Origin of the sequence: Microbacterium sp. Yaish 1 (genome assembly GCF_002245215.1) — a bacterium.
Taxonomy (GTDB): domain Bacteria; phylum Actinomycetota; class Actinomycetes; order Actinomycetales; family Microbacteriaceae; genus Microbacterium.
In genome coordinates, this window is record NZ_NPMR01000001.1 from 1,129,878 (window position 1) to 1,356,676 (window position 226,799).

223 protein-coding genes, 1 tRNA gene and 2 pseudogenes (2 of these 226 cut by a window edge) are annotated in these 226,799 nt (G+C 70.8%); 111 read left to right on the forward strand and 115 right to left on the reverse strand.

Features of this window, described 5'->3' with window-relative positions; all coding sequences use genetic code 11:
* The 4 genes in view from CI089_RS05325 to CI089_RS05340 are tightly spaced (at most 59 nt apart) and all read left to right on the forward strand, a layout consistent with a single transcriptional unit that may run on beyond the window.
* Window positions 1-1,102, forward strand: partial view of an ROK family transcriptional regulator gene (locus CI089_RS05325; RefSeq protein WP_256977519.1) — the 3' portion only. The gene continues 128 nt to the left of window position 1, outside the view; 1,102 of the gene's 1,230 nt are visible here — the last part of the coding sequence; its start codon lies beyond the left edge, outside the window; it ends in the stop codon at window positions 1,100-1,102.
* 59 nt (window positions 1,103-1,161) lie between these two features.
* Entirely contained in the window at window positions 1,162-1,518 is a 357-nt protein-coding gene (locus CI089_RS05330; protein WP_094260566.1) for a DUF6804 family protein, read from the forward strand.
* Window positions 1,515-1,757, forward strand: a complete 243-nt coding sequence (locus CI089_RS05335; RefSeq protein ID WP_256977520.1) for a hypothetical protein — start codon at window positions 1,515-1,517, stop codon at window positions 1,755-1,757. Before CI089_RS05330 ends, CI089_RS05335 begins: the two co-directional genes overlap by 4 nt.
* On the forward strand, window positions 1,754-2,224 hold the full coding sequence (locus tag CI089_RS05340; protein WP_094260568.1) for a BLUF domain-containing protein: 471 nt from the start codon (window positions 1,754-1,756) through the stop codon (window positions 2,222-2,224). The genes CI089_RS05335 and CI089_RS05340 overlap by 4 nt, the downstream gene beginning before the upstream one ends.
* On the opposite strand, the gene CI089_RS16560 is transcribed toward CI089_RS05340, so the two are convergent.
* From CI089_RS16560 to CI089_RS05355, 3 genes are all read right to left on the reverse strand, one after another.
* Entirely contained in the window at window positions 2,225-2,434 is a 210-nt protein-coding gene (locus CI089_RS16560) for a DUF3072 domain-containing protein (protein WP_036305609.1), read from the reverse strand.
* A gap of 389 nt (window positions 2,435-2,823) precedes the next feature.
* Window positions 2,824-3,720, reverse strand: coding sequence for an NAD(P)-dependent oxidoreductase (locus CI089_RS05350; RefSeq protein ID WP_094260570.1), 897 nt, complete (start codon window positions 3,718-3,720; stop codon window positions 2,824-2,826).
* The gene (locus tag CI089_RS05355) at window positions 3,717-5,171 is read right to left on the reverse strand and encodes a four-carbon acid sugar kinase family protein (RefSeq protein ID WP_094260571.1); all 1,455 of its coding nucleotides are present in this window, start codon (window positions 5,169-5,171) and stop codon (window positions 3,717-3,719) included. Before CI089_RS05355 ends, CI089_RS05350 begins: the two co-directional genes overlap by 4 nt.
* Window positions 5,172-5,349: 178 nt before the next feature.
* On the opposite strand from CI089_RS05355, the gene CI089_RS05360 reads away from it, so the two are divergent.
* The gene (locus tag CI089_RS05360; protein ID WP_094260572.1) at window positions 5,350-5,541 is read left to right on the forward strand and encodes a hypothetical protein; all 192 of its coding nucleotides are present in this window, start codon (window positions 5,350-5,352) and stop codon (window positions 5,539-5,541) included.
* Between the two features lie 7 nt (window positions 5,542-5,548).
* On the opposite strand, the gene CI089_RS05365 is transcribed toward CI089_RS05360, so the two are convergent.
* Both CI089_RS05365 and CI089_RS05370 read right to left on the reverse strand, forming a co-directional pair.
* On the reverse strand, window positions 5,549-6,250 hold the full coding sequence (locus CI089_RS05365; protein WP_094260573.1) for a FadR/GntR family transcriptional regulator: 702 nt from the start codon (window positions 6,248-6,250) through the stop codon (window positions 5,549-5,551).
* Entirely contained in the window at window positions 6,247-6,855 is a 609-nt protein-coding gene (locus CI089_RS05370) for a TetR/AcrR family transcriptional regulator (protein ID WP_094260574.1), read from the reverse strand. The genes CI089_RS05365 and CI089_RS05370 overlap by 4 nt, the downstream gene beginning before the upstream one ends.
* A 70-nt stretch (window positions 6,856-6,925) precedes the next feature.
* Here CI089_RS05370 and CI089_RS05375 point away from each other — a divergent pair, with 70 nt between their 5' ends.
* Window positions 6,926-8,245, forward strand: coding sequence for an MFS transporter (locus tag CI089_RS05375; protein WP_256977521.1), 1,320 nt, complete (start codon window positions 6,926-6,928; stop codon window positions 8,243-8,245).
* Here CI089_RS05375 and CI089_RS05380 read toward each other — a convergent pair.
* Window positions 8,227-8,514: a hypothetical protein gene (locus CI089_RS05380; RefSeq protein ID WP_094260576.1), complete on the reverse strand. Its 288-nt coding sequence runs from the start codon at window positions 8,512-8,514 to the stop codon at window positions 8,227-8,229. The two genes, CI089_RS05375 and CI089_RS05380, sit on opposite strands and share 19 nt — an antisense overlap.
* Window positions 8,515-8,676: 162 nt before the next feature.
* On the opposite strand from CI089_RS05380, the gene CI089_RS05385 reads away from it, so the two are divergent.
* Window positions 8,677-9,921, forward strand: coding sequence for a maltokinase N-terminal cap-like domain-containing protein (locus tag CI089_RS05385; RefSeq protein WP_094260577.1), 1,245 nt, complete (start codon window positions 8,677-8,679; stop codon window positions 9,919-9,921).
* Between the two features lie 141 nt (window positions 9,922-10,062).
* On the opposite strand, the gene treS is transcribed toward CI089_RS05385, so the two are convergent.
* The 3 genes from treS to CI089_RS16395 form a co-directional block, all read right to left on the reverse strand.
* Complete coding sequence (gene treS / locus CI089_RS05390) at window positions 10,063-12,360, reverse strand: maltose alpha-D-glucosyltransferase (protein ID WP_094260578.1); 2,298 nt, start codon at window positions 12,358-12,360, stop codon at window positions 10,063-10,065.
* 97 nt (window positions 12,361-12,457) lie between these two features.
* Window positions 12,458-15,025 (reverse strand): HAD-IC family P-type ATPase, encoded by a 2,568-nt coding sequence (locus tag CI089_RS05395; protein WP_256977522.1) that lies wholly within the window; start codon window positions 15,023-15,025, stop codon window positions 12,458-12,460.
* A gap of 73 nt (window positions 15,026-15,098) precedes the next feature.
* Window positions 15,099-15,764, reverse strand: a complete 666-nt coding sequence (locus CI089_RS16395; RefSeq protein WP_179223236.1) for a YoaK family protein — start codon at window positions 15,762-15,764, stop codon at window positions 15,099-15,101.
* 49 nt (window positions 15,765-15,813) lie between these two features.
* On the opposite strand from CI089_RS16395, the gene CI089_RS16400 reads away from it, so the two are divergent.
* The gene (locus tag CI089_RS16400; protein ID WP_179223237.1) at window positions 15,814-16,659 is read left to right on the forward strand and encodes a hypothetical protein; all 846 of its coding nucleotides are present in this window, start codon (window positions 15,814-15,816) and stop codon (window positions 16,657-16,659) included.
* A gap of 14 nt (window positions 16,660-16,673) precedes the next feature.
* On the opposite strand, the gene CI089_RS05405 is transcribed toward CI089_RS16400, so the two are convergent.
* From CI089_RS05405 to CI089_RS05425, 5 genes are all read right to left on the reverse strand, one after another.
* Window positions 16,674-17,654 (reverse strand): S41 family peptidase, encoded by a 981-nt coding sequence (locus CI089_RS05405; RefSeq protein WP_218823015.1) that lies wholly within the window; start codon window positions 17,652-17,654, stop codon window positions 16,674-16,676.
* Between the two features lie 157 nt (window positions 17,655-17,811).
* Window positions 17,812-17,994, reverse strand: a complete 183-nt coding sequence (locus tag CI089_RS05410; RefSeq protein ID WP_094260580.1) for a hypothetical protein — start codon at window positions 17,992-17,994, stop codon at window positions 17,812-17,814.
* A 115-nt stretch (window positions 17,995-18,109) separates the two neighbouring features.
* Entirely contained in the window at window positions 18,110-19,879 is a 1,770-nt protein-coding gene (locus tag CI089_RS05415) for a sigma-70 family RNA polymerase sigma factor (RefSeq protein ID WP_094260581.1), read from the reverse strand.
* A gap of 97 nt (window positions 19,880-19,976) precedes the next feature.
* The gene (locus CI089_RS05420; RefSeq protein WP_179223238.1) at window positions 19,977-25,559 is read right to left on the reverse strand and encodes a DUF7927 domain-containing protein; all 5,583 of its coding nucleotides are present in this window, start codon (window positions 25,557-25,559) and stop codon (window positions 19,977-19,979) included.
* 214 nt (window positions 25,560-25,773) lie between these two features.
* Window positions 25,774-26,700: a helix-turn-helix domain-containing protein gene (locus CI089_RS05425; RefSeq protein WP_094260583.1), complete on the reverse strand. Its 927-nt coding sequence runs from the start codon at window positions 26,698-26,700 to the stop codon at window positions 25,774-25,776.
* Window positions 26,701-27,040: 340 nt separating this feature from the next.
* Here CI089_RS05425 and CI089_RS05430 point away from each other — a divergent pair, with 340 nt between their 5' ends.
* Window positions 27,041-27,370 (forward strand): hypothetical protein, encoded by a 330-nt coding sequence (locus tag CI089_RS05430; RefSeq protein WP_094260584.1) that lies wholly within the window; start codon window positions 27,041-27,043, stop codon window positions 27,368-27,370.
* A gap of 28 nt (window positions 27,371-27,398) precedes the next feature.
* Here the strand turns inward: CI089_RS05430 and CI089_RS05435 are convergent, their stop codons facing one another.
* The 9 genes from CI089_RS05435 to CI089_RS05485 all read right to left on the reverse strand — a co-directional run bounded on the left by CI089_RS05435 (window position 27,399) and on the right by CI089_RS05485 (window position 33,584).
* Window positions 27,399-27,704, reverse strand: a complete 306-nt coding sequence (locus CI089_RS05435) for a hypothetical protein (protein WP_094260585.1) — start codon at window positions 27,702-27,704, stop codon at window positions 27,399-27,401.
* A 1,305-nt stretch (window positions 27,705-29,009) separates the two neighbouring features.
* A complete protein-coding gene (locus CI089_RS05445) occupies window positions 29,010-29,534 on the reverse strand; it encodes a hypothetical protein (protein ID WP_143738904.1) in 525 nt (174 codons plus the stop codon).
* 326 nt (window positions 29,535-29,860) lie between these two features.
* The gene (locus CI089_RS05455) at window positions 29,861-30,382 is read right to left on the reverse strand and encodes a hypothetical protein (RefSeq protein ID WP_143738906.1); all 522 of its coding nucleotides are present in this window, start codon (window positions 30,380-30,382) and stop codon (window positions 29,861-29,863) included.
* 241 nt (window positions 30,383-30,623) lie between these two features.
* Complete coding sequence (locus tag CI089_RS05460) at window positions 30,624-31,088, reverse strand: hypothetical protein (protein ID WP_143738907.1); 465 nt, start codon at window positions 31,086-31,088, stop codon at window positions 30,624-30,626.
* Between the two features lie 11 nt (window positions 31,089-31,099).
* The gene (locus CI089_RS05465) at window positions 31,100-31,444 is read right to left on the reverse strand and encodes a hypothetical protein (protein WP_143738909.1); all 345 of its coding nucleotides are present in this window, start codon (window positions 31,442-31,444) and stop codon (window positions 31,100-31,102) included.
* Between the two features lie 116 nt (window positions 31,445-31,560).
* Window positions 31,561-31,854: a hypothetical protein gene (locus CI089_RS05470; protein WP_094260592.1), complete on the reverse strand. Its 294-nt coding sequence runs from the start codon at window positions 31,852-31,854 to the stop codon at window positions 31,561-31,563.
* Window positions 31,855-31,977: 123 nt separating this feature from the next.
* Complete coding sequence (locus CI089_RS05475) at window positions 31,978-32,757, reverse strand: hypothetical protein (protein ID WP_143738911.1); 780 nt, start codon at window positions 32,755-32,757, stop codon at window positions 31,978-31,980.
* A gap of 84 nt (window positions 32,758-32,841) precedes the next feature.
* Complete coding sequence (locus CI089_RS05480) at window positions 32,842-33,315, reverse strand: WXG100 family type VII secretion target (RefSeq protein WP_094260594.1); 474 nt, start codon at window positions 33,313-33,315, stop codon at window positions 32,842-32,844.
* A complete protein-coding gene (locus CI089_RS05485) occupies window positions 33,315-33,584 on the reverse strand; it encodes a hypothetical protein (protein ID WP_094260595.1) in 270 nt (89 codons plus the stop codon). Before CI089_RS05485 ends, CI089_RS05480 begins: the two co-directional genes overlap by 1 nt.
* A gap of 1,737 nt (window positions 33,585-35,321) precedes the next feature.
* On the opposite strand from CI089_RS05485, the gene CI089_RS05490 reads away from it, so the two are divergent.
* Window positions 35,322-35,588 (forward strand): hypothetical protein, encoded by a 267-nt coding sequence (locus tag CI089_RS05490; RefSeq protein ID WP_143738912.1) that lies wholly within the window; start codon window positions 35,322-35,324, stop codon window positions 35,586-35,588.
* 81 nt (window positions 35,589-35,669) lie between these two features.
* A complete protein-coding gene (locus tag CI089_RS05495; protein WP_094260597.1) occupies window positions 35,670-36,335 on the forward strand; it encodes a hypothetical protein in 666 nt (221 codons plus the stop codon).
* Between the two features lie 113 nt (window positions 36,336-36,448).
* On the opposite strand, the gene CI089_RS05500 is transcribed toward CI089_RS05495, so the two are convergent.
* The 3 genes and pseudogenes from CI089_RS05500 to CI089_RS05510 all read right to left on the reverse strand — a co-directional run bounded on the left by CI089_RS05500 (window position 36,449) and on the right by CI089_RS05510 (window position 38,416).
* Window positions 36,449-36,670 (reverse strand): hypothetical protein, encoded by a 222-nt coding sequence (locus CI089_RS05500; RefSeq protein ID WP_143738913.1) that lies wholly within the window; start codon window positions 36,668-36,670, stop codon window positions 36,449-36,451.
* A gap of 59 nt (window positions 36,671-36,729) precedes the next feature.
* Window positions 36,730-37,424: pseudogene (locus CI089_RS05505) on the reverse strand (SOS response-associated peptidase).
* A 356-nt stretch (window positions 37,425-37,780) separates the two neighbouring features.
* Window positions 37,781-38,416, reverse strand: a complete 636-nt coding sequence (locus CI089_RS05510) for a TetR/AcrR family transcriptional regulator (RefSeq protein ID WP_094260600.1) — start codon at window positions 38,414-38,416, stop codon at window positions 37,781-37,783.
* 180 nt (window positions 38,417-38,596) lie between these two features.
* Between CI089_RS05510 and CI089_RS05515 the strand changes: the two genes are divergently transcribed.
* The 6 genes from CI089_RS05515 (at window position 38,597) to CI089_RS05540 (ending at window position 46,318) form a co-directional block, all read left to right on the forward strand.
* Entirely contained in the window at window positions 38,597-40,258 is a 1,662-nt protein-coding gene (locus CI089_RS05515; RefSeq protein WP_094260601.1) for an ABC transporter substrate-binding protein, read from the forward strand.
* Between the two features lie 88 nt (window positions 40,259-40,346).
* Window positions 40,347-41,171 carry an ABC transporter ATP-binding protein gene (locus CI089_RS05520; protein ID WP_094260602.1) on the forward strand — a complete coding sequence of 275 codons (825 nt, stop codon included), beginning with the start codon at window positions 40,347-40,349 and terminating at the stop codon, window positions 41,169-41,171.
* Window positions 41,168-41,977, forward strand: coding sequence for an ABC transporter ATP-binding protein (locus CI089_RS05525; RefSeq protein ID WP_094260603.1), 810 nt, complete (start codon window positions 41,168-41,170; stop codon window positions 41,975-41,977). Before CI089_RS05520 ends, CI089_RS05525 begins: the two co-directional genes overlap by 4 nt.
* The gene (locus tag CI089_RS05530; RefSeq protein ID WP_094260604.1) at window positions 41,974-43,053 is read left to right on the forward strand and encodes an ABC transporter permease; all 1,080 of its coding nucleotides are present in this window, start codon (window positions 41,974-41,976) and stop codon (window positions 43,051-43,053) included. Before CI089_RS05525 ends, CI089_RS05530 begins: the two co-directional genes overlap by 4 nt.
* 2 nt (window positions 43,054-43,055) lie before the next feature.
* Window positions 43,056-44,081 carry an ABC transporter permease gene (locus CI089_RS05535; RefSeq protein ID WP_094260605.1) on the forward strand — a complete coding sequence of 342 codons (1,026 nt, stop codon included), beginning with the start codon at window positions 43,056-43,058 and terminating at the stop codon, window positions 44,079-44,081.
* The gene (locus tag CI089_RS05540; protein ID WP_094260606.1) at window positions 44,078-46,318 is read left to right on the forward strand and encodes a glycoside hydrolase family 3 N-terminal domain-containing protein; all 2,241 of its coding nucleotides are present in this window, start codon (window positions 44,078-44,080) and stop codon (window positions 46,316-46,318) included. The genes CI089_RS05535 and CI089_RS05540 overlap by 4 nt, the downstream gene beginning before the upstream one ends.
* A 310-nt stretch (window positions 46,319-46,628) precedes the next feature.
* On the opposite strand, the gene CI089_RS05545 is transcribed toward CI089_RS05540, so the two are convergent.
* Window positions 46,629-46,719: transfer RNA gene (locus tag CI089_RS05545), tRNA-Ser, on the reverse strand.
* 71 nt (window positions 46,720-46,790) lie between these two features.
* Between CI089_RS05545 and CI089_RS05550 the strand changes: the two genes are divergently transcribed.
* Window positions 46,791-48,176: an MFS transporter gene (locus tag CI089_RS05550; protein WP_094261254.1), complete on the forward strand. Its 1,386-nt coding sequence runs from the start codon at window positions 46,791-46,793 to the stop codon at window positions 48,174-48,176.
* Here the strand turns inward: CI089_RS05550 and CI089_RS05555 are convergent.
* Window positions 48,173-49,030: a helix-turn-helix transcriptional regulator gene (locus CI089_RS05555; protein WP_094260607.1), complete on the reverse strand. Its 858-nt coding sequence runs from the start codon at window positions 49,028-49,030 to the stop codon at window positions 48,173-48,175. The genes CI089_RS05550 and CI089_RS05555 overlap by 4 nt on opposite strands.
* Window positions 49,031-49,130: 100 nt before the next feature.
* On the opposite strand from CI089_RS05555, the gene CI089_RS05560 reads away from it, so the two are divergent.
* From CI089_RS05560 to radA, 3 genes are all read left to right on the forward strand, one after another.
* A complete protein-coding gene (locus CI089_RS05560; RefSeq protein ID WP_094260608.1) occupies window positions 49,131-49,910 on the forward strand; it encodes an SDR family oxidoreductase in 780 nt (259 codons plus the stop codon).
* Window positions 49,911-49,942: 32 nt separating this feature from the next.
* Window positions 49,943-50,899, forward strand: coding sequence for an L-lactate dehydrogenase (locus CI089_RS05565; protein WP_094260609.1), 957 nt, complete (start codon window positions 49,943-49,945; stop codon window positions 50,897-50,899).
* A 187-nt stretch (window positions 50,900-51,086) separates the two neighbouring features.
* The gene (gene radA, locus CI089_RS05570) at window positions 51,087-52,451 is read left to right on the forward strand and encodes a DNA repair protein RadA (protein ID WP_094260610.1); all 1,365 of its coding nucleotides are present in this window, start codon (window positions 51,087-51,089) and stop codon (window positions 52,449-52,451) included.
* A 55-nt stretch (window positions 52,452-52,506) separates the two neighbouring features.
* On the opposite strand, the gene CI089_RS05575 is transcribed toward radA, so the two are convergent.
* The 3 genes from CI089_RS05575 to CI089_RS05585 all read right to left on the reverse strand — a co-directional run bounded on the left by CI089_RS05575 (window position 52,507) and on the right by CI089_RS05585 (window position 54,375).
* Complete coding sequence (locus CI089_RS05575; RefSeq protein WP_023953832.1) at window positions 52,507-52,914, reverse strand: hypothetical protein; 408 nt, start codon at window positions 52,912-52,914, stop codon at window positions 52,507-52,509.
* A 237-nt stretch (window positions 52,915-53,151) separates the two neighbouring features.
* Complete coding sequence (locus CI089_RS05580; protein WP_179223240.1) at window positions 53,152-53,817, reverse strand: hypothetical protein; 666 nt, start codon at window positions 53,815-53,817, stop codon at window positions 53,152-53,154.
* Window positions 53,818-53,862: 45 nt separating this feature from the next.
* The gene (locus CI089_RS05585; RefSeq protein WP_094260611.1) at window positions 53,863-54,375 is read right to left on the reverse strand and encodes an amino-acid N-acetyltransferase; all 513 of its coding nucleotides are present in this window, start codon (window positions 54,373-54,375) and stop codon (window positions 53,863-53,865) included.
* Window positions 54,376-54,443: 68 nt separating this feature from the next.
* Between CI089_RS05585 and CI089_RS05590 the strand changes: the two genes are divergently transcribed.
* A complete protein-coding gene (locus CI089_RS05590; protein WP_094260612.1) occupies window positions 54,444-56,984 on the forward strand; it encodes a circularly permuted type 2 ATP-grasp protein in 2,541 nt (846 codons plus the stop codon).
* Entirely contained in the window at window positions 56,981-57,865 is an 885-nt protein-coding gene (locus tag CI089_RS05595; RefSeq protein ID WP_094260613.1) for a transglutaminase family protein, read from the forward strand. The genes CI089_RS05590 and CI089_RS05595 overlap by 4 nt, the downstream gene beginning before the upstream one ends.
* A gap of 153 nt (window positions 57,866-58,018) precedes the next feature.
* On the opposite strand, the gene CI089_RS05600 is transcribed toward CI089_RS05595, so the two are convergent.
* The 3 genes from CI089_RS05600 to CI089_RS05605 all read right to left on the reverse strand — a co-directional run bounded on the left by CI089_RS05600 (window position 58,019) and on the right by CI089_RS05605 (window position 61,759).
* Entirely contained in the window at window positions 58,019-58,768 is a 750-nt protein-coding gene (locus CI089_RS05600) for a gamma-glutamyl-gamma-aminobutyrate hydrolase family protein (RefSeq protein WP_094260614.1), read from the reverse strand.
* 251 nt (window positions 58,769-59,019) lie between these two features.
* The gene (locus CI089_RS16405) at window positions 59,020-59,196 is read right to left on the reverse strand and encodes a hypothetical protein (protein WP_179223241.1); all 177 of its coding nucleotides are present in this window, start codon (window positions 59,194-59,196) and stop codon (window positions 59,020-59,022) included.
* 37 nt (window positions 59,197-59,233) lie between these two features.
* Entirely contained in the window at window positions 59,234-61,759 is a 2,526-nt protein-coding gene (locus CI089_RS05605) for an ATP-dependent Clp protease ATP-binding subunit (protein ID WP_094260615.1), read from the reverse strand.
* Window positions 61,760-61,934: 175 nt separating this feature from the next.
* Between CI089_RS05605 and CI089_RS05610 the strand changes: the two genes are divergently transcribed.
* Genes CI089_RS05610 through CI089_RS05620 form a run of 3 tightly spaced genes read left to right on the forward strand, consistent with a single transcriptional unit; the run spans window position 61,935 to window position 63,534 of the window.
* Window positions 61,935-62,693 carry a hypothetical protein gene (locus tag CI089_RS05610; protein WP_094260616.1) on the forward strand — a complete coding sequence of 253 codons (759 nt, stop codon included), beginning with the start codon at window positions 61,935-61,937 and terminating at the stop codon, window positions 62,691-62,693.
* A complete protein-coding gene (locus tag CI089_RS05615; protein WP_094260617.1) occupies window positions 62,693-63,307 on the forward strand; it encodes a hypothetical protein in 615 nt (204 codons plus the stop codon). The genes CI089_RS05610 and CI089_RS05615 overlap by 1 nt, the downstream gene beginning before the upstream one ends.
* On the forward strand, window positions 63,304-63,534 hold the full coding sequence (locus CI089_RS05620) for a helix-turn-helix domain-containing protein (protein ID WP_094260618.1): 231 nt from the start codon (window positions 63,304-63,306) through the stop codon (window positions 63,532-63,534). The genes CI089_RS05615 and CI089_RS05620 overlap by 4 nt, the downstream gene beginning before the upstream one ends.
* A gap of 52 nt (window positions 63,535-63,586) precedes the next feature.
* On the opposite strand, the gene CI089_RS05625 is transcribed toward CI089_RS05620, so the two are convergent.
* A complete protein-coding gene (locus CI089_RS05625; protein ID WP_023953810.1) occupies window positions 63,587-64,081 on the reverse strand; it encodes a DUF1269 domain-containing protein in 495 nt (164 codons plus the stop codon).
* A gap of 303 nt (window positions 64,082-64,384) precedes the next feature.
* On the opposite strand from CI089_RS05625, the gene CI089_RS05630 reads away from it, so the two are divergent.
* From CI089_RS05630 to CI089_RS16235, 4 genes are all read left to right on the forward strand, one after another.
* The gene (locus CI089_RS05630) at window positions 64,385-65,113 is read left to right on the forward strand and encodes a hypothetical protein (RefSeq protein ID WP_094260619.1); all 729 of its coding nucleotides are present in this window, start codon (window positions 64,385-64,387) and stop codon (window positions 65,111-65,113) included.
* A 177-nt stretch (window positions 65,114-65,290) separates the two neighbouring features.
* Window positions 65,291-65,896 (forward strand): hypothetical protein, encoded by a 606-nt coding sequence (locus CI089_RS05635; RefSeq protein WP_143738915.1) that lies wholly within the window; start codon window positions 65,291-65,293, stop codon window positions 65,894-65,896.
* Between the two features lie 88 nt (window positions 65,897-65,984).
* Window positions 65,985-66,512 (forward strand): S26 family signal peptidase, encoded by a 528-nt coding sequence (locus CI089_RS05640; RefSeq protein WP_094260621.1) that lies wholly within the window; start codon window positions 65,985-65,987, stop codon window positions 66,510-66,512.
* Window positions 66,513-66,630: 118 nt separating this feature from the next.
* Window positions 66,631-69,054: a helix-turn-helix transcriptional regulator gene (locus CI089_RS16235; protein ID WP_143738917.1), complete on the forward strand. Its 2,424-nt coding sequence runs from the start codon at window positions 66,631-66,633 to the stop codon at window positions 69,052-69,054.
* 12 nt (window positions 69,055-69,066) lie between these two features.
* Here CI089_RS16235 and CI089_RS05650 read toward each other — a convergent pair whose 3' ends face one another.
* Together CI089_RS05650 and CI089_RS05655 are read right to left on the reverse strand one after the other, a co-directional pair.
* Window positions 69,067-69,954, reverse strand: coding sequence for an SDR family oxidoreductase (locus tag CI089_RS05650; protein WP_094260622.1), 888 nt, complete (start codon window positions 69,952-69,954; stop codon window positions 69,067-69,069).
* Between the two features lie 117 nt (window positions 69,955-70,071).
* Window positions 70,072-70,827, reverse strand: a complete 756-nt coding sequence (locus tag CI089_RS05655) for a DeoR/GlpR family DNA-binding transcription regulator (protein ID WP_094260623.1) — start codon at window positions 70,825-70,827, stop codon at window positions 70,072-70,074.
* A 45-nt stretch (window positions 70,828-70,872) separates the two neighbouring features.
* Here CI089_RS05655 and CI089_RS05660 point away from each other — a divergent pair, with 45 nt between their 5' ends.
* On the forward strand, window positions 70,873-71,256 hold the full coding sequence (locus CI089_RS05660) for a DUF4406 domain-containing protein (protein ID WP_256977531.1): 384 nt from the start codon (window positions 70,873-70,875) through the stop codon (window positions 71,254-71,256).
* An 86-nt stretch (window positions 71,257-71,342) separates the two neighbouring features.
* Entirely contained in the window at window positions 71,343-71,858 is a 516-nt protein-coding gene (locus tag CI089_RS05665) for a septum formation family protein (RefSeq protein ID WP_179223242.1), read from the forward strand.
* Window positions 71,859-71,931: 73 nt separating this feature from the next.
* On the opposite strand, the gene CI089_RS05670 is transcribed toward CI089_RS05665, so the two are convergent.
* Window positions 71,932-72,333, reverse strand: a complete 402-nt coding sequence (locus CI089_RS05670) for an arsenate reductase ArsC (RefSeq protein WP_094260625.1) — start codon at window positions 72,331-72,333, stop codon at window positions 71,932-71,934.
* Window positions 72,334-72,389: 56 nt separating this feature from the next.
* Here CI089_RS05670 and catA point away from each other — a divergent pair, with 56 nt between their 5' ends.
* From catA to CI089_RS16240, 4 genes are all read left to right on the forward strand, one after another.
* Window positions 72,390-73,046 carry a type A chloramphenicol O-acetyltransferase gene (gene catA, locus CI089_RS05675; protein WP_094260626.1) on the forward strand — a complete coding sequence of 219 codons (657 nt, stop codon included), beginning with the start codon at window positions 72,390-72,392 and terminating at the stop codon, window positions 73,044-73,046.
* A complete protein-coding gene (locus CI089_RS05680) occupies window positions 73,043-73,606 on the forward strand; it encodes a pyridoxine/pyridoxamine 5'-phosphate oxidase (RefSeq protein ID WP_094260627.1) in 564 nt (187 codons plus the stop codon). Before catA ends, CI089_RS05680 begins: the two co-directional genes overlap by 4 nt.
* Window positions 73,603-74,010 (forward strand): GNAT family N-acetyltransferase, encoded by a 408-nt coding sequence (locus CI089_RS05685; protein WP_179223243.1) that lies wholly within the window; start codon window positions 73,603-73,605, stop codon window positions 74,008-74,010. The genes CI089_RS05680 and CI089_RS05685 overlap by 4 nt, the downstream gene beginning before the upstream one ends.
* Window positions 74,011-74,252: 242 nt before the next feature.
* The gene (locus CI089_RS16240; protein WP_143738921.1) at window positions 74,253-74,684 is read left to right on the forward strand and encodes a hypothetical protein; all 432 of its coding nucleotides are present in this window, start codon (window positions 74,253-74,255) and stop codon (window positions 74,682-74,684) included.
* On the opposite strand, the gene CI089_RS16245 is transcribed toward CI089_RS16240, so the two are convergent.
* A complete protein-coding gene (locus CI089_RS16245; protein WP_143738923.1) occupies window positions 74,685-76,007 on the reverse strand; it encodes a S1 family peptidase in 1,323 nt (440 codons plus the stop codon).
* A gap of 974 nt (window positions 76,008-76,981) precedes the next feature.
* Between CI089_RS16245 and CI089_RS05700 the strand changes: the two genes are divergently transcribed.
* A complete protein-coding gene (locus CI089_RS05700; RefSeq protein WP_094260630.1) occupies window positions 76,982-77,248 on the forward strand; it encodes a GNAT family N-acetyltransferase in 267 nt (88 codons plus the stop codon).
* A 91-nt stretch (window positions 77,249-77,339) separates the two neighbouring features.
* On the opposite strand, the gene CI089_RS05705 is transcribed toward CI089_RS05700, so the two are convergent.
* From CI089_RS05705 to mbhE, 7 genes are all read right to left on the reverse strand, one after another.
* Entirely contained in the window at window positions 77,340-77,831 is a 492-nt protein-coding gene (locus CI089_RS05705; protein ID WP_094260631.1) for a hypothetical protein, read from the reverse strand.
* A gap of 127 nt (window positions 77,832-77,958) precedes the next feature.
* Entirely contained in the window at window positions 77,959-78,288 is a 330-nt protein-coding gene (locus CI089_RS05710; protein ID WP_094260632.1) for a cation:proton antiporter, read from the reverse strand.
* Window positions 78,285-78,542 carry a monovalent cation/H+ antiporter complex subunit F gene (locus CI089_RS05715; protein WP_023953776.1) on the reverse strand — a complete coding sequence of 86 codons (258 nt, stop codon included), beginning with the start codon at window positions 78,540-78,542 and terminating at the stop codon, window positions 78,285-78,287. The genes CI089_RS05710 and CI089_RS05715 overlap by 4 nt, the downstream gene beginning before the upstream one ends.
* Window positions 78,539-78,901: a Na+/H+ antiporter subunit E gene (locus CI089_RS05720; protein ID WP_094260633.1), complete on the reverse strand. Its 363-nt coding sequence runs from the start codon at window positions 78,899-78,901 to the stop codon at window positions 78,539-78,541. Before CI089_RS05720 ends, CI089_RS05715 begins: the two co-directional genes overlap by 4 nt.
* Entirely contained in the window at window positions 78,898-80,427 is a 1,530-nt protein-coding gene (locus CI089_RS05725; protein WP_094260634.1) for a monovalent cation/H+ antiporter subunit D family protein, read from the reverse strand. Before CI089_RS05725 ends, CI089_RS05720 begins: the two co-directional genes overlap by 4 nt.
* The gene (locus CI089_RS05730; RefSeq protein WP_094260635.1) at window positions 80,424-80,801 is read right to left on the reverse strand and encodes a sodium:proton antiporter; all 378 of its coding nucleotides are present in this window, start codon (window positions 80,799-80,801) and stop codon (window positions 80,424-80,426) included. The genes CI089_RS05725 and CI089_RS05730 overlap by 4 nt, the downstream gene beginning before the upstream one ends.
* Window positions 80,798-83,575: a hydrogen gas-evolving membrane-bound hydrogenase subunit E gene (gene mbhE, locus CI089_RS05735; protein WP_094260636.1), complete on the reverse strand. Its 2,778-nt coding sequence runs from the start codon at window positions 83,573-83,575 to the stop codon at window positions 80,798-80,800. The genes CI089_RS05730 and mbhE overlap by 4 nt, the downstream gene beginning before the upstream one ends.
* Window positions 83,576-83,847: 272 nt before the next feature.
* On the opposite strand from mbhE, the gene CI089_RS05740 reads away from it, so the two are divergent.
* Both CI089_RS05740 and CI089_RS05745 read left to right on the forward strand, forming a co-directional pair.
* Entirely contained in the window at window positions 83,848-85,362 is a 1,515-nt protein-coding gene (locus CI089_RS05740) for an alanine/glycine:cation symporter family protein (protein ID WP_256977539.1), read from the forward strand.
* Window positions 85,363-85,463: 101 nt separating this feature from the next.
* Entirely contained in the window at window positions 85,464-86,108 is a 645-nt protein-coding gene (locus CI089_RS05745) for a TetR/AcrR family transcriptional regulator (RefSeq protein WP_094260638.1), read from the forward strand.
* An 89-nt stretch (window positions 86,109-86,197) separates the two neighbouring features.
* Here CI089_RS05745 and CI089_RS05750 read toward each other — a convergent pair whose 3' ends face one another.
* The 5 genes from CI089_RS05750 to murQ form a co-directional block, all read right to left on the reverse strand.
* On the reverse strand, window positions 86,198-87,190 hold the full coding sequence (locus CI089_RS05750) for a LacI family DNA-binding transcriptional regulator (RefSeq protein WP_094260639.1): 993 nt from the start codon (window positions 87,188-87,190) through the stop codon (window positions 86,198-86,200).
* Between the two features lie 196 nt (window positions 87,191-87,386).
* Window positions 87,387-88,151 carry a phosphotransferase gene (locus CI089_RS05755; protein WP_256977541.1) on the reverse strand — a complete coding sequence of 255 codons (765 nt, stop codon included), beginning with the start codon at window positions 88,149-88,151 and terminating at the stop codon, window positions 87,387-87,389.
* Window positions 88,152-88,297: 146 nt separating this feature from the next.
* Window positions 88,298-89,380, reverse strand: a complete 1,083-nt coding sequence (locus tag CI089_RS05760; protein WP_094260641.1) for a MupG family TIM beta-alpha barrel fold protein — start codon at window positions 89,378-89,380, stop codon at window positions 88,298-88,300.
* 13 nt (window positions 89,381-89,393) lie between these two features.
* Window positions 89,394-90,929 (reverse strand): PTS transporter subunit EIIC, encoded by a 1,536-nt coding sequence (locus CI089_RS05765; RefSeq protein ID WP_094260642.1) that lies wholly within the window; start codon window positions 90,927-90,929, stop codon window positions 89,394-89,396.
* 117 nt (window positions 90,930-91,046) lie between these two features.
* A complete protein-coding gene (gene murQ / locus CI089_RS05770; RefSeq protein WP_218823016.1) occupies window positions 91,047-91,952 on the reverse strand; it encodes an N-acetylmuramic acid 6-phosphate etherase in 906 nt (301 codons plus the stop codon).
* 126 nt (window positions 91,953-92,078) lie between these two features.
* On the opposite strand from murQ, the gene CI089_RS05775 reads away from it, so the two are divergent.
* On the forward strand, window positions 92,079-92,945 hold the full coding sequence (locus CI089_RS05775) for a MurR/RpiR family transcriptional regulator (protein WP_094260644.1): 867 nt from the start codon (window positions 92,079-92,081) through the stop codon (window positions 92,943-92,945).
* Window positions 92,946-93,031: 86 nt separating this feature from the next.
* On the opposite strand, the gene CI089_RS05780 is transcribed toward CI089_RS05775, so the two are convergent.
* From CI089_RS05780 to CI089_RS05875, 19 genes are all read right to left on the reverse strand, one after another.
* Entirely contained in the window at window positions 93,032-93,385 is a 354-nt protein-coding gene (locus CI089_RS05780; RefSeq protein ID WP_094261258.1) for a metal-sensitive transcriptional regulator, read from the reverse strand.
* Window positions 93,382-95,067 (reverse strand): FAD-dependent oxidoreductase, encoded by a 1,686-nt coding sequence (locus CI089_RS05785; protein ID WP_094261259.1) that lies wholly within the window; start codon window positions 95,065-95,067, stop codon window positions 93,382-93,384. Before CI089_RS05785 ends, CI089_RS05780 begins: the two co-directional genes overlap by 4 nt.
* 342 nt (window positions 95,068-95,409) lie before the next feature.
* Window positions 95,410-96,903, reverse strand: coding sequence for an aldehyde dehydrogenase (NADP(+)) (locus tag CI089_RS05795; protein ID WP_094260646.1), 1,494 nt, complete (start codon window positions 96,901-96,903; stop codon window positions 95,410-95,412).
* The gene (locus tag CI089_RS05800) at window positions 96,900-98,453 is read right to left on the reverse strand and encodes an FAD-dependent oxidoreductase (RefSeq protein ID WP_094260647.1); all 1,554 of its coding nucleotides are present in this window, start codon (window positions 98,451-98,453) and stop codon (window positions 96,900-96,902) included. The genes CI089_RS05795 and CI089_RS05800 overlap by 4 nt, the downstream gene beginning before the upstream one ends.
* The gene (locus tag CI089_RS05805) at window positions 98,450-98,776 is read right to left on the reverse strand and encodes a (2Fe-2S)-binding protein (protein ID WP_094260648.1); all 327 of its coding nucleotides are present in this window, start codon (window positions 98,774-98,776) and stop codon (window positions 98,450-98,452) included. Before CI089_RS05805 ends, CI089_RS05800 begins: the two co-directional genes overlap by 4 nt.
* Window positions 98,773-99,939, reverse strand: coding sequence for an NAD(P)/FAD-dependent oxidoreductase (locus CI089_RS05810; protein ID WP_094260649.1), 1,167 nt, complete (start codon window positions 99,937-99,939; stop codon window positions 98,773-98,775). The genes CI089_RS05805 and CI089_RS05810 overlap by 4 nt, the downstream gene beginning before the upstream one ends.
* Entirely contained in the window at window positions 99,936-100,646 is a 711-nt protein-coding gene (locus tag CI089_RS05815) for a GntR family transcriptional regulator (protein WP_094260650.1), read from the reverse strand. Before CI089_RS05815 ends, CI089_RS05810 begins: the two co-directional genes overlap by 4 nt.
* The gene (locus CI089_RS05820) at window positions 100,643-101,623 is read right to left on the reverse strand and encodes an ornithine cyclodeaminase family protein (RefSeq protein ID WP_218823017.1); all 981 of its coding nucleotides are present in this window, start codon (window positions 101,621-101,623) and stop codon (window positions 100,643-100,645) included. The genes CI089_RS05815 and CI089_RS05820 overlap by 4 nt, the downstream gene beginning before the upstream one ends.
* On the reverse strand, window positions 101,620-102,621 hold the full coding sequence (locus tag CI089_RS05825) for a proline racemase family protein (RefSeq protein WP_094260651.1): 1,002 nt from the start codon (window positions 102,619-102,621) through the stop codon (window positions 101,620-101,622). Before CI089_RS05825 ends, CI089_RS05820 begins: the two co-directional genes overlap by 4 nt.
* A gap of 55 nt (window positions 102,622-102,676) precedes the next feature.
* Window positions 102,677-103,579 carry a dihydrodipicolinate synthase family protein gene (locus CI089_RS05830; RefSeq protein ID WP_094260652.1) on the reverse strand — a complete coding sequence of 301 codons (903 nt, stop codon included), beginning with the start codon at window positions 103,577-103,579 and terminating at the stop codon, window positions 102,677-102,679.
* Window positions 103,576-106,335 carry a glycoside hydrolase family 127 protein gene (locus CI089_RS05835; RefSeq protein ID WP_256977543.1) on the reverse strand — a complete coding sequence of 920 codons (2,760 nt, stop codon included), beginning with the start codon at window positions 106,333-106,335 and terminating at the stop codon, window positions 103,576-103,578. Before CI089_RS05835 ends, CI089_RS05830 begins: the two co-directional genes overlap by 4 nt.
* Entirely contained in the window at window positions 106,302-107,744 is a 1,443-nt protein-coding gene (locus tag CI089_RS05840) for an aminopeptidase P family protein (protein WP_094260653.1), read from the reverse strand. Before CI089_RS05840 ends, CI089_RS05835 begins: the two co-directional genes overlap by 34 nt.
* Window positions 107,741-109,030 carry an alpha/beta fold hydrolase gene (locus CI089_RS05845; RefSeq protein ID WP_094260654.1) on the reverse strand — a complete coding sequence of 430 codons (1,290 nt, stop codon included), beginning with the start codon at window positions 109,028-109,030 and terminating at the stop codon, window positions 107,741-107,743. Before CI089_RS05845 ends, CI089_RS05840 begins: the two co-directional genes overlap by 4 nt.
* Complete coding sequence (locus CI089_RS05850; protein ID WP_094260655.1) at window positions 109,027-109,917, reverse strand: ATP-binding cassette domain-containing protein; 891 nt, start codon at window positions 109,915-109,917, stop codon at window positions 109,027-109,029. The genes CI089_RS05845 and CI089_RS05850 overlap by 4 nt, the downstream gene beginning before the upstream one ends.
* Window positions 109,914-110,795 carry an ABC transporter ATP-binding protein gene (locus tag CI089_RS05855; protein ID WP_094260656.1) on the reverse strand — a complete coding sequence of 294 codons (882 nt, stop codon included), beginning with the start codon at window positions 110,793-110,795 and terminating at the stop codon, window positions 109,914-109,916. Before CI089_RS05855 ends, CI089_RS05850 begins: the two co-directional genes overlap by 4 nt.
* Window positions 110,796-110,812: 17 nt before the next feature.
* The gene (locus CI089_RS05860) at window positions 110,813-111,811 is read right to left on the reverse strand and encodes an ABC transporter permease (RefSeq protein ID WP_094260657.1); all 999 of its coding nucleotides are present in this window, start codon (window positions 111,809-111,811) and stop codon (window positions 110,813-110,815) included.
* The gene (locus CI089_RS05865; protein ID WP_064955761.1) at window positions 111,808-112,782 is read right to left on the reverse strand and encodes an ABC transporter permease; all 975 of its coding nucleotides are present in this window, start codon (window positions 112,780-112,782) and stop codon (window positions 111,808-111,810) included. Before CI089_RS05865 ends, CI089_RS05860 begins: the two co-directional genes overlap by 4 nt.
* A gap of 1 nt (window position 112,783) precedes the next feature.
* Entirely contained in the window at window positions 112,784-114,478 is a 1,695-nt protein-coding gene (locus CI089_RS05870) for an ABC transporter substrate-binding protein (RefSeq protein ID WP_094260658.1), read from the reverse strand.
* Window positions 114,479-114,690: 212 nt separating this feature from the next.
* Window positions 114,691-115,938, reverse strand: coding sequence for a serine hydrolase domain-containing protein (locus CI089_RS05875; RefSeq protein ID WP_094260659.1), 1,248 nt, complete (start codon window positions 115,936-115,938; stop codon window positions 114,691-114,693).
* A 78-nt stretch (window positions 115,939-116,016) separates the two neighbouring features.
* Between CI089_RS05875 and CI089_RS05880 the strand changes: the two genes are divergently transcribed.
* Both CI089_RS05880 and CI089_RS05885 read left to right on the forward strand, forming a co-directional pair.
* Window positions 116,017-116,325, forward strand: coding sequence for a DUF2470 domain-containing protein (locus CI089_RS05880; RefSeq protein ID WP_094260660.1), 309 nt, complete (start codon window positions 116,017-116,019; stop codon window positions 116,323-116,325).
* A gap of 71 nt (window positions 116,326-116,396) precedes the next feature.
* Entirely contained in the window at window positions 116,397-117,062 is a 666-nt protein-coding gene (locus tag CI089_RS05885) for a biliverdin-producing heme oxygenase (protein WP_094260661.1), read from the forward strand.
* 25 nt (window positions 117,063-117,087) lie between these two features.
* On the opposite strand, the gene CI089_RS05890 is transcribed toward CI089_RS05885, so the two are convergent.
* The gene (locus CI089_RS05890) at window positions 117,088-118,467 is read right to left on the reverse strand and encodes an ATP-dependent DNA helicase (protein WP_036304754.1); all 1,380 of its coding nucleotides are present in this window, start codon (window positions 118,465-118,467) and stop codon (window positions 117,088-117,090) included.
* 42 nt (window positions 118,468-118,509) lie between these two features.
* Between CI089_RS05890 and CI089_RS05895 the strand changes: the two genes are divergently transcribed.
* Window positions 118,510-119,646, forward strand: a complete 1,137-nt coding sequence (locus tag CI089_RS05895; protein ID WP_256977544.1) for a hypothetical protein — start codon at window positions 118,510-118,512, stop codon at window positions 119,644-119,646.
* Between the two features lie 6 nt (window positions 119,647-119,652).
* Here CI089_RS05895 and CI089_RS05900 read toward each other — a convergent pair whose 3' ends face one another.
* The 7 genes from CI089_RS05900 to rpmB all read right to left on the reverse strand — a co-directional run bounded on the left by CI089_RS05900 (window position 119,653) and on the right by rpmB (window position 124,704).
* A complete protein-coding gene (locus CI089_RS05900) occupies window positions 119,653-121,629 on the reverse strand; it encodes a cytochrome c oxidase assembly protein (RefSeq protein WP_094260662.1) in 1,977 nt (658 codons plus the stop codon).
* A gap of 136 nt (window positions 121,630-121,765) precedes the next feature.
* Window positions 121,766-122,053, reverse strand: a complete 288-nt coding sequence (locus CI089_RS05905; RefSeq protein ID WP_036304753.1) for an HU family DNA-binding protein — start codon at window positions 122,051-122,053, stop codon at window positions 121,766-121,768.
* A gap of 233 nt (window positions 122,054-122,286) precedes the next feature.
* Entirely contained in the window at window positions 122,287-123,405 is a 1,119-nt protein-coding gene (locus CI089_RS05910; protein ID WP_094260663.1) for an alpha/beta hydrolase, read from the reverse strand.
* A 2-nt stretch (window positions 123,406-123,407) separates the two neighbouring features.
* Window positions 123,408-123,536 (reverse strand): hypothetical protein, encoded by a 129-nt coding sequence (locus tag CI089_RS16565; RefSeq protein ID WP_256977545.1) that lies wholly within the window; start codon window positions 123,534-123,536, stop codon window positions 123,408-123,410.
* A gap of 451 nt (window positions 123,537-123,987) precedes the next feature.
* Window positions 123,988-124,293, reverse strand: a complete 306-nt coding sequence (gene rpsN / locus CI089_RS05915) for a 30S ribosomal protein S14 (RefSeq protein ID WP_023953697.1) — start codon at window positions 124,291-124,293, stop codon at window positions 123,988-123,990.
* A gap of 4 nt (window positions 124,294-124,297) precedes the next feature.
* Window positions 124,298-124,468, reverse strand: a complete 171-nt coding sequence (gene rpmG / locus CI089_RS05920) for a 50S ribosomal protein L33 (protein ID WP_005051772.1) — start codon at window positions 124,466-124,468, stop codon at window positions 124,298-124,300.
* Complete coding sequence (rpmB, locus tag CI089_RS05925; RefSeq protein ID WP_005051771.1) at window positions 124,468-124,704, reverse strand: 50S ribosomal protein L28; 237 nt, start codon at window positions 124,702-124,704, stop codon at window positions 124,468-124,470. The genes rpmG and rpmB overlap by 1 nt, the downstream gene beginning before the upstream one ends.
* Before the next feature lie 231 nt (window positions 124,705-124,935).
* Between rpmB and CI089_RS05930 the strand changes: the two genes are divergently transcribed.
* Window positions 124,936-127,935, forward strand: a complete 3,000-nt coding sequence (locus tag CI089_RS05930) for a DEAD/DEAH box helicase family protein (protein ID WP_094260664.1) — start codon at window positions 124,936-124,938, stop codon at window positions 127,933-127,935.
* Window positions 127,936-128,083: 148 nt separating this feature from the next.
* Entirely contained in the window at window positions 128,084-129,607 is a 1,524-nt protein-coding gene (locus CI089_RS05935) for an HNH endonuclease signature motif containing protein (protein ID WP_256977546.1), read from the forward strand.
* A gap of 330 nt (window positions 129,608-129,937) precedes the next feature.
* On the opposite strand, the gene CI089_RS05940 is transcribed toward CI089_RS05935, so the two are convergent.
* From CI089_RS05940 to CI089_RS05970, 7 genes are read right to left on the reverse strand one after another with little or no spacing between them, the layout of a single operon-like run.
* Window positions 129,938-130,636, reverse strand: coding sequence for a DNA-3-methyladenine glycosylase (locus CI089_RS05940; protein ID WP_094261263.1), 699 nt, complete (start codon window positions 130,634-130,636; stop codon window positions 129,938-129,940).
* Window positions 130,633-132,063 carry a hypothetical protein gene (locus tag CI089_RS05945; protein ID WP_094260666.1) on the reverse strand — a complete coding sequence of 477 codons (1,431 nt, stop codon included), beginning with the start codon at window positions 132,061-132,063 and terminating at the stop codon, window positions 130,633-130,635. Before CI089_RS05945 ends, CI089_RS05940 begins: the two co-directional genes overlap by 4 nt.
* Complete coding sequence (locus tag CI089_RS05950; protein ID WP_094260667.1) at window positions 132,053-133,087, reverse strand: TIGR03943 family putative permease subunit; 1,035 nt, start codon at window positions 133,085-133,087, stop codon at window positions 132,053-132,055. Before CI089_RS05950 ends, CI089_RS05945 begins: the two co-directional genes overlap by 11 nt.
* Entirely contained in the window at window positions 133,080-134,099 is a 1,020-nt protein-coding gene (locus CI089_RS05955; RefSeq protein ID WP_036304751.1) for a permease, read from the reverse strand. Before CI089_RS05955 ends, CI089_RS05950 begins: the two co-directional genes overlap by 8 nt.
* Complete coding sequence (locus CI089_RS05960; RefSeq protein WP_023953689.1) at window positions 134,077-134,493, reverse strand: Fur family transcriptional regulator; 417 nt, start codon at window positions 134,491-134,493, stop codon at window positions 134,077-134,079. Before CI089_RS05960 ends, CI089_RS05955 begins: the two co-directional genes overlap by 23 nt.
* A 10-nt stretch (window positions 134,494-134,503) precedes the next feature.
* Window positions 134,504-135,385, reverse strand: coding sequence for a metal ABC transporter permease (locus CI089_RS05965; RefSeq protein WP_094260668.1), 882 nt, complete (start codon window positions 135,383-135,385; stop codon window positions 134,504-134,506).
* Window positions 135,382-136,236, reverse strand: coding sequence for a metal ABC transporter ATP-binding protein (locus CI089_RS05970; RefSeq protein ID WP_052007849.1), 855 nt, complete (start codon window positions 136,234-136,236; stop codon window positions 135,382-135,384). Before CI089_RS05970 ends, CI089_RS05965 begins: the two co-directional genes overlap by 4 nt.
* Before the next feature lie 72 nt (window positions 136,237-136,308).
* Between CI089_RS05970 and CI089_RS05975 the strand changes: the two genes are divergently transcribed.
* Both CI089_RS05975 and CI089_RS05980 read left to right on the forward strand, forming a co-directional pair.
* Window positions 136,309-137,154 (forward strand): flagellin N-terminal helical domain-containing protein, encoded by an 846-nt coding sequence (locus CI089_RS05975; RefSeq protein WP_218823018.1) that lies wholly within the window; start codon window positions 136,309-136,311, stop codon window positions 137,152-137,154.
* Window positions 137,155-137,251: 97 nt separating this feature from the next.
* Window positions 137,252-138,328 carry a sugar-transfer associated ATP-grasp domain-containing protein gene (locus CI089_RS05980; RefSeq protein WP_094260670.1) on the forward strand — a complete coding sequence of 359 codons (1,077 nt, stop codon included), beginning with the start codon at window positions 137,252-137,254 and terminating at the stop codon, window positions 138,326-138,328.
* A 13-nt stretch (window positions 138,329-138,341) separates the two neighbouring features.
* Here the strand turns inward: CI089_RS05980 and CI089_RS05985 are convergent, their stop codons facing one another.
* The 4 genes from CI089_RS05985 to flgN are packed head-to-tail and all read right to left on the reverse strand — an operon-like array spanning window position 138,342 to window position 141,496.
* Window positions 138,342-138,710: a flagellar assembly protein FliW gene (locus CI089_RS05985; RefSeq protein WP_094260671.1), complete on the reverse strand. Its 369-nt coding sequence runs from the start codon at window positions 138,708-138,710 to the stop codon at window positions 138,342-138,344.
* Entirely contained in the window at window positions 138,707-139,588 is an 882-nt protein-coding gene (locus CI089_RS05990) for a flagellin N-terminal helical domain-containing protein (RefSeq protein WP_094260672.1), read from the reverse strand. The genes CI089_RS05985 and CI089_RS05990 overlap by 4 nt, the downstream gene beginning before the upstream one ends.
* A gap of 13 nt (window positions 139,589-139,601) precedes the next feature.
* Window positions 139,602-141,005 carry a flagellar hook-associated protein FlgK gene (gene flgK / locus CI089_RS05995; RefSeq protein WP_094260673.1) on the reverse strand — a complete coding sequence of 468 codons (1,404 nt, stop codon included), beginning with the start codon at window positions 141,003-141,005 and terminating at the stop codon, window positions 139,602-139,604.
* An 8-nt stretch (window positions 141,006-141,013) separates the two neighbouring features.
* Window positions 141,014-141,496, reverse strand: a complete 483-nt coding sequence (flgN, locus tag CI089_RS06000) for a flagellar export chaperone FlgN (RefSeq protein WP_036304750.1) — start codon at window positions 141,494-141,496, stop codon at window positions 141,014-141,016.
* Between the two features lie 240 nt (window positions 141,497-141,736).
* Between flgN and CI089_RS06005 the strand changes: the two genes are divergently transcribed.
* The 27 genes from CI089_RS06005 to csrA all read left to right on the forward strand — a co-directional run bounded on the left by CI089_RS06005 (window position 141,737) and on the right by csrA (window position 163,553).
* Window positions 141,737-142,537 carry a sigma-70 family RNA polymerase sigma factor gene (locus tag CI089_RS06005; RefSeq protein WP_094261264.1) on the forward strand — a complete coding sequence of 267 codons (801 nt, stop codon included), beginning with the start codon at window positions 141,737-141,739 and terminating at the stop codon, window positions 142,535-142,537.
* Window positions 142,538-142,630: 93 nt separating this feature from the next.
* Window positions 142,631-144,010, forward strand: a complete 1,380-nt coding sequence (gene fliD / locus CI089_RS06010) for a flagellar filament capping protein FliD (protein WP_094260674.1) — start codon at window positions 142,631-142,633, stop codon at window positions 144,008-144,010.
* Window positions 144,007-144,384 carry a flagellar export chaperone FliS gene (gene fliS, locus CI089_RS06015; RefSeq protein WP_094260675.1) on the forward strand — a complete coding sequence of 126 codons (378 nt, stop codon included), beginning with the start codon at window positions 144,007-144,009 and terminating at the stop codon, window positions 144,382-144,384. Before fliD ends, fliS begins: the two co-directional genes overlap by 4 nt.
* Window positions 144,381-144,641 (forward strand): hypothetical protein, encoded by a 261-nt coding sequence (locus tag CI089_RS06020; protein WP_094260676.1) that lies wholly within the window; start codon window positions 144,381-144,383, stop codon window positions 144,639-144,641. Before fliS ends, CI089_RS06020 begins: the two co-directional genes overlap by 4 nt.
* A 108-nt stretch (window positions 144,642-144,749) precedes the next feature.
* Window positions 144,750-145,091, forward strand: coding sequence for a flagellar basal body rod protein FlgB (locus CI089_RS06025; protein ID WP_071918941.1), 342 nt, complete (start codon window positions 144,750-144,752; stop codon window positions 145,089-145,091).
* Window positions 145,088-145,480, forward strand: coding sequence for a flagellar basal body rod protein FlgC (locus tag CI089_RS06030; RefSeq protein WP_023953675.1), 393 nt, complete (start codon window positions 145,088-145,090; stop codon window positions 145,478-145,480). The genes CI089_RS06025 and CI089_RS06030 overlap by 4 nt, the downstream gene beginning before the upstream one ends.
* On the forward strand, window positions 145,480-145,785 hold the full coding sequence (fliE, locus tag CI089_RS06035) for a flagellar hook-basal body complex protein FliE (protein WP_094260677.1): 306 nt from the start codon (window positions 145,480-145,482) through the stop codon (window positions 145,783-145,785). Before CI089_RS06030 ends, fliE begins: the two co-directional genes overlap by 1 nt.
* A complete protein-coding gene (gene fliF / locus CI089_RS06040) occupies window positions 145,785-147,410 on the forward strand; it encodes a flagellar basal-body MS-ring/collar protein FliF (RefSeq protein WP_094260678.1) in 1,626 nt (541 codons plus the stop codon). The genes fliE and fliF overlap by 1 nt, the downstream gene beginning before the upstream one ends.
* Entirely contained in the window at window positions 147,407-148,408 is a 1,002-nt protein-coding gene (fliG, locus tag CI089_RS06045) for a flagellar motor switch protein FliG (protein WP_094260679.1), read from the forward strand. Before fliF ends, fliG begins: the two co-directional genes overlap by 4 nt.
* Entirely contained in the window at window positions 148,398-149,015 is a 618-nt protein-coding gene (locus tag CI089_RS06050; protein ID WP_094260680.1) for a FliH/SctL family protein, read from the forward strand. The genes fliG and CI089_RS06050 overlap by 11 nt, the downstream gene beginning before the upstream one ends.
* Window positions 149,012-150,331: a FliI/YscN family ATPase gene (locus CI089_RS06055; protein ID WP_094260681.1), complete on the forward strand. Its 1,320-nt coding sequence runs from the start codon at window positions 149,012-149,014 to the stop codon at window positions 150,329-150,331. Before CI089_RS06050 ends, CI089_RS06055 begins: the two co-directional genes overlap by 4 nt.
* Window positions 150,328-150,804, forward strand: a complete 477-nt coding sequence (locus CI089_RS06060; protein WP_179223244.1) for a hypothetical protein — start codon at window positions 150,328-150,330, stop codon at window positions 150,802-150,804. Before CI089_RS06055 ends, CI089_RS06060 begins: the two co-directional genes overlap by 4 nt.
* Entirely contained in the window at window positions 150,801-152,279 is a 1,479-nt protein-coding gene (locus CI089_RS06065) for a flagellar hook-length control protein FliK (protein WP_143738925.1), read from the forward strand. The genes CI089_RS06060 and CI089_RS06065 overlap by 4 nt, the downstream gene beginning before the upstream one ends.
* A 14-nt stretch (window positions 152,280-152,293) precedes the next feature.
* Entirely contained in the window at window positions 152,294-152,737 is a 444-nt protein-coding gene (locus tag CI089_RS06070) for a flagellar hook assembly protein FlgD (protein WP_094260683.1), read from the forward strand.
* Window positions 152,738-152,795: 58 nt separating this feature from the next.
* A complete protein-coding gene (locus tag CI089_RS06075) occupies window positions 152,796-153,956 on the forward strand; it encodes a flagellar hook protein FlgE (RefSeq protein ID WP_094260684.1) in 1,161 nt (386 codons plus the stop codon).
* A gap of 200 nt (window positions 153,957-154,156) precedes the next feature.
* Window positions 154,157-154,420, forward strand: a complete 264-nt coding sequence (locus CI089_RS06080; protein ID WP_094260685.1) for a flagellar FlbD family protein — start codon at window positions 154,157-154,159, stop codon at window positions 154,418-154,420.
* On the forward strand, window positions 154,420-155,223 hold the full coding sequence (locus CI089_RS06085; protein WP_023953665.1) for a motility protein A: 804 nt from the start codon (window positions 154,420-154,422) through the stop codon (window positions 155,221-155,223). The genes CI089_RS06080 and CI089_RS06085 overlap by 1 nt, the downstream gene beginning before the upstream one ends.
* A complete protein-coding gene (locus CI089_RS06090) occupies window positions 155,220-156,029 on the forward strand; it encodes an OmpA/MotB family protein (protein WP_023953664.1) in 810 nt (269 codons plus the stop codon). Before CI089_RS06085 ends, CI089_RS06090 begins: the two co-directional genes overlap by 4 nt.
* Window positions 156,030-156,188: 159 nt before the next feature.
* Window positions 156,189-157,118, forward strand: a complete 930-nt coding sequence (locus tag CI089_RS06095; RefSeq protein ID WP_094260686.1) for a flagellar motor switch protein FliM — start codon at window positions 156,189-156,191, stop codon at window positions 157,116-157,118.
* Window positions 157,115-157,765, forward strand: a complete 651-nt coding sequence (fliN, locus tag CI089_RS06100) for a flagellar motor switch protein FliN (protein ID WP_094260687.1) — start codon at window positions 157,115-157,117, stop codon at window positions 157,763-157,765. Before CI089_RS06095 ends, fliN begins: the two co-directional genes overlap by 4 nt.
* A gap of 49 nt (window positions 157,766-157,814) precedes the next feature.
* Window positions 157,815-158,309 (forward strand): flagellar biosynthetic protein FliO, encoded by a 495-nt coding sequence (locus tag CI089_RS06105; protein WP_179223245.1) that lies wholly within the window; start codon window positions 157,815-157,817, stop codon window positions 158,307-158,309.
* Complete coding sequence (gene fliP, locus CI089_RS06110; protein WP_094260689.1) at window positions 158,306-159,040, forward strand: flagellar type III secretion system pore protein FliP; 735 nt, start codon at window positions 158,306-158,308, stop codon at window positions 159,038-159,040. The genes CI089_RS06105 and fliP overlap by 4 nt, the downstream gene beginning before the upstream one ends.
* Window positions 159,041-159,052: 12 nt before the next feature.
* Window positions 159,053-159,328: a flagellar biosynthesis protein FliQ gene (gene fliQ, locus CI089_RS06115; protein WP_023953659.1), complete on the forward strand. Its 276-nt coding sequence runs from the start codon at window positions 159,053-159,055 to the stop codon at window positions 159,326-159,328.
* Window position 159,329: 1 nt separating this feature from the next.
* A complete protein-coding gene (locus CI089_RS06120; RefSeq protein WP_094260690.1) occupies window positions 159,330-160,091 on the forward strand; it encodes a flagellar biosynthetic protein FliR in 762 nt (253 codons plus the stop codon).
* A 13-nt stretch (window positions 160,092-160,104) separates the two neighbouring features.
* Entirely contained in the window at window positions 160,105-161,196 is a 1,092-nt protein-coding gene (locus CI089_RS06125) for an EscU/YscU/HrcU family type III secretion system export apparatus switch protein (protein ID WP_094260691.1), read from the forward strand.
* Entirely contained in the window at window positions 161,193-163,244 is a 2,052-nt protein-coding gene (locus CI089_RS06130) for a flagellar biosynthesis protein FlhA (RefSeq protein WP_094260692.1), read from the forward strand. The genes CI089_RS06125 and CI089_RS06130 overlap by 4 nt, the downstream gene beginning before the upstream one ends.
* A 54-nt stretch (window positions 163,245-163,298) precedes the next feature.
* Window positions 163,299-163,553, forward strand: a complete 255-nt coding sequence (csrA, locus tag CI089_RS06135) for a carbon storage regulator CsrA (protein ID WP_094260693.1) — start codon at window positions 163,299-163,301, stop codon at window positions 163,551-163,553.
* Between the two features lie 19 nt (window positions 163,554-163,572).
* On the opposite strand, the gene CI089_RS06140 is transcribed toward csrA, so the two are convergent.
* Both CI089_RS06140 and CI089_RS06145 read right to left on the reverse strand, forming a co-directional pair.
* Window positions 163,573-164,580, reverse strand: a complete 1,008-nt coding sequence (locus tag CI089_RS06140; protein ID WP_094260694.1) for a metal ABC transporter solute-binding protein, Zn/Mn family — start codon at window positions 164,578-164,580, stop codon at window positions 163,573-163,575.
* 53 nt (window positions 164,581-164,633) lie between these two features.
* On the reverse strand, window positions 164,634-165,374 hold the full coding sequence (locus tag CI089_RS06145; RefSeq protein WP_094260695.1) for a GntR family transcriptional regulator: 741 nt from the start codon (window positions 165,372-165,374) through the stop codon (window positions 164,634-164,636).
* Window positions 165,375-165,557: 183 nt separating this feature from the next.
* Here CI089_RS06145 and CI089_RS16740 point away from each other — a divergent pair.
* The 10 genes and pseudogenes from CI089_RS16740 to CI089_RS06185 all read left to right on the forward strand — a co-directional run.
* Window positions 165,558-166,085: pseudogene (locus CI089_RS16740) on the forward strand (substrate-binding domain-containing protein); the annotation flags it as partial.
* A gap of 85 nt (window positions 166,086-166,170) precedes the next feature.
* Window positions 166,171-166,635, forward strand: a complete 465-nt coding sequence (locus CI089_RS16575) for a hypothetical protein (protein WP_373441589.1) — start codon at window positions 166,171-166,173, stop codon at window positions 166,633-166,635.
* 44 nt (window positions 166,636-166,679) lie between these two features.
* Window positions 166,680-168,173, forward strand: coding sequence for a sugar ABC transporter ATP-binding protein (locus CI089_RS16580; protein WP_256977558.1), 1,494 nt, complete (start codon window positions 166,680-166,682; stop codon window positions 168,171-168,173).
* Complete coding sequence (locus tag CI089_RS06155; protein WP_094260697.1) at window positions 168,170-169,141, forward strand: ABC transporter permease; 972 nt, start codon at window positions 168,170-168,172, stop codon at window positions 169,139-169,141. Before CI089_RS16580 ends, CI089_RS06155 begins: the two co-directional genes overlap by 4 nt.
* Window positions 169,138-170,208, forward strand: a complete 1,071-nt coding sequence (locus CI089_RS06160; RefSeq protein WP_094260698.1) for an ABC transporter permease — start codon at window positions 169,138-169,140, stop codon at window positions 170,206-170,208. The genes CI089_RS06155 and CI089_RS06160 overlap by 4 nt, the downstream gene beginning before the upstream one ends.
* The gene (gene lsrF, locus CI089_RS06165) at window positions 170,201-171,073 is read left to right on the forward strand and encodes a 3-hydroxy-5-phosphonooxypentane-2,4-dione thiolase (protein ID WP_023953648.1); all 873 of its coding nucleotides are present in this window, start codon (window positions 170,201-170,203) and stop codon (window positions 171,071-171,073) included. The genes CI089_RS06160 and lsrF overlap by 8 nt, the downstream gene beginning before the upstream one ends.
* 47 nt (window positions 171,074-171,120) lie before the next feature.
* Window positions 171,121-172,773, forward strand: coding sequence for a glycerol-3-phosphate dehydrogenase/oxidase (locus tag CI089_RS06170; RefSeq protein ID WP_094260699.1), 1,653 nt, complete (start codon window positions 171,121-171,123; stop codon window positions 172,771-172,773).
* Between the two features lie 17 nt (window positions 172,774-172,790).
* Window positions 172,791-174,281 carry an FGGY-family carbohydrate kinase gene (locus tag CI089_RS06175; protein ID WP_094260700.1) on the forward strand — a complete coding sequence of 497 codons (1,491 nt, stop codon included), beginning with the start codon at window positions 172,791-172,793 and terminating at the stop codon, window positions 174,279-174,281.
* Window positions 174,278-176,227 (forward strand): SDR family NAD(P)-dependent oxidoreductase, encoded by a 1,950-nt coding sequence (locus CI089_RS06180; RefSeq protein WP_094260701.1) that lies wholly within the window; start codon window positions 174,278-174,280, stop codon window positions 176,225-176,227. The genes CI089_RS06175 and CI089_RS06180 overlap by 4 nt, the downstream gene beginning before the upstream one ends.
* Before the next feature lie 186 nt (window positions 176,228-176,413).
* Entirely contained in the window at window positions 176,414-176,980 is a 567-nt protein-coding gene (locus CI089_RS06185) for a manganese efflux pump MntP (protein ID WP_094260702.1), read from the forward strand.
* A gap of 89 nt (window positions 176,981-177,069) precedes the next feature.
* Here CI089_RS06185 and CI089_RS06190 read toward each other — a convergent pair whose 3' ends face one another.
* The 3 genes from CI089_RS06190 to CI089_RS06200 are packed head-to-tail and all read right to left on the reverse strand — an operon-like array spanning window position 177,070 to window position 180,543.
* Window positions 177,070-178,401, reverse strand: a complete 1,332-nt coding sequence (locus tag CI089_RS06190; RefSeq protein WP_094260703.1) for a dihydrolipoamide acetyltransferase family protein — start codon at window positions 178,399-178,401, stop codon at window positions 177,070-177,072.
* 31 nt (window positions 178,402-178,432) lie between these two features.
* Window positions 178,433-179,413: an alpha-ketoacid dehydrogenase subunit beta gene (locus tag CI089_RS06195; RefSeq protein WP_094260704.1), complete on the reverse strand. Its 981-nt coding sequence runs from the start codon at window positions 179,411-179,413 to the stop codon at window positions 178,433-178,435.
* Complete coding sequence (locus tag CI089_RS06200) at window positions 179,410-180,543, reverse strand: thiamine pyrophosphate-dependent dehydrogenase E1 component subunit alpha (protein ID WP_094260705.1); 1,134 nt, start codon at window positions 180,541-180,543, stop codon at window positions 179,410-179,412. Before CI089_RS06200 ends, CI089_RS06195 begins: the two co-directional genes overlap by 4 nt.
* A gap of 301 nt (window positions 180,544-180,844) precedes the next feature.
* Between CI089_RS06200 and CI089_RS06205 the strand changes: the two genes are divergently transcribed.
* Complete coding sequence (locus tag CI089_RS06205) at window positions 180,845-181,291, forward strand: SRPBCC family protein (protein WP_094260706.1); 447 nt, start codon at window positions 180,845-180,847, stop codon at window positions 181,289-181,291.
* Between the two features lie 165 nt (window positions 181,292-181,456).
* Here the strand turns inward: CI089_RS06205 and CI089_RS06210 are convergent, their stop codons facing one another.
* Window positions 181,457-183,052, reverse strand: a complete 1,596-nt coding sequence (locus CI089_RS06210; RefSeq protein ID WP_094260707.1) for an alpha-amylase family glycosyl hydrolase — start codon at window positions 183,050-183,052, stop codon at window positions 181,457-181,459.
* 165 nt (window positions 183,053-183,217) lie between these two features.
* Here CI089_RS06210 and CI089_RS06215 point away from each other — a divergent pair, with 165 nt between their 5' ends.
* The 5 genes from CI089_RS06215 to CI089_RS06235 are packed head-to-tail and all read left to right on the forward strand — an operon-like array spanning window position 183,218 to window position 189,709.
* The gene (locus CI089_RS06215) at window positions 183,218-184,240 is read left to right on the forward strand and encodes a LacI family DNA-binding transcriptional regulator (protein WP_179223246.1); all 1,023 of its coding nucleotides are present in this window, start codon (window positions 183,218-183,220) and stop codon (window positions 184,238-184,240) included.
* A gap of 53 nt (window positions 184,241-184,293) precedes the next feature.
* On the forward strand, window positions 184,294-186,000 hold the full coding sequence (locus CI089_RS06220; RefSeq protein ID WP_143738926.1) for an ABC transporter substrate-binding protein: 1,707 nt from the start codon (window positions 184,294-184,296) through the stop codon (window positions 185,998-186,000).
* A gap of 3 nt (window positions 186,001-186,003) precedes the next feature.
* Window positions 186,004-186,990 carry an ABC transporter permease gene (locus CI089_RS06225; protein ID WP_094260710.1) on the forward strand — a complete coding sequence of 329 codons (987 nt, stop codon included), beginning with the start codon at window positions 186,004-186,006 and terminating at the stop codon, window positions 186,988-186,990.
* 17 nt (window positions 186,991-187,007) lie between these two features.
* Complete coding sequence (locus tag CI089_RS06230) at window positions 187,008-188,006, forward strand: ABC transporter permease (protein ID WP_237049138.1); 999 nt, start codon at window positions 187,008-187,010, stop codon at window positions 188,004-188,006.
* Complete coding sequence (locus CI089_RS06235; protein WP_094260711.1) at window positions 188,003-189,709, forward strand: ABC transporter ATP-binding protein; 1,707 nt, start codon at window positions 188,003-188,005, stop codon at window positions 189,707-189,709. The genes CI089_RS06230 and CI089_RS06235 overlap by 4 nt, the downstream gene beginning before the upstream one ends.
* On the opposite strand, the gene CI089_RS16745 is transcribed toward CI089_RS06235, so the two are convergent.
* On the reverse strand, window positions 189,627-190,295 hold the full coding sequence (locus CI089_RS16745) for a pentapeptide repeat-containing protein (protein WP_373441590.1): 669 nt from the start codon (window positions 190,293-190,295) through the stop codon (window positions 189,627-189,629). The two genes, CI089_RS06235 and CI089_RS16745, sit on opposite strands and share 83 nt — an antisense overlap.
* Window positions 190,296-190,401: 106 nt before the next feature.
* Here CI089_RS16745 and CI089_RS16750 point away from each other — a divergent pair, with 106 nt between their 5' ends.
* Both CI089_RS16750 and CI089_RS06245 read left to right on the forward strand, forming a co-directional pair.
* Window positions 190,402-191,088 carry a glucoamylase family protein gene (locus tag CI089_RS16750; protein WP_373441591.1) on the forward strand — a complete coding sequence of 229 codons (687 nt, stop codon included), beginning with the start codon at window positions 190,402-190,404 and terminating at the stop codon, window positions 191,086-191,088.
* Window positions 191,089-191,422: 334 nt separating this feature from the next.
* The gene (locus CI089_RS06245) at window positions 191,423-191,917 is read left to right on the forward strand and encodes a DUF1990 family protein (RefSeq protein WP_094260713.1); all 495 of its coding nucleotides are present in this window, start codon (window positions 191,423-191,425) and stop codon (window positions 191,915-191,917) included.
* 139 nt (window positions 191,918-192,056) lie between these two features.
* Here the strand turns inward: CI089_RS06245 and CI089_RS06250 are convergent, their stop codons facing one another.
* Window positions 192,057-193,121, reverse strand: a complete 1,065-nt coding sequence (locus CI089_RS06250) for a histidinol-phosphate transaminase (RefSeq protein WP_094260714.1) — start codon at window positions 193,119-193,121, stop codon at window positions 192,057-192,059.
* A 73-nt stretch (window positions 193,122-193,194) separates the two neighbouring features.
* Between CI089_RS06250 and CI089_RS06255 the strand changes: the two genes are divergently transcribed.
* Window positions 193,195-193,602 carry a phage holin family protein gene (locus CI089_RS06255; protein WP_023953629.1) on the forward strand — a complete coding sequence of 136 codons (408 nt, stop codon included), beginning with the start codon at window positions 193,195-193,197 and terminating at the stop codon, window positions 193,600-193,602.
* A 31-nt stretch (window positions 193,603-193,633) separates the two neighbouring features.
* Here the strand turns inward: CI089_RS06255 and CI089_RS06260 are convergent, their stop codons facing one another.
* Together CI089_RS06260 and CI089_RS06265 are read right to left on the reverse strand one after the other, a co-directional pair.
* On the reverse strand, window positions 193,634-194,941 hold the full coding sequence (locus CI089_RS06260) for a hypothetical protein (protein ID WP_094260715.1): 1,308 nt from the start codon (window positions 194,939-194,941) through the stop codon (window positions 193,634-193,636).
* Complete coding sequence (locus CI089_RS06265) at window positions 194,938-195,240, reverse strand: hypothetical protein (RefSeq protein WP_143738928.1); 303 nt, start codon at window positions 195,238-195,240, stop codon at window positions 194,938-194,940. Before CI089_RS06265 ends, CI089_RS06260 begins: the two co-directional genes overlap by 4 nt.
* A gap of 144 nt (window positions 195,241-195,384) precedes the next feature.
* Here CI089_RS06265 and CI089_RS06270 point away from each other — a divergent pair, with 144 nt between their 5' ends.
* Together CI089_RS06270 and purB are read left to right on the forward strand one after the other, a co-directional pair.
* Window positions 195,385-195,861, forward strand: a complete 477-nt coding sequence (locus tag CI089_RS06270) for a low molecular weight protein-tyrosine-phosphatase (protein WP_094261265.1) — start codon at window positions 195,385-195,387, stop codon at window positions 195,859-195,861.
* Window positions 195,862-195,888: 27 nt separating this feature from the next.
* On the forward strand, window positions 195,889-197,271 hold the full coding sequence (gene purB, locus CI089_RS06275) for an adenylosuccinate lyase (protein ID WP_094260717.1): 1,383 nt from the start codon (window positions 195,889-195,891) through the stop codon (window positions 197,269-197,271).
* An 80-nt stretch (window positions 197,272-197,351) separates the two neighbouring features.
* Here the strand turns inward: purB and CI089_RS06280 are convergent, their stop codons facing one another.
* Both CI089_RS06280 and CI089_RS06285 read right to left on the reverse strand, forming a co-directional pair.
* Window positions 197,352-197,690, reverse strand: a complete 339-nt coding sequence (locus tag CI089_RS06280) for an amino acid transporter (protein WP_094260718.1) — start codon at window positions 197,688-197,690, stop codon at window positions 197,352-197,354.
* Window positions 197,687-198,337 carry an acyl-CoA synthetase gene (locus tag CI089_RS06285; RefSeq protein WP_094260719.1) on the reverse strand — a complete coding sequence of 217 codons (651 nt, stop codon included), beginning with the start codon at window positions 198,335-198,337 and terminating at the stop codon, window positions 197,687-197,689. The genes CI089_RS06280 and CI089_RS06285 overlap by 4 nt, the downstream gene beginning before the upstream one ends.
* Window positions 198,338-198,458: 121 nt before the next feature.
* On the opposite strand from CI089_RS06285, the gene CI089_RS06290 reads away from it, so the two are divergent.
* Window positions 198,459-199,382 (forward strand): NADP-dependent oxidoreductase, encoded by a 924-nt coding sequence (locus tag CI089_RS06290; protein WP_094260720.1) that lies wholly within the window; start codon window positions 198,459-198,461, stop codon window positions 199,380-199,382.
* 77 nt (window positions 199,383-199,459) lie between these two features.
* On the forward strand, window positions 199,460-200,149 hold the full coding sequence (locus CI089_RS06295; protein WP_094260721.1) for a hypothetical protein: 690 nt from the start codon (window positions 199,460-199,462) through the stop codon (window positions 200,147-200,149).
* Window positions 200,150-200,164: 15 nt separating this feature from the next.
* Here the strand turns inward: CI089_RS06295 and CI089_RS06300 are convergent, their stop codons facing one another.
* On the reverse strand, window positions 200,165-200,974 hold the full coding sequence (locus CI089_RS06300; RefSeq protein WP_094260722.1) for a MerR family DNA-binding transcriptional regulator: 810 nt from the start codon (window positions 200,972-200,974) through the stop codon (window positions 200,165-200,167).
* Window positions 200,975-201,045: 71 nt separating this feature from the next.
* On the opposite strand from CI089_RS06300, the gene CI089_RS06305 reads away from it, so the two are divergent.
* Complete coding sequence (locus tag CI089_RS06305; protein ID WP_256977560.1) at window positions 201,046-201,501, forward strand: GIY-YIG nuclease family protein; 456 nt, start codon at window positions 201,046-201,048, stop codon at window positions 201,499-201,501.
* 31 nt (window positions 201,502-201,532) lie between these two features.
* Here CI089_RS06305 and CI089_RS06310 read toward each other — a convergent pair whose 3' ends face one another.
* Together CI089_RS06310 and CI089_RS06315 are read right to left on the reverse strand one after the other, a co-directional pair.
* Window positions 201,533-202,339: an alpha/beta fold hydrolase gene (locus CI089_RS06310; RefSeq protein WP_256977561.1), complete on the reverse strand. Its 807-nt coding sequence runs from the start codon at window positions 202,337-202,339 to the stop codon at window positions 201,533-201,535.
* Window positions 202,340-202,368: 29 nt separating this feature from the next.
* Window positions 202,369-202,698, reverse strand: a complete 330-nt coding sequence (locus tag CI089_RS06315; protein WP_094260724.1) for a DUF3140 domain-containing protein — start codon at window positions 202,696-202,698, stop codon at window positions 202,369-202,371.
* A 196-nt stretch (window positions 202,699-202,894) separates the two neighbouring features.
* Here CI089_RS06315 and CI089_RS06320 point away from each other — a divergent pair, with 196 nt between their 5' ends.
* Window positions 202,895-204,253 (forward strand): HNH endonuclease signature motif containing protein, encoded by a 1,359-nt coding sequence (locus CI089_RS06320; RefSeq protein WP_094260725.1) that lies wholly within the window; start codon window positions 202,895-202,897, stop codon window positions 204,251-204,253.
* Window positions 204,254-204,360: 107 nt separating this feature from the next.
* A complete protein-coding gene (locus tag CI089_RS06325; protein ID WP_094261267.1) occupies window positions 204,361-205,332 on the forward strand; it encodes an intradiol ring-cleavage dioxygenase in 972 nt (323 codons plus the stop codon).
* On the opposite strand, the gene CI089_RS06330 is transcribed toward CI089_RS06325, so the two are convergent.
* Complete coding sequence (locus CI089_RS06330) at window positions 205,315-206,325, reverse strand: bile acid:sodium symporter (protein ID WP_094260726.1); 1,011 nt, start codon at window positions 206,323-206,325, stop codon at window positions 205,315-205,317. The genes CI089_RS06325 and CI089_RS06330 overlap by 18 nt on opposite strands.
* Window positions 206,326-206,413: 88 nt before the next feature.
* On the opposite strand from CI089_RS06330, the gene CI089_RS06335 reads away from it, so the two are divergent.
* Window positions 206,414-207,436 (forward strand): zinc-dependent alcohol dehydrogenase family protein, encoded by a 1,023-nt coding sequence (locus tag CI089_RS06335; protein WP_094260727.1) that lies wholly within the window; start codon window positions 206,414-206,416, stop codon window positions 207,434-207,436.
* A 6-nt stretch (window positions 207,437-207,442) separates the two neighbouring features.
* On the opposite strand, the gene CI089_RS06340 is transcribed toward CI089_RS06335, so the two are convergent.
* Window positions 207,443-208,807 (reverse strand): APC family permease, encoded by a 1,365-nt coding sequence (locus CI089_RS06340; protein WP_094260728.1) that lies wholly within the window; start codon window positions 208,805-208,807, stop codon window positions 207,443-207,445.
* 111 nt (window positions 208,808-208,918) lie between these two features.
* Here CI089_RS06340 and CI089_RS06345 point away from each other — a divergent pair, with 111 nt between their 5' ends.
* Complete coding sequence (locus CI089_RS06345) at window positions 208,919-209,665, forward strand: EI24 domain-containing protein (RefSeq protein ID WP_094260729.1); 747 nt, start codon at window positions 208,919-208,921, stop codon at window positions 209,663-209,665.
* 17 nt (window positions 209,666-209,682) lie between these two features.
* On the opposite strand, the gene CI089_RS06350 is transcribed toward CI089_RS06345, so the two are convergent.
* From CI089_RS06350 to CI089_RS06360, 3 genes are read right to left on the reverse strand one after another with little or no spacing between them, the layout of a single operon-like run.
* Window positions 209,683-210,627 (reverse strand): cation diffusion facilitator family transporter, encoded by a 945-nt coding sequence (locus tag CI089_RS06350; protein ID WP_094260730.1) that lies wholly within the window; start codon window positions 210,625-210,627, stop codon window positions 209,683-209,685.
* Window positions 210,627-211,019 carry an ArsR/SmtB family transcription factor gene (locus CI089_RS06355; protein WP_094260731.1) on the reverse strand — a complete coding sequence of 131 codons (393 nt, stop codon included), beginning with the start codon at window positions 211,017-211,019 and terminating at the stop codon, window positions 210,627-210,629. Before CI089_RS06355 ends, CI089_RS06350 begins: the two co-directional genes overlap by 1 nt.
* Before the next feature lie 59 nt (window positions 211,020-211,078).
* Entirely contained in the window at window positions 211,079-212,326 is a 1,248-nt protein-coding gene (locus tag CI089_RS06360; RefSeq protein WP_218823019.1) for a dicarboxylate/amino acid:cation symporter, read from the reverse strand.
* A gap of 183 nt (window positions 212,327-212,509) precedes the next feature.
* Between CI089_RS06360 and CI089_RS06365 the strand changes: the two genes are divergently transcribed.
* The 3 genes from CI089_RS06365 (at window position 212,510) to CI089_RS06370 (ending at window position 215,239) form a co-directional block, all read left to right on the forward strand.
* Window positions 212,510-213,244, forward strand: coding sequence for a FadR/GntR family transcriptional regulator (locus tag CI089_RS06365; RefSeq protein WP_094260732.1), 735 nt, complete (start codon window positions 212,510-212,512; stop codon window positions 213,242-213,244).
* 130 nt (window positions 213,245-213,374) lie between these two features.
* Window positions 213,375-214,067, forward strand: a complete 693-nt coding sequence (locus CI089_RS16585; protein WP_256977563.1) for a DUF1275 family protein — start codon at window positions 213,375-213,377, stop codon at window positions 214,065-214,067.
* On the forward strand, window positions 214,064-215,239 hold the full coding sequence (locus CI089_RS06370) for an acetamidase/formamidase family protein (RefSeq protein WP_256977564.1): 1,176 nt from the start codon (window positions 214,064-214,066) through the stop codon (window positions 215,237-215,239). Before CI089_RS16585 ends, CI089_RS06370 begins: the two co-directional genes overlap by 4 nt.
* Here the strand turns inward: CI089_RS06370 and CI089_RS06375 are convergent.
* From CI089_RS06375 to CI089_RS06390, 4 genes are read right to left on the reverse strand one after another with little or no spacing between them, the layout of a single operon-like run.
* Entirely contained in the window at window positions 215,140-216,828 is a 1,689-nt protein-coding gene (locus CI089_RS06375; RefSeq protein WP_256977565.1) for a glycoside hydrolase family 13 protein, read from the reverse strand. The two genes, CI089_RS06370 and CI089_RS06375, sit on opposite strands and share 100 nt — an antisense overlap.
* Before the next feature lie 31 nt (window positions 216,829-216,859).
* The gene (locus tag CI089_RS06380; protein ID WP_094260734.1) at window positions 216,860-217,783 is read right to left on the reverse strand and encodes a carbohydrate ABC transporter permease; all 924 of its coding nucleotides are present in this window, start codon (window positions 217,781-217,783) and stop codon (window positions 216,860-216,862) included.
* Window positions 217,783-218,706, reverse strand: coding sequence for a carbohydrate ABC transporter permease (locus tag CI089_RS06385; protein ID WP_179223249.1), 924 nt, complete (start codon window positions 218,704-218,706; stop codon window positions 217,783-217,785). The genes CI089_RS06380 and CI089_RS06385 overlap by 1 nt, the downstream gene beginning before the upstream one ends.
* Window positions 218,703-219,956, reverse strand: a complete 1,254-nt coding sequence (locus CI089_RS06390; protein WP_256977566.1) for an ABC transporter substrate-binding protein — start codon at window positions 219,954-219,956, stop codon at window positions 218,703-218,705. The genes CI089_RS06385 and CI089_RS06390 overlap by 4 nt, the downstream gene beginning before the upstream one ends.
* Window positions 219,957-220,128: 172 nt before the next feature.
* Here CI089_RS06390 and CI089_RS06395 point away from each other — a divergent pair, with 172 nt between their 5' ends.
* Window positions 220,129-221,337, forward strand: a complete 1,209-nt coding sequence (locus tag CI089_RS06395; protein WP_094260735.1) for an ROK family protein — start codon at window positions 220,129-220,131, stop codon at window positions 221,335-221,337.
* A gap of 13 nt (window positions 221,338-221,350) precedes the next feature.
* Here CI089_RS06395 and CI089_RS06400 read toward each other — a convergent pair whose 3' ends face one another.
* Entirely contained in the window at window positions 221,351-221,734 is a 384-nt protein-coding gene (locus CI089_RS06400; protein ID WP_094260736.1) for a DUF2256 and DUF3253 domain-containing protein, read from the reverse strand.
* 67 nt (window positions 221,735-221,801) lie between these two features.
* Between CI089_RS06400 and CI089_RS06405 the strand changes: the two genes are divergently transcribed.
* Window positions 221,802-222,341: an AAA family ATPase gene (locus CI089_RS06405; protein ID WP_094260737.1), complete on the forward strand. Its 540-nt coding sequence runs from the start codon at window positions 221,802-221,804 to the stop codon at window positions 222,339-222,341.
* Here CI089_RS06405 and CI089_RS06410 read toward each other — a convergent pair.
* Window positions 222,338-223,057, reverse strand: coding sequence for a peptidase E (locus CI089_RS06410; protein ID WP_094260738.1), 720 nt, complete (start codon window positions 223,055-223,057; stop codon window positions 222,338-222,340). The two genes, CI089_RS06405 and CI089_RS06410, sit on opposite strands and share 4 nt — an antisense overlap.
* 64 nt (window positions 223,058-223,121) lie before the next feature.
* Here CI089_RS06410 and CI089_RS06415 point away from each other — a divergent pair, with 64 nt between their 5' ends.
* The 4 genes from CI089_RS06415 to CI089_RS06430 form a co-directional block, all read left to right on the forward strand.
* On the forward strand, window positions 223,122-224,084 hold the full coding sequence (locus tag CI089_RS06415; protein WP_094260739.1) for an ATP-grasp domain-containing protein: 963 nt from the start codon (window positions 223,122-223,124) through the stop codon (window positions 224,082-224,084).
* A gap of 119 nt (window positions 224,085-224,203) precedes the next feature.
* Window positions 224,204-225,106 carry a hypothetical protein gene (locus tag CI089_RS06420; RefSeq protein ID WP_094260740.1) on the forward strand — a complete coding sequence of 301 codons (903 nt, stop codon included), beginning with the start codon at window positions 224,204-224,206 and terminating at the stop codon, window positions 225,104-225,106.
* On the forward strand, window positions 225,103-225,993 hold the full coding sequence (locus tag CI089_RS06425) for a UbiA family prenyltransferase (protein WP_094260741.1): 891 nt from the start codon (window positions 225,103-225,105) through the stop codon (window positions 225,991-225,993). The genes CI089_RS06420 and CI089_RS06425 overlap by 4 nt, the downstream gene beginning before the upstream one ends.
* Window positions 225,990-226,799: the 5' portion of a phytoene desaturase family protein gene (locus tag CI089_RS06430; protein ID WP_094260742.1), read on the forward strand. 603 nt of this gene lie beyond the right edge of the window; 810 of the gene's 1,413 nt are visible here — the first part of the coding sequence; the start codon lies at window positions 225,990-225,992; the stop codon falls past the right edge of the window. Before CI089_RS06425 ends, CI089_RS06430 begins: the two co-directional genes overlap by 4 nt.

Consider the following 226,799-nt stretch of genomic DNA (forward strand, 5'->3'; position numbering starts at 1 on the left):
GACGATCGGCGCGCTCACGGCGGAGCTGGCTCGACTGGGCCTCGTCACCGAGACCGCCGGCGCCGCCGAGGGCCGCATCGGCCGCCCCTCCCCCGTCATCACCGCGCGCCCCGATGTCGTGGCCGTCGCCGTGAACCCCGAAGTCGACGCCGTGACCCTCGCGGCGGTCGGACTCGACCGCCGCGTCCACGCCCGCCGCCGCGCGGTCACGACCACCCTCATCACGCCGCAGGAGCTTGCTTCGCTCATCGCGGAGACCATCGAGGAATGGCGCGCGGGTCCGCTCGCGACGACGACGGTGATCGGGATCGGGGTCGCCGTCCCCGGTCTCGTCGAGCCGGCCGCGGGTCTCGTCGTGCATGCGCCCCACCTGCGCTGGACGGATGCGCCGCTCGCCGATCTCGTGTCCGCCGCGACGGGAATCCCGACGACCGTCGGCAACGACGCGTCGTACGGCGCGCACGCCGAATACCTCTTCGGCGCCGCGCGCGGCGTCGCGGACGTGATCTACCTCAACGGCGGCGCGAGCGGCATCGGCGGCGGGCTCGTGGTCGGAGGCACTCTGGTCGGGGGCGCACGCGGTCTCGCCGGCGAGTTCGGGCACAATCCCGCGATCGTCGAGGACGCCGCCGACCGCCGCTCCGGCGAGCACGCCGCGCTCGAGGACGAGGTCAGCCAGCACCGTCTGATCGCTTCGCTGGGACTCCCCGGCGCGGACGACGCCGAACTGCGCGCCGCCGTCCACGGCGCCGCCAACCCCGCCGCCCGCGCCGAAGTGCGACGGCAGCGCCGCATCCTCGCCTCCGCCGTCGCGAGCGCGGTCAACGTCCTCGATCCGGCCGTGGTCGTCCTCGGCGGCTTCCTCGCCCCGCTCGTCGAAAGCGACGTCGACGAGTTCGCCGAGGCGGTCGCGCGACAGACGATCTCCGGTGCCGCACCGCTCATGCGCACGGCAGAGCTGGGCGATGACCGACTCCTCGTGGGTGCCGCCGAGACGGCGTTCGCCGCCCTCCTCTCCGACCCGGTGCCCGTCATGACCGGCGCCGGCGCCCCCATGACCGATTCCGGAGCCGCGTCAAGCGCCGCCGCCCCCGCACGCTGAACTCGTACGATCGAACGGTCGCGCAGCGTCGCGGCATCCGTCCCGAGAGAAACGTCCGCATGGCATCCAGATCCTCCCGTCCCGCCGATCCGCCGCAGCGGCAGCGCAACGCGCTCGCGCCCGGCATCCTGGGGGCCGCCGCCCTCGTGGCCGGCATCCCGCTCATCGGCGGGGAGTTCGCGATCGTGATCTCGTTCATCGTGGCGATCCTGGCTTTGATCATCGCGTGGTTCGCGATCCAGGCGCGACAGTGGTGGTGGGCCGTCCCGATGGCGGCGATCGCGGTGCTGTGGAACCCGGTGTATCCGTTCTCGCTCGACCAGCCGGTCTGGCTGGCCGCCCACGTCATCGGCGCAGCGACGTTCATCGCCGCCGGCACCCTCGTATGGGTGCCCCGCGCGCAGGCCGCCCGATGACCGGAACCGGAATCGTCTGGGCCCGCGTCGAGGACGGCTTCCACGTCGGGAGCCGCACCGGCGAGTTCGTCGGCTACATCGACCGCCAGCCGGACGGGCGGTATCTCGCCTACGACTCCCGGTCCGCCTGCGCCGGGGCCTTCGGCGAGCTGACCGCGGCCATGCGCGCGCTCGCGGCCCGCGCGACCCCCGACACCCCCGACGAGACGCCGCCCATCGAACTCCGGGAGATCCGATGACCCCGACCTCCGACGACCTGCTGTCGGTCCTCTACACCAGCAACGCCCGCGCCCCGTTCGGCGACGACGATCTCGCCGAGCTCCTGGCGCAGAGCCGCGCATCGAACGCGGCGCGAGACCTGACCGGGATGCTGCTGTACCGCGGCGGCCGGTTCGTCCAGGTACTCGAGGGTCCCGAGCCGACGGTGCGCGAGCTCCTCGCCACGATCGGGCGGGACTCCCGCCACTCCGACATGCGGGTGCTCATCGAGCAGCCCATCGCCCACCGCGAGTTCCGCGAATGGACGATGGGCTATCAGCCGATCGCGGAGACGACGGGCGACGCCCCCGCGGGGTTCCGCGACACCTTCGATGATCTGGAGGGCTCCGGTGACCCGAGTGCGACGCTGCGCGCCGCCCGGGAGCTGAGCCTGTGGTTCCGTGTGCGATCGTCCCGGCCGCCGCGGGGCACGGCGGCCGAGACGTAGTCACTCGCCGCGGCCGGTCGCGTCCTGCAGGCGGTCGATCTGCTCCGAGGCCTCGGCCTTGGTGAGGTTGCCGGGGAGTTCCTCGCCGGCCTCGCGAGCGAGGGTGTCGAGGTAGCTCCGCTGCGGCCCCGTCATGGGCTCGTCGCCGGTGACCCAGTTCTCGGGGTCCTTCACGGGCGATCCCTGCCCGCCGCCGTCGGTTCCGCCCAGGGTGTCGGCGCTGTCCGGGGTGTCGGCACTGCCGGGGTTGTCGGATGCAGACGCGGACGAGGCGGGCGGGGTCGGGGCCGACGGCTCACCGGGCGCCGGCGCTGTGGGCTCCGTGGGTACGGGGACGGTCGGTTCGGCGGGTGCCGGGAAAGTCGGCTCGTCGGGAGTGGGGATGCTCTGGTCGGTCATGCCTCGACGCTATGCCGACCGTTCCGAGAAGCCGAGGCACTTGCGCGTTCCGCGAAAAGCCCTCAACGAGAGGACCCGGCCCGGCGACGCCGTTCGGGCAGCGTCCCCGTGGCCGGGTGTTCTTCGATCGTCGGCCACGCACCGCAAGGAATGCGCAACGCGTGCACCGAGCAACCTCAAGAAATCCGCAAGATCAGGTCTCAGGCACGGCGCGCGGGGGCGGAGAGGCGAATCACCGCGGAGTCGTCGCTCTCGCCCAGGCCCTGCGCCTGCGCGAGCAGGTAGCTCTGCTCCGCCGCGGCCGCGAGCGGCGCCGGAAGGCCCGCGCGCCGCGTCGCGGCCCCGACGATCCCCATGTCCTTGACGAAGATGTCCAGGCGACTGAGCACCTCGGCGCCCTCGTCGTCCCAGGCCTGGAGCATCCGCGGACCGCGGTTGCCGAGCATGAAAGACGCGGCCGCACCCGCCTGCAGCGCCTCCAGCGTCCGGTCGAGGTCGAGCCCGAGCCGGTCGGCGAGCGCGAGCGCTTCGGCGGCGGCGGCGATGTGCACGCCGCAGAGAAGCTGGTTGACCGTCTTCAGTGCCTGACCGTCGCCCGCCCGCTCCCCCACGACCGTGAGGGTCGACGCGAGCCGGTCGAGCACGGGCCGCGCGACGGCGAGGTGCTCGGTCGGCGCGCCCACGACGATCAGGAGATCGCCCGCCCGCGCGCGGACGGGGCCGCCGCTCAGCGGAGCGTCGACGAGTCCGATCCCGCGCTCGGCCAGCGAGGCAGCGACATCGGCGACGCCCTCGGTGCCGACGGTGCTGGTGAGGACGACGACGGCACCCTCGGCGAGCGCATCGACGATGCCGGCATCCCCGAAGAGCAGGTCGGCGAGCTGCCCGGAATCGCGGACCGCCACCAGGACGACCTGCGCGCCGTCGGCGGCCTCCGCCGCCGAGCCGGCGGGCGCGATCCCGGCTTCGGCGGCCAGCGCGAGCCGGGCGGGGGCGATGTCGAAGCCGCGGACGGCGAAGGTCTCTGCCAGGCGCTCGGCCATCGGCAGGCCCATCGCCCCCAGACCCAGGACGGCGACGCTCGGGTTCTCATTCATCTCTGCGGTGCTCCTCGGTCTGGGGCGGGGTGTGCGGGGGTCAGGGACAGCCGTTCGACCGCGGCGGTCAGCGACCCGTTGTCGCCGACGTTCCCGGCGAAGACGATGTAGGGGATGCCGGATGCCGGGCCGTCCGCGGCCTCCCAGACCGACACGATCCCGGGGAAGAGCGAGCCGCGCACGCGTGCCCGGCGGATCTCGAGCCCCCGCGTGGCGACGTCGCTCGAGGTGATGCCGCCCTTCGCGATGACGAAGCGGGGCGTGACCCGCGCGACCACTCCGCGGACGACCTCGACCACGGCGCTCGAGACGCGGCGCGAGATGTCGAGGCTCTCGTCGGGGTCGTCGGTGCGCACGAGGGTCCGGCTCGTATGGAGCACGACGTCGCCGCGCAGCAGAGCCGTCGCGATGGTCGCACAGGCGCGACCGAGCTCGGCGGCGCGCTGCGCGGGGTCGAGCAGCCGCGGTACGTCGAGCTCGACGACGGCTTCGAGGGGGCGGTGACGGACGAGGTCCGCGAGCTGGCGGCTCGTCAGACCGACGTGGGAACCCACGACGACGAGCCCGCCGCGCGCCGCGCGGTCAACCCCGAGCTCGGCGACGTCGACGGGCGGCCGCCGTCGCTGGCCGACGCGCGCGCGCACGAACGGCGGCCCCACCCGGTAGACGAACGAGCGCCCTTCCGCCTCGACCGCTTCGAGCCCCAGGGCCAGCTCGACGAGGTCTTCCTCCACGACGGCGTCGACGACGATCGGGGCACCCGCCGGCGCGGCGCGCAGCACAGCGGCGACCGCGGGCGCTCCGGCACGGAGGTGGTCGACGGTCACCTCGACGACATCGGCGGCGGCGATCGCGCCGTCGGTCTTCTCGGCCACCCAGTCCGCGAGCCGCGACGAGCGGAAGCCGAAGGTGGAGTCGCGGGCGAACTCCGTCTCGCCGATCGGGGTGAAGCCCTCGTCCGACAGGATGCCGTGCACGCCGCGCACCGTGACGCGTCCGGCATCCGGGAAGGCGGGCACGATGACGACGTTCGTGGGCGCGGCCGACCCCGACCGGGCGATCTCGCCGGCGATCGTGTCCGGCTCGAGGGGAAAATGCCCCCGGAGCGTCGAGTCGCTGCGGCTGACGAAGTCGACCCGGACCCCGGCGGCCTCGGCCGCCGCGAGAGCCGCACGCACGACCTCGCGGTTGATGCGCTCGGCGTCGGCCGGCGCGAGGCTGCGCGAGTTGGTCAGGACGTAGACCGCGGGAGCCCCGGACGAGAACGCCCAGGCGAAGTCGGCGACATCCCACGCCCCCAGGACGGGCAGATCGGCGACGGACTGCGTCCCGGTCGGGTCGTCGTCGAGGACGACGAACACCCGTCCGCTCTCGGCCACCCGGGCCGCGAGGAGGCCCACGTCGGGTCGCGAGGCTTCCGGCAGGTCGGGCAGAGGGGCGGTGGGCGCCATGGGATCTCCTCGTCGTCGAGCGAGTCGGGGGCAGCTGTCAGATGTATGACAGCATGCAGCAAGCCCATCATCGCGTCAACCCGGCGATCACCTCGCGCGCGGGCTTGCATCCGCGGCCGCCGGAACCGCACGCTGGCATGAGACGGTTGCCCGACCGCAGGAACGAGAGGAGTCAGACATGTCTGAGATCGAGCGCGAGCACGGCCCCGAGATTCCCGTGGCCGATGCCGAGGAGCAGAAGCAGCCGGCAACGGTGGACGCCGCCGCGGAGCCCGACATCCCGGCGCCGACGACCGAGGCCGACGAGGCCGACGTCTGGGAGCAGAGCCACGAGGTGCCGCTCGACGACGACGAGCCGAATTCGGTGTGAGCCCGGCTCAGCCGGCGACGTAGCGGCGGAAGTCGTCGAGCGTCTGCTGCAGGTGGTGATCCATCGCCGCCCGCGCGGCATCCGGATCGCGTGTGCGCAGCGCGTCGACGATGCCCCGGTGCTCCGCGATCGCGTGCTCCTGGATCTCGGAGACCCGCGACGTCTGCGCCCGGCGCTCGGCGAGCACCTCGGTGAGGGGCGCGAGGAGCACGCCGAGGAACAGGTTGCCCGAGGCGCCGAGGATCACGGCGTGGAAGCGCAGGTCGGCGTCGACGAAGCGGTCGACGTCTGCCGCACTCGCGGCCGCGACCATCTCGTCGACGCACGCCGCGCACTCCGCCAGCGCGGCGTCGTCGATGAGCGGGGCGGCCAGGGCCGCGGCCTCGCACTCGATGACGCGACGCGTGGAGATGAGCTGCTCCGCCACCAGGGTGTCGTCGCCGTGCGCTGCCCGGAACCGGAGCGCGTCGGAGACCGACCGCCACTCCTCGACCGGCGCGACCCGTGACCCCACCCCCGAGACCACGCGGACGATGCCGCGAGCCGACAGGGTGCGCAGCGCCTCGCGCACGGTCACCCGGCTGACGTCGAACTCCGCGCCGATCTCGGCCTCGGTCGGCAGGGCGCCGCCCGGCACGAACCGACCGGCGATGATGCCGTCGAGCAGATCGTCGGCCACGGTGTTCACGAGCGACTTGCGGCGGCTCATCGCCCCGCTCCACGGTGCTCGACGGCCGACCAGCCGTTCTCGAGCACGGCGAACCCGGCGTCGAGCGTCGCCTCGGGCTCCTCGCTCTCGTTGACCATCGTCTGGATCTGGAGCACGAACCTCGCGAACGCGCGCACGCGGGGGTCGGGCGTCTCCTCGCCGAGCTCGGCCGCCACCGCCTCGGCGAGGGCGTCCTCGTGCCGCAGCCACATGCGTGCGGCGTAGTCCCGCAGCGCGGGCGTGGCGTTGAGGAACTCCATGAACTGGCGGGCCACGTCGTCGCCGTGCTCGGCCGCCCCCGACCGGATCTCCCGCTCGTAGTACGCGCGGATGGCCCCGGCGATCGAGGTCCCGGCGGGACGTTCACGCACCGCCGCGACGAGACGCTCGCGCTGCTCGTCGTCCTCGTCGAAGACCAGCGCCTCCTTCTGGCTGAAGTGCGCGAAGACGGTCGTCGGCGAGACATCGGCCGCATCGGCGATCTCACGGATGCTGACGTCGTCGAACCCCCGCTCGAGGAACATCACCGTCGCGACATCCGAGATCCGTTTGCGCGTGGCCGCCTTCTTGCGCTCGCGGCGCCCTACCGGCGCGGTCTCGGTCATGACGTCGATCTTAGGCCGCCTGCGCGAAAAACTGTATTGACACCAAACCTGGTATCGCTACAGTTTCGGTATGACTTCAGTTATTTCGCGACTGCGCCTCGCCGGCATCGACCGCCGCTGGGTGATGCTGATCGTGCTCACCACTCTCACGACGGCGGGCATGACCGTCGTCCTGCCCGTTCTCCCTTTCGTCGTGCTGCGATACGTCTCGGGGGAAGGCGAGCTCGCGCTGTGGGTCGGCGCGCTCGAGGCCGTCAACGGGCTCTGCGCCTTCATCGCGGCACCCTTCCTCGGTCGCCTCTCCGATCGTTTCGGCCGCCGCCCGGTGATCATCGTCGCGTCGTTCGGGGCCGCTCTGAGCATGCTCCTGTTCGGCGTCGGAGGTGCCCTGTGGGTACTGCTGCTCGCCCGCGTCATCCAGGGGGCCACGGCCGGCGACCTGCCCGCGCTGTTCGCCTACCTCGCCGACATCACTCCGCCCGAGAAGCGCGCCCAGCGATTCGGGCTGCTCGGCGCCCTCTCGGGCATCGGCACGATGGTGGGGCCCGCGCTCGGCGGCCTGCTCGCCGCGATCGACCTCGCTCTCCCGGTCTTCGTCACGGCCGGCATCTCGTTCCTCATCGCGACGCTCAGCGTCTTCCTCCTGCCCGAGAGCCTCGAGCGCACGAACCGCATCCCCGCGATCGCCGCGTCGGATCTGAACCCGTTCGCCGTGTTCCGCCGCGCCTTCGTCCGCCCCGAGCTGCGCGCGCTGCTCATCGCGTTCGCCCTCCTCGCGCTTCCGTTCGGCTTCTTCGTCAACAACTTCAGCGTTCTCGCGCTCGACTCCATCGGCTGGGGCCCGACGGCGATCGGGCTGCTGATCGCCGTCGTCGGGGTGATCGACATCCTCGTCCAGGGCATCCTGCTCGGCTTCCTGCTGCCGCGGATGGGTGAACGCGGCGTCATCGTGGCCGGCATCACCGCTCAGACGGCGGGCCTCATCGCCCTGGCCGTCGTCGCAGCACTCGTCGCCCAGCCGTGGCTGTTCGTCCTGGGCGCGCTCGCGCTCGCTGCCGGACAGGGTGCGGCGCAGGCGACTCTCGACGGTGTCATGTCCAACGCGGTCGGCGCCGACGAGCAGGGCTGGCTGGGCGGAGTCACCCAGTCGCTCACCGCCGCGATGGGCACGATCGCCCCGATCCTCGCCGGTGTCCTCTACGTCGGCGTCGCTCACGCGGCCCCGTACGCTCTCGGCGCCGCACTGATGGTCGTCGCCGCGGTGATCGTACGGCGCGCGCGGATCGTCGACGCTGCGGCGCGCTCCGCCTCATCCGGCGACGACCCGGCCGGCGTCGGGATCGCAGCCGCGCCCGCGTCTGCGCCTCGCGCTCAAGCGTCGAGACGCTGACCTGAGTTCGAACGCGTGATCGCGTCGGTGCCGCTCTCGCCTGCTGACACGCGGCGACCGTTCGCCACCGTCACCGCGACGAAGGCGGTCAGCAGCACGATCACCACGAGGCCGGCGAACGCGAGCACCCGCAGCTCACGGAGGTGCCACCCCGTGACGAGCTGCGCGAGGACGAGGGCTGCCACCACGACGATCAGGCCGATGCCGACCGCGACGCGGATGCGGCGGACGCGCCGCACCCGGCTGCTCACTGCGCCATGCAGGGACATGTCTCTCTCCGCGAGCGGGTTTCTCGGGTGCCCCGCTCCACCGGTCACTATCGGTCGCGTCGCTGCGAATGTGCGTCCCGGCGTCGAAACCGAGCATTACGCCTCTCCCCCGCGCGCGTCCAGCCCTTTTGCTCGGAGATTCGGAACCGACAGTGTGGGACCGTGCGATTGACAGACGAGCTCGGCGCCTGGGCGGCGCGACAGCGGTGGTATGCCGGCAAGAGCCACCGACCGCGATTCCGCATCCTCGACGCGCAACCGGCCCCCGGTGCGGCGACGCGCTACCTCCTGATGGACGACGCCGGCGCGCTGCCGACGCTCTACAACGTGCCGCTCGCGCGGGTCTCGGCGCCCGCCGACGGCGACGACGTGGTCGCCCGCGACGGAGACGACTACCTCGTCGACGCGACGCGGAACAGCGGATTCACCGTCGGTACGCTGGCCGAGATGGGCGTCGACGTGACGCGCGTCACCGGATCCCGCGTGCTGACCGGCGAGCAGTCGAACACCTCGATCGTCTACGACGTCGACGGTGAGCCGACGATCATCCTGAAGCTCTTCCGCACGCTCCATCACGGCGAGAACCCCGACGTGACCGTGCAGCGCGTGCTGAGCGAGGCCGGCTCGCCGTTCGTTCCGCGGTTCTTCGGCAGCCTCGATGCCGAATGGCCCGATATCGGACGCGACTCGGGCGCGGCCCGCGGCACCCTCGGCTTCGCGCAGGAGTTCCTCCGCGGCGTCCGCGACGGGTGGGCCGTGGCCCTCGAGGCGGCTCGTGAGAACCGCGACTTCACCGACGCCGCCCGCGATCTCGGCATCGCCGTCGCCGGTGTGCACGGTGCGCTCGGCGCCGCCCTCGACACGACGGAGGCAGCGGCCGAGCAGGTCCGGGCGACGGGGGCGGCGTGGCGCCGCCGGCTGTCGATCGCGGCGAACGAGGTGCCCGCCGTGGCCGACCGCGTCGCGGCCATCGGGTCCGTGTACGACGCGGCGCTGGCGCGCCCGTGGCCGCACCTCCAGCGCATCCACGGCGACCTGCACCTCGGTCAGGTGCTCGCCGTGCCCGCCGGAGGATGGCGCATCGTCGACTTCGAGGGCGAGCCGCTGCGGCCGATGGCCGAGCGCGCCATCCCCGACCTTCCGCCGCGCGACGTCGCCGGGATGCTGCGTTCGTTCGACTACGCCGGCGCGGTGGGCGACGGCCCCGACCCGAGGGGATGGGCATCGGCATGCCGCGACGCCTTCGTCGCGTCGTATGCCACCGCCCCCGGCGCGATCGAGCTCGACCCGGTGCTGCTGCGGGCGCTCGTGCTCGACAAGGCCGTGTACGAGTCCATCTACGAAGCCCGCAATCGCCCGGACTGGCTGCCCGTGCCTCTCGCCGGCATCGACGCCGCCCTGGCCTGAACCCGGCCGGTGCCCCGGTGCCCGGCGCCCAGTGCCGAGCGCCCGCTGCCGATACATTCGTCGGGCCGGCGGTGCCTGTGTCTACCGGACGCCCCGCCGAGGCGTCACCAGCACCACCGGTCCGACGGATGTATCGCGGACTCAGTCCTCGAGGGGCTCGGGCGCCCGCAGCACCAGGAACTTCGCGCCGTAGCCGGGCAGCGAGACGCTGAAGCTCTGCAGGTCGTCGACGCGCCCGATCGTCTCGCCCGACGCGGCGTCGTAGACCTCGCTGCGAGGCACGAGCTGCTCGGAGCGAACGGTGCCCTCCGTCGGCTCCGGCGAGAAGTTCAGCACGGTCACCTGCATCGCGGCGTCCGCGTGGGGATCGCCCTCGTCGAGCCGGTGCACGAGCACGAGCATCCCGGCGTGCGCGACCTCGGGGATGTCGACCTGCGAGGCCGTCGCGATGCCGTGCTCGCGGCGCAGATCGAGGATGCCCGACAGCCGCGAGGCGAACGACTCCGGGTCGTCGAGCTGCGCGGGCAGAGCGCCGTAGAGGGCTCGGCCCCGCGGCATCCCCGAAGCCGAGCGCGTGGCGGTCGGGTCGGCGTCGAGCAGGTCGTGCGCGCCCCGTTCGATCCAGCGGGTGTCTCCCGCACCCAGCAGGTCGGCGACCTCGTCGGCGGGAACCGTCAGCATGCCGACGAGATCCCAGCCCGACAGGGCGAAGACCCCGGGCTGCCAGGCGTTGTAGGCGCACAGCAGCAGGTGGGCGTCACGGATGCCGGGGACGTCGGCGTCGGTGATGTCGTCGAGGCGCGCGATGCCGCGGGATGCCGCGATGAGCGACGTCGTCGTGCACGCGATGCCGTTCTGCGTGAAGACGCGGTTGTAGTCGGCCGTTCCCGTGAGGTGCTCGGTCAGGTCGGCGCGGATCTCCTCCGCGAGCTCGCTGCCGGTGATGTCGCGCCCGCGGAAGCGGTACTCGTCGTCGCCGTGCCGTGTCGCCCAGTGCACGAGCTCGTAGGTGAGCTCGTCGTGGTTCTGCATCCCGTGCACGAGCTGCACGGGCGCGACGCCGAGCTCGAGGGATGAGGTGAGCGCGAGACGGAGGAACTCCGTCTGACCGGTCGCCAGGGCGTGGTGATAGCCCGGGCGTCCGATGAAGTCGTACGAGAGGTCGGCTCCCACCGCCCCCGTGTCGCGGATGTCCTCGATCGTGAGGTTCAGCTCCTGGAAGGTGAATCCGCCGACCTTGCGCACCATGCCCGCGATGATGTGGTTCGCGGCGTGCGAGAGGGGGTGCCCCTCCGACCAGGCGGGAAGGCCCTCCGCGCTCTTCTCGACGCCGAGGAAGCCGTTGGCGTCGAGGCGCAGCGCGCTGGTGCCGAGTTCGCCGAGCGAGTGCAGCGCGTCTCCGATCACCAGGCGCATGCCCGCGAACGTCGGGTCGAGCCAGTTGATCGACGGCTGACCCTGCTTGAAGTAGTGCAGGTAGACCCAGCGCCGCGTCGCACCGTCGGGACCGATGACGGGCGCGGTAGCGCTCCAGTTCGTCTCCTTCACCCCCGGGGTGTAGAAGATGACGCGCTGCATGGCCCCGATGATGTAACCGCGCTCGGCGAGCTCGTGCTCGTTCGCGGGGTCGAGGTTGACGCTGTCGTATCCCTCGGGGACGTCCGGCAGCAGGTGCCAGTCCTCCGGCGGGATCTCGACCATGTGGTAGATCCCCGGGTAGTCCTTGAAGCCCATCTCGGCCAGGCGGAAATCCGCCCCCTTGCCCGTGTGGCCGGGAACGATGTCGTCGATCACGCTGCCGCCGTGCGCATCGGCGACGTCGCAGAGGGTCCGGAACTCCTCCTCGGTGCCGAAGGCCGGGTCGATCGACGTGCTGATGCGGTCGAAGTGACCGTCGACGCTGGGCGTCTCGCGCCAGTCGGTGATGCCGCCCGCGCGCTTGACCGGTCCGGTGTGGATCGCGGTGATGCCGATCCGCTCGAACACCGACCACAGGGCGTCGTCGCCGAGGGCGGCGAGGAAGGACTGCCCGGGCCGGGTGATGAGCGAGATCGGGTACGCCGTGAACCACACGTCAGTCGTCGAGATCGCGCGCCGTGCGTCGGGGCGGGCGTACGGATTCCGCCACATGGCGGGCTGTCCCGACAGCTGACGCGCCAGCACGTCGGCATCCTTGAGCATCGACTGCCGCACGAGCCACTCGACGTACGAGGGGTTGCTGCCGTTCGCCGTCCGCGGGTCGGTCATGTTGCGGCGCACGCTGCCGCCGCGGAACTGGTCGCGCGGACGCAGTCGCCGCGGACGGGCCGGGTAGCGCTGCTCGTCGTAACTGATCTCGGGCACCTCGAGATCAGTGTCTTCGCCGTCGGTGCCCGCCGCCCCCGGGAGGGTGATCGGGGCGGTGTACAGGTCCTCCGGCTGTTCGTCGTCGCGCGCCATGCCTCAACGCTAGGGGCGGCGCGGATCCGGCGGAAAGGGCTGGTGCCCGAGCGGGCGAAGCATTATGGGATGCCGCGATCCGGACACCGCGCTCGCATCATTCCCGTTCCGCGACGAGGCCGCGGCGTTTGAGCCCGAGGTAGAGGACCTCGATCACGCTTCCGCCGACCGCCACGACGACGAGCGTCACGACGAACATGCTCCCGCCCGGGAGGGACAGGGCGAAGAAGGTCCGCGCGAACGGCACGAGGAACACCAGTGCCGTGAGAGCGAGCATCGAGGCCACGACGAGCGCCCGCCAGCGATCGAGCGGCCGGGCGAGCACCGTCAGCACCCACAGCGACAACAGCAGGATCGTCAGGGTCGCCGCCGTCCGCGCCGTCGCCAGCCGGTCGCCCGAGGCGAGCCCCAGGTCGGGACCGGACATCGCGATCGTGTACACGGTGAGGATGGCCGCCGTGATGGTGATCCCCGCGGGGATCGAGAACATCAGCACCCGGCGGAGGAATCCGGGGCGATAGCGTCGCCGGTTCGGCATGAGCGCGAGGAAGAACGCCGGAATCCCGATCGTCAGCGCGCTGACCACGGACAGCTGCCGCGGCAGGAACGGGTACTGGAGCAGGAGGATGCCCACGACGAGCGAGATGGTGACCGCCTGTGCGGTCTTGGTGAGGAACAGGTTGGCGACCCGCTCGACGTTGGCGATCACACGCCGCCCTTCGGCGACCACCCCGGGCAGACGCGAGAAGCGCCCGTCGAGCAGCACGAGCCGCGAGACCGCGCGCGTGGCGGCGGCACCCGATCCCATCGCGATGCCGATGTCGGCGTGCTTCAGCGCCAGTGCGTCGTTGACCCCGTCCCCGGTCATGGCGACGACATGGCCGCGCCTCTGCAGCGCGAGCACGATGCTCTTCTTCTGCTCGGGAGTGACGCGGCCGAGGACGTGCTCGCGCTCCAACACCTCGCCGAGTTCGTCGATGTCCTGCGGCAGCGCGCGAGCGTCGTAGCCGCGGGCCGCGTTCGCGAAACCGACGTCTCGTGCCACCGCGGCGACCGTTCGCGGGTTGTCGCCCGAGATGATCCGCAGCCCGACGCCCTGCTCGCGGAAGTACGCCAGCGTCTCCGCGGCATCCGGTCGCACCCGCTCCCGGAACGTCAGCAGCGACACGGCTCGCAGCGAGTCGGCGAGCCGGTCGCCGGTGATCGGATCCGCTGTGTGAGCGAGCACCAGGACCCGCAGCCCGCGGTCCGACAGCTCGGCCGCTCGGGCGACCTCCGCGGCGTGCGCCTGCGAACCGTGCAGCACGATCTCCGGGGCGCCCAGGACCCACCATCCCGCCTCGGGATCGCGCGGGTCCGCCGTGCTCCCGGGCGCGGGGGCGCGGAACATCACGGCGCTCCACTTGCGCCCGCTGGTGAACGGCACCGTCTCGATCCGATCGGTGCGGGGCGGTTGCGCGAACGTCGACGCGAGCGACGCGGCCGTCGCGTTGGCGTTCTCGTCGGCGCCGAGCCACGCCAGCACCCGCTGCGATCCGGCGACGTGCGTGACCGGGATCTCCTCGTCGAAAGCCAGCACCCCCTCGGTGAGGGTTCCGGTCTTGTCGAGGCAGACGACGTCCACGCGGGCGAGGCCTTCGACGGCCGGCAGCTCCTGGATGAGCACCTTGCGCCGGGCGAGCGTCACCGCCGCGAGCGCGAACGAGATGCTCGTCAGCAGCACGAGTCCCTCGGGGATCATGGCGACGATGGCGGCGACCGCGGCGACGAGGGCCTCTCGCCACAGGTCGTTGGTGAAAGCGTGGCGCCAGCCGCCCCCCGCCTGCATCTGGCTGTTGACCACGAGCAGGATGATCGGGATGAGAGCCCACGTCACGCAGAGAACGATGCGGTTGATCGCGCCGCGGATCTCGGAGCTGACGAGCGAGAAGCGCTTCGCCTCCGCGGTGATCCGCGACGCGAACGATTCCGCGCCCACCCGGTCGACCCGCGCGGTCCCCGATCCGGCCACGACCGCCGAACCGGAGAGCGCGTGGTCGCCGGGCATCTTGTCGATCGGATCGGACTCACCGGTCAGCAGGGACTCGTCGATCTCGAGCCCGTCCGCCGACAGGACGACGGCGTCGGCCGGCACCTGGTCTCCCGTGCGCAGAACCAGCACGTCGTCGTACACGACGTCGGCCACCTCGATCTCGGCGACACGACCCTCGCGGAGCACGCGCGCGTGCGGGGCGTTGAGCACTGCGAGCCGGTCCAGCGTGCGTTTGGCCCGGTACTCCTGGATGACGCCGATCGCGATGTTCGCGACCACGATCACGCCGAAGAGCGCGTCGGGCCATTTCCCGACGGCGAGGACGACCGCGAGACAGATGCCGAGCACGACATTGAACAGCGTGAAGACGTTCGCTCGCAGGATCTGACCGATCGTCCGGCTCGAGTGATCGGGCGACGAGTTGTCGAGTCCGGCATCCCGTCGCTCGGCGACCTGCGCCGCGTCGAGGCCGGTCCGCGCGAGCGAGGCGCCGTTGATCGGAGCGAGGTTCGCCCGTGCGACGGCCATCGCCTCGAGGTGATGGGCCTGACGGACATCGGCCCGGGTGGGCTTCGCCGCGGCGGCTGATTCCGCTTCGTCGCGTGGGCGCCCGTCGCTCACGTGCTTGGCCATCCCCAGGTCCTTTCCGCTGTGCCGCCCCCTCCGGCGACGCGTGAAACCGACGCTCCCAGCCTGCGGTATGCGCTTATGAGCCCGCTTGGGCCCGCGAGCGCCGCCGCATCCGGAACACGGCCGCGGTGATCGTGAGCGCGCCGACCGCTGACGCGCCGACCCACAGCGCGCCGGCCGCGAGCCCGGCCGATGCGACCCCGCCGCACACGGCTCCGACCGCGACCGCCGACCACATCAGCAGGTGGCGCGACCAGCTCCAGCGGTCGCCGCCGCGGAGGGCGCGCACGATGCCCTGCCCGACCTTCACGAGGGCGCCGGTCATGTAGGTCACCCCGAACGAGACGTCCTGCCGCTGCGCGAGCACCGTGTTGGCCGCGCCCATGCCGAAGGCCAGCAGCGAGCCGGCGATGGGCGGCGCCGCGGTGGGAGCCAGCACGGCGGCGAGCGCGACGGCGACCGTCATCGCACCGAGGATGTGGACCGTGCGGTCGGTCTCCGGTGACGTGAGGGCGCTCCCCGCCATGACGCCCAGCACGAACGAGACGATCAGGGCCGCAGCCAGGCCTGCGGCCGCCGCGTCGAGGTGCGAGAGATCGACGGCCAGGCGCGTGGTGTTGCCGGTCATGAACGAGACGAAGTAGCCGCCGAGCAGGATGAAGCCGCACCCGTCGAGGTATCCCGCGACCAGGGCGAGCGCGACCGCGACGGTCAGGCGTCGCGCACTGAGCTGTCGGACCATGCGGCCAGTCTGCTCCTCCGCGGCGCAGCCCCGCGGAGAATCGGCACTGATGTCTGCTTCCGGTTCCTCTTCCGACGCGCTGTCCGGCCTTGACTTCGGCGCACGCGACGTGCGCCGGCTCACCCGGGGAGATGTGGATGCCGCGGTGCTGCGCGCAGCAGGACTCGACGACCTCGTCGATCGGCTGTCGCGCCAGGGGGCGGCGGCGAGCGACGCCGCACGGCGCAGCGTCACGGCGCATCTGCGTGAGCGGTTCGGCGCACGCGATCCGCACAGCGGGGCCATCCTGCGCGTCGTGTTCGCCCTGCTGCTCCTCTCGGTGCTGCCGGTCGGCATGCTCAACGGCATCCGTCTCGGGATCGAGAACACCGTGGTTCCCGGCGCGGTCGTGAGCGTCGTCGTCGGGGCCGGTGTCCTCGCGGCGGTGGCGGCCGCCGGGGTGCAACCGCTCGGGCGACCCGTCGCGCTGCAGACCACGCTGCTCGCCGTGCTCCTCATCGCTGCCGCGGGGGCGGCCTGGGCGCCCACCGGCGGCTGGGTCAGGCTCGCGTACCTCGCCGGAGCCGCGATGGGGGCAGCCGCCGCGCTCATCGTCCGGATCGTTCGGGCGCGCGGCAGGTCACTGACCGCCGCCGTCGACGACGGGGTCGAGGTCGCCCACCTCGACGCGGCGGCGGAGATCGCCGCCGAGCGCGACCAGATGATGGCCGATCTCGCACACGAGCTCGACGGGCGGCCCGACGTGGCCGACCTGGTCCAGCGCCGGAGCGCAGCCATCGCCGAGCTCCGCTCACGCGGCGGCACGATGGCGGCCGACGAACCCGGCACTCCCCCGGGCGGCTACATCATCCACGAGCAGACGACGCTGTGGATTCCCCCGAGCCGCCGCCCGTAGCCGCGGATCGACGATCACCCGCCGCAGCCTTGGTCGCGCAGCCAGGCGCGCGCCTCCCCCTCGGCTCCGGATGCCGCGGACTGCTGATCCGGCTCGATGCTCTGCTCGTCGTAGTTGCGCCCCGTCCGGTCGACGTAGGCGCTCTCGGTGAGCACGAGCGTCGCGCCGTCGTAGAGCACGGCGCTCACGTTCGCGGAGGTGTAGCCGGCGCTCGGCGCGCCGAACGTGCGGACGCCGTCGAGCCCGCGGAACGAGGCGAGCACGGCTTCGCCGCTGGATGCCGTCCATTCGTCCTGCAGCACCGCGATCGGCACGCCGGTCGCCTTGCGGCGGTCACCGACGTCGACGAAGACGCTCCCGCCCAGCGCGACGCCGTTCGACCTGACCGTCACGGCGGAGTCACCGCCGTGACGGTCGCGGAACGACAGCGCGGGGCCGTCGGGCAGCAGCGCTGTGACGCCCGAGAGCATCGGAAACATGTTGCCGCCGGTGTTCCCGCGCAGGTCGACGATCCACCCGCACGTGCCGGCTGCAGCCCGGTCGATCCCGTCCGCGACGGTCATCGCGTAGGCCGTCTGGTCGTCCGCGTCGGGGGAGATCATCTCCGGCAGGACGACGGTGGTGACGCCCGCCTCCGAGGCCACCACTGGTGCGGCGGCTGACGCGGCCGCGTCAGCCGCGCCGTCCTCGCCCGCCGGGATGAAGCGCGAGTGCGGCCCGCCGGCGATCGCGACCGCCTCGTGGAGCGCGGGATAGAGGTCGGCGTACGTCGACGCCCGGGCCGCGGCCTCGAGGACCGCGGTTCGGGCCGCCGGCCACTCGGGGCTGTCGGTGTGGTACCCGTTGTCGAGGCGCCCGACCGCGATCTCGGCGTACTTCTGCACGGACGGCGGCATCAGGTACACCCCGAACCGGGGCCCGTAGACATCGATCGCGAACACTCCCCCGCCCGCGACCGCGGCGAGCACGCCGACCGCGACGGTCGCCCCGACCACCCGCCGTCGGCGGCGACGGCTCCTCTGCTCAGGACCTGCTGTTCTCGTGTTTCTCGACCGTGGCACTCATCGATCGTTTCAACCGCGCGCCGCGAGCACATCGCCTCGGCGATGTAGCCGTGCGGGCCGACGTCATCCTCGAGAGTGAGGCATCCGGTCAATCCGTGGCGGCGAGCACCACCTGCGCGAACGCGTAGGCGGCACCGGCCAGGGTCGCCCAGACGGCCAGCGAGAGCACGATCGCGATGACGATGCCGCGCACGACGTCCACCCCCTCCCCGGTCCGGTCGTCGCGGGGCTCGCCTGGGGCGTCATCACCGAGGGTGGTCAATTGCGTCATGGTCGCGCCTTCTCGTCGGAAGCGTTCCGACCAGAGCACACGCGGCGCCCCGTCGGTCTTTCCTCGGAGAGACGAGCGATGCGGCGGATCGTGACGCCGATCGCGCCACCCGGCATCAGTTCGCGCTGAACGGCGTCGCGCTCCAGGGTCCGAAGTCACGTGTCCGCGGATTCGCGTATCTCAGGTGCAGGACGTGCTCGCCCGCGGGAACGGCGAGGTACTCGTTCCACACGCCACCGTCGGGAATCGTCAGCGTCTGCACGGTGGCGCTGCCCGGCAGCATCCGCTGGATGACCGTCCCGGCCGGCGCGGTCAGGCGGAAGACGAAACGGGCGCCCTCGACCGTCTCGGCCTCGACGGGACTCGCAGGCCGCGGCGGTTCGTCGACCACGTACGGCATCGCCGCGGAGGGACGCGACGCGACGCCGTCGACGATCTGGACGACGCTCACCTCGCCGCGCCCCGCGCGGAGCTCGGCCGCGCGGGCCGTCCAGCGGCCGCGCGCGTCGGCCCGCGTCTCGCCGACGACCTGACCCGCGTCGCCGATCAGCGTGATCCGTGCACCGGGGGCGGCGTCCGTACCGGTGATGGTGGGGAACATCCGGCTGTCGATCTGCGAGATCGCCGCGGTCGGGGCCGCGATCGCGTCCTCGCCGCGCGGAGGAGCGATGGGGATGAGGGGAGCGGCGGGATCCGGCACAGCAGGGAACGGCGCTGGCACCGGTCGCGCCGGCCTCGCGGGTGGCACCGCGTCGACGCTCCCGCCGGCCGGCGGGGTCGGAGACGGCGTCGGGAGTCCGGCTTCCTCCCCCTCCTTCTTGCCATCCCGCACGCCGCTCGGTTCGGGCGACGGGCGCGGGCTCGCCACATCGCCGGGGGCCGAGCCCGTGGCCGGGGGCCCGGCGACGGGCTCCCCGGTCGACGCCGTGATCCCCCACAGCGCCACCGCGGCCAGCGCGAGCAGGCCCGCCACGGCGGCCGTGATCACGAGCGGGCGTCGTCCGAGGCCGGCGCCGGAGCGCGGTACCGCCGGGATCGTGTCGGCGGGCCCCAGCGTGGCACCCGCCCCGAGGGCGAGCGGCATCGATGCGGCGGGGGCGCTGGAGAGGTACGTCGCGGCGCCCGCCGCCCCCGCGACGACCGGCAGAAGCACGAGCGCGAGCGTCTGCGAGATCGCCTTCGCCTCGTTCAGCGCGGCCGTGCACGACCGGCACGTCAGCAGGTGCTGGTCCACACGCTTGCGGTCACGAGCGGACAGGCCGTCGCGCGTGTAGGCGCCGAGGTCGGCGACGATCGGACGGCACTCGTCCGATCGGACCCGCGTCAGCTGTGCGCTCACCCAGGCATCGCGGAATCCGCGTTTGGCGCGCAGCACGAGCGCCGAGGCCCCGTTCGCAGAGATCCCGAGCACGCTGCTGAGCTGGCGCGGCGGCAGGCCGTCCACCTCGCTGTACCAGAGGGCCTCCCGCCACCGGTCGGGCAGCGACTGGAACGCCTCAGCCGCGGCGAGATGGTCCTGCGACCTCACCGCGACCTGCTCACCGTTCAGGACACGGTCATCGACGATGAGGTCGAGATCCTCGTCGCCGGACTCCCGGCGGGAGCGGGAGCGGTAGTGGTCGCGGGCGACGTTGCGCACCGACGCGATGAGGTACGGACGGAAGGCGCCCGCAGGTCCTTTCCCCCCGCGCAGAGCCCGAAGCAGCTTCTCGAAGGTCTCCGCGACGATGTCGTCGGCGTCGAGACCGGAGAAGCCGCGCGCCACGGACAGCGCCGTCCCCGAATGAAGCCGCCAGAGTTCGCCGAAGGCCCCCGTATCGCCCGCACGGACGCGGTCCAGAAGGGAATCGTCTCGCGACCGTGTCGTGTCGTCCCACGTCGTCATGTTTCCTCACCGACTCTCGTGCGCACCGCGCTCATCGCCACGCAAGCGGCGGCCGCGGGAGGAACCCGCGACCGCCGCTTGCGTCGACCTCAGCTCATCACGCGGATGCAGCCTCCTGGCGTCGACGCGCGATCAGCCAGACGCCGAGCATCACCAGGGCCAGGCCCGCGATCCCACCGCCGATCCAGAGCGCGCCGCCGGTGACGGCCAGGCCGGGCGGGACCACCACGGTCCGCGTCGAGCAGTCGCCATCCGTCGAGTTCGCGACGCAGTTCGACCCGGAACCGTCGGGCGTCACCACGACGTTGCGGATCTCGCCCACCGAGCGCAGCGTGACCGAGTACGTCACCGTGATGCTCTCCCCGACTCCGACCGCGCCGGACCACGAGAGCACGGGGCTCTGGTACACGGCACCGTTGGTGGCGTCGCCGTTGTACGAGGCCACGCGGAGCGCGGAGGTGAGGTCGTCGGTGAACGACGCGGGACGCTCGTCCGTGTAGGCGACCTGACCGGTGTTCGTCACGGTGATGCTGAAGGTCACCCGATCGCCCACCGTGGCTCGCTCCGACGAGACATCCTTCGTCACGCGGTAGCTCGCGATCGGAGTATCGGTCTCGCACGCGCCCTCGCAGCGGCTGCCCGGGGCGTCGCCCACGACCGTGTTGCGCAGTCGTCCGTCACCGGTGGAGGGCTGATTGACCGTCACCGAGTACGTGATGGTGACGCTCTCGCCGATCTCGAGCGGGCCGGACCACGCGAGCGTGGTCCCGTCGACCTCGGCTCCGGACGTCGCGTCGTCGTTGTACGTCGCGTCATCCAGCACGCCCGACAGGTCGTCGCGGACGGATGCCGGCGACTCGTCGGTGTACGCGACCTGGCCGAGGTTCTCGACGACGACCGTGTAGGTCACGGTGCCGCCGAGCGTGACGTCCTGGACGTTCGCCGTCTTGGTGACTCCGTAGGTCGCGACCGGCGTCTCCGTCGTGCACTGACCATCGAGGCACTCGCCGCCCGGGCTGGACGGCGCCACGACGTTGCGCATCTCGAAGTCGCCCGACACCGGGTCGTCGACGGTCACCGAGTACGTGACCTGGATCGACTCGCCGACGGCGAGGGGGCCAGCCCACGTCAGAGTGTCACCGGTGACCTGCCCGCCGAGCGAGACGTCGCCGTTGTAGCTGGCGTCGTCGAGCACACGCGAGAGGTCGTCCGTGAACGACGCGGGGTTCTCGTCGGTGTAGGGCAGCGCTCCCGTGTTGGTGACGGTGACCGTGTAGGTCACGGTGTCGCCGGGAAGCGCCGTGCCGGGCGAGACCGACTTCGCGATGGCGTACGACGATGCCGGGACGTTCGCGACGCACGCGGGGTCCGTCGATCCTTCGACGCAGTTGCCGCCCGAGCCGGGGGGCGTCACCACGGTGTTGTCGAGGCGCCGATCACCCGTCGCCGGGTCGTTGACCGTCACCGAGTACGTGATGGTCACCGTCTCGCCGACGCCGAGCGCACCCGACCAGCTGAGCTCCGGCGCCGTGTACGACACTCCTGCCCCCGACGTGCTCGTCGCATCGCCGTTGTAGGTGGCATCGTCGAGCACGCTCGAGAGATCGTCGGTGAACGAGGCGGGATCATCCGCCGTGTACGCCACCTGGCCGGTGTTGGTGACCTGGATGCTGTACTCGACCGTGTCGCCCGCGACGACCTCCGTCGTCTCGGTCGACTTCACGGCCCGGTAAGCACCCACCGGGGTGGTCGTCTCGCACACGCCCTCGCAGCTCCCGCCGGGGCCCGAGGGGGTCACGGCGTTACGGAGATCGAAGTCGCCGGTCACGGGGTCGTCGACCGTCACGGAGTACGTGACCTCGATCGACTCGCCGACGGCCAGCGGGCCGGACCACGTCAGGGTGCTGCCCGACACGGTCGCCCCGTCGGTGGCGTCATCGTTGTACTTCGCGTCATCCAGGACGCCCGACAGGTCGTCCGCGAACGTCGCGGGCTCATCGGCCGTGTAAGCGACGTCGCCCGTGTTGGTCACGGTCACCGTGTAGGTGACGACACCGCCGGGACGGACGGTCTCGGCGTCCGACGACTTCGACACGGTGTACGACGCGACAGGCGTCTGCGTCGTGCACGCGCCGTCGGGGTCGCAGCTGCCACCCGGGGTCGTCGGAACGACGGCGTTCACCAGCTGACGGTCACCCGAGAGCGGGTCGTTCACGGTGACCGAGTACGTGACGGTGACCGACTGCCCGATGGCGACCGGGCCGGACCACGTCAGGGTGTTCTCCGCCACGGAACCCCCGGGCGAGACGTCGCCATTGTAGGTCGCGTCGTCGAGGACCCCGCTGAGGTCGTCGTCGAAGGATGCCGGGTTCTCGGCGGTGTAGTCGACCTGCCCCGTGTTCGTGACGACCACCGTGTAGGTGATGACACCACCGGCCATGACCGACTCGGCGCTGGCCGTCTTGTTCACGGTGTACGACGCGACAGGCGTCGTGGTGCCGCAGGCACCCGGCAGGCACTCGCCCGTCGGGTCGGCCGGGACGACCACGTTGCCCAGCACCGAGTCGCCCTGGGTCGGATCGTCGACCGTGACCGAGTATGTGACGTCCACGGTGGCACCGACGTCGAGGGGGCCGGACCACGACAAGGTGTTCCCGCTCACCGAGCCGCCTGCCGACACGTCGTTGTTGTAGGTCGCGTCGTCGAGCACGGCCGAGAGGTCGTCGGTGAACGAGGCGGGATCGGTGTCGGTGTACGCCACCGCTCCCACGTTGGTCACCGACACCGTGTAGGTCACGACCGATCCCGGCGTCGTGGTCTCGACGTCGACCGACTTCGCGATCGTGTACCCCGCGATCGGAGTCACGGTGCACTTCTCCGTAGCCGGGTCGCATGGACCGCCGGGCGGCGTTCCCGGCGGAACCAGGAAGTTGGACGCCTGGTTGTTGCCCCGGTCGTCAGCAGCGTTCACCGTGGCCGTGTAGGTGACTTCGGCGACGGCTCCCGCTGCAAGCGTTCCTCGGATGGCGAGGATGCCGTCGGTCGGGCCGGCGACCGTCACCGAGGCCGTGTCCGACTCTGCGGCGCCGGTCAGGGTCGCGTCATCCAGAACGTCGCTCAGGTCGTCGTCCTGGGCCACGTCGACCGTCGTGGCTCCCGTGTTGGTCACCCGCACCGTGTAGGTCAGTTCGGTGCCGGTGCGCACCGGCGACTCGGATGCCGTGACCGACTTGGTGTAGGCGACACCGGTGATCGGCGTGCTGGTGCAGTTCGGCTGCTCGGCGTCCGTCGGCACGCATTCCCCGTTGGCCGGGGGCGTCTGCCCCGGGGCCAGGAGGAAGTTCGAGGCGACGCTGTCTCCGCGCTGACCGTCGGGACGCACCGTGACGGTGTAGGTCACCGTCGCGGTCTCGCCCACCGGGACGGAACCGGTGACGGAGATCCGCGCACCGTCGCGGACCGCCGTGAGGCCGTTCGCGCCGGCCGGCTCCGCGGTGACGTCGGCGTCGTCGAGGACGTAGGTGAGGTCGTCGACCGCGTCGACCGTGGCAGGAGCCTGGCCGTCGTTGTCGAAGAAGAGCGTGTAGGTGATGGTCGATCCGGCCACGACCGGGTCGGACGAGGCCTGCGCGCTCTTCCACTGGCTCAGCGATGCACCGGGGATCTGCACCCGGTCACAGCTCTGCGCCCCGGGGAGGGTCTGATCGGCCGGCACGCACGCGAGGTTGCGCAGGATCTGATCGCCCTCGCCCGTGTAGGTCACGGAATAGGTGATCGTCGCCTGCTCACCGGCCGCGAGAGGTCCGCTCCACGAGAGGGCGTTCCCGGAACGGGTGACCGTTCCGGTCGACGCGCTCAGCGAGGCGTCGTCGAACGTCGCGTCGTCGAGGACGGCGCTCAGGTCGTCCGTGGCGGTCGCCGGCTCGGCGGCGGTGTAGGCACCGGGGCCGGCGTTGCGCACGACGATCGTGTAGGTCGCCTGCTCGCCGACGGCCGGGAGCTCGGTGGTGTTCGCAGACTTGTCGACGGTCAGACGCGGCAGATCGAAATCGCTGACAGCGCACGGCTGTCCGGTCGCGTCGTCCACGCCGCCCGTGGCCGGCTCGCAGCTCGGCGGAGTCGTGATGCCGGGGTCGCCCGGCACCCACGCGACGTTGCGCACCGAGCCATCGCCGCCCGCCTTCAGCGTCACACTGTAGGTGATGTCGACCGACTGTCCGACCGCGAGGGCACCGGACCACGACACGCGCGGCTGCTGATAGGCCAGCGTGCCGGCACGGGATGCGGCGGCGTCGTCGTTGAAAGTCGCGTCATCCAGGACGCCCGACAGGTCGTCGAACACGACCGCCGGGTTCGCCGTGGTGTAATCGCCGGCTCCGGTGTTCGTCGCGCGCACGGTGTAGGTGATGACATCGCCCGGACGCGAGTCAGCCGTCGCGTCGGAGGTCTTCGTGACGGCGAGCGCCAGCGCGCACGACTGGACGCTGTCCTGGTTGTTGGCGGAGTTCGGGTCCTGCTCATTGCCGGCGACGGTGGCGGTGTTGGTGATGCACGCTGGCGGCGACACGTCGGTGTCGGCCGTGATCGTGAAGGCCTTGCTCTCACCGACGCCGAGACGGCCTCCGGTGACGGTGACGGTCGAACCGGTGGGGGTCCACCGGACATCTCCGGTGACCTGGGGGTTACTCAGGCCCGTCGGCAGGACGTCGGTGACGGTCCAGCCGCTCGACACGCCCTGCCCGTTGTTCACCACGGTGAACTGGTAGCTGATGCGCTCGCCGGAGGTGAATGTCGCCGGCCCGGTCTTGTCGATCGAGAGGTCGGCAGGCAGGCCGGGGATGGACGTGCCGTCGTTCCGGCTCGAGGACGGGCCCTCGATCTCCGATACGAGTCGGAAGGTGGGCTGCGCAGACGCACCGTTGGTGATTTCCAGCTGGTAGACGGTTCCCGAGTCGTTCGCCGAGAATCCGAGGTTGCCGTTGCCGAAGTTCCACGCCGCGCCGTACCCGCCCGGTGTGGCGGGGAACACGGCGTTGTACGTCACGGTGGCACCCGTGTTCACGTTGAGCCGCCGGATCTGGCCCGTCGTGCTCACACCCCACGCGTAGCCGTCCTTGAACGCGAAGTCCTGGACCTGAGGTGCGCTGTCCAGGGTGACGCGCCGAGCTATCGCTCCTGTCGTCACGTTGATGCCGAGCATCGACGTCTGCGGCGACGAGTCCGAAATGTAGTAGAGCCCGTCCGCTGGGTTGAACGCTCCCGAGAACCAGCGCGTGTTGGTGTTCCCGGTATGCGTGTAGACCGTCGTCCCGACGCGGGTGACGGTGCCGCCCTGGCCGATCCGGACGAGTGAGCCGGTGGGAATGCTCGCGTTGCCGATGTCGACCATGCCGTAGATGTAGTTGTCGGCGGGATTGAAACCGATCGCGTTGTAGTTCAGCGGCGCCGGGCCGCCCTCGTTCTGGAACGAGAACTGCCCCTGCCCGCCCGTGGTCTGAGCCCGCTGAAGTTGGGTCGGTACCTTCTGCGCGATGAAGACGACCGGCTCGCTGGGGTCGAAGGGGTCACCGGCCGCGGCGCTCGCCGGCAGGGGCGACGCCAGGTTCACGGCGACCAGCGTGGCCGCCGCGAGGCTCGCGGTGACGATCGACGCGACTGCTCTTCGCAGGCGCCCGCGCACAGGCGGCCTTCCCCTGCGCGTGGATCTCGCGGTGCTGTTCATCTTTTCCCCGTCCGTGCGTCGTCTCAGGCGCAGCGCGCCTCTGGCGTGCCTCCCAGCCGGAGCATAGGGAGGCCATCACCTTCTCCACGGACCGCTTCGCGAAACGTGACGCGGTTCTGGCGAGAACTGCGCGATTCGCGACGCCGGGGCGGCGTCGGTTGCGAGACCAGCGTCAGAGGGAGGGCTCGTTCGTCTTCCTCAGTGCCCGATGGAGGGACTGCCTCGTCCCGAATCCGGCCGCGCGTGCCACGGCGTCCAGTGTCATCGCCGGGTTGTGGCGCCGCAGCTCGGTCGCCGCCTTCAGCCGGATCTGGAGCAGGGATTCCGAGAACGTCCGGCCCTGCGCGCTCAAGACGCTCTGCACTGTGCGGGTCGAGACGCCCAGCTGACTCGCGACGGCGGATAGGGAGAGGGCCGGTGAAGCGTAATCGCGGACCAGGATCTCCATGATGGCGTGGGGCAGAGACAGCTCCGGGGCGTTCTCACCGATGAGTGCCGCGAGGATCGAGCACGCGACTTCGCACGCGGCGTCGGCCAGGGGCGAGACGCCCACCTCGGCCACCTCCGACTCGATGGCGCACAGAGCTTTGACGAATGTCGCCATCGGCCGGATCGAGGCCTCGCTGGCGCCGTCCCTGCCCAAGCGATCGAAACCCATCTGCCGCCGCGTGACGAAGTCGCCGGCATCCAGGCTGATGAAGACCAGCTCGGTCGGCTCGGCGGCCTCGATCGTGACCGGCGCGGTGCCCGGAGGAATCAGGAACGACGAGCCACGTCGAATGACGACCGGGGCGTCCGACACGACACGCAGAGCGCGACTCTCCGCGAGGATGGCTACGACGCGATCTCGGGAGTGCTCGTCGCGCGGCCACACCACCGTCGCAGCCGGCATCCGGGCGTGGACGAAGAGGTACTGCCCGATGCGAACGACGTTGGCACGTAGGAGCGCGTCGTCATCGCGCACGGACGCGAACCCGATGTTCGCCGACGACATGTACGACGTCAACGGCATCAGGCTCAGCAGGCTGTCTCGTCCGTCGGCGCGGAACCTGTTCAACTCGAACTCGCCGCGAGCGGCGTAGGGACGACGGTGTCGCATCCATGCCCCCTTCTTGGAGACCGACGGCAATGGTTACAGATCATTCTGTAATACATGTACGGCGCATGCTGCCGCTGTCGGGGCCTCGGGCGCTGTGGATTCGGAGCGCCCCGCCGATCGGATGGGAACTGGTCGATCGGCGGGGCACCGAAACGCAGTGGCTCGACCATCTCCGCCGACGCGGCACCCACGTCGACGCGGCGCGGCACTCAACGCACCGCAGAGCACGCGCAGGTCGCGCCTCTGGCCCGAATGAGTGAGCGCAGCGCTGGGGAGCATGTGTACGGGTGCTCCCCAGCGCCCTCCGAAGACGTGTTGCCAGGAGAGGGGAAGCGACGCGATGCGCACGAGGATCGTTCGACGGCCGACTCCCCCGTGGCGCTTCGTCGCGACGTGGATCGCGATCGTCGCGTTCGGCATGCTCGGGGCGGGGCTCGCCACCCCGGAGCGGGCCTCCGCCGCGGCGGGTACGGCGCCTCACTCGGCCCCGGCGATCGCTCCCATCGCCTCGTCGACGAGCGATGGTTCCGGCGCAGGCTCCGACCTGACCGCGCCGAGCGCCCCCTCATCGTTCTGGGTCGTTCCGTCGCTGCTCTCGGCCGTCGTGATCATCGTCGGCTTGATCTCCCGGCAGCGCGAACGCGCTCGCGACCGCGCCCCCGACGGCTGACCCTGGGCCGGGTCGCCCGCGGGCGGAGTCAGGGCAGCCGATCGACGAGCCGGACGGTCGGCGCGACGCTGACCGATGCCGGCAGAGACGGACGGACCGTCAGGGTCGCAGGCTCGGATGCGGTCGAGCCGTGGCCGTTCGTGAACACGATCCGGTACTCGGTCTGGTCCATGGCGAGCGTGGTCGGCCCGGTCGAGTATTCGGGCTGCGTCGCACCCGGGATGTCGACCCATTCGCCGCCCGCGATTCGCTGCTGCCACTGCTGCGTGCGGTTCGGTGAGACCGCGGGGGTGCTCGCCCGGAACACCGCATCGTGGCCGACGAGCGTCCGCACGTCGGCGGGATGGGAATCGATGACCGGCGCGGCGAGAACGGTGAGCAGCGCCGGGTCGCTGACAGCGCGGCCCAGGTGGGTTCTCGGCCACGGCCCGGAACCGGAGACCGTCCATATCCGCGGTGACGCCGTTCAGGAATAGGAGGTTGGAAGACAAAATGAGCTCTTCGAAGGTCCCGTGCTCGTACGTCTCCCAGAGCACACCATCCCGCGACATCTCCCAGGTCACAGCCAGCGAAGACGATCCCTCGATCTCCACTGCGTAGACCACGAAGGGCGCGACGTCTCCCGGCCGAACAACGAGATCCAACGGGTTCGTGATGAAATGCGGCGCGGTGCGAACCGTCAACACAGCGTGATCCGTGCTGACGGACCCCGCGGCGTTGGTGTGGACCGCACGGTACCGCCATCCGTTCATCTCGGCCGTCGTCGCCTCGACGCGGAGCGTGGTGCCGGTCGCCCTGACGATGTCGGACCAGGTCGCACCACCGTCGGCCGACACCTGCCACTGGGTGCGGACGCCGTCGCCGGAGGCGGAGGTCGTGAACTCGGCGTCGCTCCCGACGTCGACGATGACGTCGACAGGGTGCTCCTCCACGATCGGCAGATCGAGCACGGTCACTGTGAAGGCGCCGGCGGCGAACGGTTCTCCGTCCGGTGACAGCATCCGCATCGCGCCACCCTGCAGGACGGCTCCGGGGGGCGCGTCCTCGGACAGGCGCATCCGCATGAAGATGCCGTCGGGCATCGAGACGCTCGAAGAGACGGACCGCGCCGTGCGGCCGTCATCGTGAAGAGTGAAGGCGAGCTGTCCCTGAGACTGGTGCTGCATGCCCACGACCTCGACGTGGTCAGGGACGGTGAACTCGAATGTTCCGGTGATGGCGGGCAGGAGCCCACGATGGGCAAGAACATGGAACTGCTCTCCCGGCGCCCTGACGGAGGAGTCACCCGAGGCGATGATCTCCTCGAGAGCCCGCGGGCTCGCCGCCTCAGACCGCACCGATTCCGCGGCGGTCGGCGCAGCGTGCGCGGGCACGGCGACGCCGATCAGCGCGACGGTGGACACCGCGGCCACCGCCGTCAGGTACCGAGCCCTGAGCCGTCTCATGTGCTTCCCCTTTTTCTCGTTCACGCACGAGATTAGGAGTGGCCCACGGCACCTAGCAGGCTCACCGTGGGGATCTGAGTGTCCGACCGCCGAGTGTGAGTGCCGGGTCGCGAGGCGGTAGTGGGGCCCGAGCCGATCGCCGGTCGCAGGCCGTTGGAGGCGAGATCGCGTGGCGAGCGATCAGCCGATCCCGGCTACTCCGCCGGCGGTTCCCCTTCACCGCACGCAGAGACGCCCAGCAGGGAGACGACCGTACGGCCGTCCAGATCGATCACCTGGACGTCGAGGAGCATACCGCTGGAGTGCTTCAATGCGATGGCGGGCACCGATACCTGGACCGTCTCGAACTCACGGAACCCGTCGCCCAGACGAGCCGGGAGCGCTTCGATGAAGGCAGAACCGTCGAACCCCTCCTCAGGGGCAACTGTCCAGCGCGTCGAGTAGGAGAAGGAGTTTTCGGCGCACTTCCAATAGGGCGAGTCGGACGGCCGAACCTCCGCAACCCCGCCGGGAACCTCATCCGCGACGCGCTGCATCATCGCGTCCGTATCAGCACGCACCTCATCGATCGTCGGCCGACCTGCCATCACGCACCCCGTCATCGTCGTTGCAGCCAACGCGAGTATCACCGAAAGCGCGACGCCCTTTGCGCGCCTCGAGGGAGCCGCTTCGAAAGCGGCGTCTGCGCCGTACGGTGGTCTCGCCGAAGTGGGGATCATCTCGCCGGAGGCTGCCCTACCCCGCAGGGAGTCAGGCCGAGCAGGTCGACCACAACCGTCACGACCCCGCCGGGAACTTCGTTCGCAATCTGTTGCAAGAGCGCCTCGGTCTCCGCCCGGGCCTCTTCGACCGTCGGGCGCCCGGCCGCTGCACATCCCGATGTGGCCATGGCTGTCAACTTCATGACGACGAGGGCCGAAAAGGCGCGGGTGGGCGCCATCACGTATCCGTTCGCCGGCCACACCCCTCACTCTGCCTCAGGATCGCCATCACCGCATGGCGCGGGGCTCGTCTGCGCATACTGTCTGCGGCGCCCGGTCCGCGGTCAGCCGTCGAACACGGAGACCCTGGCGAACGCTGCTCCATCGCCCAGGACCGCGATGAGCGCGTCGGGGCACTCCTCAAAAGCGTCCCGGTTCACGCCTCCACCGGAGGGGCCGGGGTCTGCGTTGACTGTGAACCGGGCACAGGTGTAGAGCTCATCAGGTCCGTAGCTGTCGCCGCCTCGGCGCGGCCCGGAACTGACGAACATCGACAGCGTCACCTTCTCAGCGCTGATCGAGACGTCGTACATCGCGATCCCACCATCCTCCAAACCGAGCTGAGCAGCCCCGGCGTCTGTGCCGTCCCACTGCTGAGCGCTCGAAGCGAGGCGATGGACGTAGGCATCGAGGGTGAGGTCCGAGCGATCGTGCACAGCTGACATGAAGGGGTCTTCGAAGGCAGCGACCTGCCGCCACAAGACGCCGTCGACGTTCTCCACGGTGACCTCCTGCGAGCAGCCGGCTAAGACCGCACAGGCGGCAGCGATGATGACCGCTGACATCGCGCCCCGCTGCTTCTGCATGGATGACATCATGCCCCGTGGCCCGCTGGATCCAGAGGCCTCGGACGACAGCGCGAAACAAGAAGCCTGTCCCCTGAGTTGTAGATCCACGTGCGCGCCATGGCCGAGGCGAGGGAGCGATAGAGACGACGCGCCGAGGAGGGGATCATCTCACCGGAGGCTCCCTCACCCCCCCCGGGAGTCAGGCCGAGCAGGTCGACGACGATGCCTCCGCGGGTATCCGTTCACGACCGACACCCCTTCACCCTGCTTCAGGATCGCCATCGCCGCATGGGGCGAGACCGAGAAGGTCCACGACGATGTCTCCTTCGTCCCCGAATACCTTGACGTCGAGGACAGCCCCGCTGGCGTGGTTGAAGGCCACGGCTGGGGACCTGATGTCCACCGTCTCAGCGACCACGAAATCAGACCCCAGGCGGCCGGGGAGTACGTCGACGAATGCTTCGCCGTCGAAACCCGGCTGTAGGGTGACTGCCCAGCGGTTGATGGAGTAGTACCCGCCGCCGTCGCAAGCCAGGTAAGCCGAGTCGGGAGTTCGCACTTCGACGACACCTCCGGGGATCTCGTCCGCGATTCGTTGCATCGCGGCCTCAGTATCCGCCCGCGCCTGTTCGAGCGTCGGCCTTCCTGCCATCGCACACCCCACCGTCGTCATGCCTGCCAGCGTCAGAACTGCAGTGACCGACACTGCACGGGATTGCTTCATTGGTTCGCTGCTCATTCGGTCGGTGGCTCGCCATCGCCGCATGGCGCGAGCCCGAGAAGATCGACGACAACATCGCCATCCGACCCAAGGACCACGACGTCGAGGGCCGCGCCGCTGACGTGGTTGAGGGCCACGGCCGGGGACTTGATGTCCACCACCTCGGCAACAACGAAGCCATCACCCAATCGCTCGGGCAACGCGTCGACGAACGCTTCACCGTCGAATTCGGGCCCTGGCGTGACGACCCAGTGATTGATCGAGTAATACCCGCCACCGTCACAGGCCAGGTAGGCCGAATCAGGCGTACGAACCTCGACAACACCATCGGGAACCTCGTCCGCAATCTGCTGCAACACGGCCTGAGTCTCAGCCCGCGCCTCTTCGAGCGTCGGGTGTCCTGCCATCGCACACCCCGCCATCGTCATGCCCGCCAAAGCCAGAACCACTCCCGCGGCGAATCTTCGCGCTAACCTCACCCGTCGACTACCTCCAAGAAGATGCGTCGTAGATGACGATGCGTCTGGAGGTTCACGGACGGGTCCGGTGAGATCACGTCCCCGTGTTGCCCGAAGGGACGGAAGCCTGTGAATCCGGAGTCGAGCTCGGTGAAGCCGTTCTCTTCGCTGGCGGTCACGGCGTATCCGAACGGGTCGACCTGCATCCCATCGAGCGCCCGGTTGATGTCGGTGGGGCCTTGGATGGCGTAGTAAGCGGTGCCGTCTTGCGGTTCCCACCCTTCCAGCATCCCGATGCCTGCCAGGACCACGCGTGCCTGGAAGTCAGCACCCAGCCGTTCAGCTTGACCGCCGGGGCTCGACCCGAATGAGTGCTCGACGGGAAGGAGAGGTGTCGAGTCGGTGATGACATCCAGTTCCTCCTCGAACGCCGCTTAACGGCTGCCGAGCGGCAGAGCCCACAGGTTCACCTGCGGCCCGAACACCGCCACTTCCGGCGGAGCGAGGTACGGGAAGAACCCCTGCTTGAGCACGAAGCCCGCCAACTCCACACCATCGGGGGGATACTCGACCATCCGCCGCGTCAGGCATGTCAGCCCCTCGTCGGCGGTGGAGGAGTAGAAGCTCTCCATCGTGGTGTTGGTGCCGGGCATGAAACTCATGATGACATCCGCTTTCGAAACGTCACCGAACATCTCGATGATCTGCTGCCGGTCCCGGTCGTAGTGGTAGAGCGACACATCTCCCGCCACCACGCGCTTGAGGTAGGCGATCTCGGAGTCAAGAGCGGCAAGGCGATCAACGTACTGCTGCTCGTTGAACTGGTGGATGATCTGTCTCAACAACCACGGGTCGGCCAGCCTGGAGAGAGGGCCAAGGATCGGCGGCCCCTCACCGGTGAGCAGGGTTCGCTCCCGCAGGAGGCCCTCCAGATTCACCGCGGCGACCAGCCGGTTCGCCGCTTCGCGCACAACAGCCGGGATACCACCAAGGGTTCCGATCAGCTCGGGGATGCCCCGCACCAGCAGAGTCCGGGTCCCGTCGACGAGCGCTCCCCACCAGGTGGCAACCTCCGCAGCCGGGACACTGCGGATCTGATCGAGGACCTCAGGATGCACCGCGACAAGCGCCCGAAGATCCGCCTCCGACAGCGACGCGACCAGCGTCAGCAGCCCGCCCCGTGGGATCGCCGCAGCGCCCCCGCGAGCGAACATCCCAAGCGCGCCTCGCACATCCCGGGACGACAGCGCCGAGATCAGTGCATCGTCGGCCGCAGCACGCCGCTGACACAGCGCATCTCATTCCGCCTCCACGGCGTCAAGAGCATCCCTGGTCTCGCCGAGCTCGATCTCCAACGCACGAGCGCGAGCGACGGGCTCGGGAAACGAGACGTAGTTGTTCGACGACTCCGCACGCGCAACCCGCAGCTGCCCCCGGAGTTCCTCGCGCTCATCCTCGACAACAGCGCGGCGTCGGGCGAGCGAGTCCTGCTCGTCCTTGATCGCGCGAACCACCTCCGCGTAGCCCCTCAGCGCACCGGCCGCGGCACTCATGCCCGTCGCGAGCACCAGCAGATCGGGCTCCACCGCCGCCACCTGCCGCTGGAACGCATCGTGAGCTTCACCCGACCACGACGAACCGGATGCCGCCTCCGCTGCGGAACGAACGCTCGTCTGCGACGAACGGATACTCTCCGCCCGCTCACCCCAGTCATCGGCCATGGCAGCAATCGCGGAAGGGTCGCCGGCACCAGGGTCATTCCGGTCGACCATCAGTACGCCATGACTCCGTCGAGATGAGTGAACTCGCTCGCCGACGCCTCCGGGCGCCGACCAACCGTCACCAGCGTCTCGCTCGCGACTTCCGCGCGAATGCTGTGCTCGGTCGCGACATCCTGCAGAACAGACGCGACCTCGTTCGATCCGATCACGCTCTCGCCGACATATCCAAGCTCGCCGGAGTTCCTCACAGCACGGCCCGCCGCACCGATCATGGTTGCCGACGAATGAAGCGTGTCGAAATCCACGGAAACGTCGGTCATGCCACCCCCAAAGGCATCACCAGCCTATGAGCGCGGTCGACGAAGCGAATCGACCAAACGGATGAGAATTCTTCAATAATGCCGCGCCCGTGCGATCCGAGCGTCTCGGGCGTCAGCCCGAAAGAAGAAGCCCTTGGTCGCAGCTGGTGCTGCGCCGGGGGCGATACGAGGGCGCCAGGCTGGTCAGCTGTGTGGCGCGTCGGGGCATGCGCAGGCGGTCATCTCGGTCTCGTGGATGACATCCTCCCGCCCGTCGCTGTACCTGACCCATGCACGCCGCCGGCTCCGCCAGCCGGTGGTCGCGAGGATCAGCACCCCTTCATGCTCGGGTGGGTCGAGCTCATCCTGGCCTCTGAGTCGTAGATCAACCGTGCGCCCCGTGGCTGAGGCGAGGGACCGATAGGGACGATGTCGAGGCATGTGCTCTTCCTATCGGGCACCACCGGCATCTTGCTTCGCGCTCGACAGCGCAAAGCAAGAACCCCCGCCACCCGAGGGGGACGAGGGCCCCAGCAGGGAAGCCTCAGTAGCCGCGATCGGCGGCGTCCATGAGCGCTACCAAATGACCCCACCCAGCAGGGCGCCACCAAATGACCCCACCCAGCCGGGTGCCTGCGAAGGACGCCATTCAGCGGCGCCGCACAGCACAAGCCCGTCCGAAGGCCCCGCTCAGCAGGGGCGCCACCAAATGGTTCCGCCCAGCAGGTGCCGCCAGATGACCCCGCCCAGCAGCCGCCACCAGATGACCCCACCCAGCAGCCGCCACCAAATGACCCCACCCAACAGCGGCCACCAAATGACCCCACCCGGCAAACGGCACCGAATGCGCCACCTCGTGGTGCCAGCGAACGGCCCGAGCACGCTTCGAGCACCAGGCGGTCCGCGCCGTTGACGGCTCCAACGCATCGGTCGCCGCAGTTCGTATCGCGCCGAGGACGACTGTCGCGGAACGGCACCGCCGCTTCCCCGAACTGCACGCGGTAGAAGCCGATGAGCCGGTTACCGCCGCCTTGCAGCCGCTTTCGGGAGGGCTCGAGCGGTGACCCGCTCGTGTGTACTGTTTTTTCGGTACACGCATGAGCGCTTGGCGCGTGGAGAAACGGCCGGTCAGAAGGTAGATCCCGGCCGACGGCGCGCAGCCGCCTGATCCATGTACCACTTTGTGTACCGGCGATTTTTGAGGCGATTCAGCGCTGATCGGCCGTTTTGACGAAATGTACCGTTTGTACCACCGCTAAGCGGAAACTCTCACACGTGTGCGCATGCGCGTGTGCGTATAGGAGTTCATGTGAAAGAACGGTACAAACGGTACATTTACTGATCTCTTGAAGAAAAAGCAGCTCCTGATCGGGACATACTCCCCGAGCGAGCGGCATCCGGGTGTACCGTTTCGTGTTCAAAACGGTACAGCAGCAACCCGATAACCGGGCGGACCGGCCATTTTCGTGTACCGGCGATTGCGAGCAGAACGGCACATCGGGCACAACGGGAGCCCCGCGGAGAGTCAGCCACCCCTGATCCCGCGAGCTTCCTCACCCGAGCCAGGGCGCTCAACCCACGGGATCTCGACGCTAGAGCCGCAGTACCCACATTCGAACGCACCGTCCGCTGTACGCATGACCGTGCCGCACAGGTCGCAGTTCGGCTGCTCCCCGCCCTCCAGCTCGTCGTGCGGCATCACGCCGTCAGCCTGGATCGATCGCGACCTCCGAGTCCCGACCTGGAAGGATCTTCACCATGACCAGGCCGGCACCGCCCACGCCGACGACCGACTGCCCGTCCTGCGGCGCCTGGGTCTGCAACGACTGCGGTTGGAGGCGTGTGCAAGCCAACCGCTACGCCGTCCTGCCTCAGAACTGCGGCAACTGCGGACGCCTCTCGGGCTACATGGAGCGCACCCGCCACAGCAACCGCGACCGGGCTGAGGAGCATCTGGCGGGTCACCTCGAGGTCACCGCCGCCGGCATCACGCCGATGTACCTGCTCGAGGCGCCGACACCCTGACTGCGTCGCGGTCGAGGTCGCGGGGCGAAGATTCTGCCGGGCGCCATCGGAACAGGCCAAACGGCTCGCTAGGCTCGCCGCATGAGGACCCGATGGGCCGATCGCAAAAGGGCCAACAAGGCGATTCGTGCATGGCGCTCGATTGGCCGCATCTGCGTCGTCGGCGCGCAGATCGCGATCGCCTCTGCGCTCCTGTCCGGGTGCTCGCTGCTGCTGGGGTTGGATGATGGGGAAGCCGAAGCTGACCGGCTGCAGGCCGTCGTGGAGAACCTCCCCGGCGTGGACGACGTGGACACGTTCGGGTCGGAACAGAGCATCACGTATGCGGCGACCGCTCGGAATGTGGTTCACATGGCGCCGACCGCGACCGCCGACGAGTTCGCGGCGGTCCTGTTGGCCTGGCACTCAGCGGCCAACGACCCCGACGTGAACGATGGGATCAGTCGGACGCTCGAGGTCGAGTATCGCGGCGATCGCTGTGAAGCGGTAGTGAATTACGAGACTGCGCCCGAGCAGTTGAGGGGAACGGCAGAGTTCCTGCCCGCCGCGTGCGACGCGCACGCAGCCGCATCGATCCGGACAGACGACACCTGGTATGTCCGCGAGGCGTTCATCAATGGCACTGCCAGCGACCCAGTCGATATCGCGCAACTGCGGGGCCTGCCAGGTGCCGTGACGCCGTTCGATATCTGGAAAGTTGATGGGACCGAGCATCGATTCGGGTCGTACCAGGACCCCGACGCCTAAGACGCTCAGTCCAGAGCGACAGTACGCGCTGGCACGCTCGTAGTCGCCCGTCGTCTTCGCCTACCCGACGTGGTCAGTCACGCATCCCTCTGCGCACGAGCGGCATCACGGCGTCAGCCTAGATAGGTCGGGGCCCTTGAGTCGGCGCCCGGGTCCCCGGGCCAAGGCTCAGGTCGGTACTCGCGGTAGTACCGGCGCCAGGCGTAGACGTTGCCTGCGACGACGAGAACGATCCATCCCGTCAGCACGAGCCAGCGCACCGCGTTGTCCGGGTCATCGATGGTGAGCACCAGGAGCAGCCCTGCGAGGGAGAAGCTCAGGATGCTCGCAACCATCAGCTGGTGACTACGCGCCCGGGCCTTCGGGTCTGACGGCGGCTGCGGGATCTCCATCGCTAGCCCACCGGCTCCAGCAAGCTGGGATCAGCCGGGTCGACGGTCCGGGAGTTGCTTACCTTGGGGTCGACGATGTGCTCGCGGATGGTCGAGGCCACCTCACCCGAGCTGTGCTCGAGCATCGCCAGCGTCTTGGCCTTGCGATCGCCGGTGAGCTTGTCCGGAGTCAGCCAGTCATCCCAAGCGTCGGGGGTCAGGAACGCCGGCATCCGGTCGTGCACCTCGCCGCTGGCATCGCGTGCCTCGCGGGTGATGACGACGAAGCAGCGTGACTTCTCCCCGTTCGGCAGTTCCATCGACCAGGTCAGTCCCTCATCCGAGAGCAGCCCGTCGCCGTGGAGAAAGTGCGGGGTCTTCGGCGTCTCGTCACCGGTCCACTCGAAGTACCCGCGCATGGGGACGATACACCGGGCAGCGCTGAACGCCGGCGCCCAGAACCCTGCGCGAGCTTCTCCATCCGGACGTTGATGATCGGGCCACCCCGCGCCCGGTTCGCTGGCTTCTGCCAATCCCATCGCACGAGCTCGAGAAGGCGGCCCTCACCACGGTCACGGACGATCGGGGCGTCCTGAGTCGGCGCGATCGAGTCGGCGCCACCCCACGCGCTCGCCCAGTCCTCGGGCTTCCCGCCGCCGGCGACGTACTCCCGGATCAGCTCGCCGGTCTTGGCGTCGTTCGCGAATCGGCCGCACATACGAGCGACCCTACGGCGCGACCTGGTCGGCGTCGAGGAGTCGTCAGCTTGACCGTCTACGGCTCAGCCCCATCTCACTTCACGGGGTCTGTACTTGACCCGCGATATTCGCACTTATCCGCACTATTCGAACGCGCGCGCTCGGACGTGGGGCTTCGGGGAGGTGTCGGCGCAGATTCACGCTCGTACAGCCGGCCGATCAGTCGTCGACGTCGCCGGCGACAAAGGCCGCGACAGCACGCGCTACAGCGTCGGGAGCTCGCGATCCTTCAAGCCGGAAAAAGCGGGCAGCGGGCCGGTAGCGCAGGCAGTATTCGGGCGCGCACAAGTGTGACCCACAAGGGTGATCGCCAGCGCTAGATGTCCAGGATCGACGGACGCGGATCGATCACCGACGCCACGATCGCCTCGATCGCGAACTCCGACGCTCGCCCCAGGTCGACCGCTGTCGGGTCGAGCAGCCACTGCACCTGCAGACCGTCCATGACCGCCAGGATCGCCGCCGCCCCGTACTCGATCGATCCGGGATCGGTGATTCCCCGTTCCTCGCAGATCCGCTCGAATGCCTCGCGCAGATCTCGGCGGAGTTCGGTGTAGCGGTGCTCGAAGTACGCCCGCCCCGGGTGATCATCGGTGACCGACTCCGCCGACAGCACTGCGTAGGTCTGGACAAGCCCCGCTCGTCGCATGTTCATCATCGCCGTGCGCACGAGATGGCGGAACAGAGCCATCCCGCCGGGGATGCGTCCGCCGTCCAGGTCCGCGACATCCGTCTGATCCCTGTGCTCGAGAACTTCGAGCAGCAGCTGATCCTTCGACCCGAAGTGATGAAGGATGCCGGCGTGCGTCATCCCGACCTGGTCCGCGATGTCCTGCAGGGTGCCGTTCGCGAAGCCCTTGGCCCCGAAGATCTCCTGCGCTGCGTCGAGGATCTCCCGTCGACGCACGAGCGTCGCCGGGCGCGACTTCGTCTGCTGCCGATTCTCGGCCATGGTGTGCCTTCTTCTCCCCGTTGCGGATCAGATCTTACGCAGGATCCGGGGTCCGTGTCTTTGAGGCTTGTGAACTTACTTACTTGATTGTAAGTTCTCCCTTGCGATCACACTCAGCGCCGAGTGGCACTCCTGCAAGGACCATGTCGTGGCGCCGAAACCACACCTGAAGGAGACGCAATGAGGCTGAAAACCTCCCTCGCCGCCGCCGGCCTTACCGCGGCACTGATCCTCACCGGCTGCGCCGCCGGTGGCGGTGACAACGATTCCGACGCGAGCGGCAGCGGAGCTGTGCTCACCATCGCCAAGCCCGACGGCGCGATCACGACCGAATCGCACAACCCGTACCTGGCAGACTCCTCCGCGTCGAAGTACGGCTACGGCAAAGTCATCTTCGAGTCCCTCGCCCTCGTGAACCCCACCGGCGACCTTGGCACCACCCCGTGGCTGGCCGAGACGGTCGAATGGAACGACGACTACACGCAGCTCACTGTCACGCCCCGCAGCGGAGTGAAGTGGAGCGACGGCGAAGAGTTCACCGCCGACGACATCGTCTTCACCTTCACCCAGTACCTGAGCGGAAAGCTCACCGACACCGGCGCGCTGGGCGTTACCGACGTCACGGCCGACGGCGACACCGTGACGATCACCTTCGACGAGTCGAAGTTCACCGCTCAGGGCCGCGTCCTGCACACCCCGATCGTGCCCGAGCACATCTGGAAGGACATCGCCGACCCCAACACCGACCCCCTCACCGATGAGGGCAAGGCCGTCGGCACCGGTCCCTACGTCCTCTCCAACTGGTCGACCGAGTCGGTCTCGCTGACCGCCAATCCCGACTACTGGGGCGGCGAGCTCGCCGTGCCTCAGCTCAACTACGTCTCCTACGGCGACAACGCGGCCCTCACGACCGCGCTCGCCACCGGCGACGCCGACTGGGCGCAGGCATTCATCCCGCAGATCCAGGAGAGCTACCTCGACGCCGACCCCGACAACGTCTTCCTCGTCTCGCCGACCCCGGGTGCCGGCACGCTGTTCATGAACCTGCAGCGCAAGCCCTTCAACGACCCGGCGCTGCGCGAGGCCCTGGCGTGGACGATCGACCGCGAGGCCTACGTCGACATCGCACGCGAAGGCGCGAGCGAGGTGATCTGGAACAAGACCGGCCTGAGCTCCGTGCTCGAGAGCGAGATCATCGACGAGTTCAAGGACGACAACTACTCGGTCGACGTCGACAAGGCGAAGGAAGTCCTCGAGGACGCCGGCTACACCTGGAACAGCGGCGCGCTGACCGACCCTGACGGTGAGGCCGTCGAGTTCTCGATCTCGGTCCCCGCCGGCTGGAGCGACTGGAACACCGAGCAGGCCCTCATCTCTGAGGAGCTCGATAAGGCGCTCGGCATCAAGGTCAACGTCGACCAGCCCGACTGGGGCGGCTGGGACGCCGCCCGCCAGGAAGGCGACTTCGACGCGATCATCCACTGGCTCGAGGACACCGGGAACGCGTACGGCCTGTACACGTCGACGATGGACCCGAAGTGGATCGTCGACGACAAGGCGTCATTCAACTTCGGTCGCTTCGACGACCCGCAGGTGACCGAGGCGCTGAACACCTACGCCAATGCGAGCTCCGATGAGGAGCGCGCCGGCGCCAGCGCCGTACTGCAGAAGGCGTTCGTCGAGAACATCCCGGCGATCCCGCTCGGTGCGCACCCGCTCCTCGGCGAGTTCAACACGCGCAATTACGTCGGCTGGCCCTCTGAGGACGACCAGTACGCCGCAGGTGACCCGACGCAGCCCGGCATCGTGCAGATCCTGACGAAGCTCAAGCCCGCAGAGTAACCCGACCGAGTGACGGGGCGGATGCCGCTGGCCCGGCGGCATCCGCCCCACCACCCCTGCTCACCTCCACGAAAGCGAGCACGCACCGATGCGCGATTCGTTACTGTCCGTCGACGACTTCTCCGTCGTCTACGACGTCGACCCCCCGGTCGAAGCCGTCAAGAACGTCAGCCTCGAACTGCGCCGCGGCGAGATCCTGGGGCTTGCCGGCGAGAGCGGATGCGGCAAGACGACCCTCGCCTACGGGGTGCAGCGGCTGCTCAAGGCGCCCGCCGTCATCTCCAGCGGTTCCGTCGTCTTCCGCGACGTCTCCGGCGAGGACGTCGACGTCAATTCGCTCGATCCGGAAGAGATGCGCCGCTTCCGCTGGGACAAGATCTCCATGGTCTTCCAAGGCGCGATGAACGCGCTCAACCCGGTCGCCACGATCGGCTCGCAGCTATCCGACGTCTTCGAGGTCCACCGCCCCGACATGAACCGCGCCGCGCGGCGCGACGCGGTGAACGAACTTCTCGAGATCGTCAAGGTCGGCGCCGCCCGTAGCCGTTCCTTCCCGCACGAACTCTCCGGCGGCATGCGCCAGCGCGTCATGATCGCAATGGCGCTCGCCCTCCGCCCGCAGCTGATGGTGATGGACGAGCCGACCACCGCGCTCGACGTGCTCGTCCAGCGCGAGATCCTCAAGCAGATCTCGCAGCTACGCCACGCGTTCGGCTTCTCCGTCATCTTCATCACCCACGACCTGCCGCTGCTCCTCGAGATCAGCGACCGCATCGCCATCATGCGCGAAGGCGAGATCGTCGAGATCGACACCGCCGAACGCATCTGGACCGCCCCGCAGCACGAGTACACGCGCACCCTGCTGTCCTCGTTCCCGCGACTCACCGGTGAAAGGGGGGTCGTCGTCCGATGACCACACTCGAATTCGACGGCGTCACGAAGGTGTACCACGTACGCGGCGCGGGAGAGATGAAAGCCCTCGACGACGTCTCGTTCACACTGACGTCCGCGCAGACGATCGGCCTCGTCGGCCAGTCCGGAAGCGGCAAGTCGACCATCGCCAAGATCCTCACCCAACTCGAGACCCCCACGAGCGGCGAGGTGCGCCTCGACGGCACTCCCATTCCCCGCCGCGGCAAGGGGCTGCGTAGCTACCGCCAGCAGCTGCGAATGGTCTTCCAGGACCCGTTCGCCTCACTGAACCCCTACCACTCGATCCGCCACCACATAGAGCGCCCGCTGCGCCTGGACAACGTGGTCCCGAAGCGCGAGGTCGAGGACGAGGTCCGCCGGCTCCTCGAGCGCGTGCGCCTCGACCCCGATTCGGTCATCGACCGTCGCCCGCACGAGCTCTCGGGCGGACAGCGGCAACGCGTCGCAATCGCCCGGGCACTGGCATCCCGTCCCCGCCTGCTCGTCGCCGACGAGCCCGTGTCGATGCTCGACGTCTCGATCCGCATGGGAGTGCTGAACCTGCTCGCCGACCTGCAGCGCGAAGAGGGGCTCGGGGTGCTCTACATCACCCACGACCTCGCGACCGCGCGGCACTTCAGCGACGAGATCCTCGTCCTCAACCAAGGCAGGGTCGTCGAGAGCGGCACCGCCGACGACGTCATCCTGCGCCCGCAGAACCCGTACACGCAGGAGCTCCGCGCTGCGTCCCCCGACCCCGAGAGCCACTTCGCGGCGGCTCCGGGACTGCCCGGAGGTGCCCGGTGACCGCCGTCCAGCCGCAACCGCCCGTCGAATCGACTGACGCACTCGAGGTAGGCACGACCGCCACCGCGACAGTCAGAGGACGCACCCGCATCCCGTGGCGCTTCCTCGGCAGTCGCGCCCTCTTCTACCTGTTCACGCTGTGGGCGGCGATCACGATCAACTTCTTCCTGCCCCGGTTCATGAAGGGCGACGCGGTCGACCAGTACCTCGCCCGCAACCGCAACGTCACCCCCGAGGCAGCGGACGCCCTGCGCGCCCTGCTGGGCATCGACACCGACAAGTCGCTGTGGCAGCAGTACCTCGACTACTGGGGCCTCCTGTTACGCGGCGACCTCGGCGTCTCGCTGCTGCACGGCCTTCGTCCCGTGACCGAGGTCATCAGCCAGTCGCTGCCGTGGACGGTCGGTCTCGTCGGGTTCGCCACGATCGTCTCGTTCCTCATCGGCACGATCGGCGGCGCCATCATCGGCTGGCGTCGCGGCAGCCGTTCCGAGGTCCTGATCCCGGTCACGACCTTCCTCAGCACGATCCCCTACTTCTGGCTCGGTCTGCTCGCCATCGCGCTCTTCTCCGTGAACCTCAAGTGGTTCCCGATCGGCAAGGCGTACGGAGTCGGGGTCTCGCCCGAGTTCACCCCCGAGTTCATCGGACAGGTGATCCACCACGGCACCCTCCCGGCGGTGACGATCATCATCGCCTCGCTCGGCGGCTGGATGCTCGGCATGCGCAACATGATGCTGACGGTGCTCGACGAGGACTACATCACGGTCGCACAGGCCAAGGGGATGCCGAACTCACGGGTCCTCTGGCGTTACGCCGCGCGCAACGCGGTGCTTCCCCAGATCCAGAGCTTCGCACTGTCGATCGGCTTCATCGTCGGCGGCACGATCGTCATGGAGATGGTCTTCAGCTACCCCGGCGTCGGCAAGCTGCTCCTGGACGCCACCAATGCGAAGGACTACGCGCTCATGCAGGGCGTCTTCCTCGTGATCACGCTGTCGGTGCTCGTCGCGAACATCCTCGCCGACATCGCGTACGCGTTCCTCGACCCCCGCACCCGCCAGACGGAGGCCTGACCATGACTGCAACCGCCACTATCCGCATGGCCCGCACGCAGGAGCCGATCCCGAACACCTTCTGGTCGCGTCTCGGTTCGGCGTTCGCGATGTTCCGCAACGCGAAGTCGATCACAGGCCTCGCGATCCTCGGCTTCTTCGTCCTCATCGCGATCTTCGCCGACGTCCTCGCGCCGTTCTCGCCGACGCAGGTCGACAACACGGCGCGCTTCCAGCCGCCGTCGGCCGAGCACTGGCTCGGCACGACCCATATCGGCGAGGACGTCCTCAGCCAGGTCATCCACGGCACCCGCGGCGTGATCGTCGTCGGCTTCCTCGCCGCCATCATCGCGACGATCATCGCGATCGTCGTCGGCGTCGTCTCGGGCTACGTCCGAGGCTGGCAGAGCGAAGGCCTGTCGGCGCTGACCAACGTCTTCCTCGTCATCCCCGGTCTGCCTCTCATCATCATTGTCGCGTCGATGTTCGAGCAGCCGCCGCTCGTGCTCATCGCGGCCGTGCTCGGCATCACCGGATGGGCGTGGGGCGCACGCGTCCTGCGCGCGCAGACGATGTCGCTGCGCAACCGTGACTTCATTCAGGCCGCCCGCGCCAACGGCGAGCCGCTGCACCGCATCATCGCCGTGGAGATGCTGCCGAACCTCATGGCTCTCATCGCCGCGAGCTTCGTCGGCACCGTGACCGCCGCCATCCTCGGGCTGACGACGCTCTCGTACATCGGCGTCATCCCCGTGAACACCTACAACTGGGGCACCATCCTCAACTGGGCGAGCGCCCAGGGCGCGTTCCGGCAGAACCAGTGGTGGTGGTACCTGCCTCCCGGCCTGTGCATCGCCGCGATCGGCGTCGCACTCTCGCTCATCAACTTCGGCATCGACGAGTACGTGAACCCGCGTCTGCGTTCGGCCGGCGAGCGCGCCCGCGCGATGAAGAAGAAGGGGCTGAACGTCAACGACGCCGTCACGGTCGTCCGCGCCCCCGCCTCTGCCGCACCGCACGGCACGACCTCGAAGGACAGCACCGCATGACCGTCGTCGACCTGCCCGCTGCCCCCTACCGCGACCCCGCGCTGACCGTCGAGGAGAGGGTCGCTGACCTGCTGGGACGCATGACGCTCCCCGAGAAGGTCGGGCAGATGATGCAGTTCGACGCCCGCGAGGACCTCGAGCACATCGTGCACGAGCGCCACGCCGGCTCGATTCTGCACACGTCCCCCGCGAAGGTGCTCCGTGCCGCCGAGCTCACGGCGCAGACGCGGCTGCGCATCCCGCTGCTGGTAGCCGAGGACTGCATCCACGGACACTCCTTCTGGGAGGGCGCGACAATCTTCCCGACCCAGCTCGGCATGGCCTCGACATGGGATCCGAAGCTCGTCGAGCTGGTTGCGAAGGCGACCGCCGCCGAGGCTGCGGCCACCGGCATCCACTGGACCTTCTCCCCTGTCCTCTGCATCGCGCGCGATCTGCGCTGGGGCCGCGTGAACGAGACCTTCGGCGAGGACCCCTTCCTCATCGGCGAGCTCGCTTCAGCCATGGTCCGCGGTTATCAGGGCGACGGCCTCGCCGACCCCGACGCGATCCTCGCGACGGCCAAGCACTTCGCCGGATACTCCGAGACGCAGGGCGGGCGCGACGCCAGCGAGGCCGACATCTCGCGCCGCAAGCTGCGCTCCTGGTTTCTGCCGCCGTTCGAACGCGTCGCTCGGGAGGGATGCCGCACCTTCATGCTCGGCTATCAGACCACCGACGGCGTGCCGATCACGGTGAACGACTGGCTGCTCAGCGACGTCCTCCGCGGCGAGTGGGGCTACACGGGCACCCTCATCACCGACTGGGACAACGTCGGACGCATGGTGTGGGAGCAGAAGGTGCAGCCAGACCACACCCACGCGGCGGCGGCCGCCGTGAGAGCCGGGAACGACATGATCATGACGACGCCCGGGTTCTTCTCTGGGGCGCTCGATGCCGTCGATCGAGGGATGCTGACCGAGGCCGACATCGATCAGGCCGTCGGCCGCATCTTGTCGCTGAAGTTCCGCTTCGGCCTGTTCGAGAACCCCCGCCTGCCCGATCGGGAGCGCATCGCCTCGGTGATCGCCCGCGGCTCCCACAACGACCTCAATCTCCAGGTCACGCGGCGCTCGCTCGTGCTGCTGCGCAACGACGGCACGCTGCCCCTCGCGCCCAGCGCGCGGCGCATCGCCGTCGTGGGTCCCCTCGCGGACGACGCGCAGACCCAGCTGGGCGACTGGGCGGGCTCCTCCGGACAGGTCGACTGGATGCCGCAGGGGCACCCGCGGGCGCAGATAACGACAGTCCTCGATGGGCTGCGCGAGCGTTCAGGGGCGACGGTCGAATACGCCCAGGGTGCGGAAATCCTCCGCCTCACCGACGATCCGGCCGGGACGTTCCCCGACGGCCAGCCGCGTCCCGCCATCATCGTCCCGAGCGACCCGGACGAGACGCGGATCGCGGAGGCGGTCGCCCTCGCGGAGCGCTCGGACGTCGTCGTCGCCGTCGTCGGTGACCGGATCGAGCTGGTCGGCGAGGGCCGCTCGACCGCGACGCTCGACCTCATCGGCGGCCAGCGAGCCCTGCTCGACGCCCTCGCGGCGACGGGCCGGCCGCTCGTCGTCGTGCTCATGGCGTCGAAGCCTCTCGTCCTGCCGGAGTCGGTGCGCGAGGCATCCGTGGTCTGGGTCGCGAATCCGGGCATGCAGGGCGGCCGCGCGATCGCGGAGCTGCTGCTCGGCGAGATCGAGCCCGCCGGGCGGCTGCCGATCTCGTTCGCGCGTCACGCCGGTCAGCAGCCGACGTACTACAACCAGATCCGCGGTCAGCACGGCGACCGCTACGCCGACCTCACGCAGGAGCCGGCCTTCGCGTTCGGCGACGGCTTGTCGTACACAACCGTCGAGTACGACGAGCCCGAGATCCTCACACCCGCCGTCTCGGCCGGCGACACCATCCGTGCGCGGATCACGCTGCGGAACACCGGTGCGCGCCCTGCGCACGAGATCGTCCAGGTCTACGTTCGCGACACGGTGACGTCCGTCAGCTGGGCCGACAAGGAACTCAAGACGTGCCGGCACGTCGACCTGGCCGCCGACACCAGCACCACGATCGAGATCGACCTGCCGGCATCCGAGTGCACGATCGTGGATGCCGCCGGCACCCGCATCGTGGAACCCGGAGAGTTCGAGCTGCTCATCGGACCGTCGTCCCGCACCGAGACGCTACGGTCGGTCTCGTTCGAGATCCGCTGAACCCATCGAGCGGTCGCCGTCGGGATGCGCTCTCTGCTGGTGAGGCGATCGGGGACCCCATGCGGACGACCGGTGAGACTGCGTCGACGAGCCGGCCAGAAATGATCGTTTTGGCGGGGAGCGCAGTCGAGGGCTGACTTCACCAGCTCGAGTGTGCCCGCGAATGCGGCCAGCGACAGCCTCGGTTCGCCCCAAACCAGACCCCCAGGACACTGGCGGATGCCACGACTTCACCTCCAGATGTGCACCGGAACTGCACCACACCGGCCGATACATGCAGAAAACCCCCGGGATAACCGGGGGTTTTCGATGGCGGTGACGGTGGGATTTGAACCCACGGTAGGGGGTTACCCTACACAACTTTTCGAGAGTTGCACCTTCGGCCGCTCGGACACGTCACCGCCGACCAGCTTACGACATCCGAGGCGATGCTGCGAACCGCGGCGTCCCGCGTCAGGCGTAGCGTGTGTTCGTGACGCGATCATCGGCCCCGCAGACAGCTCTCATCGTCGCGATCGCGTCGCTCGCGTCATCCGTCGCCTTCCTCGACAGCACGATCGTGAACGTCGCGCTCCCGGCGATCGAGCGCGAGCTCGGCGGCGGCCTCGCAACGCAGCAATGGGCGGTCGACGCGTACCTGCTGACGCTGTCGTCGCTCATCCTCCTCGCCGGCTCCGTCAGCGACGCCTACGGGCGACTCCTCGTCCTCCGAATCGGGCTGATCGGCTTCGGCATCGCCTCGGTGGCGGTAGGACTCGCGCAGGATCCGGTCTTCCTCATCGCCGCGCGCGCCGTCCAGGGCGCGGCGGGCGCGTTCCTCGTACCGAGCTCACTCGCCCTCATCACGTCGCTCCTCCAGGGCCACGAGCGCTCCCGCGCAATCGGCCTGTGGACGGCCTTCACGACGGGAGCCTCGCTCGTCGGCCCGCTGCTCGGCGGCCTCTTCGTCGACCTGCTTTCCTGGCGCTACGCGTTCCTCATCAACGTCCTGCCGGTGGCCGTCACGCTGTGGCTCGTCGCGCGACTCCCCGTCCACGACGAGCGCCGGGCCGACGCCGGCATCGACTGGTTCGGCGCGGCCCTGTGCACGGCGGGCCTCGGCGGCATGGTCTTCGCGCTGATCGAGCAGCCGAACCTCGGGTGGACCTCCCCCGCGATCTGGATGCCGTTGGCCGGCGGGGCCGTCATGTTCGCGGCGTTCCTGCTGCGGCAGCGCACGTCGCGGCATCCGATCCTCCCGCTCGCGCTCTTCCGAGTGCGAAACTACTGGACCGGAAACCTCGCGACCCTGTTCGTCTACGCCGCCCTCTCGCTGAACGGCTTCGTCGTCGGCGTCTACCTGCAGGAGGGCGCCGGCCTCAGTGCGACGCTTGCGGGCCTGGCGAGCCTGCCGACCACGGTGCTGCTGATCGCGCTGAGCCCGCGGGCCGGCTCGCTCGCGGAACGCCTCGGCGGGCGCCTGTTCATGACCGTCGGCCCCCTCGTCATGGCCGGCGGCGCATTGATGCTGCTGCTCGTCGGCGAGCGCTTCGACTACTGGTGGCAGGTGCTCCCCGGCCTCGTCGTGTTCGGACTCGGGCTCGGCGCGACGGTCTCGCCGCTGACCTCGACGATCCTCGGCGCGATCGACTCCGAGCGCTCGGGCATCGCCTCGGCGGTCAACAACGCCGTCGCGCGGGTCGCAGGCCTCGTGGTCATCGCCTTCCTCGCACCCATCGTGGGCGGCGCGCTCGACCTGGCCGGCTTCCACCGGGCGGCGATCGTCACGGCCGCACTCATGGCCGCGGGCGGGCTCATCGCCTTCGCCGGCATCCGGAACAGCGCACCCTCAGCCACCGCCCCGGCAGCGGCGGGCTAGCGCACGCCCGGCGAGCGCTCCGCCGCGAGCGGGCCGAGCACCGACAGCATCCGCAGCTTCTCCGCCGCGTCCGACCCGGGCTCGGGCGTGAGGGTGAGGAGCGCCTGCGAACGGTCCTCCGTGAAGAGCACCTGGCAGTCGACCTCGATCTCGCCCACGGCCGGATGCACCACGACCTTGTGATCCGCGAACCGCTCGGCGACCTCCTCGAGATCCCACAGCCGCGCGAACTCGGCGCTGCGCTCGCGCAGGTCGTCGACGAGACGCGCCGCCCGCGATCCTGCGCCAGCGCGGCCCGCCACGACCCGGAGGTTCGCCACGATGGCCCGGCTCTGCCGGTCGTGATCGGATGCCGGGTACACCGCCCGCTCGCTGACAGGATGCACGAACCAGCACCAGGCGCCGCTGCGTTCGGGACCGGTGCGTCGTTCGCGCGCACCGAAGAGAGCCCGCGCGAGGTCGTTCTGCGCGAGAGTCTCGTCGAGCTCGGAGATCACGAGCGCCGGGATGTCGTCGAGCCGATCGAGCACCCGCTGCAGCGCGGGAGCGACGTGGTCGGCGGCACCGGAGCGCTCCGGCGGCGTATGCCCCGCGAGGCGATGCAAGTGGTCTCGCTCGGAGCGCGAAAGCCGCAGCGCGCGCGTGAGCGACGCGAGCATCTGCAGGCTCGGCTGCGGGCCCCTCTCCTGCTCGAGACGCGTGTAGTAGTCGGCGCTCATGAGAGCGAGTTGCGCGACCTCTTCGCGCCGGAGGCCCGGAACCCGGCGGCGCTCCCCGGAGGGCAGTCCGACATCCTCCGGGCGCAGCCGCTCGCGACGGGCACGGAGGAATCGAGCGAGTGCGGCGCGGTCCACGCAACCATTGTGACGGCGGCGACCTGCTCGAGCCAGGGACCGCCGCTCCCCCGTTCGGGCGTGCCTGGACGCATGGGGATGCCGCGACGAGAGTCGTCGCATGGACATCACCGGACGCACCATCTTCATCCCTGGCGCGACGAGCGGCATCGGCCGTGCTCTCGCCCTCTCCCTCGCCGCACGCGGCAACACGGTCATCGTCGGTGGCCGCCGGCGCGAGCTCATCGACGAGCTGTCCGGCGCGCACCCCGGCATCGACGGCGTCGAAATAGACACGTCGGATGCCGCATCCATCGAACGCGCCGCCGCCGAGGTTCTGGAACGCCATCCCGACCTCGACGTGCTCGTGACGATGGCGGGCATCATGAACGCCGAGGACTGGACCTCTCCCGCGGGCTTCGTCGACAGCGCGGCACGCACCGTCACGACGAACCTGCTGGGGCCCGTCCGGCTGATCGGCGCATTCATCGAGCACCTGCTGAGCCGCCCCGCCGCGACGATCATGACGGTCTCGTCGGGGCTGGCCTTCGCCCCGCTCGCCGCGACGCCCAGCTACAACGCCACGAAGGCCGCGATCCACATGCTGAGCGAATCGCTGCGCCTGCAGTACGCCGGCTCCCCCGTCGAGATCGTGGAGCTCGTGCCGCCGGCTGTGCAGACCGACCTCATGCCCGGTCACGCCGACAACCCGCAGGCGCAGCCGCTCGACGAGTTCGTCGACGAGGTGATGACGATCCTCGAGCGGGATGCCGATGTGCGCGAAGTGCTCGTCGAGCGCGTGAAGTTCCTACGCCATGGTGAAGCCCGCGGCGACTACGCCGATGTCGTGCGCACACTCAACTCCAGCGACCCGCACGCAGGTCGGAGAGGGGCCCGGTAGCGACTCTCATGAGCCCCTGCCAGACTGAGATCATGAGCGCGATCGAGAACTCCAAACTCACCGTCGTCGGCGCGGGCGCCGTCGGATCCAGCGTCGCCTACGCGGCCCTCATCCGCGGTTCGGCCCGTCACGTGGCCCTCTACGACATCGCCACCGAGAAGACCGAGGCCGAGGTGCTCGACCTCGCCCACGGCGCGCAGTTCACCGGCTCGAGCGACATCATCGGCGGGTCCGACATCTCCGTCGCAGAGGGCTCGCACGTCGTGGTCATCACCGCCGGCGCCAAGCAGAAGCCCGGACAGACGCGCACCGAGCTCGCGGGGGTGAACGCCGGCATCATCGCCTCGATGATGCCGCAGCTGCTCGAGGTGGCCCCCAACGCGACCTTCGTCATCGTGACCAACCCGTGCGACGTGCTCACCGTCCTCGCGCAGGAGGCGACCGGCCTGCCGCCCGAGCGCATCTTCGCCTCCGGCACCGTGCTCGACACCTCGCGCCTGCGCTGGAAGATCGCCCGTCGCGCCGGTGTCTCGATCTCGAGCGTGCACGCCTACATCGTCGGCGAGCACGGCGACACCGAGTTCCCGCTGTGGTCGCACGCCACCATCGGCACCGTTCCGATCCTCGACTGGGTTCCCCTCGACGGTCAGCCCAAGTTCACCGCCGAGGAGCTGGACCAGATCGCCGTCGACGTCCGCGACGCCGCGTACAAGGTGATCCAGGGCAAGGGCGCGACGAACTACGCCATCGGTCTCTCGAGCGCGCGGATCGTCGAGGCGATCCTGCGCGACGAGAACGCCGTGCTGCCCGTCTCCGCGGTGCTGCGCGACTTCCACGGTGTCGACGGCATGGCGTTGTCCGTGCCGTCGGTCGTCAACCGCCGGGGCGCGTTCCCCGTGCGCGAGATCGCGTTCTCGGATCGAGAGCTCGAGCTGTTCCAGCACTCGGCGGCGGCCCTCAGCGACGTCGCGGCCTCCCTGCGCGGCTGACCTCGCGCCCGCCCGGCGTGCGGGTTCGGGCGGGGTGCTGATACATCCGTCGGACCGGCGGTGCTGGTGTCGTCCCGGAGGCCCGGGGACGCGACATCCGCACCACCGATCCGACAGTTGTATCGGGGCGTGGCTCGCGAGGGGCCGGTGACCGAGGGATGTCGGAGGTCGCACCTACCCTGGACGCATGGCCTCTCGACGTCCCGCTCCCACCACGGCCTTCAAGTGCACGGAATGCGGGTGGACGACGGCGAAGTGGGTCGGTCGCTGCGGGGAGTGCCAGCAGTGGGGCACCGTCGTCGAGGCGGCGACGCAGACCGGCATCACGTCGACCGTGACGGCGGTGAGTCCCGGCGCTGCGCGCGCGGCTCGCCCCATCACCGAGATCGACACGACCGAGGCGCCGCGGCGGTCGAGCGGCGTCGGCGAGTTCGACCGCGTGCTCGGCGGTGGCGTCGTCCCCGGCGCGGCGATCCTGCTGTCGGGTGAGCCCGGCGTCGGCAAGTCGACTCTGCTGCTCGAGGTGGCCGCGCAGTCCGCTCGTTCTGGTCGACGCGTGCTGTATGTCAGCGCGGAGGAATCGCTCGGACAGGTGCGCCTGCGCGCCGAGCGGACCGGGGCGCTGCACGACGCCCTCTACCTCGCGAGCGAGACCGACCTCGCCACGGTGCTCGGCCACGTCGACGACGTACGCCCCGACCTGCTCATCGTCGACTCGGTGCAGACGGTGTCGTCGTCGCTCTCCGACGGGGTGGCGGGCCAGCCGAGCCAGGTGCGCGAAGTGGCGTCGACGCTGATCCGTGTCGCGAAAGAGCGTGATCTCCCCGTCCTCATCGTCGGACACGTCACGAAAGACGGCTCGATCGCCGGCCCCCGCGTCCTCGAGCATCTCGTCGACGTCGTCTGCCAATTCGAGGGCGACCGGCAGACCTCGCTCCGGTTCGTCCGAGCGCTGAAGAACCGCTTCGGGCCGACGGACGAGGTCGGATGCTTCGACATGACCGGCGACGGCATCGCAGAGGTACCCGATCCGAGCGCACTGTTCCTCGGGCACGGTGATCCTGTGCCGGGCACCTGCGTCACGATCGCACTCGAGGGCCGGCGCGCACTGCCCGTCGAAGTCCAGGCACTGACGCTCAAGACCGGGGCACCCAACCCCCGGCGTGTCGTCAGCGGTGTCGACAGCGCCCGCGTCGCGATGATCCTCGCCGTGCTCGAGAAGCGGGGAGTCGCGGTCACGAGCGACCAGGATGTCTACGTCTCGACGGTGGGCGGCGTGCGCCTGGTCGAGCCCGCCGCTGACCTGGCCATCGCGATAGCCATCGCCGGTGCCGTCGGCGGCAAGGCCGTCTCGCGACAGGTGGCGGCCTTCGGAGAGCTCAGCCTCGCCGGAGAGATCCGCCCGGTCACCCAGTCGAACCAGCGGCAGTCCGAAGCGAAGCGCATGGGCTATACCGCGGTGGTGGATGCCTCATCCCGCACGATCGGCGGTGCGATGCGCGACCTGCAGGTGCGCCAGCCCGCGGCATCCGCCACCGACACCGGCTTCTGACCCGCTCACCTGGCAACTCACGCCCCCACCCGGGGCCCGAGCCCGAACCCCACGGTCAAGCGTCGAGGGCGGCGATCACGTCCTGGGGGGCGGCCTGCATCGGGTGCGGGCCCGCGATGTCGAAGAACACCGTGGTGATCTCGGACTCGTGAACACCGAGGAACGCGCGCAGACCGCCGGGCGATTGCAGCGCGACATGCGCCGGAAGCGCCTCGGGTTTGTGGGCCGCATCGCTGAACAGGAGCAGTGCGACATCCCCCGTGTTCGGATCGCGATAGGTCCAGATCTCCCCGACGTCGCGCGGATCGTCCCGGTTTCCCGGGCGCATGAGCGGCACGACGGTCGGGCCGTGCCGCAGGGCGAACGCCAGGGCCGCCATGTCCTGCGTCTGCAGGGCGTCTGCGAGCTGCGGGTTGCGGAACTCGGGCAGCGGCTTCTTCGCGCCCCGCTTCTTTCCAGCCATCACCTCAGCCTAGAGAGGGAAGGGGCCCTCTCGAACTCTTCATTGGGGACTGAGGAAATCGAGAGGGCCCATCGCTCACCCGAGGTGGGGATCCGTCGTCGCGATTCTGGGGGGTTACGCGACTACTCGCTGCTGGGGACAGCGGGGGTTCCTCGGGGAACTGCATCCAGGTTACGGCCGGGCCCGGCCGCTGTCTGCCTCTGTCCGGTGAGAAAAGTCTCACTCACGGCGGGAGGATCAGCGCAGGACGAACTGACGTTCCTGCTGACCCGCCAGCCCGCCGATCTCGACCGCCAGATTGAAGTAGCCCGCGGGCGCGGCCGGGCGCTCCCCGCCGCAGCTGTCCACCGACGACCGCGTCCGGTCCCAGGTGATCGGGGTCACGCTCGAGACCGTCTGTCCGGGATCGATCTGCACGACCTGGTCGCTCGACTCGCTCTGGCAGTCCGTCGAGCGCCACCACACGTCGGGACCGCTGGAAACCGTCAGCTTCTGCGTCGCGGTGCCGACGTTCAGCAGGCACGGCTCCGCCCCCGAGTTCGTCAGCGAGATCGACAGCTGCGGCAGCTCTCCGGCGCCGTAGGAGTCCTTGTCGGTGACCGCGGAGACCTGCACCGATCGAGCGGAGCACGCTTCGACCTCAGCCGGCGTGGCGTCCGAAGACGGCTGAGGCGCGCTCGGGGATGCCGCGGGCGCGGGCTGGTCGGCCGGCGGTGACGCCGGCGCCTCGCCGGCATCCGAAGACGCAGCCGGAGCGGGCGCGCCCGCGGCCGAACCCTCCCACGGCCGCCAGAACGCGAGCACGACGGCCGCGATGACGAGCAGCACCACGAGGAGCAGCACGAGACGTCGCCGACGGTAGACCGCGGGCGAATGACGGCGGCGGGGCGGCGTGTCGGTCATGAAGCCAGGGTAGGGCGCGGGCCGGATGCCGCCGGGGCGGCACGCCTAGAGGCGCTTGAGCATCCGGGTGTTGCCCAGGGTGTTCGGCTTGACGTGCGCGAGGTCGAGGAACTCCGCGATGCCCTCGTCGGGGCTCCGCAGCAGCTGGGAGTACACGTCGGCATCGACGATCTGCTCGCCGATCGCCTCGAACCCGCGACGCGCGAAGAAGTCGACCTCGAACGTGAGGCAGAACAGGCGGGACAGGCCGAGCTCCCGAGCGCCCTGCTCGAGCCGGTCGACGATCGCGCCGCCCACCCCGCGGTGCAGCCACTCGTCGACGACGATGAGCGTGCGCACCTCGCCGAGGTCCTCCCACATGACGTGGAGGGCGCCGCATCCGATCAGCTGCCCGTCGGCCTCGGCGACGACGAACTCCTGCACCGACTCGTAGAGCACCACGAGGTCCTTGCCGAGCAGGATTCGTCGCTGCACCCAGGGCTCGAGCATCTCGCGGATGCCGCGGACGTCGCTCGCCCGTGCGGGGCGGACGACGAAGGCCGGGTCGTCGGAGCTCACACCTCAACGATAGTCCGCGCCGGTAAGGTTGCCTCAGCCCGAGATCCCTCCCGCTTTGGAGTGCCGACGTGAGCGTGCTCCGCGACTACGCCGCCGCAGTGTCCCAGCCGACACTGCCGCTGTCGTCGCTCCCCCACGGGCCCGCAGACCTCTCGCGCTACGACGAGGTGGTCGACGCCGACGGCGGCCTCCGCCCCGCCTGGCAGTCGCTCGCGGGCCTCGCGCTGGCCCTGACGCCGTCCGAGCTGGCCCGTGTCGAAGGCGAGATCACCCGCTTCCTCGCCGATGACGGCGTGACCTACGTCCGGCCCGACAGCGGCGCCCAGCCCTGGCAGCTCGACCCCGTTCCGCTCGTCGTTGACGCGGCCAGCTGGGCCCCGCTCGAGACGGGGCTCGCGCAGCGCGCCGAGCTGCTGAACGCCGTCCTCGCCGACCTGTACGGGCCGCAGACCCTGCTCTCGTCGGGGATCGTCCCCGCCGCCGCGGTGCGCGGCCACTCGGGATTCCTCCGCCCCCTCGCGCGGGCGACGGCGGCTGACCGGCATCCGCTGCTGCTGTCGGGCACCGACCTCGGACGCGACGCCGACGGCGAATGGCGGGTGCTCGCCGACCGCGTGCAGGCCCCGTCCGGGCTCGGGTTCGCGATGGAGAACCGCCGCGTCATCTCGCAGGTGCTCCCCGATCTGTACCAGCAGAGCGACCCGCACCGCATGGAGCCCTACTTCTCGGCCCTGCACGCGACCTTCTCGGCCCTGCACGCGACGCTCGCCGCATCGGCACCCGAGGGGGTCGCCGAGCCCCGCGTCGTCGTCCTGACGCCGGGGCCGCACTCCGAGACCGCGTTCGACCAGGCCTTCCTCGCGAGGGGCCTGGGCCTGTCGCTCGTGCAGGGCAGCGACCTCGTCGTGCGCGGCGGGAGGGTGTGGATGAAGCCCACCGGCTGGCCCCGCCGGGAACCGACCGAGCAGGTCGACGTCATCCTGCGCCGCGTCGACGCGGAATGGTGCGACCCGCTCGAGCTGCGTTCCGACTCGCGCTTGGGCGTCGCGGGGCTCACCGAGGCGGTGCGCCGCGGAACGGTACGCCTGGTCAACGGGCTCGGGGCGGGCGTTCTCGAGAACCCGGCACTGCTGCCCTACCTCCCCGCCGCATGCGAGGCGCTGCTCGGCGAACAGCTGCGCCTGCCCGCCGTCCCGACGTGGTGGTGCGGTGACGACGAAGCGCGCACCACCGTGCTCGAGCGTCTGCGCGCGCAGGACCCGACGCTGCTCGTCCGGACGATCGACGGGTCGCGCCGCGATCTCGCGGGACGGGATACCGCAGCCGTCGCCGCTCGCATCGAGGCGGCTCCGCACCGATACGTCGGTCAGGAGCTGCTGCCGCTCTCGCAGGCTCCGGTGTGGACGGGTGAGGGAGCACGCGCGCGGGCTCTGATCTTCCGCGCGTTCACTCTGCGCCATGGCTCGGCCTACCGCCCGCTCCTCGGCGGCCTCGCGACGGTGCGCGAGAGCCCCGACGCGGCTCCGACCACGAAGGACGTCTGGGTGCTGAAGGCCGCCGAGGGCGACGCCGACCAGGGCCTCGTCGAGATCGGCCCGCTCCCGGGCGGCCGCAGCGCCCCGAGCATCGCTCCGCGCGCCCTCGACGACATGTTCTGGTCGGGACGCTACGCCGAGCGGGCCGAAGACCTGCTGCGACTGGTGCTCACGGCGCAGCAGCAGCTCGACCTCGCCGGGGCGGGCCGCGCCAGTCACACGAGCGCCCGCGTGCTGCGGGAGTCCATCCACCGGCTCGCCGGTCCCGGACCGGATGCCGCTGACGCCGACTTCCGGTCGCTTCTGCTCGATCCCGCGCGGGTCGGCTCGGCCGCCCACGCGCTCAGCCGACTGCGCGAGGCTCTCGACGGCGTCCGCGACCAGCTGTCCGGCGACACCTGGCGCGTCTTCGCGGGCATCGATCGCGCCTCCCGTGCGCTCCGCGCCTCATCGCACGCGCACCGCACAGCCGAGTCCGCCGGACGCATGCTCACCGTCGTGCTCTCGCTGCAGGGCGTGACGGCCAACATGATGCGCGACACCGGATGGCACTTCATCGAGGCGGGACGCTTCCTCGAGCGCGCGCTGCAGGTGTGCCACGTGCTGCGGGTCGTCGTCGACCGGCGCGACGCGCGCACCGAACGGGCCGTCCTCGAGGCGCTGCTCACCGCATCGGAGAGCATCGTCACCCACCGCCGCCGGTTCCGCGGATCGGTGCGCCTCGGCGACGTGCTCGACCTGCTGCTGCGTGACCCCGACAACCCCCGCTCCCTGGCGTTCTGCCTCGCCGAACTCCGCACGCATCTGGCCGCGGCCCCCGCCTCGACAGGCTCCACCCGGCCGGAGCGCCTGGTCGACGACCTCGAGAACCTCACCGAAGCGATCGACACGGATGCGCTGGGGGATGCCGTCGACGGCATCCGATCGCCGCTCTCCGCGCTGCTCGACGACCTCACGGCGCAGCTCGAACAGCTCGGCGACGCGATCGACGAGCTGCACTTCGAGAGCGGACCGCCCCCGGTCGCCCTGTCGTCGCTCGCCCTCATCGAGGAACTGATGGAGGCTCGCGCGTGAAGCAGTACCGCGTCTGGCACCGCACCGCCTACACCTACAGCGCTCCCGTTGAAGACAGCGTCGGGCAGTTCCACCTGATCCCGCGCGAGCTGCCCGGGCAGCGGGTGCGCGAAGCCGACGTCGTCGTCTCTCCCACCCCGGGCGACATGCGTCGCGACTCCGACTACTTCGGCAACTGGTCGACGTACTTCCACGTCACCGAGGCGCATGAGGCGCTGTCGATCGAGGCGTCGAGCGAGGTCGCGGTCACCGCTCCCGAGTACGACGCGGCGGCACTCGAGCTGCCCTGGGAGTCGGCGCGGCCGCTGCGGCATCCCGACCAGGAGGGAGCGTGGCGCGCCGCGGAGTTCGCGATGCCGTCTCCCCGCGTCGCGCAGTCGGAGGCCACCGCCGCCTACGGCGCGATCTCGCTCACCCCGGGACGCCCGATCGGCGAAGCCGCGACCGACCTGATGCACCGCATCTACACCGACTTCGACTACGACAGCACCGCGACGACCGTCACCAGCACCGTCGCCGATGCGCTGGAGAAGCGCGCCGGCGTCTGCCAGGACTTCGCGCACGTCGCGCTCGCGTGCCTGCGCTCGCACGGCGTCGCGGCACGCTACGTCTCGGGCTACCTCGCGACGCAGCCGCCGCCCGGCAAGGAGCGCGTCTTCGGCGCAGACGCCTCGCACGCGTGGCTCGCGGTCTGGCTGCCCGGCACCGACCAGTGGCTCGCGATCGATCCGACGAACGACCAGTGGGCCAACGACCGCTACGTCACGGTCGCGTGGGGCCGCGACTACGGCGACGTCTCGCCCGTCAAGGGCATCATCTTCACCGAGGCGAAGACCTCGACCCTGCGCGTCTCGGTCGACGTCGCCCCGATCGAGCCCTGACCCGCCGGGGGTGCCGTGCGCGTTCCGCCGTGCGCGGATGCAAGGGATCCGCGCCGACACCCCGGGGCGGGGCATCCAACTCCGGGGTGTCGGGCACGAGTGCTTGCATCGCGGCACGTAAGCGCGTGCCGACCGGCCACGGATGCCGCGGGCTCAGCGGCCCGCTGCGTACTCCGTCGCTGCGGCGACGAGGCCGAGGAAGAGCCGGCGGTCGGCGGCATCCTCCTCGGGATGCCACTGCACCGCCACGAGGAAATCCGACCCGGGAGACTCGATCGCCTGCGGCAGCCCCTCGCCGCTGCGCGCCGAGACCACGAGATCGTCGCCGAGGCGGTCGATGCCCTGGTGGTGATAGCTGCTCACGGTGAGCGCGCCCGTTCCGACGAGCTCGGACAGCATCGTCCCGGCCGACACCGCGACCTCGTTCCGCGCGAAGACGCCGTCGCCGAGCTGGTAGCGATCGGTGCCCAGCACGTCCGGAAGGTGCTGATGGAGCGTGCCGCCCGCGGCGACGTTGATGAGCTGCAATCCGCGGCAGATGCCGAGAACCGGGATGCCGCGCTCGCGGGCACCTCGCAGCAGCGCGAGCTCCCAGTCGTCGCGGTCAGGCCGGGCCGGATCCGTGAGGGGATGCCGCTCGGCGCCGTACAGCTCGGGCTGCACGTCGAGGCCACCCGTGAGCACGAGGCCGTCGATCCGGTCGAGCACGATATCGGCGGCAGGCCCGGGCGACGACTGTGGCGGCAGCAGCACCGCCGCGCCGCCCGATGACGTCACTCCGTCGAAGTACTGCTGCGGCAGGAAGCTCGCCCGCACGTCCCACACCCCCTGCTGCGCGCGTTCGAGGTAGGTCGTCAGGCCGATGACGGGTCGGGGCGCCGTCGTGGCGTCGTCGCTGCTCACGCGCCGATCGTAGGGCCGTCGTGTTTCGCGCCGATCACACGCGGGGAGCAGCGCGCACGACCTTCCGGTTCAGTCGCGCGACGTGTCCCGTCGACAGGCTGAGACCCCGCGAGCCGGCCGGAGACCCGCCCTCCGATGACTCCAGCCTGTTGACGGCACGCCCGACGCCGGACGAGGCCGCGAAACCAGCCGCCCGCGGGAACCCCACGACGGCGCGACACGACCCCGCGCCGCCCCTCATCTCGTGCCGTCTACAGGCGGTAGTCGAGAACCGGCGGGTAAACGGCGGCCTCGCCGGCATCCAGCCTGTTGACGGCACGGCCGACACCGGAACGGCCGGCCGACCCCGGCACGGCCGACCCCGGCACGGCCGACACCCACGGCGCCGACCCGGCGCGCGAACGCCGGAGGGGCGGATGCCGCAGCATCCGCCCCTCCGTACGACTGGTCGCTCTCGCGACCCGGTCAGTCGCCGCTCGCGGCGATGTCGGGGGTTGCGGCGATCTCGCCGGCCGCGCCGACGCCGACCGCGACCTTGCCCTCGCGCGGGGCCGTCTCGAAGACGAACTTTCCGCCCTCGGCGTCGACCTTCACGTGGTCCCCCGAGTTGAGCTCGCCGTGCAGGATCTTCTCGCTGAGCTGGTCCTCGACCTCGCGCTGCATCGCACGACGCAGCGGCCGGGCGCCGAGCGCCGGGTCGAAGCCGATCTCGATGAGGCGGTCCTTCGCGGCATCCGACAGCTCCACCGTCATGTCGCGGTCGAGCAGACGGTCGCTCAGTCGCTTCGTGAACAGGTCGACGATCTGACGGAGCTCGGCCTTGTTCAGCTGCGGGAAGACGATGACGTCGTCGACGCGGTTGAGGAACTCGGGCTTGAAGTGCCGCTTGAGCTCCTCGTCGACCTTGCCCTTCATCCGCTCGTAGCTGGTCTGAGCGTTGCCCTCGACCTGGAAGCCGACCGGACCACCGGCGATCGCCGACGAACCGAGGTTCGTCGTCATGATGATCACGGTGTTCTTGAAGTCGACGATGCGACCCTGACCGTCGGTCAGACGACCCTCTTCGAGGATCTGCAGCAGCGAGTTGAAGATGTCGGGGTGGGCCTTCTCGATCTCGTCGAACAGCACGACCGAGAACGGCTTGCGACGCACCTTCTCGGTGAGCTGGCCGCCCTCTTCGAATCCGACGAATCCGGGAGGGGCACCGAACAGACGCGAGACGGTGTGCTTCTCCCCGAACTCCGACATGTCGAGGGAGATCAGCGCGCCCTCGTCGTCGAACAGGAACTCGGCGAGCGCCTTGGCCAGCTCGGTCTTTCCGACACCGGTGGGGCCGGCGAAGATGAACGAGCCCGAGGGACGCTTGGGGTCCTTCAGACCGGCACGCTGGCGACGGATCGTGCGCGAGAGCGCCGCGATGGCCTCTTCCTGGCCGACGACGCGCTGGTGCAGCGCCTTCTCCATGAAGACGAGACGGCTGGTCTCCTCCTCGGTGAGCTTGAACACCGGGATGCCGGTGGCCTGGGCGAGCACTTCGGCGATGAGGCCTTCGTCGACCACCGCGTGCGAGGCCACGTCGCCCGAGCGCCACTGCTTCTCGAGACGCAGACGTTCGGCGAGCAGCGACTTCTCTTCGTCGCGCAGCGCGGCGGCCTTCTCGAAGTCCTGCTCCTCGCTCGCGCGCTCCTTGTCCTCGCGGACCTTCGCGATCTTCTCGTCGAACTCGCGCAGCTCCGGCGGCGACGACAGGATCGACAGGCGCAGGCGGGCGCCGGCCTCATCGATCAGGTCGATGGCCTTGTCGGGCAGGAAGCGATCGCTGACGTACCGGTCGGCGAGGTTGGCCGCGGCGACCAGTGCACCGTCGGTGATCTGCACCTTGTGGTGCGCCTCGTAGCGGTCGCGCAGGCCCTTCAGGATGTTGATCGCGTGAGGGATGCTGGGCTCGCCGACCTGGATCGGCTGGAACCGGCGCTCGAGCGCGGCATCCTTCTCGAAGTGCTTGCGGTACTCGTCCAGCGTCGTGGCACCGATCGTCTGGAGCTCGCCGCGGGCGAGCAGCGGCTTCAGGATCGACGCCGCGTCGATCGCGCCTTCGGCCGCACCGGCACCGACGAGCGAGTGGATCTCGTCGATGAAGACGATGATGTCCCCGCGCGTGCGGATCTCCTTGGTGACCTTCTTCAGGCGCTCCTCGAAGTCACCGCGGTAGCGGGAACCGGCGATGAGCGATCCGAGGTCGAGCGAGTAGACCTGCTTGTCCTTGAGCGTCTCGGGCACATCGCCCTTGACGATCGCCTGGGCGAGACCCTCGACGACGGCGGTCTTGCCGACGCCGGGCTCGCCGATCAGGACGGGGTTGTTCTTGGAGCGACGCGAGAGGATCTGCATGACCCGCTCGATCTCCTTCTCGCGGCCGATCACCGGGTCGAGCTTGTTGTCGCGCGCGGCCTGCGTGAGGTTGCGCCCGAACTGGTCGAGCACGGCCGAGCCGCCCTGCGGCGCCTGGGTCTGCTCTCCCGCGCCGACGGTCGCGCCGGCGGGCTCCTTGCCCTGGTAGCCGCTGAGCAGCTGGATGACCTGCTGGCGCACCTTGTTCAGGTCGGCGCCGAGCTTGACGAGCACCTGAGCGGCGACGCCCTCGCCCTCGCGGATGAGGCCGAGGAGGATGTGCTCGGTGCCGATGTAGTTGTGTCCGAGCTGCAGCGCTTCGCGCAGCGACAGCTCGAGGACCTTCTTCGCGCGCGGTGTGAACGGGATGTGACCGGTCGGCTGCTGCTGCCCCTGACCGATGATGTCCTGCACCTGCTCGCGCACGGCGTCGAGCGAGATGCCCAGGCTCTCGAGGGCCTTGGCCGCGACGCCTTCACCCTCGTGGATCAGACCCAGGAGGATGTGCTCGGTCCCGATGTAGTTGTGGTTGAGCATCTTCGCCTCTTCTTGGGCGAGCACGACCACGCGACGGGCACGATCCGTGAATCTCTCGAACATCGTCAGCCTCCTTTGAGCGCCGGGACTCCGGGCGCTTACGAAAGAGAGTAACCAGGCACGGATACGGGTATGCCCGTGTTCGCCGTCGGCATAGCGTTACGCGGGGTTGCGCTCGGCAGGGCCAGGACATATCGTTTTTCGATAACAACGACTATCGATATGGAGCGCCCAGAGCATGCTGGTCTTGTGGAACATCGGTCCGATCCTGGTGATCGCGGTGGTGATCGTCGTGGCGGCCACCGTGTTCGGCGTCGCTGCGGCACGCGCACGCCGTCGCGGCGAACCTTCTCCCGTCGTGAGCGTGGCACTGACACTGTCCGCGCTGTGGGCGGCCTTCAGCCTGCTCGGCGCCGCCATCTCGGTGATTCAGAACCTCGCCGCGGACGCCCCGCGCATGAGCGTTCCGGTCGCGCCGTTCTGGCCCGATCTTCTTCCGGGAGTCACGATCGACACGGGCCCGACGGCCGAGGTCGTCGGCGGCGGCTTCACGGTCGCCGAGGTAGATGTCGCGGGCATCAGCCCTCTCGCACGCGGGCTCTGGACCGCCGGGCAGGCGCTGTGGTCGCTGATACCCGCGGCGATCGCAGCGCTTATCGCCGTGGCCTGCTTCCAGCTCCTGGCCGGACGCGCCTTCACCCGCATCATCGTGCGCATGACGATGGCGACCGCTGTCATCGTGGCGGCCGGCGGAACCGCCGCTCAGGTGCTCTCGGACATCGCCGGCAGCATGGCATCGCACGAGCTGTTCGCGCGCGGCAGCGCGGGGTGGACCGAGATCCCCGGAATCGACGACCCGCTCGCCTGGTGGCCGGAAGCGACGCTCAACATCACCCTGCCGTTCTGGCCGATCGCCGCGGGCCTAGGCCTCGCCGCCCTCGCCGCAGTCTTCCGGTACGGCTCACGGCTGCAGCGCGACACGGAAGGACTGGTGTGATGACACTCACCCGCGGACCCCGCTCGGATGCTGCCGACGCGATCACCGTCCTCCTGCTCGGCACCGGCGCGGCGATCACCGTCGTCTTGACAGTCGTCGCGCGCTTCCTCGAAGTCTTTCGAGAGGCGGGCGTCGCCTGGCGGATCGACATCGACGATGAACCGTTCTCCGCCTCCGTCGGGTCGGGCACGGGGCACGTCGATGGCATCGTGCAGAACGCCCTCATCATCGCTCCCGAGGTCGACGCCGGCACCGCAGCCGCGCTTGCGGGCTCGATCGTGGTGTGGGGCATCACGTGCCTCGCCGTGATCGCCGCGGTGATGTACGTCGCACGCAGCTTCCTGCGCGGCCGGTTCTTCGTCCCGGCGACCGCTCGGGCCTTCGACGTCATCGGATGGGCCCTGGTCGGGGGAGGATTCGTCGTGATCATCCTCGAGAACATCGGGCGCAACGGCATCCTCACCACTCTCGGGGTCGATGACGTCGAGCCGCTGCACTTCCTCGACTTCTGGGGTTGGGCGCCGGTGTGGGCGGTCGGCGTGACCGTCGGCCTCATCGCGATCGCATTCCGACGCGGCGTGCGGCTGCAGCGCGACACGGATGGCCTGGTGTGAGCCCCGCAGATGAGGAAGGCCCGAGCGGGGTCCACTGCCGCCTCGACGAACTGCTGGCCGAACGGGGGATGACGCTCACACGTCTCTCCGAGATCGTCGGGGTCTCGGTCGTGAACCTCTCGGTGCTCAAGAACGATCGCGCCCGCGCCATCCGCTATTCGACGCTCTCCGCGATCTGCCGGGCGCTCGACTGCGAGATCGGCGACCTGCTGGTCCGCGCGGACTGACGAACCGGGTCGGGGTGCGGCGAATGACACCCCGACCCGGACGCGCCACGGACTACCGCGTGCTGCTGAGGTCGTGGATGAGCTCCCGCTCGTCCTTCTCCGACAGCGACGTCTGCACGACGGTGCCGTTGTAGCCGGCGAGCGCCGACGCGAACTTGTCCGTCGTGATCTTGGTCGCATAGAGCACGACCGCGGATTTCCCCGCAGAGACCGCGGACTTCACGCGGTCGCGGAATTCGGCATCCAGATTGGTCTTGTCGAGGCCCGCGAACAGCGCCCCGAACAGTCCACCGAAGACGAGCCCCGCGATGGGCACGAAGAACAGGATGCCGATCAGCGCCCCGAACAGCGCTCCGCCCGCGGCGCCGGCTCCCACCTTTCCGACGACGCCGGGGTACTCGACCTTCGTCTTCCCCTCGTCGTCGACCTTGACCAGGGCAAGGCCGGCGAGTTCGACGACCAGGTCGTTCTGGAGAACCTGAATCTCGTTGTAGGCGGCTTCGGCATCCGCTTCGGTGTCGAAAGCGATCACGATCAAATCGGCCATGAAATCCTCATTCCGTGTGGTTCGTCCCCTCGGGGCGACGGTATCTCCGCGTCGCAACAGCAACAAGGGGGGTCGCGGGCGGCACCGGAGCGTCGCCCTGCGCGCCGACGGCGGGCACTCAGAACCCGGGGAGCGACACTCAGCGGCACCGCGATGAGCACGCAATCCGAACCGGGCGTCCGCCGCGAGATGGAGACGCCTGCGAACATCTGACCGGAGCGCCGCGGCGGATCTGGCGCGTTCATGGGGGGGCGTGCCGCACGACGCTGCCCGACGCGCTCTCATACCGGAGAGGAGCGCACCGTGCCACACAGAAAACGACGTCTGCGACGAACCCCGAGGGGGAACGCGGCTCCGGAGCGACGCTCGGGGCAGCTTCTCCACCGGATCGGCTTCACCACGGCAGCTCTTCTGGGCCTGACGTTCGCCGCCGGCGCTCCCGCCAGCGCGATTCAGGATGAGGTCCGCACCGATCCCCGCGGTCTCGTCCTCGAGGGGTCGCCCCTGGTCCATTCCTTCGACACCGCACGCCCCGGCGACAGCGTGGAGGCCCGCTGGACGCTGACGGCGCACCGGCAGGCGGACTACAGCTTCGAGGGCGTCTTCGTCACCGGGGGCGACGTGAGCACACCGCTCGCCGAAGCGCTCGCGATCGAGTACGGCGTCGGCGGTGACGACGGGACGGCGACGCACTGGCTGCCCGCGGGCACCCTGGCCGACCCGGTTCCCTATTCCACGGTCACGGGCGCCTCCACGATGACGGGGCCCGGTTCGGCGAGCATCCCGGTCCGAGTGACGCTCGCCGACGCCTCAGCCCTGCCGGCGGGCCAGACCCAGAGCGTGACGGCGAACTTCGAGCTGTCGTACATCGCGGGCACACCGGGTGACTCCCCCGGCCACGGGAACGGACTGGCCGCCTCGGGAGCGCCGTCGTCCCTCTGGCTGCTCCCCTCGCTCCTGGCCGCGCTCGCCATCGTCGTCGGCCTCCTCCTGCGCCGGCGGGAGCAGGACCACGACGCACCCGGCACCTAGGTGTGCGTGCACCCACCTGGGGCATGTACCTAGGTGGGTTCTCGTCGTCACTCACATGGCCCGGCTTCGCGGCTGAGGGACCCCGCGCGATTCCTAACCTCTGAGTAGCCGCGCAGCAACGGCGACCCGGGCAGAACATCCCGGTCGGGTGCGGTTTCCCATACGAAACGAGTGGAGATGACGATGGAGAAGACGATGGAGAAGACGCAGTCGAACAAGAACCGGAAGAAGCTGCTGGCCGTCATCGCGGCGGGAGCTCTCGGTGTCGGGATGGTCGGCGTCGGAGCGAACTGGGATCACGTGACGTCCATCGTGGACAACCGGTTCTCGGCGACGGCCCCCGGAAGCGACATCGACAACATCGGAGGCGCGCTCCTCACGGTCGCCGGCGCCCCGATCGACCACGTCTTCGACACCACGAAGTACAACCAGTTCGTCGACGCGACCTGGACCGTCACCAACAAGGGCGGTGACGCGGCGCAGTACGCCGCCAGCTTCGAGACGCACGGCGACATCTCGCCGAACCTCGCGCAGAACCTGCAGGTCCGCTACGGCGTCACCGACGCCTCGGGTCAGATCACGAGCTGGGTCGCGGCCGGGACGATCGCCGAGCCGGTCGAGTTCACGACGGCTCTCGGCCTGCCCTCCGCCATCGAGGGCAACGCCTCGATCCAGGTGCCCGTGCGCATCCTGCTCGAGGACCCGACGGTCCTCGAGGGCGACGCCGGTGACGAGCACCGCGTGACGGCCGACTTCGTCGTCAGCTACATGAACCCGGCCTGACCGGCCTCGGGGGCGGCGCCCTCCCCGCGCCGCCCCCGAGCATCCCCCGGCACGCATCCTGCCCCGTGACAGACCGAAAGGACCGCGCATGATCCGCGTACTCCTCCGCAGCAGCGCGGTGCTCCTGCTCGTCCTGCTGGTGCTCCCCTTCGCATGGACGACGGCAAGCGGTGACCGCTTCGTGACGGTCTCGAGCGGCTCGATGGTGCCGACCTTCCAGGTGGGCGACGTCCTCTCGGTCCAGAAGCCGACGGGAGACGAGCTCCGGAAGGTGGGAGAGATCGTCGTCGCCTCGCTCGACCTCGGGTCCGGGCAGAGCCAGTACGTGCACCGCGTCGACTCGTTGACGGACGACGGCGCCTGGCTGCGCGGCGACGCCAACAGCAGTCGCGACCCGCAGCCGATCACGCGGGAGCAGGTGCTCGGCACGCCCCGTTTCGCGCTCTCGGGCGTCGCCGCTCGAACCTTCACGTACATGCAGAGCTTCGAAGGGCGTCTGACGGTCTCTGCGCTCGCCCTGGCGCTCTTCATCATCCCGGGTCAGCGGCGCCGCCCGCGCCCCGATGCGGAGCGCGTCGACACGGGATCCCCTCGTGAGATGCAGCTGCTCAGCTGAGACGGGGGCGCGGCGATCCTGGAAAACTGACAGCGATCAGTGCCAGATTGTGTGTGTGAGGCATCCGGCTCTCGGTCATCGAGAGCCGTCACCGCCCACGCACCGAAAGGAAGCGCGCTTGTCCGTCAGATCCCATGAGACGCATCGCATCGTCGAACTCCTCCGCCAGGGAACCAGCGTCGAACTCGTCGGGATCCGCTGGTCGGGCAGATCCGAGATCCTCAGTCAGGTGCGGAGCACCCTCGCCGATCTCGACTACATCATCCTCAACGTGGTGGGAACGGCATCCCACTCCCCCCTCGAGGCGCTGCGCGTCGCCCTCCCGCCTGCATATCGGAGAGCCGTGGCAGAGGAGGGCGGGACGGCCGCCGCGATCAGCGACGCTCTCGCCCGATACCTCTCGAGCGGCGACAGCGTCGTGATGATCGACGATGCGGACCTGCTCGACACGGCGTCGTGGTCTGCACTGATCCAGCTGCACCGGCTGCTGCGACGCCCGATCGTCGCGTCGACTCTCCGCCGCGCACTGACCGACCCGGACGAGCACCTGCTGATCAAGGCCGCCCATCCCGTCGTGCAGATCGCGCTCGAGGGGCTGCGGCTCGATGTCCTTCATTCGCTCCTGGACGAGAGGGTCGACGGATCGCTCGCGCCGAGCGTCTCGGCGCGCATCCACATGGACTCGGCCGGGATCCCCGGCCTGGCGGTGGCGCTGCTCGACGGAGCGCTGGCCCACGGTCTGGTCTGGCGTTCCGGGGACCAATGGGTCTCCGGTCCCGTTCTCTGGTCCGACGACGCACGCGGCGCCTACGAGTCGGTGCTCTACTCCTACCGGCCGGAGATCCGGGATGCCGTGGAGCTGCTCGCCACGACGGGAACGGTGGAGGTGACCGCGGCGTGGGCCCTCCTGGGCGCCGAGCTGCTCGAGGAGCTGGAGGACAACCAGCTCGTGCGCGTCACCGAGGTCGGTGCCGATCGACGCGCGATGGTCGCGGTGCACCCGCCCGGGCTGGGCGACTACTTCCGCAATCAGCCCGCCACGGCCCGGCGCCGCCGCATCCTCAGCCACGCGACCGACAGACTCGCGCAGGAGAGCTCGCATCTCGACACGCAGGCTCGCGCCCTCCTGCTCGAGCGACTCCGCCCCGCAGGCGTGCCGCAGCAGTCGGCGTCACCGACACCGGCCCCGCTGCAGCTGGCGGACGTCCCCGCGGTCTCGCGCATGTTCACCGAGGCCTTCGACGTCCAGGTCGGCGTCGCGCGGGCGCGTTGGCAGGAGGAGGGCGACCCCCGCACTGCTGTGCGATACCTCGGACTGCTCATGACGGGGCCGAGCGACCCGCGCGAGATCGAGGACGTCATCAGCCGGTGCTCCGACCTGTTCTACGGCACCAGCCGGGATCATGAGGCGGAACTGACACTGCGCCATTTCCACTCGCGCTGGCTTCTGTCGCGCGGAGCGGATCTGTCCGATGTCGTGCGCCCGCTCACGGAGAAGGTCCCGACGGGATTCGCCTACGCCGAGGCGCTCGACACACTCGCCCGCGCCGTCCGCTGGGAGATCGAGGGCGTCGCCCCCGATGACGAGCGGGTGCTCGCCGCGCGGGCGGCCGCGGGCGGGCTCGGCGCCGACATCGCCGGGGTCCTGCTCGCGGCCTGTCACCTCGTCTCCGGACGGATCTCCGACTGCATCGCCGTGCTCGACGGCCTCGACGAGGCGCAGGACGCGCTCGCGATCCTCCTGACGACCGGCATCAGCGCCAAGACCCTCTACTTCTCGCCCGACCGTGCGGTGCTCGTCCTGATGGCGGTCATCTCCACACGTGCCGGGCACGAGAGCGCGGCATCGGGGTACCGCGAGCACGCCGCGCAGATCGCCGGGGCGTCGGACGGCATGGTGCTGAGCGACCTGCGCTGGACGGAGGCGTTCTCGGTCGCAGTCAGCGGGGCGACCGAGATCGCGGCCGAGATCTTCGCCGAGGTGACGCGCGACGCCCGACGCCGCGGGTACGGTCTCGCGGCGGACCTGGCGATGCTCGCATCCCTCTACATTCACTACGACCCCGAACTCGCCGCGCAGGTCGCCGACCCGCCGCAGCGCTTGGGCGGGTCGATGTACGAGATCTTCCTGGAGGCCCGCGCCGCCGCCCACGCGCAGGACCCGGCCCGAGTCGAGGCGGCCGCCCGCGGGCTGCGCAGCGAGGGCATGGCGGCCGAAGCACTGAAGTACTTCAACCTCGCCGCGCACCTCTACCGGGATCACGGCGACAACGACCGCGCAGCGGCCTGCCGAGAAGCGGCCCGCGAGCTGGCCGACACGAACGTCAGACGGACGCGGCGCGACCGCACGGCGATGCTGCTCACACCGCGCGAACGCGAGATCGTGCAGCTCATCGCGGCCGATATGTCCAACGGCGACATCGCCGCCAAGCTGGTCCTGAGCGTTCGCACGGTCGAGAACCACATCCGCAACATCCGCCGGAAGACGGGAGCCTCCACCCGGGGCGAGATCGTCGCGCTCGCCTCGACGAACAAGCGCTGAACCGCCCCCCGCTCAGCCGAGCAGGCTGAAGCCGCCGTCGCTCGTGAGCACCTGGCCGACCAGCCACGACCCCGCCGGGCTGCAGAGCCACCCGATCAGCTCAGCGGGATCCTGGGGCCGCCCGACGCGTCCGAACGCCGTCGTCGTCAGCCAGTCGTCGAGGCCGTCGAGCGAGCGGTCGGTGGTGTCGGGGTCGAGGTAGCCCGTGTTCACCGGTCCAGGGTTCACGGTGTTGAGGATGATGCCGAGCTCGAGCAGCTCCGCGGCGACCGTTCCGGTCACGCCCGCGAGGGCGGCTTTGCTGGTCGCGTAGGCCACCTCGCCTACCATCGGCCCGTGGATCTGGCCCGAGGTCATCCACACGACGTGCCCCCGGGGCGCGTCGTAGGGCTTCGACCCCGAGATCCGGTCGCCCGGCCGGCGCGGCGCCGACGGGACGTCGGTGAAGCGGCGGGCGAAGGCCGCGGTGAGGAGGAGGGTCGCGCGGGTGTTGACGTCCCAGAACGCGTCGAGGCGCTCGGGCGTCATATCGAGGATGCTGCCGTCGTCGCCGCTCTTGGCATGGTTGCAGACGAGGATGTCGAGCGCGCCCGTCACCGCGGCCGCCTCATCGACAAGGTCGGCCGCCGCCGTCGCGACGCTCAGATCGCCGGCGATGTCGGCGAAGCTCGCGTCGCCCACGAGGTGGGAGCGGATGCCGGCCCGGACGGCATCGAGGTCGTCGCCGCCCCACGGCAGGTCGAGGTCGTGGGGCCGGTGGTGGTGGGCGACGACGCTCGCTCCGAGCCGGGCGAGAGTCGTGGCGACGGCGAAGCCGATGCCCCGGCGGCGTGAGACGCCCGTGACCAGGGCGGTCTTCCCGGTGAGCGGCAGAGCGGGCGCGGATGAGTATGCGTGCATGAGTGAACCTTTCGATCGCGTCGGCGTCGACGCGCGGATGGGGATCGGAAGCGGATTCACCGGCATTGCATGCGGCTCAGCCTAGCGAGCAGCCGCGAGGGCGTCACCCGGCGCGTGTCACCCGGCGCGGAGCAGCGGGACGCCGCGGCGGTCGAGGGCCTCCAGGCTGGTGGCCGGAGCCGCGGGATCGACGATGACCCCCGTGACCTCGTCGAACGGCAGCACCGAGAAGGGCGACACGGCGCCGATCTTCTCCTCGCTGCCGAGGACGTAGGTCTCGGCGGCACGCTCGGCGAGCACGCGCTTCATCGCCGCTTCGTCCGCATCGCCGGTCGTCAGGCCCGCGTCGGCGTGGATGCCGGTGACACCGAGGAGGAAGCGGTCGGCCCGCACCATGCGTGCGGCCTCGACAGCCGCGGCGCCGCTCGCGACCGCGGAGTGCTTGAACAGCCGCCCGCCGATGATGATGACGTCGGCTGTGTGATCGAGGAGCGCTGCTGCCACGGTCGGACTGTGGGTGACGATGGTGCAGGCCAGCGCCGGGTCGAGCGCCCGTACCGTGGCGAGGGCGGTCGTCCCCCCGTCGACGATGACGGTGCTGCCCGGTTCGATGAGGCTCGCGGCGAAGCGTGCGATGCGCTGCTTGCTCTCGGTCGCGACCGCCTGGCGAGACGCATAGTCGGCGACGGCGGGCGACGCCGGCAGCGCGCCCCCGTAGACGCGAACGGCGAGGCCGGCGGCATCCAGCTCGCGAAGATCGCGGCGGATGCTGTCTTCGGAGACCCCCAGCTCAGCGGCGAGCTCCTTGGCGATGACACGCCCGTCGGCGCGGAGGCGCGCGAGCAGCAGATCTTTCCGAGATGCAGCGAGCATTCCGACTCCTTCACGTTTGCGCATGTTGATGCATAGTATCGAAACATGACCGCACAAGCCACGACCGATTCCCTCATGATCCTCATCGCCGGGCCCTACGCCTCGGGCACCGGCGGGGATCCCGCCCTGATGCGGCGCAACCTGGCCCGACTGGAAGAGGCGGCATGGCCGCTCTTCGAGGCGGGGCACATCCCGATGATCGGCGAGTGGGTCGCGCTGCCCGTCCTCGCGAGCGCGGGAGCCTCGGGCCCCACCGACCCCCTGGCCGAGAAGGTGATGTATCCGGTGGCCCACCGCCTGCTGCAGCGTTGCGACGCGGTCCTCCGCCTGCCCGGCGAATCGCGCGGTGCGGACCAGGATGTCGCGATCGCCCGGGAGCGCGGCGTCCCCGTTTACACGGCTCTCGAGGATGTTCCGGGAATCGCCTGAAGCGTTTCACCTCACCAACGCATGAACATTCAGGAAAATCATCAGGATTTCCCAGAAACAGCCGAAACTGGCTAGAGTCGGTCGACGTGAACACTGCTCGTCGACTCCTCGCCCTGCCCGCTGCTGCGCTGACCGTCGCCCTGCTCGCGACCGGCTGCTCCACGCTCAACGCCTTCACCGGTGGCGGAGCCGCCGCCCCCGTCCGTGACGAATCCGGCGCGATCGCCGAGTCGAACGCGAGCACCGACGTCTTCGCGATCCGCGTCGGCGACTGCATGCTCGACTCGGGCACCGCCGACACCGAGGTCACCGAGACCCCCACCGTCCCGTGCAGCGAGGCCCACGACCTCGAGGCGTACCACGCACAGGACATCGACGCCGACGAGTTCCCCGGCATCGAGGCGGCCCAGACCGAGGCCGAGCAGGTCTGCTACGACGCGTTCGCGCCCTTCGTGGGGATCTCATACGAGGAGTCGGTCCTCGGTTTCAACTACTACGTGCCCACCGCGGGCAGCTGGGACGCCGGCGACCGCGAGATCCTCTGCCTCATCGGCGACCCGCAGGGTCAGGTCACCGGCACCCTCGCCGGCGCCGCGCGCTGACGCTTCTTCTCGATCGCCCGCAACGGACACCCGTCCGCTGCGGGCGATCGTCGTTTCGGACAGCCCGGCGCCGTCAGATGAGCTCGTCGACCAGCTGACGGATGCGCTCCCGGATGTCGTCGCGGATGGGGCGGACGGCGTCGATGCCCTGTCCCCCGGGGTCGTCGAGCTTCCAATCCTCGTAGCGCTTGCCGGGGAAGAACGGGCAGGCATCGCCGCATCCCATCGTGATGACGACGTCGGATGCCTGCACGGCCTCGGTCGTGAGCACCTTCGGGTGCTCGGCGGTGATGTCGATGCCGAGTTCGGCCATCGCCTCGACGGCGACCGGGTTGATCCGATCGGCGGGCAGGGAACCGGCCGAACGAACCTCGATGCGGTCACCCGCGATGTCGCGAAGGAATCCCGCGGCCATCTGCGAGCGTCCCGCGTTGTGCACGCAGACGAAGAGGACGGAGGGCCTGGTGTCGGTCATAGTGCCTCTACTCTCGCGCATCTGCGCCGCGACGGCTGCTTTGGGAGGATGAGAACATGCACGACGCCGCCCCCATCGACCTCGAGACCTGGCCGCGACGGCGGCACTTCGAGCACTACCTCCGCACCGTTCGCTGCACCTACTCGATGACGGTCGAGATCGACGTGACGGACTTCGTCGCGGCGGTGCGCGCCTCCGGGCGTCGCACCTACATCGCGCAAGTCTGGGCGATCGCGTCGATCGTCAACCGTCACCCGGAGTTCCGCATGACGCTCACCGCCGACGGCGCCCCCGCGGTGTGGCCGGAGGTCCACCCGTCGTTCACGATCTTCCACCCCGAGACCGAGACGTTCTCGAGCGTATCGGCGCCCTTCGACCGCGACTTCGCCGCCTTCCACGACGCCGCGGCCCGGGTGATCGCCGATCACGCCGGCAGCACCGAGCTCTTCCCGCAGGGTCCGCCGCCGCCGAACAGCTTCGACGTGTCGAGCCTGCCGTGGACCGACTTCACCGGGTTCAATCTGAACGTCGAGGGCGGTGGGGGCCACCTCGCTCCGATCTTCACGCTCGGGCGCTACGTCGAGCGTGACGGGCGGATGCTGCTGCCTATGGCCGTGCAGGTGCACCACGCCGCGGCCGACGGCTTCCACACCGCTCGGCTCGTCAACGACCTGCGCGGGCTCTTCGCCGACGTCGCCTGGCTCGCGGCATGAGCGGGCTGCGCGAGTGGCTGCGCTCGCAGCCCTCGCTGACGGGCACACCTCCGGTGTTCGACACCGACCGGCTCCCCGCCTCGCCGGTGACGCTGTTCGAGGAGTGGATCCACCGGGCAGCCGCCGCGGGGGTCGCCGAGCCCCACGCCGCGACCCTCGCGACGGTCGACGCCGACGGCATCCCCGACGCCCGCACACTGATCGTCAAAGACGTCGACGACCGGGGCTGGGCGTTCGCGAGCACACGGTCATCCGCGAAGGGCGGGCAGCTGGAAGCGCAGCCCGCAGCAGCTCTGGCGTTCTGGTGGCAGCCGGTCATGCGGGCCGTGCGCGTGCGCGGGCCGATCCGCGAGGCCAGCGCCGAGGACACCGCCGCAGATCTGGCCGCTCGGCCCGAGGCGGCGCGCCGGGATGTCGCTGAGGGCGACTGGGCACTCTGGCGCATCGAGGCGACCAGGGTGGAATTCTGGCAGGGCTCGCTCGATCGCCGTCACACCCGCGTCGTCTACGAGCGCGCGGGGACGGGTTGGCGGCACACGCTCCTCGGAGGTGCAGTGTGACCGTCCACTACTCTTTCGCCCCGCCCACGGCCGCCGAGTTCGCGACGCTCTACGCCGAGACGGGCTGGGCCGAGTGGTCGCTCGAAACCTTCGAACGGGCCCTCGCGGGCAGCTGGGTCGTGTGCACGGCGCGTGACGGCGACGGGCACCTGATCGGCCTCGGGCGCCTGATCAGCGACGGCGCGCTGCACGCGTTCGTGACCGAGATGATCGTGGCGACGGCAGCGCGAGGCAGCGGCATCGGGAGTGAGATCCTGCGGATGCTCGTCGCCGAGTCGCGACGGCGCGGCGTACACGACATCCAGCTCTTCGCCGCGCGCGGCCGGGCCGCGTTCTACGAGCGCCACGGCTTCGCTCCCCGCGCGGCCGAGGGCCCGGGCATGGACATCGTCGCCGAGCGCTGACCCGCTTCCGGCCGGTCGACTCGCCAGAAGCTGCGGATGCGCGGGGTGCCGGATCCGCACATCCTGGCGACTCGACGGACGGTGGCGACGGCCCCGCCACCAAGCCGATCGAGAAACCCAGGCGTCGAGTTGCCTCGAGGTCCGTGCGCCTTGCATCAAGGGTGCGTGAGTCGCCTGGCGCGTCCGACCCCAGAGTCACCGTCGGAGTTTCGCGTCCCAGTACTGATGGTTAGGGTGGCGGCATGACGCAGATTCGCAGCGGAGCCGGCGCTGTGGGCCGATTCCGCTACCGAGCTCTGGCCTTGATGGTCGCGTTGACCAATATTTTTTTGACCGCGTGCGCTCCCCGGGCAGGAGAGGCTTTGCCCGGGTACGCGGGGACGCCGACAGCTGTGGGTACACCTCTGTCCATTACCAGCGACGGCTCAAAAGTGGATGCATGGGCCGTCGGCGATCTTCTGGTGATCACCACCCACGGGTCTGGTAGTTGCCCGTGGGAGCCTGAGCTTGTCGAGATCAACGAGGAGGCGCGTCACGCCGCCATCGAAATTTCGGTGTCGAACGGAGATGGCCCGTGCACGGCGGACATGTCCCCCAGGACGTTCGAGGTTCATGCGGGTCGTGACCTCACCAGCTACACGCTTGAGGTCACGACCCGCATGGGAGAAAACTAGCTATGGAACGATGTTGAGGGCGTAGCCCGCGACGAAGACATCGTTGATCACGGCGAATGCAACGCGCGGACTACACAGCCGCCCACCGCTATCCCCCGTGCACGTAGTTGTTGCATCGAGAATGCCACTGATGATCCCAGCGGCGTACACGACACCGGCGCTTGTGGAGTAAGCAGGGCCGCCACTGTCGCCCTGACCCGCCGCGGGAGCGCCCGCATTGTTAGTGATGGTCAGGTTGTCATAGCACCCGTAGTCCCCGCCGTAGCAGAGCGTGACGTTGACGTTGGTGACCGTGTTACCGCAGACCGTTCCGCTGGGACTGCCCGAGTAACACACGGTTGCCCCCACAGGCGTGCTCACTGCTCCGGAGATCGGGTAGACCCCCGAGCCCGCGACCGTGTTAGTTCCGATGAAGATTCCGGGGACAAGCGGCCCGGTGCCCCCGCCAGTCCAAGACGCAAGGTCGGGTCGGTATCCCGGGCCTGATGGCATGATCTGCCCCTGAGCCTGTCCAATGAAGTGATTGCTGGTGGTGTTGTAGTACCACTGAGTCCCGACAGGCCCGGGCAGGCTGCAGTGGTCTGCGGAGACCATGCCCGGGTTACTGTTCCTCGTTACCCGGAATCCCGTCGTGCAACTCCAACCGCCGCCATGCATGTGAGCGCCGGAGAATCGCTGGACCGCGGGCGGCGACGGCTCATGGTTTCGCATAGTTGGAACAGCGCGGGGACCATAATCAAACGACAGGGGAATGCCGATATCCGGCAGGGCGGGGGCCGCTCTGAGTTGCTGTGACGATTCCTCCAACACCAGGTAGATCCGTGAGCCATCGAGCGCCGGTGTGGCGCTCACCACGGCGTGTCCTGATTCAAGTCGTCCGGTGTCTCCGCCGATCACCTCGCGAATGATGCCGCGCATGGTGGCGGCGTCATGCTGTGCCGCGCGGTACTCAACACCCTCGTCGATCCCATACTCCGCAAGAAGCGCCGCGACGGTCTCTTCTGGGGCGGTGGCATAGAGGAAGGTCGTCTTCGATTCGGCGTCCCACTCCGCACCTGCGATACCAATCTCAGGGTTTTCGAGTTCAAGCCGGAGAAGTCCCTCTGAGACGGAAAGAGGCACGGTTTCCTCAGTCTGGTATCGGATGTCCGGCGCGTCGGTGCGCAACTCGGGGGGCAGATCGGCAGGCTCGACCGGTGCGATGTAGCTCGGCAACTCAGGCTCGGTTTCACCGGCGGCGGAGGCGGCACCCGTGCCACCGATGGATAGTGCAATCACACATCCAGCTATCGTCGTTGCCGCCAGACCGCGGTATAACTTCATTTGCTAACTCCTCCTAACCAAGTGGGCGCACTTCTCGCGCTAATCATCGCGAACGTAGCGTGTTACGTCTGTCCCCCATTTGGGGGACGGCAGCGACGATTGTGCGAGATGGAGGCGATGCGCGTATCCCTCCCGCGCGGATACGACGAAGCGGGCAGCAACACCTCACGGGTGGCCGGCGTCGCCGGCACTGTCAGGACCTATCGGCCCGTTCTTTGCCGCGAATCCCTCAGCAGCATACGGTCCGCCAACTTCCATAAAGGCGGCTGCGCCGACGGCTCCTCCCTAGCGGCGGTAAAACGCCTTCACGGCGAAAACGTCGAGGGAGAGATCAGGACGCGAGTAGCACCAATTCCGTTGGGTGAATGGTTCCGAACATGGCATGCACAGTCAGGAAGACCAAGAGCGCCGAGGAGCGTCGCGCCGAGGCTGAGGCATGCAAGCGACGATCGCGGAACAGGTCGAGGCGCTGCGCGAGTCCGAGACGTGGGCGCGGTTCCTGACGTTCGCGCAGTCGTTCCACCGCTACAGCCTGGGAAACCTGCTGCTGATCTTCAACTGGGCCCCGAGGCGTCGCACGTCGCCGGTTACAGGACGTGGCAGAAGCTCAACCGCTAGGTGCGAAAGGGTGAGCGCGGCATCCGCATCTTCGGCGGCCGTGACGTGCGCGAGCCGGTCGACAACAAGCAGACCGGCGAGGAGGAGGAACAGCGTCGAGTAGCTACTCAGGGCCGAGGTGGGTGCGATGGCCGACGCGAGCGCCGAGCCCGCAGCACAGGTGCGCGCGCTCCTGAGCCTGCTCGCCGGCCTCGTCGACGACGCCGAACCCGCCAACCCGCCAACCCGCCCGCACCATCGCCCCCCCACGCGCCGCTTCCCTCGACGCTCACGGCCGTCCGTACCTGGTCGGTCCCCGTCGTCAACTCCCAGCCGTCAGCGCCGCTGCCTGGCGGGAGACACCCGATGATGCCTCAGTGACGCTCTGGCGCGTTCTGACCGGCGCCGCGGCCGCCAGACGGGTCATGCACGCGTTCGTGACCGAGATGATCGTGGCGACGGCAGCGCGAGGCAGCGGCATCGGGAGTGAGATCCTGCGGATGCTCGTCGCCGAGTCGCGACGGCGCGGCGTACACGACATCCAGCTCTTCGCCGCGCGCGGCCGGGCCGCGTTCTACGAGCGCCACGGCTTCGCTCCCCGCGCGGCCGAGGGCCCGGGCATGGACATCGTCGCCGAGCGCTGACCCGCTTCCAGCCGGTCGACTCGCCAGAAGCTGCGGATGCGCGGGGTGCCGGATCCGCACATCCTGGCGACTCGACGGACGGTGGCGGGGGTCAGAACTGCGACGCGGCGGCGGCGGCGTGGATGCTGCGGTCGCGGATCTCGTGCCAGGTGAGGGCGACGTTCCCGACCGGGCCGGCCGCGGTTCCCGCCACCTCTTCCACGCGGTCGAGCAGACGCCGGGTGTCGGTGCACGAGCTGATGTCGACGACGGCGACATCCACGTAGCGACCGCGCGCCCGTTCGAGATCGGCGTGCAGCCGGGTGGCGAGCGCTGCCGCGGCCGCGTGCATCTTGCGTTCGGGGACGCGGTCGGCATGCCGCAGCAGGACGACCAGGTTCCGCAGCGCCGCGAGACCCGACGCGTGGGCGAGGAGGGAGTCGTAACGCTGCTTGAGCTCGACGCGGGAGCGGCGGGCCGTCGGCTCCGCCTCCAGATCCACCGTCCACACCAGGCAGGTGGGCTCGCCCGCGGTGGCGAGGGACGCGATGGCGGCCGCCATCGGTTCGGGTCGGTCACCGGCAACGGCGATGCGGGGATTCACGGGAGCCCTTCGGGTAGCGGTCATCGTCTTGCCGACCAGACTTCCCGGCGCACCTGCTCGGTCTCACGGCCGAACTCCCTCACCATATGCCACGGCGCCCGCGCCCCGGCCCGCCCCACCGCGCGTGTCATGCGTCCTCGTCGAGAGCCGCGGTATCGGTGCCTTCGGTGAACCGATGCCCCGAGCTCACCGCGGCGCGGGCGATGACGATGGCCGCCACCGCCGAGGTGATCAGCTGCAGGAGCACGGCGAGCACGACCTTGACGACGTTGTCGACGGTCGGAACCTGCAGCACCGCGCCGACCGTGATGAACGCGACGCCCAGGCCCGCCGCGGTGGCGACAGCCGAGATGCGCGCGTAGGGGTCGGGGAAGCGGCGCAGGCCGACCGCGGCGACGACGAAGATGAGCGCGCCCAGCAGAGCGAGGACCTGACCGATGAGCTCGAGGATCGTCATCGACGACCTCCCGTCAGCGCGCGGGCGAGCGAGACCGCGGCGAGGAAGGCGACGAGGGTCGCGACCAGCACGAGGTCGAACGTGCCCTCGCGCGCCAGGCGTACGCCCACGAGCGCCACGAGGCCGACCAGGCTGAAGGTGAGCAGGTCGGCGGCGATGACGCGGTCGGCGGGGGTCGGTCCGCGCAGGATGTGCACGACGGACGCGATCATGGCGATCGCGCATCCCGCCGCGGCGAGGTCCAGCAGGTTCATCTCGGTCCTCCCAGTGCGACCGCGCTCGTCATCCGGCGGTCCATGTCGGCGAAGTCGGCCAGCGCCGAATCGGTGTCGCGGTGGTACAGCGAATGCACGATGACGAAGCGCTCGCCGGAGTCATCTCGTGCCGCGCCGAGGGCCAGCGTGCCGGGAGTCAGCGTGATGAGGACGCTGATCGCGGTGACGTGCAGGTCGCCCGCCGACCCCAGCGGAAGCCGCACGACGCGTGGGGTCGCGGCCAGCCCCGGGCTGAGGATGTCGCCGAGCACTCTCACGGACGTCAGCGTGAGCTGCGCGGCGAACCAGCAGACGAAAGCCGCGAACCGGAAGGGCAGAGTGAGGATGCTGAGGATCACGGCAGCACCGCCCGGACGTACGCGGTCGTATCGAGCAGGCCGGCGGCCGCGACCTCCGCGAGCGCGAACAGCCCCTGCGCACCGAGCCCGAGGGCGAGGGTCGCCGCGGCGAGCGCGACAGCCGGCGCCGCGAGCGCGGCGCGGGTCGTGGAGCGCTGCGCCACCGCGAGTCCGCCGCGCCCGGCCGGACCGGCCGGCTCGGCCGGCTCGGCCGGCTCACCACCGGTGACCGTGCGGGCGAAGACGGCGTTGAAGATCTTCAGCATCGACAGCAGGGTGATCAGGCTCACCACGATCGCGATGACCGCCGCCGCGACCTGTCCGTCCTCGACCGCCGCGACGAGCAGCATGAGCTTCGCGAAGAAGCCCGAGAACGGCGGGATGCCGGCGAGCGACAGCGCCGCAACGCCGAAGGCGACCATCAGCACGGGTTCCCGGCCGACACGACCGCGCAGGTCGTCGAGGCGATCCGTCCCGAATCGGGTCTCGATGGCACCCGCAGACAGGAACAGCGATGCCTTCACGATCATGTGATGAAGCAGGTAGAAGATACCCGCGGCCAGACCCAGGGGCGTGAACAGCGCGACGCCGAGCAGGATGTAGCCGATCTGGCTGACCATGTGGAAGGCGAGGATCGACCGCATCCGGTCCTCCCCCACCGCGCCGAGCACACCGATCAGCATCGTCGCGCTGAAGACGGCGACGCCGATCCAGAGGTAGGTCTGGTCGCCCTCGAAGCCGACGGCGTAGATGCGGTAGATGGCGTAGATCGCGACCTTCGTGTGCAGACCCGAGAACATCGCGGTGATGGCCGGCGACGTCGACGGGTACGCGCGGGCGAGCCACCCGTGCACGGGGACCACAGCGGCCTTCATCGCGAGCGCGAAGAGGCAGACCCCGAGCGCTGCCGCCACCAGAGGCGACTCCTGAGCAGCGCCGGCGAGCTCGGCGAGGTTCACCGTGCCCGCGACACCGTAGACGAGCGCCACCCCGGCCAGGAAGACCGTGGAGACGAACAGGTTGAAGGTGACGTAGAGCCTCGAGCCGGTGACGGACTCGTCGGTGCCGCGACCGCGACGCGAGAGCACCAGAAGCCCGTACGAGGGCAGCAGCATGACCTCGATGAAGACGAAGAGGTTGAACAGGTCGGCCGTCAGGAGCGCGCCGTTCACTCCCGCCGTCAGCACGAGGACGAGCGCGGGGAAGAGCCGGTTGCGACCGGTGTCCGCGACGATCGCGAAGACGACACAGACGAGGGTGAGCAGGCCCGCCACCGTGAGCATGAGGGCGGAGAACGCGTCGGCGACGAAGGGGATGGCGATGCCGTTGGGCCATCCGCCGATCCCGTGGGCGACGACTGATCCGTCGGCTGTCGCCCACACGAGCGCAGCCGCCGCGATGAGGTTCGCCGTCAGCACGATCAGGAGCAGGACGATCGCCCATCGATGACGATGGCGCGCGAACGCGGCGACACCGCTCGCGAGGAGCGGCACCGCGACGATGAGCGGAAGCAGAGCGTCGTTCATCGGCGTCCTCCTCGGGCCGGGGCCGCGGCCTTCGCATCGTCGGGCCCTGCATCGTCGACGCCCGCATCCTCGAGCCCGGCGTCTTCGGACGGGTTGCCCGTCACGGCGAGGACGAGCAGGTAGATGGTGATCGCGAAGGCGATGACGATCGCGGTCAGGACGAACGCCTGCGGCAGCGGATCGGCCGTGGTCGCCGGATCCAGCGCCTCGCCGAGCGGCTCCTCGCGCGAGTCGATGCCGCCGGCGCTGAACAGCAGCAGATTGACCGCGTGCGAGAGCAGCACGAAGCCGAGGATGACGCGCAGCCGGTCTTCCTGCAGCAGCAGGTAGACCGCTCCGGCGACGAGCACACCGATGGTGAGGGCGAGGATCACCGGACGCTCCTTTCTGACGAACGGTCGGTTCGGACCGCATCGGCGGGAGACAGACCGAGGCGATTGATGGCGGCGAGGATGACCCCGAAGACCGCGAGATACACGCCCAGGTCGAAGACGAGGGCCGTGGTGACGTGCAGGCTGCCGATGTCGACGTGCAGCGGCCGGAGGAACGAGCCGTCGAGAAGCCCCAGCAGACCGGTGCCGACCGCGATGACGACGCCCGCTCCGGCGATCGCCAGGTAGGAACGCTCGATCCGCGGGATCTCGTCGCTCGGGGCGGCGAGGTAGATCAGCGCGATGGCCGCGGCGCCGATGAGCGCCGCGATGAAGCCGCCGCCCGGGTCGTTGTGACCGCGTAGCAGCGCGTAGGCCGACCCGACCACCATCACCGGGGCGACGATGCGTCCCACAGTGGTGAGGAAGACCGCGTTGGCGCGGGCGTCGGAGAGCGCGGCGGAGGTTCCCTCCCGCACCGGGCGGTCAACGGCTCGACGTGCCTCGAGAAGCGCCGTGATCGATACCGCTGCGATCCCCAGGACGACGAGCTCGCCGAGCGTGTCGAGCGCTCGGAAGTCGACCAGGATCGTGTTCACGATGTTGGTGCCGCCGGTCAGCTCCTTCGCCTCGCGGAGGAAGAAGGCGGCGACATCCGAGATCTCGCGGTGTCCGGTGAACACGAGCGCGGCGAGCGTCGCGGTCGCCCCGGCGGCGAGCGCGGCGATGACGGCGAGCACCCGTCGCCGCAGCCGCGACGGGCGCAGGCGGCGCGGCATCCGGCGCAGCACGAGCACCATCACGACGACGGTCAGGATCTCGACGAGCAGCTGCGTCACCGCGACATCCGACGCGCCCAGAACCAGGAACCACAGCACGACGGCGAACCCGGCCACACCCACGCTGATGATCGCGGTCAGGCGGCGGGTGGCGACCGAGACGGCGATCACCCCCGCCGCGACGAGGAGGAGCAGGAGCAGATCGAGCACGAGGAACGGCTCGTCGTAACGCGGCCAACCGCGCCACATCGCCGGAAGCGCCGCCGCGGCGGCACCGATCAGCACGATCGGCACCACGAGGTTCGCGGCGGGGGCGTCAGAGCGCGTCAGGTCGCCGACACGACGGCCGAGCGCGATGATGCCCCGCTGCGCATACTGGACGGCGAGGACGCCCGACCACCGCTGCGGTGCCGTTGGCACGGGAGTACCGCGCAGCCGGAGGCCGACCAGCGTTCCGAGCACGATCGCCGTCACCGACAGCAGCAGAGCCGCGTTCACCCCGTGCCAGAGGTAGATGCCCGAGACGGATGCCGCGTCGACGCCCGCGGCCCCCGCTGCCGCGGGTCGCACGACCGGGTCGAGCAGCGGCGCCCCCACCCCGAGAGCCAGCCCCAGGATCGCCGGGACGGATACGGCGATCGACATCACTCGAGTGTCGCGCCAGGGGCGGGCCTGCGGCCCGTGCTCACCGGGCCGAGCGGCACCGAGGCGACCGGGCAGCAGGGGAAGCACCAGGCGCAGGCTGTACGCCACCGTCAGCACGGCTCCGGCGGTGGCCACGATCGCGAGCGTCCATGACAGCGCAGGCGAAGCAGCCGTGAGGAACGAGTCGAGAAGCAGCTCCTTGCTGATGAACCCGAGCATCGGAGGGATGCCGGCCATGCTGACCGCCGCGAGGATCAGAATCGCGGCATCCCAGCGCAGCATCCCCCAGGATCCGCGGAGCTCGGTCAGGATCCTGGCCCCGGTGCGCTTCTCGACCAGCCCGACGCCCATGAACCCGGCGGACTTGAACAGCGCATGAGCGACCACGTGCGCGCTCGCCGCGAGCATCGCCGTCGGTGTGCCGACGCCGATCACCGCGACCAGGAGGCCGAGCTGACTCACGGTCGAGTACGCCAGCAGCTCCTTCATGTCGGCGCGCCGGACCGCGAACAACGCCCCCATGAGAGCTGTCCAGAGCCCGACGCCCACGAGAAGCGGCGACCAGATCGCCGCCGCGGACGCGGCTGGCGCGAAGAGCATGAGCAGGAAGATCCCGGCCTTCACCATCGCCGCCGCGTGCAGATAGGCGCTCACCGGGGCGGGCGCCACCATGGCATCCGGAAGCCAGGCGTGGAACGGGAACTGCGCCGACTTCGTCATGGCGGCGATCGCCACGAGCACCGCGACGACCGTCGCGAATCCCGGGTTTTCGCGCCACAGCGGGTGCGCGAGGACGGTGGTGAGTTCGGTGGTGCCGGTGCGCGCGATCAGGGTCACGACGGCGGCGAGGAGAGCGAGACCGCCGGCGGCGGTGACGAGGAGCGTGCGCGTTGCGGGCTCTTTCGCCGCGGGGCCCGAGCGGAGGATCAGCAGATAAGAGCACAGGGTCGTCAGCTCCCACGCCACGAAGAGGACGACGAGGTCATCGGCCAGGACGAGGCTGAGCATCGCCGCCGCGAACGCCGTCATCAGGCCGTAGAAGCCCGGCGACCGAGGCTGGCGCAGGTACGAGGTCGAGTAGACGAGCACCACCGCGCCGATCGCGAGCACCACGACGGCGAACAGCAGCGCGAGCCCGTTCAGCCGGAGGCGCAGCGCGATGTCGAGTGCCGGGATCCACGGCACTGATTCGCGGACGACCTGCTGCGGGTTCCATGCCGAGAGCACGAGCCCGAGCACCGCGAGCATGCCGGCGGCCAGAGGCCACCCCGCGTGCCGTCCGGTCAGCCGCACGAACGCGGGGGCGAGCGCCACGAGCAACCAGGCTGCAGCGACCGCGACGAGGAGGGTCATGCGCGCTGCCGCCCGGTCAGGGCGTTCGCGGGCGCGCGGCAGCAGAGGGCAGGCAGGACAGTGAGCACGGATCCTCCGGGTTCGATCGACGACTTCGTGCCGACCAGACTTCCCGGCTCACCAGCTGACAGCGTACCGGGGGTCACCTGGGGGAATCAGGTGCGCGCGAAGGCTTGACATCCCACGCATGAGTGGTTTTTCACGCGACCGGTGAGTCGCATTCGGTCGCGTCGCCCTCGCACCGGGCACTCCGAGTCGTCATACTGGCGAACATGGATTCGACGGGCATGGATGCCGTGAACGACTGGCTGCTCACGTGGGGCGACCACCTCTGGACCTGGATCGTCCTCCCGGTCGTGGTCCTCCTCGGGCTCTACTTCACCGTCCGATCGGGTGTCGTGCAGTTCCGCCTCATTCCCGAGATGTTCCGCACGCTGACCGACAAGACGCCGCAGACCGCGGACGGCAAGCCGCAGTCGGTCTCCGCCTTCCAGGCGTTCACCATCTCAGCGGCGTCCCGCGTGGGCGTCGGGAACATCGCCGGCGTGGGCACCGCCATCGCGGTGGGCGGCCCGGGCGCGGTGTTCTGGATGTGGGTCATGGCGTTCGTGGGTGGTGCCTCGAGCTTCATCGAGTCGTCGCTGGCGCAGCTGTTCAAGACGCGCGATCGCGGCAGTTTCCGCGGCGGTCCCGCGTACTACATGCAGCGCGGGCTGGGCGCCCGGTGGCTCGGCATCCTCTTCGCCGTCATCCTGATCATCTGCTTCCCCTTCGCCTTCAGCTCACTGCAGGCCAACACGATCTCGGCCACCATCAGCTCGAGCCTCGGCGGCGACCTGCCCTGGCTGCCGTGGGTCGTCGGTGGCGGCGTCGCACTGCTGACCGGGCTCGTCGTGTTCGGCGGGGTGCGCCGCATCGCCTCGGTGACCCAGGTGCTCGTGCCGATCATGGCGCTCGCCTACCTCGTGCTCGGGGTGATCGTCGTCGCGCTGCACCTCGACCGGATCGGGCCGGTGTTCGCCGAGATCTTCACGTCGGCCTGGGGCTTCAACGAGGTCGTCGGCGCGGCCTTCGGCTACATCGTGCTCACCGGCGTCAAGCGCGGCATGTTCTCGAACGAGGCTGGGCTCGGCTCGGCCCCGAACGCCGGCGCGAGCGCCGCCGTGACCCATCCGGTGAAGCAGGGGCTCGTGCAGACCCTCGGCGTCTACTTCGACACGTTCCTGGTGTGCTCGGTGACGGCGTTCATCATCCTGGTGTCCGTCCCTGATCTGGCGGGAGCCTCACGCGGAATCGACCTGACGCAGGGGGCGCTCGTCGACACCCTCGGCGAGTGGTCGAACATCGCCCTGAGCATCATCATCTTCATGCTCGCGTTCTCGTCGATCCTCGGGAACTACTACTACGGCGAATCGAACATCGAGTTCATCTCGACCAATCCTGCCGTGCTGACGGGATACCGCGTACTCGTCGTCGCCGCCGTCCTCAGCGGATCAGTGGTCGGCGCCGACCTCGTCTGGAACTTCGCCGACGGCGTGATGGGGCTGATGGCGCTGACGAACCTCATCGCGATCGCGCTGCTGTCGGGCATCGCGTTCCGACTGCTCAAGGACTACACCGAGCAGCGTCGTGCCGGGCTCGACCCGGTCTTCACGCGGGAGCGACTGCCCGGTGTCCGCGGCATCGAGTGCTGGGAGGACGAGCTCACCGTCACCGGCCCGATCGACCTGCCCGTGCGCGCCCGCCAGGCGGCCAAGCACCGCGACCACCTGCACGGGCGGCGCTGACCGGCCGGTTCGACGGCTCGTGATCGGCCGATCGCGACCGACACGCTTCGCATTCCCCCGCGAGCCCCACGCAACGCGCGGGTTGCCGCCAGGATGAAGAAATGCCGCGCGTGACCCAGACGCCCCGAACCGCCGCCCGAGGCCCGTACGCCAAGAGCGCGCGCACGCGCACGTTGATCCTCGACGCGGCCTTCGCCGTCTTCGCGAGCGCGGGCTACCGCAAGGGCTCGCTGCGCGAGATCGCCGACCGCGTCGACATGAGCGAGGCCGGGCTGCTGCACCACTTCCGCAACAAGGCCGAGCTGCTGCTGGCCGTGCTCGACCACCGCGATGACCTCGCGCGCAGCAGGTTCTCGTTCGAGGAGCACTCGGGACGCGACGCGCTCGAGGATCTCGTCGCCCTCGCCGACTACAACTCGACGATCCCGGGGGTCATCGAGCTGTTCTGCACCCTGTCGGCGGAGGCGACCTCGCCCGACCACCCCGCCCACGACTTCTTCCGGAACCGGTACGAGAACAGCCGGAAGATCGTGGTCGACGCGCTCAGCGTCATCCGGTCGGAGGGCGGCCTGCGGGCGGACGTCGACATCCCCAGCGCCGCCGCGCGGTCGATCGCGGTGTGGGACGGCCTGCAGATCCAATGGCTCCTCGATCGGACGACGCTCGATATGGCCGACGAGCTGCGCGCCTGCTTCGACGAGTTCCTTCTCGAGGACCTCGCCCCCGCCCGTCGCGCAACGCCCTGACCCTCTCCGGCTGCGCGGGGCCAACCGTCGACTCGCCAGAAGTTGCGGATGCCGGGTGCCCGCGACCCGCATAACCTGCCGAGTCGACGTCAGGAGGACGGGGCCGCGGTCGACTCGCGCCAGATCACGTGCTGGAGCGGACCGGTGGCGGACGGCGGCTGCTCGCCCCGCATGAGCGCGATGAGCCGGTCGGCGGTGCGGCGGCCGAGCTCGACGTAGTCCATCGACACACTCGTGAGAGAAGGCGTCTGGAATGCACTCGTGGGCGAGTCGTCCCACCCCGTCACGCTCACATCTCCCGGCACCGTCCAGCCGCGCTCGAGCGCTCCACGGATGACGCCGGTGGCGATGAAGTCGTTGGCGGCGATGACGGCGAGCGGGAGCGAGCCCTCGTCGAGCGAGCGGATCGCGTCCAGGCCGGACTGCGCGCTCCAGTCCCCCTCGACGACGCCGACGGACTGCACGCCCAGGCGAGCGACGGTCGCCTCATACGCCCGGCGGCGCGCATCCGCTGAGGGATAGCTCCGCGCACCCGTGATGTGCAGGAACCGGCGGTGCCCGAGCTCTGCGAGCCGCTCGACCATGCTCTCGAGCGGGTGCACGTCGAGCATCTCGCCCGAGACCCGCATGTCGTCGTCGAACTCCGCGAGCGTCAGAACCGGGACGTTGGGGTCGACCCGCACGAGATCGTCGCCCGGAACGGGCGCGTAACACAGGATGCCCTCGAACTGGCGGGAGTCGATCATCTCCAGCAGTCGCGGACGACGCTGATCCGGGGCGTTGGGGATGCTCTGCACCTCGACGTCGTACCCCGCGGCCCGCGCGCGCTCGATCGTGCCGGCGATGAGCGGAGCCGAGTGGAACGCGGTGATCGGGAGGACGGCAGCCAGGCGGCCCGTCCGCGTCGTGCGCATCGAGCGGGCGGCGAGGTTCGGCCGGTAGTCGATCTCGCGCGCTGCCTCCAGCACCCGCTCGCGGGTGGCCGCCGAGATGCCGGCGCGCCCCGTGAAGACCTGCGAGACGGTCGACTGCGACACGCCGGCACGGGCTGCGACGTCGCGGCTGGTGGGCCGTTTCCCCATGACTGCCTTTCCTGGCATGTGACTCTACCGACGTTCGTCGACGACGGCCTCTCGCAATTGATACTACGTATTACTGCTACGTACCAGTAATCGCCCCAGCCCCAGCCCCGTGCGGCATCCGTCGACTCGCCACGATGTGCGGATGCGGCGCTCCCCGGACCCACCGTTCCTGGCGAGTCGACGGAGGAGGACGGGGTCAGGGGGTCAGGGCCTGGGACCAGAGGGGGCGGTGGCGGTCGACGTAGTCGCGGACGGAGGCCCAGTGGGCGCCGTGGCCCTCGACGAACATCGTCGCCCACGGTTGACGGCCCGATCGGTGCGAGGCCTCGAGGAGCGTGAGCATCGCGTCGACCCGGTCGCTCATCGCGCGGGGCAGCTCCGCGCGCAGCGCGGCCGATGCGCCGTAGCCGTCGACGAAGGAGCGCAGGCGATCGGCGGCCACCGCCGGGTCCTCCGCGGGGTCGCCGAGGGCGAACGTCTGCGCCGCGTAAGCGAGGTCCCACAGCCGCGTGCTCGGGGCCGCGGCATCCCAGTCGATGAAGACCCAGCGCTCCCCCACGACCAGGTTCCAGGGCGCGAGGTCGTTGTGACACACCAGCTCGTCGCCCGGAGCGGGGATCGCCGTCTCCCAGATCGCATCGGCGGGGGCGACGAACGCCGCCGCCGCGTCATGGATGCCGCGGACGAGGGCTCCGACACGTCGCATCTGGTCGAGGCCCATCGGGCCCGCGTCGATCGCGAGCGTCCCGTCGACGAACTCGATCACCTGCCGGTCGGCGTCGTCGCGTCCGCGCGGCTCGGGAGCGTCGATCCCCCGCGCCCGGAGCGCCTCGACGAACGCGATGACGCTGGGCGTCGATGCCGCCCATGCCTTGCGGACGGTGTCGCCGATGCGCACCACATCCCCGCTCGCATTGCCGCCGTCGAGCCGCTCCCCCTCTCCCGCATCCGCATCCCACACGCCCCCGAGCGTAAGCCCCGTTCCCCCCCTCCATCCCCGTCGAGTCGCCAGAAACGGCGGGTCCGGGGCCGACCGCATCCGCAGTTCGTGGCGACTCGACGGGGAGGGGGGCAGGGGGCAGGGGGCGGGGGGCAGGGGGCGGGGGGTCAGGTGGGGAGGGGGATCGGGCGGAGGAGCTGGCCGGGGCGCAGGTCGTCGATGATGCCGCGGTAGGGCGCCGCGACCTCGCCGATGCGAGCCTGGCCCGCGTCGAGCGGACGATCGACGCGCATGAGGTGCACCTCGCCCCGGTACCGCCCGTAGGCGTCGAGGTCGACCTGCAGGCTGCCGCGCTCGCGCGCGTCGGCGTTGCGGATACGCGAGGGACGGATGCCGCCACGCGTCTCCTCCAACCGGAAGGATGCCGCCGCCTCCTCGACCCGGAGGCGCCAGGGCCGGTCGAGGAGCACGGATGCCGCGGCATCCAGCCCCACGACCGGCAGCGTCACCGTGCCCGTCGCCTCGAACTCGGCGATCCAGGCCGCGTGATCGTCGGCCACCGCGCCCTCGGCGCAGACGACGACCGCCTCGGGAACGAGCCGCCGCAGCTGCAGGTACGAGCGCCAGGCGTTGCGGTGCCGCTGCTCCTCGAGCGTCGGCAGGCCGAGATGCAGCGGCGCACGCAGCTCGCGCTCGCCGGGGATGAACGCGAACACCGGCATCCCCCGATCGAGGAACAGCCGCGACTGCGCCACCAGGAACGACGCCGTCAGTCCGGTCTCGGGGCGCGGGTAGAAGTTGTGCCAGCCCACGACGGGCAGCCCCGCCAGCTCGTCGAGGAACGCCGCGTCGACCGTGCTCGCGTTGACGGCGATGCGGCATCCCGAGGCCTCGGCGATCCGGCCGATCTCGTCGGCGTCGAAGCCGTAGTCGAGTCGCAGCATCGTGATGCCGCGACGCGCGAGCCAGCCCCACCCCTCATCGCCGGCCACGACGTGCTCGAGGGCGACCGGGGAGACATCGGCGCAGAAGGTCAGTCCGTCGTCGTCGTGCGCCGCGCGCAGCACGCCGCCGAACGCGGCGAGCTCACCGGTGTCGACCATGTGCAGCGAGGTGAACAGCATCCGCTCGTCGCCGGAGGCGCCGGACGCACCCGGCGACGCCGACGACGACGGCGCCGTCGCGAGCACCTGATCGATGACGGCCCGCCGCGTCTCGGCGGCATCCGTGGGGTAGATCGAGAACAGCATCGGAGCTCCCGCCTCAACCGAGCCGCTCGACCATGTGCTCCTTGAACCCGAAGAACCAGGTCAGCACGAAGCCCATGATGTACGAGATCACCAGGCCGCCGACGTACCAGAGCCACGCGCCATTCGTGATGACGGCGGTCATGAGCACGCCCGAGAGCCCGAGGGCACCGGCGCCGAACCCGCCACTGGCCTGGATGCCGAAGGCGACGAACGCGCCGCCGAAGCCGCCGCCGAGGCAGGCCGTGATGAGGGGGTAGAACAGCGGGAGCGAGACGCCGTAGATGAGGGGTTCTCCCACTCCGAGCACGCCGATCGGCAGGGCGGCGCGGATGATGTTCTTCAGCCGGGTGCTCTTGGTCTTGAGGAAGATCGCGATCGCCATGCCGACCTCGCCCGCCCCGGCCATCGCCAGAACCGGCAGCAGCTCCGTGAAGCCGTGGTCGGTGATGAGCTGCGCGTGGATCGGCGTCAGACCCTGGTGGATGCCGAGCATGACGAGGGGCAGGAACAGCGACGACAGCAGGTATCCGCCGACGACGCCGCCCCGCTCGAGGGCGAAGTCGATGAGCAGCCAGTTGATGCCCTGCATGAGCAGACCCGAGATCGGCATGATCACGAAGATGCAGATGACCGCACCGATGAGGAGCGTCACGACCGGCACGACGAAGAGGTCCGCCCAGGCGGGAACGCGCTTGCGGATCCACTTCTCGATGACCGTGAACAGCCACGCCGTGACCATGACGCCGATGATGCCGCCGAGCGCGGGCTTGAGCTCGCCGAAGAGCGGAAGGACGAGCGGCTGAGCCGGCGTGACCGTGCCGTCGGCGGCCGTCGTCGCGGCGATGCCGGCGAGCGCCGGCAGGTACGAGATGGCGCCGGCGATGAGTCCGAGCACGGGGGTGCCGCCGAACTCCTTCGCCGTGTTCAGCCCCACGATGAGGTTGAGCGAGGTGACGACGATCGTGCCGAGGGCGGCGAACACCAGGAACCACGGGTTGGCGGTGACGCTCGGGTCGATGAGCTTCCAGATGTTGCCGATCGCCACGACGAGTCCACAGGCGATGAATCCGGGGATGATGGGCACGAAGATGTTCGCGATGTGACGGAACAGCCCGTGCACGCGCGAGGTGTGCCGCGACTTCACCTTCTGCGTGTGCTGCTGCTGCAGCGTGCGCAGGTCGGTCGCCGCGTCGACGGGCTCGCCGCCGCCGGATGCCCGGGCGCCCGCCGCGCGGCTCCCCGCCGCGGCCGCCGCGATGTCGGCGACCTCGTCCTCGGGGTCGTCGACCGGAGCCTCGGCCGGAGCGTCGACGATCTCGGCGAAGGCGTCGCGCAGGCGCTGCGCGTGACCGGGACCGACGACAACCTGCAGCTGCGGGCCGTCGACGACGCCCATCACACCGGTCAGGCGCCGCAGCGCCGCGACATCCGCCTTCGACGGGTCATGCAGGTTCAGTCGCAGCCGCGTCATGCAGTTCGTGTACGAGGCGATGTTCTGCGAGCCGCCGACGAGCGGCAGGATCTCCTCGCTGAGTTCGGGGTAATCCACGGTGATTCCTTCCGGCGGACGGGGTTCGGGTGTCGGATGCTGGTGCTGGTGCTGGTGCTGGTGCTGGTGGTGGTGCTGGTGGTGGTGGTGCGACGGGCGCGGGCGGGCGCCGGCGGGTCAGGCGCGGTCGCGCACGGCTTCGCGGACGAAGCCCGCGCCCGCACTGAGCCGTTCGCGGGCGGTGGCCGCGTCGACGTCGCAGAGGATCGCGACGATCGCCGTCTTGGCATGGCCGTCGGCCTCGTCGAGCGCGCGGCGCGCAGTCGCGGCGTCGCACTCGGTCGCGGCCTGGACGATGCGGACGGCACGGGCCACGAGCTTCTCGTTGCTCGGCCGGACGTCGACCATGAGGTTGCCGTAGACCTTGCCGAGACGCACCATCGTCGCCGTCGAGATCATGTTGAGGACGAGCTTCTGGCTCGTGCCGGCCTTGAGCCGGGTCGAGCCGGTGAGCACCTCGGGACCGTTGTCGATCTCGATCGCGACGTCGGCGTGGGCGCTGATCTCGGCGTTCGGACTGCACGAGATCGCCACGGTCGCCACGCCGACACTGCGGGCTCGGTCGAGGCCGCCGAGGACGTAGGGGGTGCGACCGGATGCCGCGATGCCCACGACGACGTCGCGCTCGGTGAGCCCGATGCCGGTCAGGTCGTCGGCACCGAGCTCGCGGGAGTCCTCCGCACCCTCGATCGCACGGAACATCGCCTCGTGACCGCCCGCGAGCAGGCCGACCACCTGGGCGGGGTCGGTGCCGAATGTGGGCGGGCACTCGGCCGCGTCGAGGACGCCGAGACGGCCGCTCGTCCCCGCCCCCTGGTAGACGAGACGTCCTCCGGACGACAGGGCGGTGACGGCGAGGTCGACGGCTCTCGCGATCGCCGGGATCGCGACCGCGACGGCCCCGGCCACGCCGGCATCCTCGTCGTTCATGACGCGGAGGATCTCGTCGACGGTCATCGCGTCGAGGTCGCCCGTCAGCGGATTGGGCGTCTCGGTGGCGGGGGTCGGGTGCGGGGTGGTCACGGGTGCTCCTCGTCGGGATGCAGCACACGTCGATGCGTGCGTGGCACTTTGTTTCACACAGAGTGCTCTTGGCGGCATCTTTTGTCAAGATCTGTGGAAGACTGAACCGACTTCCCGAGGAGGCACATGGACGGCGACGTCCTCGAAGCGACCCGCGCGATCATCCCCCGTCTGCGCCCGGCTGAGGTGCAGGTGGCTCGCGCGGTGCTCGACGATCCGCCTTTCGCGGTGACCGCGACGGTCACCAGCCTCGCCGAGCGAGCGTCGGTCTCGCAGGCGTCGGTCGTCCGCTTCGCGAAGAGCCTCGGATTCGCGGGGTACCCCTCGTTCCGCGTCGAGCTCGCCCAGGAGGTCTCACGGCGAGCGATCGAGCTCGAGCGCTCGAACATCGCTGAGGGCGAGCTCAACCCCTCCGACTCCCCCGCCGAGATGGTCGCGAAAGTCGCGTTCCACGAGGCGCGAACGATCGAGCAGACCGGTCGGATGCTCGATCTCGAGGCCCTCGAGCGCATCGCCCGGGCGATCGCCGACAGCGAGCGGGTCGTCACCTTCGGCGTCGGCGCGTCGGGCCTCGCCGCGGCCGACCTCGCGCAGAAGCTGCAGCGCATCGGCATCATGTGCCTGAGCTCGCACGACACGCACGTTCAGCTTGTGCACGCGGCCCTCGCCGACGCGCGCACCACCGCGATCGCGTTCTCGTTCAGCGGCGGCACGATCGATGTGCTGCGAGCGGTCGAGATCGCCTCCGGCGCGGGAGCGTTCACGGTCGCGATCACGAACGACACCGCGTCGCCCCTCGCCGCCGCGGCATCCGCCACCTTGCGCACCCCGGCCCGCGAGGCGACCCTGCGCGCCGCCGCGCTCGCGAGCCGGATGGCGCAGCTCGCGGTCGCCGACTTCGTCTTCATCCGGGTCGCCCAGCTGCGCTACCCCGACCTCGACGCCGCCCTCAGCGCCACCCGCGCCGCCGTCGGCACCCAGCATCTGAGGTGACCTGCCCGTCGACTCGCCAGAAAGCGCGGGTCCGGGGGTGCCGGCATCCGCAGTTCGTGGCGAGTCGACGGGTTGGCGGGGCGGGGTCAGGCGAGCGTCAGGAAGAGCTTCTCGAGCTCGGCGACCGTGAGGCGGCCGGGAGGAGCGGAGGAGGCGGCCTCCCCGTCCCTGTCCGCGTCCGCCTCGGGAGCGGATGCCGCGACCTCCGCGTCCGCGTCCGCGTCGGTGATGCACTCGCGCATCGCGGTCGCGATGATGGCGAATCCCGCACGGTCGATGGCGCTGCTGACCGCCGCGAGCTGCGTCACGACATCGCGGCAGTCTCCGCCGCCCTCGACCGCGGCGATCACCGCGGCGAGCTGCCCCTGCGCACGCTTGAGCCGGTTGGCGACCTTGCGCACCGCCCGCGGGTCGTGAAGTGCACGGTTCTCATCGGTCATGTCGTCGCTCCCCGGGTCGTCGAAGTTCCCGCCACCCACGTACGGTATCCGCCATCGAGGTTGCGCACGTCGTGGCCCCGCTGCGCGAGCAGCCGCGCCGCGGTGTGGCCGCGCTGGCCGACCATGCAGTGGACGACAACGGGCCCGCCCGGGAGCTCGCCCTCTCGCTGTCGCAGCTCGTCGAGCGGGATGTTCACGGCACCGGGGATCGAGCCGGCCGTGTGCTCGGCCGGGCTCCGGACGTCGACGAGCGTCGCCCCGTCACGCAGCGCGGCATCCAGCTCGTGCCACTGCAGCGTCCGGGTGATGCCGTCAGCGATGTTCTCCGCGACGTAGCCGAGCATGTTCACCGGGTCCTTCGCCGAGCCGTAGGCCGGGGCATAGGCGAGCTCGAGCTGCGACAGCGCACTCGCGGTGAGCCCTGCCGCCATCGCGACCGCGAGCACGTCGATGCGCTTGTCCACCCCCGCCCCGCCGACGATCTGCGCGCCGAGGATGAGGTCGGTCGCCGAGTCGACGATGAGCTTCATCGCCAGCGGCTCCGCACCCGGATAGTAGGTGGCGTGGGATGCGGGGTGCGTGTGCACGATGCGATGCGGTCGACCGTCCGCGCGCACGCGGCGCTCGTTCCAGCCCACGATCGCGACGGTGGTCCCGAACAGCCCGATGATCGCGGTGCCCAGAGCTGGCGCAGCTTCGCGGGTCACGGCTCCGGCTCCCTCCCCGGATGCGGCTCCCACCCCGGCTCCCGCGATGTCATCCGCGGCGGCGCGCCCGTGCCGGTTCGCCAGACCCGCCATCGTCACGAGGACCGGCTCGCCGTCGACGTGGTCGACCTTCTCGACGCCGTCGCCGACGGCCCAGATGCCGTCGACGGACGTGCGGTGGCGCCGGTCGACCCGGATGCCGCCGGCGCGCCCGATCGCGACACCGGCAGCCTCGGCGAGGTCGCGCTCCGGCCGCACCCCGCTCGCTTCGATGACGAGGTCGGCCTCGAGCACGGTGCCGTCGCTGAGGATGACCCTGCCGGCCTCGGCGCCGGTGACGGTAGCGCCGAGCCGCAGGTCGACGCCGGCCTCGCGCAGGATCCGCGTCAGCGGCGCGGCCATCTCGGGGTCGAGCGGCGACAGGACCTGGTGGCCCCTCGACACCAGGGTCACGTGGGCACCCCGGGTGCGGAGGTTCTCGACCGCCTCGAGCCCGATGAAGCCGGCACCGACGACCACGGTGCGGGGCGCGGGCCCGGCGGCGTCCAGCACCTCGAGGACGCGATCGACGTCGTCGATGGTCCGAAGCGTGTGGGTCGGCACGCCAGCCGCTGCGGGTCCGGGTGTCGCCGCCGCACCGGTGGCCAGCACGAGCTCGTCGTACCGTTCGACCGCCTCGAGACCGCTCCGCAGATCGCGCACCGTGATCGTCCGCGCCTCGGCGTCGATCGCCGTCACCTCGTGACGCACATGGACCTCGAGCGCGAACCGCCGCGCGAGCGCCTGCGGCGTCTGCACCAGGAGCGATGACCGATCCGGGATCACCCCTCCGACGTGGTACGGCAGTCCGCAGGTGGCGAACGAGACGTGCGGGCCGCGTTCGTACACGGTGATCCGGCGGGATTCGTCCAGGCGGCGCAGCCGGGTGGCGGCGCTCATGCCCGCAGCAACTCCCCCGATGATGATCGTCCTCATGCGATCCATAATACCCCCGGGGGTATAGTCGGGTCCTGAGCTCGTCGTCGACGAGACACCGACGGAAACGGAGAACACGCACCATGTGCCGACAGGTCACCTGCAGAACGTGCGGCAAGACGACGTGGGCCGGATGCGGCCAGCACGTCGATCAGGTCATGCGCGGGGTCCCGCAACGCGATCGCTGCGCCGGCCACGACTCCCCGCCCCGCACCGGCACCTTCCTCACCCGCCTCTTCTCCCGCTGAGCCCCCACCCATCCCGTCGAGTCGCCACGAAAGGCGGGTCCGAGGGGTGCGGGATCCGCAGTTCGTGGCGAGTCGACGGGAGGAAGGGACGGGGTCAGAGCTGCAGGATGCCGTCGACGCGGCGGGGGATGCCGAGCGGGTTGGCCTCCTGCAAGGCGGCGGGCAGCAGCGCGTCGGGCACGTTCTGGTACGCGACCGGCCGCAGGAAGCGGGTGATCGCGGCGGTTCCGACCGACGTCGTCCCGACCGCTGTCGTGGCGGGGTACGGGCCGCCGTGCTGCTGCGCCCACGTCACGGAGACACCGGTCGGCCACTGGTTCCAGAGCACGCGGCCGGCCTTCGTCGCGAGCACCGGCAGCAGCTCGGCCGCCACCGCGTCCCCCTCCTCGGCGACGATCGTCGCAGTCAACTGACCCTCGAGCAGCTTCGCGACCGCAACGAGCTGGGCATCGTCGTCGTACTCGGCGACGAGGGCCGCCGGCCCGAACATCTCCGACACGAGGGCGTCGGGGTCGGCGATCACAGCTGCGGCGGTCGTCCGCAGCAGCGCGGGTGCGGGCGGCGCGTCGTCGCCCGACGAGGACGTCCCCGCCAGCACGGCGACCCCGTCATGACCGGCGGCGGCGTCCAGCGCGCGGCGGAAGCCCGAGGCGATCGAATCGTTGAGCAGCGGCGCGGGCCCCGGCAGCACGATCGAGGCGAGCGCGTCGACGACCCCCGATCCGGCGGGCACGAGCAGCAGCCCGGGCTTCGTGCACAGCTGCCCCGCACTGCCGGTGACCGAGGCGACGAACTGCTCGGCGACCTCGGCGCTGCGGCCCGCCGCGGCACCGCGCGTGACGAATGCGGGGTTCACGCTGCCGAGCTCGCCGTAGAACGGGATCGGCTCGGGTCGCGACATCGCGATGTCGAACAGCGCCCGGCCGCCGGCGATCGATCCGGTGAACGCGGCGGCACGAACCTCGGGATGCCGCAGCGCATGCACCCCGGCATCCGTCCCGTGGATGACCGTGAAGATGCCCGAGGGTGCGCCGGCGGCGGTCAGGGCGGCGGTGACGATCTCGCCCGTCAGCTGCGACAGGTGCGGGTGCCCGGGGTGGGCCTTGAGCACGACGGCGTTCCCCGCCGCGAGCGCACTGGCGGTGTCGCCGCCGGCGACGGAGAACGCGAACGGGAAGTTGCTCGCCGCGAAGACGAGCACCGTGCCGATGCCCTCGAGCTGACGGCGGATGTCGGGGCGCGGCGCCCCCATCGGATAGTCAGCGACCGCGTGATCGATGCGCGCATCGAGCCAGGAGCCCTCGGCGAGCACCTCGGCGAACAGGCGCAGCTGGAACGTCGTGCGCTTCAGCTCGCCGCGCAGCCGCGCCTCGGCGAGGTGCGTCTCGCGGCCGGCGAGGAGCACCAGGTCGTCGGCGCGCGCGTCGAGCCCTTCGGCCACCGCGCGCAGCGCCTCGCCTCGGACGGCGATCGACGCCGCTCGCCAGGCGGATGACGCGTCGGCGGCGAGCCCGACGAACGCGTCGACCTCGCCGATCGGGGTGTCGGCGACGGGAGTCGCGGTGGCGGGGGAAGCGGCGGTGGTCATGAGCGTTCCTTCCGGGGAGAGAGGTCTGCGGGGTCAGAGACGTCTGCTTGGTCAGAGACTTCTGCGGGGTCAAGGGCGTCTGCGGGGTCAGGGCGGTCGGCGAGCTCGGCGAGATCCGCGACGCGGAGGGGCGTGCCGATCGGCCGGCGGACGAGGGGCTCGACGTCGGCGGCCCGCCGGGGTCGTCCCGTCTCCCGTTCGACGAGGCACGAGAGCGCGAAGCCGCACACGCGCCCCTGGCACATCCCCATTCCGGGGCGCGCGGTCACGCGCACATCCCGGGCGTCGTCGGCGGCGAGGTCGGTCACCGTGTCGCGGACGGCCGAGACCGGCACCTCCTCGCACCGGCAGACGAGGGTGTCGTCGCGGAGCCAGGTCGCCCACTGCTCGGGCACGGGGCTCGCCCGGTGCATCCCGACCGCGAAGCTCCGACCGCGCGCGATCCGCCGCCGCAGACGCCGGGCCGATGCCATCGGCACCGCGAGACCCGCGTCGACGGCCACGGCGAGGGCCGCCAGCTCACCCTCGGCGCACGACTGCACCGCGCCTCCGATGCCGGTCGCCTCGCCTGCGGCATAAAGACCGGGAACACTCGTGCGCTGGTCGCCGTCGACGACCGCGACGAGCGATCCGTCGACGTCGATGCGGGTCTCCGCCCCGGCACCGACCACGAGCTCGATCTGCGGCGTGAAGCCCCAGCCGAAGGCGACGAGGTCGACGTCGAGGGCGCGCTCTGTTCCCGGCCGCACGCGCCCGGCGGCATCCACCCGGGCGATCGTCGCGCCGGTCACGCGTCCCTCCCCCGCGACCGACGTCACGATCGTGCGGGTGCGCAGCGGGATCCGTTCGCGGACGAATGTCGTCGCATAGCCGACGCCTTCGATGAGCTTGCCCGGCTCCTGCAGCGCGCGCAGCGGCGTCGCGGCCCAGCGCGACAGCGCGTTCGCCTCGCAGACAGCGACGACCTCGACACCCGCCCGCGCGAGTCCCGCCGCCACCGAGAGGAGGAACGGCCCGGTTCCCGCGACGACGGCGCGGCGGCCCGCCGCGACCTGGTTCGCCTTCAGCATCGCCTGCACGCCGCCGGCGGCCATGACGCCGGGCAGCGTCCAGCCCGGCACGGGCAGCTGCCGATCGTAGGCTCCGGGCGCGAGCACCACGCGCTCGGCGCGGATCGCGCGATCGACCGCCGCCGCGGCATCCATCCCGGTCACGGCGGTCGTCCGCATCAGGAACCCGCCGCCTGCCTCGCGGTCGATCCGCCACACCTGCCGGCCGGCGCGGTGGACGACGCCTCCGGTCTCGACCTGGCGGCGGAGCCGATCGCGCAGCCCGCGATAGTGCTCCCAGTGATGGTGCCCCGTGTGCTCGGGATCGGCGAAGGCATCGAGGTGCCGTTCGTCGGGATGCCGCCAGTACTGGCCGCCCGTCTGCGTGCCCGCATCGACGAGCACGACCCGCAGCCCCGTCTCGGCGGCCGTGACGGCGGCCGAGAGACCGGCGGGGCCGGCACCGACGACGGCGAGATCGGCAGGGTTCTCGACACTCACGACGCAGCCTCCTCGGCTGGCGCCGCTGACGACGGCGCGGGCCCGGGCAGCGGCGCATCCGGGTCGTCGCTGCGGACGTCCTGCCCGCTCCGTGCGGGCGTGACGCAGGCCCGCTGCGAGCGCTGTCCGTCGACGCTCAGCAAGCAGTCGTAGCAGACGCCGATGCCGCAGAAGAGCCCGCGGGGCTCACCGCTTCCCCGCGTCGTCCGCCACGACACGACGCCGGATGCCGCGAGCGCGCCGCCCACGGTCTGGCCGGGGCGGAACGGCACCGGCGCCCCGTCGAAACGGAAGGAGCCCCCGCTGATGATCTCCGCGCTCATGCCGCGACCCGCTCCGCGAAGCGCTCGGGCCGGAAGGCGTCGAGCGGCAGGTCGGTCGTCTCACCGCGGAGCGCCTGGACGATGAGGGCCGCCGTGCCGACGGAGAGCCCGATGCCGGCGCCCTCGTGTCCCGCGGCATGCCAGAGTCCCGGAAGCCGGGCGTCCGGACCGATGACCGGCAGATGGTCGGGACAGTACGGCCGGAAACCCGAGTACGTGCGGAGGATCTGCACGTCGGCGAGCACCGGGAACAGCTCGGCGCCCGCGCGCGCGACACGCCCGACGGCCTCGGCCGAGAACGACGTGTCGAAGCCGACGCGCTCGCGGCTCGCGCCCATGAGGATCGTGCCGCTCGGCGTTCCCTCGACGACCGACGAGACCTGCAGACCCGCATCCGAAGACGCGACGTTCTGCACGTACTCGGCGGCGTAGACCTTGTGCCGCACGGTCACGGGGACGGGCTCGGTCACGAGCACGAAGCCGCGCCGCGGGAGGACGGGCAGCTCGAGCCCGGCGAGCGCGGCGATCTCGCCCGCCCACGGCCCGGCGCAGTTGATGACGACACCCGCGTCCATCGCGCCGGCGCTCGAGTCGATGCCGATCGCCCGACCGGCGCGGGTGCGGATGCCGGTGACCGTCACGCCCGTCAGCAGCCGGGCGCCGCGGTCTCGGGCGAGCCGCAGCAGGTGGTGCGCGGCGAGGACGGGCTGCACCTGGGCGTCGTCGGGATAGTAGACGCCACCCGCCATAGCGGGGTTCAGGTAGGGCTCGATGCCGTGGAGTGCCGCGATGTCGGGGACGTCGTCGGCACGGATGCCGAGCGAGCGCTGGTGTTCGGCGAGCGCGTCGAGGGCCGTCTTGCCGTCCTCGCTCGCCGCGACGACGAGTCCGCCCTTGGCCTCGAACTCCCACCTCGACGCGTGCTCGGCGAGCTCGCCGCGCCAGATGCGCTGCGAGTGGAGAGCGAGTTCGAGCTCGGGCCCGACCTCCTTGTCGGAGACGAGGAGGTTGCCCTCGCACCGGCTGGTCGTGCCGGCGGCGATCGTGCCTCGCTCGACGACGGTCACCGAGAACCCGGCCTCTGCCGCCGCTCGGGCGACCGCCGCGCCGACGATGCCCGCACCGATGACGAGGACGTCGGGGCGCCCGGGGCGATCCGTCACGTGCCGACACCGCCGTCCGCGGCATCCGAGCGCGCGGGGGCCTCTCCCGACCAGTCGGTGAGCACGTGCTCGATGTGACGGTGGACGAGGTCGCGCGCTCCCGCGGCGTCGCCCGCCTCGATCGCATCGAGCATGAGGTCGTGCTCGTGGGCCGACGCGACGAGGCGCCCCTGCTCGTGCAGATTCGCCAGTCCGAACAGTCGCGTCTGCGAGCGCAGCCCCGCGACGAGGTCGACGAGCCGGCCGTTGCCCGCGTACTGCAGCAGCGCGAGGTGGAAGTCGCTGTCGGCTGCGAGGTACTCGACGAGATCGCCCGACTGCGCGCCCGCGACGATATCGGCCGCCTTGCGCCGGAGGTCCGGCAGGGCCGAGGCCGGGATGAGCGGGGTGGCGCGCTCGACGGCGGGCGGCTCGAGCATCAGGCGCAGCTCGGTGACCTCGCGGAGGTCGCGCTCGGAGACCTCCGTGATCTGGAAGCCGCGATTGGGAATCGTGACGACGAGCCCCTCGCGGGCGAGGTCGAGCATCGCCTCGCGGATGGGCGTGGCAGAGACGCCGAACTGCTCGCCCAGGCTCGGCGCGGAGTAGACGCGGCCGGGCTGCAGCTCGCCGCTGATGACGGCGGCGCGGAGTGCGCGCGTGACGGTCGAACGGATGCTGGGCTGCTTGTCGAGCCGGACCACGTTGCGGAACTCGGGCGTGCTCATGTCGTCTCCTCCGATGCGGACCCCCGCCGCATGACCTCCATGATCCCCTGCACGACGGCGAGGTCTTCCCAGGCCATGCCGACGCCGGTGTACACGGCGGGCGCTCCGGGCCGGCGAGCGACCCCGCCGGCGACGAGCTCGACGAGGTTGGCGGGGTCGGCGAGGGGCCCGCCGTCGCGTGCCGCACCCGCGAGATTGCCGCTCTCGCGAACGGCCGAGGCGCGGGCCTCGACGACGACATCGGCGGCCCGCACGAGGTCGGCGCCGATCTCACGGTGATCGAGCCCGTGCGCCCCGACGGCGGCGACGACGGCGCTCGGCGCGATGTCGCCCAGATCGAGGACCGGCGTGCTCGAGGAGGTCGCGGTGACGACGACATCCGCGTCCCGCGCATCGGCGAGCGTCCCGGGCCGGGCGTCGATGCCCCGCTCGCGAAGGGTCGCGACGGCATCCTCGACCCGTTCGGGCGTCCGAGCGATGATCGTCACGTCGCCGACCGGCAGGATCGCCGCGAGCGTCGTCGCGTGCTCGATCGCCTGGGGGCCCGAGCCCAGCACCGCGAGACGGTCGATCCGCTGTCGCGCCCCGCGCGGGTCGGCGGCGAGCAGGTCGCGGACGGCGACGGCGGTGACCGCGGGCGTCCGCAGCGTCGTCAGCCGCGTGCCGTCGACGATCGCCGTGGGCTGGAGCGTCTCGCGATCGAACAGCAGGTACCAGGCGCTGATCTTCGGCAGCCCGAGCCGGGTGTTGCCGGGCGCGATCGTGGCGACCTTGATGCCGGCGGCATCCGGTGACTCCGACGGCATCAGCAGGAAGTCGCCCGCCGACAGCGGCGCGAAGATCCGTTCGTGGTCGGCCTCGACGTCGAGCCCCGATCGCAGCGCCGCATCGATCGCCTCGACCGCCGCGGCGGGGGTCATCGCGCGCTCGATGTCGGCCGCCGAGACGACGGGGACGCCGACCGATGGCCGGCTCACAGGACGAACCCCTCGGGGAACGGGTCGCTCGGGTCGAGCATGTACTGCGCCGTGCCGGTGACCCACGCGCGGCCGGTGATCGTCGGGATCACGGCGGGGATGCCGGCGACCTCGGTCTGCTCGACGAGGCGACCCGTGAAGGCGGTGCCGATGTACGACTCGTTGACGAAGTCGGTGTGCAGCGCAAGCTCGCCGCGGGCGTGGAGCTGCGCCATGCGCGCGCTGGTGCCGGTGCCGCAGGGCGACCGGTCGAACCAGCCGGGATGGATGGCCATCGCGTGCCGCGAGTGCCGCGCGGTCGATCCGGGCGCTTCGAGATAGACGTGATGGCAGCCGCGGATGGTGCGGTCGACCGGATGCACGGGATCGTCGGCCTCGTCGACCGCCGCCATGATCGCCAGTCCAGCGCGCAGCAGGTCGTCCTTGCGCGACCGGTCGAACGGCAGTCCGAGGTCGTCGAGGCGCACGATGGCGTAGAAGTTGCCGCCGAACGCGAGGTCATAGGTCACCGCACCGACCCCCGGGACGTCGACCGTGCGGCCGAGCCCGACGGCGAACGAGGGCACGTTGCGGATGGTGACCCGCTCGGCGTGACCGTCCGACACCGCCACCTCGGCGATGACGAGACCCGCGGGGGTGTCGAGCCGGATCGTCGTGACCGGCTCGACCACGGGCACCATGCCGGTCTCCACCAGCACGGTGGCGACCCCGATCGTGCCGTGGCCGCACATCGGCAGGCAGCCCGACACCTCGATGTAGAGCACGCCGACGTCGGCATCGGGCCGGGTGGGCGGCTGCAGGATGGCACCGCTCATCGCGCTGTGACCCCGCGGCTCGTTCATGAGCAGCCGTCGCAGCCCGTCGTTCTCGGCCATGAAGCGCTGCCGCCGCTCCTCCATCGTGGCGCCGGGCAGAGTGCCGACACCGCCGACGATGACACGGGTCGGCATCCCCTCGGTGTGGGAGTCCACGGCGTGGAAGACGTGCTTCGTGCGCATGCGGCAGCCTTTCGGTCGTCGGCGGGGCGGGTTCAGCGGGGACGGATGCCGCGGGTCAGCGGTAGCCCTTGCTCAGCACGGCCTCGGTGTCGGCGATGATACGCGCGGCGACCTCGTCGGGCAGGGCGAGGCGCGGCGGACGCGTCGTCGTGTTCGTGAGCACGCCGGCGACCTGCTGCGAGAGCTTGATCGCCTGGACGAACCAGGTCTTGGAGTCCCAGCGCAGCAGCGGGTGCAGATCGCGGTAGATCTCGCGCGCCCGCACCCAGTCCCGCGGGTCGTCGGAGGTCGAGAGCGTGTAGAGCTCGACCGTCGACGCGGGGATCGCGTTGGGGTAGCCGGCGACCCAGCCCACGGCGCCGTTGAGGCCCAGCTCGAACACGACGTCGTCGGATCCGATCGAGATGTCGAGGCCGGGCGCGAGCTCGCGGATCTCGTAGGCGTGACGGACGTCGCCCGAGAACTCCTTGACCGAGACGATGAGCCCCTCGGCGAACAGCCGCGCGAGCAGGTCGGGACGCAGGTCGACCTTCGTGTCGATCGGGTTGTTGTACGCAAGGATCGGCAGGCCGACCGCGGCGACCCGGCGATAGTGGTCGACCACTTCGTCGTCGCTCGCCCGGTAGGCGTTCGGCGGCAGCAGCATGACGGCCGGCGCGCCGTTCTCGGCGGCGTGCTCGGCGAAGCGCACGCTCTCGAGAGCGCCGTAGGCGCCGACGCCCGGGATGACGGCGGCATCGGGCGCGGCCTCGACGGCGGTGAGGAAGACGCGCTTGCGCTCCTCCTCGGTGAGCGTCTGATACTCGCCGAGCGAGCCGTTCGGGATGATGCCGGTCACGCCGTTCTGCGTCGTGAAGCGCACGAGCTCGGCATAGGCGTCGTAGTCGACGGACAGGTCGTCACGGAACGGCAGCGTGGTCGCGAGGTTGACGCCGTGCCAGGGCTTGCGGTCGGTCATGTGTCGTTCTCCGATCTGGCGATGTCAGGCGCCGGTGTCAGTGCAATTGCAATGGTATCCATTTTCGGGGCGGGCGGAAGAGTGAGTCGGTGACGCGCCTCTTCGTTGCCCGCCCGATCCGTCGCGGCGAACTCGATCACCTGCTCGCGATCCGTGAGGGCGCGGACGAAGGCTTCCTGGAACGTGGCCCAGAACGTCCCCTCGCCCTGCCATCGGATGGCGTCGACCCCCGACACGTCGTCGGTGGCGACGAGCGTGATCTCGACGGCGGCGCCGAGCTGCGTCATCCGCGCCTCACTCCGCGGGGGCTCGGTGTCGATCGCGAGTTCTCGTCGCGCGGTGCTCGACCGCCCCTGCTCGTCGATCGCGCGCGCCTCGAGCCGCACGAGGCCCTCGCGATCGACCACGACGGGGCCGTCCGCCGCGCGCCACGGATCATCGTCGAGGCGCAGCTCGACGCGCACGGCTCCCGATGCCCGCACCTCGACGGTCGGTGGCGCGGTGAACCAGCCCGACGCCGCCGGCGCGGGCGACACGGCGATCTCGATGTCCGGCGGCATGACGGCATCGGGCAGCGCGGCGGTCTCGGCGAGGAACTCCCGCGCACGCCGGGCGGATTCCGCGAACCCCGGCGCGCCATCGCCGGCCGCGAGCCCGGCGGCGACGACGACCCGGGCCTCGGACCCGCTCAGCAGATTCTCCGTCATCCCCGCTCGGCACACCGCGACGAGGCGGTCGAGCAGCTCGGCGTCGTCCCGCGGCGCGGGCTCGGCCCACAGGACGTCGACCAGTGTGGTGCCGTCGGCCCGTCGCCGCGCGGGCACCCCCGTCTCGACGCCCGCGAACCCGATCGTCCGGTCTGCGCCTCGCGAATACAGGTGGTACCGCTCGTCGGAGCCGTTCCAGACCGGTTCGTGGCGAAGCCCGGCGATCGGCACCGCGCCGGTCGCCGCGAGCGCCGCCGAGACATCGGCGACATCGGCACGGGTCGCGCCTCCCGGCATCCGCTGGGCGTTCCACGCTCGTTCGATCGTCGTCGTCGACTCGTCACGCGCGACGAGCACGTGCGGCCCGTAGCGCAGGCTGCGCAGTTCCGGATCGTCGATCGTCGGCTCGGAGCGGAGCGCGGCGGGCAGCGTCAGCTCGATGCGCTCATCGCCCTGCCACGCACGGTCGATCGTGACGACACCGCCCGGGCGCGCGTCGAACTCGATCCGGCGTCCATCGACGGCGACCTCGGCCGAGCCGGCCACCCACTCCGGGATGCGCAGGTGGATCATCAGCGGCACCGGGCGGGCCTGGGTCGTCCGCACCCGGAGCGTGACGCGATCGGCGAAGGGATGATCCTGGTCGATGTCGACGCGGATCCCGCGCTCACCCCAGCGCAGCTCGGCGGGCGTGTAGCGGGCGACCCACAGCGCGGGCTCCGCGCCGGTGCCGCGGAAGAAGATCCCGGCCTGGTGACCCACGTGGTTCTCGAGCCCGGTCCCGCCGCAGCACGTGCCGACGTTGTCGTACTCGGGCAGCGCCCCGGCATGCACCGGGAACATGTACGTCACCTCGGGACTGTCGTCGGAGTCGACCGCGCGCCGCGAGCCGAGGATGTGGTTCTGCCGCGCCCGCTCGGCGTAGTCGAGGAAGCGCGGCGCGAGCGTATGAGTGAACAGCGCCTCGGCGAGCTTGACGAGGTTGTAGGTCGCGCAGGTCTCGGCGTTGCGCCGGCCGATGTCGCCGGCGACCGTGCGCGGCGGGCCCCAGAGCTCGTTCTCCCCGGTGCCGCCGTGCGCGTACATCCGCCCCGGGACGACCTGGTCGAAGACGCCGATCGCGGCGGCGAGATACCGGCGTTCGCCGGTCAGTTCGTATTCGCGCACGTAACCGACGAGCTGAGGCAGGTGCTGGTTGGCGTGCATGCCGTCGAGGATGTCGTGCCCCGACGATGCCGCGTCGAGCAGGTCTGCCTGATCGAACGCCCGCGCCGCCGCGAGGAAGCGCGGCTCGTCGGCGATGGCGCTGAGCCGCGCGAGCGTCTCGTTCATGCCGCCGAACTCGCCCGCGATGTAGAGCGACCACATGCGCTGGCGGTGGTCGTGATCGAGCTTCTCGAGTCGCCCCGAGATCCAGTGCGCCATGCCCGTGACGACCTCGAGCGCCTGCTCGTTGCCCGCGAGCTCGTACGCGTCGAGAAGGCCCGCCATGAGCTTGTGACACGTGTAGTACGGGGCCCAGATCTCGCCGTAGGGGGCGAGATGCTCGAGCCGTGCGAACTGCCACTCCCCCGACGCGAAGAGAAGGCCCGGGTGCGAGTATCGCCCGGTGGCGGCGAGCGCCTGCTGCACCTCGGCGAGGCCGCCCACGAGCTCGTCCACGCGCGACCGGAGCTCGTCGTCGTCCTCGCCCGCAGCCGCCAGCGCGAGCATCGAGAGGAAATGGCCCGTGTAGTGCCCGCGCAGCAGGTTCGCCGTCTGCGCAGCCTCACGACCGGGATAGTCGTGCTCGCCCCACGGCTCCTCCGCAGGATGGCCGAAGCCCTCCCACGCGCCCGGAGGCTCCGCGCCGCGGGTGTCGAGCCCGGCACCCGCACGGAACACCGCGAGGAGCCGGTCGATCGGGTAGACCCGGGCGAGGTGCAGCATGCGGTCACGGGCCGGCGCGAACGCGCTCGTCGGCTTCAGTCGCACCGCCCCGTAGGGGAACGGCAGCGCGCGGGGTGCGGCATCCGTCATCGCTCGCCCGCCCACTGCGCGCGCGTCCACGCCTCGACCTCGGCGGCGGAGATCGGGAGCGCCGCCGACAGCACCTCCGAGCCCGAGCCGGTCACGAGCACGTCGTCTTCGAGGCGCACGCCGATGCCGCGCAGCTCGGACGGCAGCGTGAGGTCATGCGCGTGGAAGTACAGGCCCGGCTCGACGGTCATGACGACGCCCGGCTCGAGCGCCGCGCCCATGTAGTCCTCGTAATACGCCTGACTGCAGTCGTGCACGTCGAGACCGAGGTGATGGCCGATCCCGCAGGCGAGGTATCGGCGGTGCTGCTGGCCCTCGGGCGACAGGGCTTCGTCGACCGAGACCGGCAGCAGCCCCCAGTCGTGCAGGCCCTGCGCGACGACCTCCATCGCGGCGAAGTGGAAGTCGAGATACGCCACGCCCGGACGGATGCGGTCGAGTCCCGCGCGGTGCGCCTTCTCGACGAGGTCGTGCACGGCGCGCTGCGTCTGCGAGAACGTTCCGCTCGCGGGGACCGTGCGGGTCACGTCGGCGGTGTAGAGCGACCGGGCCTCGACACCCATGTCGAGCAGCAGCGCGGCATCCGGCACGATGTCGCCGTCGCATCGCACCCAGTGCAGGATCGGCGCGTGCGCTCCCGACCCGACGATCGTGGAGTAGCCGGGCCCGTTCCCGAACGTGCGGGCGTGCCGGTCGAACGTCCCCTGCAGCCACCGCTCGCCGAGGCCGTCGGCGATGGCTCGCGGCACCTCGGCCACGACCGCGCCGAAACCGGCGACCGTCGCGTCGACGGCCGCACGGAGCTGCCCGATCTCCCAGTCGTCCTTCACCATGCGCAGGCGGGCGAGCGCACGTTCCAGCTCGGCCGACACCTCCGCGCCGACCTCGGCGGCGAGCGCTGCCGCCGAACGCGCGGCCCAGGCGCCGCGCAGCTCGCCGTGGCGCCGCTCGAGCGCAGCGAGCGGCTCGACGGTCATGCCCAGCGCGTCGGCCCACTCCGGCAGGCCGGCCGACGGCCCGACCCAGAGCTCGCCGTGGTTCGCGTCCGAGAAGAAGCCGGCGTCGCCCGGGCGGAACGGCGGCGGCAGGTACAGCACGGCGTCATGTCCCCCGGCGGCGGGCCACAGCACGACCACGGCACCCTCGACCTGGCACGCCGTCAGCCAGACGAAGCCGCTGTCGGCGCGGAAGCCGTAGTGCGCGTCGTCGTTGCGGACGGGCGCGTGACCGGCCGCCGCCACGATCGGGTGCCCGGGAAGGGCAGCGCTCAGGCGATCGCGATGAGCGGATGCCGCGGCCGCGGCGCCCGCGGGCAGGTGCGGTCTGGTCGGCACGTCGGCCCAGTCGCGCGAGACGAACTCGGTGAACGCCGGCACCTGCGCGAGGCGCGGGTACCGCGTGCCCGCGTAGGGCGGACGGGTGGTGTCGGCAGCGGTCATCGCTTCTCTCCTCCGCGGTCTCGGACCAGCTCGCGCAGTCGCGTGAACGTGCGACCGGAGCCGATGCCGTCGTGCTCGAACTCATTCGTCACCCACGACTGCGCGTTGCCGATGCGCGACATCGTGTCGAGCTGCAGCCCGGCATCGACGTACATGTCGTCGAAGTACACCGCCGCCGCCAGCGGCACGTCGTTCGCGGCGAGCCGGTCGAGGTCGTACAACGGCGTCCAGGCGTCGCGGCCGGCCAGCGCATGGACGGCATCCCGGAACCCGCGCAGCAGACGCACCTCGTCGAACATCCAGGGGAAGGCCATCTCGCCCGTGAACAGCAGGGGCCGCCGGTCCTCGTCGAACTCGGGACGACGGTCGCGCTCGGCCTGCGCCGCCCACGCGGTCGGCCCGCTGCTCGGGTCGCCGTAGATCGATTCCTGCAAAGTCCAGAACAGCGGGTTGCCGGCGCTGGAGCTGAGCGACTGCACATCGGCGAGGAACGCCTCCGAGAGCCGGCCGGGACGGGCGAAGGCCTTCTCGACGAGCCAGTGCAGGCGCTCGTGGCCGGGCTTCATCCCGAGGTCGATCCCGAGCGACTGGAAGCGGCGCACGGTCAGCACGTCGCCGTCCGGGAGCGTCACGTCGCCCTCGGCGAGGCGGTCGGCGATGCGCGCGATCGCCTCGGCGTCCTCGGGGAATCGGCGATAGAGCTCAGCCGTCTTCGCCGCAGCGCGATCGAAGGTGCGGGCATAGACCTCGGCCGCGCGCGGCGGGGTGCCGGGGATGCCGCCGCAGACGTAGCAGGCGGTCAGCGCCTCGGGCGCCGTTGACAGGTAGGTGAGCGTGAGGAAGCCGCCGTAGCTCTGCCCGAGTGTCGCCCACCGCCGCCCGCCGTAGAGCGTCTCGCGCACGTGTTCGAGGTCGCGGACGATCGAGTCGGCCCGGTGGAGGGCGAGGAGGTCCGCGCCGGCCGCGGCGTCGAGCCCCGCGACGTCGACGGCTTCGAGGGGCGTGCTGCCCCCGGTGCCGCGCTGGTCGACGAGCACCACGCGGTAGTCCCGCAGCGCCTCGTCGATCCACCCGTCGCGGCGCAGCGGCCGCGGGTTCGCCCCGCCGGGCCCGCCCTGCAGGAACGCGAGCAGCGGAAGGTCGTCGCGCGCCCGGTCGGGATCGACGAGCTCGCGGACGAGCAGCTCGATCGTGCCCGCCGCGGCCGTGCCGCCGCTCCAGTCGAGCGGGACGGCGATGCGACGTTCCGCGACGCGGATGCCGGGCAGGTGGTACTCGTTCGTCATGACGCCTCCGTCTGGGTATCGGATGCCGCGGCTGCCGCGCGGGCCCGGCGAGCCCTCTCGGCGGCGCGCCGGCGGCGGTCCCACTCGGGGTTGATGCGGGGCACCGCGGCGAGCAGCGTGCGAGTGTACTCGTGCTGGGGGCTCTCGAAGACGCGGTCGCGCTCCCCCGTCTCCACGATGGAACCGCGGCTCATCACGGCGATGCGCGTGGCGATCTGGCGCACGACGGCGAGGTCGTGCGCGATGAAGAGGTACGCGAAGCCCTCGTCGCGCTGCAACGCGGTCAGCAGGTTGATGACCTGCGCCTGCACCGAGACGTCGAGCGCCGACACGGCCTCATCGCAGATCACCATCTTCGGGCCGACCGCGAGCGCCCGGGCGATTCCGATGCGCTGCGCCTGACCTCCCGAGAACTGCGCCGGATAGCGGTCGGAATGGTCGGGATTGAGCCCCACCCGGTCCATGAGCGACCGTGTGAACGCGCGCGCCCCACCCGGGATCTTCCGGTTCTGATACCGCAGCGGCGCCGTCACGAGTCGCTCGACGGTGTGCTTGGGGTTCAGCGACGAGTACGGGTCCTGGAAGATCACCTGGACGTCGCTGCGGAACGCCAGGAGGTCGCGCCCCTGCAGGTGCGTGACATCCCGTCCCTCGAACTCGATCGTCCCCGCCGTCGTGTCCATGAGACGAGCGATCAGTCGCGCGGCGGTCGACTTGCCCGAGCCGGACTCGCCGACGAGGGCGAGGGTCTCGCCCCGCCGGATGTCGAGGTCGACGCCGTCGACGGCGCGGAATCGGCTGCTGCGCGAGAACATCGTCGCGCCCGGGCTCGCGAACTCCTTCACGAGGCCCGTCGCACGGCACAGCGGTGTGGTCTGGTCGGTCATGCCGGCTCCTCCTCGATCTCGCGGTCCGGGTCGATCTCGTGGTCCGGCACGATCGCGATGTCGGTCGTGCGCAGCTCGCCGATCGCGTCGTCGATGCGGGGCACGGCGTCGAGCAGTCGCCGCGTGTACTCCTCCTGCGGGTCGCTGAAGACCCCTTCGACGCTGCCCCGCTCGACCATGCGACCGGCTCGCATGACGACGATCTGCTCCGTCACCTCGCTGACGACCGCGAGGTCGTGGGTGATGAGGATGAGCCCGGCGCCCGTGTCGCGGCGGATCTCGGCGAGCAGATCGAGGATCTGCGCCTGCACCGTCACGTCGAGGGCCGTGGTCGGCTCATCCGCGATGATCAGCTCCGGCTCCATGCTGAGCGCCATCGCGATCATGATGCGCTGCCGCATCCCGCCCGAGAACTGGTGCGGGTAGTGGTCGACGCGCTTCGCGGCATCCCGGATGTGCACCCGCTCCATCGCCTCGATCGCGACCCGGCGGGCCTCGCGGCGCGAGACGCCCGACCGGTGCGACCGGTACGCCTCGGCGATCTGCGTGCCGACCGTGTAATAGGGATTCAGCGATGACAGGGGGTCCTGGAAAATCATCGCGATCCGATCGCCACGGACCTGCCGCATCTCCCGGCCGGGGAGGGTCAGCAGATCGCGTCCGTCGAAGGTGACGGCGCCCGACGCGCTTCCCCCCTTCGGCAGCAGCCCCATGATCGCGAGGCTCGTCATCGACTTGCCCGAGCCCGACTCGCCGACGATGCCGAGCGCACCGCCGCGCGGGATCGCGAAGCTCAGGCCGTCGACGACGCGGGCGGTGCCGCCGGCGGTGCGGAACTGCACCGTCAGGTCGTCGACGCGCAGGAGGTCGTCCGTCATCGGCATCCTTTCGCCGCTCATGCTTTCGCCGCCGTTCGCACGCGAGGATCGATCGCCGCGTAGAGCAGGTCGACGACGAGGTTGCCGACGATGACGAAGAACGCCGAGAGCAGCGTCACCGCCATGATCACCGGCTGGTCGTTCGACGAGATCGAGTCGGCGGTGAGCTTGCCCACGCCGTTGATGCCGAAGACGGTCTCGGTGATCACCGCGCCGCCGAGGAGACCGGCGACGTCCATCCCGAAGATCGTGACGATCGGAGTCAGCGCCGGGCGCAGCGCGTGGCGGCGCCACACGAGGCTCGGTCGCAGCCCCTTCGCGTGCGCGGTGCGCACGAAGTTCTCCTGCAGGGTGTCGATGACGTTCGCCCGGGTCAGACGCGTGTAGACGGCGGCGTATCCGACCGCGAGCACGATCCAGGGCATGAGGAAGTTCAGGAACCACTGCACCGGATCGTCGGCGAACGGCACCGCCTGCGGGAACGGCAGCCATCCGAGCGAGACGACCAGGACGAACTGCAGGGCCAGGGCCAGGACGTAGTTCGGGATCGACATCGACCCGAGGGTCAGTCCGGCCACGAACCGGTCGGTGAACTTCCCCTCGCGCACGGCGCTGAGGACGCCGCCGACGACACCGCCGACGAGCCAGAGCACCGCCGCGCCGATCGCGATCGTCGCCGAGATCGGCAGGCGCTGCACGATCATGTCGCCCACGAGCTGCCCGGTCTGGAACGAGTAGCCGAGGCACGGCGCCCCGCACGAGACCGTGGCGCCGGCGATCTCGTACTCACGGCCGACGAACAGGCCCGAGAGGTACGTGAAGAACTGCGTGAGGAAGGGCTGGTCGAGCCCGAGGTTCGCGCGGATCTGGTCGATGCGCTCGGGCGTGCAGTTCTTGCCGCAGATCTGCACCGCAGGGTCGGGCGAGAGCACGAAGAAGATCACGAACGTGAAGAGCGTGACGAGGAACAGCACGACGACCATGCCGGTCGCGCGCGAGAGGACGAAGCGGGTCACGCGCGCACCTCCGCGCTGCCGACGAGCGCGCGGATGCGGTCGCCGAGGGTCGTGAACGAGAGCACCAGGAGGAAGAGGAAGGCGCCCGGGATGAGGAAGTACATCGGGTCGACGGCATACCAGGGGGCCGCCGAAGCGATCATCTGACCCCAGCTCGGCGTGGGCGGGACCACTCCGACGCCGAGGAACGACAGCCCGGCCTCGGTGCCGACGTATCCCGGCACCGCGAGGGTCGCCATCACGATGATGGTCGAGGAGAGGTTCGGCAGGATCTCGCGGAAGATGATCTGCACGCTCGACGCACCCGAGGCGCGAGCGGACTCGACGAACTCGCGCTCCTTGAGCGAGAGCGTCTGCGAGCGCACGATGCGGGCGAGGTAGGGCCAGCCGAACAGCGAGATGACGACGACGAGCAGGAGCACGCGGTTGTCCGCCGGTAGCGCCGACAGGATCGCGATCATGAAGATGAGGGCGGGAAAGGCCATGAGGAACTCCATGACCCGCGAGATGACCGTGTCGACCCAGCCGCCGAGGTACCCGGCCAGCATCCCGAGCACGACGCCGAGCACCGTGGTCAGGAGGGTGGCCGACAGCGCGACCGTCATCGAGACCTGGGCGCCGTAGACGATCCGGGCGAAGATGTCGCGGCCGTTGCCGGGCTCGACGCCGAACCAGTGCTCGGCGCTGATGCCGCCGAGTGGCCCGATCGGGATCGCGCCCATGTTGGGGTCGATCGCGCTCTGGTCGAACTGGTACGGAGACCAGCCGCTGATCTGCACGATGAGGGGCGCGAACACCGCCATGAGCAGCACGAGCACGATGTAGGCCAGCGAGAGCATCGCGGGCACATCGGTGAGGAAGCCTCGGAGGAGTTTCCGGCCGGACGCCGGACGGGATTCCACCGACTCGTCGAGAGGGGAATCACCGCCCGGCGTGGCCTCGACCTCGAGGGGGGCCGAGCTGAAGGTCATGTCAGCCCTTCGACGGGTCCTTGAGACCCACGATCGTGAGGTCGGTCATGTTGGTGTTGGGGATGTAGCCGGCGATGTTCGACCCCGGCAGGAAGATGCCGTTCTCGAAGACCATCGGCGCGATCGGAGCGAGCTCCATGATCTGCTTGTCGAGTTCGCCCCACGCCTCGTTGGCGGCGTCCACGTCGGTCATCGCGCGGATCTCGGCGATCCGCTCGTTGACGGCCGGGTCGTTCAGCTGCGCGAGGTTCTGGTTGCCCTTCTCGGTGATGGCCGCGCCGTCGAACAGCGGCGGGATGAACGTGCTGGCGCTCGAGGCCCAGTCGGGGCACCATCCGGTGATCGCGGCGTTGTTCTGCTGGGACGGCGTCGCGATGGTCTCGTAGTAGATCGAGGTGTCGATGACGTTGAGCTTCACGGTCGCACCGATGCGCTCGAGGCCCTGCTGCACGGCCTCGGCCTGCGCCTGGGCGACGGGGTTCGAGCGGATGTCGAGAATGAACTCGAACCCGTCGCCGAGCCCGGCTTCCGCCAACAGCGCCATCGCCTCGTCGACATCGCCGGTGTTGTCGTCTGACGGGTACAGGTCGTAGTCGAGGTGTCCGCTGACGGCCGGCGGGATGATCGTCGTCGCGACATCCGCCAGCTGGTTTCCGCCCGACGCGTTCTGGATGCTGGCGCGGTCGAGAGCCCAGTTGACGGCCTGACGCACGCGTACGTCGTCGAAGGGCGGCTTCGACGTATTGAGCGACATGTAGGTCGTGCAGTACGCCGGAGCGGTGATCGCGCGCTCCTGGAGCTGCGGCGTCTGGATGCGGGGCAGCGTGGCGCCTGCGATCTTGCCCGCGATCGCGTTCTGGTCGGCGCCTTGCCCGGCGATCATGCGCTCGTCGATCGTCGCGCCGTCGATGCCGATGTCGAACTGCCACTGGTCGGGGTAGGCCTTGCGGACGTCGTCGGTCTCGGGCTCCCAGTGCTCGTTGCGCACGAGCTTGATGGTGCTGCCGGGGGTGTAGGAGTCGAGCGTGTACGGCCCCGACGCGATGACGTCGTTGATGAACTCGTCGCCGCCGCCGGAGCCGACCGGGAACGGCACCGCGTTGGGCTGAGCGAGCACGTTGTCGAACTCGGGGAAGGGCGCCTTGAGATGGAAGACGATCGTCTTCTCGTCGGGGGTCTCGATCGTCGGCAGGTCCCCCGAGACGTACGGGCCCTGGTAATCGGCGGGCGCATCGATGACGGACTTCAGGTAGGGCGAGCCGATGCCGATCTGCGGGTCCCACGCGCGGGAGATGCCGAACTCCATCTCGGCGGAGGTGATGGGGTCGCCGTTGTCGAAGAAGAGGTCGTCCTTGAGCGTGTAGGTCCAGGTGAGTCCGTCGTCGGACACCTCGCCGAGACCGGTCGCGAGGTCGGGCACGATCGCGTTCGGGTCGTCGGAGTCGCCGGCGGCCTGCATCGTGAGGCCCCGGTAGAGCAGACGGTAGAACGCGTTGACGCCGCCGTCCCAGCCGCGGGCGGGGTCGAGGTACGAGAAGTCGGCGTTCTGGAGCATGTGGACGGTTCCGCCGGTCTGCGGCGTTCCGTCGGTACCGGTCTGCTGCGGCGAACCGCCGCCACCGGCGCACGCCGTGAGGGCGAGTGCCATGGCCGTTCCCGCGGCGAGGATGCCGGCGAATCTCCTGGTGGTGGTCATCGGTGGACCTTCCCTTTCTCTGCTCCATTGCGTCGAGTGCTGTCCATAAAACAACATCACGGTGCAATGTGCAATTGCACGATCACGCTGCATCCGTTCTACCGAGGTGAGCGCGGCGGGGAGGGCCGTGTGACACGATCGTCACGCGATCCGGCCGATTCTTCACATCCGCGAAACACAGCGGGCGTCGAACCGAGCGGCTCGGGGCCGCCTCAGGGAAGCGGGCAGATCGCGACCGACGCGAGGTCGCCGTCCATCTGCTCGGGCGTCCAGGGCAGACCCGCCGGCGGCGCGGTCTCGCCCGAGGCTGCGGGAGCCTTCGACGCGATCGCGGCGAGCTGCCACCCGAGCACGCGGATCGCCTCGGCCGAAGCGCGGGAGTTGTTCAGCACGGCGACGACCGTGAGGCCCGTCTCGCGATCGGCGAAGGCCACGGTCTGGTAGCCCGGGATCGAGCCGTACTGCCCGATGAGGGTTCCTGCCTGATAGGCGCCGCCGTCGACGGTGTACCAGGTCGGCACACCCTCGCCCGTCGGGATGGGGGAGCCGAAACGCTGGTCGTCGTCGAACGGACGCAGCCCCGTCGCGAGCGCGCGGGCATAGCGGCCGAGGTCGGCGGCCGTCGTCACGACGCCCGAGGCCGTGAACCCGGCCGAGGGAGACAGCGCGGTGAGGTCCGCGGCCGTCGAGCAGTCGGGCGTCCCCTCGGGCGTCAGCACGGACTGCGTGCCGTGAAGGCCGACGTCCGCGGTGCGCGAGGGCAGGGAGGAGGCCGCCATGCCGAGCGGCTCGAAGACGTAGCGCTGGAACAGCTCCGCGGCGGTGCTGTTCGAGGCGCGCTCCAGGGCCATGCCGAGGAGGACATACCCGGCATCCGAGTCGACGTAGGACGTGCCGCCCGTCGGACCCGAGGCCGCCAGGCCGTAGGCGAGGAGCTCGTGCGGAGCCCACGGGCGCGCCGGGTTCGCCTCCCACCGGCCCTGCAGACGCGGCTGGTACGACCCGAGGCCCGACGTGCTGTCGCACAGCTGCTCGAGGGTGACGACGGGGGTCGCGGGGAATCCGACGATCCACTGGGTCACGGGGTCGTCGAGTTCGACGGTGCCGTCCGCGGCCATGCCGTAGAGCACGTCGCACGTCATCGCACGAGTGACGGGTCCGGCCTTGAACGAGTCCTCGGCGGTGACATCCGTTCCGTCGGGGTTGGTGCCGAAGCCCTGCACCCACTGGCCCGACCAGGGCACCCAGACGCCCGCGATCGCACCGGCCGAGCCGGTCATCGCCATCGCACGCTCGACCGCGGCGGTGAGCTGCGCCTGCGTGTCGCCGCCGATCTCACCGTCGGCCTGCGGGGGCACGGGGACACTGCCGACGCTCGCGGGCGCGCACGCCGAAAGACCGAGCGCGAGCGCGACCGCAACGGCGATCCCCGCGCTTCGACGGCGTCGAGTCGCACGCATTCCTGAGCCACCCCCCGAGATGTATGCCTCCAGTGAATCACACCGCTCCTGAGGATCCCGCGAACCTAGGGTGGACGCATGACACACGTTTTCGACGCCGACGCCATCTCGGGCGTGCTCGGTCACATGAACGACGATCACCGCGACGACAACCTGCTCATCGCGCGCGCGTTCGGCGAACCGGATGCCGCGGCGGCGACGATGACGCACTTCGACGGCGACGGCGGGGATTGGCAGGCGGTTCGGGCCGACGGCGGCACCCGGGAACTCCGCGTGGCGTGGCCCGGCGGCCCCATCACCGAGCGCCGCGAGGTGCGCCGGGAGATCGTCGCGCTGTACGACGAGGCCTGCGCGCGACTCGGCGTGGAGCCTCGCCCGCACGACTGAGCGTTACGGATTCGTTAAGAGGTCGGCGAGAAACCTTCAGGTTAGCTGTACCTAAGTGCTATCGTCGGGCCATGCTCGAACCGATCCCCTTCTCGACCGCTCTCCGCGAGCGCTCCAGCTCTGCGCACTCCGGCAGCGAAGGCGCCGGCTTCATGTCCGACCTCATGCGCGGCAAGGGCACCCGCGACGACTACGTCGCCCTGGTCGCGCAGCACTGGTTCATCTACGAGGCGCTCGAGGACGCGGCATCCCGGATGGCCGCCGACCCGGTCGCCGCGACGTTCATCAGCGACAAGCTCACCCGGCTCCCCGCGCTCGAGGCCGACCTCGAGTTCCTGATCGGTTCCGACTGGCGCGAGCGGATCACGCCGCTGCCGACGACCGAGCGCTACGTCGCCCGCATCAACGAGGTCGGGGCCACCTGGGCCGGCGGTTTCGTCGCGCACCACTACACCCGCTACCTCGGCGACCTGTCGGGCGGCCTGTTCATCGGCAAGCTGATGGCCCGCCAGTTCGGCTTCGAGACCAACGGCATCGGCTTCTACATCTTCGGCGACATCGCCGATCCGGCGGAGTTCAAGGAGCGCTACCGCGAACAGCTCGACGCCGCTCCCTGGGACGAGGCCGAGCAGCAGCGGGTGATCGACGAGGTGCTCGTCGCGTACCAGTTCAACACCGACCTGTTCACCGACCTCGCCGACGCGAAGGCCGCGCGCGCGGCATCCGTCGTCGCCTGATTCCCGCGGGGCGTGACGGCGCCTCTCACATGCCGGCGGCGCGGACGGCGGCCATGAAACGCCGCACGTCGTGGTCGACCAGGATGTCGCTGGGGCGGAGCGGTCGCGACAGGTAGAGCCCGTCGAGCGAGGTCAGCCGCGAGAGCGCGACATAGGTCTGCCCCGGCGCGAAGGCGCCCGACCCGAGGTCGACGATCGCGCGGTCGTAGGTCTTGCCCTGCGACTTGTGGATCGTCACCGCCCAGGCCAGCCGGAGCGGGAACTGCGTGAACTCCGCCACGATCTCGCGGGTCAGCTTGCGCGAGCCCGGGTCGTACGCGTAGCGGAACCGTTCCCAGACGGCGGGCTCGACGTCGTGCTCCTCACCGTCGAGCTCCACGCGGACCGATGACCCGGCGATGCGGGTGACGGTTCCGATGGAGCCGTTGACCCAGCGCGGGCCGTCACCGGCGTAGCCCGCGACGTCGTTGCGGAGGAACATCACCTGGGCGCCGACCTTCAGCTGCAGCTCGGGGTCGGCCGGGTACGACGTCTCGCCCCGCCCGAAGTCGCCGCTCACGTCGGCCTTCGCCGTCTGCACCGGCCCCGTGAGGGCGTCGAGATGCCGCTGGTTGATGCGGTTGACGGCATCGTTGCGCGTCGCGAGAGTGATGACGGGCGGCTCGTCGCCGGTGGGAGGCGGCGGCGTGCGGGCTCCCGCCGCATTGAGGGCCGCGGCGATGTCCGCCGTGACGACGCCGTACCGGACGGCGTTGAGCATCTCCTTGAAGCCCGCGTCCGCCTGACGGTGGATCTCGCCGAGCTCCGCGATGTGCAGCGGAGCACCGACGCGTCCGAGGTCGAGCAGCCCGTCCGAGCGGATCGCGCCAGCATCCGCCTTGGGCCCCGCCCACACCTGCGCGTCGAAGAACCAGAACGAGCGGTAATGGTCGCGGATGTACTTCAGCTCGTCGCCGCGCGGCGGCACCGGCGAGAGCTGATACGGATCGCCGAACATGACGATCTGCACGCCGCCGAAGGCCTCGGAGCGCCGCCGGCGGGCTTGACGCAACGACCGGTCGATCGCATCCATCACATCGGCGTTGACCATCGAGATCTCGTCGATGACGAGCGTGTCGATCGCGTTGAGGATGCGGCGCGTCGGTTCGGACTGCTCGAGTTCGCTGTCGGCGACGAGACCGATCGGCAGCCGGAAGAGGGAGTGGATCGTCTGCCCCTCGACGTTGAGGGCGGCGACGCCCGTCGGGGCGCAGATGGCGATCTGCTTGTCGGTGTTCCACGCGAGGTGCTGCAGCAGCGTCGACTTGCCGGTACCGGCTCGCCCCGTGACGAAGACGTGGTCGCGGGTCGTCTCGATCCGGCGGAACAGTGCCTCCTGCTCAGCGGAGAGAGGCGGCAAGGTCACCGATTCATGGTAGCCACAGGTGAGCCTTCCTAGACTTGTGCTGTGCACGAGGCGCAGACGACTCCGGACGCCGCGACCGGCGACGATGAGTCGAGCGCGCCCGAGGGCGTCCGCCGCCCGGGGCGGGGTCGCCGGCGCGGCGAACGCAGCGGTCGCCGGCTCGCCCTCGACCTCACAGCGATCGGGCTCCTCTCGGTGCTCGCACTCGGTGCGCTGGGTGTCGGCGGTGTCGCCGTCTACCGCACGCTCTACAGTCCCGCGGCATTCGTCGAGCGCTACCTGTCGCTGCTGAGCAGCGGCAGCGCCGCCGACGCGCTGCGCCTGCCGGGCGTCGCGATGGACTCGGCCGAACTCGCCGCGGCGGAACTGCCGACGACGACATCCGAGGTGCTGCTGCGCCGCGCTGCCCTCGCACCCCTGTCGGACGTCTCGGTGATCGGCGAGCGCGTACGCGGCGACGTCACCGAGATCACCGTGACCTACCTCGCGAACGGTCACCGCGGCCGCACCCAGTTCGACGTCGAGCAGGACGGCTGGATCGGCATCGCCCCGGCGTGGCGCTTCGCCCACAGCCCGCTCTCGGCGATCGACCTCACGGTGCGAGGAGCCACCCGGTTCCAGGTCAACGGCTTCGAGCTCGACACCCGCCAGGTCGCACCCGAGGGCGTGGATGCCGACCCGCTCGTGCCCGTCTCGATGCTCGTCTTCTCTCCCGGCGCCTACTCGATCTCGGTCGACACCCCGACGGCGCAGACGCCCGGGGTGGCCGTGCTCTCCGATGCTCCGCAGAAGGCGGTCCCCGTCGATCTGCAGACCCAGCCGACTCCGGAGTTCGTCGAGGTCGTGCAGGACCGCGTCGACGAGTTCCTCGCGTCGTGCGCGACGCAGCAGGTGCTGCAGCCGACGGGGTGCCCGTTCGGGTACTTCGTCCGCAACCGCGTCGAGGGCGCTCCGCAGTGGTCGATCGCGGAGAACCCGAAGATCGAGGTCGTGCCGGACGGCGCGCAGTGGGCCATCCCGAGCACCCGCGCCGTCGCCCACATCGACGTCGACATCCGCTCGATCTACGACGGGCGGCTCAACAAGGTGTCGGAGGACGTCGAGTTCTTCCTGACGGGCACGATCACGATCCTGCCCGACGGCACGGCATCCATCCAGGTGTCGGCCGACCAGGGCTGAGCGCGGTCAGCGGCTCCGCGCCGCGTCGCGGCGGGCGAGCTCGGCGAGGCGCTCGTTGTACTCCTCGAGCTCGGTGTCGCCGGCACGGTCGACCTGACGGTCGCGGCGGCGCTGCATCCGGTCATCCGATCGGCTCCACTGGATCGCGACCGTGATCGCGAGGATCAGGGTGGGGATCTCGCCCACAGACCAGGCGACGCCGCCGCCGATGTACTGGTCCTCGAGCGGCGTCGGCCCCCAGGTTCGGCCCATCGACCCGAACCACTCCGCCGCGAACATCCCCGACGACATCATGATCGCGATGCCGAAGAAGGCGTGCATCGCCATGACCGCGATGAGAGTGAGGAGGCGGAACGGGTACGGCAGCCGGTAGGGCACCGGGTCGATGCCGATCAGCGACAGCACGAACAGGTAGCCCGAGATGAGGAAGTGGACGACCATCCACTCGTGTCCGATGTGGTCGTACAGCGACCAGCGGAACAGGTCGGTGTAGTAGAAGACCCACAGCGAGCCGATGAACATGATCGACGCGAACGCCGGGTGCGTGACGACGCGCGAGAACGGGGTGTGCACGGCCCAGAGGATCCACTCGCGCCCGCCGCGCGACCCGTCGTCGCGCTTGCGGATGGCGCGGGCCGCCAGCGTCACCGGCGCCCCCGCCACGAGGCACAACGGGATCGCCATCGACAGCAGCATGTGCCCGACCATGTGCAGGCTGAAGAGGTAGTCCTGGTAGGCGTTGATGGGCCCGCTGGTGACCCACAGCAGCAGGAGCAGGCCGAAGACCCACAGCGCCGTCCGGTAGATCGGCCAGCGGTCGCCGCGCTTGCGCAGGCGCCGGACACCGGCGAGGTAGAAGAACAGGCCGAAGCCGACGGCGAAGACCCAGAGCAGGTCGACATCCCACATCGTGAACCAGCGGTCGATCGTCAGCTCGGGAGGCAGCACGGTGCCGGTCAGGATCTGGGCCGGTGTCTGCTGCTCGGGAAGGGTCGTGTCGACGGGCGGAGGCGTGCGCGCGAGCGCGGCGGCAGCTCCGCTCGCGATGCCCATGAAGACGATCTCGACGGTGACGAGCAGCCAGAACACCCGCGCCGCGCCCGACGAGGCGAGCTTGGTGATGAGCCGGCCGCGATACGAGGCGCCGAGGACGCCCATCGCGATGAGGGCGACGACCTTGACAAGCAGCAGCGCGCCGTATGGCGAGAGCAGGTTGGCGGGCGAGAGGATCGCGACGGCGGCGCGGACCGTTCCCGAGACCGCGACCACGATGAAGGCGACGAGCGCGATGCTCGAGTAGCGCGACACGATCGCGACCATGTCGGCCCGCTCGACGACGGGCCGGATGATGACGAGCAGCAGCAGGCCGCCGAGCCAGACCGCGGCGGCGACGATGTGCAGGGCGAGCGCGGTGACGGCGATGTTGTGGTTCGCCTCCTCGCCGGAGTGCCCCTGGGTCGCCATCGGGATGAGGGATGCCGCCGCGAGGATGCCGACGATGAGCGTCGAGGTCCAGCCGCGGACGGCGAACGTGAGCACCGTGAGCACGGCGCCGGCGATCGTCGTCAGCAGCCAGGCGCGCCCGGCCTCGGTGTCGACGAGGAACCGGCCGAGCTGCTGGCCGAACTCCGCGCTGGCACTGGGGGCTGCGCCCAGCAGGTTGAGGAAGGTGAAGAACGCGGTGCCCGCGCTCGCGACGGTGAAGATCGCCGCCGAGATCGACGCGGTGTCGAGGGCCGTCTCGAACGGGCGCTCCCCCGCGCGCAGGGCGAACAGGGCCACGACGAGGGATCCGACCATGCCGGCTGCCGCCAGATTGACGAGCAGCTTGATGATCGGCAGACCCCACCGGACGATGGGTCCGGGGTCGAGCAGCTGCAGCGGGGCGGCGCCGCCACCGGCCGCGAGGCCGATGAGGACGACGATGAGAGCCGACACAGCGAGGATCGCCGGTCCGGCGAGACGCTGCGCTCGGGATTCCACCCCACCAGCCTACGGCGGCCGGACACCCCGGGCCTCTCAGCCTCTCAGCCTCTCAGCCTCGAGGTCCCAGGCGGGCGCGGCGGGAACGACGGAGGGGGATGCCGTACGGCATCCCCCTCCGGTGAATCGTCGTCGATTACTTGACGGCGGCCTTCAGCTTCGAGCCGGCGGTCACCTTGACGCGCTTGCCCGCGGCGATCTTGATCTCCTCGCCGGTCTGCGGGTTGCGGCCGGTGCGAGCGGCGGTGTCGACCTGCTCGAAGGCGATCCAGCCCGGGATCGAGACCTTGCTGCCCTTGGCGACGGCCTCGGAGACGGTCGTGAAGAGCGAGTCGAGCACGCCCGAGACGGCGGCCTGGCTCTGACCGGTGGCGCTGGCGATGCTCGCGACGAGCTCGGTCTTGGTGATGGACTTGTCAGCCATAGGGTTGTCCTCCAGACGGCGGACGACGGACGCGCCGCCGACAGCGTGGGTGGTTCCCGGGGGACTCGCGTCCCGCGGTTGGTCGTTCGACCGGTCCCGAATATACGCGGATTCCGCGGAATTTCGCGGATTTACCGGCATCCGGGGGTGCTTTCACCCGGCGTGTCGCCCGTTTTCGGGGCCCGTGGGACCAATGTGACGTCCGCGCGGGGTCGCCGGGGTCGGCTCGACGGTCAGATCCGGCGCAGTGCCGCGACGACCTCGGCCTCCCACCGCCGTGCCGCGGGAAGCGCTCCGACGAAGATCGGGGTGTCGTGCGTGACCCCGAGATACCGGGTCGCGCTCGCCTCGACGCCGGCGCGGCGCAGCTTCGCGGCGTAAGCCGCGCCGTCGCTGCGCAGCGGGTCGTACTCCGCGGTCAGGATCACCGCCGGCGGCAGGTCGGCGAGCGAGTCGGCACGCATCGGCGATGCGTAGGACTCGTGCGCCCGCGAGCGGTCGCCGAGATACGTGCGGGCGACCGAGACCAGCTCGCGCACGGCGATGAACGCCGGGATGCCGAGGGCGTATGTCGCGCGCAGATCGATGAATCGCCCCGTGAGGTCGGTCACCGGCACCTCGAGGATCTGCGCCGCGACGGGAAGCCGCGCCCGATCGCGGTTCATGAGGGTCAGGACCGCCGCGATGTTGCCGCCCGCCGACGACCCCGAGATGCCGACGCGGTCCGGGTCGACGCCGAGCGTCGCCGCCTCGCCGTGCAGCCACTCCCACGCGGCGTACGCCTGCTCGATCTGGGTCGGGTAGCGGTGCTCGGGTGCGAGCGAGTAGTCGACCGCGACGAGGACGACACCGGATGCCTCGGCACGGCGCCGGCACGCGGCATCCGCCGTCGGGTAGTCGATGCCGCCGATACGGAAGGCGCCGCCGCCGAGGACCAGGCACGCGGGCGCGGGCTCGCCGGCGACGAGGGTGCTCGGACGGTAGACCCGCACACGCACGTCGGGGTAGCCGGGCACCGGGACGACGTGCTCGGACGTCTCGATCGCGGGGCCCGGCGTTCCGACTGTGCGGAGCTCCTGGCGGTCCCAGGCGAGCGCGGCCTTGCGGTGACGCTCGCGCGGCGTGAGCGGGCGCTTGCCCGCGGGCTTCGCAGGGGCGGGGGTGGGGGCCGGGGCCGGGACGGGGGCGGGGGCTGGGCTGGGGGCCGTGCCCGGTACGCCCTCCGCGGCCGGAGATCGCGGGATCCGCGGCATCCGCTCGGCCACCGCTGACGTGACCGAACGCCAGGCCTGCCGCAGGAGGTAGCGCCGGTGCGTGCGCAGCCGCTCCGCGAAGAACGGATCCAACGGCATGGTCAGTCTCCGTCCGCGCGCTCAGTGCGCTCGTCGAGCTCGCGCAACCGCCGGAGCTTCGACCAGGGCACGAAGACGATCCACATCACCGACGCGATCGCGCCGCCCATGATCATCGAGCTGATGTCCATGCTCCGACCGTAGCCGTTGGCGCGGATACCCGTCCCGAACGCAGGCTCGAAGCCACCCGGTGGGCCCCGCCGACGGTTGTGGCGACGCCCAGCCTGTTCACGGCCCCGGGCCGGGGCGGGGTGAGCCAGGCACGGCCGGGGTGGGCCGGACTGGGTCGGGGTGCGCAAGGCCGGGGTGGGCCAGGGCCGGCGGGGCATGCCGAACTCCAGCCGAGCCGAGGCGCCCGAACCGGCGGCCCGAACCGGCGGACTGCGTGCCGAATACAGGCTCAGCGGGGCTCGCGCGCCCCGCAGCAGCCGGATCCCGGGGCTCAGCCTGTCGACGGCACCGACGGCACAGCCGAACTGCGCCGCACACTCCGGCCCGGGCACAGCCCGGCACGGCCGGGAACGACGAAGCCCCCGTCCCGACGAATCGGGGCGGGGGCTTCGGCGCTGTGTTGCAGGCCGCTTACCAGCTCGACTTGGTCACACCGGGCAGCTCGCCCTTGTGCGCCATGTCGCGGAAGCGGACGCGCGAGATGCCGAACTTCGAGAGGTGTCCACGGGGGCGACCGTCGATCGCGTCGCGCTTGCGGACGCGAACCGGCGACGCGTTGCGCGGGAGCTTCTGCAGGCCGACGCGGGCGGCCTCGCGGGCCTCGTCGGTCGCGTTCGGGTCGACGAGGGTCTTCTTCAGCTCGGCACGCTTCTCGGCGTAGCGGGCGACGACCTCTTCACGCTGGTTGTTGCGCGCGATCTTGCTCTTCTTAGCCATGAGATCAGCGCTCCTCTCGGAATTCGACGTGCTTGCGGATCACCGGGTCGTACTTCTTCAGCACGATGCGGTCGGGGTTGTTGCGACGGTTCTTGCGCGTCACATAGGTGTACCCCGTACCGGCGGTCGAACGGAGCTTGATGATCGGACGGACGTCCTGAGCCTTCTTCGCCATTAGAGCTTCACACCCTTCGCGATGAGGTCCTTCACGACCGATTCGATGCCGCGGGCGTCGATGACCTTGATGCCCTTAGCCGACACGTTCAGCGTGATCTTGCGACCGAGCGAAGGAACGTAGTAGGTCTTCTTCTGCACGTTCGGGTCGAAGCGGCGCTTCGTCCGGCGGTGCGAGTGCGAGATGTTGTGACCGAAGCCGGGAACTGCTCCGGTCACCTGGCACACTGCTGCCATAGTGATTCTCCTTAGTACCGTGACACCGGACGGTGCCACCCAAGATCCCTTGTCTGCACCCGCGCCTCATCCGGCCGTTTCGGGCATGTGATGGGGAGTGGGTACGTACTGCGTGCTGGAGTGCGCGCAGACAAACAGTCAGTCTAGCACGCGGCGGCGTGTCGCCTTGACCGTGCGCCCCGTCCGGAGGCGCCGGGATGCCGCGTCGGCGAGGTCTGACATACTGCCGCTATGCCGCCGGAGGTCGATGCTCCCCTTCGGCGCTGGGTCTTCCACGGAAGACTGCGGCACTACCAGGCCGATGCGCTCGAACGCGTGGATGCCTCCGGCCCGGACCCGCTGCACATCGTCGCACCGCCGGGCTCGGGCAAGACTCTGCTCGGCCTCCTGCTGGCGATGCGGCGCGGAACCCGGACGCTCGTCCTCGCTCCGACGATCACGATCCGCGACCAGTGGGCCGCCGAGGCGCGGCGCCTGGCACCGGACGCCGCCGATGTCTCGACCGCCGGCGACGCCCCGAGCGAGCTGACCGCGCTGACCTACCAGTCGCTCAGCGTGCTCGACGGCGAGAACCCCCTCGCCGCGCTGGCGCACGAGCGCTGGCGGCACGAGCTCGAGGCGGACGGCCGGTCGACGGATGCGGCATCCGCCTGGCTCGACGCTCTCCGCTCGGGCAACCGCCGCGCGTACGCAGCCGGGATCGCGCGGCGCTCCCGCACGCTGCGGCGCCGCATCGCTCAGGAGGACCCGGACGCGCTGTCGCGCGCGCTGCATCCGAATGCTCGCGCGCTGATCGAGCGCCTCGTCGACCACGGCGTCGACACCGTCGTGCTAGACGAGTGCCATCACCTGCTCGACCATTGGGCGCTCGTGGTCGCGGCGCTCGTGGCACGGCTGCGCGCAGCGGGGCGTTCCCCGCTCGTCATCGGCCTGACCGCCACGCTCCCCTCTCCCGACGACGGCAACGCCTACGACAACTACACGTCACTTCTCGGGGACGTCGACTACGAGGTTCCGATCCCCGCGGTCGTCCGCGAGGGCAATCTCGCTCCCTACCGCGAACACGTGCGGTTCGTCGAGCCGACGACGGACGAGCTCGCATTCCTGACGGGAGCAGCGACGGGGCTCGAGGTGCTCCTCCGCTCGACGTTCGCGCACGGCGACGGGGCCGATCACCTCGTGAGGATGCTCCAGCCGTCGACGGATGCCGCCGGCGACGGCGAGTCGCCGGCCGCGCCCCTCGTGCCACCCCCTCCCCCGCCCGCGCGCGGTGCGGAGAAGGACCGCGCCGACATCCGGCTGTCGCGGGCGTTCGCCGATGACTTCGCCGGATCCGAGGCTGCCGCGGCGATGCTCGCGACGGTCCATCCCGATCACCCGCTCGTCGATCGCCTTCCGGTCGCGGCGCGGCGCACGCCGACGACCGAGGAGTCGCTGCGGCTGCTGGGCCGGTTCGCGCTCGACCGCATCCTCCCCGATCCGGCCGCCCGGGAACGGTGGGAGCGGATCCGGGCGACCCTCGCCGACTTCGGCCTCTCGCTGACCGACCGGGGCCTGCGCCGCACGCGCGACCCGATCGACACCATGCTGGCTTCCTCGCTGTCGAAGGACCGAGCAGTCTGCGACATCCTGCGGCTCGAACGAGACCGGATCGGATCGCGTCTGCGCGCCCTCGTCGTCTCGGACTTCAGCGAGCACGGCAACCGCCACGGCGGACTGATCGGGCGGGCGGGCGCCATGCGGACCTTCGACGTCCTCGTGACGGACGCCGCGACCGCCGACCTGCGCTGCGCCCTGGTGACCGGATCGACGACGCGCATCGCGACGCGTCACGTCGAGTCGCTGTTCTCGGCGTGGGCGGCCGCCCTCGGCGCCGAGGGGGCATCGCCGCCATCGATCGCCGCGGTCGCGGCGCCCGATGATCCAGGGGTGTCCGAGATCTCTGCACCGGGCGTCGGCGCCGCGGGTTTCGTCCGCGCCGCCTCGATCCTGTTGGCGCGCGGCGAGCTCGACGTCATCGTCGGAACGCGCGGACTGTTCGGCGAGGGATGGGACTGCCCGGCGGTCAATACGCTCATCGACCTGTCGTCGGTGGCGACGGCCCCCGCGACCCAGCAGCTGCGCGGGCGCGCGCTGCGGCTGGACCCGGACTGGCCGGAGAAGGTCGCGCACATCTGGACCGTGACGGCGATGCTCCCGCCGTCGTCGCCGATCGACGCGTCCCCCGACCTGTCGCGGCTGGGGCGCAAGCACGAGCGCCTCTGGGGTGTGCACCGCGACGATCCTCGTCGCATCGTCCGCGGCGTCCCGGGTGTGCTGACGGCTGATCAGCGCCGTCTGCTCGCGTCGGGCCGGCCCTCGGCGCGAGAACTCGATGGGCTGACGATCGTCGAGTCGCGCGAGCGCACGCGCGCGCTCTGGCGCGTCGGCGAGGACTACCTCGACCGGGAGTCGATCGACGCGACCGTCGCGCGGCGCACGCACGAGCCGACGTTCCGGACGCGGGGACGAGCGGATGCCGCGCTCGGAGCCGGAACTGCCGCCGCGGGCGTCGTCGCCACGGCGTCGCTCGCTCTCATGATCGCGGGCGGCGCAGGCGCGGCGGGCGGCGTGGGCGCGGGCGTGGCGGGATTCGCGGGGCTCGCGGTCGGAGCGGCGGTGCTGGTCGCCACCCTCGCCGTGGGGATGCCGCTCGCCCGCGCCTGGTGGCGCTCCCGGCGCGCGCACGCCGAAGCGCCGGAGCTGTACCGCCGCATCGCGGGCATCGTCGTGGCCGCATTGCAGCGTTCCGGGCGTCTGAGCGAAGCCGCGACGCCCGAGGTGATCGTCGAACGGCCGACGGATGCCAGCGGCATCCAGCAGTTCGAACTGCGCCTGCGGAACGCCTCCCCCGACGAGCAGCGCGTCTTCGCCGGAGCGATGGCGGAGCTGCTCGGTCCGGTGCGGACACCGCGATTCCTGCTGCAGGTGGATGCCGGCGGACGGACTCCGCTCGTGCGATGGCTGCTGAAGCGAGCGTCGCGATCGAGCGCGGCGCAGTTCTTGCCGGTGCCGACGGCGTTCGGGATGTCGGGGCCGCGGATCCGCGCCTTCGCCGACGACTGGCAGCGGGCGGTGGGCCCGTGCGCGCTCCACTTCGTCGACAGTCCGGATTCGCTCGCGACACTCGCGGAGGCACGCCGCGGCGGAGCGGTCGCCGGCGACCTCGCCGTCGTCGAACGCTGGGACTGACGGTGACGGGGCGCGCGGGCGGCGGGTCGCGGGCCTGGGACGGCGACGACGGACGCGGCGGCGAGGTGAACTTCGAATGAGTTTCGGGTCCCGCGGCGCCCTGTGGATAGTCGGGCGCGATGTCGGAGGCCCATGGCAACATTAGAACATGCATTCGAATGACGGGCTCGGTAGCGGGATGGGCAGCGACGGTGACGTCGACGTCCTCGCGGCGCTCGTCGCGGATGCCGAGGGGGCGGCGGATGTCGTTCGGGCCGGTCAGATTCGTGAGGTTCGGGTGCTCGCCGCGGCGGGGGTTCTCGCCGAGAAGCAGGCTGCCGGGGCGTCGGAGAAGGTCAAGGCGCGGGAGATGGCGTTGCGCGGGATCGCCGCCGAGCTCGCCGGAGTGTTCGTCACGACCGACCGGACGCTGCAGCGCCGGATAGATGAAGCCCGCGATCTGGTCGAGAACTACCCGGTGACGATGGCGGCGTGGGAGGCCGGGCGCATCGTCCGCGGCCACGTGCGGGTCATCCAGGAGGTCGGGTGCCTCGTGCCCGTGGCGGATCGGGCGGAGTTCGAACGGGTCGCGGTCGAACGGTGCGAGGGCGAAAGGCCCAACCGGGTGCTGGAGGCGTTGCGGATGATCGCGGAGCGCATGCACCCGCGGACGTTCACCGAGCGGCACGAGGAAGCCGCCGCGGGACGGTGCGTGCGGGTGCAGCCCAGTTCGGATGGGATGTCGGATCTCATCGCGACGCTGCCGACCGTCATCGCCGACGGGATCGTCGACCGGCTCACGCGGCAGGCGCGGGAGATCATCAACGCACGGGCACAGGCTGACGCTGCGAGCGCAGGGGCGGGCGCCGGGGGCGATGCCGCCGCGAGTACCGACGCGGGGAGAGCTGACGCCCTGTTCAACCCGGACGCGGCCGGCGCCGACGGGATGGTCGACCCCACCCACGGCGACGTGTCCTCGTTCGTCGACGATGCCCGAACGATCGACCAAGTCCGCGCCGACGTGTTCAGCGACCTCCTCCTCGCCGGGACGCCCACCCTCGACCCGACCGCCACGGGCGACGGGAACGGGACACTCGGGGCGATCCGCGCGCACGTCCAGGTCGCCGTCTCCGCGCTCACGCTCATGGGGCAAGACGACGGGCCCGCCGATCTAGCCGGGCGCTCCCCCATCGACGCCGCCACCGCCCGCGAGCTCGCCGGCAACGCGACCTCGTGGGACCGGCTGCTCACCCACCCCGTCACCGGGACGGTGCTCGAATGCGACAGCTACCGGCCCACGAGCGCGATGATCAGGCTACTGCGGGCGCGGGACCGGCACTGCCGGTTCCCCGGATGCCGACAACCCGCCATCCGCTGCGAACTCGACCACACCATCGCCGCATCCGACGGCGGGGTCACCCACGTGTGCAACCTCGCGAACCTCTGCAAAAGACACCACGACGTCAAACACCACACCCGATGGCAGGTACGACAACTCCCCGGCGGCCGGCTCGTATGGACCTCACCCACCGGACGGATCTATCGCGAAGACGCACCACCGCCCCTCGTCGTCTTCACTCTGACGGTTCCACCCGATCCAGCCGACGACGAGAAATCGCCCTCCCGCTCTGGCCCGCCATCCCGGTCGCCAGGTGGCCCCGGCACGCCACCGGGGGCAGCCCCGCCGTTCTGACGGTTTCCCTTTGCGTCGCGCCGGACGCGTCAGGGTGCTCCCGCACGCGCCGGGGAATCCGACCGCGCCAGGGCACTTCCGCCGCGCCAGGGGACTTCCGCCCCGCCAGGGGACTTCCGCCGCGCCCGCGCCGCGACCAAGGGCATCGGCTGTGTGCCGCGTCGGCAGGTATCCGGCCCGAAGTCACGCAGCGCGGTCGAACGGCAGCGACCGCGCAACGCAGCGTCGGCGAGACTTCGACCCGCCGTCACGCGGCGCGGTCGAGCGTCAGCGGCGCGCAACGCAGCTTCAGCGAGACTCCGGCCCGCCGTCACGCGGCACGGTCAAGTGTCAGCGGCCGCGCAACGCTGCCTCGGCCGCACCGCGGCCCCACCGGAAAGGCGAGACCGTCGGGTCACCGGCGATCCAGAACCGCCACGGGAACGCCTCGGTCCCCGCGACTCCCGCAACCCCCACTCGCGGGCCGGTCAGGACGTCGGGTTCCGGGACGTCCCGGAGCAGCAGGCGAGCTACGGCCCCGGCCCGCTCGACCGGCACGACGGCATCGATGCCGTCGTGCGCCGGATGCCGGAGGCCGAGGGCCTCGCCGAGCCGTCCGGGCCCGCGGGCCAGATCGCGGTGGGTCCGCGCCGCGGCACGCCGCCCGTGCGCGACATCCGCGCCCTCGACGATCTCCGCCGCGCGCAGCAGCACACCGCCCGCGACTCCCGCCGGACCGCAGACGACGTTGACACAGGAATGGATGCCGTGACTGAGGTAGACGTAGAGGTGCCCGGGCTCGCCCCACATCGTGGCGTTGCGCGCGGTCTGGCCCATGCGCGCGTGCGACCCGGGGTCGGGCAGGTCGCCCGTGTCACGGCCGTGATACGCCTCGACCTCGGTCAGCCGAGCGACGACCCGCGCCCCGTCGACCACGACCTCGAGCAGGCCGCCCAGCAGCCGGGGCGCGACCTTCACCGGAAGGTGCACGAGCTCCTCACGCGTGGCCGGATGGAAACCGGGCGGCACGACGCCACCGCCGATGCTCATGGCCGCGGCGCACTCTGGCACCACGAGATGTCGAACCCCTTGAGCGCCGACACCTCCTCGCCGGTGCCGAGGTCGACGATGTGGGTCTGCACGCGTTCGGGCAGCGGCAGCGCATACGCGTCGTACGGGTTCGAGACCGCGTCGGGCGCGATGAGGAAGGCGGCGTACCGGCTGCTCGGCGACACGCACGTGTGCAGCAGCAGATCCGCCGGGGCGACCGTGAACACGTCACGCGTCGCACCGTCGGCGCCCACGACCGCTGCCGACGTCGACAGCACGGTGAACCCGTCGAGCCGCGAGAGCACGCGCAGTGTCTCGTCGGCGTTGCCGGGCAGCGCCGTGACCGACTGGGTCTCGCCGGCCGCGGCATCCGCGGCGCTCAACGGCCGCTCCTCCGCCGTCGCGAGATCGATCGCGACGAGGCCGGTGGCGCGCTGGACGATGGCTTCCGTCGACCCGCGGGCGATACCGTCGATCGTGATCGCGTTGCCGAGCGAGACGGGTTCGCCGCCGGCGGCGGAGACGAGCGTCAGGGCACCGTCGAAGCCGAGCAGGAGCACGGCATCCGTCCCCGGCACGAACCGCCAGTCGTCGACACGCGCGTCTCCGCCGGCGAACTGCAGCTGCGCCGGCTCGTCATCGGCGCTGGCATCGGTGAGCGACGCCGTGAACAACGCGCTCTCGAGACCACCCGCCGAACCGATTCCCGCGTCGGTATACGTGTAGCCGATCAGATCGCCGCGATCGGCGGTCTGCAGGTTGGTGACGAAGCCACGTCCGGGCAGGGCGAGCTCGCGCGCACCCTGACCGTCGCGGTCGGTGACGATGAGCGTCGACACGCCCTCGTCGTCGGCGGTGACGATGGCGAGATGGGTCGATGTCGCCCGGAAGTCCTCGATGTGCGGATCCGCGAACACGGGTTCCGCGTCCTCGCCGTCGAGCCCCGTGCGGAAGATGGTGTCCTCGGCGCCGCCGCGCTGCAGGATGTAGGTCTCCAGCGCCGGCGTCGAGAACGACTCCTCGATCGTGGCCGCCGGCCCCCCGCCCAGGCCCTGGACGCCGTCGATCCGCACGGTGTAGTCCGTCGCGTCACGCAGCGGCAGAGTGAACCGGATGCCGATCTGCCGCCCCGACGTATCGACGGTGAAGTCCGCGGCCGGCTCGATGTGCACCTGCGCGGGATCGATCTCCTCGAGCGACTGCGTCGTCGTCACGATCAGCCGCGATCCCGCCGATTCGATCCCGGCCCGCGGGTCGACGCTCGTCGACGTCGCACGCGGCCCCTGCACCGTCGTCAGCACGGCGCTGGTGCCGCCGACGAGGGCGAGAGCACCCACGACCGCGACCATCGCGACGACGAACCGTCGCGATCGACGCTCGCGCGTCTGCCCGCGCCGCGAGGTCCGGGCCGTCCCGTCAGTACTCATAGGGGTCCTCGGGCTCGTCGACGGTCTGCACCCCGGTCGCCTCGACGACGAGGGTGCCGTCGCGATCACGGATGACGCCGGTGACGGTCACCCACTCCCCCGTCGCGGGGATGTCGGAGGACTCCCCGATCGGGATGCTCGCGGGCTGAGCGTCGATGACGCAGTGGGTGATGACGAGCCGGGTCAGCCCGAAGCCCCCCGAGCTCGACGGCGTCACGAAACCGGTCAGGCTGATCTCGTCGCCCTCGAAGGCCTCCGGATTGGTCGCCGTCGCGAAGACGCTCGCCCACTCGCCGACACCGAACGACGACGTGTCACCCGTCGTCGCGAGGGCGACCGTGTCGGCGCCCTGGAACAGCGGCGGCGTGCCGGTGTCACGCGACATCGCGAGCTCGGCCGACAGGGTCGCGGGCGGCGTCACGAGAGCCACCGCGACGATACCCGTCGCAAGCAGCCCGCCGGTCCCCGCCGCCGCGGAGCCCAGCACGAGACGCCAATCGGGGCGCGGACGCACCGGCGCGACGGCGGCACCGGGCGCGGCGGTGTCGCCGGAGAGGGCGGTGGTGTCGCCGGAGAGGGCCGCGGCACGGGCGGCGCGACGGGAGGTCGGCGCTGCGGTCGACACCGCGGTCGGCAGCGCGTCCGGGGGCGCGGCCGGAGCCGCGTGAGGCCGATCGTGGTCGGCGTTCTCATGCTCGTGCGCGGCGGCAGCGTGAGCATGAGCGTGCTCGTGCTCGTGCTCGTGCTCGTGCTCGTGCTCGTGCTCGTGACTGTGCGCGCGGCCGTGACCGTGCAGCTCGCCGTGGTCGTGTCCGTGATCGGCCTCGGCGCCGAGCGGCAGCGCGAAGCTGATGACGGTCCCGACGAGCCCGAGCACCGACATCCCGACGGCGAACCAGGCCGACTCCGGGTTGATGTAGAGCCCGATCCGGCCCGTGACGGCGAGGGTGACGGTGATGGCGGCGAGGGCGGCGGCGAGCCCGACTCCGAACAGGCGGGTCAGGAGGGCCGATGACTTAGGCAAAGAGATTCACCATCCCTCCGACCGCGATCGCGAACAGCACGACGATCACGACGAGCCCGACGAGCACGCGGGAGCGGAACGTCGTGCGCATGAGCGCGAGCATCTTCACGTCGACGAGCGGGCCGACGAGCAGGAATGCCACGATCGACCCGGGGGTGAAGGTCGACGCGAACGACAGAGCGAAGAACGAGTCGACGTTGGAGCAGATCGACACGATCATCGCGAGCAGGATCATCGCGAGGATCGACAGGGCCGGGTTCGACCCGATCGCGAGCAGCGTGTCGCGCGGCACCAGCACCTGCACGGCGCCGGCGATCGCCGAACCGAGGACGAGGGCGGGCATGACGGCTCGGAGCTCGACGACGAACTGCGCGAGGCTCCGGCGCCCCTTGCCGCCCGGGTCCTCGGCGGCGAGCTCGCACGCCGCCAGGAACCGATCGGTCAGCAGGCCGTCGGGATCGGGATGCCGCGAGTACAGCCAGCCGATGAGGTTCGCGACGGCGTATCCGCCGAGCAGCCGGGCGATGAGGATGCCGTCGTCGAACCCGAACGCCTGGTGGGTCGTGATGATGACGATGGGGTTCACGATCGGGGCCGCGATGAGGAAGGTCATCGTCTCGGGAACCGAGAACCCGCGGATCATGAGGCCCCGCGCGAACGGCAGGTTGCCGCACTCGCAGACCGGGATGAGCATCCCCAGCAGCGACAGCACGGCGCGGCGGGCCCAGGCGCGCCGCGGCATCCAGCGTTCGATCACTCCCGGCGGCACCCACACCTGCACGACGATCGACAGCACGACGCCGAGCAGCACGAAGGGCAACGACTCGATGAGAACGCTGAGCCCGAGCGTGACCCCGTCCTGAGCCCGCGTCGGCAGGGACGGCCCGGGGGTGAGCGCGGCTACCGCGACGAGAACAGCGACGACGGCCGCGCCGATCCCGAGCGCGACGGCCGAACGCGTCGCGGGAGAGGGCGCGAGCCGTGCGGTCTTAGGCCCCGCCACGCTTCTCATCGGCTCGGGCCGCGGAGCACGCGGCGCAGACGCCGAAGATGTCGACGATGTGCTCAGCCTGCGTGAAGCCGTTGGCGGCAGCGGTGCGGTGCGCCCACTCCTCGACATCCGACGCCTGGATCTCGACCGTGAGGCCGCACGATCGGCAGATCAGGTGGTGGTGATGGCCGTCGCTCGAGCAGGCGCGGTAGATGGCCTCACCGTCGGGGCTCTGCAGCTGGTCGGCCTCACCGGAGGCGGCCAGGGTCGCGAGGGCACGGTAGACCGTCGCCAACCCGATGCCGGTGTTGTCGTCGCGCAGCGACGCGTGGAGGTCCTGGGCCGAGACGAACCCGCGGGCATCGGACAGCGCCGTGCGCACGCGCTCGCGCTGCCAGGTGTTCCGCTGAGCCATGGCGGCGAGTCTACTCGGCGCGCCTCGGCATCGGCTGGGTGCGCAGGACCCGGCCTCGGCGGGCGCCGACGATGCGGCACACCAGGTAGATCGTGAACGAGATCGTGGTGATGTAGGGGCTCACCGGCAGCGTTCCGGCAACCGCCAGCAGGATGCCGCCGACGGCCGACACCACGCCGAACAGGGCCGCCAGCAGCGGCACCGCGAGCGGCCCGGTCGCGACCCGCACGGCCGCGGCGGCGGGTGTGACGAGCAGCGCCATCACGAGCAGCGCACCGATGATGTGGACGGCGACGGCGACGATGAGACCGAGCAGCAGCATGAACCCGAGCGACACCGCGACGGTGGGCACGCCGCGCGCCGCGGCGGACTGCGGGTCGAGCGAGTCGAAGCGCAGGGGGCGCCAGATCAGCAGGAGGGCGATGAGCACGAACGCTCCGATGGCGATGAGCCATCCGAGCTGGCCCGACTGCACCGACACGATCTGACCGGTCAGCAGGCTGAAGCGGTTGGCGCTGCGGCCGTCGTAGAGGGAGAGGAAGAGGATGCCGAGGCCGAGGCCGAACGGCATGAGCACCCCGATGATCGAGTTGCGGTCGCGCGCCCGAGAGCCGAGCCACCCGATGAGAGCCGCGGCGATCATCGACCCGACGATCGATCCCGTCACGACATCGACGCCGATCAGCAGCGCGGCGGCGGCTCCCGCGAAGGAGAGCTCGCTGATGCCGTGGACGGCGAAGGCCATGTCGCGCTGCAGCACGAAGACGCCGATGAGCCCGCCCACGAGCCCGAGGACGGCTCCCGCCCACACGGAGTTCTGCACGAGCGCGAGGATGTCGCCGTAGACGGGGAGCCCGCCGAACATCGCCTCCCAGACGTCGGCCCAGTTCATGCGTGGTCTCCGTGGTCGTGGTGGTGGTGCGAGGCGTCGGCGTCCGGGGCGCCGACGACGACCAGTCGGTCGCCCGCGCGCAGCACGAAGACCGGGGCGCCGTACAGGTCGGTGAGGACGGGCGAGGTCAGCACCTCCTTCGGGGTGCCGAGCGTGAAACGGCCGTTCGCGATGTAGAGGATGCGGTCGACCTTGCCGAGCACGGGGTTGATGTCGTGCGTCACCAGCAGCACCCCGGCGCCGGAGCGCCGATGCTGGTCGATGAGCCCGACGACGGCCTGCTGGTTCGCCAGATCGAGGCTCGTCAGCGGCTCGTCGCACAGCAGCAGCTGCGGATCGTCGGCGAGGGCCTGTCCCACGCGCAGGCGCTGCTGCTCGCCGCCCGACAGCACGCCGACCGGGCGGTCGGCGAACGCCGTCGCCCCCACACCGTCGAGCAGGCGGTCGACGCGCTCGCGGTCGCGCCTGCGCGGCAGCGGAAGACCGAAGCGGTGCCCGTCGACGCCGAGGGCGATGAGGTCGCGGGCGCGCAGCGCGGTGTCGCGCGGCAGCGGGCGCGCCTGCGGCAGGTAGCCGATCGACCGGTTGCCCTTGTGCTTGACGGGCCGGCCGAGCGCCGTGATCGATCCCTCACTCAACCGCTCGAGCCCGAGGATCGCGCGCAGCAGCGTCGTCTTGCCCGAACCGCTCGGGCCGAGCACCGCGATGAGCTCACCCGGCTCGACGGTGAGGTCGAGTCCGCTCCACAGCTCACGCCCGGAACGCCGCAGCGCGGCACCACGGATCTCGAGCAGGCTCACCGGGTCAGCGTACCCGCCTAACCGATGACGATGAGCGGTCGATAGAGGCATCCAGGAGTCCACGGACGGACTCCGGGAGCCCAGGACGGGCTCCCGCTCATCCCAATCACGGAGGAATGAACCATGGGAATGCAGATCGCCACCAACGTGGGCGCGCTCAACGCCTACCGCAACCTGTCCAGCACGCAGAACGATGTGTCGAAGTCGCTCGAGAAGCTCTCGAGCGGTCTGCGCATCAACCGCGCCGCGGACGACGCCGCCGGCCTCGCGATCTCGGAAGGCCTGAAGTCTCAGGTCAACGGGCTCAACGTGGCTTCGCGCAACGCTCAGGACGGCATCTCGGTCATCCAGACCGCGGAAGGCGCCCTGACGGAGGTCCACTCGATCCTCCAGCGCATGCGCGACCTGGCTGTCCAGGGCGGCAACGGCTCGAACAACGACAACTCGCGCGCCGCCATCACCAAGGAGGCCGGTGAGCTCAGCCTCGAGCTGCGCCGTATCGCCGAGTCGACCAACTTCAACGGCATCGACCTGCTCAAGGGCGGGGAGCTGACGTTCCAGGTCGGCGCGGGCGGCACCGACAACGACGCGATCACGATCGACCTGGCCGATGTCGCGACCGCCGTCGGCACGCTCGCCTCCGCAGACGGCACCGCCGTCGGCGCCGGCTTCGTGATCACCGACAACGCGGCCGCACGCGGCACGGTCGACACGATCGACGCCGCGATCAACGCGATCTCGACCGCCCGGTCGAGCCTCGGTGCGTCGCAGAACCGCTTCGAGTCGGCCATCAACAGCCTGAACGTGTCGGCGGAGAACCTGTCGGCGGCCAACAGCCGCATCCGCGACACCGACATGGCGGCCGAGATGGTCAAGTACACCGCGGCGAACATCCTGTCGCAGGCGGGCACCGCCATGCTCGCGCAGGCGAACCAGGCCAACCAGGGCGTGCTCCAGCTGCTCCGGTAAGCCTCGCGACGGTGGGTCCTGCGCCGCCCGACGCAGGGCCCATCGCCGTCGCGGGCGCACCGCGGGAACGCGCCTGAGAGAACTGACGAGGAACCCGATGACATCCCCCCGAACCCTGACGCCCGGACTCCCCTTCCTGTGGGAGCGGGCGCGACGCGTGAACCCGAGCAGCCTCGTCGCCCGCGCGCGACGTGCGGGCCGGCGGCACGGTCGCAGCACGCTCGGCGTCGTCGTCGACATGCTCTGGCAGGCCGGCGTGCGAGGCGTCGGGTTCCAGGACTACATCGACTACGACTTCGCGATGCTCACCCGCGCCGAGCGCGCGACCTACATGACCAGCCCCGTCTCGCACCGCCTCGCGGTGCGGTTCGACGATCCGGCGTACCGGCACCTCTTCCACGACAAGATCGCCTTCAACGGCACGTTCGCCCCGCACCTGCAGCGCGAGTGGATGGTCGTGACCGACGACAACGCCGACGACGTGCGCGCCTTCGCGCTGCGCCACGGCACGATCGTCACGAAGGAGCCGATGGGACGCGCGGGACTCGGCGTGCACCGCTACCTCGCCCGCGACGTCACCGACTGGTCGCGGTTCCACCGCGGACTGCTCGACCGCGGCGAGACGCTCATCGAAGAGGTCATCCGCCAGCACGACGAGCTCGCCGCCCTCTGCGCCGGCACCGTCAACACGACGCGCGTGACGACGTACTTCGACGGCGAGCGGACGCACGTGCTCGCGATGGCCCAGAAGTTCGGCCGGGGAGCCGTCAGCGACCAGAACGCCTTCGGCGGCTTCTACGCGATGCTCGACGAGACCGGTCGAGCGACGGGCGACGGCTACGACTCGAACGACCGCGTGTACCCGACGCATCCCGACAGCGGCATCCGCATCGCCGACTTCCGCCTGCCGATGTTCGACGAGGTCCTCGAGTTCGTCGACCGGCTCGCGCGCGTCGTGCCGCAGGTGCGCTACGTCGGCTGGGACATCGCGGTCTCGCCGACCGGACCGGTGCTCGTCGAGGGCAACTGGGCGGCGGGCGTCTACGAGAACAAGCCGAGCGCGACCGGGATCCGCACGGGCCACAAGCCGCGCTACCTCGCGGCGATCGACGCGGATGCCGCCGGGTCGGCGTCGCCGCTCCCGCACGCCGCCCCGGCGCGCGCGGTGGCCTGAAGCCGGCCCGGGCTCAGCTCAGCAGAGCACGGACGGGCAGGTCCTGCCCCTCGAGGATGACCTGGGCCGCGACACCGGTGCGCCGGTTGATCACGACGGGCGCCAGGAGATTCACGCCGATGCCCTCGTCGGTCATCCGCGCCACCACGAGCACACGGGCATCCGCCGCCTCGGTCAGTCCCAGGTCGGCGACGTGCGCGTCGGAGAGCGTCGGCGCGTAGTCATCGACGACGGCACCCGGGTCGACGGCGAACAGCCGGACCCCGGGATCGTCGGCCGCCGTCAGCGTATAGAGGCCTCCGCCGCCCGCCACCTCGTCGAGGGTGAACGCCGTGTGCGGAGACAGGCCGGGCGGCGGGGCCACGAACGCGAGCGCACTCATCGGAGGAAGTCCATCAGCGTCGGCTGCATCACCCGGGCGGTGACGGCCAGGGCGGACTGGTAGACGAGCTCCTGCGACTTCAGAGCGACGAGCACCTCGACCGTGTCGATGTCCTCGACCGCCGCGCGCTGCGCCTCGAGGGACACCGTCGCGTCGGCCGCCGCGTCTTTGGCTCGCATGATCTGATTCTGCCTCGCCCCCACCGTGCCCTGCACCCCCAGCATCGCGTTCATGCGGTCGTCGATCTGGTCGATGCGCCCGCGGACGTCCGCTCCGCCCCGCAGATCGGCGACGATCGATCCGATGAGGGCGAAGACCGAGTCCTCGCCCGAGCCGAACACCTCCGCGCCGCTCGCGTCGACGCGCACCGTCTCGCCATCGGCGACGCGTCGGCGCACCTCGCTGCCCGGCACCCCCGCGAACGTGAAGTCGGCGGCGAAGGCGCTGCCCTCCGTAGTGCCGGCGAAGACCGAGCGCCCGAGCAGCGTCGTGTTCGCCTGGGCGAAGAGCTCATCGGCGATGGTCTCGAGCTCGAGCGCGATCGCCTCGCGCGCGTTGGCGTCGAGCGCCCCCGAGTTCGCGCCGCGCAGGGTGAGGTCGCGCGCACGCCCGAGCAGTGACGTCGAGGCCGAGATGGCGTTGTCGACGGTCGTCACCCAGGTGAGGCCGTCGCCGATGTTGCGCGCGTACTGGGCGTTGCGGTGCTGGGCCGCGTGGAGGTCGAGCGCGGCCGACGCGGCGGCCGGGTCGTCGGACGGAGCGGCGAACGCCCGCTGCGAGGTCGCCTGGTTCTGCAGGCGAGAGAGGTCGTTCAGGCCCGACTGCAGGTTCCGCAGGGCGGACTGCGCGAGCGTCTGCGATGTGACTCGGCTGATCATGGCGCTCCGGGTGTCAGCGGCCGACGAGGCCGGTGCGGTTGATGAGGATGTCGAGGGCCTCGTCGACGGCGGTGAGCACGCGCGCCGCCGCCTGGTAGGCGGTCTGATAGGTCAGCAGGCTCATGGTCTCCTCATCGTTGTCGACGCCCGCGACCGACTGCTGCGCGGCCGCCGCGGCGACCGCCGTCGTCTCGGCGCGCGCGGCGCGTCCCGATTCGGCGGCGGTGGCGACCGCGAGACGCGAGACGACATCGCTCCACAGCGCGTCGGGTCCGTCGGTCCGCTTCCCGATGCCCGACAGCGCGTCGGCATTGCCGCCGTCGAGAGCGCCGGAGCCGGGAGCGGCGATCGCCAGGTCGTCGCGGCCGCGGGGCACGACGCTCAGTCCGAGCGCGGCGGGCGTGTCGGCCGCGAGGGCGAAGAAGTCTCCTCCCGCGGCGCCCGACGCCGTCGCCCCGAGCCGGTGCTGCGCGTTCACCGTCGTGGCGAGGGATGCCGCGAGGTCGTTGTACGACGCCGCGAGCCCCGCCAGCACTCCGCCGGAGTCGGCGGGCGCGAGCACCGACAGGGTGCCGGCCAGCTCGCCGCTGGAGACCCCGACGGGCGGAGCACCGGGCTCACGCCAGGCGAGCACGACCGGCTCGTCCGCGCCGATGGAGCGGGGACCGGTGACCTCGAGCTCACGGGCTCGCGTGCCCGAGACGAGGGCGTTCCCGTCGACCCGCAGGGTGAGGGTGCCGTCGGACTCGACCGTGCCGACGGCGCCGGAGAGTCGCGAGACGGTCTGCGCGAGCAGGTTGCGCCGGTCGATGAGCTCGTTGGCTGAGCCGCCCGCGACGCCGACCTCGCGGATCCCGGCGTTGAGCTCGGCGATCTCGGCGGCGGCGGCGTTGATCTGATCGACCGTCAGCTCGGCGGCGTCGCGCGCCGACGACCACTGCTCGGCGACCGAGCGGTACCCGTCGGCGATGCGCGCCACGAGGGTCTCGCCGCGCGTCACGACCGCGGCGGCCGCCGCGGTGGAGTCGGGAGCGTTCGACAGGTCCTGCCACGCGGTCCACAGCTGCGAGAGCTGGTCGGCCAGACCGTTCTTGCCCGGTTCGGCGAGCGAGGCCTCGGCGCGCACCGCGGCCTGCGCACGAGCGGACCAGTACCCGGATGCCGCCAGCGTGTCGCGAACGCGCGCGTCGAGCACGGCATCGCCCAGTCGCGCGATGCCGTCGACGGAGACGCCCTGGCCGGCGATCGGACCGAACCGGGTCGCACCCGCGGGCGGCGCGACCGCCGAGGTCTCGAGCCGCTGCCGCGTGTAGCCGGGGGTCAGCTGGTTGGCGACGTTCTGTCCCGCGAGGTCCATGCCGCGCCGCGCCGCGGCGAGCGCGCTCGCGGCCGTCCCCAACCCGCTGAATGTCGACATCTGCGTCCTCACATCTCCCGGTCGACGATGCGCGCGGTGTCCTCGCGGACCCGCCCACCGCCCGTGGTGTACTCGCCTGTGCCGGACTCGAGTCCGGCGAGCGTCTCGTCCACTGCGCGGCTGGCGGCGCGCAGGTGCGTCTCGTTCGCCTCTTTGAGCTGCGAGACCTCGGCCATGCGTTCGGTGAGCGCGGCGCGGTGCTCGGCGAAGACGTCGCGCCACGTGCCGGTCGGGGCCGAGTCGAGCAGCTCCGACAGCGTGGCGGCCTCGGGCACGCCCCACTCGCGGGCCACGGCGGCGACCTCGACGTCGCGGCCGAGACCCGACTCGCGCAGCTCCTCGAGGACGCGCTCGATCTCGCGCGACGCGAGATGGATCCAGCGCGTGTTCCCGGCCTCGAGCAGCAGGCGCTGCTCCTCGAGCTTGAAGATCAGCATCTCGAGCAGCTCGCGTTCGCGCCACAGCTGCATCGACAGTTCGTTAGCTCCCAAGGTGTCCCCCTTACCTGAGCAGCCCCCCATGGACCGCATCGAACGACTCGCTCTTCCGACGAACCGTTCTGAAGCGATCATCCTCGTCTATCGGCCGATGAGTCGATCCCGTTACATCTGCTCAGGATTCCGTATGAGATCTTTCTCATTTTGCTTATGATGGCCTCAGCCGGCGTGACGGCTTCCGCGAATTCGGGCCGCGGGAGCGGGTGCACGCCACGAAAGAGGCCCCCCTTGCACATCCTCGGTCACGCGGAACGCAATCGACTCATCGAAGAGAACCTGCCCCTCGTGGGCTATCTGGCGCGGGATCTGCACTCGCGGGCGACGCACGTGCCCCTCGAGGAGCTGGCGTCGGTCGGTGCCCTGGCACTCGTGACGGCGGCCGACGCGTTCGACCCCGCCCTCGGCGTCCCCTTCGGCGCGTACGCACGTCGGCGCATCCTCGGCGCGTTCGCCGACGAGATGCGCTCGATGGACTGGGCCTCGCGCGGCATCCGCAAGCGCATCAAGGAGACCACGGCCGTGCGCGACACCCTGACCGCTCGCCTCGGCCGCGTCGCCGGCGTCGACGAGATCGCGGCCACGATGGGCCTGCCCCGTGCCGCCGTCGTCGAAGCCCTCGACGACGCCGCGCGCACGGTCACGAGCATCGACGACGCGACGGCGCTCGAGGTGCCGAGCCCGATGGTCCTCCCCGACGAGGCCGCCGTGCTGCGCGAGCGCCGCGACGTCCTCGAGCGCGCCGTGGCGGCTCTGCCGGAGCGCATGAGGGCCATCGTCCAGGCCGTCTACGTCGACGAGCGGCCCGTCAAGGAGATCGCGGCCGAGTTGGGCGTCTCGCACTCCGCGGTCTCGCAGCAGCGCGCCGAGGCCATCCGGCTGCTCCGCGACGCCCTCGAGCGGTTCGCCGCCGAAGAGCAGGCCGAACCGATCTCGCGGGTCTCGGTCGAGACCCGCGAGGCGTACTTCGCCCGCATCACCGCGATGCTTCCCCGCAGCGGCCGCGGCGTGGCGCCGGCGGCATCCGTCGCACTCTGACGCAACGCGCCGGCTAACCATCCCGCCCCCACGGTCGATAGAGCGAACGGACGGCGCGTACGCGACCGCACCGACGAACGACAGGACGGGCACATGGCGATCTCGATCGACGGCCTCGCCTCGAAACTCGACACCAAGGCCATCATCGACGCGCTCATGAACGTCGAGCGCCTTCCGCGCACGATCCTCAGCGCGAAGTCCGACGACCGCAAAGCGGTCATCGCCCAGCTGCAGGCGCTCAACGCGTCGCTGCAGTCGCTGGCGACGAAGGCGAAGGATGCCGCCGGCCCGACGGCGCTCCTGCAGCGGACGGCGACCAGCTCGGACGACAGCGTGACGGTGACGGCATCCGCCGGCGCACCGGTCCTGCGGGCCGATGTCGTCGTGGACCGCGTCGCAACGGCCCACAGCGTCGTCACGGGGCCCTTCGGCTCCGCGTCGGACGACCCGCTCGTCTTCACGGTCCTCGGCACCGACGGCGAGCCGATCGAGGTCCGACCGACGTCGGGCGCCGCGGCCGACATCGCGCACGCGCTGAGCGCGACCGGGACCGGCATCACCGCGTCTGCGGTGTCGGCGGGCGTCGACGCCGACGGCCGAGCGCTCTGGCGCCTGCAGATCACCGCGACCGAGACGGGCGCGGAGAACGCGTTCCAGGTGTTCCGCGGCGACGCCGCATCCGTCGCGGCGGGCACGGCGACCGACCTCGCCACCGAGCCCGGGTCGGCGATCGTGACGACCGGCGCGGATGCGCGCGTGCGGCTGTGGGCGGGAACCGCCGCGGAGCAGGGCGTGACCTCGGCGAGCAACACCTTCACGTCGCTGTTCGCCGGCGTCGACGTCACGGTGACCCGTGCGTCGGCCACCCCGGTCTCGGTGACCGTGTCGGCGGACGCGGCGGGCAGCGCGGCCGCCGCGAAGGCTTTCGTCACGCAGATCGCCACGCTCCTGGCGGGTATCGCCCGCGGGTCCACCGCGACCGCCGCCACGACCCCCGGCCAGCAGACGACCCTGGGCGTGTTCACGGGTGACAGCACGGTGCGCGCACTCCACCAGGCGCTCACCGGCGCCGTGCAGCTGCCCCTCGACGGGATCGCCCCCTCGACCATGGGCCTGAGCGTCGACCGGTGGGGCGCGCTGACCTTCGACGAAGAGGTCTTCACGAAGGCCCTGGCCGACGACCCCGCCGGCGTGCAGCAGGTCTTCGCCGGTGTCGCCGCCCGCGTGCAGGACGTCGCGGAGCGCTACTCCGACAAGTACGAGGGGCTGCTCACCGCCCGCATCACGGGACAGGAGTCCGAGGTGAAGATGCTCGGCGAGCAGCTGACGCGCTGGGACCTCCGGCTCGAGCAGCGGCGTGCGACCCTCGAGCGTACGTACGCCGCCATGGAGACGATGCTCTCGCGGCTGCAGACCCAGTCGTCGTACCTCGAGTCGCAGCTGTCGGCCCTGTCGGGAGCGGCGAAGAAGTGAACGCCGCCCTCCGCGCCCAGCAGCGCTACCGCGAAGAGACGATCCTCTCGGCCAGCCCGTCGCGGCTGGTCACCCTCCTGTTCGACCGGCTGCTGCTCGACGTCGAACGCGGCGAGGCGGCGCAGCGATCGGGAGACTGGCAGACGGCCAACGACCAGCTGCAGCACGCGCAGCGGATCCTCGTCGAGCTCACCGGCTCACTCGACGACAGCTGGAGCGGGTCGGCGTCGCTCCGGGCCGTCTACGACTACATCACCCGAACGCTCATCGGGGCCAACATCGGGCGCGACGCCGAGCGCACCCGCGAGTGCCGCGACCTCATCGCGCCCCTGCGCGACGCGTGGCACGGCGCGGCAGAAGCGGCGCCCGCGTGACCTGGGCCGACCTGCTCGACGGGCTCGAAGCGGAGCTGACGGGCGACCCCGTCGGCGCCCTCCCCTGGGATCCGCCCGCCGGGCTCGGCCCGCTCCCCGCGCATCTCGAGGACCGGGCGCGGGCGGTCCTGCGCGCACAGGCTGACCGGTCGCGGCAGCTGCGCGCCGAGCTCGACACCGTCCGCGGGCACCTCGATGCCCTCGACCGCATCCCGCAGCAGCATCCCGACGCCGTCTATCTCGACGTCGACGGGTGACCGGTCGCGGCTAACGGCGTCGCTGCGGCGGCCGATAGGGGATGCTGAGCACGGATCGCTCATCCATCGGCCAGGGATCGGCCACATCGTTCGACGGAAGACGCCTTCGTGCTCGAATCTGTGACCACCACCGCGCTCACGAGCGCCCTCTCGGGCCTCGCCGAGCGCCAGCGCGCCATCGCCGACAACATCGCGAACGTCAACACCTCCGGCTACCGGGCCAAGGTCGTCAGCTTCGAGAGCGCCCTGGCGCGCTCGGTCGCACGCGGCGACGGCGCCGTGACGGCCACCGTCCGCGAGTCGACCGCCCCCACCCGGCTCAACGGCAACAACGTCAACCTCGACACCGAGACGCTCGCCAACATCGAGGCGGTGCTGCGGTACCAGTTCGCGGCGCAGGCCGTGGGCGGCACCTTCAGCTCGCTCCAGACCGCGATGAGGACCTCATGACCTTCGACGCCATCGGCATCGCCGGGTCGGGCCTGACGGCCCACCGCACCTGGCTCGACGCGCTCAGCGACAACATCGCCAACATCAACACCGCCGTCGCGCCCGGCGACGACGCGTTCCGCCAGCGCTACATCGCGGTCGAGTCGGCGGGCGATCCGGGCGGCGTGCGCGTCGCGGGCGCCGTCTGGGGCGGCACGGAGGGCCGGCTCGTGCACGAGCCGAACAATCCGCTCGCCGACGCCGACGGCTACGTCCGCTACCCCGACATCGATCTCGGCGAGCAGATGAGCCACCTGATCCTCGCGCAGCGCGGCTACCAGGCCAACGCGGCCGTCGTCGACCGCGCGAAGACGACCTATGAGGCCGCGCTGCAGATCGGACGCCGCTGATGCCGCCGCTGTCGGGCATCGACGCCCTGGGCGCGGCCGCATCCGCCCTCACCTCGAGCACCCGCTCCCCCCAGCAGACCGACGGCGCCGACTTCGGCGCGAGCATCACCGGCGCGGTCGACGAGCTGCGCGCGATGCAGTCGACGTCGAACGAGCTGGCCGTCGCGGCCGTCACGGGTGACCTCGACGACATCCACTCCGCGATGATCGCGTCGTCGCGCGCCTCGGTCACCCTCGAGCTCATCGCCGCCGTGCGCAACAAGGGCGTCGAGGCCTTCAACGACATCATGCGGATGCAGGCCTGATGCCCGCCGCCGTCACCTCGCTCTGGACCCGCCTGCGCGCGACGATCGCCGGGTTCACCCTCGCCCAGCGCACGATCGCGATCATCGGCATCGCGGTGCTCGCGATGGGCGTGTTCGCCCTGGCGAGCTGGATGTCGCGTCCGACCCTCACGCCGCTGTTCTCGGGCCTGTCGGCCTCGGACGCCAGCGCGGTGGTCGAGCAGCTGCGCTCGGGCTCGATCCCCTACGAGCTGACAGACGGCGGATCGACCGTGCTCGTGCCCGAGGCCGCCGTGTACGAGCAGCGCCTCGCCGCCGCCGCCGCGGGCCTGCCGAGCGCGGAGTCGTCGGGGTACTCGCTCTTCGACAAGATGGGCGTGACGAGCTCGGAGTTCCAGCAGTCGGTCACCTACAAGCGCGCGATCGAGGGCGAGCTCGCCCGCACGATCGGCGCCCTCGAGAACGTCACGACGGCCTCGGTGCAGCTCGCGCTGCCCGAGGAGAGCGTGTTCGTCTCGCAGAAGGTCGAGCCCACGGCATCCGTCTTCATCGAGACCTCCCGCGGAGTCGCGCTGCCGCCCGAGCAGGTCGAGGCGATCGTCCACCTCACCTCGGCGGCCGTCAGCGGGATGAAGCCCGAGAACGTCGCGGTCGTGGATGCCGCCGGGCGCACCCTGTCGGCGATCGGCGGCGACGCCACCCGCAACGCCGACCAGCAGGCGGGGGCCTATGAGACCCGCATGGCCGCCAGCGTGCAGCAGATGCTCGACACCGTGCTCGGCACCGGCAACGCGACCGTATCGGTCGCCGCCGAGATGCAGCAGGCGGCGACCGAGCGCGTCGACGAGACCTACACCCCGGTCGAGGGTGCGCTGCCGGCCACCGAGGAGTCGAGCACCGAGAGCTACACCGGCACCGGGGGCCAGACCGGCGTCCTGGGCACGGAGCTTCCCGCCGGCGTCGGCGGCGCGGGCACCTACGAGTCGACGCAGACGAACCGCTCGAACGTCGTGAACAAGACCGTCGAGAGCACCTCGACGCCGGCGGGCGCCGTCGCCCGGCAGACCGTCGCCGTCGCCGTCAACGCCGACGGCACCGATGTCGTCGACGTCGCGCAGCTCGAGGCCCTCGTGACCTCGGCCGCCGGCATCGACCGGGCCCGCGGCGACCAGGTGACCGTCGAGCTCGTCGCCTTCAGCGATCAGGGCGCCGCAGCCGCCCAGGCCGCCCTCGACGCGGCTCGCGAGGCGGAGGAGGCCGAGCGCTCCGCCGAGACGCTCCGCACCGCGATCATCGCCGTCGTCGTCGTGCTCGGACTCGTCGGCGCGACGATCGCGGGCCTGGTGATCGCCCGCCGCCGGCGCGCTGCCGCTGAGGCGGAGTCGGTCATGACGCTCACGCCGGTCGACGAGCCGCTCGATCGGTTCGACGCCCTCACCCGGGGCCTCGCGACCCCGCTCCTCGACGAGGCGCCCACGGTGCCCCTGCCCGCGATGGCGGTCGACCCCGAACCGGAGCCCGACCCGGAGCCCGTGCAGGTGGCCCTCGACCGCCGTCGCGCCGAGATCGGCGACTTCGCCCGCCGCGACCCCGCCCGCACCGCCGACCTGCTGCGCCGGCTCGTCCGGGACTCGGCCGACGCATGAGCGAGCTCACCGGAACCCAGACGGCGGCCGTCGTCATCATGAACCTCGACCGGGCGCAGGCCGTCGAGGTGCTCAAGCACCTCTCCGACGACGAGGCCGAGGCGATCGCGGCGGAGATCATCCGGCTGCGCGACCTCGACCTCGAGACGACGCGCGATGCGCTGACCGACTTCCAGCGGGTCGTGAGGGGACACCTGCCGCCCGTCCGCGGCGGGCGCGACCTCGCGACGGGGCTGCTGGAGGCTTCGCTCGGTCCCGAGCGGGCCGCGGGGGTCCTGACGAAGGTGTCGTCGTCGATGACCAGCTCGTCGTTCGAGTTCCTCACCGCCGTCGAGCCGGCCCAGGTGGCCAGCATCCTCGACGGCGAGCTCCCTCAGACGGTCGCGCTCGTCATCGCGCATCTGCCGGTGGAGCGCGCCGCGGCCGTCCTCGCCGAGATCGCCGATCCCGCCCGCACCGACGTCGCGCAGGCGATCGCGACGATGGGAACCGCGTCGCAGGATGCCGTGGCCGTCGTCGCCACCGCGCTGCGCGCGCGCTCGGGTGCACTGACCACGCGCGACGCCCGCGAGACCCTCGGGGGCGTGCAGCCCCTGGTCGACATCATCAACCGGTCGGACGCGACCGTCGAGAAGGCCCTGCTCGCGAGCATCGAGGCGCGCGACAGCGCCCTGGCCGAAGACATCCGCTCGCGCATGTTCACCTTCGCCGACATCGTCGTGCTCGACGACCGCGACGCCCAGCGCGTCCTGCGCGGCATCGACGTCCGTGTGCTCGCCCTCGCGCTGAAGGGCTCGTCGGGTCCCGTCGCCGACGTGATCCTCCGCAACATGACCGAACGCAACCGCGAGGCGCTGCAGGAGGAGTCGCGTCTGCTCGGCACCGTGCGGGTCTCGCAGGTCGAGGAGGCGCGTGCGGCGATCGTCCGGACGATCCGCGAGCTCGAGGCCGCCGGCGACATCCGGGTGCAACGGGTCGAGGAGGAGTATGTCGTCTGATGCCTTCACCCGCCTCGAGATCCCGCGCCTGTCGGGTCCGTCGCTCACCCAGGAGCGCGACCGTGCCCGCTCCCGCGGTCACGCCGCCGGGTACGCCGAGGGGATGCGGCTGGCTGCGGCCCACGCCGAGCGCGACGCAGCGGAACGGGCCGAGCGGGAGCACGCGGCGGACGCAGCCGCCCGGGCGCGCGTGGCCGCCGCCGTCGCGGCGCTCGAGCGCGCGGCCGCTCGGTTCGACGCGCGCGCGGCGGAGCTGACGGCGCCCGTCGTGGCCGAGCTTCATGCGATGGCGATCGAGCTGGCGCAGGCGATCGTCGAGCGCGAGCTGTCCGATCCCGTGCGCGCGGCGCTCACGACCGCGGCCCGGGTCGAGAACGCGGTAGCGGATGGCGAGGCCGCCGAGCCGCCGGTCGTCCGACTCTCCGGCGCCGACGTCGACGTCGTCGCCTCGGCCCTCACGGGAACGCTGCCGCGATCGGTCACGATCGAGGTCGACCCGGGGCTCGCGCCCGGCGACGCGACGATCCGCCTCGCCGACGGCGCGATCGATCTGAGGATCGCCGCCGCGTTCGCGCGGGCGCGGCGGGCTCTCGAGGACAGCGCGTGAGCGGGGGCTGGTCGGCCGTCGTCGAGGCCGCGCGCCCGCTGCGGACCGGAACCGTCTCGCGGATCGTCGGCCTCGGTGTCGACATCCGCGGCGTGCCCGGGGCCGTCGGCGACCTGGTCGAGCTCGGCGGGACGACCGATCGCGGGGCGGCCGGCATCCCCGCGGAGGTCGTCGCCGCGGACCGCGGCATCCTGCGCTGCATGCCGCTCGGGGTCACCGACGGACTGCGCGTCGGCGACGCGGCGCGCGCCCTGTCCGGTCGCGCCCGCGTGCCGGTCGGCCCCGCCGTGCTCGGGCGCGTGCTCGACGGGCTCGGCCGTCCCATCGACGGCCGCGGCCCCCTCGTCGCGCCACGGGTCGACCTCGACCACGCCCCGCCGTCGGCGATGGGACGCGAGCGCATCACCGAGCCGCTCGTCACCGGGGTGCGCGCGATCGACACGCTCACCCCGCTCGGCCGCGGTCAGCGGGTAGGACTGTTCGCCGGGTCGGGCGTCGGCAAGTCGTCGCTGCTGTCGATGATCGCGCGGGGGTCGTCGGCCTCGGCCAACGTCATCGCCCTCGTCGGCGAGCGCGGCCGCGAGGTGAGGGAGTTCCTCGAGGACGACCTCGGCCCCGAGGGGCTCGCACGCTCGGTCGTCGTCGTCTCGACATCCGATCAGCCCGCCATGGCGCGCCTGCGGGCGGCCTCGACGGCGACGCGCATCGCCGAGTCGTTCCGCGACGAGGGTCAGCACGTCGTCCTGATGATGGACTCGCTCACCCGCGTCGCGATGGCCCAGCGCGAGATCGGCCTGGCCGCCGGCGAACCGCCCGCGACCCGCGGCTACCCGCCCTCGACGTTCCCCGTGCTCGCCCGACTGCTCGAGCGGGCCGGCACCGATCGGCACGGGTCGATCACGGGCATCTACACCGTGCTCGTCGAGGGAGACGACCACAACGAGCCCGTCGCCGACACGGTGCGCTCGATCCTCGACGGACACCTCGTGCTCGACCGGACGCTCGCCGTCACCGGGCACCACCCCGCCATCGACGTGCTCGGATCGGTGTCCCGGCTCGCCGGCAAGGTCGCGACCGGCGATCAGCGCCGGCTCGCCACGACGCTGCGCTCGGTGCTCGCCGCCCGCCAGGAGGCCCACGACCTCATCGGCGTCGGCGCCTACCAGGCGGGAGCGAACCCGAGGGTCGACGCCGCGGTCGCCTCCGCTCGGGCGATCGATGCGTTCCTCCGGCAAGACCTGGATGACCGCTCCCCCGCCGCCGAGTCGTGGCGCCGTCTCGGAGAGCTCGTCGCCTCGTTCGGAGACGTCTCGTGAAGCGCGGCTTCCCCCTGGCGGGGCTGCTGCGCATCCGCGGCATCCAGCAGCGTGCCGCGGCGGCGCATCTCTCGCGCGCCGCGATGGAGGAGCAGCGCACCGAGGCCCGCGATCGGCAGCTGCGGGCGGCCCTGACCACGTCGGCCGAGACGCCCGGCGACATCCGCACGCTCGCGGCCCTCGCGGCCAGCCGTGTGGCCGCCCGCAGCCTGCTGACCGACCTCGACACGCTCCGGCGAGCGCAGCGCGCGGACGTCGATGCGGCTCGCGCGGGCCTCGACGACGCCCGCCGGGCCGAGCGAGGCATCGAGCGACTGGCCGATGCGTTCCATGAACGGGAACGCGCGAGACGGGATGCCGCCGAGCAGGCCGTGCTCGACGAGATCGCGCTGCGCTCGGCGAGCGGGATGTCGGATGTGTCGGATGCGCCGGGTACTCCGGGAGCACGGGCCCGGGACGAGGGGGCGTCATGAGTATGTGGGGTCTCGCACTCGGAACGTCGACCGCCGTCGCGCGTCCTCGCGGCAGCGGAGGGCCGAGCGGCGGCGACGGCGGCGGCGAGGGTGCGGCGGCGTCCGATGCCTTCGCCCTCGTGCTCGCCGGGCAGGCCGCGGTCGCGGTGCCGGTGGGCGGAGTGGACGCTGCCGGGGCCGGCGTCGGAGCGGGCGGCGGGTCGTTCGGCGTCGACCCGCACACGGGCGCACTGCAGGGCTCGGAGTCCGGCTCGTCCGACGCGGCGGAGGCGGCAGCACTCGATGACGACGCGGACGCGGCAACGGGCGATGCGGCAGTGCTGCTCGCCGTCATCAGTACGGGCACAGGCGCCGGGCCCATGAGCGGAATGTCGGGCACCGGGGTCTCGGATGATGCGGGTCCGGCTGCGGGAAGGACGAGCAGAGAACTCGGTACCGAGACGCTGACGTCGACCGCGGCTGTGCCGGTCGCCGCCGATCGCGCGACACCGCTGGCCGGAGGTGCGCTGGCAGGAGGAGCGCTGGTAGGAACGAGGGGCGCGCCGGCGGCAGGGGCGACGGCAGAGGCGCCGACAGCGCCGAAGACGGCGGAGACGGCAGAGGCGCCGACAGCGCCGAAGACGGCGGAGACGGCAACCGCGGCGGAGACAGCAGCGACGGCAGCCGCGACGGAGACAGCAGCCGCGACGGCGATGGCGACCGACGCAGCCCCGATGACGGCGCCCGAGAAGACGACAGCACGGGAGACGACGTCCGCCGGGGCTACACCCGCAGCGATGACCGCGCCGACCGCGCGGACCGCACCGGAGCCCGTGCCGGGATCCGCGGACGTGTCCGCAGCGGCATCCGTGACGCCGACGCCCGGTTCGCAGCCCGCGCCCGCTCAGCCCGGCCCGGCTCAGTCCGCGCCGGCGCAAGCGCCCACGCCCGCGCCCACGCCCACGCACGGCGCTCATGCGCAATCCGCGCCGGCCCTCGCGCCTCAGCTGCGCGGCCCCGTCCTCTCGCTCGTCGCCGCCGAGCCCGGCCGCCACACCATGGTGCTGCGCGTCTCGCCCGAGAGCCTCGGGCCGATCACCGTCACGGCGCACATCTCCGGGTCGTCGATCACCGTCGAGCTGGCCTCCGGTACGGCGGCGGCGCACGATGCGATCCGGGCGGTCCTCGGCGACCTGCGCCGCGATCTCGCCGTGCTCGCGCCCTTCTCGTCCGTGAGCCTGACCCCGGGTGACGATGCGTCACGGGTGTCGTCGTCGCTCCCGGCCCTGGCGCAGCACGCCGCGACGGGCGGAGCAGGCGGGTCGGCCGGCCAGCCCTCGGACGGCGGAGCGTCCGACGGAACGCCGCAGCAGACCCCCGACGACCCGGGTCGCGGCGGGCGCTCCGGTCACGCACCCGCTGCTCCCGCGGACCGCCCGCACGACCCCGCCCAGCCCGTGCCTCTCGAGGCCGGTCGCATCGACCTCTACGCCTGAATCGGAGAATCACCATGAGCAGCGTTCCGCCCGTCGGCGTCGTGGGTGCCACGCCCACGGCATCCGCCCCTCCCGCACCGAAGCAGACCCTCGATTCCGAGGTCTTCCTGCAGCTGCTCGTCGCGCAGATGAAGAACCAGGACCCGAGCTCGCCGCTCGACACCAACGAGATGATGGCGCAGACGACGCAGCTCGCCATGATGGAGCAGCTCGTCGCGCTCACCACCACCTCGTCGGAGCACTTCGCCCTCACGATGCGCCAGACCGCCGCCGCACTCGTCGGCCAGCAGGCCTCGTACGTCGACGCCGACGGCACGACCCACAGCGGTCGCGTGACCCAGGTGTCGTTCGAGAAGGGCGTGCCGCTCGTGACGATCGGCGGCACGGCGGTTCCCCTCGACGTCGTCTCGGGCATCGCGGTGTCGGATGCCGCGCCGCCCGCGGCATCCGCATCCTGAGCCCCCCCTGCTCCGGCAACCCCCATCACCACGCCAGCCCCACACCGAAGGACACTCCATGCTCCGCTCGCTCTACGCCGGCATCTCCGGCCTCCGCTCGCACCAGACCATGCTCGATGTCACGGGCAACAACATCGCCAACGTCAACACCGTCGGGTTCAAGGCGGGCTCGGTGCAGTTCCAGGACACGCTGTCGCAGATCGTCCAGAACTCCCGCGCCGCGCAGGCCGGAGCCGGCGGCACGAACGCCGCTCAGGTCGGCCTCGGCACCCAGGTCGCCGCGGTCCGCACGAACTTCACGCAGGGATCGCAGCAGGCCACCGGCGTGCCCACCGACCTCATGATCGCGGGCGACGGCTTCTTCGTCGTGCGCAACGGCGCCGAGACGCTCTACACGCGCAACGGCTCGTTCGGCTTCGACTCCGCGGGTCGCCTGACCACCAAGGACGGCGCGCTCGTGCAGGGCTGGACCGCCGTCGACGGTGTCGTGCCGACGGGCGGGCCGGTCGGCAACATCGCCCTCCCGGTGGGCGCGACCTCGCCCGGGCGCGCGACGACGTCCGCCGCGGTGACGGGCAACCTGCCCTCGGGCTCGGCGGTCGGCGAGAAGCTCGTCCGCGACGTCACCGTCTACGACGCGCAGGGCGAGTCCCGCCAGCTCGCTCTCACCTTCACCCGCACCGCGGGCGGCTGGGACGTCACCGACGGCACCACGACGACGCAGCTCGCCTTCACCGACGGACGCCTGACAACGACGCCCGCGACGATCACCTCGGGCGGTGTCGCGGTCGATCTCTCGGCCATCACCGGCTACGCCGACCTCAGCACCGTCAAGCTCGGCGGTCAGGACGGGCGCGCGCCCGGCAGCCTCGTGTCGTACACGCTGTCGGCCGACGGCAGCCTCGTCGGCGCCTTCAGCAACGGAGCGACATCGGTGCTCGCGCAGATCGCCCTCGCATCCTTCGACAATCCCGAGGGTCTCGAGAAGGCCGGGTCGTCGCAGTACCGTGCCGGCGCCAACTCGGGCGCGGCCGCCGTCGGCACGGCGGGCACCGACGACCGCGGCGGGCTCGTCAGCGGAGCGCTGGAGATGTCGAACGTCGACCTCTCGCAGGAGTTCACGAACCTCATCGTCGCGCAGCGCGGATTCCAGGCGAACGCCCGCATCATCACGACGAGCGACGAGGTGCTGCAGGAGCTGACCAACCTCAAGCGCTGATCGCGCAGGCCCGCAACTCCTCAGAATCCGTCCTGGTTCGGCCTCGCGGCCCGCGCGCGGCACCGGTCACGACGGATTCTGAGGAGTTGTGCACGCGGCCGCGACGCTAACCGACCGCCCCGCGCTGCCGACAGTTCCCTCGGAGCCGCCGTACCCGCGACGACCCGTTCCCCCGCGCGCTGACCGACGAGAAGGGCGACATGATCGTTCTGACACGACTGAACCGTCACCGGTTCGCCGTGAACCCCGACCTCGTCGAACGCATCCAGGCGAGCCCCGACACGACGCTCACGCTGGTCGACGGGGCGACGTTCGTCGTCGCCGAGACGATGGATGCCGTCATCCAGAGCATCGTCGAGTTCCGAGCTCGCGTGCTGGCGACGGCGCTCGGCCATGCCGCGGCACCCGACCCCGCCACGGCCCCCGCCACCACCACGGCCACCGCACCGGAGGGTGAGCGCTGATGGATCCGTCACTCCTCATCGGCATCCTGCTGGCCTTCGGCGGCCTGTGGGCGATGATCCAGCTCGAGGGGGCGAGCCTCAACGCTCTGCTCCTTCCCGCGCCGATGGTGCTGGTCTTCGGCGCGACCATCGCGATCGGCATCGCGGGAGGCACGCTCCGGGATGCCGCGGGGGCGGTGCGCGCCCTGCCGCGAGCCTTCGTCGGCATCAAGGGATCGACCGAGGCGCTCATCGACACCGTCGTGGGGTATGCCGAGAAGGCTCGCGCCGAGGGGCTGCTCGCCCTCGAGAGCGCCGTGGCCGACGAGAAGGATCCGCTGCTGCGCCATGCCCTGCAGAGCATCGCCGACGGAACGGATGCCGAAGACCTGCGGGTCGTGCTCGAGGACCGCGTCGCCACCGTCGCCGCGGAGCGCCGCACGGCCTCGCGCTTCTACTCGGCCCTCGGCGGGTACGCCCCGACGGTCGGCATCGTCGGCACGGTCGTCTCGCTCACCCACGTGCTGGAGTACCTCGACAAGCCCGACCAGCTCGGACCGCTCATCGCCGCCGCCTTCGTCGCGACCCTGTGGGGACTGCTGTCGGCGAACTTCATCTGGCTGCCGATCGGCACGCGGCTGCAGCGCCTCGCCGAGATCGAGGTCGACCGGATGACGCTCGTGACCGAGGGGATGCTCGCCGTCCAGGCGGGGAACCCGCCGATGCTGGTCGCCGAGCGCCTGCGGGCCCTCGCGCCCGAGACCAAGCCCGGCCGCGGCCGCGCGAAGGCGGCGGCCGACGAGCCAGCGGACGCCGGAGTATGAGCGCGCCGCGTCGCCGCCGCGTCATGGAGTCGTCGCACGAGGGCCCCGACGAGCGCTGGATGGCGTCGTACCTCGACATGATCACCGTGATGATGTGCATGTTCATCGTCATGTTCGCGATGTCCAACGTCGACCAGGAGAAGTTCGAGCAGCTGCGCGCTTCGCTCGCGACCGGGTTCGGGTCGGAGATCTCCGAGACCCGCGACGTCTCGGAGGGTGTCGTCGTGCCGCCCGAGCTGGTCGAGGAGGAGGGCGAGGGATTCGTCGAGACGCCGACCGCTCCGACTCCGGCCGAGCAGGAGTACAGCTCGCTCGACGACCTGCGCTCACGCCTCGAGGGCGCTCTCGCCGAGCAGGGCCTGGGCGACGCCGCGACCTTCACCATCGACGACCGGGGCCTCACGATCGGTCTCGTGAGCGCCGAGACGTTCTTCGACACCAACAGCACCGACCTGAGCGACCGGGCCCGGGCCGTGCTCGACGCCGCCGGGGCCGTGCTCGCCGCCGACGCGCACCTCATCTCGGTCGAGGGCCACGCCGACGCCCGCCCCGCTATCGCACCCTTCGCCGACAACTGGGAGCTCTCCACCGCGCGGGCCAACGGCGTGCTCGGCTACCTCGTCGACGCACGCGGGGTCGCGCGCGAGCGCATCAGCTCCGTGGGGTTCGGGTCGTCGCGGCCGCTCGCCGAGGGATCGAGCGCCGAGGCCCTCGCGCAGAACCGTCGCGTCGACATCGTCGTGCTCTCGGATGCCGACGCGCAGGTGCGCGGCGAGCTCCCCGCTCTCGCCGCCGCCGACGGCTGACTCCGCGGGCTCACCTGGCAGAACTCGCCCCTTCCCCAGCCCTGAGCAGGCACGAACGGCCAACCCAACCCAGCTCAACCCGAGCCCGCGCCCGAACCCGCGCCCACCCCGCGAAGCCCGGGGCTAACCAGACGCGCGACGCGACCGATAGTCCCCGCCGTGCAGACCGTGCCGACCGCCCCGAGCGTGCGAACCGAGGATGCCGCGACCGCGGCCCCGGAACGCTACGACTTCGGGCGACCCGCGGCGCTGTCCCGCGAGCACACGCGCGCCCTGGCGGGGGCCTTCGACGCCTTCGCGCGCCAGTGGGCGATGCTCCTCGCCGCGAAGGCGCGCGTGCGCGCGCACATCGCCCTCGAACGCGTGAGCCTCGAGACCTACGACGAGTACGTCGCCACGGTCCCGCCGACGACGACGCTCGTGCTGTGCTCCGACGCGAGCTCGGACGATCGCGCGGTCATCGAGTTCCCGCTGCCGTCGGCGCTGTCGTGGATCGTGAAGATGCTCGGCGGTGACGGCTCGCAGCGGCCCGAAGCACGCGCCCTCACGGCGATCGAGCAGGCGCTCATCCGCTCGCTCATGGACGAGACCCTCGGCCACCTCCGCACGGCCCTCGGATCCCTCCTGCCGCGCGAGCTGAGCGTCGGCGCCGTGCAGTACAACGCCGCTTTCGCCCAGGTCGTCGGCGGTCAGGACCTCGTCGTGGTGGCCCGCTTCTCGATGCGCCTGGCCGACCGCACCGAGAGCGCGACGATCGCCCTCCCCGCCGCGACGCTGCTCGAGCGCCTGTCCGACAGCGCCTCGGCGCCGCGGGCGACGAACGACCCGGGCCTCGTCCGCCGGCACGTCGAGCAGACGCCCGTCGAGGTGACGCTGCGGCTCGCGCCGCGCGCCGTCCGCCCCGCCGAGGTGCTCGACCTCGCCGTCGGTGATGTCATCTCGCTCGCGCACGCCGCCGACCGTCCCCTCGATCTCGCCGTCGACGAGCACGTCGTCGCATCCGCCGCCGTGGGGTCGCACGGCGCGCGCCTCGCGTGCGTCGTGACGGCATCCGATCTCTCCCCCGCGCTGTCCGAGGAGTCGCCATGACCAGCACCACCACCCACGAGGCCGCAGCCGCGGCGGCGTTCGCCGACCGCCTGCCGACCGCGTCGCGCATCACCGCCCGCCCCGGGACGAGCGCGGGTGAGACCGGCGACGCGGTCATCGTCTCGTCGGTCGGCGACACGAGCGCGGCCCTCGCGGTCGTGGTCCTCGACGAGTCGGCGCTCGTCGGCGCGGACGCCGCCCTGCCGCTGTCCGAACGACTCCGCGACGCCCTCGACGCCGCCGCGACGGCATTCGGGCCGAGCGTGCTCGGCGAGGCGAGCATCGGCGACGCCTCGTCGCTGTTCGCCCACCCCGCCGCGCAGGTGTTCGACCTCGTCGACGAGGATGCCCGGGTCATCGGGCGTCTCGCGGTCCGCGTGTCGCACCCCGCCGCTGCCTCGCCGCGCCGCCTGCAGCGCATCGCGGGCGTCGAGATGGAGCTGACCGTCGAGGTCGGCCGCACCCGCATGACCGTCCGCGACGTGCTCGACCTCGAGCCGGGCCGCATCATCGAGCTCGACCGCTCGGCCGGCGCCCCCGCCGACGTGAAGCTCAACGGACGGCTCATCGCCCACGGCGAGATCGTCGTCGTCGACCAGGACTACGCGGTGCGCATCACGCGCATCATCGAGAACGCGGAGGCCTGACATCGACGATCTGCTGCTCGCCCTGCGCGTCGTCGTCTCCCTCGGCGTCGTGCTCGCGATCGTGTGGGTGCTGCAACGGCGCTTCTCGCGCGGCAGCACTGGCGGGGCACGCACGAGCCGTGCGCGAGGCACCAGACCGACACGCTCGGATGCCGTCGCCGACATCACCGTCGTCGCCAAGCGCGGCATCGGGCCGAAGGCCCAGGTCGCCGTCGTCGAGATCGACGGGGCCCGTTACGTGCTCGGCATCACCGAGGGCGGGGTGTCGATGCTCGACCGGATCGACCCGACGCCCGGCACCACGACAGGGCATACCGTGACAGGGCACACCGCGACAGGGCACCCCGCGCCGGCGGATGCCGCGCACGGCGACGAAACGGCGCGCCCGGCTCTGCGGGATGTCGCGGGCGACGCGCCTCTCGCACCGCCCGTGCCCCTGCTCCGCGCGCAGGCCCGCGCCGAACGCACTGCCCGCACCACCCGCCCGGCGACCATGACCGCGCGCGATGCCGCACAGGTGCTGCGCCGGGCCCTGGGCGCGTGATCTCCGGCGGCGCGCTCGGCGCGCTCGTGCTCGTCGCCGCCTCGACGCCCCCGCCGAACGGCGGCATCTCGGTCGACATCAACGGCATCGACGGCACGCCCTCGTCGTCGGTGCTGACGCTCATCGGCATCACGCTGCTGTCGGTCGCCCCGGCGCTGCTGCTGATGATGTCGTCGTTCACGAAGATCTTCGTCGTGCTCGCGATGACCCGGAACGCCCTCTCCCTGCCCACCATCCCGCCCAACCAGGTGCTCGCGGGCCTCGCCCTGTTCCTGACCCTCTTCGTGATGTGGCCGGTGCTGACCGAGATCAACACGGTCGCCGTCCAGCCCTACGTCGACGGCTCGCTGACGTTCACCGACGCGGTCGGCGTCGGCGCCGACCCGCTGCGCAGCTGGATGCTGTCGTTCACGCGCGAGGAGGACCTCGCGCTCATGACCCGGTTCGCGGGGGCCGAGAATCCCCAGGATCCGGCGAGCGTCCCCATGATCACCCTCATCCCCGCGTTCATGATCTCCGAGCTGCGCGCAGCGTTCATCATCGGCTTCGTCATCTTCGTGCCGTTCCTCGTGATCGACCTCGTCGTCGCGGCGGCGCTGATGTCGATGGGCATGATGATGCTCCCGCCGGTGATGATCTCGCTGCCCTTCAAGATCCTGCTGTTCGTGCTCGTCGACGGGTGGGGGCTCATCCTCCGCACCCTCATGGAGAGCTACGGAGCGGGCGGATGACCGGGGGCACGCGTGAACCCTGAAGCCGTCCTCGACATCGGCATGGAGGGCGTCGTGCTCGCCGCGAAGCTGGCCGCCCCGCTGCTGATCACGGCACTCGTGGTCGGCTTCGCCATCTCGCTCCTGCAGTCGATCACGCAGATCCAGGAGGTCACGCTCTCGTTCGTGCCGAAGGCCGTCGCCGTCGCGATCGCACTCGTCGTGTGCGGGCACTGGATGATCGCCGAGGCGATCGCCTTCACGCACACCATGTTCGACCGCATCCCGCACCTGCTCTCGGGCGGCTGAGATGCAGCTGCTGCTCGACTTCGCCTGGATCGAGGCCACGGGACTCGCCGCGGTCCGCACGACCGCCTTCGTCTTCACGGCCCCGCCCTTCTCGTACGGCGCTTTCCCGGCCCGCATCAAGGCGATGGTCGCGATCGGCGTCGCCCTCGCCCTCAGCGGCACGGTGGCGCCGGGCTACCAGAGCCTCGACACCGGCGCCTTCTTCCTCGCCCTGACCGCTCAGGTCGTCACGGGGGCGCTGCTCGGCTTCCTCGTGATGACGTGCTTCGCCGTCGTGCAGTCGGCCGGCGGCCTGATCGACGTCTTCGGCGGATTCCAGCTCGCGCAGGGCTTCGATCCGCAGATGAACGTCAACGGCGCCCAGTTCACGCGCCTGTTCCAAATGATCGCCCTCGCCCTGCTCTTCGCGAGCAACGGCTACCAGCTCATCCTCGCGGGGCTGGCCCGGAGCTTCACGGCCATCCCCGTCGACGGGATGCTCGACCTCGCTCGCCCGGTCGAGCTTCTGGTCGACACGGCGTCGCAGCTGCTCGTGGCCGCGTTGCAGATCGCCGGCCCCCTGCTGCTCGTGCTCTTCCTCGCCGACATCGCGCTCGGGCTCGTCAGCCGCGTCGCCCCGGCGCTCAACGCGTTCGCGCTCGGATTCCCGCTGAAGATCATCCTGACGTTCCTCCTCGCCGGCAGCGTCATCCTCGCCCTGCCCGCCGTCGTCGGGGCGCTCACCGACCAGGCGACCGGCCTGCTGATCGGCGGAACCCGATGAACGGCGGCGCCTCATGAGCAGCGACAGCGGGGAACGCACCGAGCAGGCGAGCCGCCGGCAGCTGCGCGAGGCTCATCGCAAGGGCAAGCTGTCGCGCAGCCAGGACCTGTCCGCCTGGCTCGCGATCGGCACCGTCGCGCTGGTCCTCCCCGCCATGATCGGGGCGGGCGCGGATGCCGGGGCGGCGCAGTTCGTCGAGATCGCCGCCGTCATCCGCCACCCCGACCCCGATCACGCCGTCGCCGTCCTGTCGTCGGCGCTCGGCAGCATCCCGGCCGTCGTCGGCACGGCGCTGCTCGCCGTCGCGATCGTCGCGATCGTCGGGTCGGTCGCCCAGGGCGGCGTCCATCTGCGCGGGGTGCCGGCGCGCTTCGAGCAGTTCAACGTGCTGAACGGCGTCAAGCGGCTCTTCGGCCTGCAGGCCCTCTGGGAAGGCGCGAAGGCGCTCCTCAAGACCGCCGCCATCGGCCTCGCCCTGTGGTTCGTCATCGCCGGTCTCATGCCCGTGCTCACGATGAGCGGCGCCCACCCGATCACCCGGCTGCTCGAGATCGCCTCGAACGTCGTGACCGCGCTGCTCATCACCGCCGTCGCCGTCGGCATCCTGCTGGCCGCGATCGACGTCCTCGTCGTCATGCGCCGCAATCGCAAGCACACCCGCGTGACGAAGAAGGAAGCGCGCGACGAGCACAAGAACTCCGAGGGCGACCCGCTCATCCGCAGCCAGCGCCGCGCCCGGCAGATGGCGATGAGCCGAAACCGCATGATCGCCGCCGTCGGAGATGCGGATGTCGTGCTCGTGAACCCCACGCACATCGCCGTCGCGCTGCGCTACGAGCCCGGCAAGTCGGCGCCGCGGGTCGTCGCGAAGGGACAGGGCCTCATCGCCGAACGCATCCGCGAGCGGGCGCACGATGCCGGCGTCCCGCTCGTCCGCGACATCCCGCTCGCCCGTGCCCTGCACGGCGCGTGCGAGCTCGGCCAGGAGATCCCCGGCGATCTCTACACCGCCGTCGCCCGCGTGCTCGTCTTCGTCGACGGGCTCAAGCGCCGCGGCGCGGCACGCGGCGTCCACACCGTTCCCGAGAGGAAGGCACCCCGATGAACATCCTGAGAAGGTCGCTCGTGCCGATCGGGGTCGTCGGCATCATCATGCTGCTGATCGTGCCGGTGCCGCCGCCGATCCTCGACGTCCTCATCATCACCAACATCCTGTTCGCCCTGCTGATCCTGCTGACGGCGATGTTCGTGAAGCGGCCGCTCGATTTCGCGGTCTTCCCCTCACTGCTGCTGGTGGCGACGCTGTTCCGGCTCGGCCTGAACGTCGCCTCGACGAAGCTCGTGCTGGGCGAGGCGCACGCGGGACAGGTCATCGACGCGTTCGCCGCGATCGCCGTGGGCGGATCGCTCGTCATCGGCATCGTGGTGTTCCTGATCCTCATCGTCATCCAGTTCGTCGTCGTGACGAAGGGCGCCGAGCGCGTCGCCGAGGTGGGCGCCCGGTTCACCCTCGACGCGATGCCCGGCAAGCAGATGGCGATCGACGCCGACCTCAACGCCGGTCTCATCAGCGACGCCGAAGCGCGGCGCCGGCGCGCCGAGATCGCTGCCGAGGCCGACTTCTACGGCGCGATGGACGGCGCCTCGAAGTTCGTCAAGGGCGACGCGATCGCCGGACTCGTCATCATCATCATCAACCTCGTCGGCGGGGTCGCGATCGGCATGCTCTCGAAGGGCATGGAGGCGGGCGAGGCCCTCAACACCTACGCCCTCCTCACGATCGGCGACGGCCTCGTCACGCAGATCCCCGCGCTGCTGATGGCGGTCGCGACGGGCATGATCGTCACCCGGTCGGGGGCGGAGTCCGACATGGGCTCGGCCGCCGCGGCGCAGCTGACGCAGTCGCGCAACGCCCTGTCGATCGCGGGCGGCGCGGCGATCGTGATGTCGTTCATCCCCGGGATGCCGATGCTGCCCTTCCTCGTCATCGGCGCGACCCTGCTGCTCATCGCGCAGCGGGTCGGGCGCCGCGAGCAGACCCAGGCTGCCGAGGACGCCCCTGCCGTCGATCCTCGCGGCGTCGTCGACACCCCCGAGGAGCTGGCCGAGCGGATGCGGGTGCACGCGCTCGAGATCCTGCTCGCTCCCGACATCGTCGACCTCGTCACCGGCGGCCCCGACGACCTGCTCGGACGCGTACGCGCCCTGCGCCGCAAGACCGCGCTCGAGCTCGGACTCATCGTCCCGCCCGTGCGCACGCGCGACAGCATCGAGCTGCCGCCCTCGACCTACGTCATCCGGGTCGCCGGCATCGAGGCGGGCCGGGGTGTCGCACCTCGGGCATCGCTCCTCGCCCTCGGCTCGGGACTGGAGACCCTGCCCGGGCGGGCGTCGCCCGACCCCGTGTTCGGCATCGACGGCAAGTGGGTTCCGCTCGAGATGCGGCACAGCGCGGAACTCGCGGGAGCGACGGTCGTCGACCGGGCGAGCGTCATCATCACGCACCTCTCCTCGGTGATCCAGGCTCACGCCGCACGGCTCCTCAGCCGCGAGGACGTCCGCCAGCTCACCGAGACGCTGCGGCAGTCGAGCCCCGCAGCGGTCGAGGAGCTCACGCCGGCGCTGCTCTCGCTGGCGGAGGTGCAGCGCGTGCTGCAGGGCCTGCTCGCCGAGCGCATCCCGATCAACGACCTGACCCGCATCTACGAGGCGCTCGCGCTGCGCGCCAAGACCACGACCGACCCCGACGCCCTGATCGAGGCGGCGCGTCTCGCGCTCGGGCCCGCGGTGGCGACGCGCTTCGCCGAGCAGGGGCGGCTGCGCATCGTGATGATCGACCCGCTGCTCGAGCAGTCGATGCTCGAGGCGATGCGGCCGAGCGAGGACGGTCCGCACATCGCGCTCGACCCGCACCGGCTGGAGGCGGTCGTCGCGTCGACGCGCGCGGCGCTGGAGGCGGCAGGCCCCGGCCCCGAGCCGGTGCTCGTGTGCGCCCCGTCGCTGCGCTCGGCCGTGCGGCGCCTCATCTCGTCGCAGACCGACGGGCTGCCGGTGCTGTCGTACACGGAAGCGACGGCCGGGGGTCTCGCGATCGACACGGTGGGCGTGGTCCGGGACAGCATCGGCGACGCGCACGCCATCGCGACCGCATGAGACTCGCGTCAGGTGCGGGGCGCGCGGACCGCGTCCGGAAAGTAGGGTGATCGAGTGCTGGTGTTGACGAGACGGGTCGGTGAGAAGGTGCTCATCGGCGACGACATCGAGCTCACGGTGCTCGAGGTCAAGGGCGACAGCATCCGGCTCGGCATTGAAGCGCCGCGGTCGACCCGCATCCAGCGCGCCGAGATCGTCGCTGCCGTCGAGAACGAGAACGTCTCGGCGGCCCGCACGTCCGCGGACGAGCAGCAGGCCCTCCTGAACGCACTCGTCCGCCGCCAGGGCGAGGCCCCGACGGCGGACTGAGCGGAATCTCGGGGGCGGTTCAGCCCGCGAGCGCGCCCGAGATCGCGTCGATGTTCTGCTGCATCCAGCCGACGTAGTCGACGCCGTCGGGCATCAGCTCGGTGAACTCCAGCACGGGGATGTTCAGCTCACCGGCGAGCTTCGTGATCTCCGTCGTCTCGGCGCCGCCCGTCTGGGCGTTGACGATCACGATCCGGACCTCGCCCGAACGCAGGATCTGCTGCGCCTCGAGAAGCGTCGCGGGCGGAACGTCCTGACCCTCCTCGACGGCCTCGCTGAACGCGGCCGGAGTCGCGTTCTCGAGACCCGCCGCCGCGGCGAGATAGAGCGGCACCGGCTCGGTCACGAAGATCTTCTCGCCCTGATGAGCTGCGGAGATCGTCTCGAGCGACGTCTCGAGGCCGTTGATCCGCTCGATGAGCGCCTGGGCGTTCGCCTGGAAGGTCTCAGCCTGGGCCGCGTCCAGCTCGCCGAGCTCGTGCGCGATGTCTTCGACGAGGTGGGCGATCGTGTGCGGGTCGTACCAGACGTGCTCGTTGAACCCCTCGATGTGGTCATGACCCTCGTGGTCGTGACCGTGGCCGTCGCCGTCATCCGAGGCGTGCTCGTCGGCTTCGTCCGAGGCGTGGTCGTCGTGGCCCTTCGCCCCGGGGAAGTCGTGCGAGAACTCGACCGCCGTGAGCACGGGGGCCGTGCTGCCGCTGGCCTCGACCAGTCCGTCGAGGAACGAGTCGTAGCCGCCGCCGTTCTCGATGACGAGATCGGCCTGCGAGACCGTCAGCTGATCGCGCGCCGAGGCTTCGTACGAGTGCGGGTCCTGTGCGAGCGAGGTCACGATCGAGGTCACCTCGACCGCGTCGCCCCCGACCTCGGCGGCCAGCGAACCGTACACGTTCGTCGAGGCGACGACGCTGATCTTGCCGTCGTCCGAACCGCTCGCGGCCGGCGACGAGGTGCCGGCGCAGCCGGCGAGAGCGAGGGATGCCGCTGCCACGAGCGCGGCGGCAGGGAGGAGTCGACGGGTCATGCCGTCGATTGTACGTTACTGATAATCGTTCTCTTGACCACGGGAGAACGAGGTCAGCGGATTCCCACGTAGAAGCGCGATTCGTCACTGCGATGAAGCGCCAGGTATCGCTCGAACGGCTGCCCCTCGGCATCCCACGCGATCGACTCGATCGACAGCACCGGCTGCCCCGGGGCGAGCTCGAGGAGCTCGGCATCCGCCGGCTCGGGGACGACGGCGCTGAGCCAGCGATCGGCACCGCTCGGCTGCACCCCGAAGTTGCGCCGCAGGTGCTCGTAGAGCGAGCGGTTCTCGAGGTTGGCGCGCGCGAGCGTGGGGAACCGGTCGTGCGGCAGCACCGTGTCGACGAGCAGCCAGGGCGTCTCATCGACACGACGCAAGCGACGCAGCCGCACCACGGGCGCCCCGACCGGGATGCGGAGAGCCTCGGCGTCCGCCGCCTCGGCAGTCCCGACGGCGAAGTCGAGCACGCGGGTCGTCACCACCCGGCCCGTTCCGGCGAGGTCGTCCGACGACCCCGCCATCGATCCGACGAATCGCAGGTCGGGCCGCGCCGGCGCGACGAACGATCCGCGTGCGCGGACCTTGTAGATCAACCCGGCGCGCACCATGTCGGCGAGGGCTTCCCGGACGACCGTGCGCGAGACCCCGAAGCGGTCGATGAGCTCCGACTCGGACGGCAGCGCCTGGTCGGGCCGCAACCGTCCCGACTCGATCTCTCCGCGCAGGGCGAGCGACAGCTGCTGCCACAGCGGGAGATCGGACGAGCGGTCGAGCGTCGTCGCTGCGGTCATGGAAGCCTCCTCGATCGGGCCGTCACGGCGAGCGTATCCGGCGCCGTGTTGACACCCGGCGGCCCGCTCCCTATCTTAGTCATCACCAACTTGTCATGACAGGTTGGTTGTTACGAGTTTGGCAGCCCGCACGCCCTCGTGACATCGGCACCTCGCAACGATGCGACACCAGGAGGCACAACGATGACGTTCCCGACCACCCGCCGTCTGCTCGCCGCAGCGGCCGCGACAGCGATCTCCGCTCTCGTCCTCGCCGGCTGCGCCGGCAGCCCGACCGACGCCGCCGGCGGTGAACCCCAGGGCCTGAAGGTGGCCCTCTCGAACGGGTTCGTCAACGGCTGGCGCCTGACCCTCATCGACAAGTTCGAGACGGAGGCCGCGAAGCTCAAGGAGAGCGGCGTCGTCTCCGACTACAGCGTCGTCAACGCCCCGGGCGAGAACAGCGCGACCGAGCAGGCGTCCCAGATCCGCAGCCTCATGCTGCAGAACCCCGACGTGCTCATGGTGATCCCCGCCTCGTCGACCGCTCTCGTGCCCGTCGTCGAGGAGGCGTGCGCCGCCGGCATCACGGTCGTGATCGTCGACGCCGACATGGACACCAGCTGCGGCGTCGTCGTGCGCAACGACTACGGGCAGTGGGGCGCCGACTCGCTCCAGCCCGCGCTCGACGCGATCGGGGGCACCGGCGACATCATCCTCAACCGCGGCGTCATCGGCTCGCAGCCCGACGAGGCGTTCTACGCCCGCCAGCAGGAGATCCTCGCCGACTACCCCGACGTGGAAGGTCGCGGCCGAGGTGAACGGCTTCTGCGACGCCGCGACGGCGCAGAAGGAGATCGTCGCGATCCTCGGGTCGATGCCCCCGATCGCCGCCGTCCCCGGATGCATCGGCGGCATGGGCGTCGTGCAGGCGTTCCAGTCGGCCGGGCGCGACATCCCGGTCGTCGTGTTCGACACCGACGGCAAGTCGCTGTCGTTCTGGAAGGACAGCGGCATCGACAACGGCTCGTTCGCCGCGCTGACCGATCCCGGCCAGATCGTCGCCGCCCTCTACGCCGCGATCGCGAAGCTGCGCGGCGACGAGGTGCCCGACGAGGTCGTCCTCCCGCTCGTGCAGGTCACGCAGGAGAACCTCGACTACTGGGTCGAGACCCTCGGCACCGACGAGTACGCCGCGAACGCCTGGGACGAGGAGACCACCGACGCCGCGATCGCGGCTCTGCTGGCCGGCGAAGACGTCGCCACGCCCGCGCTGCCCTGACGCCCGCTGACACCGTGGCCGACCAGCTCGAACCAGGAGACCCGATGACAACCCTGTCGCACACCCCCGCGACCACTCCCTCGGACGTGGCGCTCGTCACGGCCGAGGCCGTCGCCAAACGGTACGGAAACACGACGGCTCTGGCCGGGATCGACATCTCGGTCGCCGCCGGCGAGATCCTCGGCCTGGTCGGCCACAACGGCGCCGGCAAGAGCACCCTCATGCGGGTGCTCGCCGGACGCGAGCAGCCCGACTCGGGCAGCATCCGCTGGCAGGCCGGCGGTGAGCCGACGAAGCCGGGCGCCGAGCAGCCCGGTGTCCGGATGATCTACCAGGAGCTCGCCCTCTGCCCCGACCTCACCGTCGCCGAGAACATCGCGCTCTCCGACGCCGGCACCCGTGGCGCGAGGTGGAATCGCCGCGCCGAGCGCCGCGTGTCGCGCAAGCTCGACGAGATCTTCCCCGGGCACGGCGTCTCGGCGCTGCGGCGGGCGGGCGACCTCACGATGGCGCAGCGGCAGATGGTCGAGATCGTGCGCGCCCTGTGCACGCCGTCGCTGTCGCTGCTGATCCTCGACGAGCCCACCGAGTCGCTCAGCATCAACGCGACCCGCCAGCTCTACGCGGCCCTCCGTCGCCTCGCCGACGAGGGCGTCGGAATGGTCCTCATCTCCCACCGGATGCAGGAGGTGCTGGCCCACGCCGATCGCATCGCGGTGATGAAGGACGGCCGCGTGGTCGAGGTGGTCTCGGCGCGCGAGACCGACGAGGACGCGCTGCTCGCGGCGATGGGCGGCGAGGTGCACGCCGACACGGCGACGGTGCGCCGGGTGAGCGCCGCGAGCGCTCCGCCGGAGATCGACGCGCGGGGCACCGTCGCCCGCATCGACGGCGGCGACGTGCCGTTCTCGGTCTCACCCGGCGAGATCGTGGGCCTCGCCGGGCTCGCCGGCCACGGTCAGGACGAGCTGCTGCACCGACTCTGGAGCAACGCGCGCGGCGTCCGCGTCGTCCGCGGGCGCGCCTACGTGCCCGGCGACCGGCAGACCAGCGGCATCTTCTCGCTCTGGAACGTCGCCGACAACCTCACCGTCTCCGCGACGCGTCATCTCGCGTCTGCCGGCATCGTTCCGCCGTCGCGACGGCGACGGCTCGCCGAGGAATGGGTGCAACGCCTGAACGTCAAGGGCGGTGCTCGGGCCCCGATCACGTCGCTGTCGGGCGGGAACCAGCAGAAGGTCATCGTCGCGCGGGCGTTCGCGACCGACGCGCCTCTCGTGCTGCTGGACGACCCCTTCCGCGGCGTCGACGTCACGACGAAGAACGAGCTGTACGCCCTCATGCGCGTCGAGGCGGCGCGCGGCCGCTCCATCGTCTGGTACTCCACCGAGAACGGCGAGATGGCCCACTGCGACCGCGTCTACGTCTTCCGCGCGGGACGCGTCGTCAGCGAGCTGTCCGGCGACGACATCACCGACGAGCGCATCATCGCCGACTCCTTCGGAGTCGACGCCGACACAGTCCAGGAGGACCGATGACCACCGACGTGCTCGCCCCGCCCACCGCGCCGCAGCGCCTGCGCGCCTCCGCCGTCAACGGATCGCCCGCGCTCCTCGCGCTCGTCGCGCTCATCGCCATCTTCGCGCTGACCGCGGCCCTGCAGCCCGGCATCCTCAGCGTGCCCGGCCTCACCCTGATGCTCATGTCATCCGTTCCGCTCGTGCTCGCCGCACAGGCGCAGATGATCATGATGGCCGTCGGTGACATCGACCTGAGCGTCGGCTACCTCGTCGGGCTCATCACGGTGATCGCCGCGACGCTGCTGCGGGAGACCCCGGCCCTCGCGGTCGCCATGATCGCCGGCATCCTCGCCGTCTACGCCCTGCTCGCGTGGGTGGTGCAGCGCCGCGGGGTGCCCTCGATCATCCTGACCCTCGGCATGTCGTTCGTGTGGCTGGGCATCGGCCTGCAGATCCGGCCGACCCCCGGCGGCCAGACCCCCGACTGGCTCTCGGCGCTGTCGACCTGGCGACCGACCTGGTTCCCGGCACCGCTCATCTTCATCGCCGCGGCGACGGCGCTGGGCTGGTGGATCACCCGGCGCTCGCTCGCCGGCGCACGCATGCGGGCGCTGGGCTCGCAGGCCGCGACCCTCGAGAAGACGGGCACGTCGCTCGTGGCGACCCGCGCGACCGCGTACGTCGCCGCAGCCGCGCTGCTCGTCGTCTCGGGCCTGCTGCTCGCCTCGCAGACCTGGTCGGGCGACATCAACGCAGCCGGCGAGTACACCCTCATGACGATCGCCGCGGTGATCCTCGGCGGCGGCACGTTCTCGGGTGGCCGGGCGCTGCCGATCGGGACGACGCTCGGCGCGATCACCCTCGGCCTCATCACCGTCCTGCTCAGCCTCATCAACCTCCCGTCCGCCCTGCAATCGGCCGCACAAGGCGTCATCGTCATCGCCGTGCTCGCGGGCCGCATGATCACCGAGAGGATCGCGCGATGACCTCCGCCTCCATCCCGCTCCCCGCCGTCCGCCGCGGCCCCGCCTGGCCGGCCTGGGGCTGGTCGCTCCTCGGCGTGCTCGCCGTGTGGGCCGTCATCATCGCCGTGCGGCCCGGATCACCCCTCGACCCGATGGCCCAGGCGCTCTCGCTCGCACCGTTCCTCGTGCTGGTCGCCCTCGGGCAGATGCTCGTCATCACCCTCGGCCCGGGCAACATCGACGTCTCGGTCGGCACCGTCATCTCGATGGCCTCGTACGTCTCGGTCGGCGTGGGCGCGACGGCGGGGCCGGTGATCGGGCTCGCGGCCGGCGTCGGCTCCGGGCTCGCCGCCGGCGCGGTCAGCGTCGCCGCGATCCTCCTCCTGCGGGTGCCGCCGATCATCGCGACCCTGGCGACGAGCCTCATCGTCACCTCCGCGACACTCCTGCTGGCGGATGCCGCGCGCGGCGGCGCCGACGCGGGCCTGCGAGCCTTCGTCACGGCCAAGGCGTTCGGCATCCCCGTCATCGCGCTCGTCGTCGCGGCCATGACCGTGATCGTGTGGCTCGCCCTCACGCGGACCCGTGTCGGCGTGGCCGTCATCGCGGTCGGCCAGAGCGTTCGCGCGGCCGAGCGGGCGGGCCTTCCGGTGGCGGGCGTGACCGTCACCGCCTACCTCGTGTCGGCGGGACTCGCGGGACTCGTCGGCGGCCTGCTCGCCGCCTTCATCTCTCCCAGCACCGTGCTCGGCAGCTCGTACATGCTCGACTCGATCGCCGTCGTCGTGATCGGCGGCACCCTCATCTCGGGCGGCCGCCCCGTACCGGCCGGCGCCTGGACCGGCGCCCTCTTCTTCGTGCTGCTGTCGGGACTGCTCAACCTCGTGGGGTGGTCGGTCGGCGCCCAGAACGTCCTCAAGGGCGTGCTCGTCGTCCTCGTCGTCGTGATCGCATCGGCGGCCACCGGAACCGGCCCCAGCTCCTTGCGCCGACTCCGCGCGAGCCTGCAGCGCCCCGCCCCCGCCCCCTCGGCCCGACGCGCCGACACCGACCCCACCCCGAAGAACAAGGAGAACATCCATGGCTGACCTCGACGACCTGCGTGAGGGAACCGACTACTCCGGCCCCGCGGCGGCCGGCACCGGCTACCCCATCAAGGGCCAAGCAGGCCAGGACTGGGGGATGCGCGCGCGGATGTCGCGCGTGTTCGACCCCCGCGACGGCAAGACCGTGATGCTCGCGTTCGATCACGGCTACTTCCAGGGGCCGACCTCGGGTCTCGAGCGGCTCGATCGCTCGATCCTCCCGCTGGTCCCCCAGGCCGACGCCCTGATGTGCACGCGCGGCGCCCTGCGCACGACGATCCCGCCGCACTCCGCGAAGGGCATCGTCCTCCGCGCCTCCGGCGGACCGAGCGTGCTCAAGGAGCTCTCCGATGAGGAGGTCGCCGTCTCGATCGACGACGCCGTGCGACTGGATGCCGCCGCCCTCGCGGTGCAGGTCTTCATCGGCGGCGACAACGAGACGAAGTCCGTCCGCAACATGACGACCCTCGTCGACGCGGGCCAGGCCACCGGCATCCCGGTCCTGGCCGTCACCGCGGTCGGCCGCGACATGGTGCGCGACGCCCGCTACTTCCGGCTCGCCACGCGGATCAGCGCCGAGCTCGGCGCCGCTTTCGTGAAGACCTACTACGTCGAGGAGGGCTTCGAGACGATCACGAGCGCGTGCCCCGTCCCGATCGTCATCGCCGGCGGCAAGAAGGTCGAGGAGCGCGAGGCGCTGCGCGTCGCATCGCGCGCCATGGCGGAGGGCGCGGCGGGTGTCGACATGGGACGCAACGTCTTCCAGTCGGAGCACCCGGCCGCCATGCTCGCGGCCGTCCGCGGGGTCGTCCACGACGGCCTCAGCGCGGACGACGCCTTCGACCTCTTCCAGACCCTCTCCCACTGAACCCTCTCGGGGCGCCCTCGGGCGCCCCGAGACCAGAAGGATGCAGCATGCCCTCGCTTCGTACCCATGCCGAGCCGACCTCGGCCGACGTCGTCGTCATCGGCGCCGGGATCAACGGCCTCGCCATCGCCCGTGAGGCCGCCGGCCGCGGCCTCCACGTCGTCGTCATCGACCGGGACGACATCGCCGCGCGCACGTCGGCGATCTCGACCCGCCTCATCCACGGCGGCCTGAAGTACCTCGAGCGCGTGGAGATCCCGCTCGTGCTCGAGTCGATCCGCGAGCGCAACATCCTGCTGCGCACGGCACCGCATCTCGTGCGCCCCTACCCCATGCTCATCCCGTTCTCGCGGGGCGCCTCGCGGCCCGGATGGCTGCTGTCGTGCGGCCTGCTGCTGCACGACATCCTGTCGCTGGGCAAGAAGCTGCCGCGCAACCGCATCGTCTTCTCGCGGCGGCTGGCCCGCGAATGGCCCTCGGTGGCCGCGGGCGGCGTGAAGTGGGGCGGCCTCTTCCAGGACGCGCACGTACCGGTCACCGAGCGCTTCGGCATCGAGCTCGCCATCGACGCGGCCAACCACGGCGCGACGGTGCTCACCCACACCCCCGTCACCGGCCTGATCCGCGAGAAGGGACGCATCGCCGGCGTCCGGTACCTCGACCGCGAGGACGGACGTGAGCGGACGCTGCACGCACCGGTCGTCGTCAACTGCGCCGGCCCCTGGGTCGACGCGGTGCTCGACCTGCAGGGCGACCACCCCCGCCGAATCGGGCCGACGAAGGGGAGCCACCTCGTCGTCGACGCGTTCCCCGGCGCGCCCGACACGTGCATCTTCTTCGAGTCGCCCGACGACGGCCGGCCCATGTTCGTGCTGCCGTGGTGGGACGGCAAGTACATGATCGGCACCACCGACCTGCCCTACGACGGCTCGATCGACGAGATCGTCGTCGACGACGACGAGGTCGACTATCTGCTCCGGGCCGTCAACGGCCTCATCCCGGCAGCCGGGCTGCGCCGCGACGCCGTGCTCTGGTCGTTCTCCGGGGTGCGTCCCCTCCCCTACGTCGCCGATCTCAGCGACCCCGCCTCGGTCAGCCGGGACAGCGAGATCGTCGTGCACACGGGCGAGGCCGCGGGGCTCCTCACCGTCATCGGAGGGAAGTACACGACCCACCGCGCCCTGGGCGAGCAGGCGCTGCGCCGGATCGAGACCGCGCTCGGGCTCGGTCACCGGCGCTCCGCGACCCGCACCGCCCGGTTCCCCGGCGCGCCGGCCGGCGATCACGGACGTTTCATCGCCGACACCGTCGCCCGCAGCGCCCTCCCCGAGCGCAGCGCCCGCCGTCTCGCCGACCTGTACGGAACCCTGAGCCGCCCGATCGAGATGCTCGCGGCGTCCGATCCGTCGCTGGTGGAGGTCATCGACGACGACAGCGGCGCGATCGCGGCGGAGGTCGTGTACGCCGTCCGCGAGGAAGGCGCCCACACGCTCGAGGACGTCCTCATCCGCCGCACCGCGATCGCGCTGAACAGCGACGTCGGCCTCGGCTGCGCGCCCCGCGCGGCGGACGTGCTCGTCGCGCACGGCGACTGGAGCGCCGAGCGCGCGGAGACCGAGCTGGCGCGATACCGTGAAGCCGCTCGGCGCTTCGCACCCCGAACCCTGCGCCCGGCATCCGCTCAGCCGACGGCCGCCTGAGCGAGAAACGAGGATCGATGAAGATCTGCGTCATCGGCATCGACGTGGGCCTCACGTCTGCCAAAGCAGCGGCGTTCGACGACGCCGGGCGGGAGATCCGCACGGTCTCGGCGCCGAACCCCCGCGTCGCGGTCTCGCGCGAGCGGCAGGAGATCGCGATGGACACGCTGTGGGACGTCGTGGCCGACGTCCTGCGCGACCTGACCGCGTGGCTCGCGGCCGACGGATGGACCGTCTCGGCCGTCGGCGCGACGGGTCACGGCAACGGCCTGTACCTCGTCGACGAGCAGCTGCGGCCGGTGCGGCCCGCCATCGCCTCGACCGACAGCCGGGCCGAGCACGTCGTCGCCGCGCTCGACCCCGCGGCGGTCGAGCGCATGCGGCTGCTCACCGGATCGCTCCCGTGGGCAGCGCAGCCGGGCGTGCTGCTGCGGTGGCTGCTCGACAACGAACCGGAATCGCTCGACCGGGCCCGCTGGGCGCTGACCTGCAAAGACTGGATCACCGCGTGCCTCACCGGCGTCGCGAGCGCCGACACGTCGGACTCGTCGGGGTGCGGCCTGGTCAACCTTCGCGAGCGGGAGTACGAGCCCGAGGTCTTCGACATGCTCGGTCTGCCGCGCGACCTCCAGCGCATCCTGCCGCCGCTGCACGCGAGCGACGAGGTCGTCGGGACGATCAGCGCCGACGCCGCCGCACGCTCCGGCCTGGCCGAAGGCACGCCCGTCGTCGCCGGGTGCATGGACTGCGTCGCGAGCCCGCTCGGGGCAGGCTCCACCGACCTCGGCGACGTCACGGTGATCGTGGGCACGTGGGCGATCAACGCCGTCGTCGTGCCGACGGATGCCGTTCCCCCGCGCGTCACGATCAACGCGCTGCTCCCCGATCCGCGCCTCATGCTGGCCATGGAGGTCGCACCGACGTCCGCGGCGAGCATCGAGTGGGCGTCGGGACTGCTCGGCGCGCGCGCCACTCTTCCGCTGACGCCGCGCGATCTGCTCGAGGCCGCGCACGGCGCACCCCCGCTGGCCGACGGGCTGCTCTTCCTGCCGTTCATCCACGGCGCACCCGAGCACCTCGGCGCCTCCGGAACGTTCGTCGGGATCAAGGGCAGCCACGGCTACCCGCACGTCGCCCGCGCGGTCGCCGAGGGCATCACGCAGTACCACCGCGTGCAGATCGAGAAGGTCGTCGCGACGGGCGCTGTCGTCACCGACGCCCCGTGGACCCTCGCCGGCGGCGGGGCGAAGAACCCGCAGTGGGCGCAGATGTTCGCCGACGTCATCGGACACGCGATGCGCCGGCAGCTCGGCACCGAGCTGGGCGCCCGGGGCGTCGCCTCGCTCGCGGCGCGCGGTGTCGGCGTCGACATGACCCCGTGGGGCGTCGAGCCCGACCCCGCGCTCGTCGTGCAACCGGGCATCTGCCGCACGGCGTACCAGCAGCAGGCCGCCCGCTTCGACCGCGTCGTCTCGTCGATGACGAGCGTCTGGGAGGCCTACGCATGACCCCGTCAACGGAGGCGTCGGCTGCGCTCGACGACATCGTGCGCGTCAGTCGCGCACTCGGCGGCGATCCCTCCTTCGTCCTCCACGGCGGCGGGAACACGTCGATCACCGCGCGGGGCGAGGACGTCACGGGCGAGCCCGTCGACCTCGTCCTCGTCAAGGGCAGCGGGTGGGATCTCGCCACGATCGAGCCCGCGGGATTCGCGCCGCTGCGTCGCGACCGGCTCGAGCGCCTGCTGCGCCTGCCGCACCTCGACGACCCGACGATGGTGAACGAGCTGCGCCAGGCCTCCCTCGACGCATCGGCTCCGACAGCCTCGATCGAGGCGTTGCTGCACGCGCACCTCCCCGGCCGCGTCGCGCTCCACTCCCACTCCGACGCGATCGTCGCCGTGACCGATCGCGACGTGCCCGACGACGAGATCGCCGCGGCGCTCGGCCCGCGGGTCGCCGTGCTGCCGTACGTCATGCCCGGGTTCCCGCTGGCGCGCCTCGTGGCCGACACCGACCTGGGCGACGCGGATGCGCTCGTCCTGCGCAACCACGGCCTGTTCACCTTCGGCGACGACCCCGACGCGGTGCTCGCCCGCCACCGTGAGCTCGTCGCCCGGGCGGTCGAGCTCTCGGGGATCGTCGCTCCCGGCCGGGCGGATGCCGAGCAACCGGATGCCGGCGAGGGCGGCATCCCGCTTCGAGGCGCCCTCACGACCATCGCGGGCCTGCGTGCCGACGTCGCACGGGCCGCCGGCCGGCCCATGCTGCTGCGGCAGAGCCGATCGCAGCGTGCCGCCGCGTTCGCTGCGCGCCCCGACCTCGAGGCAGCCACGACCCGCGGAACCGCGACCCCCGAGCACGTCATCTACACCAAGCGTCATCCGCTCGTCGGGCGCGATGTCGCCGCCTACGCGAACGCCTACCGGGCCTACGTCGAGCGCAACCGTCAGCGCCAGGACGGGCCGGTGACTCCCCTCGACCCCGCTCCCCGGGTCGTGCTCGACCCGGAGCTCGGGATGCTGACGGCGGGCGACACCGTGCGCGATACCGGGATCGCGGCCGATATCGCGGAGCACACGATCGCCGTCATCGAAGCCGCCGACGCGATGGGCGGCTACCGATCGCTCGATGAGGCGCAGAGCTTCGACATCGAGTACTGGTCGCTCGAGCAGGCCAAGCTCGCGGGCCGCCGACGTGCACCGCTCGCGGGCGAGGTCGCCATCGTCACGGGCGCCGCCTCGGGCATCGGCCGGGCCACCGCCGAGCGACTGCTCGACGGCGCCGCCGTCGTCGGGGTCGACCTCGACCCGAGCGTGCCGCACGCATTCTCGGGTGACGCCTGGCGCGGTGTCGTCGGAGACGTCGCCGACCCGGCGGTCATCGAGCGCGTCCTCGACGAGGCGGTCCGCACCTACGGCGGTGTCGACATGCTCGTCGTCGCCGCGGGGATCTTCCCGCCCAGCGAGGCCATCGCCGACATCGACGACGCGACGTGGGAGCGCGCCCTGCGCGTCAACGCCACCGCACCGCTGCGCCTCATGCGGTCGGCCCATCCTCACCTCGCGCTGGCTCCTCGCGGCGGGCGGGTCGTGCTCGTGTCGACGAAGAACGTCGCCGCCCCGGGGCCGGGCGTCGCCTCGTATTCGGCGAGCAAGACGGCGGCGGCACAGCTCGCCCGGGTCGCTGCGCTCGAGTGGGCCGCCGACGGCATCCGGGTGAACCAGGTCGAGCCCGATGCGGTCTTCGACACGGCGATCTGGACGCCCGAGCTGCTCGCGGAACGCGCCGCAAGCTACGGGCTGACCGTCGAGGAGTACCGCACGCGGAACCTCCTGCGCGTCGAGGTCACGAGCGCCAGGGTGGCCGAGGCCGTCGCCGTCTTCTGCGAGCGGCTGCCGGCGACGACCGGCGCGCACCTGAGCGTCGACGGAGGCAACGACCGGGTGATCTGACCGCGGGAAAAGCGCGCCCACGATTTCGGCGGCCCGAAGGATTCGCTCGCCCGAAATGCTGTCAATCAGGGCTTTTCGTCATTCTCGACTGCCGGCGACTGGCAAGCTCGAGAGCGGCCGATCTCCGTTCGACGGTGCCCGGGACGATCGCCCGCCATCCCGTCATCCCCGCTTCGAGGAGGAGCCATGTCGCCCTGGGCGCTCTTCATCCTGGCCGTCGGCGTCTCCGCAGATGCGTTCGCCGTGGCCCTCGGAAAGGGCCTGCAGCTGCGCGCCCACGTCGTGCGCGGCGCCCTCCTCATCGCGGGAGCCTTCGGCCTCGCGCAGGCCATCATGCCGCTGATCGGCTGGCTGCTCGGCAGCACCTTCGCGGAGGCGATCGCCCCGTTCGACCACTGGATCGCTTTCGGCCTGCTCGCCGCGATCGGCGCGAAGATGCTGTGGGAGGCGTTCCGTCCCGACGATGACGACGCGGACGCGGCATCCGGCCTGTCGGCCCGCGAGATCGTCCTGCTCGCTCTCGCGACGAGCATCGACGCCCTCGCCGTCGGGCTGTCGTTCGCCTTCCTCGATGTGCCGCTGTGGATCGCGGTCGTCTCGATCGGCCTCGTCACGTTCGCGCTGTCGTTCGTCGCCGTGCTGATCGGCCACCGCATCGGCACGCGCTGGCGCAAGCCCGCCGAGATCATCGGCGGCATCGTGCTCATCGGCATCGGCACCCAGATCCTCATCGAGCACCTGGTCGCCGGCTAGTCCCGCTGCCGAGAACATACCGTCGCGGCGAGAACGCACCACGCACGGTACGACCTCACGGCGACGGTGCGTTCTCGAGAGCGATCAGCTCAGTCGAGCAGCAGCGCGGGCTCCTCCAGGACGGATGCCACGTCGGCGATGAACCGGCTCATGCCGTCGCCGTCCACGACGCGGTGGTCGAACGAGCCCGACACGGTCGTCACGAAGCGAGGACGCACCTCGCCGTCGACGACCCACGGCTTCTGCCGGATCGTGCCCATCGCGACGATGCCCGACTCGCCGGGGTTGATGATCGGGGTACCGGCATCCATGCCGAACACGCCGATGTTCGTGATCGTGATCGTGCCGCCCTGCTGCTCGGCGGGCGCGGTCTTGCCCTCGCGGGCAGTGAGCGTCAGCTTCTCGAGGGCACGGGCGAGACCCCGCATGTTGAGGTCCTGCGCGTCCTTGATGTTCGGCACGAGCAGGCCGCGCGGCGTCGCGGCCGCGATGCCGAGGTTGACGTAGTGGCGCACCCGGATCTCGGCGCCGTTCTCGGTCTCGACCCACGCCGCGTTCACCATCGGCGTCCGTCGCACCGCCCACACGACCGCGCGCGCCATGATCAGCAGCGGCGAGACCTTGATGTCGGCGAAGTCGGGCGAGGCCTTCATCCGCTTGACGAGCTCCATCGTGCGGGTGGCGTCGACGTCGGTCCACACCGACACGTGCGGAGCGGTGTGCGCGGAGTCGACCATGTGCTTGGCCGTGACCTTGCGGACGCCCTTGACGGGGATCGTCTCCTCGCGGTCGTCCGCGGGCCCGGCCGACACGACGGCCGGCGGCACGGGGATCGTCTGCTCGCGCACCTCGGGTCGGGCGGGCGTCTGCAGGTTCCGGAAGACGGATGCCTGCGACGCGTGGTTCACGACATCCTCGCGTGTCACCTCTCCCGCGGCCCCCGTCGGCGTGACCGAGGCGAGGTCGACGCCGAGGTCGCGCGCGAGCTTGCGGATCGGCGGCTTCGCCACGACCCCCACGGCCGCGCGAACGGGCGGCTCGGCGGGCTTGCGCCGGCGCGACTGCACCTGTCCGGCTCCGCCGTATCCGACGAGGACCGAGCCGTTCTCCTCCGGCGCGTCACCGGCAGCGGGCTTGTCGGCGGGGACGGCCGGGCTGCTCGCGGCATCCGCTTCCGCGGCGGCACCCGCGATCGTGATGATCGCGGCCCCGACCTCGACGGTCGTCCCCTCGTCGACGAGCAGCTCGCCGACGGTTCCCGAGAACGGCGACGGCAGCTCGACGAGCGACTTCGCGGTCTCGATCTCGACGAGGACGTCGTTGACCGCGACCTCGTCGCCCGCGGCGACGCGCCACTGCACGATCTCGGCCTCGGTGAGGCCTTCGCCGACGTCCGGCAGGTGGAAGGTCTGGGTGCTCATGAGGGAATCCTCTCGCAGGCGCGTCGGATGGTCAGTAGGCGAGGGCGCGATCGACGGCCTCGAGGATGCGGTCGGCGTCGGGCAGGTACGAGCCCTCGAGCTTCGCCGCGGGGAACGGGACGTCGAAGCCTGACACCCGCAGCACGGGAGCCTCGAGCGAGAAGAACGCCTGCTCGGTCACCGTCGCGGCGATCTCGGAGCCCAGCGACGTGAAGCCGGGGGCCTCCTGGCCGTAGACCATGCGCCCGGTGCGGCGCACCGACTCGACGATCGGACCGTAGTCGACGGGCGAGAGCGACCGCAGGTCGACGACCTCGCACGACACGCCCTCGCTCTCGGCGAGCGCGGCGGCCTGCAGCAGCACCGTCACCATGGCGCCGTGACCGACGAGCGTCACGTCGGTGCCGCGGCGGACCACGCGCGAGGCGTGCAGCGGCAGCGCGCGCGCGGCCAGGTCGACCTCGCCCTTGGACCAGTAGCGCGACTTGGGCTCGAGGAACACGATCGGGTCCTTCGAGGCGATCGCGTCCTGGATCATCCAGTAGGCGTCGTTGGGTGTCGACGGCGACACGACCCGCAGGCCGGGGGTGTGCGTGAAGTACGCCTCGGGGCTCTCCTGGTGGTGCTCGACGGCGCCGATGTGCCCGCCGTAGGGGATGCGGATGACGACGGGGAACGACATCCGGCCCTCGTGCCGGTTCGTGAGCTTCGCGAGCTGCGTCGTGATCTGGTCGAAGGCGGGGAAGACGAACCCGTCGAACTGGATCTCGCACACCGGGCGGAAGCCGGCCATCGCGAGTCCGATCGCGGTGCCGACGATGCCCGACTCGGCGAGGGGCGTATCGAGCACCCGGCGGTCGCCGAACTCGGCCTGCAGCCCCTCGGTGACGCGGAACACGCCGCCGAGGCGGCCGATGTCCTCGCCCATCATGAGGACGTGGTCGTCCTGCTGCATCGCGGCGCGCATGCCCGCGTTGAGCGCCTTGCTGAACGGCAGCGTCTCGATGCTCATGCGCGTCCCTCCTCGAAGGATGCCTCGTAGTCGGCGAGCCACTTCCGCTGCCGATCGACGAGCGGATGCTGCTCGCTGTAGACGTGCGCGAACATGCTGTCGGGCTCGGGGGCGGTGAGCTGGTTCGTGCGGACCCGGACGTCGTCGGCGTAGGCCGCGGCCGCGGCATCCACGTCGTCGAAGAAGGACGCGGCGGCCCCGCGACCCTCGAGATAGGCGCGCATGCGTGCGATCGGGTCGCGCTGCGCCCAGAAGGCCTCTTCGTCGCTCGTGCGGTACTTCGTCGGGTCGTCGCTCGTCGTGTGCGCGCCCATGCGGTAGGTCAGTGCCTCGATGGCACGGGGACCCTCGCCGGAGCGGGCTTCGTCGAGGGCGAGCTTGGTGACCGCGTAGCTGGCGAGCACATCGTTGCCGTCGACGCGGATCGACGGCATCCCGTATCCGGCGCCGCGCCGCACGAGCGGGACCTTGGACTGCGTCGAGACGGGCACCGAGATCGCCCAGTGGTTGTTCTGCAGGAAGAAGACCTGCGGGGTGTTGTAGCTCGTGGCGAAGACCATCGCCTCGTGCACGTCGCCCTGGCTCGACGCGCCGTCGCCGTAGTAGACGATGACCGCCTCGTCGCGCTCGGGATCGCCCGTGCCGGTGCGGCCGTCGAAGACCATGCCCATGCCGTAGCCGGAGGCGTGCAGCGTCTGCGAACCGAGCACGAGCGTGTAGATGTGGGTGTTGCCGTTGCGCGGGTCGGTCGGGTCCCACCCGCCGTGGGTGAGGCCGCGCATGAGCCGGATGATGTCGATCGGGTCGACGCCGCGGATCGTGCACACGACGTGCTCGCGGTACGACGGGAAGAGGTGGTCCTGGGGCCGGGTCGCTCGCGCGGAGCCGACCTGCGCGGCCTCCTGTCCGAAGGACGGCGGCCACAGGGCGAGCTGGCCCTGACGCTGCAGGTTCGTCGCCTGGCGGTCGAAGGCCCGGACCGTCACCATGTCGCGGTAGAACGTCTCGAGCTCGGCGTCGGAGAGCGCCTCGATCACCGGCAGATAGCGTTCGGCTTCGGGCGACGGGTCGAGTGAGCCGTCGGCCGCGAGGACGCGGACGAGAGCGGGATCGAGTTCTGCGTCGGTCACCCTCCCACGCTAACGCCCCTGGTATGGCCCCATCTGCATGCGGTCGACAACGGATGCCGCGATTCGCGGTGGACGCAGCACAAGCCGAACGGGGCGGGGTCGGGCGGGGCGGGGTGGGGGCGTGTCCGGGGCCCGGATGCAAGGGATCGTGGCCGGCACCCCGGCCGGGCGGCATCCGCACCGGGGTGTCGTGACAGACGCCTTGCATCGCGGTTCGTCGAACGGAAGGGCCGGGATGCCGCGGGCGGGGATGCGGGATGCCGCGGGCCGACGGGTGAAGGGGCGGTGAGAGGATCGGCGGATGACGTCGTCGTTCGAGATCGTGACCCGCGCTACGGTGCCGGCCGACGCACTGTTCGACGCCTCGCGTGACATCGGGGCGCACGTCGCCTCGATGCGCGGCACCGGCGAGCGCGCGATCGGTGGTGTGACGAGCGGCCTGATCGGCCTCAACGAGACGGTGACGTGGCGCGCCTGGCACTTCGGCATCCCGTTCCGGATGACGTCGCGGATCACCGCGCTCGAACGCCCCCACCGCTTCGTCGACGAGCAGACCACCGGGCCGTTCCGCCTCTTTCGGCACGAGCATGTCTTCGTCGAGCGCGAGGGCACGACGATCATGACCGATCGCGTGACCCTCGCCTCGCCCGTCCTCGGCCGGCTCGCCGAACGCCTGGTGCTCGTGCCCTATCTGCGCCGTCTCCTCACCCGCCGGGCCGAGCACCTGGTGGCCTCCGTCTCCCGCTGATCAGCGCGCCGCGCACCGCGCACCGATGCGGCGTGCGCCGCGTCCGGCTGCGCCCGTGCCGCGATGCAAGGGTTCCTGGCCGACACCCCGCCGCGACGGCATCCATCACGGGGTGTCGGCGCCGATCCCTTGCATCCGCGCACGGCAGATCCGGGCGGGGGCCGCTCAGCGGGCGAGGTCGACCACGGCGGCGCCGAAGGCCTCGAGCCGCAGGGTCTCGCCGTCGAGGCGCGCTCCGGACGACAGAACAAGGATGCCGCGACCCCCGAGCGCCACGTCGCACGGTCGCCCCGCGGGGTTGAGCACGACGAGAAGCGAGCCGCCCCGCCGATAGACGAACGGGTAGCCGGTCGCCTCGACCAGCACCTCGGCCCGCGCCGACAGCCGCGGGTCGGTGCGGCGCAGCGCGATGGCCTCCCGCACGAAGCGCAGGAGGGATGCCGGATCCTCCAGCTGCCGCGCGACCGTCGGGGCGTCCAGGGCGGTGTCCCCCGGCAGGTACCGCGACTCGTGGGCCCGCTGCCCGAGCACCTCCATCGCGCCCCACGCCATCGGCGTGCGCGATCCCGCCCGCTCGTAAGTCGGGCCGAGTGACGACCCCTCGAGGGGCCCGACGCCCGGCAGATAGCGCATCCCGATCTCGTCGCCGTAGTAGATCGAGGGCATCGCCGGCCAGGTCAGCACCAGGAGGAGCGCAGCGCGGGCCTGCGCGGCGTCGCGGCCACCGCTGACCAGACGCGTGAAGTCGTGGTTCGCCGTCGGCAGCCCGACGATCCCGCGGCTGCCGGCGGCCTCGATGGCGTCGCGGGCTTCGGTCCAGGCGTCGACGAAGTCCGCGGCATCGCCCCGGCCCGCGGCGTCGGCCCATGCGTCGCGCGCGGGCCACGCCTCGTGCACGGTGCCCGAGCCGTTCTCGAACAGCGACTTCAGCGGCATCCCGTCGAACTCGCCGCCGAACTGCAGGAAGAAGTCGACGTCGAATCCGGCGGGCACGGCTCGTGCCGGATCGCCCCACTCAGAGATCAGGATGCGGCCCGGGTGCGTCCGGTCGAGGCGCCGGTGCACGTCGCGCCAGAGCTTCGCGGTCTCGACGTTCCCGGGGTCGTCCTTCACGAGCGACGCGGCCATGTCGACCCGGAAACCCGCGACCCCGCGGTCGTACCACCGGCGGATGATGTCGACGAGGGCGTCCCGGTTGCGCAACGGCCCGGGCGCGTCGACGGCCTGACGCCACGGCTCGTCCGGGTGCGGACGCGCGTAGCCGAAGTTCAGCGCGGGCTGGAAGTCGAAGAAGTTCGGCTTGTAGAACCCGCGGCCGCCTCTCGGCACCGGAACGAACCCCTCGGCGGAGACGGGGCTGAAGACGTAACGGTCGCCGGCCGGGTCGCCCTCGTCGCTCGCCGACAGCGCCTCGTCGAACCAGGCATGCTCGTCCGAGGTGTGACCGGCCACGAGGTCGAGCACGATGCCGATGCCGCGCCGCTCCGCTTCCGCGAGCAGCCGGTCCATCGCCGCGTCGCCGCCGTAGCGGTCGGCCACTCGGTCGAAGTCGGCGACGTCGTACCCCGCGTCGCGGAACGGCGAGACGAACACGGGGTTGAGCCACAGGGCGTCGACACCGAGCCAGGCGAGGTAGTCCAGTCGGGCCGCGACGCCGTCGAGGTCGCCCATGCCGTCGCCGTCGGCGTCGGCGAAGCTCTGCGGATACGCCTGATACAGCACGATGCGGTCGAGGCGGTCGGCCAGGGAAACGACGGTCATGGGCGGCTCCTTCGCAGCATCCCCCGACGACATCCTCGACGCCAGGCTTGATGTAACCGGTTACACGTGGTTAGAGTACCCGATGTATCCGGTTACATCCTCGGATTCCCGAGCAGAAACCGACCCCGACCCCGACCCCGACACGACGAAGTGAGGTGGGCCCCCGTGGCATCCGACTCCCCCGCCACCCGTCCGACCATCCGTGACATCGCTCGCGAGGCCGGGGTCTCGGTCGCGACCGTCTCACGTGTCACGCACGACGATCCGCGCGTCGTGGCCGACACCAAGCGACGCGTCCAGGACGCGATCGACCGGTTGGGCTATCGCCCCTCGGCCCTCGGCCGCGCCCTCTCGTATCAGCGCACGAACACCCTCGGCATCGTGCTGCCCGGACTCGGCGGCCCGTACTTCGCGCAGCTCATCGAGGGGGCCGAGTCGGTGGCGGTCGAGCGCGGCGTCGTCATCAACGTCGTCGGGACGCACCTGCGGCCCGACGCCGTGGGCGCCGTCCGCCAGCTCGCCGAGCGCACCGACGGCCTCATCATCGCCGGCGGCACCCTGCCGTCCGACGAGGTCGCCGCGCTCGCACGCTCCGGCCGCGTGATCGTCGTCGCCGGAGAGGCCGATGAGGCCGCGACCGTCGTGACCGACGGGCGTGCCGCCGCCGCCGAGCTCACCGGTCATCTCGCCGACGTGCACGGCTACCGCCGCATGCGCTTCGTCGGCGAGCCCTCGGGGTCGCCCGACACCGCGTGGCGCTACCAGGGCTTCCGCGACGCCCTCGATCAGCGCGGACTCGCCGAAGCGGGCGAGCCCGTACGCCTCGGCCTCGACGTGCGCAGCGGCGCCGTCGCCGCCCGGATGCTGCACGACGCCGCCGATCTGCCCGACGCACTCGTCTGCGCGAACGACGAGCTCGCGATCGGCATGCTCGCGACGCTGCCGGGGCTCGGGCACCGCATCCCCGCGGATGTGGCGGTCACGGGATTCGACGACCAGGCCCTCGCCGGCATCGCCTCCCCGCGCCTGACGACGGTGCATCAGCCGATCGCCGAGCTCGGCGCTCGCGCCGCCGCGGGAGCCCTCGGCGACGACATCCGCCCCCACACCGTCCTGGAGACCCGCCTGGTCATCCGGGAGTCGTGCGGCTGCCCGCCGGACACGGCGCCGGAGGGGATGCCCGGCTGAGAACACGACCGGTCGACGAGCGACCGGTCTCGCAGAGGAACGAGGAGGTTCCGATGAGAAGACGCAGAACACTGGCGGCGGGAGCGCTCGCCCTGACCGCTCTGCTCGCGACGTCCGCGTGCGCGAACGTGGGCCTCGAGCCCGCCCCCGAGGCACCGCCCGGGTTCATCGACGAACTGCGGATGCCGTCGGAGGCCGGCGGCTCGGTCCAGGGGCTGCTCAACTACAACTGGCTCTCGCCCAACGCGACCGTTCAGACGTGGCTCTTCGAACCGCTCATGATCCGCGACCGGTTCACGTGCGAGGCCGTGCCGTGGCTCGCCACCGACTACGAGTGGGAACGACCAGACCGTCTCGTGCTCACCCTGCGCGAGGGCGTGCAGTGGAGCGACGGCGAGCCGTTCACGGCAGACGACGTCGTGTACACCTTCATGGCCGGCAAGGAGTTCCCCGCCGCCGACAAGTCGGGCCTGTGGGGCGACTTCTTCGGCGCGCCCGCCGAGAGCGTCACGACGGCCGACGACCACACCGTCGTGTTCGAGTTCGCCGGACCCGCGGTGCCGAAGACCGACGCGATCCTGCAGAACACCAAGATCCTCCCGCAGCACATCTACGCCGAGCACGGCGACCCGACGCTCTTCGTCGACGAGCAGGGGGTGGGCACCGGACCCTTCACCCCCGAGTCCTACAACGGGCGCCGCCTCGTGCTCGAGCGCAACGAGAACTACTGGAACGCCGACCAGGTGCGCGTCCAGCGCCTCTCGCTCGAGGGCCAGTACGACGCGAACTCCGGCGCACTGAAGCTGCGCAGCGGCGCGCTCGACCTCTACCGCGGCGACATCCCGAACCCCAACCGCTCGGTCGTCGCCCCCGATCCCGAGAACGCCCACTTCTTCTATCCGCCCGACGCCATCACCGCTCTCGTGCTCAACAACGAGCGCCCGGTGCTGAGCGATCCGAAGTTCCGCGAGGCCTTCGCCTATGCCCTCGACCGCGAGGCGCTGAGCCAGCGGGCGAGCTTCGGGATCATGGAGCCGGCGAGCCAGACGATGCTGCTCCTGCCCTTCCAGGAGCAGGCGGTTCCCGAGCAGTGGCGCGGCAAGGAGTTCATCCCCTACGACCCCGAGCGCGCGAACGAGATGCTCGATGCCGCCGGCTACGAGCGCGGTCCCGACGGGCGCCGCGTCGACCAGAACGGCGAGCCGCTGTCGTTCGTCTTCAGCGTGCAGGCCGGCTGGATGGACGTCATCGCGATGGCGGACGTCGTCGCCCGCAACGCCGCCGACGTCGGCGTCTCGGTACGCATGGTCACGACCGATCCCAACGCGATCGAGGGGATGCAGAAGGCCGGCGACTTCGACATGACGATCGACTTCATCAGCGGCGGATGCCAGCGGGCGCGCGACCTCGGGGCGAAGCTGCAGGCCTCGCAGATCTCGACCGAGCAGGAGCTGCTCCTCAACCGGGCCCGCTACGTCAATCCCGAGATCGACGCCCTCATCGCCGAGTGGACCACCACCACCGACGAGAGCCGCACCGCCGAGATCGAGGCCCGGATCATCGACATCTTCATGACCGAGTTCCCCTACATCGCGCTGCAGTACGCCCCGAACCGGCTGATCTACCGCACGAACAACGCCGTCGGGTGGCCGAGCGAAGACAACCCGTATCCGGTCGACCAGCTCATCCGCGTGCTGCCGAACCTGCGCCCGCCGGGCGAGTCGGATGCCGGCGAGGCGGACGCCGGCGAGGAGGGCTGAACGATGGCCTACTACGCCCGCAAGACCGGCTATTTCCTGCTGACCCTCTGGGCGGCGATCACGCTGAACTTCATCATCCCGCGGCTGCAGCCCGGCGATCCGGCCGAGATCATGGTCCGCCAGCTCAACGGCCAGGGGGAGATCGATCCGGCGCAGGTCGCTGCCGTGAAGGCGATGCTCGGGTACTCGAACGACAACGTGTTCGTCGCCTACGTCGACTACCTGCGCCAGCTGGCCTCCTTCGACCTCGGCACGTCGTTCACCTACTTCCCGTACCCCGTGGCCGAGGTCATCGGCAAGGCGCTGCCGTGGACGCTCGTCCTGGTGGGAATCACGCAGATCCTGTCGTTCGTCCTCGGCACGCTGCTCGGGGCGATCGCCGCGTGGCGGCGCAACAGCCGTTTCGACGCGACGATCTCGGTCGGCTCGACCTTCGTCGGCAACCTGCAGTCGGTGTGGATCGGCCTCATCATCCTGTTCGTCTTCGCCTACACGCTCGGCTGGTTCCCGGCATCCGGCGGCTACGGATACACGACCCCGGGACTCACCCCGATCCACGTCGCCGACGTGATCTCGCACGGGTTCCTCCCCGCGCTGACGCTCATGGTGACGGCGCCGATCGGCTTCATCCTGTCGATGCGGAACACGATGGTGCAGGTGCTCGGCGAGGACTACATCCGCTTGGCCGCGGCCGCAGGGCTCAAAGAGCGCACGCTCGCCCTGGGTTACGCCGCGCGAAACGCGCTGCTGCCCGTCATCACCGGGTTCGCCCTGTCGCTCGGCGTGCTCATGGGCGGCTCGATCCTCATCGAGACCGTCTTCGACTACCCCGGCATGGGCCGGCTCATGGGCGAAGCGACCTCGAACCGCGACTTCCCCCTCATGCAGGCGATCCTGCTGGCGACGATCGTCATCGTGCTGACGGCGAACTTCATCGTCGACCTGCTCTACCCCCTCATCGATCCCCGGGCCCGCCGGGCCAAGGCGTGAAAGGCAGGTGACGAACGATGTCCGATGAGACCCCTCTCCCGCAGCCGGCCTCGATGCCGCAACCGGCGCGCACCGAACCGACGCGGACCGAGCCCGTCCGGACCTTCCGCCGGCGTGTGACCGACGAGGACGCGTCGACGAAGGAGGTCGTGGCGGTCGTCCGCCCCGCCCGGTGGTACGCCGTCATCTGGTCGAGCCGGAAGGCGCGCGTGGGCATCGTGATGCTCGCGGTGTTCCTGCTCGTCGCGGTGTTCGCCGATCTGCTGTCGCCGTACCGTCCGAACGATGCGACCTTCACGCCGTCGCAGGACCCGAGCTGGGCCCACTGGATGGGCACGAACACGCTCGGCTACGACATCTGGACGCAGCTCGTGCACGGCACCCGCCTCTCGTTCGCGATCGGCGTGCTCGGCGGACTCGCCACGATCGTCATCGCGATCGTCGTGGGGCTGCTCGCCGGATACCGCGAGGGCGGCCTGCTCGACGACATCCTGTCGTTCCTCACCAACCTGGCCCTCGTGATCCCGGTGCTGCCGCTCATGATGGTGATCGTCGCCTACAGCGAGACGCGCGGCCTCGGCCTGCTCGTCTTCGTCATCGCCATCACCAGCTGGGCCGGCGCATCGCGCGAGATGCGGTCGCTCATCATCTCGATGCGCAACCGCGACTACGTCACCGCCGCTCGGTTCGGCGGCGACGGGATGCTGCGCATCGTCTTCCGGGAGATCATGCCCAACATGTCGTCGCTGATTGTCTCGGGGTTCATCGGCGCCGCGACCGCCGCGATCGCCGCCGAGGCCGGCCTGTCGTTCATGGGCTTCGGCGACCCGAACACCGTCAGCTGGGGCCAGATGCTCGCCCAGGCCAACGCGAACGGCGCGCTCGTGCAGGGACTGTGGGTCTGGCTGGTCGCGCCCGGAATCATGCTGGCGCTGCTCATGACGTCGCTGACGTTCGTGAACTTCGGCGTCGACATGCTCAGCAATCCCCACCTTCGCGAAGAGGAGAAGTCATGAGCCCGGCATCCGATCCGAGCGCGGCGCCCGTGCTCGAGGTCTCCGACCTGTCCGTGCAGTACCGGCCCAAGCTCGGCGCCACGGTCGATGCGGTCAAGCGCGTGTCGCTGCGCGTCGCACCCGGTGAGTTCGTCGGGCTCGCGGGCGAGTCGGGCTCGGGCAAGACGACGTTCGCCCAAGCCGTGCTGCGGCTGCTGCGGAGCCCCGGGCACATCACGGGCGGCTCAATCCGCTGGGGCGACCGCGACGTCACGGCTCTCGATGACGACGAGCTGCGCCCCCTGCGCTGGTCGTACGTGTCGACGGTGTTCCAGTCGAGCATGAACTCGCTCAACCCGGTCGTCCGCGTGCGCAAGATGTTCGAGGACATCCTCGCCGAGCACACCGGGGCGGGCACGGCGGCGGCGCGCGAACGCGCGGAGGAGCTCTTCGACCTCGTGAGCGTCGACGCGCGGTTCCTCGACATGTACCCGCACGAGCTGTCGGGCGGAATGAAGCAGCGCGTGAACCTGGCGCTCGCCCTCGCACTGAAGCCGAAACTCGTGCTCTTCGACGAGCCCACGACGGGACTCGATGTCGTCGTGCAGAAGTCGATCCTCGACAAGATCCGCGAGCTGCAGGAGCGCGAGCGGTTCGGCGCGATCCTCATCACCCACGACATGGGCACGCTCCTCGACTTCGCCGACCGCGTCGCGGTCATGTACGAGGGCGAGATCGTCGAGGACATGAGTGCGCAGGATGCCGTGACCACGGGCCCGCGGCATCCGTACTCCGTCCATCTCGTCGGGTCGTACGCCGAACTGCTCGGCGAAGAGGTCGCCGGCTACACCGGAGCCGAGCTCGAAGCGCCCGTCGAGGTGTCGCAGGAAGCGCCGGTCGAGCACGCGCCCGTCATCGAGGTCGAGAACCTGCACCGCCGGTTCTCGAAGCGGCAGGGGCTGCGGACCGAGCATGTGGATGCCGTGAAGGACGTCTCGTTCACGCTCCGCGAGGGCGAGGTGACGGCGCTCGTCGGCCAGTCGGGATCGGGCAAGTCGACGATCGCCCGCATCCTGACCCGCATCGACGATCCGACCTCGGGTTCTGTGCGCTACTACGGCCAGCGCGACGGCGAGCCCCACGACATCACGGCCCTGCACGGCCGGCTCGCCCGCGAGTACCGCCGCAACGTGCAGTACGTGTTCCAGGATCCATATGCCGCCCTCAACCCCACGCTGACCGTCGGGTACTCGCTGTCGCGGCCCCTCGCGAACTTCCTGCACGTCGGGCGCCGCGAAGCCGTCGAGCGCTCGGCCAGCCTGCTCGAGCAGGTCGGGCTCACGCCGGCGGGACGATATCTCGGACGGCTGCCGCACGAGCTCTCCGGCGGCCAGCGCCAGCGGGTCGTCATCGCCCGTGCCCTCGCTGCCGAGCCCCGGCTCGTCGTCGCGGATGAGCCGATCGCGAGTCTCGACGTGTCGATCCGCGCCGAGATCCTCGAGGTGCTGCAGTCGCTCGTCGCCGATCACGGCGTCGGGATGCTGTACATCACCCACGACCTGCTGTCGGCGAAGAGCCTCGCCAACCACGCGCTCGTGCTGCGAGGCGGCGAGCTCATCGAGTCGGGTCCCGCCGACCGCGTCATCGACGACCCGCAGGCCGAGTACACCCGACAACTGCTCGATGCCATCCCCAACCCGTTCGAGAGAAGGACCGCCGCGTGACCGACACCGAGCTTCCCGAGACCGACCTGACGGAGAGTGTGCTGCCGGAGAGTGTGCTGCCGGAGAGCGTGCTGCCGGAGAGCGTGCTGCCGGAGAGCGTGCTGCCGGAGAGCGTGCTGCCGGACGACATCCGGGAGCTGACCGCGCGGGAGGTCGATGCGTCGATCCGCTGGCTGTGGGCGCACGCGACCGCCGACCTCGAGAGTCCGGGCTGCGGGCTCGTGCTCGACCGCGACGACCTGCCGGGCGTCGCGACGGTCGCGGCGACCGGTTTCGCCCTCGCGGCGTGGTGCGTCGGCGTCGAGCGGGGCATCCTCGACCGCCGCGAGGTGCGCGACCGGGTCGCGGCGACCCTGCGCACGCTCGAGGAGTCGGTGCCGCAACGCGGCGGGTTCCTCGCGCATTTCGTGGACGCTGCCACCGCCGAGCGGCAAGGGCGATCGGAGTACTCCACGATCGACACGACGCTCGCCCTGTGCGGAGCCGCGGTCGCGGCATCCTTCTTCGCGGGCGACGGCGATGCGGGGCAAGAGATCGGCGAGCGCACCGAGCGCCTGCTGCGCCGCATCGACTGGCCGTGGATCATCGACGACTCGGGCGAGAGGACCGTCGTCCGGATGGCGTGGGTCGCCGACCGCGAGGACGACTACGCCGACGGCGCCGATGCGGCCGGTTTCGTCAGCGCGTGGTCGATGACCGCCGAACAGCTGCCGATGTATCTGCTCGCGGCGGGGCACGACGAGGTGTCGACCGCGCTCGCGCGTGACCTGTGGCGGGGGTTCGACAAGCCGGTGGGGTCGTACGGCGGACACGAGTGCGTGCACGAACCGGCGGGGACTCTCTTCACGTACCACTTCCCGCTCGCGTTCTACCCGTTCCAGCGGGTGCGCGATCTCGACGGGCGCGACTGGTGGGCGAATGCGCGCGAGGCATCGCTCGCCTCGCGCGCATGGTGCGCCGACCAGGCCGGACGGTGGAAGACGTTCGCGGGCGGACTGTGGGGCCCGGCGGCCGGACTCGGGCCCGGCGGGTACGTCGTCAACGGCGCGCGCCCGGCGCTGCGCGAGCCGCATGCCGACGGCACCGTGCCGCCCGTGTCGCTCTTCGGGGCGCTGCCGCTCGCTCCCGCGGAGGTGGCTCCCGCGCTGCGCGTGCTGCGCGACGAGCACCCCGGCGCATGGAACGAGTGGGGCGCGACCGACGGGGTCAACCTCGAGGGCGATGAGCCCTGGTACGCCGAGCCGCGCTACGGACTCAACAAGGGCGCGACGGCGCTGCTGGGTGCCGCAGCCCTCGGCTCGACCCTCGTGTGGGACGCGTTCTCGCGGCATCCCTGGATCGCCCGCGGCGCCGACAAGCTCGGCTTCACCCCCGCCTGACGGACGCTCCGACACTCGGACAGGGGCGTGTCCTGCCAGGCCTCAGGCGAGAGCTGCAAGGCCCAGCCGTGACCTGGCACTTCACGCCCCCGCAACCCCGGGATATGGGCACGTACTGCCATGCCGGCAGGTCGAGGATCGGCGGCGGCGAGCGCGGGCGGTTCCGTCGGCCGCCGTGCCGCGATGCACCGCCGTGCCGCGATGCACCGCCGTGCCGCGATGCAAGGAATCGTGACCGACACCCCGGGCCGACGGCATCCATCCCGGGGTGTCGCGACTGATCCCTTGCACCCGCGCACGCGCCCGCGGGCGGGGCGGGTGGGATGCTGGTCGCATGAGCCTGCCGCACCGCGATGAGTGGAATGCCGACCCGCGAGGCTTCCGCCGATTCGAGAGGACCGTGCGCGTGGGATCGGGGGATGCCGCGTGGCGGCAGGCCCGGGCCGACCTCCTGGCGTGGCGCGTCAAGACCCGCAGCGGATTCCGGGTGGTTCCCGACGTGCCGGCCATCGTCGGCGGGCGGCACTGGCTCGAGATCGGCCGCGGCCCCCTGACGCTGCGCGAGCCGGTCGAGGTCGTCGCTTTCGTCGACGAGCCCGACCAGGTGGGATACGTCTACCTCGCGCTGCCGGGCCATCCGCTCGAGGGAGAGGAGACGTTCCTCATCACCCGGCGCGGCGACGACGTGCTCTTCACGCTGCGATCACTCTCGCGGCCCGCCCCCACGTGGTTCTGGCGGCTCGCATATCCGGCGGTCCGCGTCGTGCAGGGCATCGTTCGAACGCGCTATCTCAGCGCCCTGCGGCGCGGAGACCGCACCACGCGCTAGCGACCCGCGACCCGCGACCCGCGACCCGCGATGCAAGGGATCGTGGCCGACACCCCGGGCGGACGGCATCCTAACCGGCGTGTCGAGCCCGAAGCATTGCATCGCGGCACGCGCGAAGCTCGACGCGCGCCGGCGCCGGTCAGCCGACGACGGATGCCGCGGCCGCGACGATCCGTTCGATCGACTCCTCCTCGCCGACCGAGATGCGCACGCCGTCACCGGCGAACGCCCGCACGATCAGGCCCGCCGCGTCGAACGCCTCGGCGATCTCGAGAGCCCGTTCGCCCGCGGGCAGCCACACGAAGTTGCCCTGCGCGACCGGGATGTCCCACCCGGCCTCGCGCAACCGGTCGGCGAGCGCATCGCGTCGCACGGCGATGTGGCGTACCCGTTCGAGCAGCTCGTCCTCGGCGTCGAGGCTCGCGAGCGCGGCTTCCTCGGCCTGGGCCGTGACCGAGAGCGGGATGCCGGTGCTGCGGGCCGCATCCAGGATGCGGTGGTCGCCGATGGCGTACCCGACGCGCAGCCCGGCGAGTCCGTAGGCCTTCGAGAACGTCCGCAGGACCACGACGTTGGCATGCCCCGCGGCGAGCACGGCGGCGCCCGTCACGGCATCCGGGTCGGTCACGAACTCGGCGTAGGCCTCATCGAGGACGATGAGGACATCGGAGCGCACCCGCGCCACGAACGCGTCGAACGCCGCCTGGCTCACGACGGGTCCGGTGGGGTTGTTCGGGCTGCAGACGATGATCATCCGCGTGCGGTCGGTGACGGCATCCGCCATCGCGTCGAGGTCGTGCCCCGCATCGGCGCTCAGCGGCACCGAGACGGCGGTCGCGCCCGCGACGGCGGCGAGCCCGGGATAGGCCTCGAACGATCGCCAGGCGAACATGATCTCGTCGCCCGGGCCGCTCGTCGCCGAGGCGAGCTGGTAGAGGATCGACACCGAACCCGCGGCCACGTGCACGCCATCGGGCGCGACCGCATAGCGATCCGCGAGCCGCGCGCGCAACCGGCCCGCCGATGCGTCGGGGTATCGGTTGAAGGTCGTCGCCGCGCGCACGGCCTCGACGACGCCGGGCAGCGGGTCGAACGGGTTCTCGTTGCTCGACAGCTTGAAGGCGTCGGCGGAGGCCTGACGGCCCTGGCGGTATGCGGGCAGCGCCGCGATCTCGGGTCGGATGCGGACGGGCAGGTCGGTCACGATGCGAGTCTACGGATTGCCGCCGCCTCGACCGGATGACGGACCGGACGCCCCGTGGGAGACTGACGGCACTATGAGCCTCATCATCCGACTGATCGTCAACGCCTTCGCGGTGTGGATCGTGACGCTGATCCCGGCGCTGGAGGTGTCGGTCGTGGCGTTCCCGCCGGGCGGCGACCTGCAGCTCGTCCTCACGCTGCTGCTGATCGCCCTCATCTTCGGACTCGTCAACGCGATCGTCGGCACCGTGCTGAAGGTGCTCGCGTTCCCGCTGTACATCCTGACCCTCGGCCTGATCTCGTTCGTCATCAACGGATTCCTGCTGTGGCTCACCGGGTGGGTCACCTCGGGATGGGACTGGGGCCTGCGCATCGGCGGCTTCTGGCTCGCGGTGCTGGCGGCCATCGTCATCGCGCTGATCAACTGGGTCGCCGGCATCCTCTTCCGCCCCCGTCGCGACCGCGACCGCGACCGTCGCTGACGCGCGCACGCGCCCGCCCACGCACGGGACATCAATCGGACCTTCGCACGCGGTAGGTCGTGACCTCGGCCGGCTCGTCGCCACCGAAGGCCGCGATGCGCTCATGGACGTCGCCGACGCGGGGATCGCGCGAGGCGTCGGCGAGCGCGGCGGTGTCGCCGTAGGCGTCGATCGAGTGGGCGCCGAGCGCGACGTCCGCGATGCCCGGCGGCGGGTCGGCGACCCGTTCGACGACGATACTGCCCGCCGCGCCGGCACGATCGGGATGGCCGCCGGACTGCAGCGCCGGGACGAGATCGTCGGTGTGGCGCACCGTGACCTGGAGCGTGGCGTCGCCGGGATCCGCCTGCACGGGAGATCCGAAGGTCACGTTGCCCACGACGCGGAACGGCCCGTCGACCGCGAGGCGTGACGTGATCGCGCCGCCCTGCGAGTAGCCGACGGCGAGCACGGCGTCCCCCGGCCGCGCCCCGGCGGCGCGGAGAGCGCTGACCACGGATTCGTACGACGCCGAGCTGCGGCCCGCGTAGAGCTGCACGTTCGACGACATGTCGAAGGGCTCACGGCCGCCGAATCCGAGCGGCGCTCGGGTTCCCGCGACGTAGACGGCGAAACGGCGCTCGCCTCCCGCGAGGGTGTAGCGCTCGACGCGAACCTGATCACCCTCGCGCGGGATGCGTTCCGCGAGCGCGGCGAGTGTGCCCGGCGCCGCCGCGCCCGCCTCGCGAACCGCTGACCGCGTGACCTCGACGACCGGCGGCGGCGCGGACCCACCGCGATCAGGGGTCGCACGCCCCAGCCCCAGGGCGCCGAGAGCGGTCAGCGCGAGACCGCCCGCCGCGACCGCGGCTCCCCCGAGCAGGCCCAGTGGAACGGCGGCTCCGCCGATCTGGCGCTGGAGCTCGCCGTGCCGCAGCAGCGGCCAAGTCGTCAGCAGCAGGTCGGCGCGCGCGGCGGCCGTCGGTGAACGGTCGCGGGCCGCGAAGATCCGGCGGTCGAGCAGGTCCGTCACGCGACGGTCGCCACCCTCGGCAGCCCGTCGCGCGGCTTCGAGCTCGACGATGTCGTACACGTCTGCGGCATCCCGCAGCCTTCCGGCGAGAGCCGAGGCGTCGGCGGTGAGCTCGTCGAGGAGCTGGGTGAGGTCAGCGGCGAAGGCGGCCGCGGGCCACGCGGTCGCCTCGTGCGCGGCGAGCTCGCGTGTCGCCGTCTCGAACGTCGACCGGAGCACGTCGCAGGCCGCTGACAGGCCGACGAGCCCGGATGCCGCGAGGCGGAGCTGTCCCGTGTCGACCGCCATGACCCCGCCGTCGCGGATGTCGAGGGAGTCGTCGCTCACCGGCCTCCCGCCACGAGCCGGGCCTGCACCCGGCGCAGTTCGTCGTCGAGGCGGTCGATGCGCATCGCCGCGTCATCCGATCGCTCGCGCCACGCGGCGAGGCGCTCGCGGTAGTCGCGCGCGGCCCGGGCCCGCCAGGCCGTGTCGCGCTCGAGCTCGGCGGCGCGGCGGCGGACCGCGTCCACCTCTTCGCGCAGGGCGGTCAGGCGCGGGCGCAGCGCCGCGATCATCTCGAGCGTCCGCACCGAGGCGGCATCGAGCCGCGTGGCGTCCGGAACGAGCAGCTGAGGCGAAGTCATGCCCGTCACGATGCCGGTGCGGGGAGCCGCACGGACCGCAGCCGTGCCCGTTGGGGACGACGAACGCCGGCGATACATCTGTGCAGGAAAGGCCGCATCCTCCACAATGGGACGGTGACCCGACGCGCCGAGCCCTTCCGCGTCATGTTCGTCTGCACCGGGAACATCTGCCGCTCCCCCATGGCCGACGTGGTCTTCCGCTGGTTCGTCGACCAGTCCGGGCTCGGCGACCGTGTCGTTTCGGCGAGCTCGGGAACGGGAGACTGGCACGTCGGCGAGCCCGCCGACGGACGCACGCTCGAGGCGCTCGAACGCCGCGGCTACGACGGGCGGGGGCACCGGGCCCGCCGCTTCACGCTGACGGATTTCGACCGTTCCGACCTGATCGTCGCGCTGGACCGTTCGCACGAGCGCGTGCTGTCGAACTGGGCGCGCACGACGGCCGACACCGACAAGCTCGGCCTCCTCATGTCGTTCGACGCGCACGCCGGCGGCGACCTCGACGTGCCCGACCCGTACTACGGCGACGCCGGGATGTTCGACGAGGTGCTCGCTATGATCGAGAGCGCGAGCCGGGCGCTCTTCCGGCAGCTCGAACCCGCGATCCGCACCACGTCCTGAGCGCCCGTTCACACTGAATGGAGCCTCGTGACCTCTCTGCCCCCGCAGCCCCTGAGCCCCCTCGACGGCCGATACGCCGCCGCCGTCGGATCCCTCGCCGACTACCTCTCCGAAGCCGGTCTGAACCGCGCGCGCGTCGAGGTGGAGGTCGAGTGGATCATCGCCCTGACCGATCGGAGCCTGTTCGGCAGCTCGCCGCTCTCAGATGAGAACAAGACGCGGCTGCGCGGGCTCTACCGCGACTTCGGTCAGGCCGAGATCGACTGGCTCGCCGCGAAGGAGGCCGTCACCCGCCATGACGTGAAGGCCGTCGAGTACCTCGTCCGCGACCGGCTGTCGGCCCTCGGCCTCGACGCGATCGCCGAGCTGACGCACTTCGCGTGCACGAGCGAGGACATCAACTCGGCCTCCTACGCCCTCACCGTCAAGCGCGCCGTCGAGAACGTCTGGCTGCCGAAGCTGCACGCCGTCATCGGCGCGCTCGGCGACCTCGCCCGCGAGCACCGCGATGCCCCGATGCTCTCGCGCACCCACGGCCAGCCCGCCACCCCGTCGACGATGGGCAAGGAGATCGCCGTCTTCGCGTGGCGCCTCGCCCGTGTCGCGAAGCAGATCGAGGGCGGCGAGTACCTCGCGAAGTTCTCGGGCGCGACCGGCACCTGGTCCGCGCACCTTGCGGCGGAGCCCGACGTCGACTGGCCCGAGCTCTCGCGCTCGTTCATCGAGGGCCTGGGCATCGACTTCAACGTCCTGACCACCCAGATCGAGTCGCACGACTGGCAGGTCGAGCTCTACGACCGGGTGCGGCACGCCGGCGGCATCCTGCACAACCTCGCGACGGACGTCTGGACCTACATCTCGCTCGGGTTCTTCGCCCAGATCCCCGTCGCCGGCGCGACCGGGTCGTCGACGATGCCGCACAAGATCAATCCGATCCGGTTCGAGAACGCCGAGGCGAACCTCGAGATCTCCGGCGGTCTGTTCTCGACCCTCGCCCAGACCCTCGTCACGAGCCGGATGCAGCGCGACCTGACCGACTCGACGACGCAGCGCAACATCGGCGTCGCGTTCGGCCACTCGCTGCTCGCGCTCGACAACCTGCAGCGCGGGCTCACCGAGATCTCGCTCTCGCGCGACGTGCTACTGGCCGATCTCGATGCCAACTGGGAGGTGCTGGCCGAGGCGATCCAGACCGTCGTCCGCGCCGAGATCGCCGCCGGCCGCTCGCAGATCACCGACCCGTACGCGCTGCTGAAGGACCTCACGCGCGGTCGCCGTGTCGGCGCCCCGGAGCTCGCCGAGTTCGTGCGCGGCCTCGACATCGGCGAGCCCGCCAAGAAGCGTCTGCTCGCCCTGACCCCCGCGACCTACGCGGGCCTCGCCGACGACCTGGTCTCACGCCTCGGCTGACGCCGAAAACGCACCGCCCCGCCGAGAACGCTCGGGGGGCGGTGCGTTTTGGTGTGAACGGTACGCGCTCGGTGATCCGCTCAGCTCCGAGGCGACGACGGCGACGAGCCGGACGCCGGGTCGTCGCCGGTCTCGGACTCGTCGGGGTACAGAACCGGGCGGTCGACACGCTTGCTCACCTGCGCGGGGTCGACGGCGAGCATCAGCAGCGCGATGATGACGAGGGTCGCGATGAAGGCGATGCCGGCGACGATGAGGGCCACGACGACGGCGCGCTCGACGGACTCGCGCGGGATCGACTGGAACGCCCCCATCGACACCAGGGTGATGACACCCGAGAAGATCGCCGCGACGAACGCGAGGCCCAGCAACTGGACCGGGCGCATGATCTCGCGGCGGGTGGGGTGTTCGCCGCTCACGATGCGACCTCCGGATCGGACGAGGGGGATGACGGAACGGATGCCGCGGGCGCGAGCTCCTCGCGCCGCGGCGAGAAGCCGGCGATCCCGAGGAAGACCGCGACGACGGCGGCATAGCCGCCGAACAGCCCCACGCCGATGGTGATGCCGGTGAGCGTGAAGGCGCCGGCTTCCTCGATGACGTAGTCGAGACGGTACGCCGGGTTGACCAGGAGCAGCCCGGCCACGAGCAGCAGGGTGATCGCGCCGATGAGCACCTCATCGCGGGCGGCCGGGGCACCGGAACGTCGCCCGCGGATGCCGCCGACCAGCTCGATGACGCCCGTGACGGCGGCCCACGAGATGACGACGGCGAAGAAGCCGATCGGCGTCCGCAGCGGCGGGATGCCGGCGAGGATCGCGGCGATGAGGGTGAGGGCTCCGAGGGCGATCGGCAGCCCACGGCGGCCCGCGGGAGCCGTCAGCCAGGCTCCGACGAAGAAGATGATCGCGGTCGCTGTCGCGAAACCGCTGAACACCGACATCCCGACGGAGGCGGAGTGATCGGGCGAGAAGGTGATCATCACGGCGGCGACGGCCGCGAAAAGGGCGCGCGCGAGCTGGACATGCCGCACCTCGAAGGTGCGGGCGGCGGATGCTGCAGACACGGCGGACTCTCGCGATTCAGAACGGGATCCCCCCGATTCTACGCTTCCGCCCCGAGACGCCGCCCGCCGGGCGGCATCCCGTCCGGGAATCCTCCGGACGGCGTCGGCGTTGCCCCCGCACATGAAGGCATTGACGTACAACGAGTTCGGCGGCAACGACCGCTTCGAGATCACCGAGCGGGAGATGCCCCACATCGGACCGGACACCCTCGTGGTGCGCGTGGTGGCCGCGGGTCTGAACCCCGTCGACTACAAGGTGCGCGAGGGGTACCTGCAGGGCCTGCTCGACGTCCAGCTGCCCGCCGTCCCCGGGTGGGATGTCGCCGGAGTCGTGGAGAAGGTGGGACTGGACACCCCCGAGTTCCAGGTCGGCGACCCGATCCTCGCCTACGCCCGCGCCGACGTCGTGAGCGGCGGGTCGGTCGCCGAGTACATGGCGGTGCCCGTGCGCACGGCCACGCGCAAGCCGGACGGTCTCGACTTCACCGCGGCCGCCGCGATCCCGCTCACCGGCCTGACCGCGCTGCAGGCGATCGAGCGGTCGGCCGTCGGCGAGGGGGCGACCGTCCTCATCCACGGTGCCGCCGGCGGGGTGGGCTCGTTCGGCGTTCAGCTCGCCCGCCTGCGCGGAGCACGGGTCATCGGCACCGCGTCGGAGCGCAACCACGACTACCTCCGCGAGCTCGGCGCCGAGCCCGTCGTCTACGGCGACGGCCTGGCCGACCGGGTGCGCGAGATCGCTCCCGAAGGCGTCGACGTCGTGCTCGATTTCGCCGGCGGCAGCTCGCTCGACTCCACGAACGACCTGCTGCGCGAGGGCGGTGTCGTCACCTCGATCGCCGACCCGCGGGCGGCATCCGAGTTCGGCGGCAACTACATCTGGGTGCGCCCGGATGCCGCCCAGCTCGCCGAGCTCGCGCGTCTCGCCGCCGACGGCTCGCTGCGGGTCGAGGTCGCCGAGACCTTCCCGCTCGACGACGCCGCGGCGGCCTATGCCCGTCTGGAGGAGGGACACACCCGCGGCAAGATCGTCGTCACGGTCTGACACGGAAGCCGCCGCCAGGGGCGCTTCGCGAGAACGACCCCTGGCGGCGGCGGCGTGGTCCCTGGTAGGCAAGAGGTATGGCCACCACATCTGCACCCGAGCGTCCGACGCCGCAGCGAACGCGCGAGCGCAAGAACGTCGTTCTGACGGTGGTCACCCTGGCGGTCGTCCTCGTGATCTGCGCCGCCGCCGGAATCGGCGCCTTCGCGATGGCGAACTCCTGGTGGACGGACGACGACCCGGTCCCCTCGGCAGACCAGCAGCTGGCCGACGGGCAGTCGCGCTTCGACCGAGCCGGCATCGATTTCTTCACCCGGCAGGGGGAGGCACGACTCGACCTGACCTCGCAGACCTCGGCCGCCGACCTCGGTCTCGACGCCGACGGGGTGCGCACGATCGAGCCGATCGCGCCGGTCGCGCTCGAGATCACCGGCGGCGGTGAGGCCACCCGCTTCGGGGGCGTGTCGTGGTTCCAGCTGACGACGTCGGACGACCGAATCGTCGGGGCCACGGTGCTTCCGCCGGCGAGCGGCGATTGGCGCACCATCACGACCGATCTCCGCACGCGCGGCGCCGGGTGGGGATGGTCCGAGGAGCAGATCGCCGCGCTCGAGACCGAGCTCAGCGACGCTGCCCGCGCGGATGACAGCCAGCCTCACACGGCCGCCCTCCCTCCGGCCTCCGTCGACGGGATCACCATCGAGGCCCGCGTGACCATCGCCGCCGCCGACGGCGGGGTCGAGCTGCTGTACGTCTTCTCACGCTGACGCGGGGCTGCCCGGCTATCGCGCGGCGACCGTGATGGCCAGCTCCATCACGGGATCGTCGCGCTGATCGCGCACCACATGGTGACGTATCTCTATCGGGGATGCCGTCGGCGCGGCGCCATCGAGCGCTTCGGCGAGTGCCACGATCGGCGCCACCGCGGTGTCGACTCCGGCATCCGCGGGATCGAACGGCCACCGCACGAAGGCCTCGGTGCGCTGGGGCAGAGTTCCCGAGACCGCGCACTGCCCGACGAGCCCGCCCGGGGGAAGCTCGTCGACCGGCCAGCACAGCACCGACTCGCTGTCGTCATGTCCGCGAGGTCGCGTCGAGGTCCAGTGCGGTCCCGCCGGCACGACGCCGACCGCCGCCATCCGCGACAGCATCTCGGTCACACCCTCGCCCGGATCCGCGCCGCCCTCGCCGTCCGGTGCGCCGGCGTCCACGCGCCATCCGATGAAGTGCTGCATCGCCGCAACGCGCTCCTGCGCGACCATCGGGTGACGCAACGCCGCGAACGCGCGAAGCGCGGTGGCGTGCCGCGCGTCCTCGGCATGCCTCTCGGCGATCACCTGGGCGCGGTGCGCCTCGAGGGCTGCGCGCTCGGACGAGGTCGCGACCGCGGCCGCGGCAGCGGGCAGAGGAACGCCCGCGGACCGAAGGGTCTTCACCGAGACCCCCGCGCGCACCTGGCCCGGGGCGTATCTGCGGTGGCCGGTCACCGCGTCCACCTCGGCCGGCGGCAGCACCCCTTGTCCGTCGTAGTGGCGCAGGGCCTTGACGCTGATGCCGGTCAGCGCTGCGAATTCTCCGATGTTCATCGTCATGGAACCAGCTTGCGGGCTCCCCCGAGAGGAGGTGCAAGTCCGATGTCGGAGGCGCGCGCCAAGCTGGGCCGGTGCCCACTGCGAGTCTCGACGCTTCCGAGATGCCGTTCCCCTGTCGCGTCTGCGGCGGGCGCTCCGGCGGCATCAGCCCCGACACGGAGCACTGGGTGTGCCGGCGCTGCGGATGGCGTCTGGGTGACGCCTTCGACGCCGACCTGCCGCGCCCGGTCGTGGCCGTCGTCTACTACCTGCGATTCGGCGCCCGCGTGAAGATCGGCACGAGCGAGCGACCACGGCAGCGGCTCGCCGCGATCCGGCACGACGAGCTCCTCGCGTTCGAGCGCGGCGGGCGGTCGCTGGAACAGCAACGGCACCGCGAGTTCGCCGCACTCCGCGAGGGCGGCGAGTGGTTCACCCTCGTGAGCCCGCTGACCGAGCACGTCGAGACGCTGCGGGCGGCGGCATCCGATCCGTGGCTCGCCTACGACCGATGGCTCGGCGACGCCTATCGGCGCGCGTCGTCCTGACGCCGCGCGCGACGCCCGGGCGGACTCGGCGTCATCCCTCCGTGAGGAACTCGATCGCGGTCTGGCGGAACACCCGCGACCCCGGTGCGTTGAAGTGGTGACGATCGGGAATCTCGACGAAGCGTCCCTGCGGCGCCGCGGCGGCGAGAGCCTTCGATCCCTCGATGATCGCGTCACGAGACCCCGTCGCGAACAGCACGGGCTGCTCCGGCGCGTTCGCGGGGTCGGGATCGACGGTGCCCGAGGCGCGCATGCCGCCGGCGATCGCGAGCAGCGCCCGCAGATCGTTGCCGGGGACGCGCTCGGTGAGCCGCACGTAGTTCTGCGTGACCGGGTCGGTCACTTCGGTGCCGTTCTCGACGAGCGCGCGCACCTGGTCGATGTCGAGGCGCGCGAGCGGGATGCCGTCGGGCACGCCGCCCAGCACGCCGCGCGTGATGCGCGCGGAGAAGTCCTGCAGCACCTCCCAGCCCACGCGCGCTCCCAGGGAGTATCCGACGTACATCGCCGTGTCGACGAGATACGTGTCGAGCACCGCTTCGACGTCGGATGCGAGCTGGTGCAGGTCATAGTCGGCGGCACGATGCGGCTTGTCGCTCGCACCGTGTCCTCGCTGATCGAGGCCGAGGACGCGGAAGCCGGCGCGCTGCAGGTCGCGCACCCAACCGGTCGAGACCCAGTTGTCCTTCGTGTTCGACGCGAAGCCGTGCACGACGACCACCGTCGGAAGGTCGTCCTCTCCCCACGAGTAGGTGGCGATGCGGTGGCCGTCCTCGCCGACGAGGACGAATCGCGGTTGGGGCAGCTCGGTCAGACCGGAGGACGCGGGGATGCTCACGGTTCCATTCTCCCGCTCAGCGGAGGCGGTCATCTCTTCGCGGGGTCGTGGCCCCAGTTCATGAGCGAGTAGCGCCAGGCGGTCTCGGTGATGTCGCCCGAGGGGCGCTGTGCGAGGTGCCGGTTGACGTAGCCGACGACTTTGCGCATGTGCTTCAGGTCCGATTCGGTGAGGTCGTCCTTTTTGGTGCGCAGGAGGTCGACGATGCGCCGGCCCGACTGGTGGCCCGTCGATTCACCGCCGTCGTCCTTCTGACCGACCTCCTTCGACTCGTCGGTGTCGAGCCATTTCTCGAGCTCGGCGGGGCTCATGTTCACGGCGTCGCGGAAGTCGTGCCGCGTTTGGTCGTCGTCACTCATGGTGCGATGGTGCCCGCGGCGGCGCCCCGGCCGCATCCTCTTGACAGCGCGATGAGTCAGCTCGCTATGCCGCCTTTTCGTGGTTTCTGCCGTCGGCGGGTCGGACGTTTCCTGCACAGTTCGCGTGCTCAGCGACTTATCCACCATCGAACATATGTTTGCCATGAATGTCGTAGGGTGCTGACATTATGGGAACATGACATCGAACGGCGGTAGCGGGCTCGGGGGTGACGGTGCCGCGGATGCGTCGCCGCACGCCGAGGCGTTCTCCGTGTTCGCTGAGGCGCTCGACCTGGTCCACGCCGGGGATGTCGCGCGGGTTCGGGCGTCGGCGGAGCTGGGCCGGTCGGCGTTGCGTGAGGCGCGGCGTGACGGCGTGCGGGCGATGGCGTCGGACATGGAGTTGCGGTCGGTCGCGGCCGAAGCCGCGGGGATGGCGCGGCTGACGGATCGTCGCCTGCAGGGTGAGATCGACCATGCGATGACGGTCATTGACGACTATCCCGCGGTGTTCGAGGCGTGGGTTCAGCGGCGGATCGAGCGCGGCCACGTCGATGTGGTCGTGCGGGTCGGCGCCGGGGTGCCGGACGAGGTGCGGGATTCGTTCGCAGAGGCCGCGATCGGGGTGTGCGAGCGGGACGTGCCCTCCCGGGTGCGCGGTGCGCTGGAGGCTCTGGCGGCGAAGTTGCACCCGCAGGTGTTCACCGAGCGGCACAAGACTGCGGCGGCGGAGCGGTGCGTGCGGGTGTTCCACGGCACGGACGGGATGTCGAACCTCGTCGCCAACCTTCCGACCGTCATCGCCGCGGGGATGCTCGACCGGCTCACGCAGATGGGGCAGTCGGTGAAGGATGCCCGGGCGGCGGGCGCTGGTGGTGCCGGGGCGGCTGGCGAGGATGTTGCCGGGGCGGCTGAGCCCGCCGATACGCGGACGATGGACCAACTGCGCGCAGACATCCTCGGAGACCTCGTCCTCGGCGGAGCACCCGTCGTCGACCCCACGTACGGAACCGACCGGGCCGGTGGGCTCGGCGCCATCCGCGCACGGGTGCAAGTCGCCGTCACCGCCGAAACCCTGATGGGGCGCGACGAGCACCCCGCCGAAGCCGTCGGGGGTGCGCTGATCGACGCCGACACGGTCCGACAGCTCGCGGGGCAGGTCAGCGAGTGGGACCGGTTGTTCATCGACCCCGTCACTCGCACGCCGGTCGAGATCGACACGTACCGGCCGACCGCCTCGATGAAGAAACTCCTCACCGCCCGGGATCAGCACTGCCGGTTCCCGGGATGCCGGCGGGCCGCGATCCGGTGCGAACTGGATCACACCATCGATCACGCCCTGGGCGGGCACACCCACATCTTCAACCTCGCCCACCTCTGCCAAAGGCACCACTCGATGAAGCAGTTCACCAAGTGGGAGGTCAGGCAGGTCGGCGGCGGGGTCCTGGAATGGACCTCACCCCTCGGCCGGGTCTACCGCGAAGACGTCCCCATACCCGCCGTGTGCTTCACGATCGACACCCCCGATCCGCCACCGGACAGACCACCCTTCTGACCGCGCGGCGTCTCGGGCGGGTCTCATATCCGGCACATAGGTCGATCCGACGAGAAGGATGGGCCGACCGGCGATGCTCGGTGGTCGAACCGACCGAGGAGTCTGACGTGAACCGCATCCCCGAACCAGACCGTACGCCCGCAGGGCCGGCCTACGAGGGCCGCCTGCTCGACCGCGCCGACGACGAGGTCGTCGATCAGGGCGCCCCGTTCGACATCCGCACGTTGATGAGCCGGCGGTCCGTGCTGAGCCTCGCCGGCCTCGGCTTGGGCGCCGCGGCTCTCGCGGCCTGCACTCCCACGGCGGCGGCCTCGCCCGCCGCGTCCCCCACCGCGACACCGGCCGCGACACCCGCCACACCATCCGCGGCGACGGATGCAGAGTCCAGCCTGCCCGCGGGCGAGATCCCCGACGAGACCGCGGGCCCCTATCCCGGTGACGGCTCGAACGGGCCCGACGTCCTCGAGCGGTCCGGCATCGTCCGCAGCGACATCCGGTCCTCCCTCGAGGGCGGTGCGACCGCCGACGGCGTGCCCATGACGCTGCGGCTCACCATCCTCGACACCGCCCGGGGAGACGTGCCGTTCGCGGGCGCCGCCGTATACGTCTGGCACTGCGACGCCGCCGGCGGATACTCGATGTACTCGAACGGGATCGAGAACGAGACCTACCTCCGAGGCGTGCAGGTCGCCGACGCGTCCGGAGTCGTCACCTTCACCTCGGTCATCCCCGCCTGCTACGCCGGCCGGTGGCCGCACATCCACTTCGAGGTCTACCCGGACCCGGCGTCGATGACCGATGCCGCCAATGCCGTCGCGACGTCCCAGGTCGCCCTCCCCGAGGACGTCTGCAACGCCGTCTACCAACTCCCCGCCTACAGCGGATCGACCCGCAACCTGGCGCAGGTCTCGCTGACCTCCGACAACGTGTTCGGCGACGACGCCGGCGCCCTGCAGCTGGCCGCCGTCACCGGCGATGCGGCATCCGGGTACGTCGTCTCGCTCACCGCGCGCGTCGACACGGCAACGGCCCCGACGGCGGGTTCTGCCCCGGGCGGGACCTCACCCCGCCGGCCCTGAGGCGTTCACACCCCGGTCACGGCCCCCGGGCACCTCCCCCGGCATGACCCGGGGCACCACCGCGACCAGCACGACCATCGCGACGAGTTCGACGAGTGTCTGCGTGATCACCACGAGCGGAGTCAGCGCGAACGTCATCGGCAACGCGAGCGCGAGCGGGAGAACGACGAGCGAATTGCGCGTCACCGCGCTGAAGACCACCGAACGCCGTCGCGGGACGTCGAGTCGCGCGACACGGCCCACGACGACTCCCACCGCCGCCGCGCACGGCACGAAGGCCATGAAGATCGGCACGACAGGCGCCAGTTTCCACATCGCGTCCCCGACCGCTGCCGTCTGCGAGGCGACCGCGACGAACAGTGTCAGCATCATCACCGGCACCATGGCACCCAGGAGCCGCTGCGACACCGTCCGGACGCGCCGCGAGCGCCGAGCCGCGGCCTGAGCGACGGCGGCCAGCGTAAGTGGAACGACGATCAGCACAACGAACGCTTCGACGAACGGGCGCGGATCGATGGCCGCGACAGCCTGATCGCCGGCCATCAGCCACACATACGCGGGCAGGAGGAGCAGCTGCACGATCATGAGCAGCGGCGTCGCCGCCAGCAGCCGCTCCCGCGATCCCCCGGCGAGGCCCGCGAAGACGATGACGTAGTCCACGCACGGCGTCAGCAGCACCAGGAGCACGCCCAGCAGGAGCGCCTCGTCACCGGCGACGAACCGCGAGAGCAGCCACACCACCACCGGCACGGCGACGAAGTTCGCGATCATCACCGACGCGACGAACCGTGCGTCGCGCACGGCTTCCCGCAGTCCGGCGAGCGGGATCGAGAGGAAAGTGAGGAACAGCAGCACACCCAGCACGGGGGTCACCGCCGGCTCGGTCGCCTCGCCGAATCCCGGGATCGCGAAGCCCACCGTCGCACCGACGACGAGCGCCACCAGGAACGTCCCCGCCTGGTGCCGTTCCACCGCCGCGAGCGCCCGCATCATGCCAGCATGCCGCACGGCCCGCCAGAAGCGCCCCGACCGCCGTCGCATGAGGTGGAATGGAATCCACCGCTACGAAGGGACACCCACCATGCGCGGAGTCATCATGCACGCCCCCGGAGACGTCCGCGTCGAGGAACGCCCCGACCCGGTCATCGAGAAGCCCACGGATGCCGTCATCCGCGTGGCCGCGGCCTGCATCTGCGGCTCCGACCTGTGGCCCTATCGCGGCGAAGACCCCATCAAGCGCCCCATCCCGATGGGGCACGAATACGTCGGCGTGGTCGAGGAGATCGGCGACGAGGTCAGGGGGCTCACCGTCGGCGACTTCGTCGTCGGCTCCTTCATCGCGTCCGACAACACGTGCGAGATCTGCCGCGACGGCTACCAGTCGCACTGCGTCGACCGTGTGCCGATGGGCCGTCTCGGCTCGCAGGCCGAGCGCCTGCGCGTCCCCTTGGCCGACGGCACCCTCGTCGTCGTCCCCGGCCAGCCCACCGACGACCAGATCCGCGGCCTGCTGGCGGCATCCGACGTGCTCGGCACCGGCTGGTTCGCCGCCGTCGCCGCTCAGGCCGGCCCCGGGAAGACCGTCGCCGTCGTCGGCGACGGAGCGGTCGGCCTCCTCGGCATCCTGTCGGCCAAGCAGCTCGGGGCCGAGCGCATCATCGCGATGTCTCGCCACGCCGACCGCCAGGCGCTCGCGCGCCGCTTCGGCGCGACCGACATCGTCGAGGAGCGCGGCGCCGACGGCGTTGCTCGGATCAAGGAGCTGACCGACGGCCTGGGCGCGCATTCCGTCATCGAAGCGGTCGGCACGCAGGAGTCGATGATGCAGGCGATCCGCTCCACCCGCGCCGGCGGTCACGTCGGATACGTCGGCGTCTCGCACGACGTCGAGCTGCCCGGAGCCGAGCTCTTCGGATCGGGTGTTCACCTCCACGGCGGGCCGGCCCCGGTGCGCCAGTACCTGCCCGAGCTCATCGACCTCATCATGTCGGGGGCGATCGACCCGGGCGCCGTGTTCGACCTGACCCTGCCCCTCGACGATGCCGCCGATGGCTACCGGGCCATGGACGAGCGTCGCGCCACGAAGGTGCTGCTCACCCTCTGACCGAGGTCACTCGGTCCGAGCCGCCACGTCCCGTTCGGCCGTCTTGCGGTCCGAGCGGCGACGCCCCGCCCGCGCGATGAAGAACAGGATCGTGCCGACCGCGATGTAGCCGGCGGTGCCCAGCCACACCGGGCCGGTCTGCTGGGTGAGCAGCACGATGCTGGCGATGATCGCGAGCACGGGCACGACCCGGGGCACCGAGAAGTGCTTGTGCTCGACCTTGTCCTTCTTCAGCACCAGGACGCTGACGTTGGCCGAGAGGAAGACGAGCAGGAGCAGCAGCACCGTCGTCTCGGCGAGCGTTCCGATGTCGCCGAGCACGGTGAGGAGCATCGTGGCACCGGCGACGACGAGGATCGAGACCCACGGCGTGCGGCGCTTCGACAGCACGCGGCCGAAGGCGTGCGGCAGCAGACCCGACTCGGCGAGGCCGTAACCCACGCGGCTGGCCATGACCATGAAGAGCAGGGCGCCGTTGGCGATCGCGACGAGGGCGATGAGACTGAACAGCCACGGCGGGATGGCGACGCCGCTGGCGGTCACGACATCCAGCAGCGGGCCGGTCGACTCGGCCAGCTCGGCCGGCGGCACGACGATGACGGCGCCGATCGCGATGAGCAGGTAGACCACAGCCGCGGTGATGATGGCGCCGAAGAGCGCACGGGGGTACGACTTCGAGGGGTTCTTCACCTCTTCGGCCATGTTGGCTGCCGCTTCGAAGCCGAGGAACGAGAAGAACGCGACGATGGATGCCGCGAACGCTCCCTGCAGCGGCGGCACATCCGGGGCGAACTCGAAGATGCGCGCCGGCTCGCCACCGCCGCCGGCGAACACCATCGCCGCGACGAAGATGACGATGACCAGACCCGAGACCTCGATGATCGACGCCACGAAGTTCGTCGCGAGCGACTCGCGCACACCCCGCAGGTTGATGATGGTGAGCACGGCGATGAAGGCGATCGCCACCGGGATCGGCGGGATGTCGAACAGCGCGGCGAAGTAGTCCCCCGCGAAGGCGTTGGCGAGCGCCGCCGCCGTCGTGATTCCCGACGCCATCATCAGGAACCCCACGAGGAACGACAGGAACGGGATGCCGAACGCCTTGTCCACGTAGCGGGCGGCACCGCCCGCGTGCGGGTACTTGGTGATCAGTTCCGCGTATGTGCCGGCCGTGAGCAGCGCGACGACGAGCGCGATCAGCAGCGGCAGCCAGATCACGCCCCCGACGTCGTTCGCCATGGTCCCGACGAGGGTGTAGATGCCGGCGCCGAGCGTGTCGCCGACGATGAAGGCGAACAGGAGGGGGGTACCGATGGCCCGTTTCAGCCCAGGCCGATCGTCGACGATCGGCGCGCTGGTGTCGTTGGTCATCGCATCACTCCAGCGTGTCGTCCCGAATTCGGACAACCCCTGGCGTCGGCGCGCGATCTGTGGTTGTGCACCTGCCGCTGGCCGGCGTCCGATGCAGGCAGGATGTGAGACATGTCCGATGCCCCCGCACGCTCGTTCCTCCGCGGCGCCGCAGATCTCGCGCGCGGCTTCGGCTTCTGGTCGCGCCGGCCGGGGGTCATGGCGCTCGGACTCATCCCCGCCGCGATCGTCGGGCTCGTCCTGGTCGGCGGGCTCATCGCCCTCGGCGCCTTCCTGCCTCAGATCGTCGACACCCTCACGCCCTTCGCCGACGCGTGGCCCGAGCTATGGGCGACGATCGTGCGCATCGCCGCGGGAACGGCCCTGCTCGGCGGGGCGATCGTGCTCGTCGCGGTGTCGTTCACCGCGCTCACGCTCATGGTGGGCGAGCCGTTCTACGACCGCATCTGGCGTGCTGCCGAAGCCGACCTGGGCGGTGCCGTTCCCGACAGCCAGGGAGGGTTCTGGCGATCGGTCGGCGATGCGATCGGGCTGATCGCCCGCGGTCTGCTCGCCGCCGCGCTGGCCGCCCTCGTCGGCCTCATCCCGGTCGTGGGAGGCGTGCTGGGATCGGTCACCGCGGTGTCGCTCACGGGCTGGCTCCTCGCCGACGAGCTGACCTCGCGCGCCCTGTCGGCGCGCGGCATCCTGGCGGCCGACCGTCGCCGCCTGCGCCGATCCCACCGCGCCCGGTTCCTGGGCTTCGGGATCGCGACGCAGCTGTGCTTCCTCATCCCGCTCGGGGCGGTCGTCACGATGCCGGCCGCCGTGGCCGGCTCGACCCGTTTGGCGCGCACGGTGCTCGACGCGCGCGACTGAGGTCGACGCGCCCCGCGTCACGCGTGCCGGACCGAGTCGGGCTCCTCGTCGCGGATGTGCGCGTTCTCGATCTGAAAGGTGGAGTGCAGCACCGACACCTCGAAATGCTCCGCGACGCACGATCGCACCTCCTGCAGCACCTCGGCCGCGTGACCGTCGGTGAAGCATCGGTCCTCGACGACGACATGCGCCGTGATCGTGGGCAGACCCGACGCGACCGTCGACGCGTGCAGATCGTGCACGTCGGTCACATGGTCAAGACGCAGGATGTGCGCGCGCACATCGTCGAGGTCGAGCCCGCGGGGCGTGAACTCCATCAGCACCGAGGCCGTCTCGCGCATCAGCTTCACCGCGCGGGGCACGATGAGGGCGGCGATGAACAGGCCGGCGACGGCATCCGCCTGGGCGAATCCGGTCGTCGCGATGACGATCGCGGCGACGATGACGCCGACCGAGCCGAGGGCGTCGTTGAGCACTTCGAGGAACGCCGCGCGCATGTTGAAGTTCGCGCCGCGACTCGACGAGAGGACGGCGATCGCCACGATGTTGGCGACGAGGCCGACGACGCCGAAGACGAGCAGCTCGATCGCGGGCACCTCCGGCGGCTCGAACAGGCGCCGGATGCCCTCGATCGCGGCGTACACGCCGACGATCAGCAGCAGAGCTGCCTGCGCGAACGCAGCGATCACCTCGATCCGGCGGAAACCCCACGTGCGGCGCGCGTTCGCGGGACGCATCATGAGGTTCGCGGCGACGAGGGCGACGAGCAGACCCGAGGCATCGGTGAGGGCGTGCGCCGTGTCGGTGAGCAGCGCGAGGCTTCCCGTCACGATCGAACCCACTGCCTGGGTCACCACGATCGCGGCGGTGATGCCGAACGCGATCCAGAGCTTCAGCCGGAAGTCGGCCGGCTGCCCCGGCGGGGTCGCATCCGCCGGCGCGTGGCTGTGCCCGGCACCCATCAGCCGGCCACCGCGACGTCGGTCACCGGCCGCGGGCGGCGGAGGTGGGCGCACAGCGTGGCCCGAGTGCCGGTCGCGCGCAACAGAGCCTCGGCCGCGTCGACGAGCCCCGCCGTCGCGTCCGGCTCGGCCAGTGCGTACCAGGATGAGCGCCCCTCGGGACGGAGGGTCACGAGCCCGCATTCGAGCAGGAAGGCGACGTGCTTGCTGACGGTGGACTGAGCGAGGCCGACGTGTTCGACGAGGTCGCGGACGCGGTGCTCGCCGTACGACAGGTGCTGCAGCACCGCGAGGCGGGTCGGATCGGCGAGCGCCTGGAACAGGTGGGCGTAGATCTCGGTGGCCCGCTCGTCGAGCTGCGTCGCCTCACGCGGGGAGGAGTCAGGATTCATCGTCACAAGGCGATGATATCGCCGGATGGGCGCATCCGCCAGTGCTCGGGTGCCAGGCCTCAGACGGCCAGGGCGCGAGCCCTCCCCTCGTACACGTCGCGGTCCAGCTCCTTCCGGTCGTCCGCGACGAGCATGGCGATGAACGTGTCGCCGTTGACGTTGAGGAAGGTGCGCAGCACGCCCGCGAACCAGTCGACCGCGATCAGGAGCCCGACCCCCTCGAACGGCAGTCCGAGCGAGGTGGCGAGGAAGGTGGCGACGACGGGGAAGCCGCCCGGCACGGTGATCGTGCCCATGTTGAGGAGAATCGCCAGACCCATTCCGAGCAGGAGGGTGCCCGTATCGAGGTTGACGCCGCCGGACTGCGCGAGGAACATCACGACGATCACGTAGTTCAGCACGGCGCCGTACGACCCCATCGTCAACCCCACGGAGAGGGTGAAGTTGGCCACGGTGCGGTCGACGCCGATCTTCTCGATCGCCGTCTTGAGCACGGTCGGGTATGTCACCGCCGAGCTCGTCGTGGTCACGGCGATCAGGGTCTGCTGCGCGAGTTTGGCCGGGAGCAACGCGATGTTGACGCGCGTCCGCGCCCACACCACGGCGACGAAGAGGATGAGCAGGACGAGCACGCCGAGCAGGGTCGAGCCCAGATACCCGAGCCCGCCGATCACGACCCCGAAACCGACCGTTCCGGCGAGGTCGGCCAGAAGGCAGAAGACGCCGATCGGTGCGATCAGCATCACGAACCGGATCATCGTCAGGACGACCTGCTGGATCTGATCGAAGAAGTCGAGCACGAGCCGGTTGCCGCTGGCCGTCACGTAGACGTTCAACGCGGCGCCGAACAGCAGCGAGAAGACGATGATCGGAACCATCGCGGCGCCGGACATGGCGTCGAAGATGTTCGTCGACACGAAACCGACGATCGTGTCCTGCCAGCCCAGGGCCTCGCCGGCGGCATCCTCGAGGGACGGATCGACCGCCCCCGAGAAGTCGACCCCCGCGCCCGGTTGCAGCACCGAGCCGATGATCCAGGCCACCACGGCGGCGACGGCCGCGAAGGCGAGCATCCAGGCGAAGGTCCGCGTGGCGAGGCGGCCCATACCCGATCCGCGGAGGGACCCGATCGCGAAGATGATCGACGACATCACGAGCGGCACGATCGACATCTGGATGAGGCGGATGAAGATGTCGCCGACGAACGCGATGCCCGCCGCCGCGTCGCCCAGGACGAGTCCGAACGCGATACCCAGCAACGCCGCCAGTCCGATCTGCAGCGCGGGGCTCTTCAATGCTCTCTTCACGGTCGTCCGTCCCTCTCGAGGCCTTCCCGCCGGGCGGCGGTGAGATCGACGCTAGGTCGACGGCGGCCGCCGATGCGGAGAATTGGTAGGACCGTAACGACTCGTTTACATGATCGGAACGTCGGATGACGAGGCCGCGACCGTGACAGACTGGGCCGGCCCGCCAGATGAGGAGGATCCGCCGTGACCGACACCGCCGGAGCGAGCCTCGGCCCCCTCCCCCGCACGCACGCGCTGATCGCCGACGACATCTCACGACACCTCGAGCGCCTCATCGTGACCGGCGAGCTCAGCCCGGGAGCACCCCTGCCCCCCGAGCGCGTGCTCGCGCAGACCCTCGGCGTCTCGCGCAACGCCCTCCGCGAGGCCCTGACGCGCCTCGCCGGGCTCGGGCTGATCGAGCGGCGGCAGGGCAGCGCCAACCGCATCGCTCAGAGGGTTCCGCTCTCGGCGACGCTGGCCGGACGGATGAACGAGGTCTCGGCCGAGTTCCGCAACGCGGCGGAGTTCCGTGCCGTCATCGAGCCCCAGCTCGTCCGCCTCGCGGCTGCCCGCGTCGACCGGGTCCAGCTCGATGCCCTCCGCGAGCTGCTCGAGTCCGGCGGCGAGAACGACGCCGAAGGATCGGCGGCCCTCGACATCGCGTTCCACTCCGCCGTCGCACAGGCGACCGGCAACCCGCTGCTGGCGGCCCTCGGCGAGCTCACGGCCTCGTGGACGGTCGCAGCCCGCCTCTACTCCCACCTCGATGCCGACGGGCGACGCCTGTCGCACGACGGCCACGCACGCATCCTGGCGGCGCTCGTCGCGGGCGACCCCGACGCCGCCGAGTACGCCATGCGCATCCATCTGGCCGAGATCCGGCATCTGATCGAACGCGCCGGATCATCCGAGGCGGATGCCGCCGAAGACGCGTGAGCTCGGCTATTCGGTAGGACCAATCTGCTCGGCATCCGCTACTGTCATCTCGAACCGGCCCGCCCCGGGCCGCAACGGAAGGCCGAACGTGCGACGCAATCCCTCGACCACACGCCTCGCGCGTCGCGCCGTGGCCCCGGCACAACGCCGGACCGCCCTCATCGCGCTCATGCTTCTGACCTTCGTGACCGGCGTGGTCGACGCCGTCGGCTATCTCGCCCTCGACCGCGTCTTCGTGGGCAACATGACCGGCAACATCGTCATCCTCGGCATGGCGGTCGCCGGCGGCGACGACCTCCCGGTTCTCGGTCCGGCGATCGCCCTCGCGGCGTTCACCGCCGCCGCCTTCGCGGCAGGGCTGTTCCTGCGAACACGACGCAAGGAATGGGGCGGCGCGGTGACGGGCCTGCTCGCCGCGGGGGCGATCGTTCTCGCGGGCCTGGGCGTGACGTTCCTGATCCCCGGAGCCGTCGACTCCGAGGCGGTGGTCCTCACGGCGTCCACGCTCACCGCCGCCGCGATGGGCGCGCAGGCTGCCGTCGCCCGCAGCCTCGCCGTCGCCGACATGACGACCGTCGTGGTCACCTCGACCCTCACGTCCCTCGCGAGCGAATCATTCGTCGACGATGGCCTGCGCGGGATCTGGAACCGCCGCGTCGCCGCCATCCTCGTCCTCTTCCTGGGCGCACTGATCGGAACCGTCCTGCTGCCCCTCACCCCGGGGGTCCCTCTCCTGCTGGCCGCACTGCTCACGCTCGCCGTCGTCGTGCTCGGGCATCTCCGGCTGTTCACGCCGACCCGGCGAGAAGCGGTCGTCGCGTGAGCGTGCTGCAGCCCGGCGAGGGCGACCTCCCCGGCGACCGCTACCTCCCCGCCGGTCCCGACACCGTCCTGTGGGGGCGACTGCCGTGCGCCACCGACGCGCCGGTGCTCACGATCGCCTCGGGCACGACCGTCACGATCGACACCGTCAGCCACGAGGGGATCCTCGAGGACCAGGGGAAGGATCCCCTCGCATACTTCGGGCGTCACGGCGTCCCGCCGGAGGCAGTCCTCGACGACGCGGTCGCGATCGCGGCGTCGCTCTCCCGCGACCCCGCTCACGACGGACCGCACGTCGTCACGGGCCCGATCCACATCGAGGGCGCCCAGCCCGGCGACCTGCTGAAGATCACCGTCGAGCGCCTCGTCCCGCGCGTGCCCTACGGCGTCATCTCCAACCGGCACGGCAAAGGCGCGCTCGTCGGCGTGCTCCCGCGCGGCCCGCATCCCGTCAGCGTCTTCACCCCGGTCGAGGAACGTCCCGGCGGCCTCGTCGGCACGATGCCGCTGACCGACGACGGCCACCGTGTCGTCGAGTTCCCTCTCGCGCCGTTCCTCGGAACGATGGGCGTGGCCGTCGCCGGAGACGAGCGCCCCCATTCGGTGCCGCCCGGCGACCACGGCGGCAACCTCGATGTGAAACTGCTGACCGAGGGGGCAGCGCTCTACCTTCCGGTGCAGGTGCCCGGCGCCCTGGCCTACGTCGGCGACCCGCACTTCGCGCAGGGCGACGGCGAAGTCGCGCTCACCGCACTGGAGGCCTCGCTGCGGGCGACGCTGCGATTCGAGGTCGTCGCGCGCGCCGAGGCCCTCGCGGAGTTCGGCGAGATCACCGGCCCCCTCGCCCGCACCGACGAGTTCCTCGTTCCCATGGGGCTCGACCCCGACCTGAACGAGGCGATGCGCAAGTGCGTGCGCGCGGCGCTCGACGTCATCGCGGCCCGGTGGGGCATGGACGAGCACCTCGCATACGCCTACATGAGCGCGGCGACCGACTTCGACATCTCACAGGTCGTGGACATCGTCTGCGGCATCCACGCCCGCATCCGCGAATCCGACTTCGACCGGGTGCCTCACCGCGCCGGGGCGAGCCAAGCCGTCGCCTCACCCGGCAGCGACCCCTCCGCGACCGGGCGGGTCGACAGTGCGACTTCACCCTCGGACAGCGCGTAGGGCTCTTCGCCGAAGACGGTCACCACCTGCCAACCGTTCGGGCGAACGAAGTGCAGGACGTCGTCGCGATCGGTGTCGACCCATCGCAGATCCTCCCCGGTCTGGAAGAGACGCCGCAGCCGCAATGCCTCCCGGTAGAGGTTGAGCGTCGACGTGGGCGCGCCGTCGAGAGTCGCGACCGCGTGCTCGGCGAACCACGCCGGCTGCGGGAGGTGCGAGCCTCCGTCGCCGAACCCGAACGCGGGCTCCTCCGCCGACCAGGGCAACGGGACACGACATCCGTCGCGTCCGATCTCCGCGCCCCCGGTACGGAAGAAGGTCGGGTCCTGGCGATCGGATGCCGCGATGTCGGCGACCTCGTGCAGCCCGAGTTCCTCACCCTGGTAGATGTAGGTCGATCCCGGCAGGCCGAGGATGAACATCGTGGCGGCCGTCGCGCGGCGCAACCCCCGACCGCGGTCGAGGCCCGCCTCGTCGCCGCCGTCGATGAGCCACTGCCCGCCGTGCCGCGAGGGCATACTCGTCTCCGCCGTCGGCGTCTTCAGCCCGTACCTCGTCGCGTGCCGGACGACGTCGTGGTTCGAGAGCACCCAGGTGCTCGATGAACCCGACTGACGGGCGAGAGCGAGGTTGTCCGTAATGATCCGGCGGAAGGCCGCGGCGTCGAAGTCGGCTTCGAGCAGATCGAAGTTGAAGGCCTGGCCGAGGCTCTCCGGGCGCGCGTACAGGTGGATGCGGGTCGGGTCGACCCATGCCTCCGCGACCGCGGTGCGGGGCGGATCGTACGAGTCGAAGACCGCACGCCACTCGGCGTACACCTCGTGGACGTCATCCCGGTCGATCAACGGATGATTGCCGTCGCGCGGGATGCGGTCGAGCTCGGCCCGCGAGGGAAGCGGTTCGGTGAGATCCTTCGTGAGCATGTGCGCCACGTCGATGCGGAACCCGTCGACACCGCGATCCGACCAGAACCGGAGCGTCTCGACGAAGTCGGCCCGCACCTCGGGGTGGTCCCAGTTCAGATCGGGCTGTTCGCGAGCGAAGTTGTGCAGGTACCACTGCCCGTCCGCGACGCGTTCCCACGCCGATCCCCCGAACACCGACAGCCAGTCCGTCGGCGGCTCGGCGCCCTCCGGTCCCGTGCCCTCGCGGAAGATGTAGCGCTCGCGGGCTGCGGACCCCCGGCCCGCGGCGAGCGCTTCCTGGAACCAGACGTGCTGGTCCGAGGTGTGATTGGGCACGATGTCGACGACCACATGGATGCCGCGCTGGTGCAGTGCCGCGAGCATCGCGTCGAAGTCGTCGAGGGTCCCGAGCCGCGGGTCGACGTCGCGGTAGTCCGCGACGTCGTAACCGCCGTCGGCGAGCTCGGAGGGATAGAACGGGCTGAGCCACACGGCATCCACCCCGAGCTCCGCCAGGTAGTCGACGCGCGCCGTGATGCCTGGGAGGTCGCCCAGCCCGTCGCCGTTGGCGTCGGAGAAGCTCCGGGGATAGATCTGATAGACCACCCCCTGCCGCCACCATGGGGCGGGCTCATCATGGAGGGCGGTGTCGGCGTCGGCAGCGAGGTCGAGCGAGGTTGTCACAGAGATGTGTCCTTTCGTGGGATCGGCATGGTCAGCCCTTGACCGCACCCTGGGTGACGCCCTCCATGACCCAGCGCTGCGTGAACAGGTACGCCAGGATCGCGGGCGCCATCGCCATGAGGTACGAGGCGAAGGAGACGTTGTAGTTGTTGCTGAACTGGGTCTGGAACAGGTTCTGCCGCACCGGCAGGGTCTGCATGGCGGGGTCCGAGATGATCAGCGACGGCAGCATGAAGTCGTTCCAGGCGTAGAGGAAGGCGAAGATACCGACCGTCGCGCTCATGGGCGCGAGCAACGGGAAGATCAGCTTCCAGAAGGTCTGCCAGGTCGACGCGCCGTCGATGCGCGCGCTCTCCTCGAGCTCGATGGGGATCGAGCGCAGGAACGCGGTGAACAGCAGCACACTGAAGCTGAGCTGGAACATCGTCGCCAGCAGCACGACGCCGACCGGATTGTCGAGGCCGAGTCGACCGGTCAGCTGGATCTGCGGCAGCGCCACCACGGGGAACGGGATGAACATCGCCGCCAGCAGGTAGAAGAACGAGTAGCGGAACAGCCGGCGGTCCCAGTTGCGGACGATCGCGTATGACGCGAAAGCGGCGAGGATGATGGTCGCGACGACGGTGCCGGCGGTGACGAAGAACGAGATCGCCGCCCCGACCGGGAATCGCGTCAGGTTCCACGCCTGCACGAACCCGTCGATGCTGAAGGGCGCCGGCAGCGAGAACGCGTTGCCGTCGACGGCCTGACCGGTCGTCTTGAACGCCATCGAGATGGTGACGTACAGCGGCAGCAGCACCGTGACGGCGCAGAGGATCAGGATGACCGTCGCCGACCAATTGACCCGCTCGCCCTTCCCGGTGCGTGCCGCGCGGGTCGGACGGGCGCGACGGCGGGCGTCGACGGTGACGGCATCCGCCTGCTCGAAAGCGAGCGCGGGCTGAGAGGTGGACATCAGAACGAGTTCCTTCCGCGCGTGAGCGAGAGCTGGAGCAACGAGATGAGCACGGCGACGATGAAGAAGATGGTCGCGTTCGCCATCTGGTAGGCGTAGTCGCCGCCGTTGAAGCCCGCGATGATCGTCATCGCGACGCTGCGGGTCGCCGTTCCGGGCCCGCCGTTGGTCAGGCCCACGATGATGTCGTAGGCGTTGAGGAAGCCCTTGAATCCGAGGATGACGTTGATGACGACGTACCCCGCGACGAGCGGCACCGTGATGCGCAGCAGCTGCTGCGTCTTCGAGGCACCATCGAGATCTGCCGCCTCGTAGACGTCGCCCGGAACCGACAGCAGCCCGGCGATGTAGATGAGGAGCGTGCCGGGAATCGCCTGCCACGCCGTCACGATGACGATCGCCACCCACGCGAGGTCGGGGTTGGCCAGGAGGCTCGTCTCGAGCCAGGGAAGCCCGAGCGACGTGCCCGCGGCGGGAAGCGAGTTCGAGAAGAGGAAGTTGAAGACGTAGGCGATGATGATGCCCGAGATCACCATCGGGATGACGAAGATCGTGCGCAGGCCCGTCTTGAATCGGATGCGCGCGGTCAGACCGACGGCCAGCAGGAACGCGATGACGTTCACGACGATGACCGTTGCGATCGCGAAGCCGGCGGTGAACAGGTAGCTCTGCAGGATCGCCGGGTCGCTGAAGAGGGCGATGTAGTTCGTCAGCCCGATGAAGCGCCACTCGCCGATACCGATCGAGTCGGTGAAGCTGAAGAAGATGCCGATGAGACCGGGCACCGTGATCGCGAGCGTGAACAGCACCAGGCTGGGCAGCAGGAACAGGTAGTAGATCGGCTCGACCCGGCGGTGGCTCCGGCGGGCGCGGCGGTCGCCGCCGGTGAGGATCGTCGTCGTGGAACTCGTCGTCGCGGTCATCGCGCGCCCTCCGCCTCGTTCGTCAGCGCGGGCTGGCGGAAGGCCAGTCGCGCCCAGTCGGTGTCCATCGTGCGGAGGACGGATGCCGGGCTGTCGCCGAAGACCATCGCCTGCGCATACCCGAAGACCGGGATGGTCTTCGGCACCAGCACCGAGGGACCCTGGTAGACGCGCCCGGCGTCGTAGAACTCCTGCATCCCCGCGATGCGCGGATCGTCGGGCGGTGCGGCATCCGTCGTCGGGCTGAAGCCGAGCTGCGAGGCGTTGTAGGCCTCGATGATCTCGGGTCGGAAGAGATACTCGAGGAAGTCGCGGGCGGCGTCCTGATGACGCGACCCCTCGGGGATCATCGCCGCGAGGTCCATGTTCACCCGCACCGCGCGGTCGGCCGGGTCGTCGGTCATCGGCAGCGGGAACGTACCGAGCTCGAGGTCGGGGGCGGTCTTGGCGATCTCGCTGAACGCCCACGGGCCCTGCAGGTACATCGCCGCCTCGCCCTGCGCGAACGCCAGGTTGCCGTCGCCGTAGCCGCGGCTCGCGGCGTCGCGGTTGACGTAGGCGCCGGCCAGCTGCAGCATCCGTTCTGCGGGCTCGGCGAAGTCCTTCTCGAACGATGTGGAGGACTCGGGACCGACGTCCGCGCCCTCCGTCGCAAGCCGGTCGAAGAAGTCGAGGACGTCGACCGAGCCGCCCACGGCGTAGTCGTACCAGCCCTGACCGATGGTCCAGTCATCCTTGAAAGTCGCGTAGAACGGGGTGACCCCGGCCGCCTGCAGCGCGTCGCACACGGCGATGAGCTCGCTCCACGTCGTCGGGACCTCGAGGCCGAGTTCGTCGAAGATCGCGGTGTTGTAGATGACCGACGACGCCATGACCGAGTAGGGCAAAGCGCTCGTGCGTCCGGGGCACGTGCCGTACTGGTCCATGAGCGGCTGCAGGTCCTCGCGGGTACTCGCGGCGGCGTCGGTGCCGGCGAGATCGGTCAGCGCGCATCGCTGGACGAATCGGGCGACCTCGTAGTTGTAGTTGGCCAGCATGATGTCGGGCGGGTTGCCGCGGACGAAGCTCGCGGAGACGACATCCACACCCGACGTGTCCATCTCGACGCGCACGCGGTCTTGCGAGGCGTTGTACTGCGAGACCACGTCCTGCATGAACGTCAGCGCCTCGCGCTTGCTGAAGGTGAAGCGGATCGTCTCCCGCCCGTCCGCCGAGCACCCCACGAGCAGCGTCGCGGCGAGCGCGGCCACCGCCGCCGACGCGACGATGCGCCTCGCTCGCCTCGCCCTGTTCCACACCGGCTCCGTCACCTGGGTCCTCCGATCGCCTCATTGCGGCTCGAATCATCGCCGAGTAAATTTACTCGCCAAATCAATTGCTGAACGGCAGTATGGCAGGGCCGGATCAGAGAGGTCAACACACATGTCGACGACGATGACGACGGTGGCCGCGCGCCCCGCGAGCCACGACGCGATCCTCGCCTTCGCCTGGACCTCGGCGGAGTTCACCGCGACCGACGTCATCGCCGCGACCGGGCTGACCCGCTCCACGACGATCGACGCTCTCGACGCGCTCGTCGAGCTCGGGCTGCTGCGAGAGCTCCCCAACGCACGCCTCGCGGGCGACTACCGCAAGGGCCGGCCCGCCCGCCGGTTCGCGCTCCGCGACGATGCTGCCGTCCTGGTCGGGGTGGATGCCGGGCACGTGCACCTCACCGCGACCGTGACAGACCTCCGCTCGCGCAGCCTCTCCACCCAGCGCGCGACCCTCGTGCTCGACGGCGACGATGCCGCGACCCGCGCCCGGCGGATCATCGCCGTCATCGACGCGGCACTCGACGCCGCCGGGCGAACGCGTGGCGATGTACTCGCCGTATGCGTCGGCGTGCCGGCACCCGTCGACGGCGACGGGCGCTCGCCTGAGCACCCCCGCGGGTTCTGGGCGCGCATGAACCCCGGCCTCGTCGACGAGCTCTCGTGGGCGCCGATCGTGCGAGTCGACAATGACGCGTCGCTGGCCGCCGTCGCCGAAGGCTCCGTCGGCGCCGCGGCCGGATGCCGCGACTTCGTCGCCCTGCTCGCGGGGACGCGCCTCGGGGCGGGCGTCGTCGTCGACGGCAACCTGCTGCGGGGACGACACGGCGGCGTCGGCGAGATGGTCGCCTTCGATCACGTCGATGGGGTCGGGAACGCGGAGGGGCTCGGCACGCGTGCCGTCCAGTGGGCGACGGACGCCGCGGCGAGCGGCGAGCTCTCGCCGGAGAGCCCTCTCGCCGCCCTCGCGGGCGCCGATCTCGATGCCCGTGCCGTGCTCGAGCTCGCCGCCCGCGGCGATGCCGACGCCCTCCGCATCGCCGAACGGGTCGGAATGACGCTCGCCCGCATCGTCAGCGTGCTCGGCAGCATGTTCGACCCGCAGCGCGTCGTCGTCTCGGGTGGCATCTCCGCGGGCGTCGAGGAAGTCGTCACCGCTGCGCGCCGTTTCCTCCCCACCGACCTCGACCTGCCGGCGCCCGAGCTCGTGGCATCCGATCTCGGCGCCGACGTCGTCGTGGTCGGGGCCGTCGCCGGAGCGGCCGAAGCCGCCCGGGACGGGGCGCTCGATGTGTGGGCGGCGCGGGCGGGCGCCTAACGGAGCGGCGGCGTCAGCGGGCGCGACGGATGCGGATCGGACCCTTGGCGGTCGACGGGTCCACGACGGTACCGCGCTGCGTGATCTCGACCTCGCCGTCGGCGACGAGCCGCCGCGCGGCACGACGCGCGGGCTCCATCAGGTCGCGCCACTCCTCGCCGCCGACGGCGCGCGCGGCCTCGGAGGGACAGATCGTCGCCCCCGCGGCACGAGCGCTCAGCAGCTCCAGGATCTTCTCGCTGAGCTGCGCGTCGACAGGACGGATGCCGCGACGGCGGCAGGCATCCGAGCAGTAGCGGACCTCGTCCCAGTTCCCCGCCCACTTCGCGCGCCACTGCATCTCGCGCCCGCACGACGCGCAGGTCTTCGGCGGCGGGGTCGCGGCAGCTCGGGGCATACGCCCAGTCTGCGCGTCCGTGTCTCCGCGAGCACCGGTATTGACTCGGACACGACAGGATGGGCCCATGCGCCTCGATATCCCCACGGACGTGATCTTCATCGGCGGACGATCCGGCGTCGGCAAGTCTTCCGTCGCCGCCGAGGCGTCGCGGATCCTGGCACGTGCCGACATCCGGCACGCCGTGATCGAGGGAGACAATCTCGACCAGGCGTACCCGCAACCCTGGCGGAGCGCACTCGACCTGGCCGAGCAGAACCTCGCAGCCATGTGGGCAAACTACCGGGCAGCTGGATATTCACGCGTGATCTTCACCAACACCGTGAGCGTGCTCGAGATCCCGGCACTCAGCGCCGCGCTGGGCGGCAACGTGCGCTGCGCCGCGGTCCTCCTGACATCCTCCGACGAGACCGCCGCCCGGCGGCTCGCCCGTCGCGAGATCGGGACCGCGCTCGACGAGCACGTTCGCCGCAGCGAAGCCGCTGCCCGGCGCCTCGATCAAGCCGGGGCCGGGATTCGCCGCATCGCCACGGACGGCCGATCCGTCGCCGCGGTCGCGCTCGAGGTGCTCACCGGCGCCGGCTGGCTGCCGGCTGAGCCGGACTAGGCGAGAAGGCGCGTCTCGCAGCGAGTCTCGGCGACACCGTCGCCATCACGCTCGACGGCCCACACCGCGCCGTCGGCCGACTCGGTGAGCATCTCGACCGGCTCGCCGTCGACGTAGAGCACAGCGGCGCCCTCGTCGAGGCCGAACCCGTTCGGCAACGTCCCGTCCGCGATCGCGCGTTGGAGCGCCGGGCGCCGGTCGGGCTGCGAGTCGTAGTGCACCCCGACGGACCGGTCGACGAAACCGAGCGCATCGTCGATCACGGCGACCGGACCGAACGTCGTGGTGGGGCCGCCGACGTGCCAGCAGATCGCGCCGGCCGACGTCCCCGCCAGAACGGTCCCCTGATCCGCCGCTTCAGCGAGCGCCTCGGGCAGCCCGTGCACCCGCCACACGGCGAGCAGGTTCGCGACGCTGCCACCGGCGACCCAGACGAGATCGCTCGCCAGCACGGCCTCACGGAGGTCGGGCTGGTTCCGCCCGAACAGCCGGATGTGGACGGCGTCCACACCCAGCTGCTGCGCGGCCGCCAGCTCACGGCCCTCATCGACGCGCTGGTCTCCGGCCGCCGTGTTCACGAACGCGACACGCGGGCGACGCCCGGTGACACCCGTCAGATCCAGGGCGTACCGCTGCAACGGACTGAACTCGACATCACCCCACTGTGCGGGGCTCCACCCGCCGCACGTGGCCAGAATCGTCCGACTCCTACTCATGAGAGCATCACCTCCGGTGCGTTCCAGGCTCGCACACACGTGGTGATCGTCTTAGCCTGGCGGGATGTCGACTTCGCCGAAGGTGTACGTGATCCACGAGAACCCGGAGTGGTGGGCGCCCTTCGCCGCCGCGTTCGCCGCCGAGGACGTGCCCGCCGAGCAGTGGCTGCTCACCGACGGATCCATCGATCTGTCGGCCGAGCCGCCGCAGGGGGTCTTCTGGTCGCGGCTGTCGGCATCGGCCCACACGCGCGATCACGCGCAGTCGAAGGAGTACGGCCGCGCGGTGCTGCGGTGGCTCGAGTCGTGGGGCCGCACGGTGATCGGCGGCAGCCACGTCCTCGAGTTCGAGGTCAGCAAGGTGGCACAGCATGCCGCCTTGCGCGCGAGCGGCATCGACGTGCCCCGCACCGTCGCCGTCTTCGGCACCGACGACCTGAAGGAGCGCGCACGCGAGTTCCCGGTGCCGTTCATCAGCAAGCACAACCAGGGCGGCAAGGGTCTCGGCGTCCGCCGCTGGGACTCCCACGACGAGTTCGACGCCTGGGTCGATAGCCCCGAGTTCGAGGCATCCCCCGACGGCATCACGCTCATCCAGGAGTTCCTGTTCGCGCGCGAACCGTTCGTCACACGCGCCGAATACGTCGGCGGCGAGTTCGTCTACGCCGTGCGGGTCGACACGAGCGCGGGGAGCTTCGAGCTCTGCCCCGCCGATGCGTGCGTCGTCGACCCCGCCGCGGGCGCCGGCGGCATCCCGGCCTATCCGCCCTTCGCCTTGCGCGACGAGATCACCGCCGACCACCCCCTGGTCGTGCAGCACCGCGACTTCCTCCGCGCCGTCGACATCCGCATCGCCGGGATCGAGTTCGTCGAGACGATCGACGGGCGACTCGTCACCTACGACCTCAACACCAACACGAACTACAACCCCGATGTCGAGGCCTCGGCTCACGCATCCGGACCCGGTGAGATCGCGCGCTTCCTCGGCGAACTGCTAGCGCAGCCCCGCCCCACGCACAAGCGATAGGCCGCACCCGAGGCCGTCCGTAGGCTGACACCGTGCTCCGAAACCTCGTGATCGTCCTGGGAGACCAGCTCGAAGCCGCGCACCGCGGTGTTCCTCGCGACAATCGATAGTCTGCGCGGATGACCAGCATCGGGCGCCGACCTCTCTCGGGCATCGCCTGGCTCCTCATCGGGGCCGGGAGTGCCGCCGTCGGTCTGCTCCCGTGGCTGATCACCGGCGCACGGCTTCCCCTGCAGAACCTCGCCGCCGACCAGGCCGATCTGTCGACGCCGTTCTCGCTGCTGCCGTTCAGCCAGTACTTCCTCACCGCGATCGTCTCGCTGCTCGTCGTCGGCGGCGCCGTCGCCGGCCTTGCGGGGCGCATCCTGCGACACCGCCGCGCCCGGGGCGGAACCCGGTTCCTGACGCTCGGGGTGGTTGCGATTCAGGCGATCGCGATCGCGCAGTCGTCGGTCGTGACGGTGACGATGCTCGAGGACTCCAGCCGACGCGTCGTGTACGCCGCGGCGGTGATCGCGGTCATGCTCGTCTCACTTCTCATGAGCGTGCTCGTACTGCTTCTCGTTGCACGAGCGGGCCGGCCGGGCGCGGCGGTCGCCCTGTCGCTCGCGGCGCTCACAGCGCCCGGGTGGATCGGGCTCCCCCTGCAGGGCGTGCTCTCGCTCGGAAGCGACCCGGTCACCTCGACTGTTCTCTTGCTGCTTCGGTGGGTGCCGGCCGTCCTCGTCGGCGTCGTGATCGCGTGGTGCGGGTTCCGCACGGCCGGATGCGTCGCGGCCGCCCTCGTGAGCCTGGCCGCCCTCTGGATCGGGCCCGCGTTCTTCACCGCCGTCTCGGCCGCCGCAGGGACTCGCGTGCTCGCGCCGTATCCGGCCGAGATGGCGGATTACGGCATCGGGGTCTTCGTCATGGCGCTCACCGCCGCGGATCTCGTCGTGCCGTCGCTCATCGTCGCGGCGTGCGTCGGTGCTCTCGGGGCTCTCGCTCTTGCGGCTCTGACCAACCGGACGGACCGTGCGTGACCCCGACAGACTCCGAGAGCCGACCCGCCAGCGGTCGGGCAGCGACGCTCGCGCGCCTCGTCCACATCTCGCGGCCCGTTCTGTGGATCAACACGATCGGCACGGGCGCGCTCGGCATGTGGCTGACCGGTCAGCTCATCGACGTCGCCGCGATTCCGCTGCTGATCTGGCTGACGCTGCCGTTCAACCTGCTGATCTATGGCGTGAACGACATCTTCGATCAGGACACGGATGCGCTGAACCCGCGCAAGGGGTCGATCGAGGGTGCGCGAATCGAGCCCCGCGAGGTGAAGCTGATCGCATGGGCAGTGGCCATCACCAACGTCCCGTTCCTCGTCTACTTCGTCATCGCGCTGCCCATCGCGGCGGTCGGTCTGATTCTGCTCTACGCGGGCGTGTTCGTCTTCTACTCTGCTCCGCCGCTGCGGTTCAAGGCGCGACCGTTCCTCGACTCGCTGAGCAACGCCGCATACGGCCTGCCGTTGCTGATCATGCCGGTCGCTCTCGAGGCACCGCCGGTCTGGCCCGCCGTCGTCGGACTGCTGGCCTGGAGCGTCGCGAAGCACGCCTACGACGCCGTGCAGGACATCGACGAAGACCGCGAGGCCGGCATCACCACGACCGCCGTCCTGCTCGGCCCGCGTGGGACGGCCCTGTGGAGCGGGGCGTGGTGGCTGGTCTCGGCCGTGCTCTTCGCGCTCGTCAGCCTGCCCGTCGCGCTCGTCAACCTCGCCCTCGCCGGGATCCTCGTCGTCTGGCTACTGGTGCGCCCGACACCCGCCACCGGCCGCAGGCTCTACCCGCTGTCGATCGCGTTCCCGTACATCGCGGGCTCGGTCGCCAGCGGGCTGCTGCTCGCAGCCATGTTCCTGGGGGTCTATCCATGAGCCGCATCGTCGTCGTCGGGGCGGGCCTCGGCGGGCTCGCAGCATCCGCCCTGCTCGCCCACGCCGGTCACCGCGTGACGCTGCTCGAAGCGGCCGAGACGGTCGGCGGCAAGAGCCGACGCATCGAACTCGACGGCGAGCGCATCGACACGGGCCCATCGCTCGTCACGTTCCCGTCCGTCTGGGACGAGCTGCTGCGCCGGTTGGGCGCCGGGCCGCGAACGGGCACGGGTGCCGGTGAGCTCGACCTCGTCCGTCTGGATGAGGTGGGCCGCTACTACTACCGGGGTGAAGAGGTGTCGCTGCCCGTGCCGGAAGGGCACCCCTGGTACCCGGCGTGGAAGCGCTTCAGCGACGAGCATGCGCCCCTCGCGAGCGACGTCGCCGCACTGCTCGTCGCCGACCCGCTCGATCGCGCGTCGCTGCCCGCGCTGCAGCGGTTGCTCGCCGTGTACGGTCGGCGCCTCAGCACCCGCGCCTACCTCGACAGCCTCACCTGGATGCCCGAGGGACTGCGCGAGATCATCGCGATCCACACCCTCAACGCCGGCGTCTCCCCCTCCCGCACCCCGGCGTTGTACGCGAGCATGCCCGCCGTCATGGCCGCCGACGGGGTGTGGGTGCCCCGAGGCGGGGTGTTCGAGATCGTCATCGCGCTGCGGCGGCTGGCGGATGCCGCGGGCGTCGAGATCCGCACCGGCGAGCGCGTCACGCGCATCGACCGCGGCCGGGTCACGACCGAGCGCGGTGTGCACGAGGCGGATGTCGTCGTGAGCGGTCTCGACGCGTCACGGCTCGACGAGCTG

Bases quoted from the DNA above. Each gene is read 5' to 3' on its own strand.
- CI089_RS16565 (WP_256977545.1), bottom strand. From the start codon at position 123,536: ATGGACATCAGCTCGATGATCATGGGCGGCGCGATCGCGTCGGTGATG.
- CI089_RS05775 (WP_094260644.1), top strand. From the start codon at position 92,079: ATGGACGGCGACGTCCTCGAAGCGACCCGCGCGATCATCCCCCGTCTG.
- CI089_RS05975 (WP_218823018.1), top strand. From the start codon at position 136,309: ATGGGAATGCAGATCGCCACCAACGTGGGCGCGCTCAACGCCTACCGC.
- CI089_RS05880 (WP_094260660.1), top strand. From the start codon at position 116,017: ATGACACACGTTTTCGACGCCGACGCCATCTCGGGCGTGCTCGGTCAC.
- CI089_RS06415 (WP_094260739.1), top strand. From the start codon at position 223,122: ATGTCGACTTCGCCGAAGGTGTACGTGATCCACGAGAACCCGGAGTGG.
- CI089_RS05875 (WP_094260659.1), bottom strand. From the start codon at position 115,938: ATGCGTGCGACTCGACGCCGTCGAAGCGCGGGGATCGCCGTTGCGGTC.
- CI089_RS16245 (WP_143738923.1), bottom strand. From the start codon at position 76,007: ATGAAGTTATACCGCGGTCTGGCGGCAACGACGATAGCTGGATGTGTG.
- CI089_RS06295 (WP_094260721.1), top strand. From the start codon at position 199,460: ATGGCCACCACATCTGCACCCGAGCGTCCGACGCCGCAGCGAACGCGC.
- CI089_RS05750 (WP_094260639.1), bottom strand. From the start codon at position 87,190: ATGGGGAAACGGCCCACCAGCCGCGACGTCGCAGCCCGTGCCGGCGTG.
- CI089_RS05740 (WP_256977539.1), top strand. From the start codon at position 83,848: ATGGATTCGACGGGCATGGATGCCGTGAACGACTGGCTGCTCACGTGG.
- CI089_RS06320 (WP_094260725.1), top strand. From the start codon at position 202,895: ATGACATCGAACGGCGGTAGCGGGCTCGGGGGTGACGGTGCCGCGGAT.
- CI089_RS05830 (WP_094260652.1), bottom strand. From the start codon at position 103,579: ATGACCGACCGCAAGCCCTGGCACGGCGTCAACCTCGCGACCACGCTG.
- CI089_RS06145 (WP_094260695.1), bottom strand. From the start codon at position 165,374: ATGACCGCAGCGACGACGCTCGACCGCTCGTCCGATCTCCCGCTGTGG.
- CI089_RS05340 (WP_094260568.1), top strand. From the start codon at position 1,754: ATGACCCCGACCTCCGACGACCTGCTGTCGGTCCTCTACACCAGCAAC.
- CI089_RS05905 (WP_036304753.1), bottom strand. From the start codon at position 122,053: ATGGCTGACAAGTCCATCACCAAGACCGAGCTCGTCGCGAGCATCGCC.
- CI089_RS06345 (WP_094260729.1), top strand. From the start codon at position 208,919: ATGTCCGATGCCCCCGCACGCTCGTTCCTCCGCGGCGCCGCAGATCTC.
- treS (WP_094260578.1), bottom strand. From the start codon at position 12,360: ATGGCGCGCGACGACGAACAGCCGGAGGACCTGTACACCGCCCCGATC.
- rpmG (WP_005051772.1), bottom strand. From the start codon at position 124,468: ATGGCGAAGAAGGCTCAGGACGTCCGTCCGATCATCAAGCTCCGTTCG.
- CI089_RS05500 (WP_143738913.1), bottom strand. From the start codon at position 36,670: ATGGTTGCGAGCATCCTGAGCTTCTCCCTCGCAGGGCTGCTCCTGGTG.
- CI089_RS06030 (WP_023953675.1), top strand. From the start codon at position 145,088: ATGACCTTCGACGCCATCGGCATCGCCGGGTCGGGCCTGACGGCCCAC.
- fliD (WP_094260674.1), top strand. From the start codon at position 142,631: ATGGCGATCTCGATCGACGGCCTCGCCTCGAAACTCGACACCAAGGCC.
- CI089_RS06235 (WP_094260711.1), top strand. From the start codon at position 188,003: ATGAGCCCGGCATCCGATCCGAGCGCGGCGCCCGTGCTCGAGGTCTCC.
- CI089_RS06330 (WP_094260726.1), bottom strand. From the start codon at position 206,325: ATGATGCGGGCGCTCGCGGCGGTGGAACGGCACCAGGCGGGGACGTTC.
- CI089_RS05480 (WP_094260594.1), bottom strand. From the start codon at position 33,315: ATGGTCGACCGGAATGACCCTGGTGCCGGCGACCCTTCCGCGATTGCT.
- CI089_RS06355 (WP_094260731.1), bottom strand. From the start codon at position 211,019: ATGAATCCTGACTCCTCCCCGCGTGAGGCGACGCAGCTCGACGAGCGG.
- CI089_RS16745 (WP_373441590.1), bottom strand. From the start codon at position 190,295: ATGATCCACGGCCAGTCGATGCGGCGCAGCAGGCGCTCGGTGCGCTCG.
- CI089_RS05990 (WP_094260672.1), bottom strand. From the start codon at position 139,588: ATGATCAGCCGAGTCACATCGCAGACGCTCGCGCAGTCCGCCCTGCGG.
- CI089_RS06170 (WP_094260699.1), top strand. From the start codon at position 171,121: ATGCCCTCGCTTCGTACCCATGCCGAGCCGACCTCGGCCGACGTCGTC.
- CI089_RS05805 (WP_094260648.1), bottom strand. From the start codon at position 98,776: ATGAGCGCGGAGATCATCAGCGGGGGCTCCTTCCGTTTCGACGGGGCG.
- CI089_RS05745 (WP_094260638.1), top strand. From the start codon at position 85,464: ATGCCGCGCGTGACCCAGACGCCCCGAACCGCCGCCCGAGGCCCGTAC.
- CI089_RS06065 (WP_143738925.1), top strand. From the start codon at position 150,801: ATGAGTATGTGGGGTCTCGCACTCGGAACGTCGACCGCCGTCGCGCGT.
- CI089_RS06075 (WP_094260684.1), top strand. From the start codon at position 152,796: ATGCTCCGCTCGCTCTACGCCGGCATCTCCGGCCTCCGCTCGCACCAG.
- fliF (WP_094260678.1), top strand. From the start codon at position 145,785: ATGCCCGCCGCCGTCACCTCGCTCTGGACCCGCCTGCGCGCGACGATC.
- CI089_RS05910 (WP_094260663.1), bottom strand. From the start codon at position 123,405: ATGCCGTTGGATCCGTTCTTCGCGGAGCGGCTGCGCACGCACCGGCGC.
- CI089_RS05945 (WP_094260666.1), bottom strand. From the start codon at position 132,063: ATGAGTACTGACGGGACGGCCCGGACCTCGCGGCGCGGGCAGACGCGC.
- CI089_RS05655 (WP_094260623.1), bottom strand. From the start codon at position 70,827: ATGCTCGCTGCATCTCGGAAAGATCTGCTGCTCGCGCGCCTCCGCGCC.
- CI089_RS05395 (WP_256977522.1), bottom strand. From the start codon at position 15,025: ATGGCCAAGCACGTGAGCGACGGGCGCCCACGCGACGAAGCGGAATCA.
- CI089_RS05610 (WP_094260616.1), top strand. From the start codon at position 61,935: ATGCTGGTCTTGTGGAACATCGGTCCGATCCTGGTGATCGCGGTGGTG.
- mbhE (WP_094260636.1), bottom strand. From the start codon at position 83,575: ATGACCCTCCTCGTCGCGGTCGCTGCAGCCTGGTTGCTCGTGGCGCTC.
- CI089_RS05330 (WP_094260566.1), top strand. From the start codon at position 1,162: ATGGCATCCAGATCCTCCCGTCCCGCCGATCCGCCGCAGCGGCAGCGC.
- flgK (WP_094260673.1), bottom strand. From the start codon at position 141,005: ATGTCGACATTCAGCGGGTTGGGGACGGCCGCGAGCGCGCTCGCCGCG.
- CI089_RS05540 (WP_094260606.1), top strand. From the start codon at position 44,078: ATGACCGTCGTCGACCTGCCCGCTGCCCCCTACCGCGACCCCGCGCTG.
- CI089_RS05425 (WP_094260583.1), bottom strand. From the start codon at position 26,700: ATGCGACACCGTCGTCCCTACGCCGCTCGCGGCGAGTTCGAGTTGAAC.
- CI089_RS05980 (WP_094260670.1), top strand. From the start codon at position 137,252: ATGACATCCCCCCGAACCCTGACGCCCGGACTCCCCTTCCTGTGGGAG.
- CI089_RS05365 (WP_094260573.1), bottom strand. From the start codon at position 6,250: ATGAGCCGCCGCAAGTCGCTCGTGAACACCGTGGCCGACGATCTGCTC.
- CI089_RS05370 (WP_094260574.1), bottom strand. From the start codon at position 6,855: ATGACCGAGACCGCGCCGGTAGGGCGCCGCGAGCGCAAGAAGGCGGCC.
- CI089_RS06210 (WP_094260707.1), bottom strand. From the start codon at position 183,052: ATGACCGTCGTTTCCCTGGCCGACCGCCTCGACCGCATCGTGCTGTAT.
- CI089_RS05575 (WP_023953832.1), bottom strand. From the start codon at position 52,914: ATGGCTGGAAAGAAGCGGGGCGCGAAGAAGCCGCTGCCCGAGTTCCGC.
- CI089_RS05535 (WP_094260605.1), top strand. From the start codon at position 43,056: ATGACTGCAACCGCCACTATCCGCATGGCCCGCACGCAGGAGCCGATC.
- CI089_RS05680 (WP_094260627.1), top strand. From the start codon at position 73,043: ATGAGCGGGCTGCGCGAGTGGCTGCGCTCGCAGCCCTCGCTGACGGGC.
- CI089_RS05725 (WP_094260634.1), bottom strand. From the start codon at position 80,427: ATGAACGACGCTCTGCTTCCGCTCATCGTCGCGGTGCCGCTCCTCGCG.
- CI089_RS06270 (WP_094261265.1), top strand. From the start codon at position 195,385: ATGTTCGTCTGCACCGGGAACATCTGCCGCTCCCCCATGGCCGACGTG.
- CI089_RS05955 (WP_036304751.1), bottom strand. From the start codon at position 134,099: ATGAGAAGCGTGGCGGGGCCTAAGACCGCACGGCTCGCGCCCTCTCCC.
- fliN (WP_094260687.1), top strand. From the start codon at position 157,115: ATGACCAGCACCACCACCCACGAGGCCGCAGCCGCGGCGGCGTTCGCC.
- CI089_RS05670 (WP_094260625.1), bottom strand. From the start codon at position 72,333: ATGACCGACACCAGGCCCTCCGTCCTCTTCGTCTGCGTGCACAACGCG.
- rpmB (WP_005051771.1), bottom strand. From the start codon at position 124,704: ATGGCAGCAGTGTGCCAGGTGACCGGAGCAGTTCCCGGCTTCGGTCAC.
- CI089_RS05760 (WP_094260641.1), bottom strand. From the start codon at position 89,380: ATGCTGTTCTCGATCTACCCCACGGATGCCGCCGAGACGCGGCGGGCC.
- CI089_RS06140 (WP_094260694.1), bottom strand. From the start codon at position 164,580: ATGACCCGTCGACTCCTCCCTGCCGCCGCGCTCGTGGCAGCGGCATCC.
- CI089_RS06380 (WP_094260734.1), bottom strand. From the start codon at position 217,783: ATGTCCACCTCTCAGCCCGCGCTCGCTTTCGAGCAGGCGGATGCCGTC.
- CI089_RS06050 (WP_094260680.1), top strand. From the start codon at position 148,398: ATGTCGTCTGATGCCTTCACCCGCCTCGAGATCCCGCGCCTGTCGGGT.
- CI089_RS06255 (WP_023953629.1), top strand. From the start codon at position 193,195: ATGAGCCTCATCATCCGACTGATCGTCAACGCCTTCGCGGTGTGGATC.
- CI089_RS05410 (WP_094260580.1), bottom strand. From the start codon at position 17,994: ATGACGCAATTGACCACCCTCGGTGATGACGCCCCAGGCGAGCCCCGC.
- CI089_RS06220 (WP_143738926.1), top strand. From the start codon at position 184,294: ATGAGAAGACGCAGAACACTGGCGGCGGGAGCGCTCGCCCTGACCGCT.
- CI089_RS05650 (WP_094260622.1), bottom strand. From the start codon at position 69,954: ATGCACGCATACTCATCCGCGCCCGCTCTGCCGCTCACCGGGAAGACC.
- CI089_RS06315 (WP_094260724.1), bottom strand. From the start codon at position 202,698: ATGAGTGACGACGACCAAACGCGGCACGACTTCCGCGACGCCGTGAAC.
- CI089_RS06190 (WP_094260703.1), bottom strand. From the start codon at position 178,401: ATGAGCACCCAGACCTTCCACCTGCCGGACGTCGGCGAAGGCCTCACC.
- CI089_RS06160 (WP_094260698.1), top strand. From the start codon at position 169,138: ATGACCTCCGCCTCCATCCCGCTCCCCGCCGTCCGCCGCGGCCCCGCC.
- CI089_RS06265 (WP_143738928.1), bottom strand. From the start codon at position 195,240: ATGACTTCGCCTCAGCTGCTCGTTCCGGACGCCACGCGGCTCGATGCC.
- CI089_RS06175 (WP_094260700.1), top strand. From the start codon at position 172,791: ATGAAGATCTGCGTCATCGGCATCGACGTGGGCCTCACGTCTGCCAAA.
- CI089_RS05710 (WP_094260632.1), bottom strand. From the start codon at position 78,288: ATGACGATCCTCGAGCTCATCGGTCAGGTCCTCGCTCTGCTGGGCGCG.
- CI089_RS05485 (WP_094260595.1), bottom strand. From the start codon at position 33,584: ATGACCGACGTTTCCGTGGATTTCGACACGCTTCATTCGTCGGCAACC.
- CI089_RS05515 (WP_094260601.1), top strand. From the start codon at position 38,597: ATGAGGCTGAAAACCTCCCTCGCCGCCGCCGGCCTTACCGCGGCACTG.
- CI089_RS05825 (WP_094260651.1), bottom strand. From the start codon at position 102,621: ATGCGCACGAAGCACGTCTTCCACGCCGTGGACTCCCACACCGAGGGG.
- CI089_RS05870 (WP_094260658.1), bottom strand. From the start codon at position 114,478: ATGACCACCACCAGGAGATTCGCCGGCATCCTCGCCGCGGGAACGGCC.
- CI089_RS06195 (WP_094260704.1), bottom strand. From the start codon at position 179,413: ATGAGCATCGAGACGCTGCCGTTCAGCAAGGCGCTCAACGCGGGCATG.
- CI089_RS05350 (WP_094260570.1), bottom strand. From the start codon at position 3,720: ATGAATGAGAACCCGAGCGTCGCCGTCCTGGGTCTGGGGGCGATGGGC.
- CI089_RS05935 (WP_256977546.1), top strand. From the start codon at position 128,084: ATGCATTCGAATGACGGGCTCGGTAGCGGGATGGGCAGCGACGGTGAC.
- CI089_RS06155 (WP_094260697.1), top strand. From the start codon at position 168,170: ATGACCACCGACGTGCTCGCCCCGCCCACCGCGCCGCAGCGCCTGCGC.
- CI089_RS06300 (WP_094260722.1), bottom strand. From the start codon at position 200,974: ATGACGATGAACATCGGAGAATTCGCAGCGCTGACCGGCATCAGCGTC.
- CI089_RS05965 (WP_094260668.1), bottom strand. From the start codon at position 135,385: ATGAACTGGGCCGACGTCTGGGAGGCGATGTTCGGCGGGCTCCCCGTC.
- CI089_RS06420 (WP_094260740.1), top strand. From the start codon at position 224,204: ATGACCAGCATCGGGCGCCGACCTCTCTCGGGCATCGCCTGGCTCCTC.
- CI089_RS05840 (WP_094260653.1), bottom strand. From the start codon at position 107,744: ATGACCGCTGCCGACACCACCCGTCCGCCCTACGCGGGCACGCGGTAC.
- CI089_RS06400 (WP_094260736.1), bottom strand. From the start codon at position 221,734: ATGCCCCGAGCTGCCGCGACCCCGCCGCCGAAGACCTGCGCGTCGTGC.
- CI089_RS05495 (WP_094260597.1), top strand. From the start codon at position 35,670: ATGAGGACCCGATGGGCCGATCGCAAAAGGGCCAACAAGGCGATTCGT.
- CI089_RS05625 (WP_023953810.1), bottom strand. From the start codon at position 64,081: ATGGCCGATTTGATCGTGATCGCTTTCGACACCGAAGCGGATGCCGAA.
- catA (WP_094260626.1), top strand. From the start codon at position 72,390: ATGCACGACGCCGCCCCCATCGACCTCGAGACCTGGCCGCGACGGCGG.
- CI089_RS06335 (WP_094260727.1), top strand. From the start codon at position 206,414: ATGCGCGGAGTCATCATGCACGCCCCCGGAGACGTCCGCGTCGAGGAA.
- CI089_RS05490 (WP_143738912.1), top strand. From the start codon at position 35,322: ATGACCAGGCCGGCACCGCCCACGCCGACGACCGACTGCCCGTCCTGC.
- CI089_RS05850 (WP_094260655.1), bottom strand. From the start codon at position 109,917: ATGACCGACCAGACCACACCGCTGTGCCGTGCGACGGGCCTCGTGAAG.
- CI089_RS06385 (WP_179223249.1), bottom strand. From the start codon at position 218,706: ATGACCGCGACGACGAGTTCCACGACGACGATCCTCACCGGCGGCGAC.
- CI089_RS05415 (WP_094260581.1), bottom strand. From the start codon at position 19,879: ATGACGACGTGGGACGACACGACACGGTCGCGAGACGATTCCCTTCTG.
- CI089_RS06405 (WP_094260737.1), top strand. From the start codon at position 221,802: ATGCGCCTCGATATCCCCACGGACGTGATCTTCATCGGCGGACGATCC.
- CI089_RS06130 (WP_094260692.1), top strand. From the start codon at position 161,193: ATGAACATCCTGAGAAGGTCGCTCGTGCCGATCGGGGTCGTCGGCATC.
- fliG (WP_094260679.1), top strand. From the start codon at position 147,407: ATGAGCGAGCTCACCGGAACCCAGACGGCGGCCGTCGTCATCATGAAC.
- CI089_RS05615 (WP_094260617.1), top strand. From the start codon at position 62,693: ATGACACTCACCCGCGGACCCCGCTCGGATGCTGCCGACGCGATCACC.
- rpsN (WP_023953697.1), bottom strand. From the start codon at position 124,293: ATGGCTAAGAAGAGCAAGATCGCGCGCAACAACCAGCGTGAAGAGGTC.
- CI089_RS06125 (WP_094260691.1), top strand. From the start codon at position 160,105: ATGAGCAGCGACAGCGGGGAACGCACCGAGCAGGCGAGCCGCCGGCAG.
- CI089_RS05640 (WP_094260621.1), top strand. From the start codon at position 65,985: ATGATCCGCGTACTCCTCCGCAGCAGCGCGGTGCTCCTGCTCGTCCTG.
- CI089_RS05355 (WP_094260571.1), bottom strand. From the start codon at position 5,171: ATGGCGCCCACCGCCCCTCTGCCCGACCTGCCGGAAGCCTCGCGACCC.
- CI089_RS05580 (WP_179223240.1), bottom strand. From the start codon at position 53,817: ATGACCGACACGCCGCCCCGCCGCCGTCATTCGCCCGCGGTCTACCGT.
- CI089_RS06350 (WP_094260730.1), bottom strand. From the start codon at position 210,627: ATGGGTGCCGGGCACAGCCACGCGCCGGCGGATGCGACCCCGCCGGGG.
- CI089_RS16240 (WP_143738921.1), top strand. From the start codon at position 74,253: ATGACGCAGATTCGCAGCGGAGCCGGCGCTGTGGGCCGATTCCGCTAC.
- CI089_RS05525 (WP_094260603.1), top strand. From the start codon at position 41,168: ATGACCACACTCGAATTCGACGGCGTCACGAAGGTGTACCACGTACGC.
- CI089_RS06180 (WP_094260701.1), top strand. From the start codon at position 174,278: ATGACCCCGTCAACGGAGGCGTCGGCTGCGCTCGACGACATCGTGCGC.
- CI089_RS05845 (WP_094260654.1), bottom strand. From the start codon at position 109,030: ATGACGAACGAGTACCACCTGCCCGGCATCCGCGTCGCGGAACGTCGC.
- CI089_RS05460 (WP_143738907.1), bottom strand. From the start codon at position 31,088: ATGAAGCAATCCCGTGCAGTGTCGGTCACTGCAGTTCTGACGCTGGCA.
- CI089_RS05520 (WP_094260602.1), top strand. From the start codon at position 40,347: ATGCGCGATTCGTTACTGTCCGTCGACGACTTCTCCGTCGTCTACGAC.
- fliE (WP_094260677.1), top strand. From the start codon at position 145,480: ATGCCGCCGCTGTCGGGCATCGACGCCCTGGGCGCGGCCGCATCCGCC.
- CI089_RS06120 (WP_094260690.1), top strand. From the start codon at position 159,330: ATGCAGCTGCTGCTCGACTTCGCCTGGATCGAGGCCACGGGACTCGCC.
- lsrF (WP_023953648.1), top strand. From the start codon at position 170,201: ATGGCTGACCTCGACGACCTGCGTGAGGGAACCGACTACTCCGGCCCC.
- CI089_RS05780 (WP_094261258.1), bottom strand. From the start codon at position 93,385: ATGACCGATGAGAACCGTGCACTTCACGACCCGCGGGCGGTGCGCAAG.
- CI089_RS06290 (WP_094260720.1), top strand. From the start codon at position 198,459: ATGAAGGCATTGACGTACAACGAGTTCGGCGGCAACGACCGCTTCGAG.
- CI089_RS05605 (WP_094260615.1), bottom strand. From the start codon at position 61,759: ATGTTCGAGAGATTCACGGATCGTGCCCGTCGCGTGGTCGTGCTCGCC.
- CI089_RS05560 (WP_094260608.1), top strand. From the start codon at position 49,131: ATGGACATCACCGGACGCACCATCTTCATCCCTGGCGCGACGAGCGGC.
- CI089_RS06340 (WP_094260728.1), bottom strand. From the start codon at position 208,807: ATGACCAACGACACCAGCGCGCCGATCGTCGACGATCGGCCTGGGCTG.
- CI089_RS16750 (WP_373441591.1), top strand. From the start codon at position 190,402: ATGACCGCCGAACAGCTGCCGATGTATCTGCTCGCGGCGGGGCACGAC.
- CI089_RS16405 (WP_179223241.1), bottom strand. From the start codon at position 59,196: ATGCTGCGGCATCCGCCCCTCCGGCGTTCGCGCGCCGGGTCGGCGCCG.
- CI089_RS16400 (WP_179223237.1), top strand. From the start codon at position 15,814: ATGTCTGCTTCCGGTTCCTCTTCCGACGCGCTGTCCGGCCTTGACTTC.
- CI089_RS06230 (WP_237049138.1), top strand. From the start codon at position 187,008: ATGTCCGATGAGACCCCTCTCCCGCAGCCGGCCTCGATGCCGCAACCG.
- CI089_RS06205 (WP_094260706.1), top strand. From the start codon at position 180,845: ATGACGTCGTCGTTCGAGATCGTGACCCGCGCTACGGTGCCGGCCGAC.
- CI089_RS05660 (WP_256977531.1), top strand. From the start codon at position 70,873: ATGACCGCACAAGCCACGACCGATTCCCTCATGATCCTCATCGCCGGG.
- CI089_RS05960 (WP_023953689.1), bottom strand. From the start codon at position 134,493: ATGGCTCAGCGGAACACCTGGCAGCGCGAGCGCGTGCGCACGGCGCTG.
- CI089_RS05335 (WP_256977520.1), top strand. From the start codon at position 1,515: ATGACCGGAACCGGAATCGTCTGGGCCCGCGTCGAGGACGGCTTCCAC.
- CI089_RS05360 (WP_094260572.1), top strand. From the start codon at position 5,350: ATGTCTGAGATCGAGCGCGAGCACGGCCCCGAGATTCCCGTGGCCGAT.
- CI089_RS05430 (WP_094260584.1), top strand. From the start codon at position 27,041: ATGCGCACGAGGATCGTTCGACGGCCGACTCCCCCGTGGCGCTTCGTC.
- CI089_RS05380 (WP_094260576.1), bottom strand. From the start codon at position 8,514: ATGTCCCTGCATGGCGCAGTGAGCAGCCGGGTGCGGCGCGTCCGCCGC.
- CI089_RS06225 (WP_094260710.1), top strand. From the start codon at position 186,004: ATGGCCTACTACGCCCGCAAGACCGGCTATTTCCTGCTGACCCTCTGG.
- CI089_RS05715 (WP_023953776.1), bottom strand. From the start codon at position 78,542: ATGAACCTGCTGGACCTCGCCGCGGCGGGATGCGCGATCGCCATGATC.
- CI089_RS05445 (WP_143738904.1), bottom strand. From the start codon at position 29,534: ATGATCCCCACTTCGGCGAGACCACCGTACGGCGCAGACGCCGCTTTC.
- CI089_RS05475 (WP_143738911.1), bottom strand. From the start codon at position 32,757: ATGTTCGCTCGCGGGGGCGCTGCGGCGATCCCACGGGGCGGGCTGCTG.
- CI089_RS05855 (WP_094260656.1), bottom strand. From the start codon at position 110,795: ATGACGGACGACCTCCTGCGCGTCGACGACCTGACGGTGCAGTTCCGC.
- CI089_RS06090 (WP_023953664.1), top strand. From the start codon at position 155,220: ATGAGCGCGCCGCGTCGCCGCCGCGTCATGGAGTCGTCGCACGAGGGC.
- CI089_RS05930 (WP_094260664.1), top strand. From the start codon at position 124,936: ATGCCGCCGGAGGTCGATGCTCCCCTTCGGCGCTGGGTCTTCCACGGA.
- CI089_RS05510 (WP_094260600.1), bottom strand. From the start codon at position 38,416: ATGGCCGAGAATCGGCAGCAGACGAAGTCGCGCCCGGCGACGCTCGTG.
- CI089_RS06245 (WP_094260713.1), top strand. From the start codon at position 191,423: ATGAGCCTGCCGCACCGCGATGAGTGGAATGCCGACCCGCGAGGCTTC.
- CI089_RS05815 (WP_094260650.1), bottom strand. From the start codon at position 100,646: ATGAGCACGCCCGAGTTCCGCAACGTGGTCCGGCTCGACAAGCAGCCC.
- CI089_RS05985 (WP_094260671.1), bottom strand. From the start codon at position 138,710: ATGAGTGCGCTCGCGTTCGTGGCCCCGCCGCCCGGCCTGTCTCCGCAC.
- CI089_RS06410 (WP_094260738.1), bottom strand. From the start codon at position 223,057: ATGAGTAGGAGTCGGACGATTCTGGCCACGTGCGGCGGGTGGAGCCCC.
- CI089_RS06085 (WP_023953665.1), top strand. From the start codon at position 154,420: ATGGATCCGTCACTCCTCATCGGCATCCTGCTGGCCTTCGGCGGCCTG.
- CI089_RS05885 (WP_094260661.1), top strand. From the start codon at position 116,397: ATGCTCGAACCGATCCCCTTCTCGACCGCTCTCCGCGAGCGCTCCAGC.
- radA (WP_094260610.1), top strand. From the start codon at position 51,087: ATGGCCTCTCGACGTCCCGCTCCCACCACGGCCTTCAAGTGCACGGAA.
- CI089_RS06070 (WP_094260683.1), top strand. From the start codon at position 152,294: ATGAGCAGCGTTCCGCCCGTCGGCGTCGTGGGTGCCACGCCCACGGCA.
- CI089_RS06080 (WP_094260685.1), top strand. From the start codon at position 154,157: ATGATCGTTCTGACACGACTGAACCGTCACCGGTTCGCCGTGAACCCC.
- CI089_RS16395 (WP_179223236.1), bottom strand. From the start codon at position 15,764: ATGGTCCGACAGCTCAGTGCGCGACGCCTGACCGTCGCGGTCGCGCTC.
- CI089_RS05635 (WP_143738915.1), top strand. From the start codon at position 65,291: ATGACGATGGAGAAGACGATGGAGAAGACGCAGTCGAACAAGAACCGG.
- CI089_RS05785 (WP_094261259.1), bottom strand. From the start codon at position 95,067: ATGAGGACGATCATCATCGGGGGAGTTGCTGCGGGCATGAGCGCCGCC.
- CI089_RS06395 (WP_094260735.1), top strand. From the start codon at position 220,129: ATGTCGACGACGATGACGACGGTGGCCGCGCGCCCCGCGAGCCACGAC.
- CI089_RS05375 (WP_256977521.1), top strand. From the start codon at position 6,926: ATGACTTCAGTTATTTCGCGACTGCGCCTCGCCGGCATCGACCGCCGC.
- CI089_RS05970 (WP_052007849.1), bottom strand. From the start codon at position 136,236: ATGCCTCTATCGACCGCTCATCGTCATCGGTTAGGCGGGTACGCTGAC.
- CI089_RS16580 (WP_256977558.1), top strand. From the start codon at position 166,680: ATGACAACCCTGTCGCACACCCCCGCGACCACTCCCTCGGACGTGGCG.
- CI089_RS05455 (WP_143738906.1), bottom strand. From the start codon at position 30,382: ATGCAGAAGCAGCGGGGCGCGATGTCAGCGGTCATCATCGCTGCCGCC.
- CI089_RS05795 (WP_094260646.1), bottom strand. From the start codon at position 96,903: ATGACCACCGCCGCTTCCCCCGCCACCGCGACTCCCGTCGCCGACACC.
- CI089_RS05940 (WP_094261263.1), bottom strand. From the start codon at position 130,636: ATGAGCATCGGCGGTGGCGTCGTGCCGCCCGGTTTCCATCCGGCCACG.
- CI089_RS05565 (WP_094260609.1), top strand. From the start codon at position 49,943: ATGAGCGCGATCGAGAACTCCAAACTCACCGTCGTCGGCGCGGGCGCC.
- CI089_RS05865 (WP_064955761.1), bottom strand. From the start codon at position 112,782: ATGACCTTCAGCTCGGCCCCCCTCGAGGTCGAGGCCACGCCGGGCGGT.
- CI089_RS06185 (WP_094260702.1), top strand. From the start codon at position 176,414: ATGTCGCCCTGGGCGCTCTTCATCCTGGCCGTCGGCGTCTCCGCAGAT.